218 protein-coding genes, 1 tRNA gene, 1 rRNA gene, 3 pseudogenes and 1 riboswitch (1 of these 224 cut by a window edge) are annotated in these 230,686 nt (G+C 41.4%); of the genes and pseudogenes, 89 read left to right on the plus strand and 134 right to left on the minus strand.

Features of this window, described 5'->3' with window-relative positions; genetic code table 11:
* The first annotated feature begins 6 nt into the window (after positions 1 to 6).
* Positions 7 to 116, plus strand: a 5S ribosomal RNA gene (gene rrf, locus ACXYMT_RS11020).
* A 473-nt stretch (positions 117 to 589) separates the two neighbouring features.
* Here the strand turns inward: rrf and ACXYMT_RS11025 are convergent.
* The 3 genes from ACXYMT_RS11025 to ACXYMT_RS11035 form a co-directional block, all read right to left on the minus strand.
* Positions 590 to 1,387, minus strand: a complete 798-nt coding sequence (locus ACXYMT_RS11025; protein WP_459059173.1) for a DUF4249 family protein — start codon at positions 1,385 to 1,387, stop codon at positions 590 to 592.
* A 2-nt stretch (positions 1,388 to 1,389) separates the two neighbouring features.
* A complete protein-coding gene (locus ACXYMT_RS11030; protein WP_459059582.1) occupies positions 1,390 to 3,723 on the minus strand; it encodes a TonB-dependent receptor in 2,334 nt (777 codons plus the stop codon).
* A 62-nt stretch (positions 3,724 to 3,785) separates the two neighbouring features.
* Positions 3,786 to 4,007 (minus strand): DUF6095 family protein, encoded by a 222-nt coding sequence (locus ACXYMT_RS11035; protein WP_459059174.1) that lies wholly within the window; start codon positions 4,005 to 4,007, stop codon positions 3,786 to 3,788.
* A gap of 195 nt (positions 4,008 to 4,202) precedes the next feature.
* Here ACXYMT_RS11035 and ACXYMT_RS11040 point away from each other — a divergent pair, with 195 nt between their 5' ends.
* From ACXYMT_RS11040 to ACXYMT_RS11075, 8 genes are read left to right on the plus strand one after another with little or no spacing between them, the layout of a single operon-like run.
* A complete protein-coding gene (locus ACXYMT_RS11040; RefSeq protein ID WP_459059175.1) occupies positions 4,203 to 5,099 on the plus strand; it encodes a MerR family transcriptional regulator in 897 nt (298 codons plus the stop codon).
* A 1-nt stretch (position 5,100) separates the two neighbouring features.
* Positions 5,101 to 6,597, plus strand: coding sequence for a phytoene desaturase family protein (locus ACXYMT_RS11045; RefSeq protein WP_459059176.1), 1,497 nt, complete (start codon positions 5,101 to 5,103; stop codon positions 6,595 to 6,597).
* A complete protein-coding gene (locus ACXYMT_RS11050) occupies positions 6,581 to 7,417 on the plus strand; it encodes a phytoene/squalene synthase family protein (RefSeq protein ID WP_459059177.1) in 837 nt (278 codons plus the stop codon). The genes ACXYMT_RS11045 and ACXYMT_RS11050 overlap by 17 nt, the downstream gene beginning before the upstream one ends.
* Positions 7,418 to 7,455: 38 nt before the next feature.
* Positions 7,456 to 7,908, plus strand: a complete 453-nt coding sequence (locus ACXYMT_RS11055) for a hypothetical protein (protein WP_459059178.1) — start codon at positions 7,456 to 7,458, stop codon at positions 7,906 to 7,908.
* Positions 7,909 to 7,951: 43 nt separating this feature from the next.
* On the plus strand, positions 7,952 to 8,419 hold the full coding sequence (locus ACXYMT_RS11060; protein ID WP_459059179.1) for a sterol desaturase family protein: 468 nt from the start codon (positions 7,952 to 7,954) through the stop codon (positions 8,417 to 8,419).
* Complete coding sequence (locus tag ACXYMT_RS11065) at positions 8,419 to 9,141, plus strand: lycopene cyclase domain-containing protein (protein WP_459059180.1); 723 nt, start codon at positions 8,419 to 8,421, stop codon at positions 9,139 to 9,141. Before ACXYMT_RS11060 ends, ACXYMT_RS11065 begins: the two co-directional genes overlap by 1 nt.
* Positions 9,138 to 9,902 carry a tryptophan-rich sensory protein gene (locus tag ACXYMT_RS11070; protein WP_459059181.1) on the plus strand — a complete coding sequence of 255 codons (765 nt, stop codon included), beginning with the start codon at positions 9,138 to 9,140 and terminating at the stop codon, positions 9,900 to 9,902. The genes ACXYMT_RS11065 and ACXYMT_RS11070 overlap by 4 nt, the downstream gene beginning before the upstream one ends.
* The gene (locus ACXYMT_RS11075; RefSeq protein WP_459059182.1) at positions 9,887 to 11,200 is read left to right on the plus strand and encodes a cryptochrome/photolyase family protein; all 1,314 of its coding nucleotides are present in this window, start codon (positions 9,887 to 9,889) and stop codon (positions 11,198 to 11,200) included. The genes ACXYMT_RS11070 and ACXYMT_RS11075 overlap by 16 nt, the downstream gene beginning before the upstream one ends.
* A 3-nt stretch (positions 11,201 to 11,203) precedes the next feature.
* Here ACXYMT_RS11075 and ACXYMT_RS11080 read toward each other — a convergent pair whose 3' ends face one another.
* Genes ACXYMT_RS11080 through ACXYMT_RS11105 form a run of 6 tightly spaced genes read right to left on the minus strand, consistent with a single transcriptional unit; the run spans position 11,204 to position 17,286 of the window.
* Positions 11,204 to 12,532 carry a DUF58 domain-containing protein gene (locus ACXYMT_RS11080; RefSeq protein ID WP_459059583.1) on the minus strand — a complete coding sequence of 443 codons (1,329 nt, stop codon included), beginning with the start codon at positions 12,530 to 12,532 and terminating at the stop codon, positions 11,204 to 11,206.
* Between the two features lie 4 nt (positions 12,533 to 12,536).
* A complete protein-coding gene (locus tag ACXYMT_RS11085; RefSeq protein WP_459059183.1) occupies positions 12,537 to 13,535 on the minus strand; it encodes an AAA family ATPase in 999 nt (332 codons plus the stop codon).
* Complete coding sequence (locus ACXYMT_RS11090) at positions 13,536 to 14,735, minus strand: DUF4350 domain-containing protein (RefSeq protein WP_459059184.1); 1,200 nt, start codon at positions 14,733 to 14,735, stop codon at positions 13,536 to 13,538.
* Positions 14,719 to 15,465, minus strand: coding sequence for a DUF4129 domain-containing protein (locus ACXYMT_RS11095; protein ID WP_459059185.1), 747 nt, complete (start codon positions 15,463 to 15,465; stop codon positions 14,719 to 14,721). Before ACXYMT_RS11095 ends, ACXYMT_RS11090 begins: the two co-directional genes overlap by 17 nt.
* Before the next feature lie 2 nt (positions 15,466 to 15,467).
* Complete coding sequence (locus tag ACXYMT_RS11100; protein WP_459059186.1) at positions 15,468 to 16,331, minus strand: hypothetical protein; 864 nt, start codon at positions 16,329 to 16,331, stop codon at positions 15,468 to 15,470.
* Positions 16,315 to 17,286, minus strand: a complete 972-nt coding sequence (locus ACXYMT_RS11105; protein ID WP_459059187.1) for a stage II sporulation protein M — start codon at positions 17,284 to 17,286, stop codon at positions 16,315 to 16,317. The genes ACXYMT_RS11100 and ACXYMT_RS11105 overlap by 17 nt, the downstream gene beginning before the upstream one ends.
* A gap of 33 nt (positions 17,287 to 17,319) precedes the next feature.
* Between ACXYMT_RS11105 and ACXYMT_RS11110 the strand changes: the two genes are divergently transcribed.
* On the plus strand, positions 17,320 to 18,033 hold the full coding sequence (locus ACXYMT_RS11110) for an RDD family protein (RefSeq protein WP_459059188.1): 714 nt from the start codon (positions 17,320 to 17,322) through the stop codon (positions 18,031 to 18,033).
* Here the strand turns inward: ACXYMT_RS11110 and ACXYMT_RS11115 are convergent, their stop codons facing one another.
* Entirely contained in the window at positions 18,034 to 18,777 is a 744-nt protein-coding gene (locus tag ACXYMT_RS11115; RefSeq protein WP_459059189.1) for a peptidylprolyl isomerase, read from the minus strand.
* 85 nt (positions 18,778 to 18,862) lie between these two features.
* On the opposite strand from ACXYMT_RS11115, the gene ACXYMT_RS11120 reads away from it, so the two are divergent.
* Both ACXYMT_RS11120 and ACXYMT_RS11125 read left to right on the plus strand, forming a co-directional pair.
* The gene (locus ACXYMT_RS11120) at positions 18,863 to 19,417 is read left to right on the plus strand and encodes an NUDIX hydrolase (RefSeq protein ID WP_459059190.1); all 555 of its coding nucleotides are present in this window, start codon (positions 18,863 to 18,865) and stop codon (positions 19,415 to 19,417) included.
* A gap of 47 nt (positions 19,418 to 19,464) precedes the next feature.
* Positions 19,465 to 20,268: a lysophospholipid acyltransferase family protein gene (locus ACXYMT_RS11125; RefSeq protein WP_459059191.1), complete on the plus strand. Its 804-nt coding sequence runs from the start codon at positions 19,465 to 19,467 to the stop codon at positions 20,266 to 20,268.
* A gap of 138 nt (positions 20,269 to 20,406) precedes the next feature.
* On the opposite strand, the gene ACXYMT_RS11130 is transcribed toward ACXYMT_RS11125, so the two are convergent.
* Genes ACXYMT_RS11130 through ACXYMT_RS11140 form a run of 3 tightly spaced genes read right to left on the minus strand, consistent with a single transcriptional unit; the run spans position 20,407 to position 21,998 of the window.
* On the minus strand, positions 20,407 to 20,853 hold the full coding sequence (locus ACXYMT_RS11130; protein ID WP_459059192.1) for a hypothetical protein: 447 nt from the start codon (positions 20,851 to 20,853) through the stop codon (positions 20,407 to 20,409).
* Positions 20,854 to 20,855: 2 nt separating this feature from the next.
* Positions 20,856 to 21,494, minus strand: a complete 639-nt coding sequence (locus tag ACXYMT_RS11135) for a hypothetical protein (protein WP_459059193.1) — start codon at positions 21,492 to 21,494, stop codon at positions 20,856 to 20,858.
* Between the two features lie 9 nt (positions 21,495 to 21,503).
* Positions 21,504 to 21,998 carry an RNA polymerase sigma factor gene (locus tag ACXYMT_RS11140; protein ID WP_459059194.1) on the minus strand — a complete coding sequence of 165 codons (495 nt, stop codon included), beginning with the start codon at positions 21,996 to 21,998 and terminating at the stop codon, positions 21,504 to 21,506.
* 120 nt (positions 21,999 to 22,118) lie between these two features.
* On the opposite strand from ACXYMT_RS11140, the gene ACXYMT_RS11145 reads away from it, so the two are divergent.
* On the plus strand, positions 22,119 to 23,429 hold the full coding sequence (locus ACXYMT_RS11145) for an NAD(P)/FAD-dependent oxidoreductase (protein WP_459059195.1): 1,311 nt from the start codon (positions 22,119 to 22,121) through the stop codon (positions 23,427 to 23,429).
* Between the two features lie 76 nt (positions 23,430 to 23,505).
* Here ACXYMT_RS11145 and ACXYMT_RS11150 read toward each other — a convergent pair whose 3' ends face one another.
* The 5 genes from ACXYMT_RS11150 to ACXYMT_RS11170 form a co-directional block, all read right to left on the minus strand.
* On the minus strand, positions 23,506 to 24,108 hold the full coding sequence (locus ACXYMT_RS11150; RefSeq protein ID WP_459059196.1) for a superoxide dismutase family protein: 603 nt from the start codon (positions 24,106 to 24,108) through the stop codon (positions 23,506 to 23,508).
* 245 nt (positions 24,109 to 24,353) lie between these two features.
* Complete coding sequence (locus ACXYMT_RS11155; RefSeq protein WP_459059197.1) at positions 24,354 to 25,574, minus strand: bifunctional alpha/beta hydrolase/OsmC family protein; 1,221 nt, start codon at positions 25,572 to 25,574, stop codon at positions 24,354 to 24,356.
* Positions 25,575 to 25,716: 142 nt separating this feature from the next.
* Positions 25,717 to 26,481 (minus strand): PRC-barrel domain-containing protein, encoded by a 765-nt coding sequence (locus ACXYMT_RS11160; protein ID WP_459059198.1) that lies wholly within the window; start codon positions 26,479 to 26,481, stop codon positions 25,717 to 25,719.
* A 19-nt stretch (positions 26,482 to 26,500) separates the two neighbouring features.
* On the minus strand, positions 26,501 to 27,151 hold the full coding sequence (locus ACXYMT_RS11165) for a hypothetical protein (protein WP_459059199.1): 651 nt from the start codon (positions 27,149 to 27,151) through the stop codon (positions 26,501 to 26,503).
* Between the two features lie 153 nt (positions 27,152 to 27,304).
* On the minus strand, positions 27,305 to 28,180 hold the full coding sequence (locus ACXYMT_RS11170; RefSeq protein ID WP_459059200.1) for a diacylglycerol/lipid kinase family protein: 876 nt from the start codon (positions 28,178 to 28,180) through the stop codon (positions 27,305 to 27,307).
* Positions 28,181 to 28,244: 64 nt separating this feature from the next.
* Here ACXYMT_RS11170 and ACXYMT_RS11175 point away from each other — a divergent pair, with 64 nt between their 5' ends.
* Positions 28,245 to 29,207 (plus strand): App1 family protein, encoded by a 963-nt coding sequence (locus ACXYMT_RS11175; protein WP_459059201.1) that lies wholly within the window; start codon positions 28,245 to 28,247, stop codon positions 29,205 to 29,207.
* 39 nt (positions 29,208 to 29,246) lie between these two features.
* Here ACXYMT_RS11175 and ACXYMT_RS11180 read toward each other — a convergent pair whose 3' ends face one another.
* From ACXYMT_RS11180 to ACXYMT_RS11190, 3 genes are all read right to left on the minus strand, one after another.
* Entirely contained in the window at positions 29,247 to 30,602 is a 1,356-nt protein-coding gene (locus ACXYMT_RS11180) for a M28 family peptidase (RefSeq protein ID WP_459059202.1), read from the minus strand.
* 95 nt (positions 30,603 to 30,697) lie between these two features.
* Positions 30,698 to 30,964 (minus strand): YtxH domain-containing protein, encoded by a 267-nt coding sequence (locus tag ACXYMT_RS11185; protein ID WP_459059203.1) that lies wholly within the window; start codon positions 30,962 to 30,964, stop codon positions 30,698 to 30,700.
* Positions 30,965 to 31,113: 149 nt separating this feature from the next.
* The gene (locus ACXYMT_RS11190) at positions 31,114 to 33,330 is read right to left on the minus strand and encodes a bifunctional alpha,alpha-trehalose-phosphate synthase (UDP-forming)/trehalose-phosphatase (RefSeq protein ID WP_459059204.1); all 2,217 of its coding nucleotides are present in this window, start codon (positions 33,328 to 33,330) and stop codon (positions 31,114 to 31,116) included.
* Positions 33,331 to 33,425: 95 nt separating this feature from the next.
* Between ACXYMT_RS11190 and ACXYMT_RS11195 the strand changes: the two genes are divergently transcribed.
* The gene (locus ACXYMT_RS11195; RefSeq protein WP_459059205.1) at positions 33,426 to 35,243 is read left to right on the plus strand and encodes a glycoside hydrolase family 15 protein; all 1,818 of its coding nucleotides are present in this window, start codon (positions 33,426 to 33,428) and stop codon (positions 35,241 to 35,243) included.
* Here the strand turns inward: ACXYMT_RS11195 and ACXYMT_RS11200 are convergent.
* From ACXYMT_RS11200 to ACXYMT_RS11235, 8 genes are all read right to left on the minus strand, one after another.
* The gene (locus ACXYMT_RS11200; protein ID WP_459059206.1) at positions 35,191 to 36,258 is read right to left on the minus strand and encodes a mechanosensitive ion channel family protein; all 1,068 of its coding nucleotides are present in this window, start codon (positions 36,256 to 36,258) and stop codon (positions 35,191 to 35,193) included. The genes ACXYMT_RS11195 and ACXYMT_RS11200 overlap by 53 nt on opposite strands.
* 121 nt (positions 36,259 to 36,379) lie before the next feature.
* Positions 36,380 to 38,200 (minus strand): acyl-CoA dehydrogenase family protein, encoded by a 1,821-nt coding sequence (locus ACXYMT_RS11205; protein ID WP_459059207.1) that lies wholly within the window; start codon positions 38,198 to 38,200, stop codon positions 36,380 to 36,382.
* Positions 38,201 to 38,256: 56 nt separating this feature from the next.
* Complete coding sequence (locus ACXYMT_RS11210; protein ID WP_459059208.1) at positions 38,257 to 38,598, minus strand: four helix bundle protein; 342 nt, start codon at positions 38,596 to 38,598, stop codon at positions 38,257 to 38,259.
* Between the two features lie 63 nt (positions 38,599 to 38,661).
* A complete protein-coding gene (locus ACXYMT_RS11215; protein ID WP_459059209.1) occupies positions 38,662 to 39,855 on the minus strand; it encodes an acetyl-CoA C-acyltransferase in 1,194 nt (397 codons plus the stop codon).
* Positions 39,856 to 39,898: 43 nt separating this feature from the next.
* A complete protein-coding gene (locus ACXYMT_RS11220) occupies positions 39,899 to 40,246 on the minus strand; it encodes a four helix bundle protein (protein WP_459059210.1) in 348 nt (115 codons plus the stop codon).
* Positions 40,247 to 40,293: 47 nt separating this feature from the next.
* Positions 40,294 to 42,699 carry a 3-hydroxyacyl-CoA dehydrogenase/enoyl-CoA hydratase family protein gene (locus ACXYMT_RS11225; protein WP_459059211.1) on the minus strand — a complete coding sequence of 802 codons (2,406 nt, stop codon included), beginning with the start codon at positions 42,697 to 42,699 and terminating at the stop codon, positions 40,294 to 40,296.
* 42 nt (positions 42,700 to 42,741) lie between these two features.
* The gene (locus ACXYMT_RS11230) at positions 42,742 to 43,182 is read right to left on the minus strand and encodes a MarR family winged helix-turn-helix transcriptional regulator (RefSeq protein ID WP_459059212.1); all 441 of its coding nucleotides are present in this window, start codon (positions 43,180 to 43,182) and stop codon (positions 42,742 to 42,744) included.
* A 204-nt stretch (positions 43,183 to 43,386) separates the two neighbouring features.
* The gene (locus tag ACXYMT_RS11235; protein ID WP_459059213.1) at positions 43,387 to 44,139 is read right to left on the minus strand and encodes a hypothetical protein; all 753 of its coding nucleotides are present in this window, start codon (positions 44,137 to 44,139) and stop codon (positions 43,387 to 43,389) included.
* Between the two features lie 162 nt (positions 44,140 to 44,301).
* On the opposite strand from ACXYMT_RS11235, the gene ACXYMT_RS11240 reads away from it, so the two are divergent.
* Complete coding sequence (locus ACXYMT_RS11240) at positions 44,302 to 45,273, plus strand: type I phosphomannose isomerase catalytic subunit (protein ID WP_459059214.1); 972 nt, start codon at positions 44,302 to 44,304, stop codon at positions 45,271 to 45,273.
* A 4-nt stretch (positions 45,274 to 45,277) separates the two neighbouring features.
* Here ACXYMT_RS11240 and ACXYMT_RS11245 read toward each other — a convergent pair whose 3' ends face one another.
* The 5 genes from ACXYMT_RS11245 to ACXYMT_RS11265 all read right to left on the minus strand — a co-directional run bounded on the left by ACXYMT_RS11245 (position 45,278) and on the right by ACXYMT_RS11265 (position 51,557).
* On the minus strand, positions 45,278 to 46,171 hold the full coding sequence (locus ACXYMT_RS11245) for an SMP-30/gluconolactonase/LRE family protein (RefSeq protein WP_459059215.1): 894 nt from the start codon (positions 46,169 to 46,171) through the stop codon (positions 45,278 to 45,280).
* 137 nt (positions 46,172 to 46,308) lie between these two features.
* Positions 46,309 to 47,307 carry an L-glyceraldehyde 3-phosphate reductase gene (gene mgrA, locus ACXYMT_RS11250; RefSeq protein WP_459059216.1) on the minus strand — a complete coding sequence of 333 codons (999 nt, stop codon included), beginning with the start codon at positions 47,305 to 47,307 and terminating at the stop codon, positions 46,309 to 46,311.
* A gap of 5 nt (positions 47,308 to 47,312) precedes the next feature.
* Positions 47,313 to 48,392, minus strand: coding sequence for an SGNH/GDSL hydrolase family protein (locus ACXYMT_RS11255; RefSeq protein WP_459059217.1), 1,080 nt, complete (start codon positions 48,390 to 48,392; stop codon positions 47,313 to 47,315).
* Positions 48,393 to 48,524: 132 nt separating this feature from the next.
* Positions 48,525 to 50,300, minus strand: a complete 1,776-nt coding sequence (locus tag ACXYMT_RS11260) for an AMP-dependent synthetase/ligase (protein ID WP_459059218.1) — start codon at positions 50,298 to 50,300, stop codon at positions 48,525 to 48,527.
* A 78-nt stretch (positions 50,301 to 50,378) separates the two neighbouring features.
* Positions 50,379 to 51,557, minus strand: coding sequence for a class-III pyridoxal-phosphate-dependent aminotransferase (locus ACXYMT_RS11265; RefSeq protein WP_459059219.1), 1,179 nt, complete (start codon positions 51,555 to 51,557; stop codon positions 50,379 to 50,381).
* 196 nt (positions 51,558 to 51,753) lie between these two features.
* Between ACXYMT_RS11265 and ACXYMT_RS11270 the strand changes: the two genes are divergently transcribed.
* Positions 51,754 to 52,344, plus strand: coding sequence for a DUF4136 domain-containing protein (locus tag ACXYMT_RS11270; RefSeq protein ID WP_459059220.1), 591 nt, complete (start codon positions 51,754 to 51,756; stop codon positions 52,342 to 52,344).
* A gap of 55 nt (positions 52,345 to 52,399) precedes the next feature.
* On the opposite strand, the gene purL is transcribed toward ACXYMT_RS11270, so the two are convergent.
* The gene (purL, locus tag ACXYMT_RS11275) at positions 52,400 to 56,074 is read right to left on the minus strand and encodes a phosphoribosylformylglycinamidine synthase (RefSeq protein WP_459059221.1); all 3,675 of its coding nucleotides are present in this window, start codon (positions 56,072 to 56,074) and stop codon (positions 52,400 to 52,402) included.
* Between the two features lie 445 nt (positions 56,075 to 56,519).
* The gene (locus ACXYMT_RS11280; protein ID WP_459059222.1) at positions 56,520 to 57,737 is read right to left on the minus strand and encodes an RsmB/NOP family class I SAM-dependent RNA methyltransferase; all 1,218 of its coding nucleotides are present in this window, start codon (positions 57,735 to 57,737) and stop codon (positions 56,520 to 56,522) included.
* A gap of 76 nt (positions 57,738 to 57,813) precedes the next feature.
* On the opposite strand from ACXYMT_RS11280, the gene ACXYMT_RS11285 reads away from it, so the two are divergent.
* On the plus strand, positions 57,814 to 58,854 hold the full coding sequence (locus tag ACXYMT_RS11285; RefSeq protein ID WP_459059223.1) for a WD40/YVTN/BNR-like repeat-containing protein: 1,041 nt from the start codon (positions 57,814 to 57,816) through the stop codon (positions 58,852 to 58,854).
* A gap of 62 nt (positions 58,855 to 58,916) precedes the next feature.
* On the opposite strand, the gene ACXYMT_RS11290 is transcribed toward ACXYMT_RS11285, so the two are convergent.
* The 7 genes from ACXYMT_RS11290 to ACXYMT_RS11320 all read right to left on the minus strand — a co-directional run bounded on the left by ACXYMT_RS11290 (position 58,917) and on the right by ACXYMT_RS11320 (position 66,135).
* On the minus strand, positions 58,917 to 59,348 hold the full coding sequence (locus tag ACXYMT_RS11290; RefSeq protein WP_459059224.1) for a hypothetical protein: 432 nt from the start codon (positions 59,346 to 59,348) through the stop codon (positions 58,917 to 58,919).
* 1 nt (position 59,349) lies between these two features.
* The gene (locus ACXYMT_RS11295) at positions 59,350 to 59,859 is read right to left on the minus strand and encodes a hypothetical protein (RefSeq protein WP_459059225.1); all 510 of its coding nucleotides are present in this window, start codon (positions 59,857 to 59,859) and stop codon (positions 59,350 to 59,352) included.
* A 32-nt stretch (positions 59,860 to 59,891) separates the two neighbouring features.
* Positions 59,892 to 60,437 carry an RNA polymerase sigma factor gene (locus tag ACXYMT_RS11300; protein WP_459059226.1) on the minus strand — a complete coding sequence of 182 codons (546 nt, stop codon included), beginning with the start codon at positions 60,435 to 60,437 and terminating at the stop codon, positions 59,892 to 59,894.
* 581 nt (positions 60,438 to 61,018) lie between these two features.
* On the minus strand, positions 61,019 to 62,842 hold the full coding sequence (locus ACXYMT_RS11305) for an ABC transporter ATP-binding protein (protein WP_459059227.1): 1,824 nt from the start codon (positions 62,840 to 62,842) through the stop codon (positions 61,019 to 61,021).
* A 10-nt stretch (positions 62,843 to 62,852) separates the two neighbouring features.
* Positions 62,853 to 64,583: a phospho-sugar mutase gene (locus tag ACXYMT_RS11310; protein WP_459059228.1), complete on the minus strand. Its 1,731-nt coding sequence runs from the start codon at positions 64,581 to 64,583 to the stop codon at positions 62,853 to 62,855.
* Between the two features lie 51 nt (positions 64,584 to 64,634).
* Positions 64,635 to 65,594: a glycosyltransferase family 2 protein gene (locus tag ACXYMT_RS11315; protein ID WP_459059229.1), complete on the minus strand. Its 960-nt coding sequence runs from the start codon at positions 65,592 to 65,594 to the stop codon at positions 64,635 to 64,637.
* Positions 65,595 to 65,604: 10 nt separating this feature from the next.
* Complete coding sequence (locus tag ACXYMT_RS11320; protein WP_459059230.1) at positions 65,605 to 66,135, minus strand: DUF4199 domain-containing protein; 531 nt, start codon at positions 66,133 to 66,135, stop codon at positions 65,605 to 65,607.
* Between the two features lie 173 nt (positions 66,136 to 66,308).
* Here ACXYMT_RS11320 and ACXYMT_RS11325 point away from each other — a divergent pair, with 173 nt between their 5' ends.
* The 3 genes from ACXYMT_RS11325 (at position 66,309) to mtaB (ending at position 69,420) form a co-directional block, all read left to right on the plus strand.
* On the plus strand, positions 66,309 to 66,560 hold the full coding sequence (locus ACXYMT_RS11325) for a type B 50S ribosomal protein L31 (RefSeq protein WP_093113969.1): 252 nt from the start codon (positions 66,309 to 66,311) through the stop codon (positions 66,558 to 66,560).
* Between the two features lie 123 nt (positions 66,561 to 66,683).
* Positions 66,684 to 67,856 (plus strand): GlmU family protein, encoded by a 1,173-nt coding sequence (locus ACXYMT_RS11330; protein WP_459059231.1) that lies wholly within the window; start codon positions 66,684 to 66,686, stop codon positions 67,854 to 67,856.
* A gap of 229 nt (positions 67,857 to 68,085) precedes the next feature.
* Positions 68,086 to 69,420 carry a tRNA (N(6)-L-threonylcarbamoyladenosine(37)-C(2))-methylthiotransferase MtaB gene (gene mtaB, locus ACXYMT_RS11335; RefSeq protein WP_459059232.1) on the plus strand — a complete coding sequence of 445 codons (1,335 nt, stop codon included), beginning with the start codon at positions 68,086 to 68,088 and terminating at the stop codon, positions 69,418 to 69,420.
* Here mtaB and ACXYMT_RS11340 read toward each other — a convergent pair.
* Positions 69,417 to 69,716, minus strand: coding sequence for a GNAT family N-acetyltransferase (locus ACXYMT_RS11340; protein WP_459059233.1), 300 nt, complete (start codon positions 69,714 to 69,716; stop codon positions 69,417 to 69,419). The genes mtaB and ACXYMT_RS11340 overlap by 4 nt on opposite strands.
* 195 nt (positions 69,717 to 69,911) lie before the next feature.
* Here ACXYMT_RS11340 and ACXYMT_RS11345 point away from each other — a divergent pair, with 195 nt between their 5' ends.
* Positions 69,912 to 70,616 (plus strand): alpha/beta fold hydrolase, encoded by a 705-nt coding sequence (locus ACXYMT_RS11345; RefSeq protein ID WP_459059234.1) that lies wholly within the window; start codon positions 69,912 to 69,914, stop codon positions 70,614 to 70,616.
* Between the two features lies 1 nt (position 70,617).
* Positions 70,618 to 71,544, plus strand: a complete 927-nt coding sequence (locus ACXYMT_RS11350) for a lytic transglycosylase domain-containing protein (RefSeq protein WP_459059235.1) — start codon at positions 70,618 to 70,620, stop codon at positions 71,542 to 71,544.
* A gap of 49 nt (positions 71,545 to 71,593) precedes the next feature.
* Here ACXYMT_RS11350 and ACXYMT_RS11355 read toward each other — a convergent pair whose 3' ends face one another.
* Both ACXYMT_RS11355 and ACXYMT_RS11360 read right to left on the minus strand, forming a co-directional pair.
* Positions 71,594 to 72,295 carry a TlpA family protein disulfide reductase gene (locus tag ACXYMT_RS11355; protein WP_459059236.1) on the minus strand — a complete coding sequence of 234 codons (702 nt, stop codon included), beginning with the start codon at positions 72,293 to 72,295 and terminating at the stop codon, positions 71,594 to 71,596.
* A gap of 149 nt (positions 72,296 to 72,444) precedes the next feature.
* Positions 72,445 to 72,960, minus strand: a complete 516-nt coding sequence (locus ACXYMT_RS11360) for a tetratricopeptide repeat protein (RefSeq protein WP_459059237.1) — start codon at positions 72,958 to 72,960, stop codon at positions 72,445 to 72,447.
* A 164-nt stretch (positions 72,961 to 73,124) separates the two neighbouring features.
* Here ACXYMT_RS11360 and rpmH point away from each other — a divergent pair, with 164 nt between their 5' ends.
* From rpmH to ACXYMT_RS11375, 3 genes are all read left to right on the plus strand, one after another.
* Entirely contained in the window at positions 73,125 to 73,283 is a 159-nt protein-coding gene (gene rpmH, locus ACXYMT_RS11365) for a 50S ribosomal protein L34 (RefSeq protein ID WP_083961569.1), read from the plus strand.
* A gap of 107 nt (positions 73,284 to 73,390) precedes the next feature.
* Complete coding sequence (carB, locus tag ACXYMT_RS11370; protein WP_459059238.1) at positions 73,391 to 76,243, plus strand: carbamoyl-phosphate synthase large subunit; 2,853 nt, start codon at positions 73,391 to 73,393, stop codon at positions 76,241 to 76,243.
* 69 nt (positions 76,244 to 76,312) lie between these two features.
* The gene (locus ACXYMT_RS11375) at positions 76,313 to 76,693 is read left to right on the plus strand and encodes a DUF423 domain-containing protein (RefSeq protein ID WP_459059239.1); all 381 of its coding nucleotides are present in this window, start codon (positions 76,313 to 76,315) and stop codon (positions 76,691 to 76,693) included.
* A 144-nt stretch (positions 76,694 to 76,837) separates the two neighbouring features.
* Here the strand turns inward: ACXYMT_RS11375 and ACXYMT_RS11380 are convergent, their stop codons facing one another.
* Genes ACXYMT_RS11380 through ACXYMT_RS11410 form a run of 7 tightly spaced genes read right to left on the minus strand, consistent with a single transcriptional unit; the run spans position 76,838 to position 83,891 of the window.
* On the minus strand, positions 76,838 to 77,785 hold the full coding sequence (locus ACXYMT_RS11380; RefSeq protein ID WP_459059240.1) for a bile acid:sodium symporter family protein: 948 nt from the start codon (positions 77,783 to 77,785) through the stop codon (positions 76,838 to 76,840).
* Entirely contained in the window at positions 77,786 to 78,331 is a 546-nt protein-coding gene (locus tag ACXYMT_RS11385; protein ID WP_459059241.1) for an acyl-CoA thioesterase, read from the minus strand.
* A 1-nt stretch (position 78,332) separates the two neighbouring features.
* Positions 78,333 to 79,472: a serine hydrolase domain-containing protein gene (locus tag ACXYMT_RS11390; RefSeq protein ID WP_459059242.1), complete on the minus strand. Its 1,140-nt coding sequence runs from the start codon at positions 79,470 to 79,472 to the stop codon at positions 78,333 to 78,335.
* A 4-nt stretch (positions 79,473 to 79,476) separates the two neighbouring features.
* Positions 79,477 to 80,877, minus strand: a complete 1,401-nt coding sequence (locus tag ACXYMT_RS11395; RefSeq protein WP_459059243.1) for a DNA recombination protein RmuC — start codon at positions 80,875 to 80,877, stop codon at positions 79,477 to 79,479.
* A 30-nt stretch (positions 80,878 to 80,907) separates the two neighbouring features.
* On the minus strand, positions 80,908 to 81,750 hold the full coding sequence (locus ACXYMT_RS11400) for an ABC transporter ATP-binding protein (RefSeq protein ID WP_459059244.1): 843 nt from the start codon (positions 81,748 to 81,750) through the stop codon (positions 80,908 to 80,910).
* A complete protein-coding gene (locus tag ACXYMT_RS11405; protein WP_459059245.1) occupies positions 81,714 to 82,745 on the minus strand; it encodes an iron chelate uptake ABC transporter family permease subunit in 1,032 nt (343 codons plus the stop codon). The genes ACXYMT_RS11400 and ACXYMT_RS11405 overlap by 37 nt, the downstream gene beginning before the upstream one ends.
* A complete protein-coding gene (locus ACXYMT_RS11410) occupies positions 82,746 to 83,891 on the minus strand; it encodes an ABC transporter substrate-binding protein (RefSeq protein ID WP_459059246.1) in 1,146 nt (381 codons plus the stop codon).
* A gap of 59 nt (positions 83,892 to 83,950) precedes the next feature.
* A riboswitch (cobalamin riboswitch) is annotated at positions 83,951 to 84,278 on the plus strand.
* A 30-nt stretch (positions 84,279 to 84,308) separates the two neighbouring features.
* Here ACXYMT_RS11410 and ACXYMT_RS11415 point away from each other — a divergent pair.
* On the plus strand, positions 84,309 to 86,141 hold the full coding sequence (locus tag ACXYMT_RS11415; protein WP_459059247.1) for a TonB-dependent receptor plug domain-containing protein: 1,833 nt from the start codon (positions 84,309 to 84,311) through the stop codon (positions 86,139 to 86,141).
* Between the two features lie 3 nt (positions 86,142 to 86,144).
* Positions 86,145 to 87,212: a YncE family protein gene (locus ACXYMT_RS11420; RefSeq protein ID WP_459059248.1), complete on the plus strand. Its 1,068-nt coding sequence runs from the start codon at positions 86,145 to 86,147 to the stop codon at positions 87,210 to 87,212.
* A 68-nt stretch (positions 87,213 to 87,280) separates the two neighbouring features.
* Here the strand turns inward: ACXYMT_RS11420 and ACXYMT_RS11425 are convergent, their stop codons facing one another.
* Positions 87,281 to 88,792, minus strand: coding sequence for a S41 family peptidase (locus tag ACXYMT_RS11425; RefSeq protein WP_459059249.1), 1,512 nt, complete (start codon positions 88,790 to 88,792; stop codon positions 87,281 to 87,283).
* A gap of 74 nt (positions 88,793 to 88,866) precedes the next feature.
* Entirely contained in the window at positions 88,867 to 90,315 is a 1,449-nt protein-coding gene (locus ACXYMT_RS11430) for a S41 family peptidase (RefSeq protein WP_459059250.1), read from the minus strand.
* Positions 90,316 to 90,445: 130 nt separating this feature from the next.
* Here ACXYMT_RS11430 and ACXYMT_RS11435 point away from each other — a divergent pair, with 130 nt between their 5' ends.
* Genes ACXYMT_RS11435 through ACXYMT_RS11450 form a run of 4 tightly spaced genes read left to right on the plus strand, consistent with a single transcriptional unit; the run spans position 90,446 to position 92,473 of the window.
* A complete protein-coding gene (locus tag ACXYMT_RS11435) occupies positions 90,446 to 90,961 on the plus strand; it encodes an RNA polymerase sigma factor (RefSeq protein WP_459059251.1) in 516 nt (171 codons plus the stop codon).
* A complete protein-coding gene (locus ACXYMT_RS11440; protein ID WP_459059252.1) occupies positions 90,942 to 91,394 on the plus strand; it encodes a hypothetical protein in 453 nt (150 codons plus the stop codon). The genes ACXYMT_RS11435 and ACXYMT_RS11440 overlap by 20 nt, the downstream gene beginning before the upstream one ends.
* Positions 91,395 to 91,413: 19 nt before the next feature.
* Positions 91,414 to 91,938: a DUF4252 domain-containing protein gene (locus ACXYMT_RS11445; protein WP_459059253.1), complete on the plus strand. Its 525-nt coding sequence runs from the start codon at positions 91,414 to 91,416 to the stop codon at positions 91,936 to 91,938.
* Position 91,939: 1 nt separating this feature from the next.
* Entirely contained in the window at positions 91,940 to 92,473 is a 534-nt protein-coding gene (locus ACXYMT_RS11450) for a DUF4252 domain-containing protein (protein WP_459059254.1), read from the plus strand.
* A 133-nt stretch (positions 92,474 to 92,606) separates the two neighbouring features.
* Here ACXYMT_RS11450 and purB read toward each other — a convergent pair whose 3' ends face one another.
* Positions 92,607 to 93,944 carry an adenylosuccinate lyase gene (purB, locus tag ACXYMT_RS11455; protein WP_459059255.1) on the minus strand — a complete coding sequence of 446 codons (1,338 nt, stop codon included), beginning with the start codon at positions 93,942 to 93,944 and terminating at the stop codon, positions 92,607 to 92,609.
* A 67-nt stretch (positions 93,945 to 94,011) separates the two neighbouring features.
* Positions 94,012 to 94,704: an SIR2 family NAD-dependent protein deacylase gene (locus tag ACXYMT_RS11460; protein WP_459059256.1), complete on the minus strand. Its 693-nt coding sequence runs from the start codon at positions 94,702 to 94,704 to the stop codon at positions 94,012 to 94,014.
* Between the two features lie 121 nt (positions 94,705 to 94,825).
* On the opposite strand from ACXYMT_RS11460, the gene ACXYMT_RS11465 reads away from it, so the two are divergent.
* Both ACXYMT_RS11465 and ACXYMT_RS11470 read left to right on the plus strand, forming a co-directional pair.
* Positions 94,826 to 95,482: a TrmH family RNA methyltransferase gene (locus ACXYMT_RS11465; RefSeq protein ID WP_459059257.1), complete on the plus strand. Its 657-nt coding sequence runs from the start codon at positions 94,826 to 94,828 to the stop codon at positions 95,480 to 95,482.
* 35 nt (positions 95,483 to 95,517) lie between these two features.
* Positions 95,518 to 96,048, plus strand: coding sequence for an SRPBCC family protein (locus ACXYMT_RS11470; RefSeq protein ID WP_459059258.1), 531 nt, complete (start codon positions 95,518 to 95,520; stop codon positions 96,046 to 96,048).
* A 255-nt stretch (positions 96,049 to 96,303) separates the two neighbouring features.
* Here ACXYMT_RS11470 and ACXYMT_RS11475 read toward each other — a convergent pair whose 3' ends face one another.
* Genes ACXYMT_RS11475 through rlmH form a run of 4 tightly spaced genes read right to left on the minus strand, consistent with a single transcriptional unit; the run spans position 96,304 to position 100,062 of the window.
* A complete protein-coding gene (locus ACXYMT_RS11475) occupies positions 96,304 to 97,059 on the minus strand; it encodes a carboxypeptidase-like regulatory domain-containing protein (protein ID WP_459059259.1) in 756 nt (251 codons plus the stop codon).
* Between the two features lie 58 nt (positions 97,060 to 97,117).
* Positions 97,118 to 98,944, minus strand: coding sequence for a DEAD/DEAH box helicase (locus ACXYMT_RS11480; RefSeq protein ID WP_459059260.1), 1,827 nt, complete (start codon positions 98,942 to 98,944; stop codon positions 97,118 to 97,120).
* A gap of 56 nt (positions 98,945 to 99,000) precedes the next feature.
* Positions 99,001 to 99,582, minus strand: coding sequence for a non-canonical purine NTP diphosphatase (locus ACXYMT_RS11485; protein WP_459059261.1), 582 nt, complete (start codon positions 99,580 to 99,582; stop codon positions 99,001 to 99,003).
* A 6-nt stretch (positions 99,583 to 99,588) separates the two neighbouring features.
* The gene (rlmH, locus tag ACXYMT_RS11490) at positions 99,589 to 100,062 is read right to left on the minus strand and encodes a 23S rRNA (pseudouridine(1915)-N(3))-methyltransferase RlmH (RefSeq protein WP_459059262.1); all 474 of its coding nucleotides are present in this window, start codon (positions 100,060 to 100,062) and stop codon (positions 99,589 to 99,591) included.
* Between the two features lie 50 nt (positions 100,063 to 100,112).
* On the opposite strand from rlmH, the gene nadC reads away from it, so the two are divergent.
* The 4 genes from nadC to priA all read left to right on the plus strand — a co-directional run bounded on the left by nadC (position 100,113) and on the right by priA (position 105,043).
* Positions 100,113 to 100,970 carry a carboxylating nicotinate-nucleotide diphosphorylase gene (gene nadC, locus ACXYMT_RS11495; RefSeq protein ID WP_459059263.1) on the plus strand — a complete coding sequence of 286 codons (858 nt, stop codon included), beginning with the start codon at positions 100,113 to 100,115 and terminating at the stop codon, positions 100,968 to 100,970.
* A gap of 4 nt (positions 100,971 to 100,974) precedes the next feature.
* Positions 100,975 to 101,895: a YihY/virulence factor BrkB family protein gene (locus ACXYMT_RS11500; protein ID WP_459059264.1), complete on the plus strand. Its 921-nt coding sequence runs from the start codon at positions 100,975 to 100,977 to the stop codon at positions 101,893 to 101,895.
* Between the two features lie 33 nt (positions 101,896 to 101,928).
* Positions 101,929 to 102,492, plus strand: a complete 564-nt coding sequence (locus tag ACXYMT_RS11505) for a chalcone isomerase family protein (RefSeq protein WP_459059265.1) — start codon at positions 101,929 to 101,931, stop codon at positions 102,490 to 102,492.
* A gap of 97 nt (positions 102,493 to 102,589) precedes the next feature.
* Complete coding sequence (gene priA, locus ACXYMT_RS11510) at positions 102,590 to 105,043, plus strand: replication restart helicase PriA (protein ID WP_459059266.1); 2,454 nt, start codon at positions 102,590 to 102,592, stop codon at positions 105,041 to 105,043.
* On the opposite strand, the gene ACXYMT_RS11515 is transcribed toward priA, so the two are convergent.
* Complete coding sequence (locus ACXYMT_RS11515; protein ID WP_324721236.1) at positions 105,037 to 105,747, minus strand: LytR/AlgR family response regulator transcription factor; 711 nt, start codon at positions 105,745 to 105,747, stop codon at positions 105,037 to 105,039. The two genes, priA and ACXYMT_RS11515, sit on opposite strands and share 7 nt — an antisense overlap.
* Positions 105,748 to 105,911: 164 nt before the next feature.
* Between ACXYMT_RS11515 and rpsF the strand changes: the two genes are divergently transcribed.
* From rpsF to ACXYMT_RS11535, 4 genes are all read left to right on the plus strand, one after another.
* Positions 105,912 to 106,250, plus strand: a complete 339-nt coding sequence (gene rpsF / locus ACXYMT_RS11520) for a 30S ribosomal protein S6 (protein ID WP_029036470.1) — start codon at positions 105,912 to 105,914, stop codon at positions 106,248 to 106,250.
* 3 nt (positions 106,251 to 106,253) lie between these two features.
* Positions 106,254 to 106,550, plus strand: coding sequence for a 30S ribosomal protein S18 (rpsR, locus tag ACXYMT_RS11525; RefSeq protein ID WP_037324607.1), 297 nt, complete (start codon positions 106,254 to 106,256; stop codon positions 106,548 to 106,550).
* Between the two features lie 12 nt (positions 106,551 to 106,562).
* Positions 106,563 to 107,012 carry a 50S ribosomal protein L9 gene (gene rplI, locus ACXYMT_RS11530; protein ID WP_459059267.1) on the plus strand — a complete coding sequence of 150 codons (450 nt, stop codon included), beginning with the start codon at positions 106,563 to 106,565 and terminating at the stop codon, positions 107,010 to 107,012.
* Positions 107,013 to 107,138: 126 nt separating this feature from the next.
* A complete protein-coding gene (locus tag ACXYMT_RS11535; RefSeq protein WP_459059268.1) occupies positions 107,139 to 107,615 on the plus strand; it encodes a DUF6495 family protein in 477 nt (158 codons plus the stop codon).
* A gap of 208 nt (positions 107,616 to 107,823) precedes the next feature.
* Here ACXYMT_RS11535 and ACXYMT_RS11540 read toward each other — a convergent pair whose 3' ends face one another.
* Positions 107,824 to 109,062 carry an ABC transporter permease gene (locus ACXYMT_RS11540; protein ID WP_459059269.1) on the minus strand — a complete coding sequence of 413 codons (1,239 nt, stop codon included), beginning with the start codon at positions 109,060 to 109,062 and terminating at the stop codon, positions 107,824 to 107,826.
* A gap of 128 nt (positions 109,063 to 109,190) precedes the next feature.
* Between ACXYMT_RS11540 and hisS the strand changes: the two genes are divergently transcribed.
* A complete protein-coding gene (hisS, locus tag ACXYMT_RS11545; RefSeq protein WP_459059270.1) occupies positions 109,191 to 110,561 on the plus strand; it encodes a histidine--tRNA ligase in 1,371 nt (456 codons plus the stop codon).
* Positions 110,562 to 110,628: 67 nt separating this feature from the next.
* Positions 110,629 to 111,264, plus strand: a complete 636-nt coding sequence (locus ACXYMT_RS11550; protein WP_459059271.1) for a hypothetical protein — start codon at positions 110,629 to 110,631, stop codon at positions 111,262 to 111,264.
* 13 nt (positions 111,265 to 111,277) lie between these two features.
* Here the strand turns inward: ACXYMT_RS11550 and ACXYMT_RS11555 are convergent.
* Positions 111,278 to 112,212, minus strand: a pseudogene (locus ACXYMT_RS11555) (aldo/keto reductase).
* A gap of 192 nt (positions 112,213 to 112,404) precedes the next feature.
* Between ACXYMT_RS11555 and ACXYMT_RS11560 the strand changes: the two are divergent.
* The gene (locus ACXYMT_RS11560) at positions 112,405 to 112,743 is read left to right on the plus strand and encodes a hypothetical protein (RefSeq protein ID WP_459059272.1); all 339 of its coding nucleotides are present in this window, start codon (positions 112,405 to 112,407) and stop codon (positions 112,741 to 112,743) included.
* A 28-nt stretch (positions 112,744 to 112,771) separates the two neighbouring features.
* Here ACXYMT_RS11560 and ACXYMT_RS11565 read toward each other — a convergent pair whose 3' ends face one another.
* The gene (locus ACXYMT_RS11565; RefSeq protein ID WP_459059273.1) at positions 112,772 to 113,158 is read right to left on the minus strand and encodes a hypothetical protein; all 387 of its coding nucleotides are present in this window, start codon (positions 113,156 to 113,158) and stop codon (positions 112,772 to 112,774) included.
* A 490-nt stretch (positions 113,159 to 113,648) separates the two neighbouring features.
* Here ACXYMT_RS11565 and ACXYMT_RS11570 point away from each other — a divergent pair, with 490 nt between their 5' ends.
* From ACXYMT_RS11570 to ACXYMT_RS11625, 12 genes are all read left to right on the plus strand, one after another.
* A complete protein-coding gene (locus ACXYMT_RS11570; RefSeq protein WP_459059274.1) occupies positions 113,649 to 114,707 on the plus strand; it encodes an AI-2E family transporter in 1,059 nt (352 codons plus the stop codon).
* Positions 114,708 to 114,967: 260 nt separating this feature from the next.
* Entirely contained in the window at positions 114,968 to 116,176 is a 1,209-nt protein-coding gene (locus tag ACXYMT_RS11575; protein WP_459059275.1) for a tyrosine-type recombinase/integrase, read from the plus strand.
* A 421-nt stretch (positions 116,177 to 116,597) separates the two neighbouring features.
* Complete coding sequence (locus ACXYMT_RS11580; protein WP_459059276.1) at positions 116,598 to 118,781, plus strand: peptidase domain-containing ABC transporter; 2,184 nt, start codon at positions 116,598 to 116,600, stop codon at positions 118,779 to 118,781.
* Positions 118,782 to 119,049: 268 nt separating this feature from the next.
* Positions 119,050 to 120,072 (plus strand): HlyD family efflux transporter periplasmic adaptor subunit, encoded by a 1,023-nt coding sequence (locus ACXYMT_RS11585; RefSeq protein WP_459059277.1) that lies wholly within the window; start codon positions 119,050 to 119,052, stop codon positions 120,070 to 120,072.
* An 11-nt stretch (positions 120,073 to 120,083) separates the two neighbouring features.
* The gene (locus ACXYMT_RS11590) at positions 120,084 to 121,781 is read left to right on the plus strand and encodes a helix-turn-helix domain-containing protein (RefSeq protein ID WP_459059278.1); all 1,698 of its coding nucleotides are present in this window, start codon (positions 120,084 to 120,086) and stop codon (positions 121,779 to 121,781) included.
* A gap of 88 nt (positions 121,782 to 121,869) precedes the next feature.
* Positions 121,870 to 121,992 (plus strand): hypothetical protein, encoded by a 123-nt coding sequence (locus ACXYMT_RS11595; protein WP_459059279.1) that lies wholly within the window; start codon positions 121,870 to 121,872, stop codon positions 121,990 to 121,992.
* A 62-nt stretch (positions 121,993 to 122,054) separates the two neighbouring features.
* Positions 122,055 to 124,241, plus strand: coding sequence for a prolyl oligopeptidase family serine peptidase (locus ACXYMT_RS11600; protein ID WP_459059280.1), 2,187 nt, complete (start codon positions 122,055 to 122,057; stop codon positions 124,239 to 124,241).
* Positions 124,242 to 124,440: 199 nt separating this feature from the next.
* On the plus strand, positions 124,441 to 125,265 hold the full coding sequence (locus ACXYMT_RS11605) for an RteC domain-containing protein (RefSeq protein WP_459059281.1): 825 nt from the start codon (positions 124,441 to 124,443) through the stop codon (positions 125,263 to 125,265).
* Positions 125,266 to 125,490: 225 nt separating this feature from the next.
* Complete coding sequence (locus ACXYMT_RS11610; RefSeq protein WP_459059282.1) at positions 125,491 to 125,769, plus strand: helix-turn-helix domain-containing protein; 279 nt, start codon at positions 125,491 to 125,493, stop codon at positions 125,767 to 125,769.
* 215 nt (positions 125,770 to 125,984) lie between these two features.
* Entirely contained in the window at positions 125,985 to 126,458 is a 474-nt protein-coding gene (locus tag ACXYMT_RS11615) for a hypothetical protein (protein ID WP_459059283.1), read from the plus strand.
* Positions 126,442 to 127,098, plus strand: a complete 657-nt coding sequence (locus tag ACXYMT_RS11620) for an ATPase (protein WP_459059284.1) — start codon at positions 126,442 to 126,444, stop codon at positions 127,096 to 127,098. Before ACXYMT_RS11615 ends, ACXYMT_RS11620 begins: the two co-directional genes overlap by 17 nt.
* Before the next feature lie 11 nt (positions 127,099 to 127,109).
* Positions 127,110 to 128,237 carry a hypothetical protein gene (locus tag ACXYMT_RS11625; protein WP_459059285.1) on the plus strand — a complete coding sequence of 376 codons (1,128 nt, stop codon included), beginning with the start codon at positions 127,110 to 127,112 and terminating at the stop codon, positions 128,235 to 128,237.
* Between the two features lie 126 nt (positions 128,238 to 128,363).
* Here ACXYMT_RS11625 and ACXYMT_RS11630 read toward each other — a convergent pair whose 3' ends face one another.
* The 12 genes from ACXYMT_RS11630 to ACXYMT_RS11685 form a co-directional block, all read right to left on the minus strand.
* Positions 128,364 to 129,380 carry a sodium:calcium antiporter gene (locus ACXYMT_RS11630; RefSeq protein ID WP_459059286.1) on the minus strand — a complete coding sequence of 339 codons (1,017 nt, stop codon included), beginning with the start codon at positions 129,378 to 129,380 and terminating at the stop codon, positions 128,364 to 128,366.
* Positions 129,381 to 129,393: 13 nt separating this feature from the next.
* A complete protein-coding gene (locus ACXYMT_RS11635; protein ID WP_131398062.1) occupies positions 129,394 to 130,131 on the minus strand; it encodes a ZIP family metal transporter in 738 nt (245 codons plus the stop codon).
* A 106-nt stretch (positions 130,132 to 130,237) separates the two neighbouring features.
* The gene (locus tag ACXYMT_RS11640) at positions 130,238 to 131,029 is read right to left on the minus strand and encodes a cation transporter (RefSeq protein WP_131398064.1); all 792 of its coding nucleotides are present in this window, start codon (positions 131,027 to 131,029) and stop codon (positions 130,238 to 130,240) included.
* Positions 131,030 to 131,057: 28 nt separating this feature from the next.
* Positions 131,058 to 131,945 carry a cation diffusion facilitator family transporter gene (locus ACXYMT_RS11645; RefSeq protein ID WP_131398066.1) on the minus strand — a complete coding sequence of 296 codons (888 nt, stop codon included), beginning with the start codon at positions 131,943 to 131,945 and terminating at the stop codon, positions 131,058 to 131,060.
* Between the two features lie 29 nt (positions 131,946 to 131,974).
* A complete protein-coding gene (locus tag ACXYMT_RS11650; RefSeq protein WP_459059287.1) occupies positions 131,975 to 133,150 on the minus strand; it encodes an efflux RND transporter periplasmic adaptor subunit in 1,176 nt (391 codons plus the stop codon).
* 3 nt (positions 133,151 to 133,153) lie between these two features.
* A complete protein-coding gene (locus tag ACXYMT_RS11655) occupies positions 133,154 to 137,500 on the minus strand; it encodes a CusA/CzcA family heavy metal efflux RND transporter (RefSeq protein WP_459059288.1) in 4,347 nt (1,448 codons plus the stop codon).
* Positions 137,501 to 137,580: 80 nt separating this feature from the next.
* On the minus strand, positions 137,581 to 137,901 hold the full coding sequence (locus tag ACXYMT_RS11660; RefSeq protein ID WP_459059289.1) for a DUF6660 family protein: 321 nt from the start codon (positions 137,899 to 137,901) through the stop codon (positions 137,581 to 137,583).
* 63 nt (positions 137,902 to 137,964) lie between these two features.
* On the minus strand, positions 137,965 to 138,231 hold the full coding sequence (locus ACXYMT_RS11665; protein ID WP_459059290.1) for a GDCCVxC domain-containing (seleno)protein: 267 nt from the start codon (positions 138,229 to 138,231) through the stop codon (positions 137,965 to 137,967).
* On the minus strand, positions 138,188 to 139,534 hold the full coding sequence (locus ACXYMT_RS11670; RefSeq protein ID WP_459059584.1) for a dihydrolipoyl dehydrogenase family protein: 1,347 nt from the start codon (positions 139,532 to 139,534) through the stop codon (positions 138,188 to 138,190). The genes ACXYMT_RS11665 and ACXYMT_RS11670 overlap by 44 nt, the downstream gene beginning before the upstream one ends.
* Entirely contained in the window at positions 139,534 to 140,127 is a 594-nt protein-coding gene (merTP, locus tag ACXYMT_RS11675; RefSeq protein WP_459059291.1) for a mercuric transport protein MerTP, read from the minus strand. The genes ACXYMT_RS11670 and merTP overlap by 1 nt, the downstream gene beginning before the upstream one ends.
* Positions 140,124 to 140,483 carry an ArsR/SmtB family transcription factor gene (locus ACXYMT_RS11680; protein WP_459059292.1) on the minus strand — a complete coding sequence of 120 codons (360 nt, stop codon included), beginning with the start codon at positions 140,481 to 140,483 and terminating at the stop codon, positions 140,124 to 140,126. Before ACXYMT_RS11680 ends, merTP begins: the two co-directional genes overlap by 4 nt.
* A gap of 176 nt (positions 140,484 to 140,659) precedes the next feature.
* Complete coding sequence (locus tag ACXYMT_RS11685) at positions 140,660 to 140,848, minus strand: hypothetical protein (RefSeq protein WP_459059293.1); 189 nt, start codon at positions 140,846 to 140,848, stop codon at positions 140,660 to 140,662.
* A gap of 553 nt (positions 140,849 to 141,401) precedes the next feature.
* Here ACXYMT_RS11685 and ACXYMT_RS11690 point away from each other — a divergent pair.
* The 15 genes from ACXYMT_RS11690 to ACXYMT_RS11760 all read left to right on the plus strand — a co-directional run bounded on the left by ACXYMT_RS11690 (position 141,402) and on the right by ACXYMT_RS11760 (position 156,323).
* Positions 141,402 to 142,634 (plus strand): IPT/TIG domain-containing protein, encoded by a 1,233-nt coding sequence (locus ACXYMT_RS11690; RefSeq protein ID WP_459059294.1) that lies wholly within the window; start codon positions 141,402 to 141,404, stop codon positions 142,632 to 142,634.
* 444 nt (positions 142,635 to 143,078) lie between these two features.
* A complete protein-coding gene (locus tag ACXYMT_RS11695; protein WP_459059295.1) occupies positions 143,079 to 143,972 on the plus strand; it encodes an alpha/beta hydrolase family protein in 894 nt (297 codons plus the stop codon).
* Positions 143,973 to 144,071: 99 nt separating this feature from the next.
* Complete coding sequence (locus ACXYMT_RS11700) at positions 144,072 to 145,457, plus strand: ApeA N-terminal domain 1-containing protein (RefSeq protein ID WP_459059296.1); 1,386 nt, start codon at positions 144,072 to 144,074, stop codon at positions 145,455 to 145,457.
* A gap of 222 nt (positions 145,458 to 145,679) precedes the next feature.
* The gene (locus tag ACXYMT_RS11705; RefSeq protein WP_459059297.1) at positions 145,680 to 145,967 is read left to right on the plus strand and encodes a hypothetical protein; all 288 of its coding nucleotides are present in this window, start codon (positions 145,680 to 145,682) and stop codon (positions 145,965 to 145,967) included.
* Entirely contained in the window at positions 145,967 to 146,248 is a 282-nt protein-coding gene (locus ACXYMT_RS11710) for a hypothetical protein (protein ID WP_459059298.1), read from the plus strand. Before ACXYMT_RS11705 ends, ACXYMT_RS11710 begins: the two co-directional genes overlap by 1 nt.
* The gene (locus ACXYMT_RS11715; protein WP_459059585.1) at positions 146,235 to 148,646 is read left to right on the plus strand and encodes a TraG family conjugative transposon ATPase; all 2,412 of its coding nucleotides are present in this window, start codon (positions 146,235 to 146,237) and stop codon (positions 148,644 to 148,646) included. Before ACXYMT_RS11710 ends, ACXYMT_RS11715 begins: the two co-directional genes overlap by 14 nt.
* A complete protein-coding gene (locus ACXYMT_RS11720; protein WP_459059299.1) occupies positions 148,643 to 149,212 on the plus strand; it encodes a conjugal transfer protein in 570 nt (189 codons plus the stop codon). Before ACXYMT_RS11715 ends, ACXYMT_RS11720 begins: the two co-directional genes overlap by 4 nt.
* A gap of 12 nt (positions 149,213 to 149,224) precedes the next feature.
* A complete protein-coding gene (locus ACXYMT_RS11725; protein WP_459059300.1) occupies positions 149,225 to 150,052 on the plus strand; it encodes a hypothetical protein in 828 nt (275 codons plus the stop codon).
* 17 nt (positions 150,053 to 150,069) lie between these two features.
* Positions 150,070 to 150,678: a conjugal transfer protein TraK gene (locus tag ACXYMT_RS11730; protein WP_459059301.1), complete on the plus strand. Its 609-nt coding sequence runs from the start codon at positions 150,070 to 150,072 to the stop codon at positions 150,676 to 150,678.
* Complete coding sequence (traM, locus tag ACXYMT_RS11735; protein ID WP_459059302.1) at positions 150,675 to 151,592, plus strand: conjugative transposon protein TraM; 918 nt, start codon at positions 150,675 to 150,677, stop codon at positions 151,590 to 151,592. Before ACXYMT_RS11730 ends, traM begins: the two co-directional genes overlap by 4 nt.
* A 2-nt stretch (positions 151,593 to 151,594) precedes the next feature.
* Complete coding sequence (locus ACXYMT_RS11740; RefSeq protein ID WP_459059303.1) at positions 151,595 to 152,434, plus strand: DUF4138 domain-containing protein; 840 nt, start codon at positions 151,595 to 151,597, stop codon at positions 152,432 to 152,434.
* Positions 152,435 to 152,739: 305 nt separating this feature from the next.
* On the plus strand, positions 152,740 to 154,185 hold the full coding sequence (locus ACXYMT_RS11745) for a PQQ-dependent sugar dehydrogenase (protein ID WP_459059304.1): 1,446 nt from the start codon (positions 152,740 to 152,742) through the stop codon (positions 154,183 to 154,185).
* Between the two features lie 49 nt (positions 154,186 to 154,234).
* Positions 154,235 to 154,531 carry a c-type cytochrome gene (locus tag ACXYMT_RS11750; RefSeq protein ID WP_459059305.1) on the plus strand — a complete coding sequence of 99 codons (297 nt, stop codon included), beginning with the start codon at positions 154,235 to 154,237 and terminating at the stop codon, positions 154,529 to 154,531.
* A 100-nt stretch (positions 154,532 to 154,631) separates the two neighbouring features.
* A complete protein-coding gene (locus tag ACXYMT_RS11755) occupies positions 154,632 to 155,558 on the plus strand; it encodes a manganese catalase family protein (protein WP_459059306.1) in 927 nt (308 codons plus the stop codon).
* A gap of 12 nt (positions 155,559 to 155,570) precedes the next feature.
* A complete protein-coding gene (locus ACXYMT_RS11760; protein WP_459059307.1) occupies positions 155,571 to 156,323 on the plus strand; it encodes a DsbA family protein in 753 nt (250 codons plus the stop codon).
* Positions 156,324 to 156,494: 171 nt separating this feature from the next.
* On the opposite strand, the gene ACXYMT_RS11765 is transcribed toward ACXYMT_RS11760, so the two are convergent.
* The 3 genes from ACXYMT_RS11765 to ACXYMT_RS11775 form a co-directional block, all read right to left on the minus strand.
* Positions 156,495 to 157,466, minus strand: a complete 972-nt coding sequence (locus tag ACXYMT_RS11765; protein WP_459059308.1) for an ion channel — start codon at positions 157,464 to 157,466, stop codon at positions 156,495 to 156,497.
* Between the two features lie 117 nt (positions 157,467 to 157,583).
* Positions 157,584 to 158,189 (minus strand): hypothetical protein, encoded by a 606-nt coding sequence (locus ACXYMT_RS11770; protein ID WP_459059309.1) that lies wholly within the window; start codon positions 158,187 to 158,189, stop codon positions 157,584 to 157,586.
* Between the two features lie 102 nt (positions 158,190 to 158,291).
* Positions 158,292 to 160,646 carry a multicopper oxidase domain-containing protein gene (locus tag ACXYMT_RS11775; RefSeq protein WP_459059310.1) on the minus strand — a complete coding sequence of 785 codons (2,355 nt, stop codon included), beginning with the start codon at positions 160,644 to 160,646 and terminating at the stop codon, positions 158,292 to 158,294.
* Between the two features lie 232 nt (positions 160,647 to 160,878).
* Between ACXYMT_RS11775 and ACXYMT_RS11780 the strand changes: the two genes are divergently transcribed.
* Entirely contained in the window at positions 160,879 to 162,189 is a 1,311-nt protein-coding gene (locus tag ACXYMT_RS11780; protein ID WP_459059311.1) for a PQQ-dependent sugar dehydrogenase, read from the plus strand.
* 27 nt (positions 162,190 to 162,216) lie between these two features.
* On the opposite strand, the gene ACXYMT_RS11785 is transcribed toward ACXYMT_RS11780, so the two are convergent.
* The 11 genes from ACXYMT_RS11785 to ACXYMT_RS11835 form a co-directional block, all read right to left on the minus strand.
* Entirely contained in the window at positions 162,217 to 163,587 is a 1,371-nt protein-coding gene (locus ACXYMT_RS11785) for an alkaline phosphatase family protein (RefSeq protein ID WP_459059312.1), read from the minus strand.
* Positions 163,588 to 163,590: 3 nt separating this feature from the next.
* Complete coding sequence (eboE, locus tag ACXYMT_RS11790; protein WP_459059313.1) at positions 163,591 to 164,796, minus strand: metabolite traffic protein EboE; 1,206 nt, start codon at positions 164,794 to 164,796, stop codon at positions 163,591 to 163,593.
* Complete coding sequence (locus ACXYMT_RS11795) at positions 164,793 to 165,980, minus strand: 3-dehydroquinate synthase (protein WP_459059314.1); 1,188 nt, start codon at positions 165,978 to 165,980, stop codon at positions 164,793 to 164,795. The genes eboE and ACXYMT_RS11795 overlap by 4 nt, the downstream gene beginning before the upstream one ends.
* Positions 165,981 to 165,989: 9 nt before the next feature.
* The gene (gene eboC / locus ACXYMT_RS11800) at positions 165,990 to 166,844 is read right to left on the minus strand and encodes a UbiA-like protein EboC (protein ID WP_459059315.1); all 855 of its coding nucleotides are present in this window, start codon (positions 166,842 to 166,844) and stop codon (positions 165,990 to 165,992) included.
* 26 nt (positions 166,845 to 166,870) lie between these two features.
* Positions 166,871 to 167,782, minus strand: coding sequence for a TatD family hydrolase (locus tag ACXYMT_RS11805; RefSeq protein WP_459059316.1), 912 nt, complete (start codon positions 167,780 to 167,782; stop codon positions 166,871 to 166,873).
* Between the two features lie 11 nt (positions 167,783 to 167,793).
* Positions 167,794 to 168,633 (minus strand): EboA domain-containing protein, encoded by an 840-nt coding sequence (locus ACXYMT_RS11810; protein WP_459059317.1) that lies wholly within the window; start codon positions 168,631 to 168,633, stop codon positions 167,794 to 167,796.
* A 90-nt stretch (positions 168,634 to 168,723) separates the two neighbouring features.
* On the minus strand, positions 168,724 to 169,116 hold the full coding sequence (locus tag ACXYMT_RS11815) for a transmembrane 220 family protein (protein WP_459059318.1): 393 nt from the start codon (positions 169,114 to 169,116) through the stop codon (positions 168,724 to 168,726).
* Positions 169,117 to 169,226: 110 nt separating this feature from the next.
* The gene (locus ACXYMT_RS11820; protein ID WP_459059319.1) at positions 169,227 to 169,646 is read right to left on the minus strand and encodes a DUF305 domain-containing protein; all 420 of its coding nucleotides are present in this window, start codon (positions 169,644 to 169,646) and stop codon (positions 169,227 to 169,229) included.
* A gap of 367 nt (positions 169,647 to 170,013) precedes the next feature.
* Positions 170,014 to 170,391: a c-type cytochrome gene (locus tag ACXYMT_RS11825; protein ID WP_459059320.1), complete on the minus strand. Its 378-nt coding sequence runs from the start codon at positions 170,389 to 170,391 to the stop codon at positions 170,014 to 170,016.
* A complete protein-coding gene (locus ACXYMT_RS11830; protein ID WP_459059321.1) occupies positions 170,367 to 171,683 on the minus strand; it encodes a PQQ-dependent sugar dehydrogenase in 1,317 nt (438 codons plus the stop codon). Before ACXYMT_RS11830 ends, ACXYMT_RS11825 begins: the two co-directional genes overlap by 25 nt.
* Positions 171,684 to 172,495: 812 nt before the next feature.
* A complete protein-coding gene (locus ACXYMT_RS11835; protein WP_459059322.1) occupies positions 172,496 to 173,941 on the minus strand; it encodes a hypothetical protein in 1,446 nt (481 codons plus the stop codon).
* 398 nt (positions 173,942 to 174,339) lie between these two features.
* Between ACXYMT_RS11835 and ACXYMT_RS11840 the strand changes: the two genes are divergently transcribed.
* On the plus strand, positions 174,340 to 175,659 hold the full coding sequence (locus ACXYMT_RS11840; protein WP_459059323.1) for an APC family permease: 1,320 nt from the start codon (positions 174,340 to 174,342) through the stop codon (positions 175,657 to 175,659).
* Positions 175,660 to 175,748: 89 nt separating this feature from the next.
* On the opposite strand, the pseudogene ACXYMT_RS11845 reads toward ACXYMT_RS11840, so the two are convergent.
* The 25 genes and pseudogenes from ACXYMT_RS11845 to ACXYMT_RS11965 all read right to left on the minus strand — a co-directional run.
* Positions 175,749 to 175,880 (minus strand): annotated as a pseudogene (locus ACXYMT_RS11845) (hypothetical protein); the annotation flags it as partial.
* A gap of 21 nt (positions 175,881 to 175,901) precedes the next feature.
* On the minus strand, positions 175,902 to 176,144 hold the full coding sequence (locus ACXYMT_RS11850) for a hypothetical protein (RefSeq protein WP_459059324.1): 243 nt from the start codon (positions 176,142 to 176,144) through the stop codon (positions 175,902 to 175,904).
* Positions 176,145 to 176,319: 175 nt separating this feature from the next.
* On the minus strand, positions 176,320 to 176,883 hold the full coding sequence (locus ACXYMT_RS11855) for a PRC-barrel domain-containing protein (protein ID WP_459059325.1): 564 nt from the start codon (positions 176,881 to 176,883) through the stop codon (positions 176,320 to 176,322).
* Positions 176,884 to 176,992: 109 nt separating this feature from the next.
* Positions 176,993 to 178,225, minus strand: a complete 1,233-nt coding sequence (locus ACXYMT_RS11860; protein WP_459059326.1) for an MFS transporter — start codon at positions 178,223 to 178,225, stop codon at positions 176,993 to 176,995.
* Positions 178,226 to 180,373, minus strand: coding sequence for a copper-translocating P-type ATPase (locus ACXYMT_RS11865; RefSeq protein ID WP_459059327.1), 2,148 nt, complete (start codon positions 180,371 to 180,373; stop codon positions 178,226 to 178,228).
* Between the two features lie 11 nt (positions 180,374 to 180,384).
* Positions 180,385 to 180,690: a phosphoribosylpyrophosphate synthetase gene (locus ACXYMT_RS11870; RefSeq protein WP_189602882.1), complete on the minus strand. Its 306-nt coding sequence runs from the start codon at positions 180,688 to 180,690 to the stop codon at positions 180,385 to 180,387.
* 6 nt (positions 180,691 to 180,696) lie between these two features.
* The gene (locus tag ACXYMT_RS11875) at positions 180,697 to 181,341 is read right to left on the minus strand and encodes a hypothetical protein (protein WP_189602881.1); all 645 of its coding nucleotides are present in this window, start codon (positions 181,339 to 181,341) and stop codon (positions 180,697 to 180,699) included.
* Positions 181,338 to 182,231: a ribose-phosphate pyrophosphokinase gene (locus tag ACXYMT_RS11880; RefSeq protein WP_189602880.1), complete on the minus strand. Its 894-nt coding sequence runs from the start codon at positions 182,229 to 182,231 to the stop codon at positions 181,338 to 181,340. Before ACXYMT_RS11880 ends, ACXYMT_RS11875 begins: the two co-directional genes overlap by 4 nt.
* A gap of 7 nt (positions 182,232 to 182,238) precedes the next feature.
* Complete coding sequence (locus tag ACXYMT_RS11885) at positions 182,239 to 183,741, minus strand: thymidine phosphorylase family protein (protein ID WP_189602879.1); 1,503 nt, start codon at positions 183,739 to 183,741, stop codon at positions 182,239 to 182,241.
* Positions 183,742 to 183,762: 21 nt separating this feature from the next.
* On the minus strand, positions 183,763 to 185,139 hold the full coding sequence (locus ACXYMT_RS11890) for an MBL fold metallo-hydrolase RNA specificity domain-containing protein (RefSeq protein WP_189602878.1): 1,377 nt from the start codon (positions 185,137 to 185,139) through the stop codon (positions 183,763 to 183,765).
* A gap of 14 nt (positions 185,140 to 185,153) precedes the next feature.
* Positions 185,154 to 185,993: an ATP cone domain-containing protein gene (locus ACXYMT_RS11895; protein WP_189602877.1), complete on the minus strand. Its 840-nt coding sequence runs from the start codon at positions 185,991 to 185,993 to the stop codon at positions 185,154 to 185,156.
* 2 nt (positions 185,994 to 185,995) lie between these two features.
* A complete protein-coding gene (locus tag ACXYMT_RS11900; RefSeq protein ID WP_189602876.1) occupies positions 185,996 to 186,826 on the minus strand; it encodes a universal stress protein in 831 nt (276 codons plus the stop codon).
* 16 nt (positions 186,827 to 186,842) lie between these two features.
* Entirely contained in the window at positions 186,843 to 187,178 is a 336-nt protein-coding gene (locus tag ACXYMT_RS11905) for a P-II family nitrogen regulator (RefSeq protein ID WP_189602875.1), read from the minus strand.
* A gap of 27 nt (positions 187,179 to 187,205) precedes the next feature.
* On the minus strand, positions 187,206 to 188,216 hold the full coding sequence (locus ACXYMT_RS11910) for a type II glyceraldehyde-3-phosphate dehydrogenase (protein WP_459059328.1): 1,011 nt from the start codon (positions 188,214 to 188,216) through the stop codon (positions 187,206 to 187,208).
* Positions 188,217 to 188,381: 165 nt separating this feature from the next.
* Positions 188,382 to 188,654 (minus strand): DUF5676 family membrane protein, encoded by a 273-nt coding sequence (locus ACXYMT_RS11915; RefSeq protein WP_459059329.1) that lies wholly within the window; start codon positions 188,652 to 188,654, stop codon positions 188,382 to 188,384.
* 17 nt (positions 188,655 to 188,671) lie between these two features.
* Positions 188,672 to 188,884: an SHOCT domain-containing protein gene (locus ACXYMT_RS11920; protein ID WP_189602872.1), complete on the minus strand. Its 213-nt coding sequence runs from the start codon at positions 188,882 to 188,884 to the stop codon at positions 188,672 to 188,674.
* A gap of 4 nt (positions 188,885 to 188,888) precedes the next feature.
* On the minus strand, positions 188,889 to 189,125 hold the full coding sequence (locus tag ACXYMT_RS11925) for a hypothetical protein (protein WP_459059330.1): 237 nt from the start codon (positions 189,123 to 189,125) through the stop codon (positions 188,889 to 188,891).
* A gap of 160 nt (positions 189,126 to 189,285) precedes the next feature.
* Positions 189,286 to 191,706 carry a glycoside hydrolase family 65 protein gene (locus ACXYMT_RS11930; protein ID WP_459059331.1) on the minus strand — a complete coding sequence of 807 codons (2,421 nt, stop codon included), beginning with the start codon at positions 191,704 to 191,706 and terminating at the stop codon, positions 189,286 to 189,288.
* 136 nt (positions 191,707 to 191,842) lie between these two features.
* Positions 191,843 to 192,214, minus strand: coding sequence for a YHS domain-containing protein (locus ACXYMT_RS11935; protein ID WP_459059332.1), 372 nt, complete (start codon positions 192,212 to 192,214; stop codon positions 191,843 to 191,845).
* Positions 192,215 to 192,577: 363 nt separating this feature from the next.
* Positions 192,578 to 193,024 (minus strand): hypothetical protein, encoded by a 447-nt coding sequence (locus ACXYMT_RS11940; RefSeq protein ID WP_459059333.1) that lies wholly within the window; start codon positions 193,022 to 193,024, stop codon positions 192,578 to 192,580.
* A gap of 83 nt (positions 193,025 to 193,107) precedes the next feature.
* Positions 193,108 to 193,647 carry a DUF3347 domain-containing protein gene (locus ACXYMT_RS11945; RefSeq protein ID WP_265164196.1) on the minus strand — a complete coding sequence of 180 codons (540 nt, stop codon included), beginning with the start codon at positions 193,645 to 193,647 and terminating at the stop codon, positions 193,108 to 193,110.
* Between the two features lie 50 nt (positions 193,648 to 193,697).
* The gene (locus ACXYMT_RS11950) at positions 193,698 to 195,500 is read right to left on the minus strand and encodes an efflux RND transporter periplasmic adaptor subunit (protein WP_459059334.1); all 1,803 of its coding nucleotides are present in this window, start codon (positions 195,498 to 195,500) and stop codon (positions 193,698 to 193,700) included.
* Between the two features lie 13 nt (positions 195,501 to 195,513).
* Complete coding sequence (locus ACXYMT_RS11955; protein WP_265164198.1) at positions 195,514 to 196,806, minus strand: TolC family protein; 1,293 nt, start codon at positions 196,804 to 196,806, stop codon at positions 195,514 to 195,516.
* Entirely contained in the window at positions 196,806 to 200,642 is a 3,837-nt protein-coding gene (locus ACXYMT_RS11960) for an efflux RND transporter permease subunit (protein WP_459059335.1), read from the minus strand. Before ACXYMT_RS11960 ends, ACXYMT_RS11955 begins: the two co-directional genes overlap by 1 nt.
* A gap of 105 nt (positions 200,643 to 200,747) precedes the next feature.
* Positions 200,748 to 201,143 carry an HYC_CC_PP family protein gene (locus ACXYMT_RS11965; RefSeq protein WP_459059586.1) on the minus strand — a complete coding sequence of 132 codons (396 nt, stop codon included), beginning with the start codon at positions 201,141 to 201,143 and terminating at the stop codon, positions 200,748 to 200,750.
* 526 nt (positions 201,144 to 201,669) lie between these two features.
* On the opposite strand from ACXYMT_RS11965, the gene ACXYMT_RS11970 reads away from it, so the two are divergent.
* Together ACXYMT_RS11970 and ACXYMT_RS11975 are read left to right on the plus strand one after the other, a co-directional pair.
* Positions 201,670 to 202,248, plus strand: coding sequence for a DUF3347 domain-containing protein (locus tag ACXYMT_RS11970; protein ID WP_459059336.1), 579 nt, complete (start codon positions 201,670 to 201,672; stop codon positions 202,246 to 202,248).
* A 1-nt stretch (position 202,249) separates the two neighbouring features.
* Positions 202,250 to 202,702, plus strand: coding sequence for a heme-binding domain-containing protein (locus ACXYMT_RS11975; protein WP_459059337.1), 453 nt, complete (start codon positions 202,250 to 202,252; stop codon positions 202,700 to 202,702).
* 392 nt (positions 202,703 to 203,094) lie between these two features.
* Here the strand turns inward: ACXYMT_RS11975 and ACXYMT_RS11980 are convergent, their stop codons facing one another.
* The 4 genes from ACXYMT_RS11980 to ACXYMT_RS11995 form a co-directional block, all read right to left on the minus strand.
* Positions 203,095 to 204,690: a type IV secretory system conjugative DNA transfer family protein gene (locus ACXYMT_RS11980; RefSeq protein WP_459059338.1), complete on the minus strand. Its 1,596-nt coding sequence runs from the start codon at positions 204,688 to 204,690 to the stop codon at positions 203,095 to 203,097.
* Positions 204,691 to 205,719: a MobB family relaxase gene (mobB, locus tag ACXYMT_RS11985; RefSeq protein WP_459059339.1), complete on the minus strand. Its 1,029-nt coding sequence runs from the start codon at positions 205,717 to 205,719 to the stop codon at positions 204,691 to 204,693.
* Positions 205,719 to 206,279 (minus strand): BfmA/BtgA family mobilization protein, encoded by a 561-nt coding sequence (locus ACXYMT_RS11990; protein ID WP_459059340.1) that lies wholly within the window; start codon positions 206,277 to 206,279, stop codon positions 205,719 to 205,721. The genes mobB and ACXYMT_RS11990 overlap by 1 nt, the downstream gene beginning before the upstream one ends.
* A gap of 1,638 nt (positions 206,280 to 207,917) precedes the next feature.
* Positions 207,918 to 207,991: transfer RNA gene (locus tag ACXYMT_RS11995), tRNA-Met, on the minus strand.
* 166 nt (positions 207,992 to 208,157) lie between these two features.
* Between ACXYMT_RS11995 and ACXYMT_RS12000 the strand changes: the two genes are divergently transcribed.
* A complete protein-coding gene (locus ACXYMT_RS12000) occupies positions 208,158 to 208,544 on the plus strand; it encodes an START-like domain-containing protein (RefSeq protein ID WP_324721247.1) in 387 nt (128 codons plus the stop codon).
* A gap of 49 nt (positions 208,545 to 208,593) precedes the next feature.
* Positions 208,594 to 209,439, plus strand: a complete 846-nt coding sequence (locus ACXYMT_RS12005) for an aminotransferase class IV (RefSeq protein ID WP_459059341.1) — start codon at positions 208,594 to 208,596, stop codon at positions 209,437 to 209,439.
* Here the strand turns inward: ACXYMT_RS12005 and ACXYMT_RS12010 are convergent.
* The 5 genes and pseudogenes from ACXYMT_RS12010 to ACXYMT_RS12030 form a co-directional block, all read right to left on the minus strand.
* On the minus strand, positions 209,436 to 209,996 hold the full coding sequence (locus tag ACXYMT_RS12010; RefSeq protein WP_459059342.1) for a YqgE/AlgH family protein: 561 nt from the start codon (positions 209,994 to 209,996) through the stop codon (positions 209,436 to 209,438). The two genes, ACXYMT_RS12005 and ACXYMT_RS12010, sit on opposite strands and share 4 nt — an antisense overlap.
* A 133-nt stretch (positions 209,997 to 210,129) precedes the next feature.
* Positions 210,130 to 210,411, minus strand: a pseudogene (locus tag ACXYMT_RS12015) (HU family DNA-binding protein); the annotation flags it as partial.
* A gap of 174 nt (positions 210,412 to 210,585) precedes the next feature.
* Positions 210,586 to 211,533, minus strand: a complete 948-nt coding sequence (fmt, locus tag ACXYMT_RS12020; RefSeq protein WP_459059343.1) for a methionyl-tRNA formyltransferase — start codon at positions 211,531 to 211,533, stop codon at positions 210,586 to 210,588.
* Positions 211,530 to 213,413, minus strand: coding sequence for a RecQ family ATP-dependent DNA helicase (locus tag ACXYMT_RS12025; protein ID WP_459059344.1), 1,884 nt, complete (start codon positions 213,411 to 213,413; stop codon positions 211,530 to 211,532). Before ACXYMT_RS12025 ends, fmt begins: the two co-directional genes overlap by 4 nt.
* A 13-nt stretch (positions 213,414 to 213,426) precedes the next feature.
* The gene (locus ACXYMT_RS12030; RefSeq protein ID WP_459059345.1) at positions 213,427 to 213,963 is read right to left on the minus strand and encodes an AAA family ATPase; all 537 of its coding nucleotides are present in this window, start codon (positions 213,961 to 213,963) and stop codon (positions 213,427 to 213,429) included.
* Between the two features lie 82 nt (positions 213,964 to 214,045).
* Here ACXYMT_RS12030 and ACXYMT_RS12035 point away from each other — a divergent pair, with 82 nt between their 5' ends.
* From ACXYMT_RS12035 to murA, 3 genes are all read left to right on the plus strand, one after another.
* Positions 214,046 to 214,339, plus strand: coding sequence for a DUF493 family protein (locus ACXYMT_RS12035; protein WP_459059346.1), 294 nt, complete (start codon positions 214,046 to 214,048; stop codon positions 214,337 to 214,339).
* Positions 214,340 to 214,443: 104 nt separating this feature from the next.
* A complete protein-coding gene (locus ACXYMT_RS12040) occupies positions 214,444 to 215,079 on the plus strand; it encodes a DUF4290 domain-containing protein (protein WP_459059347.1) in 636 nt (211 codons plus the stop codon).
* 14 nt (positions 215,080 to 215,093) lie between these two features.
* Positions 215,094 to 216,407, plus strand: coding sequence for a UDP-N-acetylglucosamine 1-carboxyvinyltransferase (gene murA / locus ACXYMT_RS12045; RefSeq protein ID WP_459059348.1), 1,314 nt, complete (start codon positions 215,094 to 215,096; stop codon positions 216,405 to 216,407).
* 118 nt (positions 216,408 to 216,525) lie between these two features.
* Here murA and ACXYMT_RS12050 read toward each other — a convergent pair whose 3' ends face one another.
* The 4 genes from ACXYMT_RS12050 to xerD all read right to left on the minus strand — a co-directional run bounded on the left by ACXYMT_RS12050 (position 216,526) and on the right by xerD (position 219,463).
* The gene (locus tag ACXYMT_RS12050; RefSeq protein ID WP_459059349.1) at positions 216,526 to 216,825 is read right to left on the minus strand and encodes an HPF/RaiA family ribosome-associated protein; all 300 of its coding nucleotides are present in this window, start codon (positions 216,823 to 216,825) and stop codon (positions 216,526 to 216,528) included.
* 111 nt (positions 216,826 to 216,936) lie between these two features.
* Positions 216,937 to 217,371 (minus strand): hypothetical protein, encoded by a 435-nt coding sequence (locus tag ACXYMT_RS12055; protein WP_459059350.1) that lies wholly within the window; start codon positions 217,369 to 217,371, stop codon positions 216,937 to 216,939.
* A 25-nt stretch (positions 217,372 to 217,396) separates the two neighbouring features.
* Entirely contained in the window at positions 217,397 to 218,344 is a 948-nt protein-coding gene (locus ACXYMT_RS12060; RefSeq protein WP_459059351.1) for an aldo/keto reductase, read from the minus strand.
* 222 nt (positions 218,345 to 218,566) lie between these two features.
* Entirely contained in the window at positions 218,567 to 219,463 is an 897-nt protein-coding gene (gene xerD, locus ACXYMT_RS12065) for a site-specific tyrosine recombinase XerD (protein ID WP_459059352.1), read from the minus strand.
* Between the two features lie 111 nt (positions 219,464 to 219,574).
* Here xerD and ACXYMT_RS12070 point away from each other — a divergent pair, with 111 nt between their 5' ends.
* The 7 genes from ACXYMT_RS12070 (at position 219,575) to ACXYMT_RS12100 (ending at position 225,555) form a co-directional block, all read left to right on the plus strand.
* Positions 219,575 to 220,171, plus strand: coding sequence for a porin family protein (locus tag ACXYMT_RS12070; protein WP_459059353.1), 597 nt, complete (start codon positions 219,575 to 219,577; stop codon positions 220,169 to 220,171).
* 182 nt (positions 220,172 to 220,353) lie between these two features.
* On the plus strand, positions 220,354 to 220,821 hold the full coding sequence (locus ACXYMT_RS12075) for a hypothetical protein (protein ID WP_459059354.1): 468 nt from the start codon (positions 220,354 to 220,356) through the stop codon (positions 220,819 to 220,821).
* A gap of 81 nt (positions 220,822 to 220,902) precedes the next feature.
* On the plus strand, positions 220,903 to 221,322 hold the full coding sequence (aroQ, locus tag ACXYMT_RS12080) for a type II 3-dehydroquinate dehydratase (protein WP_459059355.1): 420 nt from the start codon (positions 220,903 to 220,905) through the stop codon (positions 221,320 to 221,322).
* A gap of 117 nt (positions 221,323 to 221,439) precedes the next feature.
* A complete protein-coding gene (locus ACXYMT_RS12085) occupies positions 221,440 to 221,979 on the plus strand; it encodes a porin family protein (protein WP_459059356.1) in 540 nt (179 codons plus the stop codon).
* 71 nt (positions 221,980 to 222,050) lie between these two features.
* Positions 222,051 to 222,776, plus strand: coding sequence for a Dph6-related ATP pyrophosphatase (locus tag ACXYMT_RS12090; protein WP_459059357.1), 726 nt, complete (start codon positions 222,051 to 222,053; stop codon positions 222,774 to 222,776).
* A 130-nt stretch (positions 222,777 to 222,906) separates the two neighbouring features.
* Positions 222,907 to 224,025 (plus strand): vWA domain-containing protein, encoded by a 1,119-nt coding sequence (locus tag ACXYMT_RS12095; RefSeq protein WP_459059358.1) that lies wholly within the window; start codon positions 222,907 to 222,909, stop codon positions 224,023 to 224,025.
* Between the two features lie 54 nt (positions 224,026 to 224,079).
* Complete coding sequence (locus ACXYMT_RS12100; protein WP_459059359.1) at positions 224,080 to 225,555, plus strand: AAA family ATPase; 1,476 nt, start codon at positions 224,080 to 224,082, stop codon at positions 225,553 to 225,555.
* 368 nt (positions 225,556 to 225,923) lie between these two features.
* On the opposite strand, the gene lpdA is transcribed toward ACXYMT_RS12100, so the two are convergent.
* The 5 genes from lpdA to ACXYMT_RS12125 all read right to left on the minus strand — a co-directional run bounded on the left by lpdA (position 225,924) and on the right by ACXYMT_RS12125 (position 229,851).
* Entirely contained in the window at positions 225,924 to 227,315 is a 1,392-nt protein-coding gene (gene lpdA / locus ACXYMT_RS12105) for a dihydrolipoyl dehydrogenase (protein ID WP_459059360.1), read from the minus strand.
* A gap of 175 nt (positions 227,316 to 227,490) precedes the next feature.
* The gene (locus ACXYMT_RS12110) at positions 227,491 to 227,988 is read right to left on the minus strand and encodes a collagen-like protein (protein ID WP_459059361.1); all 498 of its coding nucleotides are present in this window, start codon (positions 227,986 to 227,988) and stop codon (positions 227,491 to 227,493) included.
* A 2-nt stretch (positions 227,989 to 227,990) separates the two neighbouring features.
* Complete coding sequence (gene msrB, locus ACXYMT_RS12115; protein ID WP_459059362.1) at positions 227,991 to 228,395, minus strand: peptide-methionine (R)-S-oxide reductase MsrB; 405 nt, start codon at positions 228,393 to 228,395, stop codon at positions 227,991 to 227,993.
* A gap of 82 nt (positions 228,396 to 228,477) precedes the next feature.
* On the minus strand, positions 228,478 to 228,954 hold the full coding sequence (gene msrB / locus ACXYMT_RS12120; protein ID WP_459059363.1) for a peptide-methionine (R)-S-oxide reductase MsrB: 477 nt from the start codon (positions 228,952 to 228,954) through the stop codon (positions 228,478 to 228,480).
* 27 nt (positions 228,955 to 228,981) lie between these two features.
* Entirely contained in the window at positions 228,982 to 229,851 is an 870-nt protein-coding gene (locus ACXYMT_RS12125) for an alpha/beta hydrolase (RefSeq protein ID WP_459059364.1), read from the minus strand.
* A gap of 150 nt (positions 229,852 to 230,001) precedes the next feature.
* Here ACXYMT_RS12125 and ACXYMT_RS12130 point away from each other — a divergent pair, with 150 nt between their 5' ends.
* Positions 230,002 to 230,686, plus strand: partial view of a M48 family metallopeptidase gene (locus ACXYMT_RS12130; protein WP_459059365.1) — the 5' portion only. Its footprint extends 140 nt past the window's final position; the window shows 685 of its 825 coding nt (coding positions 1–685); it begins with the start codon at positions 230,002 to 230,004; its stop codon lies off the right edge, out of view.

Genomic DNA, 230,686 nt, shown 5'->3' on the forward strand with positions numbered 1-230,686 from the left:
ACGATTTAAGGTGGTTATAGCAACGGGGCTCACCTCTTCCCATTCCGAACAGAGAAGTTAAGCCCGTTAGCGCAGATGGTACTGCTATCTTGTGGGAGAGTATGTCGCCGCCTTTCTTTTAAACCCTTCATCATGAATTTGATGAAGGGTTTTTTTATGCAATAAATCCAGATATGGAAACGGATCTCAGCTCCCCGCCCTTCCAGGGAGGGGCAGGCTCCGCAAAGCGGAGACGGGGAGGGTCTACTTTCCTTCAAAGCGACATCTGGAAACAGATCTCAGCTCCCCTGCCTACCGGCAGGCAAGGGAGGGGAAGTCTGCCAACCTGGCGGACGGGGAGGGTTTTCTTTCCTAAATCTGAATTGTTGAGCAGAATCGAAGGATGCTTCTTAGTAGTTTATTACTGGAAGACCACCTCCCGGTTCCATGCACCACCTCGTCACCACTTCCCTGCGGTTCCACCCCTTTTTATTAGGAGGTGACGACTAAACCTGGAGACATTCCGGAAAAAATAGCGGGGCAGTTAAATATTTTACGCTATTCAGGTAAGTTGGCGCGGATCTGCAATCCGTGCCGTAACAATCTCAATTTACTCTACCTCATAATTGAGTACATCCACTTCAGAAAGCCTAAAGTAACCAAATGGAAAATTATCAGGATTGGTCTGGTTGACAATGTTACCACGGACAATGCTTGGCTGGGTCTGAAAAGGGCCGCCGTTATTATCGCCGGATTGGGATCTTAAAATGAATAAATATTCATAAAATCCTTCAGATATTCCCTGGACCTCGAATTGTACAAGGTCCCCCGGCATGGCATCTTCATCATTAAAAAAAGCAAAGCTCAAGTTTCCGTTTGTAAATTCGTCAGTGTAGATCTGAAGAAAGATCTGTTCATTCAGGTATCGAAAAAGGTAAAAATTTTCACTCTCTTCAGGATCCTCGTAAAAGACTTTGAACTCATATTCACCTCCTGAAAAACCTCCAAGGTCCTGCTCAACATATTGGAGTCCAGGGGTAGTAATGAATCGCTCTGTTGCCGTATAAAGTTCGCCCTGATAGATTATCTCTAGTTTATAATCTAAATTGGGGAGGGCCACTATATCGGTATTCTGGTAAATTCCTTCATTAGCTTCTTCAAAAATGTATTCTTCCCCTGTGCCCGTTGTAACTTTAACCATTGCTCCGGTCACCGGCGGAACATCCTCCTCGAAAAAAGGCGCTGTGGTTGATAATTTGATTATCTGAAGGTCTGATTCTGTTTCAGCATTGAACAATAAAGAAGCTTCTATTACCAGTCTTGGTGCAGATGTTTCCAATTCCACCTCAACAACTTCCTCACAGGACAGGAGGATGAAAATTATAAGCATGCTCAGCAATTTCTTCATGATCAAAATTTAAAGTTGTAGGTAACTGATGGGACTATTCCAAAGAGAGAAAGACGAACAGCTTCATTTCGGGAGGTGTCCTCGTTTTGTCTAAAGCTAAGGGATACAGCATTCTTACGTGCATATACATTATAGATCCCAAAATTCCATGAGGATCTGTAACTGCCTTTTCTCTTCTTGGCAGACGTATAAGTGGCCGAAAGGTCTAATCGGTGATAGTCTGGTAACCTGTTGCTGTTTCGGGCGCTGTAAACCGGAATGATCATATTTTCAAATCTATATTGACCACTTGGATATGTCGTTGGCAATCCTGTTTGATATACAAAATTAGCATTGAGATCCCATTTTCTGCTCAGTTCGTAGGATGCAGTGAAAGAGAGGTCGTGTGGCTTATCATAAGCGGTGGCATACCATTTTGAATTATTGATCCCGGGTTCTGTGAAGTTTCTTCCAGGAGTACGCTGTTCAGATCTTGAAAGGGTATAGGCGAACCAGCCGGTAAACCTGCCTTTATTCTTCTTCAGTAGTAATTCAGCACCATAGGCTCTGGCTTCTCCGGGCAGGATTACCTGTTCAATGGCATCATTGGCTATAAGATTAGCACCATCGATATAGTCGAGTCTATTGTCCAGTGTTTTAAAATACCCTTCAATTTCAAGTGAATATTCCTGGTCAAGAAAAGTACGGTAATAACCAATTGCTAGCTGGTCTAACTTCTGTGGTTCAATATATTTACCACTGGGCGCCCACACATCAAGTGGAGTAGGAGAGCTGGTGTTGGTAATAAGGTGCAGATACTGTGTCATTCGGTTATAGCTCAGCTTTACACTTTGATCATCATTAAAAGCATAGGCCAGGGCAAGTCTTGGTTCGAGGTTTCCGAATGATCTTTCGATCCGGTCATTATCAAGAGACTTAACAGCTACAGGATCTGCCTTTTCATAGATCCCAAATTCCTCATTATAAACTACAGGTTCCCCGGAATAGAGATTAAGTTCTTCCTGTCCCATTCTAAGAAAATTGCTATACCTAATTCCGTATTCTGCGGAAAGTCTTTCCGAAATGGTATGTTCCAGGGAGATATATAAAGCCGACTCTAAAGCATATTTCTTTATAAGCTCCCCCGGAATAATTCCTGAAGAGTCTGAACTTGGTTCTATCTCTCCCGGATTAAATTCGTGCCACGTGGTATGAAGACCGTAATCCAGGTTTATTCTTCTATTAAGGTAATGGTCAAAATCGTACTTGAAATTGACATTTTTGATACCGCTGTTCCAGTTAAAGCCCACGAAATCCAAAGTAAGTCCATAGTAGTAATCACTGTAGATGATAGACATATTACTGAAGATATTCTCCTTTAGAACATTATTCCACCTCAGGTTGAAAACCGAATTTCCATAAACATTATTAAAGCTTTCGGTGATCCTGAATACGTCCCGACCAAAATATCCGGAAAAAAGAAGGGTGTTCTTTGGATCGAGCCGGAAAGTAAGTTTAGTATTAAGGTCGTAGAAATAAGCTGAGTTTTCGTTGTCGGTTAGTTTTAAAAAGAGATGAGCATAAGAACTTCGGCCTCCAATTAAAAACGAACTTTTCCCTTTTTCAATTGGTCCCTGAGCTAGGAGTCGGCTGGAAATGAGTCCAATGCCGCCATTGGCTTCAAATTCGCGGCTATTTCCATCTTTTTGATATATATCAAGTACAGACGATACCCTTCCGCCGTAATTGGCCGGGATACCTCCTTTATAAAGCTTCAGGTTCTTAATTGCATCGGGATTAAAGACTGAGAATAATCCGAAGAGATGACTTGCGTTGTAAATTGTAGCTTCGTCCAAAAGGATCAAATTCTGGTCGGCTGCACCTCCACGAACATTAAATCCAGAGGAAGCTTCCCCGGCATTGGAAACTCCTGGAAGCAGAAGCAGGGATTTAATAACATCCACTTCGCCAAAAACAACAGGTAACTTCTGAATTGTAGAAATCTCGAGTTTGTTGACACTCATCTCGGGCTGGCGAATGTTTAACCTTTCGCTGTCGTCCTCAATTACGACCTCTTTCAAAGCCTGGGCTGCAGGATTCAGCTGAAAATCGAGGTTTATGTTCTTTTGTACCTCGACGATCTGAGAAATGGATTCATAGCCCAGGTAAGAAATTTCCATTCTGTGACTCCCGGCTGGCACCTTGACCGAATAGAACCCATATTCATTGGTAACAGTTCCAATTTGCAATTGGGGAAAAACAATGTTGACCCCAAATAATGTTTCGTTGTTCTGTGCATCCTTAATGGTTCCGTTTACCACAAAATTTTCTTGTGCCCCAAGCTTTACGAAGGACATTAGGAACCAGAAGAGAATTAATTTTTTCAAAAGTAAAGGTTTAAAGATGCCATTTATGACACCTAATCAAAGAAGGCCTTCATCACTGTGTTTATTCCTTTAAACATAAGGTATATGGCTGCGGCCATAGCCAGCAACGCAAAAAGAAGGATAGGAATGAACCAGTCGTGCTCCTGATTTTTGAAGGAACTAAAAAGCACCACCGGCCCAATAAAGGAAAGAGGTAATGCACCGGATAAATATTTAAGTCCCTTTAGCAGAAGACTTTTATTCGTGTGTTTCATATCTTTCAAAGATACTTATTCCGCTACAAAATTTTCTCTTGTTCCCATTCCTCTTTTAAAATCCTTATTTTCATATATTTAAAACAGTGAAATCCCGCTAAAAAATAGGTGCGTGAAAATTTCGAGGTAATATTAATCTGAAATTAACACTTATCAAAGATATTTATGTTTAATTTTGGGTTAAAATATTTAAACATGAACCAATTCTCCATTAGTCAGCTTTCGCAATTTTCAGGGATTAAGCCTCATACTATACGTATTTGGGAGCAGCGATACAATGCTTTGAACCCCCACCGCTCTGAAGGGAATACCCGTTACTATGACGGGGCCCAACTGCGGCGCCTTCTTAATATTGTGAGTTTGTCGGGAACGGGAAACAAAATCTCCCGCCTTTGCACCATGAGTGATGAGGAACTATTTACAATGAGGGCGGAATATGAGAAGGATGCAGGTTTAAAAAATGACTATGATTATTTTATTAATCAGCTTATTGCGGGAGGAATGAGCTATGATGAGGGTAATTTTGAGAAGACGTTTTCACATTGCCTATTGCGGTTTGGCTTACAAAGAACTTATGTGGAAATTATCTATCCCTTATTGGAAAGAATAGGTCTCATGTGGTCGATCAATAATATTCCGCCTTCCCAGGAACATTATATCTCGAATCTTTTAAAGCAGAAAATGTTCACGGCTATTGACTCTCTTCCCCCAATTTCAAAGGCCGAAGATAATTGGTTGCTCTTTTTGCCCGAAGATGAGTTCCATGAACTCGGTCTATTGTTCTCAAATTACTTTCTGAGAAGCCAGGGTAAAAATGTGATCTATCTTGGGCCTAATGTGCCCTTGTCTTCTGTGATACATACACTTGAAGATGTTTCAATCAGCAATCTTCTACTTTTTATGGTACATCGTGACCTGCCCGAAAAAGCGGAAGAATATCTCAATGAAATACAGGAGCTGGCAGGAGAACGTAAGGTCCTTATCGCCGGCGGGGGAGTAGATCCGGAACTATTGAAGGGAAAGAAAAATATTGTCCAGCTAAGATCGGTAGAAGATCTCGAGAAGGAAGTGAATCCAATAAATGTCGCCTAAAATGTCAAAAATTGCGGTAATAGGAGCAGGTTTTTCAGGCTTGAGTGCAGCAGCCTATCTTGGTGATGCCGGCCATGAAGTGCATGTTTTTGAAAAAAACAGCAGTGCTGGTGGGAGGGCGAGACAGTTTTCTACCTCCAATGGCTATACTTATGATATGGGGCCGAGCTGGTATTGGATGCCTGAGGTTTTTGAAAAATTCTTCGGAGACTTTGGATTTCGGGTGGAGGATCTCTATCAGCTTGATCTTCTTGATCCGTCTTTTGATGTTGTTTTTCCCAAAAATGAAAAGCTCAGTGTCCCGGAGAACTATGAACAACTGCGGAAAGTTTTTGAAGATATTGAACCGGGAAGTGCCGCTAAGCTGGATAAGTTTATGGAAGAGGCACAGTACAAATACGAGGAGGGAATGGAAAGACTGGTTTACATGCCGGGCATTTCCCTTACGGAATTTGTAGATATTAATCTCATAAAAGGTGCATTGCGCCTGCAGGTCTTTTCATCATTCAGCAAGCACGTCCGCAAGTATTTTAGCGATCCCAGACTCATCTCCCTTATGGAATTTCCCGTATTATTTCTAGGCGCTATGCCGCAGGATACTCCTGCACTTTACAGTCTCATGAACTATGCGGGACTAAAACTGGGCACCTGGTATCCCCAGGGTGGTTTTGGAAGCGTAATAAAAGCCATGGTGAAGGTTGCCAAAGCACAGGGAGTTCAGATACACTTAGATGCTCCGGTGGAACAGATAATGACGGGTGATAATGAAGTGAAAGCACTTAGAGTCCATGGGGAGAAATTTGAATTTGATGCAGTAATTGCCGCAGCCGACTATCAACACGTAGAAGAACAACTGCTTCCAAAGGAATTTCAAAATTACGGGCAGAAGTACTGGGAGAACAAAACTTTTGCACCATCCTGTTTGATCTATTACCTCGGTATTTCAGAAAGGATCCCCGAACTGGAACATCATACTTTGTTCTTTGATGAAGATCTTTTTGAACATTCGGTAGAGATTTATAAAGATCCCAAATGGCCCAAAAAACCTTTATTCTATGTGTGCTGTCCTTCCAGGACCGATGATTCTGTAGCTCCCGAAGGTCATGAAAACCTGTTCCTGCTTATGCCACTAGCACCGGGATTAGAAGATGGTGAAGCTGTGAGAGAGAAATTTTTCCAGATCATGATGGGCCGTATCGAAAAACAGATTGGGCGCAGTATTTCAGGAAAGATAGATTTTAAGAAGAGCTACTGTGTTTCAGATTTCATAACAGATTACAATTCATATAAAGGAAATGCATATGGTTTGGCGAACACGCTGCAGCAAACGGCGGTGCTAAAACCCAAAATCAGAAATAAGAAATTAAAGAATCTGTTCTATGCTGGTCAGCTCACAGTTCCGGGGCCGGGAGTACCTCCGTCACTTATCTCCGGAAAGATCTCGGCAGAACAAGTAATTAAAGAATTAAAAAAGAAGAAGTATGAAGTCACTGTTTGATGATCTGTCGGTACAGGTAAGCCGGCTCACCACACGCTCCTATAGCACCAGTTTTTCCCTGGGCATCTACTTTTTGCACGACAGGCTGCGGAACCCAATCTATTCGATTTATGGTTTTGTGCGGGTCGCCGATGAGATCGTTGACAGTTTTGAAGGCTTTGACCAGGAATATTTGCTAAAGAAATTCTGGGAAGATACTCATGAGGCACTTGAGCAGAAAATATCTGCAAATCCAATACTTAATTCCTTCCAGGAAGTGGTACACGAGTATGAGATTGACAGGAATTTGATTGAAACATTTTTGAAGAGTATGGAAATGGACCTTCAAAAAGTGGATTATACAGATGAAAAATATCAGCAATACATTTTAGGATCGGCCGAGGTAGTTGGGTTAATGTGTCTGCATGTTTTCACGGAAGGTGACAAAAAATTGTTTGAGGAGTTAAAACCCTATGCAATGAAGCTGGGAGCAGCCTTTCAAAAGGTGAACTTTTTGAGGGATCTTAAGGATGATTACCATGTATTGGGCAGGACCTACTTTCCCGGCGTCGATATGGAGAATTTTTCGGCTGAAGCAAAGAAACAGATCGAGAAAGAAATTGAAGAAGATTTTAAGGTAGCCCTGCAGGGAATCAAAATGTTGCCTGCTTCTTCAAAGGGAGGAGTTTACCTGGCATATGTGTATTATCAGTCTTTATTTAAAAAGATAAAGAGATTACCGGCAAAGCGAATACTTTCGGGAAGGATAAGGATCAATAATGGCCGCAAGGTCGGTTTGATGATCAATAGCCTTGTAGAATGTAAAATGAGAATGGTTTGATCAGGTTTTTGATTTACTTTTTTTTAGGAACTGCTTTTATGACCTCACAGAATTCACTGCTTGAAAAGGCCCGAGATCTATATGGAGAGGCGGCCGAGAAGGAAGAGGCAGCCCGCGAACTTCTTGCCCTGACCGAAAAGAAGAGTGCCAACGAGCCGGTGATACTGGGCTACAAAGCTGCAGGACATATGATGATGGCCAAGCATGTGGGGAATCCATTCAAGAAGATGTCCCATTTCAACAAAGGCAAAAGTTACCTTACCACTGCAATAGAGGCCGATAAGCAAAATCTTGAACTTAGATTTCTGCGATTTGCCGTGCAGGCTGAAGCTCCTGGCTTTTTAGGTTTCCGTCAAAACCTTCAGGAAGATAAGACCCTACTTTTAGGAGGAGTACGTAGTATTAAGGACCCTCATCTTCAAAGTATGATCCTCAATTACTTAAGGACCTCAAAAGGTCTTACTTCCGCCGAAAAAGAAAGATTGGAATAAAAAATTGAAATTCAGTAACTTAGACTGATTTGAAAAATGCATTATGGAAACAATAGCAATAAATTTTCTCATAGTTTTGACAGCTTTTCTTGCCATGGAAGGAGTTGCCTGGTTTACCCATAAGTATATCATGCATGGGCTGTTATGGTCCCTGCACAAGGATCACCACAAGAAAGAGTCAAAAGGATTCTTTGAAAATAATGATTTCTTCTTCCTCATCTTTGCCATTCCGGGAATTGTGTGCCTTTACTTAGGAATGGAAGCAGGTTACAATTTTCTTTTTTGGATAGGCCTTGGAATTACTCTTTATGGAACTGCTTACTTTTTTGTGCATGACCTCTTCATACATCAGCGATTTAAGGTGCTCCGCAAAGCAGATAACTCCTACTTTAAAGCCATAAGAAGAGCTCACAAAATGCATCATAAACATATTGGAAAGGAAGATGGAGAATGCTTTGGGATGCTTTGGGTGCCGATGAAGTATTTTAGGGACCAACGAAAAACTGCCTGATGCAATACACTTACCTGCTGGTCAATTTTTTTACCATCCTTATTCCTTTCGTATTTTCTTTTCACCCAAAGCTTGAATTTTATAAGACCTGGCGCGCTTTTTTTCCGGCAGTATTTTTAACAGGACTTATATTTGTCCTTTGGGATATGCTTTTCACGCATTTAGGAGTTTGGGGATTTAATGACCGTTACCTCACAGGAATAGAAATAGGAAACCTGCCCGTAGAAGAAGTTCTTTTCTTCTTCTGTATTCCCTACGCCTGTGTCTTCACCTTTCACTGTCTCGACCTTTTCCTGGGAAGAATAGGTGGCCCTAAAATGCAAAAAAGCATCACTCTTTTTCTTGTGATCTTCTTACTTGTATTTGGGATCATACATTTTTCAAAATACTATACAGCCACTACCTTTTTAAGTTTTGCCCTCCTTCTTTTATTTGCTGAATTTGTGCTGAAGGTAAACTGGCTTACCCGCTTCTATGTCATTTACGCCGTGCTGCTCATCCCTTTCTTTATTGTAAATGGAATTCTTACCGGAAGCTGGATAGAAGAACAGGTAGTGTGGTACAATCCTGAAGAATTTATGAACTTTAGGATAGGGACCATTCCTGTAGAGGATGCTTTTTACGGAGCCGAATTGATCCTTATGAACCTATTGATTTATAAGTACCTCCTTAGCAGGAAGAGATCTTTTGCCGCGTCAAAACTAAAAACCACAGCATTATGAAGACCTTGCAGATTGCTAATATCATTGCCTTTATAGCAATGGTTGCCCTCAGTTATATTTCTAATACCGGTTTTATCAATGGAGAGACTATGGCATCAGTTTCTGCGGAGTATAAGAATCTTTTTACTCCGGCGGGTTATGCTTTTTCGATCTGGGGCTTGATCTACCTGGGGTTAGGAGTCTTTGTTATTTTTCAGGCAATAAGTGTAAGGGGGAAAAAATTAGTTCCGAAAATAGGCTGGTGGTTTGTCATAAGCTGTTTGTTGAATATGAGCTGGATCTTCGCATGGTTATACCACTATATAGATACTTCTGTCATTATTATGGTTCTCCTTCTTCTTTCACTTTTGATAATTGTGTTCAGAACAAGAATGGAACTCGATGATGAGCCTCTTCCGGTCATCGCTTTTTTCTGGTGGCCTTTCTCCTTTTATTCAGGATGGATAAGCGTTGCGCTCATTGCAAATGTGGCGGCTTATCTCACCTCAATTGGCTGGGACGGGTTTGGGATTTCTGAAGTTACCTGGACCGTACTTATGATAATTGTTGCAGGCATTATTCATGTCTCTATCACCTGGACCCGCAACATGAGAGAATTTGCTTTAGTAGGAGCCTGGGGCATAATAGCAGTGGGCATAGCAAATAAAGGAGATGTAAACCTTATCTATTACACTGCCATTGCTGCAGCCGCGGTTATTCTCATTAGCAGCGGGATGCATGGTTACAGAAACCGACAGTATTCACCATGGAGAAAGCTATAGAAGAAGACATAGCTGTTTGCTGGTTAAGAAGGGACCTCCGCCTTTTTGATAACGCTGCTCTCTACCATGCTCTCAACAGTGGACTCCCGGTGCAGGTTATCTTTATCTTTGATCCGGATATTCTCAATTCTCTTCCTGATAAAAAGGACCGTCGTCTTGCTTTCATTCATGCCCAATTGGAAAAGATCAATACCCAACTTTCTGAATTTGGTGCTTCACTCCTTGTCTTACATGACCTTCCAAAAAAAGCATTTGGAAAGCTCATTTTTCAGTACCCTGTTAAACAGGTGTATACCAATCATGATTATGAACCCTATGCCCGAAGGAGGGATAAAGAAATACAGGAGCTTTTAGAAGCCAATGAGGTGAATTTTCACACCTATAAAGACCAGGTATTGTTTGAAAAGACGGAGGTGATGAAGCCTGACGGAACCCCCTATACGGTCTTCACGCCGTACTCCAAAAAATGGAAGGAAAGACTGCAAAAAGAATCTGTTCCTGAGTTTTCTTCGGAAGATCATCTTTCTAACCTTCTAAAAAAGCAAAATAAACCTCTTCCTTCCCTGAAGGAAATTGGCTTTGAAGAAATAGATCCACAGGTTCCTGAAGCCGATCTTTCTGAAGCGCTAATTAAAAAATATCATAAGAACAGGGATTTTCCCTATACCGAAGGCACCAGCAGAGCCGGAATTCACCTAAGGTTTGGAACTGTAAGCGTACGACAACTGGTGAAGCAGGCTTTGAAGCAAAATGAGGCCTGGCTGAATGAATTGATCTGGCGGGAATTTTTTATGATGATCCTGTACCATTTCCCGCATGTGGAGCATGAGAATTTCCGCAGAAAATATGACCGGATACAATGGCGAAATAATGAAAAGGAATTTGACCTGTGGTGCAGGGGAGAAACAGGCTATCCCTTAGTTGATGCCGGAATGCGACAACTCAACGAGACGGGCTGGATGCATAACAGGGTGCGAATGGTCGTTGCGGGATTTTTATGTAAACATTTATTGATCGACTGGCGATGGGGTGAAGCTTACTTCGCCCAAAAACTTCTGGATTATGAATTGGCCTCCAACAATGGCAACTGGCAGTGGGCTGCCGGTACAGGATGTGATTCGGCGCCATATTTCAGGATCTTCAATCCCGAATCTCAGCTTAAAAAATTTGATCCAAAGCTTGAATATGTGAAGACCTGGATCAAAGATTTTAGAGCAGGTTATGTAGAACCTGTTGTTGACCATAAATTCGGTAGGGCAAGAGCGCTGGAAACTTATAAAGAAGCGCTTAATTCCTAGCTACTACAGAATTCCTCTTTTTTTGATCTCCAGATATTTGTTGATGGTGTTGACCGTAAGATCTTCGGGGCGGGTAAGGATGGTCTGAATGCCGTATTTCTGAAGTTCTTTTGCCATTAATCTCTTGTCGTAGCTGAATTGCTCAGCGATAGTTTGATCAAAGATCTCCGAAGCTTTTTCAGCTTTTGCCGAGATAAGATCTTCCAGTTCTGTATTTTCAAAAAAGATGACTACAAGCAAATGCTTTTTAGCAATGGCCAGGAGGTAAGGCATTTGCCGGTGAAGAGCACTTAAATGTTCAAAATTGGTGTAAAGTAATAAAAGGCTACGTTGCGGCAATCGGCGATTCACGTGGGTATACAAAAGGCCAAAATCTGAATCTCTAAACCTGGTGTTGATATTGTATAGAGACTCTAGAATCAGGTTCAAATGTGCCTTTTTTGAACTCGCAGGTAGCATCTTCTCCATCTTATTTGAAAAGGTGACCAGGCCTGCTTTGTCTTTCTTTTTGAGGGCAATATTTGTAAATGCGAGAGAGCTGTTGATCGCGTAGTCCAACAATTTTAAACCATTGAACGGCATCTTCATAGTCCTTCCTGTATCAATGACCGAATATACCGGCTGCGACCGTTCGTCCTGGTATTGATTTACCATGAGATCGCCCTGTTTGGCAGTGGCCTTCCAGTTTATACTTCGCACATCATCACCCAATACATAATCCTTGATCTGCTCGAATTCCATGGTGTGACCAATCTTCCTGATCTTCTTGAGCCCCGGCTGAGAGATCTTTCGATCTATAGCCATGAAATCGTACTTCTTCATCTGGATAAAGGAAGGATATACCTTTACCATCTGCTCCTTTCCGAATTCCTTTCGGCGTCTTACTAACTGCAGTGGAGTGGAAGCAAAGACATTTAGATCTCCGAAGAGATATTCTCCCCGCTCTACCGGTCGAAGAGAATAACTGAAAGCGGAAGATGATCTTGCCGGAACTTTTAACAGCCGCGAAAAATCTCTTTTTTGGAACTGTATCGGGATCTCATCTATAACTTCAATCCGGGCTTTAAAACTGTAGTTATTCCGAAGTAAAACTTCTACCGGATTTTCATCACTATTGGAAAATTTTTCGGGCAGGATCCTTTCCGCAGTAATTTCGGAGGATTTAAAAAGTGCAAATATATCAGCCAATGTGATCAGGAAAAATACCACTGTAATAATCCATAGAAACGGGTAGAGCCATTGAAACCAGTAGGAAAACAGGAAACCTGCCGCCAGGGTGAAAACGATAACAAAGAAGCGTTGGTGCAGGTACAATGCCTTAAGGAAGCTGATCAATTTATCTCGGGATTTCGACAGAATGGGTGATCATTTCTATAACACTGGACGTGGTACTTCCTTCCATCTCGCGTTCGGGAGAAAGGATAATGCGGTGGCCCAGCACAGGATCCAGTACTTTTTTGATGTCTTCGGGAATTACAAAATCCCGACCTTCTACAGCGGCAACTGCTTTTGACGCATTCATGATCGCAATAGAAGCCCGCGGAGAAGCCCCAAGATATAAATGTGGATGATTCCTGGTCTTGGTAACGATTTCTGCAATATAGGTGAGCAATTTCTTTTCTATCCTGATTCCCTGGATCTGTGATCTCAGGACTTGAAGCTTTTCTGGATCAAGAACAGCTTCGATATTATTATGAGGTGCTACTCCCTGCCTGTCATGATGAGTCTGAAGGATCTTCACCTCTTCATCCATACCGGGATAGTCCACCTTTATTTTGAACAGGAATCTGTCAAGCTGAGCTTCGGGAAGGGCATATGTTCCTTCCTGCTCAATAGGATTCTGGGTCGCAATGACCATAAAAGGTGGTGGCATATTGTGACGCTTACCGTCGATGGTGATTTGCCGTTCTTCCATGACCTCAAACAGTGCAGCCTGAGTTTTTGCGGGAGCCCGGTTGATCTCATCGATCAAAACAATATTCGAGAAAATTGGACCCGGTTTGAATTCAAAGTCGGAAGTCTTTGCATTGAGCACCGAAGTTCCCAGCACGTCACTCGGCATAAGATCTGGCGTGAACTGGATTCGGCTAAAGCCGGTCTTTAAGGTCTTTGCGAAAAGCTTGGCGGTGATCGTTTTGGCAACTCCCGGAACCCCTTCAATAAGCACATGTCCATCGGCTAACAAGCCTACGATCAAAAGATCTATGAACCTTTGCTGTCCAATGATTATTTCAGAAAGCTGAGACTTCAAACTTTCTACAGCCGACTTCAGTTCCTCAAGAGGAATGCGGTTCTCGAAAGTGATCTCTTCGTTCTTTATTTCTTCGTTTTCCATTTACTTCTTTTTAAAAGCCAAAATGGCCCTATTTAATTCTAACAGTTCCTCCTTTGTGACCGAATGCTGTTTTTTAATTTGATCCATAAGCTGCCATAAACTCTTGACTTCCTCTGTATCGTTGCCGCTCATCCCGGCAAGACGATCAAAGAAATATGGATCGGGCTCATGTGTTGAGATCCTGTAATGAGATCGCACATGATCCAAAAATAAGGCAATCTTTTTTGTTGCAATGCCTTTATAATCTTTCCTGTCAAGATATAATCCCGCAATTGTACGCGTAAAATCGAGGGTTTGATTTCGCAGTGGCTCTACCACAGGAATGCTTCTTTGTTTACGTTTACCTTCAAATATAATAAACAGTATACTGCCAATGATCACAAAGTAATAAGCCCATTTTAAGGCTTTGTTATTCAGGATCACGAACAGGGGAGAGGTGTGGAAGGTCTTTCCTGTCTTGTAGTAATGGTCCCAAAAAAGGGTTTTTTGAGCAGGGACGTACGCAAGTACTTTTTCGGCGTATTGGGCATTATTTTCCTGCAACAGAAAATAATTACTGAAAGCTTTTGGAGTGGAATGCAGGTATACCATACCCTTTCCTACAGTATCACTCAAGAAGTTGATCTTTGGAGCATTTATCGCAGCTGAATCCTGCTGAAGCTGGGTTACTCCCAGCACTTTTTTAGGAAGAGAATCGGGAAATACAAAAACGTTTTGGTAGGTTTCTTTATCAAACAGGAACGGACGGGAATTGGCTAACCTTGGATCTGCGAGATTCAATAAAGGCTTTGAAGAAATACCATTTTTGGGTACCAAAGTCTCCATCTTTAGATCCAGAGTGTCGAGCAGATTTTCGCTGAAGTTTTCGGCAATGAAGAAAGCGGTATTCCCTTTTGCTACCCATGCAAATATCCTTTTCAGCTCGTTTTGATCTATTGCCAGTTGGTTGTTGAGAAAGAAATAAGTTCCGGTAACAGTAGTATCCTGTAAAAATTCAAATGGCGGCGTATTTACTTCCTGTAGGTCAAGTTCCTGTTCTTCCAGATTCTCGAACAGGACCCGGGTGCCTAATGGAATTTTATCTAAAGCAGAATAGCTGGGGCTCCAGTTGATCTCCTGAGGTTCATTCGCTTCCACCCAGGTTAGAAATACCAGCAGCAGTACCAGCAGGGCGAGTGTGATCTTATAGGCTTTGCTCATGCTGGGGCTGAATTAAATTTTCGGACTTAGCAAACTCATGTTTGATCTTCTGATAATCTGTGACGTTTGGAGTAAAATCTCCATACCAGACATAGTCGTAGATGCGGCTTAGCTTTCTAAAGATGCCTTGAAGTTCTTTATCTTTGATTTCCAGTACATACTCCTCATCGGTCTTGGCAGGATCATAGACAACGATCTCTTCCCGCGATAGCTGCTGAAGGAGATAAAGAAAATGATATCTCACGGCGAGCCGGTAATTTTCAGATGCAACGGCTCTTTCTATCAGGCTCCTAATATTTCTGGTCTTGATGATCTTTTCTTCTTCCGTGAAATGAACCTCTCCGCCATCAGGGGTTCCAAAAATGTGATTTCCGGGGTTAATTTTTCCGAAGAGATAGAGAATAAAAGCCAGCAACAATCCGAGCAGCAGGTATGGCAAAATATCAAGGAGAATTGCCAGCAGGAGAGGAGCTTCGTAGTCACCAAACATCCAATCCAAAAAACGCTGCCACTGCAACCTGATGTAACGTTTGAATCTTGTCCACCAGTGATCTTCGGCTATAGCTTCGGAGTAGTCATAATCGGGATCTTCTTTGAACCGCTCAATGGTCTCTTCAGAAAAATCGAGCGGTACCAATTCTTCTTCCGCAGTTTGTACAGGAATAGTCAGCCCCCCGGCAGAGACCGTGAGACTGATACCTAGTACAAAAAAGAGGAAGATTTTTGCCATTTTTAAGACCCCAGGTTTGAGATGCGTTCATAGGTGCCTGTGGCATTCTTCTTTTCGTCCAGGTGATAATAGATAAAAGCCGAAGCTACCACTCCAATAACCGAGAGCAGATACTGGAAAACAGAAGAAAGGGTATTGAAAAAAACGTAAACCCAGTCGACAAGATCGGCAGGATTTGCCACACTGCCTTCGTGGGATACTGTTATTGCCTTAATAAAGAAATAGATCATCAAAGGAAACTGGAAGATCATGCCGATGATATATACCAGCAGTGTGATTACGAAAAGAGTGAAAAATGTCATCCACCAGTTGTCTTTTATGAGGTTGAAAACATAGCTGATGGAATCTGCTACAGAGGTGCGGGCAAATATCATCATAGCCGGTGCCAGAGATAAAGGCACCCATACATAAACTCCCGGCAGGACACAAAGCATAAATCCAAAGACAGTTATTATTCCAACAAGCAGCATAAGCCCTAACATTTTGCCAAAGTCGTTCTTTACGCCGCGAAAAACTTCTGTATGGTCTACCACTCCCGAATTCTCAATGTAACTCTTTATGTAATGCAGCACCGTATTGTAAAGTAACACATAGAATGCGACGAGCGAAGAGAAAAGGATGAAAACGGCAATGAAAAACATTTCAATATTCACTTCAGAAGTGTCATCCAGGAATGGATTGGACATGAAATCCATTCCAAGGTAGGAATAAAAGCCAATGGCAAAGATAAGGATCACGAAAACGGGACCTGTGATCTTGAAAATGTCTTTAAAAATTGGTTTAAAGTTTTGTCTTAGGAATTTAAAGGTATCTGTAATGATATCTCCCAGCTCGCGCTGTCTTCGGAATTCAATTGGTTGGGACATTTAATTGTTGTCTATGTAGAATAATTGGATAAAAAACGTAGTAAAATAATATAAGAGCAAGAGAGGCGCTGATAATAACGATCGCCAGCCAGTCGGGCATTTCTGTGTGTCGGGTTACAAAACCTTCAAGGAATCCCGCGATTATAAAAAATGGAACCGTGCTGATGACGATCTTTAATCCGGCTTTAACTCCACGGACAAAAGAGGTGAGACGTGAAAAGGTGCCGGGGAAAAGAATTCCTTTGCCCACCACAAGGCCTGCACATGCAGCAACTATGATCACCGAGATCTCAATGGTTCCGTGGATCCAGATAGTTCTTACAGACTCCCACAACAACCCTTTCTCATAGAAAAAATACTGAAAGGAGCCGAGCATGATGGCGTTCTGCATTACAATAAATAGTGTCCCAAGTCCCGCAAATATCCCAAAAACAAAGGCCATAAGCGCCACTCTCACGTTATTGATGGTGATCCCCAGGAACATCTCCATCTCTCCCATTTTCTTGTAGACAGCCATTGGATCATTGTTGGCAATGTTGTCCAGAGTCATATTGACATAGGCGTCACCCAGAATAGAGCGTACAAATGCTCCGTCACTTGCCGCGGAAAAAGTACCGGCGGCAACAAATAAGACGAAAACCAGGAAAGCCAATAATAGCTGTTTTTGGTACTGGTAAAATTCCCTTGGAAACTCTTCTATAAAAAACGTAAGAAACCTGTTTTTTGGCTCCTTTTTGTTCCTGTAGATTTTTTGATGGGCCCGGGACGCCAGGCTGTTAAGGTACTGTAGGGTGTTGCTGTTTGGGTAAAAGGTCTGGGCGTAGCTTAGATGATCTGTCACCTCAAGGTATAAGGCCGATAGCTCCCCCGGAGAAACTAAAGCATTATTTTGCAGGGCGCTTTCAAATCTTTGCCATTTATCCTTATTTTGCTTCACAAAAGCAGCCTCGCGCATTCTTTGCTAGTTTGTCTCAAAGAAACATATTAAATGGATAATTTTCAAATTGAAACTGCCCAAAATATCAGTATTACTCAAAATGCTGCCGGGGTAGGAGAGCGCATCCTGGCGTTTCTTATCGACGGACTCATAATGCTTGCCTATATTATCCTGGCGGCTTTACTAATGGGTGGACTAAATGCAGATTCGGGACAGGAATGGCTCTTTATGTCTGTAATCTTACTGCCTTTGCTGCTGTATTACCTTATATGGGAAAGTTTGTGGAATGGTCAAACCCCCGGGAAAGCTGCTTTATACCTTCGCGTGGTGAAGCTGGACGGTTCTAAACCGGCATTTTCAAATTTCCTGGTCCGCTGGCTGCTTAGGCTGGTTGATATCACGCTAACCAGTGGAAGTGTAGCTGTAGTAACCATTTTAATGAATGGCAAAGGCCAGCGACTTGGAGATCTGGCAGCGGGTACAACTGTAATTTCTGAAAGGGTAAGAACTGGATTAGACAATACTTTACTGGTAAATATTCCCGATGATTATCGCCCGGTCTATCCGCAGGTCACCATACTTTCAGACAATGACGTGCAGGAAATCAAGGAGATCTACCGCACTTCCCTTAGGAGTTCAAATTACCGGGTCATTGGGAAACTGGCCAATAAGGTTTCCGCTTTACTTCAGGTAACTCCTGAAGAAACACCTGTTCAGTTTTTAGAGACTGTTCTAAAAGATTACAATTATTACACGAGACAGTGATCAATCCAGCACTTCCATCTCTATGTGGATATTGGTCAGGGGCCACTCACTTTGATCGGTTGGAACTTTATTGATCTCATCTACCACATCCATGCCCGAAATCACCCGTCCAAAAACTGTATGGTCGTTATTTAAATGCGGCGCACCGTCGGGATCCTGAACTATGTAGAATTCATATGGAGAAGAAGCTTTACTCACATTCTGCTCGGCGTATTTTGCAGCTGCCAGTGCTCCACGCACATGTGGGTGACCGGCGTCAAATTCACTTGGGATAAGGAAATCCCCAATATAATGTCTTTTTTGGTTGGTGTCAGGATTATCTGAATTCCCTCCCTGGATGACAAATCCGTCGGCTACGCGGTGGAAGAAGGTGCCGTCGTAGTAATCCTGGTTTACCATGTACAGGAAATTTGCCCGGTGTAGGGGAGTGTCTCTGAACAACTCCACATCAATGTTGCCAAAGCGCGTTTTGATACGAACTCTGTTCTCATCATGTTTTTTGCCGTATTCCATAAGGAAAGGGATCAATTCTTCCTGCACCAGGAGCGGACCTTCGCGTTCTTCCTGCTCCTCTTCTGCCTCGACTACTTCATCCACAGTGGTATTGTCAACACTTGCTGAATCGGGTTGTACAGGTTCTTCTAACATGCTTTCCACCTCGTTTTGTGTGGAAGATTGCTTATCTTCACAACTTGCAAAAACGGCTGCGGCCACTATTAAAATCAGGAAAAATTTAGATCTCATGGATTTTCAGGATTTTCTCAATTTAAGTCCGAATTTAAGGAAAATTACGCTTCCTGGGGAGGAGGCGCACTTTAAATTGGCTCCCATGCTGAGAATGAAGGAAATGGAAAATCTGAATATTGATAGACAAAATCCTAAAAAGGCTGCTGTACTTTCTGTATTCTATCCGGGTGAGCAAGGAGAGACTAAGTTCGTACTGATCCTTAGAAAAACCTATAAAGGGGTACATTCAAACCAGGTGGGTTTTCCGGGTGGCAGGGTAGAAGTGGAAGACAGGGATCTTGCGCATACGGCGCTGCGGGAGACTGAAGAAGAGGTAGGAATACCGCAACATGAAGTTGAGATAGTGAGGGAAATGTCCAGGCTGTACATTCCTCCCAGTAATTTTTGGGTCCATCCGTTCATGGGAATTACTAAAAAAACTCCGGTTCTGGTTCCTCAGGAAGAAGAAGTGGAGGCAGTACTGGAAATAAGACTGGAAGATTTTATGAGTGACTCCTGTTTGATCCAGGAAACCTTAAGTACTTCTTATGCAAAAGAGATCCAAGTGCCGGCTTTTTTATTGAACGGTCATGTGGTTTGGGGAGCTACGGCTATGATGTTAAGCGAAATGAAAGAGATCCTAAGGCAGCTGCTGTAAGTTTTAAATAAGTATCTTTGTTCTTTCTGTAAAATGTAAGGGAACAAATGGGGATATTGAAAAAGAATCCTTTTGGGCATTATCTTTTTTTCAAAAAATGGCTGATCCGGATCTTCGGAGTGCTATCACACAGACGATACAGGGGCTTCAATGAACTGAAAATTGAAGGATCTGAAATTATTAAAAATCTCCCCGACCGTAATGTTCTTTTCGTTTCTAATCATCAAACCTATTTTGCCGATGTCACTGCTATGTTTCATGTGTTTAATGCGGCACTAAGCGGCAGGGTAGACTCCATAAAAAATGTAGGTTACCTGTGGCAGCCAAAGCTTAATATCTATTATGTGGCGGCAAAGGAAACCATGAACGCCGGGTTCCTTACCCGAATGATGGCTTATGCCGGCGCGGTTTCCGTAGAAAGGACGTGGAGGGAAAAAGGAAAGGAAGTGCAGCGGGAAGTAAACCCAGATGATCATAAGAATATTGGCATTGCATTAGAAGATGGGTGGGTGATCACTTTTCCTCAAGGTACGACCAAACCCTTCAAACCTATTAGAAAAGGAACAGCACACATTATCAAGCAGTATAAACCTATTGTTATACCCATTGTCATTGACGGCTTTAGAAGGTCTTTTGACAAAAAAGGACTTAGGATCAGGAAGAAAGGAATTCTTCAGAGCTTTCAAATCAAAGAACCTTTAGTTATTGATTATGAAAATGAAACTGTGGAGGAGATCGTCGAGAAGCTGGAATACGCTATTGAGCAACATCCTTCATTTTTAAAAGTAATCCCAAGGGAAGAGCTGGAGGCAATGGAAGCTCTGAACAAGACACGGCAGTGGGAGTACTAAATTTTATATTGAATATTTTATATTGAATATTATTTACTAAAAGCAATCTACGAGGTACTCGTAATCCAGGATTTTGTAGGGCCTCAAAAATGTCATTTTTGAGAGGTATTTCTCCGGACTTTTGAAGTAGAGCTTCTACTACTTTTCAGTGAAATTTAAAACCCGTCCCTCTTTTTCAGCTTTTTTATCCAGGGTGGCGCCGTAAAAACTGCCCAACGCCATCCCGATAGGTAAACCTATGCCGATAAAGGCCACATTTCCAGTCAAGATATAGACCACAACTCCAAGTGGTAGGCCAAAAGCCGTCATACCAAGCGGTAGCCATAATGTGGCGTAGTAGTTCCTTGGCACCAGATTCTCCTGTTTTTCTAGCTGCTTAAAAATGGCATTTTTGACAGGCTTTATTTTTTTGGAGGTAACTGCTTCAGGAGCAAGGAAGTTGAGACGGTCAATTTCCCGATTGATTAAAGATATAGTAGCTTCAGATAATTCCCGGGTCTTGAGTTCCTTCAGCAGAGATTGTAGTTCCGACGCAGATCCTTCTTCTCTTTTTAATAATTCTGAATTGACATCTTTTAGATCCATAATTATATTTCAAGTCTTTTCAATTCCTTATAATTCCTCTTCAGCCTCCGTAAGAGAATTCCATAGATCAATCTATAGAACAGCCAGATTGCAAGAAGAAAAATTGCGAGAATAATTATCCCGGCGATGGTGAATTTCACCCATTGTATGGTGTCAAAAGTATATTTTGAGGCATCTTCTACCTGCTCTACTACCTGGTGATTTTGTATAGTAAAATATGCAATAACAATAGAATACAAGCCTGTGGAAATCAAGATGTAAGCGATGTAAGTTTTCACAGTTCTTCTGGTCCTTATTATGTTGCGCATTAAAGTAGCAGCATTGTCTGTACTGGAGATCCTTCTGTAATTGCGGTAGAAACAATAGATGAAATAGAATGTTATAAGGTAGCTTACAATGTAGATGTAAATAGTTGCCTTTTTAAGATGTAATTGTTCCATTTGCTCCCAGTAGCTGGAATCGGCCATAAAAATATTGAGCAAAGTGGAAAGGAGCAGCTCCACGATGCTTATAACAAAGATCCATTTGACTATAGAAGATGACTTCTTCCATATCATTTTATAGATCTCGTCATAGGATAGCCTCGGAAGACTTTCTTCCTGCCTTTTCCAGTTTTGTTTTAAAAATTCAAGTTCATCCATGTGGTAGGTCTACGGATTTATTATGTTTTTAAGGGCTTTCTTAATCCTGTTCATCTTTACTCTCGCATTCACTTCAGATATCCCGAGAGTGTCTGAAATTTCCTTGTAAGATTGGTCCTCCAGGTATAAAAACACCAATGCTTTATCTATGTCATTTAATTCTTTTACCGCCTTGTACATTAATTTTAGTTGTTGCTCAATTTCGTCATTATAAACTTCTGCTTTGATCTTAAAGCTTACCTCATCATAATCCTGCGTGTGCAGATCCTTTTTTGATTTTCTATAGAGGGTAATGGCTGTATTAAGGGCAACACGGTACATCCAGGTACTAAATTTCGAGTCACCTCTAAACTTGGGATAGGCATTCCAAAGCTGTATAGTGATCTCCTGGAACAAATCATTGTGAGATTCCTGGTCATTTGTATACATGCGGCATATCTTGTGCACAATGTTCTGGTGCTTTTCAAGATTGCTTACAAATTCGTGTTCCAGTTCTTTCTTCAAAATAATATTTAGACTTCTATAGGTAGCGAATTTATACTACTTGTTACAATTCCCTTAAAGTTTCTTTATCTTCTTTTTTCTTTTGGGAAAGTCCTAACTTTGGAATAAACCAAGCTTAGGATGAACATTCCAATATCCGAGTATCCCCGTGTTGTCATTGTTGGCGGCGGCTTTGCCGGGCTTTCAATAGCAAAACATCTCTTAAAGGAGAAAATTCAGGTGGTCCTGCTCGATCGCCACAACTACCATACTTTTCAGCCATTACTTTATCAGGTTTCCACGTCGGGTCTCGAGCCCGATTCTATTGCCTATCCCTTGCGCAAGATCACCCGTCGTAGTAAAGACGGCTATTTTAGGCTTGCCGAGGTACAACATATCAATGCTGAAGAGAATATTATCCAGACCTCAATTGGCGAACTGGCTTATGACTATCTGGTTTTAGCTACAGGTTCCCGGACTAATTTCTTCGGAAATAAAAGTATTCAGAAGAATGCAATGTGGATGAAGACCATTCCACAGGCTTTGAATATTCGCAGTCTTATCCTGGAAAATCTGGAACAGGCTGTAATTACCGAAGATCCCGAAAAACGAAAAGCCCTGCTTAATTTCGTAGTAGCAGGGGCAGGTCCCACCGGGGTGGAACTCTGTGGTGCTATTGCCGAAGTTCGGAACCACATCGTACCGCGTGACTTCAGGGATCTTGATCCTTCAGAAATGAAGATCCATTTAGTTGAAGGTCTTGACAGGGTGCTCCCTCCCATGAGTTCAAAAGCATCCGAGAAAGCTGAAAAATTTTTGAGGGAACTGGGTGTTGAAATTCACCTGAATGTGATGGTACAGGAGTATGATGGAGATAAGGTTACTACCAACAAAGAAGATCTTACTTTTCATACCTCTACCTTCATTTGGGCAGCTGGAGTTTCGGGGGCACCGGTCAAGGGTCTTAATGCATCTTCAATTGTAGAAAGGGCAGATAGGTATGAAGTGAATGTTTTCAACCAGGTCAAGGGTTATGAAAATATCTTTGCTATAGGTGATATAGCTTTGATGAGGAATGAAAATTATCCTAAAGGACATCCCATGGTGGCGCAGCCGGCAATTCAGCAGGGGAAACACTTAGCTAAGAATTTAAAGCGTATCCTAAAAGGGGAAAAGATGGAACCCTTTGAGTACTTTGACAAAGGTACTATGGCAACCGTGGGAAGGAATAAGGCTGTTGTGGATATTGGTAAACTCAAATTTGGTGGATTCTTCGCCTGGTTTATCTGGATGTTCATTCACCTGTATTTCCTGGTGGGCTTCAGGAACAGATTAATCACGTTTTTTAATTGGGTTTATAATTATGTGAATTTTGATAAAGCCGCCAGGCTGATCATCAGACCGTTTAAAAGCAATAAAGAAAACCTGGAGGTAGATCAAAAAAAGGTTTAGCCAGTGAATTTCTTCACAATAACAAGTAAAAAAGCGGCCAATAGCCGCTTTTTTATCTTTCTATATTTCTATTTATCTACATCTTGATTTCGGCACATCCTACCCTGGTTCCTGCATTTCCGCTGGGTTGAGATGTGAAATCATCTGCGCCTGCGTGAATGATCACTGCCTTGTTCAGGATGTCCTTCTTGTCGTCCTCACATCCTATACACCATTGGTCAGTCGTAAAGGTAATGCTACCTTCTCCATTAGAATTTACAGCAAAATTTCCTATATCTCCACGGTGGTATCCCCCTGCGTCACCCCATTCTCCATGATCTTCAAAAGTGGGATTCCAGTGACCCCCCGCAGATGTTCCATCTTTAGCAGAACAGTCGGCGTTTTCATGAAGGTGAATTGCGTGCATTCCTTCTTCAAGTCCCGAAACATCAGCTGTCATCGTAACCTCATCACCTTCCTGCATGAAAGTTACCGTTCCTGAAACATTACTACCACTCCGGGATTCTATCTGGAAGGTTAGCTCGTCTTGCACATAAGTGTCATCTGCACCTGCCTCTTCTTCCTGCTGGGTGAGATTCGTATGTTCATCTACCCGTTCATCTGCCGTTTGGTTCTCATTTTTGCAACCGGTTAGCAATAGCGCGGTAAAAACAAAAACAGATAATCCTATACTTTTCATATTATGGTTAGTTTTAATTATTAACAATTAACGAAATTATAGCATCCTCCCGCCGTAGCCAAAAAATTAAGGAGAGCTTAACAATGAGAGGGTAATTTCTATAGGGACTTCTGCAAGGGGAAAATCATAAAAATAAATAGGGAATCACTCTATTATTTTCAACTTTATTAGTGAATATGATTTAATTCTAAACAGAACCTAATGAAAAAATTAAAAGAAATTTTGGGAATAGGAGTTAAGATGACTTATTCTTTTGTTCTTTCCAGCTTAGTGGTAATTTTAACCTTGTTGGAGAGACTACGATGAACAGGGCATTTGTCTGCTATTTCAAGAAGTTTCTCTTGTTGTTGTTCATCAAGATTGCCTTTTAGCACTATTACCCTTTCAAAAACGTCAATTTTGGCAGTATTTCTTTCGCAGTTCTCGCAATCTTCTGCATGAGTTTTTTTGTGATCGACATGGGTCTCTACATTTTTAAGGGGCCACTTTTTGCGCCGGGCATACATTTGAATGGTCATGGAAGTGCAGGCGGCAAGGCCTGCAGAGAGAAATTCATATGGTGATGGTCCAAAGTCATCACCCCCAAAAGATTTTGGTTCATCTGCAGTGAAATAATGTTTACCGGCCCTCATTTGGGTAGTAAAACCTTCTTCCCCGAGATTAGCTACGACCTGGTGGTCGGTTTCCAGTTCCTCTTCTTGAGGGACCTCAAGATAACGGGAAGCCCAGGAGGCGATCACTCTTCCCGCGTATTCTGAATCTTTGTTGTTCGTTAATAAATGGTCGGCACCATCAAGGGAAATAAAACTTTTGGAATGTTTGACACTTCTGTATAATTCTTCAGCATTGCTAATTTCCACAACGGAGTCCTGAGGAGAATGCATGATCAAAAATGCCTTTTTTAGATCCTTTGCAAATTCACTAAGGTCATGAGTATTAATATCCTGCAGGAAGTTCTTCTTGATCGTGAAATTCCTGCCGCCAACATTAACTTCGGCAACGCCGTTTTGTTCGATCTCTTCCAGGTTTGATCGCAGTAAATGCTTCACATGAACTGGAGAGGATGGAGCACCTATTGTGACGACACTCTTTACCGTTGGAAGCTGTTTTGCTGCAAATATGACTGCAGCTCCTCCCAGAGAGTGGCCAATTAGCATCTCTGGTGCTTTATATTCCGCTTCGAGAAATTGAGCAGCAGAAAGAAGATCCTCAACATTTCCCGAAAAGGTAGTATTGGAAAATTCTCCATCGCTTTCTCCAAGCCCTGAGAAATCAAAACGCAGTACCCCATAGCCGCTGGCAGAAAGGGCGCGTGCAATATTTTTGACAGCAAAGTAATTCTTGTTACAGGTAAAACAGTGGGCGAATAGGACGTAGCTGTGAGGGTGAGCATTAAGTGGAAGCTCCAGGTAACCCGACAATTCAAGTCCTTCAGAATTAGTGAATTTTACTTTTTTATAGTTCATGATCCAGAATTTGCAATTAAAAAAGAGCTTTTAAAAAGCAACTCTTTATTCCATATTCACTTAAAGATCTCATTGAGGTTCTTCAAACAACAGAATAATTTTCACTTTTTAAAAGCTCTTAGTCTTCTACAGATAATTCAGGTTATCTGCGATACTTGGAGTAATCAAATTCTCCTCTGTCATAGAATGAATCATCTTCGGGAATGTTTCCGCTTCTGCGGCTGTCAGAATAGGTTCCGCTTTCGTTTCCGGTGAGCGCATCTCGATCACGATCAACTGTCCTTCGGTCATTATCTGCCAAAGTTCCACTGCGTCCGGCAATATTTCCTTCTCTGTCGTCATCTCTGCGTCTGTCAGCTTCCTGCATTCTTCTTCTTTCTTCGTCCAGGTCGGTAGTTCGACCTTCGGTTCCAAGATCCCTGTCTCTGTCCCTGCGGTCAACATCTGAATCTCTGCGGTCATCCCGGTTATAAGATTCCAGCACTACAACCTCGTAATCCCGGTCAATGTCATAACCTTTTTCATACCTTTTGGTTTCAGCAAAGGTGCGATGATCGATCCTGTCTGTATAAACATATTTGTCATCGACATTTAATCTCGCTAAACCTATGGGAAGAATTAGGTGGTTTTCACCATCTTTATTTATGAACTCATGTACGTCGCTGGAAGCGGGCTTTCCATAAGGATCGTGATCTGCATCTATAATGGATTTATCTACCTCGACGTCGAGATAAACAACCCTCTTTTTCTCTTTACTTACCAATAGATTATCCACTTTTCCAACCACTTTGTTGTCGGCATCCTTCACAGGCCATCCTCTTACATCGGGATCATCACTGTCGACTTTAAAGTCTGAAAGTTCGTTTAGGTAATACAAATGTTTTCTATTTTCTTTTCTGTCTGTCATAATCTCTTCTTTTTGTGGTTTAGCTCATTTTTCTTAATAAATCCCCGGCCTCATCAAAATATTTCTTGATCTGGTCCTTTTGCTCCAAGGTTGGCGTAGTACTGTTGATGTTCTGGGCTGCAGTTTTTACTTCATTGACATCACTGGATAGATTAGGATATCCTTTCTTTTGCATCTTCTCCATAATGTTAGCCAGTTTGGTACCTGCAGCTTTGATCTTATCTGCGTGGGTTAATGCCATAGGATCCTTTTCAATTTGCCTGGCGTCCTGCCTTACACTTTGCATATCTGCACTAATGTCATAGTTCATTTCATTAGCCTTTGCCTGTACGGCGTTCATAAGGTGAATAATTGCGTTGTTAGTGTATTCATGATCTATTCCCATTTTGTTGTTATCTGCGATATATGCCAGATAACCTGATACTCCCTGACCCGTAGCTGAAAGTGTATCACCATCGGTTTCCCAGCCGGTAGTGTCAGTTTGTTCATCCCAGGTTGTAGTCTCATCATCTTCCTCCCAGGCGGTTTCTTCAACCTGTTCGGTTTCTACGTCATCAATGTCACCGTCATCATCGGCAAATACTAAAAAGTATAGTATTGCGAGGATAACCAAAACAAGGATGATCCAAGGCCAAATAGGTTTTTTCTTTTCGATCTTGATCTCTGCCATAATTCTTCTTTTTTTATTAGTTAGATTGATATCTAAATTACTGATTTTGAACCCCATTTTGATTAAGGGCAGCCTAAAGTATTGTTAATTAAGCATTAAAAATGCCAATTGATTGCAATAATGCCAGCGTGGAAGAAAATGTAGAGAATTTTTTTAGGGAACTGCAATTTTTATCTTGACAGGAGAAATTCGTGCAGTGACATCTCTAATGTCACCCCGATATTCTCCATCAATCTGAAAAGGAATGGTTCTTTCACTGTAGATTCGGGCTTCAACTCCCGAAATGATCTCCAGGAAGTCATCATCAAGTTCCACGTTTTCCCTGAAGGTTTTTAAGATCTGAGGTATATTGAATTCCTTAAAGATGAGGATCTCAAATTTTCCATCATCATATTTCCCCTGTGGGTTGATATTAGCTCCTGTTCCATATTTGCGGGCATTGGCTACCGCTATAAGAACTGCTTTTCTGGATAGAAATTTTCCATCCACTTCTATGTCGAACTGAAAAGGGAAGTCGCTTTTGATAAGGGTGGGAATAGACTGGATGAGATAACCCAGCTTTCCCCGAATATTCCCTTCCTGGTAATTCTTTATCAAAGCTGCATTTAGACCTATATCACTTATATGAAGACACAGCTCGTCATTGATAAGTATGGAATCAAGGCGTTTAAATTTATCTCCAAGAGCTATACTGGTAAGCTCGTCATTATCACCATTAAGGTTGAGGTTTTCTGCCAGTCCATTTGCCGAGCCGGCGGGGAAGATCCCAATTGGAACCGAATCATCCTTAAGTAACTCAGCAATTAATTTTATAGTGCCATCACCTCCCACAGAGAGGATTCTATGAGGTGCAAAATCTTCAATCATGGAAAATAAAGCATCTTTATCTCCTTTTCCGGAGGTATAATAGATCTTTAGTTCCCAACTTTTATTCTTTACCTGTTTTTTGACCTCCTCAATAATGTCCGTTTTATCCAATCCTCCCGAGATAGGATTAACAACCATTAAAACCCTCTTAAAGTCATCCATTCTATTGAGCTTGTGCCTAAAAATAACTAATTTGGGGAGGATAGGCAGTTAAAAATATACAAATATGAGGCTTGACATAAAGCTGTATCGAGGATATATAAATGACCAGGAACTTGTTGTTTTTGGACATGTATTCAAATCATGGGCACCAGATAAATATGAAATAGATCGCAAAGGGTACCGCCATGCAAAATCTGTATATAAGATGTTCACTATAAGTCCTATCAAAAATGCCACAATAAAGCTGAATTTTAAGGACCTGGAAGTGGTTACCAAAACTACAGATGATGGTTATTTTCGATTCAATCTGCCTTACAACAAATTTCTGGAAAGTGGTTGGCATCAATACAGTGTTGCCTGTGAAATAGGAGAATTTGGGGTGGTAGAAACAGGAGAGTTGCTTAAGCCTTTTAAAAGTAAGCTTGGAATAATTTCGGATATTGATGACACTTTTTTGATCTCCCACACCCACAATTTCTTTAAGAAGTTATACGTCATCCTTACTCAAAACATCAATAACAGGGAAGTCTTTGATGATGTGGTTCCCCACTACCAGGCCCTTAGCAGGGCAGGACAGGAGGAGGGGCAGTTTAACTCCTTTTTTTATGTCTCCAGCAGCGAATGGAACCTTTACGAGTTCATTCTACAATTTTCCCGAAAACACAGGTTACCCAAAGCGGTAATTAAACTTAAAAGTATAAAGACAGGTCTTGGGGATTTCCTATTTACGGGCAGGGGAGGGCACGACCATAAGTTTATAAAGATCAAAGATATTATTTCGTTCTATCCACAACTTCAGTATGTCCTAATGGGGGATGATTCTCAACAAGATGCTTATTTGTATGAAAGGATCACCAAGATGTTTCCATTGAACATAAAAGCAATTTATATAAGGCAAACTTCCAAAAAACAAAAGGATAAGGTGAAGAAAGTGCTGGACAACATTGAAGATCTTGGAGTTGCTACCTGTTATTTTGAAGATAGTGGAAAGGCAATTGCTCATTCAAAAAAAATAGGGATCGTTTGATCCCTATTCCGTTTTATATCTATTTGATTTGCGGCAGATTTAAAAAGTTGATGACGGAAAAACGATAACACTTTCGTTTCCATTCTTACCTACAGCAGAAACGCCGAAATAAAAATTGTCTATTACGATCCCTTCAAGAGTAAAATTGTCAACATCTCCTACATATCTCGAATATTGCCATTGGGGCGCAGTAGTTTCTCTCCAGTAAACTTTATAACCTGCAACGTCCTCACCGGGAAGTTTTTCCCATTTTAATTTAGCTGAAGGTTCCACAATCCCCCCAATTGAGACATTTTCGGGAGCAGGAGGTGCCCAGGCGAGACTTGCCATGGTGATGGCATTCACAGCGGTTAGTTTGACAGCGTAATCAAAGTTCACATGATCGATAACATCGCCATATGCAATTCCATCTTCAGTGCGAATATCCTGGTGCTGCTGGGTGTAATTCTCATGAGCTTCCATGATCCTTATTCCGGCAAAGCCCAGATCATTGAAAGGTCTATGGTGACCACCACGTCCAAACCTATCCAGTCTGTAGACCATCATGGGATTCATTTCGGGCATATAGGTCCCGGTGACGCGATGTACATATCTTGCTAATTGTCGGGAAATTCCATCCACTTCCCCTCCGTAATATCTACGCATTCTCCTTTGATCTTCAGTTTCAGTAGGAGGAACAGGTTCAGAAAAGATCCTGAAGGTGCGGTTGTCTATTACTCCGTCAACGCCTTCGATGTTTCCGATCATGTCATTATTTAAAACTCCGATTATTTCCCAACCTTCATCTTTAGCCATCTGGGCAAACCCCTGGCCTCCAAACAAGCCTTGTTCTTCACCTGAAAGTCCGAGATAAACGATGCTGTTCTCAAAGTCATACTTGGAAAGTACTCTTGCGGCTTCCATCACACCGGCCATACCACTGGCGTTATCATTTGCTCCGGGTGCATCTGTAGTGAAATCCATGGTATTGCTGGCGCGGGAGTCTATATCCCCGCTCATAATGATGTACCGGTTAGGATATTTAGTTCCTTTTTGTACAGCCACAACGTTTACCACCCACGCGTCTTTAGGTACTCTGCGGTTGCCCTCCTTAGTGACGAAATCTTTCTGATAAAAAACGTCAAGACATCCGTCGCATTCTTTAGCTATTTCATCAAAATCGGCTTTAATGAATCTCCTTGCAGCTCCAATTCCACGGGTATTGGAGACAGTGTCGCTAAAGGTGTTGCGGGTGCCGAAGCCGGCAAGTCGGCGAATATCTTCTTCAATTTTTTCAGCAGATACAGATTCAATGATATCGTAAATTCTAAGATCAACCTGTGGTGGTGCTACCTCCTGTGAAAAACTGGTTAAGCCACAAAAAAGTAAAGTGGCAAAAATTGCATTTTTGAACATAATTATTTTTTAATTTCTTCATCGGCAAAATACTAAAAATAGAGCATAAAAAAAGCTGCATGATATATGCAGCTTTTATTGGAAGTATGGATTGCCTAGTATATGATCTTGTCATCACCATCCATCTCTGTCTCCAGTTGTTTTGACTTTCCTCTAATCTTTGATTTTACGGTGTCATAACGATGAGAAAGATTGTCGGCCATGTCGTTGTATTTACTTTTGGCTCCATACATATATTCGTTGCTCTTATCAGCAATATTTTTACGGGTTTCAGAACCCTTTTTAGGTGCTAAGAGCAAACCTGCTATGGCACCAAGTGCGGCTCCTGAAAGTATTCCTGCTAAAATTTTTCCTGTTTTCATGTTCTGTTATTTTCTAATTGATAATGGTTAAATATCCAGGTACTAATATAATTCTATTTGTGGGGCTTGTAAGGGAATGCTTAGTTAAGGTTGAATTAAAAGTGACAAAAATTTTAGCTGATATTTAACAGCTAAAATTCCGTCCAGGGTTAACGGGTAAGGCTAACAAATTGATCCAGGAGCTCCCTTACCTCATCTACATTATCGATATAATATTTAGCTTCGGTCTTATTCATTCCTACTTTCACCGTTACTGTTTGATCTGGTAGTTCTGTAAATAGATATTCATCTGTCCAGTCATCACCAATGGCAAACATGAAATCATATTTTTCAACTAATAGTTTATTGGCAGCTTTTCCTTTGTTCACCCCGCTGTTTTTTATTTCGAGCACTTTATTTCCCTGAAGTACAGATAAGCCGTGATTGGAGATCATATCCTTAAGAACTGCCGACAGTTCGTTGGCTCTCACCTCGCCCAGTTCAGGGTTGGCTTTTCTGTAATGCCATGCGAGGGAGAAATTTTTCTCCTCGATAAAAGTTCCCGGCGTACGGTCTACATAGGTCTCAAGAACAGGTCTAACAGAAGCCATCCAATTGTTGTTCAAATTTTCTGTCATCTGCCATTTTTCACCTACAGGCCTGTTCCAAACTCCGTGTTCAGCAATAAGTTCGATTGGCACATTTTTCCACCAGGTTCCTAAAGTTTCTTTGTCCCTTCCGCTAATGAGGACTACGCGGGTATTTTTTTGGTCTCCAAGCCTGCTGATCAATTCAATCAATTCGGGGTCGGGCATGGCTTCCTCGGGTTTGTCTACAAATTTCCGAAGAGTGCCATCATAATCCAGGAAGAGGATGCGGTGCTGTGCTGCACTATACTTGTCAAAAAGGTCCTTTTTGACGTTATCTGTCAATTCAATAGCTTTAAATGCTTTTCTTGAATTTCGGGTTTCTCGTAAGCTTTTCATGAAATCATTGGCCCATTTTTCGACGTTATAACGCTTTAGTCTTTTTTGGAGCAGCTTATTGCGTCTCACCTGCTCTTCCTCGGGCATTTCCAAAGCCATTTTTATTGAATCTACTATCTGTTCAAAATTGTTGGGATTGATGATAAGGGCTTCATTGAGTTCGTGAGCCGCACCGGCCATTTCGCTTAAGATCAGAACCCCGGTATGATCTGTCCTTGTTGCCACATATTCCTTGGCTACCAAATTCATTCCGTCTCTTGTGGGGGTAATGAGAGCGACATCACTTGAGGTATACAAATCAATGAGATTTTCAAAAGGCATGGAGCGATAAAAATACCAGATTGGGGTCCAGTTAATAGTGGCAAACCGCCCATTGATACGTCCCACCAGCTCATCAACCTCCTTTTTAAGTAATTGATACTGTGGCACATTGGTTCTGGAAGGAACAGCAAGCATTATTAGCCTTACCTTTTCCTGATACTCGGGATATTTCTCTAAAAAATATCCAAAAGCTCTAATCCTGTTGGCAATGCCTTTGGTGTAATCCAGCCGGTCGATTGAGAGAATTAATTTGGTGTTGCGGGTTACATACTTGTGATAATCCAGCTTTTTTTGAATGTCTGAATTCTCACTCCTTGGCTGACTATAATGCTCTTTGGCTGCATTCCAAAATTTTTTGTAATCAATTCCCATTGGAAAGGAATCTGACCTCACAATACGGCTTCCAATATTGACGCTGTTAAAGTTGATGTCATACCTCAAAATTCTATTTACAGAACGCAGGAAGTGCCGTTCATAATCATAGGTGTGAAAGCCAATAAGATCTGCTCCCAGCATTCCTTTTAGCACCTCTTCCCTCCAGGGTAGAGTTCTGAAAACTTCGGAAGAAGGAAAAGGAATATGATTAAAGAAGCCTATAGTTACTTTCGAATTCTTTTTTCGAATATACTCCGGCAGTAGCAGGAGTTGATAGTCATGTACCCATACAACATCGTCATCATTAAGTCGCTCTAAAACTGCATCGGCATATTTTGCATTCACCTGTTTATAGGCTTCCCAGTAATCTGGCTGAAACTCTGTATACTCCATGAAGTAATGGAATAGGGGCCAAATGGTTCGGTTACTAAATCCATAGTAGAATTTCTCAATTTCTTCGGAGGTAAGGGAAACGGCCACACAGTCCTGTTTTTGACATTCGGCATCTACTTTTTGCTGCAGGTCTTCGGGAATATCTTCAGCAGCCATGCCTGTCCATCCTATCCAAATGCTGTCTCCTTCTTCATGAAAGCTTTTTAGTCCTGTAGCCAGGCCGCCGACGCTGGGTGTAACTTCTATTTCTTGATCTTCGGTAATGTTTATTTGTAAGGGTAGGCGATTAGAGATTATTATTGTTTTGCCCATAGGAAAATTTAAGCGGGTTCTATCTGATTCATTTTCCTTAAATTTCCGAAATTTAAAATAAGCACCCTACCATTTTAAAAGAACTTTAAGACTAGATGAAAACATTAGATTATGGGTTGATCGGCAACTGTAAAAGTGCCGCATTGATCTCAAAGTTGGGCTCGTTAGACTGGTGTTGTTTGCCTAATTTCAACTCCGCTTCTGTCTTCGCCAAACTACTCGACAAAAATAAAGGAGGACACTTTTCATTCGAGGTTTCCAATGATTATAAGATCACTCAGAAATACCTGTGGAGAACCAATATCCTGTCCACGACATTCACTTCAAAAGAGGCGGCTTTTCAAGTGATAGATTTCATGCCGAGATACAGAAAAGATAATGGCGTCTTTTATACCCCTCCAGATATAATTCGCTATGTAAGGATCCTTAAAGGAAACCCGAAAATTAAAGTTAATTACTCGCCGCAACTCAATTATGCTCTGGAAGAAACTGTAACTGAAAATCATCGCTATTTTCTTAAGAGTTTCACCAAAAAAGGCACTTACGATTCGCTTTATCTTTATACCAGCCTTGGTCTCGATGACGTGCTGAAGGGAGAGGAAATCACTTTGAAGGATGATGCTTATTTCCTCATGGGGTACCATGAGAAACTAAGAGAACAAAATCTTGACAGGGCATATTTAAAATTCCAGCGTACCAAGACCTACTGGATGAACTGGAGTGAGTCTACAACGAAATTCCCTCACTATGAGGAGCAAATAATGCGAAGTGCTCTTGTTCTTAAGGCAATGAGCTATGAAAAAACAGGAGCGGTGCTTGCCGCGGTGACCACTTCTCTACCCGAAACTATTGGTGAGGTACGAAACTGGGATTATAGATTTTGCTGGATTCGTGATGCTTCAATGGTTATAAAAGTAATGAGCACTTTAGGCCACCGCCAGTCTGCTGAAAACTTTCTGCAGTTCATCATTGATCTCATTCCGCATAAAGATGAGAAGCTGCAAATCATGTATGGGATTAATGGCGAAAAGGAGCTCACAGAACACATTTTAGACCACCTTGAGGGATATGAAGGTTCAAAACCTGTGCGAATAGGAAATGCAGCCTACATTCAAAAGCAGAACGACATCTATGGGATCCTTATGGAGGTCATTTACCAACAGTTCTTAAGGTTCGAAACCACCCTGGAAAATAGTGAGGAACTATGGACTATTGTGCGGGGTATTGTAAGAATCGTAGAAGAACACTGGAAGCAGCCCGATAAAGGGATATGGGAATTTAGAAGTGAAGAACGTCACTTCACTTTTTCAAAGCTCTTGTGCTGGGTAGCTGTAGATCGTGCTGTAAAAATTGGGGAGATTCTTAGGAACGGGATCAATGATAAGAAATGGAAAACCCTTAGGCAGGAAATCTATGATGACATCTACCACAGAGGCTGGAATGAAGAGGTGCAGGCATATACCCAGTCTTATGGCTCTAAAGACCTGGATGCTTCAACCTTATTGATGGAGACATATGGCTTTATAAAGGCTAAAGATCCTCGGTTTGTGAGTACTGTACATGCAACGGAGCGAGAACTTTGTCACAACGGGCTGCTCTTTAGATATAAGAACAAAGATGACTTTGGGACTCCTTCTTCTTCGTTCACTATTTGTACCTTTTGGTTCATCAATAGCCTTTATAAAATAGGTGAAAAAGAAAAGGCGCTTAAAATGTTCGACCAGTTACTTTCTTATAGTAATCATTTAGGGCTGTTTAGTGAAGATCTTGATTTTGAAACAAAGCGTCTGTTAGGGAACTTCCCTCAGGCTTATTCACATTTGGCCCTGATAGAGACAGCAATGAATTTTTCACAGAATATTACTTCTGAAGCTCACCTGAAGGACCTTTTGGCTGAGGAGCCCCCTCTTTAATTTCCAAACGGGTTCGCGGCAGACTGTCGGGGAAATTCTTCTGAATGTATTTGAGAAGATTTTCCCTGGCATATACCCGCAGATCCCAGGCTGTAGGCGCATCTTTGGCGCTCATTAGAGCTCTTAGCTCCATTGTCTTTTCTGAGAGATCTGTAACCTGGATCACATTGACTTTCCGGTCCCAAAGTTCTGTAGCATTAAGAAGCCTTGTCAATTCCTCCCGCAATTTGTCAATAGGAAGATCAAAGTCGGTATAGATGTAAACTGTTCCCAAAATGTCTGATGAATTCCGGGTCCAATTCTGGAAGGGTTTTTCAATAAAATATGTGGTTGGCAAAACCAGTCGGCGTTTATCCCAAATTTGAACCACGACATAGGTCAGTTTGATTTCCTCGATGCGACCCCATTCTCCTTCGACTATGACCACGTCATCCAGCCGAATGGGTTGTGCAATAGCGATCTGAATCCCGGCGAAAATTGTTCCGAAGACCTTTTGGGCTGAAAGACCTAAAATTATACCTGCAATCCCTGCAGAGGTGAGGAGGCTGACTCCAATTTCTTCAACCCCGTCAAAGGTGAGCAAGGCTATTCCCAAACCAAAAAGCACAACCACAAATATTGCGATCCTCTCAATAATGTTGAATTGGGTGTAAAATTTCCGGGCTCTAAGGTTATCTGCTTCGGTAACGTCAAAGCGTTTTAAAAATTGATTTTTGGTGATCCTTATAGCAACGATAATAAACCAGGTAAAGCTGAAGATTAGGAGAATAGAACGCACATGTTGAAAAAAATTGACCTGTCCTTCGTCAGTAATGATCTCGCGGTTGATAAGCCCCGCCTGAATGGCCACTGCCAAAAATAACGTTATCATTGGGACCTTTAATCGGCTGGCAATATTGTGTGGGAGAATGTTGTGCGGATCTTTCCCTAACTTCTTCAGTAAGAAATGTACCAGGAAATACAGAACAAATAAACCGGCCAGAAAAAAGAGAATGTTTCTCGTAGAATCTTCCATAGACTTACTTTTTCCTTTTTCATAAGCTAAAAAATGACGGGCACTTAAGCTGTTAAAGAAATAACAAAAGAAAAAGGCCGCCAGTGGCGACCTTCAACAGATTCAACAATGCAAATTAACTTTAGAAGGGATATTTATTTTCAGCAATTGCCTTAGCCGCAATGGTTTTACGTAGCTCAACAACATTAGGCTGGTTTTCGTACTTGGTAAAGCGTTTTAGCCCCATCAACATCATTCTTTGTTCATCACCTTCAGCAAAGGAAACTATACCTTCCTTAGCCTTTTGATTAATGGTGTCAACAGCATGATATAGATATAATTTCGACATTGCGATCTGTTCCTGCTGGCTTTCTGCACCGTAACGCTTTGCGTTCTTTTCGGTCCTTAAAATGGCAGATTCTGCCATGTAGATCTCGATAAGAATATCGGCTGAAGCCAGTAACAACTGCTGGTGATCTTCAAGTTGAGGTCCGTATTTTTGAACGGCACTACCTGCTACCATAAGGAAGACTTTTTTCAGTTTTTTCACCATTTCCTTTTCTTCAGCAAGGAGTTCAGAAAAATCGGGTTTTTCGAAGGAAGGGATTCCGGTGAGTTCTTCTCCAACTTTTGTAGCAGGGCCTAAAAGATCCACGTGACCTTTCATGGCTTTCTTTACAAGCATTCCCACGCAAAGCATGCGGTTGATCTCGTTAGTACCTTCGTAGATACGGGTGATCCTTGCATCTCTCCAGGCAGATTCCATTGGTGCATCGGCCGAGAAGCCCATTCCTCCAAAGATCTGTATCCCTTCATCTGTACAATTCTGAAGGTCTTCTGAAACTGCGACTTTTAAAATAGAACATTCTATGGCATATTCCTCCACACCTTTAAGTTCAGCTTCCTGATGGGAGTTGCCTTCTTCCTGACGTATCGTTATCCTGTCTTCAATGTCTTTTGCAGCACGATAAGAAGCAGATTCTCCTACATAAGCCGAAGTTGCCATTTCAGCAATTTTTGACTGTATAGCTCCAAATTGGGCTATAGGAGTTTTGAACTGTACCCGGTCATTTGCGTATTGTACTGCAGCATCAATGGTCCTTCTTTGTGCATCTAGACAGGCTCCTGCAAGTTTTATACGCCCAACGTTTAGAGCATTCATGGCAATTTTAAATCCAGTGCCTCTTTCTGAAAGTATATTTTCTACAGGCACTTTGGTGTCATTGAAGAACACCTGACGGGTAGAAGAGGAGTGGATTCCCAGTTTCTTTTCTTCTTCTCCCAAAGAGATCCCGTTAGGATTTTCGGGATCATATTCTACAATGAATCCGGTGATGTTCTTGTCGTCTTCGATACGGGCAAAAACGATCATCATATTGCAGAATCCGGCGTTGGAGATCCACATCTTTTGCCCGGTGATGCTGTAGTATTTTCCGTCTTCAGAAAGAACAGCTTTTGTCTTACCTGAATTTGCATCACTACCTGCTCCCGGTTCGGTCAAAGCATATGCTCCAAACCATTCTCCTGTTGCAAGCTTCGGAAGATATTTTTTCTTTTGTTCCTGATTTCCGTATAGAGTAATAGGCAATGTTCCAATTCCTGAATGTGCCCCAAAAGCCGTAGAAAAAGATCCCGTAGCTCCCGAAATGTAGTCTACCACAAGCATTGTAGTTACAAAGCCCATTCCCAGGCCGTCATATTCTTCCGGAACTGAAACTCCCAAAAAGCCCATTTCTCCGGCCTTTCTCATAAGTTCCTCGGTAAGCTCGTAATTTTTCTTTTCAAACTCCTCCCTCTTGGGCATAAGTTCACGATTCACGAATTCATGTACCGAATCCCGCATCATTTTCTGCTCATCAGAAAAATCTTCGGGTGTGAAAACATTTTCTGCTTTGGTTTCCTTCACAAGGAACTGCCCCCCGCGAAGAAGGTCGTGTTTCTTATTGTCTGCTTCTGTTGCCATTGTATTTAGTAGTTTTATTTTTGTTTATTTCAGAATCAAGAGCCAAGAATCAAGAGTTAAGACTTTTTATCCAAGCCGTCAATGAAGCCTGAAATCATTCTTTGTAAATCTTGAATCTTCTTTTCTAATTCTAAAAATTGCTGTTCATCAATATATTTCTCTTGGTGAGCTACAATTATTTGTGTCTCCCATTCAAAGGCTGAACCCAAACTTGTGTCAAGAAATTGACCGAAATGTTTGTCAGTTCTTTTACTTGTTCCCTCGGCAATATTCGAAGGTATAGACACCGCACATCTTATTAATTGTGTGGTGAGGTTGTACTTTTCTATATCGGGAAAAGTCTTTACAATTCTATAGGTGATTTGAACCAGGCTCATTCCTTCCTGCCAGATCTTCATCTTTTTAAAATTGTGCCTCCCCATTTTTTGTCTTGGTTCTTGTCTCTTGGTTCTTGTTTCTGTTTAGGAGAGAAATTCAAACACTCCCGCGGCTCCCTGTCCTGTTCCTACGCACATGGTGACCATGCCGTATTTGTTCTTCAGGTCCCGTTTGCGCATTTCATCAAATAATTGAACCGAAAGTTTAGCTCCCGTACAACCCAATGGGTGACCCATGGAAATGGCACCTCCGTTAGGGTTCATGCGCTCCATATCCAGTCCAAGCTCTCGAATCACTGCCAGAGATTGTGACGCAAAAGCTTCATTTAATTCAATTAGCTCAAGATCATTTAATTGAATTCCAGCCTGCTTTACTGCTTTTGGAATGGCATACACAGGTCCGATTCCCATGATCCTTGGTTCCACACCAACAGCTGAGTAGCTGACTAATCTTGCTACCGGCTCCAGGTTCAATTCTTTAACCATTTCTTCGCTCATCACCATCACAAAGGCCGCTCCATCACTCATTTGAGAAGAGTTTCCCGCGGTCACGCTTCCTCCTTCGGTAAACACCGGTCTAAGTTTTCCCAGCACTTCCTGGGAAGTATCAGCTCTTGGTCCTTCGTCCTTATTTACTGTATAGGAACGGGTTTGTTTTTTTCCATTCTCATCCACGTATGTTTGATCAACTGTGATTGGCACGATCTGGTCCTGGAAACGATCTTCTTTTTGCGCCTTTAGAGACTTCTGGTGAGAGTTGTATGCAAACTCATCCTGATCTTCTCTTGAAACCTTGTATTTATTGGCAACGGCTTCGGCAGTTAGACCCATTCCCCAGTAATAATCTTCCCGGCCTTCTTTGGCGAGTTTATAATCGGGTACAGGTTTGTATCCTCCCATTGGGATATAGCTCATGCTTTCGGCTCCGCCGGCTATGATGCAGTTAGCCATCCCGCTTTGGATCTTGGCTGTTGCTATTGCAATAGTCTCAAGTCCCGATGCGCAGTAGCGGTTCACTGTCATCCCGGGTACGTCTTCTGTATTTAATCCCATAAGAGATATGAAACGTCCCACGTTAAGTCCTTGTTCGGCTTCGGGCATAGCGTTACCAACGATGACGTCATCAATACGTTTTTTATCAAATTCCGGCAGCTTATCCATCATAAACTGGATAGTTTCTGCCGCCAGTTCATCTGGCCTTTTAAATCTGAATACCCCCCGCGGTGCCTTTCCCACTGCAGTTCGGTATCCTTTTACGATGTAAGCTGTTCTGTTCATTGTATATTGTATTTTGTATAATGTATATTGTCTTCTTTGGTGGTTATAATGTAGATTGAAGTTTAATGATCATGTTCTGAATATGATGAACTTCCTTTTCAAGGAATTCAAAATCATTTTCTGGAGTAAATTGAAGATTTCTGCAAATGATTAACTGAGTTTCAAACTCAAAGGCAGAACCTAGAGCGACTCCAAGAAATTTTGCAAAGTCTTTATTCGTCTTACGTCCACAGCCTTCGGCTATGTTAGAAGGAATTGATACTGCCGATCTTCTTATCTGTGAAGTGAGCCCGTATAATTCCTCCTTAGGAAAAGCAGCACTTTTAAGATAAGTTTCCGTTACCAGATCAATTGCTTTTTGCCAAACCTTTAATTCTTTAAAGTAGTTCATAATCTTCTCAATTTTACAGTATACAATCTACATTATACACTATACGATTAGTTTCTTAAAGGCTTCCCCTTCTGCAACATGTGCTGCAATCTCTCCAAAGTCTTTCTTTCTCCCGTAAGCGATAAGAATGCTTCTCTTTCAAGGTCAAGCAGGTATTGTTCGCTTACGTATGAGTTTTCAGAAAGATCTCCACCGGCCATAACGTAGGCAAGTTTGTTGGCGATCTTCTTGTCGTGTTCGCTGATGTATTTTCCGGCGAACATTTGATCTGTTCCCACGTAGAAAGCTCCGAGTGCCTGACGACCGAGAACTTTTATGTCCTGTCTCATAATTGGTTTGGTATATCCATTTTCAGCCATTAGCAAGGCGTGTTTTTTGGCTATTGCCAACTGACGGTCAGGATTAACTACCACTATATCTTTTCCTTTTTGAAGGATATTGAGATCAAAAGCTTCATAAGCTGAGGTCGAAACTTTGGCCATTCCAATTGTTAGGAAATGCTCACGAAGTCGGTTTAGCTCCACATCATCCTTTTGGAAAGTATCAGCTGCACGAAGGGTCATCTCTTTAGATCCACCTCCGCCCGGGATCACCCCGACTCCAAATTCCACGAGTCCAATGTAAGTTTCTGCTGCAGCTACTACTTTATCGGCATGAAGTGAAAGTTCACATCCACCACCTAAAGTCATGGCGTGAGGCGCCGCAACTGTTGGAATAGAGGAGTAGCGCATTCTCATCATGGTATCCTGGAAATACTTGATCGCCATGTTCAGCTCGTCATATTCCTGTTCTACAGCCATCATAAAGATCATTCCGATATTGGCACCCACAGAAAAGTTCTTTCCGCTGTTGCCAACTACCAGTCCCTGATACTCTTTTTCGGCCATGTCAATGGCTTTGTTCAAACCATCTAGTACATCGCCACCAATAGAATTCATCTTGCTTCGGAATTCCACATTTAAAATTCCATCCCCTAGATCTTCGACAACAACTCCGCTGTTGCTGAATACTTTTTTGGATTCCCTGATGTTGTCAAGAATAATAAATGCGTCCTGTCCCGGGATCTTCTTATATTCTTTTGCTGTTATATCATAATACCAGGTATTACCATCCTTAACAGTATAAAAGCTCTTGTTGCCTTTTTCAAGCATTTCATTCACCCAGTCGGCCGGTTTACGACCTTCCTCCTTCATGATCTCAATGCCTTTTTCGACACCAACAGCATCCCAGATCTCAAAAGGTCCATGTTCCCAGCCGTACCCGGCTTTCATAGCATCATCTATCTTATAAAGTTCATCGGTGATCTCGGGTATTCTATTTGAAGAATAAGAGAAAATGGCGGCGAAGTTCTTGCGATAGAATTCTCCTGCCTTGTCTTTTCCGCCAACCAAAACCTTGAATCGTTCTTCTACTTTGTCAATGCTCTTGGTCTGTTCAAGAGTGGCAAAAGATGCCTTCTTCTGAGGCCTGTATTCGAGAGTCTTAAGATCCAGTGAATGAATTTCACTCGAACCATCATCTTTCTTCAGTTTTTTGTAGAATCCTTGTCCGCTTTTGCTACCAAACCATTCATTCTCAACCATGGTGTTGATGTAGTCGGGCATGGCGAAAAGATCATGCTCTTCATCGGTAGGCACTCCTTTGTGTAAACCTTCGGCAACATGCTTTAGAGTATCAAGACCAACGAGATCTACGGTGCGAAAAGTGGCAGATTTTTGCCTTCCTATTACCGGTCCTGTCAGTTTATCAACTTCTTCTACGGTAAGATCCAGTTCCCTCACCATATGGAACAGGCTCATAATACTATAGGTCCCGATCCTGTTTCCAATAAAAGCCGGAGTATCCTTAGCTACTACCGATTTCTTTCCAAGGAATTTCTCACCGTACTCATTCAGGAATTCCAGGACTTCCTCAGAAGTATCTGGTCCCGGAATGATCTCAAACAACCTCAAATATCTCGGCGGATTGAAAAAATGGGTTCCGCAGAAGTGTTTTTTAAAATCCTCACTTCGTCCTTTGTTCATCTGTTGAATTGGAATTCCCGAGGTATTGGTTGTAATCAGCGTTCCCGGTTTGCGGTGTTTCTCAAGGTTTTCAAATACCTGTTTTTTAATATCGAGACGTTCAACTACCACTTCCATGATCCAGTCTACTTCAGATACTTTTGAAATATCATCTTCCAGGTTTCCGGTCTTGATACGCTTTGAAAAATCTTTATGATAAATAGGAGAAGGCTTGGATTTGAGCGTTTCCTGTAGCGAATTGTTCACAATGCGGTTGCGCACCTGCTTGTCTTCCAGGCTAAGACCCTGCTTCTTCTCCTTGTCGGTCAGCTCTCGTGGTACGATGTCCAGCAATAGCACCTCTACTCCAATATTGGCGAAGTGACAGGCAATACCGCTACCCATAATTCCGGAGCCAATTATTGCAACTTTGTTGATTCGTCTTTTCATGTTGTTAATTAATTTTTATGGATCACTTTCTGCAAGTGATATTTATGGTTCGTTATAGATCTTCCTGGAATGAATGAGGTCCATGATCTTTTGTGCAACCTCAATGAATTTATCCAGGTCCTTTTCAGGAATTTCCTTTCGTACTGCTTCATCAAATGTTAGCACCACCTTTTTGGAATAATCGCGCATTTCCTTCCCAAAGTCTGTAAGGTGGATCAATACGCTGCGGCCATCTTCAGGATTCTTCTTCCTAAGGATAAGTCCTTTTTCTTCCATGGTTTTCAAGGTGCGCGACAGGCTTGTGGCTTCCATCCCCATTTTAGGGCCAAGGGAGGTGGAGGGAGTTCCCTTTTCAGGATCGATACTCAATAGAGCAAAGCCTGTGGCCATAGTACTTCCTTCCTTACCGGCCTCCTCATTATACATTTTTGCAATAGAGATCCAGGTGGCTCGAAGGACGTAATCAATGGTCTTTTCTTTCATAGGATTCCAAAGTTATGAAAATTTTATTATGCACGCATAGCAAATGTATAAAATTTTCGACTTCGAAACAGCTCTCTTAAAATAATAGGTATTGTAGAAAAAAGCATCTTAATTTTGAAGAGTTTAACAAGAAATTAGCTGTGAAACTGCAATGGTAGATGTGTGTGCAATCCAGCCCATTGCTGCACCCCGGGATCTTAGGGATCAATTTGTTGAGGAGGTTTTTTCCTCCTTCAGTCTAAACCACATCCCGTGCAGGTAAAGTTGCATTCTGGCCTCTATATTGGAATCTATGATATGGGTAAGTTCTTCGTCCTCAATTACAAAGCCAATGAGCATCTGCGCTTCCTGCTCTGTTAGTTCCATTTCCTCCTTTAAATATTTCAAGTAATGGATCTCCAAAAATGCAATATTTCTTTGCTTTTTTTCAATCTCAACATTTCGCTTGAGCTTTTTTGTCCGGCCATTAATGGCGTTTAGAATGGCATCAAAAGATACTCCGCCACCAATGATGCCTAGAAGGTGCTTCGGTTTAAAATCTCCCGCAGTTTTTAACCTGCGTTCATTGACCGAAAGTTTTTTAATTTTCTTCGGAATGATCCCCAGAGAAACGGCATTGATTTCTGAAGTTTCATCTACCACGACTTCCCGTAGTTCGCTGGAACTTTCGGTCATCCTAAAGACTAGCACCTGCTGCCGTAGATCTTCCTCTTTAGTGAACTGAATTAGATCATTCATCCCAATATGGGATAGAACTAAAGTATCTCCCTGCTGAAGGCTGAGTAAAAATTCTCCTGAAGAATTGGAAACAGAAAATTTTCCTGAAGAAACATTCTTTACATGAACATTTCCCAGCGGAATGCTATCCTGCTTCACAAGGCCATTTATTTGTACCCTTTCCTGGGCATTCATGATATAGGCCTGGAGAAATAATAATATCAGAAAATATTTTCTCATTGAAAACTTGCGGGAGGGGAAGATAGGCCTAAAAAATAAATTCCATAGGAAAATCCCATTTTTGAGCAGAAGGAATTTTCTGCTTTTCCGCAAATCAGGATTGTATATCATTACCTGTGGGACTTCCTCATTTACTATCTTTGGGCCGGTAAAAAATTTATAATGCTTAACTATCCTATAAAGTTTGAACCTATCCTAAAAGAAAAGATATGGGGTGGCGACAAACTCAGAGAGATCCTTCAGAAGAAATCAAATAAAAATAATCTCGGTGAGAGCTGGGAAATTTCCGGAGTAAAAGGAGATATCTCTGTGGTTGCAAATGGTTCCCTAAAAGGCAAAAATTTAAATGACCTTTTAGAGGAGTATCAGGAAAAGCTTTTAGGAGAAAAGAACTTTCAGACCTTCGGAGCTGAATTTCCGTTATTGATAAAATTCATCGATGCCAAAACCGATCTTTCAGTTCAGTTACATCCTCACGACAAGATCGCAAAAGAGAGACATGATTCTTTTGGAAAAACAGAGATGTGGTATATCATGCAAGCCGATGAAGGTGCAGAGATCAATGTAGGTTTCAAAAAGAGCATTTCTAAGGAAGAATACTTGGAGCATCTCAATTCCGGAAAGATCACCCAACTCCTCAATTTCGAAAAAGTAAAAAAAGGAGATTCCTTTTTCATCAACACCGGAAAAGTTCATGCTATTGGCGCCGGAGTTTTACTGGCGGAGATTCAGCAGACTTCAGATATAACTTATCGTATTTATGACTGGGATAGGGTTGACGATAAAGGACAACCCCGGGAGCTTCATACAGATCTTGCTCTAGACGCTATAGATTTTGAGAAAAAAGAGGATTTTAAGAGGGAATACACAAGTGTAGAAAACCATTCCACTAACATTGCCAGCTGCGAATATTTTACCACCAATTTTCTCCCGATAAACGGAAGCATCTCAAAAAATTATTCTCACCTGGATTCTTTTGTGATCTATATGTGTGTAGAAGGAGAAGCTGAAGTTTCAATTGGGGAAAATTCCGAAAGGATTTCTATGGGAGAAACCTTGCTTATTCCGGCAGAAAATAACGAAGTGAAGATCTCGGCTGAAGCTGCTGAACTGCTTGAAGTATTCGTTGTTTAATCAATTATTTAGCTCCTTTTACGTTCATCTTCAGGCCAAATACCGAATCCATAGCGGTGATGAATAAAGTCTGATTGTCTGACCCTCCAAAAGTGACATTTGCGGTCCACTCTTTGTCTATGGGAATGTGAAGGATTTTCTCTCCTTCTTTATTGAGGACAGTTACCCCGTCACCTGTCAAATATAGATTTCCCTGCTCGTCCATTGTCATTCCATCAGATCCAAGCTCTGTGAAGAGGGTTTTGCTCTCCAGTTTTCCATCTGCGCCTATGCTGTAGCTCCAGGTCTTGTTATCCTCAATATCGGCGACGTATAGTGTTTTTCCATCGGGAGTTCCAATGATCCCGTTCGGTTTCATAAGGCCTTCGGCAGCAATGAATAAGCCTTTGCGATTTGGAGTGAGGTAATAGACCCGCTGATCCTTTATAGGTTGTTCATTGTGACTCCAGTAAGGTCTTTTGTAGAAAGGGTCGGTGAAGAAGATTCCGCCGTTGGGGGCGATCCACAGGTCGTTTGGTCCGTTGAACCTTTTACCTCTAAAACCTTCCAGCAAGACAGAGACTTCCTTTTTAGGGGATATCTTCCAGAGTTCTGAATGTTTATCGGCAGCAGCAAAGAGATTTCCTTCAGCATCAAAGTACAATCCGTTAGAACGACCTGCTTCTTCCATAAAAACAGTCACTTCATTTTCTTTAGCCGACCATTTGTGAATGCGGTTGTTAGGCTGATCTGTAAAATATACATTGCCTTCAGCATCGGTCGCAGGACCTTCGGTAAACTCAAAACCATCTGCAATAAGTTCAGGTTGAGCACCTTCAGCAATTAAATCATTTTCCTGGGAGACTCCCGAAAAACTGAAAAGTACAGTAACTAAAAGTAATGGGGACGTGATTTTCATAAGTCTTCAATTGAAATCAAAAGATAAGGATTTCCCGAATTCTACTTCAGGAAATCCTTAATTATATACCTTCCAAAAAAGCCATTTTTGAGACCTGTTTTTCAGAAGAGATTAGCTTCTAAGAGTTATCCTATTATTTATACGTCCCTAAGGATATTCTCAATTGCTTCAAGTTCTTCGGAACTGAATTTTAGATTCTTTAATCCTGCCAGATTATCCTCCAACTGAGACACCCGGCTTACGCCTATAAGGACTGAGGTCACTCTTGGGTCTTTCAAAAGCCAAGAAATTGCCATTTGCGCCAGACTTTGGTCACGGTTTTCGGCAATTTTATTGAGTTGTTTTACTTTCTCCAATACTTCGGGGGTGATCTTCTCTTTATCCAGATATCCGCCTTTTACTGCAGCCCGAGAATCTTCGGGAATACCTTTGAGATACTTGGAAGTAAGGACGCCCTGTTCTAAAGGAGAAAAAACTATACTTCCCAATCCTTCTTTTTCAAGGGTGTCCATAAGGCCATCTTCTACCCAGCGATCGAACATATTATAGCGGGGCTGGTGTATAATGAACGGAGTTTCGAGATTCCGCAGGATTTCTGCTGCCTTGGCTGTTTGCCCTGCTGAATATTGTGAAACACCAACATAAAGAGCTTTTCCCTGGCGAACGATCTGGTCCAGAGCTCCCATGGTCTCCTCCAGCGGGGTTGCAGGATCTGGACGGTGATGGTAAAATATATCCACATAATCAAGTCCCATTCGCTTTAAGGACTGGTCGAGACTTGCGATAAGGTATTTTCGGGAACCAAAATTTCCATAAGGTCCAGGCCACATATCCCAACCGGCTTTGGTGGAAATGAGCAGCTCATCTCGATATTGCCTGAAATCCTCTTTAAAGATCTTTCCAAAATTCGTTTCTGCCGAACCGTAAGGCGGGCCATAATTGTTGGCGAGGTCAAAATGGGTGATCCCATTATCGAAGGCTTTTCGCAGTAAAGCCCGGGAATTTTCGAAGCTGGTGGTATCTCCAAAGTTGTGCCACAGGCCAAGGGAAAGCAAGGGTAAATTTATTCCGCTTCTTCCGCAGCGACGGTATTGCATTTTCTCGTAGCGGTCTTCAGCCGCGATGTAATTATTCATAATTATTATATGTTGAGCAATTTCCTGTAGAAAGGGATTAATTTTTTTGCCATTAATTCATGATCCTTGACACCAGGATGATTTGAACAGCCGGTGAGATCCATAGTTCCGAATTCAAAAATCTCAATTGGATGGTCTGCTAATTCCTCTTTAATTTCTTTAAGAATTTTTACTAATTCCTGTCCTTCTCCGGTGCCTAGCATAGGACTGGAGAGTAAAGCGACCTTGGTTTCGGGGTAGGTGTCGAATATCTTTTTTACAAAATCAACGTAATTCTGTTTAAAATTCTTGGAATTGAATGGCAGCCTCTCTTTCTCACCGTCACCCAAAGAGAAGTCATTAGTGCCAAGTGCTATGCTCACCACTTGTGGCGCATTTTCTTTATTGATCTCCGCTCTTTTTCCCTGTTCCCCATTAAGGTGGAGATATGGATAAACCTCAGGCATCACAGGTTCGTTCTCATCGTTCCAATTTCGATACATTCCCATTCCCGAAACACAATTCACCTCGTAATTTACATCCAGAGCCCGTGCTACGCGTGGTCCATATGCCAGGTAAGCGCTATGCTGGTCGAACCACTCTCCTTGCTCACACCCGGTTTTATTAGTGTCGGCACCCATTCCACAAGTTATGGAGTCCCCGATGAATTCTATCTTCGCACGCTTCTTTTTGGGTGTTTCAGTAATTTGTTTAGCCCGCATACCATTGAAGATCAAAGATCCATTGGCGGCTTCAGTTTCTTTGTAAATGCTAATGGTGTTTGCTGAATCTGCCTTTGGAAGCGCAAACTTCAACGTGTCTTTATAAACTCTATAGCGCCCTTTGTATTCTCCATTCAATTCTACGGCAACATAGTGATGGATAGAATCATTGGTTTTGAGGAAAACGGTAACTGTGTCTCCATAGACATCGGCTTTTACTGAAGATGCCGAGGTGATCAATTTTGTGCCTTCGCTACTTTTTAAAATGCGCCCTGAATAAGTAAAAACTTTATCCTGAGATTCAAAATATTGATCCTGCGGAAGTTGTTCAGACTTGCAGCTGAAGAGCAGGAATGTAAGGAAGGAAAAAAAGATGAGCCGCATTTATTGCTTTTTTGGAACCCTAATTTACGGCATTCCTGTAGATCCTCTTTTACCAATTTCTGCAAATCTTGACATTGTACAAAAAAAATATCCGGCACAGAGGCCGGACATTTCCAAATAAAAATTTCAAGATTATCTTTCGTAGATCCCGTCGTAGAGATTCTGGTAAAGTTTAATAATATTTCGGCGTTTAAGCTTCATAGTAGGAGTGAGGTGTTCTCCTTCAATACTCCAAACATCCGGTGTAAGCTCAAATTTCTTGATCTTTTCCCAGCTTCCGAATTTTTGGTTGTAGAAATCTACCTCTTCCTGGATCCGTGCCTTTACCTGTTCATTAGCGATAAGATCGGCATTGCTTGGGCCAATTTCGATATGTTTTCTCTTTGCCCATTCCCGAACAAATTCAAAGTCGGGCTGAATTAAAGCGGCAGGCATTTTCTCTCCTTCCCCAACCACCATCAGTTCTGCTATGAACCTTGATTGCTTCATCTGGTTCTCGATCACTTGCGGAGCAACATATTTACCTCCCGATGTCTTGAACATTTCTTTCTTACGGTCGGTTATCTTTAGGAAGTTGTCGCTATCAAGTTCACCAATGTCTCCCGTGTGGAAGTAACCGTCTTCATTGATGGCCTCTTTGGTTTTCTCGGGTTCCTTATAATAGCCTTGCATTACATTGGGACCTTTGCAGAGAATCTCACCGTCTTCGGCGATCTTCACATCTACGTCTTTAAGGACCCGTCCTACTGTTCCAATTTTGAATCCGCCGTTTCGCTGGTCATTTACGGAGATAACCGGAGAAGTTTCTGTTAGTCCGTAACCCTCCATTACAGGAATACCGGCCGCTGCAAATACTCTCGCAAGACGAGGTTGTAAAGCTGCACTTCCCGAAACGATCAATTCTATCCTACCGCCAAGACCCTCCTTCCATTTTGAAAATACAAGTTTCCGGGCGATGTTCAGCTTAGTCTCATACCACCAGCCGTTAGCCCCATAGGGTTCATATTCCAGCCCCAGCTCCACAGACCAGAAAAACAGTTTCTGCTTTATTCCGCCTACTGTAGATCCTTTTGCTATGATCTTATCGTAAACTTTTTCAAGTAGTCTCGGTACAGCTGAAATCACATGAGGTTTAACCTCCTTCAGGTTGTCACTGATCTTTTCAATAGATTCAGCAAAATGAATAGATACACTATAATATTGATATAGATACAGGATCATCCTTTCGAAGATGTGACAAACAGGTAGAAAACTAAGTGCTGTATAAGTTCCAAATTCAAATGGAACTCTGTCTGAACTCAACAGAACATCACTGACAATATTTTTATGGCTCAGCATCACCCCCTTCGGTCTTCCTGTAGTTCCCGAGGTGTAGATAAGAGTTGCGAGATCATCTTCCTTAACAGCATCTTTCCTTGCCTCAACCTCGTTCTGATTGGATTTGTCTTCCCCCATCTTGAGCACTTCATTCCAGTTATCGGCTCCCGAAATTTCATCAAAGGTGTAAACTCCCTTGAGCTGTGTATTGCTTCGGATGGAATTGAGCTTGTCAAGGATCTCTTTGTCTGAAACAAAACAATAGATGGCTTCACTGTGATTGATCACATATTCATAATCCTCTTCAGAAATGGTAGGATAAATAGGTACATTTTGGGCACCAACCTGAAGGATCCCGATGTCCAGAACGTTCCATTCTGTGCGATTACTGGTAGAGATGACAGCGATCTTATCATTTGGTTGTATTCCCAGGCGAAGTAATCCGCGGCTCACAGCATTTGCCTTGTCGACATACTCCTGTGAAGAAAGAGCTTCCCATTTCCCGTTATACTTGGTGACCAGGGACTTATCCCGGGGCGCATTTTCCAACTGAAAATATGGAAAATCAAAAAGTCTTTTTATTTCGATCATTTATTGATTTGTTACAATACTTCATGCAAAATAGCAAAAGAAGCATGTAATTCAAATAAAATTTCAAAAATCACTTTTTTACACACAAGTTTTTAATAATTCTATTCCCTCAACTGCAGTTTCAGCACTCATTTGAAAATTGGGAAGGAATAGGAGAGAAGAACCTTCGGTATTTATTAGAAGGCCATGTTCTAGGGCTTTTTCCTTTACTTCGGAAGCATAATCCTCGTCCTTCAGGTCTACTCCAATTGCAGCTCCCATGATGCGTACTTCCGGACTTTCAGCAAATTCCACTCCCGAAATGCCTTTTTTGAATGTCTCTTCAAGTTGCTGAATGTTCTCAAAAAGTCGCTCTCTGTTCTCCTGAAGATAATGCAAAGCAGCTAAGGAAGCATCAACGGCAACGGGATGCCATCCATATGAAGAATACAACCCTATTTTGCCTCCTACTTTTTTATCAATTTCTTCTGTAGTGATCACAGCTCCCATCCCTGCGTGTCCTGCTGTTATTGCTTTTGCCATACACAGGATATCCGGCTGAATGTCAAAATGTTCTGAGGCGAACATTTTGCCGGTTCGGCCGAAACCTGTAATGGCTTCGTCCATGATCAAGAGAGTGCCTGTTTTTTTGCAGATCCGGTTAAGTCCACTCATGAAATCTACTTCAGGAATGATAACCCCAAGATTTATGATGACAGGCTCCATAATAACAGCAGCTACTTCTTTTGAAGAAAGTAATCTTTCTACCTCCTCCAGTCTATCCTTGTTTAATGGCAGCTGCAGCTTTTGGCACCCATCCAGAAGGTTGGGGAAAGGTTTCTGCTTTTTTGACGCTCCTATACTTAAAGCTCCCATGGTATTTCCGTGATAGCTGCCTTCAATTGAAACTATCTTTTTTCGGCCGGTGAACATGGTAGCCATTTCCAAGGCTGCTTCTACCGCTTCAGATCCTCCGGTCATCCTGTAACTTTTCTGTAGATTGCCGGGAGTGATCTTTGCAAGTAATTCAGCCAGTTCAGACCAGGGTTTATATTTGAAGTTGGGATAGACATATGACGGTCTTTCTTTGTTCCTTATGGCATCTTCAATTTCTTTTACTCCCCAACCAAGATTCCCAACTCCGGCGCCTCCCAGAAAGTCCACATATTTTTTCCCATCGGCGCCATATATGTAACTGCCTTCTGCTTTAACTACTTCCAGTTCCATCGCAGGATTGCCCCGGCCGAAGAATTTTTCATCTTTTTCTCTATTTGTCATCTTTATTTTTCTTTTTAAGGTAAAACTTCAATTGATCAAATTCTGTTATAAAAAGGTGAAATCATTTCCTGCGTTCTTGCATTTTTTTTATAAGAATGGGCAATTTTCTGGTTAAACTTCTTATAAATGAGTTAAACATCTGTACCTCAGTATTTTAATTCTATATATTATTATTGAAACTATAAAACAGAAAGCTATGAAGAAATTGAACCTAATTTTATTATTGATGATAGGAAGCTTATTGTTGAGCTGTGGACCCAGAGTAAGTACATCAAAAACAGCTAGTGTAGATCTTGACAAATATGACACTTTTGCCTATCTGCCTAATTCAAATGTGAATGCCGAAGGACTTAGAATGGATTCGGGTGAGGTGAGCCGTGCGGTTATTGAAGCTGTAAATACAAATCTTCGCCAGGAAGGTTATAATCTGGACCGCCAAAACCCCGATTTACTTGTGCTGATAAGTACTGACACTGATACTGAGGTAACCACTACTACAGATCCCGTTTACGCTACCTATCCCTACACGCCGGGAATGACTACAGTAAGCCCATTCTATAATGATTACTATTATCCCGGTTATGCCGGTTATAATAATATTGTGGGTTATGATATAGATACTTATGCCTATGAAGAGGGAACTGTTGTAATAAATCTTGTTGACAGGGAAACCCGGAATACAGTCTGGAAAGGAGTAGCTAGTGAGACTCTTGGGGAACAAACATCAACCCAGGGAATAAGAGATCTTGTAAATGATATTTTTGAGGAGTATCCTCTGAGTGAATAATTTTAAATGGTAGCTAAAAGTAAAAAGTCCGGATCTGCTTCCGGACTTTTTGTTTTTACTGTCTTTCTTCAAGCCATTTCCTGGCATTTACAAAGGCTTCTATCCATGGCGTTACTTCATCCTTTCTCTCTTTTGGATAATGCGCCCAGTTCCATGGAAAAGTTGAACGTTCCAGGTGTGGCATCATCGCCAGGTGACGGCCGTTGTCGCTAACGATCATTGCCGTGTTATAGTGCGATCCATTGGGGTTTGAAGGGTAAGTCTCGTATCCATATTTACCAATGATCTGGTATTTTTCACTTTCATAAGGAAAGCTGAATTTCCCTTCCCCGTGTGCTGCCCAAATTCCCAGCCTGCTGCCGGAAAGTGAGTGCATCATCACAGAATCATTCTCTGAAATTTCCATAGAGGTGAAATTACATTCGAATTTATGCGACTCGTTATGCAACATTTTCGGCTTCTCTTCATGACCTGGATGTAATAATCCAAGTTCAATAAATAACTGGCAGCCATTACAAACTCCGAGAGATAAAGTGTCTTCACGTGCAAAGAAATTATCTAAAGCAGCTTTGGCTTTTTCGTTGTACAAGAATGCTCCTGCCCAGCCTTTTGCACTTCCCAAAACATCTGAATTCGAGAAACCGCCCACTGCAGCGATAAATTGAATATCCTCCAAAGTTTCACGTCCGGTAATTAGATCGGTCATGTGGACATCTTTTACATCAAATCCGGCCATGTCCATGGCGTATGCCATCTCTCTTTCTGAATTTGAACCTTTCTCACGAATTATGGCAGCCTTAATTCGCTCCCCTCCTTTGGAGGGGCTGGGGGAGGCTGGTAGTTTCCCGGTGAATCCTTCAGGAAACCTGAAATGCAAAGGTTGTTTTGCATAATTCCTGTAGCGCTCGGCAGCGTTGTCCTTTCCGCTTTGCTTTTCATCCAGCAGGAAAGAAGTTCGCGACCAGGTGTCGCGTAGCTTTGGAATATCAAATTTTAGATTTTGATCCCCGTTTTTAATTTTTAATGTCTTTCCTTCAGTTGCTTTCCCGATCTTAAAGAATTCAATTCCTTTCTCCTTTAAAATGTCTTCTACGGATGTGTCTTTTGCCTGAAAAACAATTCCGGAGTTCTCTGAAAACAGCAGTTTTACACTGTCTTTTTCCCCAAGCTTCGTAAGATTGATTTCTGCGGAAAGATCAACATCGGCAAAGCACATTTCCAGAAGAGTAGTGATAAGTCCACCGGAAGCGACATCGTGTCCGGCAAGGATGAGATCCTGTCTTATCAATTCCTGAACAGCATTAAAGGCAGCTGCAAATTTCTCATCGTCTTTAACGGTTGGCGCTTCACTACCGATTTTATTCAGTATCTGCCCAAAGGAAGATCCTCCCAGCTTGAATGTATCCTGTGAAAAATTGATGTAATAAATACCACCTCCATCTTTCTGAAGTACAGGCTCGACCACTTTCGTGATCTCATCACAATGACCGGCAGCCGAAATAATAACCGTTCCCGGTGCAAGCACGTTTCCGTCTTCGTATCGTTGTTTCATGGAAAGAGAATCCTTTCCGGTGGGAACATTTATTCCCAATGCTATTGCAAAGTCTGATACTCCCTGCACCGCTTCGTAAAGTCTTGCATCTTCACCTTCATTGTTACACGGCCACATCCAGTTTGCAGAAAGGGAAACCGATTTTAGACCTTTTTCGAGAGGCGCCCAAACTATATTAGTAAGAGCTTCGGCAATTGAATTCTTAGAACCTGCAACAGGATCGATCAGGGCCGAAACAGGGGAGTGCCCAATTGAAGTCGCAACTCCTTCTTTACCCTTATAATCCAGGGCCATTACTCCGCAGTTGTTAAGTGGTAACTGCAAAGGTCCTGCAGTTTGTTGTTTGGCGACCCTTCCGGTAACGCAACGGTCTACTTTGTTGGTAAGCCAGTCTTTTGAGCCTACAGCCTCCAGGAGCAGTACCCGCTCAAGATATTTATGAAGATCCTCCTGTTTGTATTCAACTTCAGAATATTTCCTGTCGATGGTCTTGTCCTTCATGATCATTTTCGGCGAGCTGCCAAACATATCTCCCAGTGCAAGATCCATTGGTTTTGCACCAGTTTTTTTGCTTTCAAAGGTAAACTGCCGGTCTTCGGTCACATGACCAACTGCGTATAACGGAGTTCTTTCTCTGTCGGCGATCCTTTTCATTTGCTGAAGATCTTCTTCAGAAATTACCAGCCCCATTCGCTCCTGCGATTCATTTCCAATAATTTCTTTGGCCGAAAGGGTTGGATCTCCCACCGGTAACTTATCAAGATCGATGTTTCCGCCGGTGTCTTCCACCAGTTCACTAAGACAGTTGAGGTGTCCGCCGGCACCATGATCATGTATGGAAACTATTGTATTCTCATCTGCTTCCACCATCGCGCGGATGGTGTTTGCAGCACGTTTTTGCATTTCAGGATTTGATCTCTGGATCGCATTTAGTTCAATACCGCTGCTGAATTCCCCTGTATCTGCTGAAGAAACTGCGGCACCGCCCATTCCAATCCGGTAATTCTCTCCTCCTAAAACAACGATCTGATCTCCCTTTTTTGGAGCTCCTTTGATCGCCTGGTCGGCTTTACCATAACCAATTCCGCCGGCAAGCATGATCACCTTATCGTAACCCAGCGCTCTGCGATCTTCGGAATGTTCAAACGTCAGTACCGAACCTGCGATAAGCGGCTGTCCGAATTTATTTCCAAAATCTGAAGCTCCGTTCGAGGCCTTTATCAAAATGTCCATCGGAGTTTGATAAAGCCACGGTCTTGCAGGGAATGCATTTTCCCACGATCTGTTCTCTTCAAGCCTGGAGTAAGAGGTCATATAAACCGCTGTTCCGGCAAGCGGAAGTGAACCTTTTCCGCCTGCAAGCCTGTCGCGGATCTCCCCGCCACTTCCGGTTGCAGCCCCATTAAATGGCTCTACGGTGGTCGGAAAATTATGTGTTTCTGCCTTTAAGGAAATAACCGAATCAAAATCTTTCTTTTTATAGAAGTCAGGTTTGTCTGCCGATTGTGGTGCGAACTGCTCCACTCTTGGTCCTTTGACAAAAGCCACATTGTCTTTATATGCCGAAACTATGTCGTTCGGGTTTTCTTCGGAAGTTTTTCTGATCAATTTAAATAGGGACACAGGTTTGGCTTTTCCGTCGATCTCGAAAGTACCGTTGAAGATCTTATGTCGGCAGTGTTCGGAGTTCACCTGAGAAAATCCGAAGACCTCAGAATCTGTAAGCTTCCTGCCGATCCTTTTGGAAAGATCTTCAAGATATTGAACCTCCTCATCATTAAGTGCCAGTCCTTCTTTGTTGTTGTAGGCAGCAATGTTCTCTACTTCCTTGATAGGTTCAGGTTCGATATTAATGGTAAAAATATCCTGATCAAGACCCTTGTAGAGCTGGGAGAGCATAGGGTCAAAATCATGATAATTGTCGTCAACTTCAATGAATTCCTCTATTCTAAGAATGCCCTCAATCCCCATGTTCTGGGTGATCTCAACGGCGTTTGTACTCCAGGGAGTGATCATGGCGGCACGGGGACCAACAAAAAAATCTGCCAGGGCAGATTTGTCTAAATATTGTGCGTTACCAAAAAGCCAGTTCAATTTGACTATGTTTTCAGCCGAAAGTGCTTTGTGGGTTTGAACCGCATACACCTTGTTAGGCTTGTTTCCGAAGAATAGGATCATTCCTTGTGGTTTTGTGTGTTGTTGTAAGTACGCAAATTTACATTTTTTGCCAGAACTCCTTCGGCCTCAAACCAAAAAGGATTGAAAAATATTGCCTCTCAAAAATGGCATTTTTGAGGCCTCTGGTTTTGGTTGTTTCAAGTTGGGCTAAAGCCCTTTTTATACCAATTTTATAACCCTCCGCCTAAAGGCGGAGGCAATTGAAGGAATTTGCTGTTTGCATTTAATAATGAAAAAGAGAGTTATTGCCATTTTTGGGACTTCTTGTTTTGGTTGCTGAAGGTTGGGCTAAAGCCCTTAAAATCTATTTTCATTATCCTCCGCCTAAAGGCGAAGGCATTTCGATTTTTTTTTTTCAAGTAGAAACCCTGTCTTCTATAAAAAGAATTGCCTCCGGAATTATCCGGAGGCAACATTAAATCTAAAAAAGGCTGTAGCTTAATTCCTAATTTTTCTTTTCCAGAAGCGCCATATAAAATCCGTCAAACCCGGTTTCGCTGGAGAGGATCTTCTGCTCTTTTGCAAGGCTAAAATCTTTTCCTTCTTCACTGGACAGGAACTTCTTCACCTGTACTTCATTTTCTGAAGGCAGAATTGAACAGGTCGCATAGACCATTTTTCCTCCGTTTTTGACCATTTTGGAATACTGCTTCAGGATCTCCTCCTGTGTCATTTTAATGGTATCAATGAACTCAGGCTGCAGTTTCCATTTTGCATCAGGATTCCGGCTCAAAACTCCGAGTCCGCTACAAGGAGCGTCAATGAGTACTCTATCTGCACTTCCGTAGAGCTTTTTTACCACTTTTGAGGAGTCAATGGTTCGGGATTCAATATTGTGAGCTCCGGCACGGCGTGCGCGACGCTTAAGTTCTTTCAGTTTGTTGGCATAAATATCTGTGGCGATCAACTGACCTTTATTTTCCATAAGTGCTGCCAGGTGCAATGATTTTCCACCGGCCCCGGCGCAGGTATCAACAACCCGCATTCCCGGTTCTACCTCAAGAAAATTGGCTACCAATTGTGAAGAAGCATCCTGAACTTCAAAAAGACCATTCTTAAAAGCTTCTGTTTTGAAAACATTTGCTCTTTCCTTTAACTGTAGCGCATCAGGATACCCCTTCAAAAATTCAGTTTCAATTCCCTCTTTTTGAAGCTCCTGTTGCAGCTTTTCTTTGGTGGTTTTTAGAGTGTTAACTCTTAATATAACCGGCGCCTGCTCATTCAAGGCATGGATCTCCTTTTCCCAAACTTCTTCTCCCAGTTCTTTAACTCCCATTTCATCCAGCCAGTCGGGCACAGATTCCCTGTATTTCCTGATCTTACTCAACTCATCAAATTTTCCTTTGATACGGCGGGTAGGCACAGGTTCGATCTGCTTCCAGTCGGCCGGAATTTCAATACCTCTCAAAGTAGCCCAGACAGCAAAAAGCCTAAATAGATTTTCTCTTGAATATGGTGCTTTGACTTCAGCAATTTCAGAATAAAGGCGCTTCCAGCGAACGATGTCATAAGTAGTTTCGGCAATGAAACTTCGGTCACGGGAGCCCCAGCGTTTATCGCGTTTCAGGGTTTTTGCAATTACCTTATCGGCGTATTCTCCTTCATTAAAAATTTCTCCCAGGGCATCAACGGTTGCGAAGACCAGGTTTCTGTATAAGCGCATAAAAATAATTTAAAGCTGCAAAGGTAAGCTTTTTAAACCTTCGGAAAAATCTATCTTTACGGGCAAATTCCTATAAATGAAGCGACTACTTTTAATAGTTATTTTAACTTTTTCAGCATGTAAATCTGAACCAGAACAGCAGCAAAGAATGCCTTTTTCGGAAGTGGAAATTGATGTTCTTCTTGAAGATTCCCTGAGTATTAGAGCTATAGAGATTATGGGTGAGGATCTTGCCTTTGCGGGCTCTAATGGGGCATATGGAATTTATAATTCCGCGCAAGATCAGGTAAGGGTGAGTCGGCAGCAGTACGATTCTATTTATCCTGAATTCAGAGCTGTTGCGGGAACTTCCGAAGATTTCTTCATGCTGAGCGTTGCGAATCCGGCACTACTATACAAGACAGGCGACGGCGGAAAAATGGAGCTGGTGTATAAAGAAGAAGGCGAAAAAGTGTTCTACGATGCTATGACGTTCTGGAATGACAAAGAAGGAATAGCTATGGGTGATGCTGTGGAAAATTGCCTTTCAATTATCATCACCCGTGACGGCGGAAAAACATGGAACAAACTTTCCTGTGATCAGTTACCCGAGGCAGCCGAAGGTGAAGCCGCATTTGCAGCCAGTAATTCCAATATTGCTGTAGAAGGAGAGAAGGCGTGGATCCTTTCCGGAGGCGTGCGATCCAGAGTATTTTTCACTCCTAATAAAGGAAAAACCTGGGAAGTGTTCGAGACTCCACTAGTGCAGGGGGAAAGTACGCAGGGCGGATATTCCATGGATTTCTACAATGAGCAGCAGGGAATCATTATTGGCGGGGATTATACTGCGCCTGGAGAAAATAGAGCTAACAAAGCTGTGACCAATGATGGGGGTAAGTCCTGGCGTCTCATTGCAGAAGGCAGGGAGCCCGGCTATAAAAGCAGCGTGCGCTATGTGCCCGGTGGGGGAGGTAAGGAAATAGTGGCAGTAGGATTTACCGGCATCTCTTATTCTTTTGATGCTGGAGAAAATTGGGAGCAATTATCTTCTGAAGGCTTTTACACCATCCGATTCCTAAATGATTCAATTGCCTATGCTGCAGGAAAGAACCGGCTGGCGAAATTGAAATTCAGGTAAAAACAAATGATCCGGCGCCTAAGCAACCGGATCATTTCAACTAACCAACCAAAATCTAAGTATTAATTTTTCGAGGCTTGACGGGCGCGATACTCCCGCATCAGCTTGCGATTAAAATCGTCTTCGACCTTGTTAAGCTCCATAATTCTACGAGCCGTAAAGATCTTTTTAAGGTCCTTATAATATTCCTTTTTCAAGAGGTAATCTTTGCGCTCAAGTTCAACATACTCCTCTAATTTGGAGTCTGCTTTTTCTTCACTTAAACATTCCACATTCACTTCAGCTCTTTCCTGCCGATAAAGTTCGCGGCGCTTTTTCTCGTATTCGTTGTAGATAGGCCAAAACTTTTGAGCTTCCTGTGCCGTAAGGTTCAAGCCCTCGGTAATATAGGCAGTCTTAAGAGCCTTGATCTTTTCGCGGTGCTCATCCCTGTCTTGTGCAGACGCCTGAAAGCCGACTGCGAGAAGGAGGAACATAAACAAAAACTTTTTCATTTTATTCTTCGTTAAGTAGGAGTGCCGGTTCTTCAATATTCTCATTTAAATATTCAAAAAGGGCTTCTTTATCAATATTTGGGTTTGCCGAAGCAGTTAATTCATAGTCAACATAAGGAGCAGCATTTGGGTTGTCCATATCGAGGGACTCCAAAAGGTAATTTTCAACAGCGGTGATATCCAGGTCTTCAAAACCAATCTCACCATTTTCGTTAAAGATCACAGAACTAAATAATACAGCTGCCACAGCTGCGACTCCTGCTATATAAGACCAGGTCTTTCTGCGGAAAAGCGGAATAACTTTCCCCTTTTTGGGTTGATCTTCCAGCTTTTCAAATACCTTGTCACCAAGCTGCTCAAAATAGTTTTCGGGCACCTTGAAGGGGCTCTGACCAAAATCTTTTTCAACTGCGGTTACGCGCTCCATTAAATGGGACTCGAGATCCTGGAAGTAACCTTCCGGAACTTTAAATCCTGATTTGTTGCTGTATGGTAACCTGTTCTCTTTCATTTAATTATTTGACTGAAATTTCTCCCTAAGGTTTAAGTCTGTTTTAAAAAATCTTCTATTTTCTTGGTCGCATGATGGTATGAAGCCTTAAGTGCACCTTCTGAAGTACCTAAAATATCAGAAATTTCTTTATACTTCAATTCCTGAAAGTATTTCATGTTAAAAACTTGTTGTTGTTTCTCCGGAAGGGTAGCAATAGCCTTTTGTAACTTTAATTGAATTTCTTCCCCCTCAAAGTATACATCATTCTCCAAATTGTCAATGATCTGTTGCTGAAGTTCTTCTGAACTAATATGCTGTTTTTTGGCCCTGTTGTTAAGAAAGGTAATAGACTCATTTGTCGCTATCCTGTACATCCATGAAAAAAGTTGGCTATCGCCCTTAAACTTCTCGATATTCCTGAAGATCTTTACAAAGGTGTTTTGGAGAACATCATCGGCATCTTCGTGGTTCTTTACAATATTTCGGCACTGCCAGTAGAGCCTTTCCTGGTACAATTCCAGCAACTCCCGAAATGCATCATTCCTGGACTTTGGGTCCTGAAGGCGTTGAACTAAATTTTCTTCGGAAGAATTCAAAGGTGCCGGAGTTTAAAAGCGGTTAAAGATAGGAGGATTTATTTAAAAACTATAACTGCCGGGAATACATATTCAACAGCCAGAATGTCGATGAAATGCATAAATTGTAGATAAAATACACAAAAAATTTTTTTGTTTGGTTTTTTGTAGTATCTTCACATTGTGAAAAAGTAAATCTTTTTTGCTCCAAATGATGGAGATCTTTTCACCACCTGCCCCAAAGCGGTGATTAGATTTAGGGAAAATGGATGGACCTACTTCATCCATTTTTTCTTCTACCATGACCTACTTGAAAAGAAAAGGTTCCAAAAATGTCATTTTTGGAACCTTTCTTTTTTAAAGGGATAAGGTTTAGGGAAGGTTTAGTCTCTAATTTATGAAATGCAGCCACTAACATGTGGGAGGCTTCCTTCGTTGGAAGGAGAGGGTGAAAGAGATTCCTTTTGTGTAGGATTGACAGGAGAAAAGAAGAGATTTCTCCTACGTCGGAATGGCAACTGATCTTTTAGCTGACTTCTAAACCTGTACTGCTAACTTCACTCGTACTTCTAAAATCAGCCAGCTAACTTCCCATTTTGCACCTACTCAAACGACTGCATCTCCACCAGCTTTTGGTAAACCGATTTTTTTGCGAGCAATTCATCATGTTTTCCCTGCTCTACAATCTGCCCTTTTTGCATTACTACAATTTGATCTGCATTTTGAATAGTCGACAATCGGTGAGCAATAACTATAGAGGTTCTGTTCTTCATCATGTTCTCCAATGCTTTTTGCACCAGCCTTTCACTTTCGGTGTCAAGGGCAGAGGTGGCTTCATCAAGGATCATGATCGGCGGATTCTTAAGCACAGCCCTTGCAATAGAAAGCCGCTGTTTTTGTCCCCCACTTAATTTGTTACCGCTGTCGCCGATGTTGGTATCCAGACCCTGAGGTTGATCCTTCACAAATTCCCAGGCATTGGCTATTTTAAGAGCATCGATGATCTCTTCGTCTGTAGCCCCTTCTTTGCCGAGGCTTACATTATTTCTTATGGTGTCATTAAACAGGATGGAATCCTGTGTCACCAGTCCCATTAAATTCCGAAGTGATTTCTTGGTCATATCCCTTATATCAACTCCGTCGATACTAATTGCGCCTTCATTCACATCGTAAAATCTGGTCACAAGATTTGCAATGGTAGACTTTCCGCTTCCCGATTGACCAACAAGTGCAACGGTAGAACCTTTAGGTACAGTGATGCTGAAGTTCTTCAGTACATTCTCATCTTCATACCTAAAGGATATATTCTCGATCTCAATTTTTTCCTGAAAATCCGTTTTTTCAATAGCATTGTCAGCATCTGTAATATTACTTTCGGTGTCGAGTACCTGAAAGATCCTTTCGGCAGCTGCATCTCCTTTTTTGACACTATAGGTCGCTTTGCTAATTTGCTTTGCCGGAGTAAGAATATTATATGCAAGACCCATAAAAGCGATGAAGGTCGCTCCGTCGAGAGTACCTTCTACCAGCACCATATTCCCTCCAAACCAGAGAATAATAACTATCACAAAAATTCCAAGGAATTCACTGGTAGGAGAGGCGAGGTTCTGTCTGTTGAGGAGACTGTCCAGAATTCGCTTAAGCCTGTTGGTTGAGGTGTGGAATTTATCCCTGAATTTGTCTTCGGCATTAAATCCTTTTACAATCTTCAAACTGGAAAGGGTTTCCTCAACAAGAGACAGGAAATATCCATTTTCTTCCTGCGCCTGATTGGATTTACTTTTCAGTTTTTTACCAATTGCAGAAATTATAAATCCTGAAATCGGCAGAAAAATAAAGACAAAGACCGTAAGTGTGGGGCTCATGATGAGCATGGCCGTAATGGTAAAAATAATGGTAAGAGGTTCGCGAACAATTAATTCCAGAATTGACAGGAAAGATGTCTGCACTTCGTTTACATCGGCAGTTATTCGGGAAATCGTATCGCCTTTTCGTTTTTCGGAAAAGTAGGAAACAGGCAGTACCAGGATCTTGTCGTAAATGGCATTTCGTACATCACGTAGGACCCCATTCCGAAGAAAAGTGATAAAGAACGCAGCCAGATAGCCAAAGAGGTTCTTAAGGAAAAAGAGAATGACAACAATTCCGCAAACAAATAGCAGGGCAGTAACTTCATCTTCATTTACACGGCGGGTAACTTCATAGTTAAAGGAATCTACTACATAATCTTTAATACTTGCCAGCCCGGCCCATTCCGGTTCTACGGCTACCCGTTTGGTCTTGTCAAATAAGATCTGGATAACGGGGATAAGCGCCAAAAATGACAGGGTGCTGAAAAGCGCGTAGAAAATGTTACAAATGATATTGAGGATCGCGAACCTTTTGTAAGGGATCGCGAACCTCATAATTTTCTTGAAGTAATTCATTAGGGATGGCCTAGGCCAGTTTTAGCTCAGATTTGATAGCTTCTATTTTGTCTGAAAGCTCCTGATTGACCTTTCCGTAATTTTCAACGGTATCAAGAGAAGCATTTACACTTATATAGAACTTGATCTTAGGTTCGGTACCACTTGGTCTAGCAGCTACTTTAGTGCCGTTCTCGGTATAGTAGATAAGAACATTGGATTTTGGCACCTCGAGGGTACTGATCTCAGTTTCGATGGAACTATAATTAAAAGATTTAGAACTCTGGTAGTCTTCTACGAGAACTACTTTTTCCCCTGCGATCTCTGAAAGCGGATGCTCTCTAAGATCGATCATCATGTTTTTGATCTGTTCTGCCCCGTCAATTCCCTTTTTTACAAGAGAAACCAGGTCTTCCTTATAAAAGCCATATTTCACATACAGGTCAACGATCTTAGTGTAAAGGGATTTACCTTCAGTTTTCATTTGCGCAGCGATCTCACATGCCAACAGGGTGGAGGTCACAGCATCTTTATCTCTTACGAAATCACCTACCATAAACCCGAAGCTTTCTTCCCCGCCGCCTATGAAATCAAGATTTGGAAAATCTTTTATCATTTTAGCTATCCACTTGAAGCCGGTTAGTCCTTCTTTGTATTCTACTCCATAATCTTCCACCATAATGCGCAGCATAGGAGTGGACACGATTGTAGATCCAACGAATTCTTTTCCTTTTAGCCTACCTTCTTTCTGCCATTGTTCCAGCAAGAACCAGGTCATGATCAACATGGTCTGGTTTCCATTCAAAAGAACCATTTTCCCTTCTGAATCTCTTACAGCCACACCAAGCCTGTCACAATCGGGGTCGGTACCTATTACAATGTCGGCGTTTTCTTTCTCGGCTTTTTCCAGCGCCATTTTAAGAGCTGCAGGTTCTTCGGGGTTTGGAGATTTGACAGTTGGGAAGTTTCCGTTTGGTTCACGTTGTTCCTCAACAATGCTTACCTGTGAAAATCCTGCTCTTTCTAATACATCGGGTACCATGGTAATCGAGGTGCCATGCAGGGAAGTAAATACTACTTTAAGATCTTTTCGCGCTTTAGAAGAGGTCTCAAAAGTGCCATTTTTGACAGATGCTTCAGCAAAAGCTTCATCGACATTTTTGTCAATGAGCTCGATCAAATCTTCGTTAGCTTCAAATTTGATCTCACTGTATTCCAACCCGTTGATCTCTTCAACGATCTCCTTATCCTGTGGCGGTACTAATTGCCCTCCATCCTGCCAGTAAACCTTATAACCGTTATATTCCGGCGGATTATGACTGGCTGTAAGTACGATTCCGCAGTGGCAGTCAAGATATTTTACAGAAAAAGAGAGTTCGGGCGTTGGTCTTAGTTCAGAAAAAAGAAAAACTTTGATTCCATTAGCCGAAAATACATCGGCCACTATGCGGGCCAGTTCTTCACTGTTATTACGACAATCGTAAGCAATAGCCACTCTTAATTCTTCCCCGGGGAACTGTCTTTTAAGATAATTTGAAAGACCCTGGGTGTTCTTTCCAAGGGTGTATTTGTTGATCTTGTTGGTGCCCACGCCCATAATGCCACGCATCCCGCCGGTTCCAAATTCAAGATCTGTATAAAAACTTTCTTTAAGTTCCTGTGAATCATTTTGCAACAAGTCCTGTACTTCCTTCTGTGTCTCTTTGTCAAAAGGAGCACTCAACCAGGATTCTGCCCTGGATTTTATATCGTAGTAGCTCATTTCCGAAATTTTAATTCAGCAACAAAAATAATGATTTATGTGGTAAAGCTGTTAAAACTCTCCTGTAGTTTCGCTAATGCGGTAGCGTTCTTTATCCCTGCTGCTGCGCAGAATTAGCTCGCCTAAGAAACCGGCAATAAAGAGAAGTGTTCCCAGCACCATGGTGGTGAGCGAGATATAGAACCATGGATTATCGGTCACCAGAATATTAGGAAGACCGTGATATAGTTTGTAGAGCTTTGAAGCCCCTATCCAAACCGCAAATAGAAAACCGAAGAAGAACATTAGAACTCCGAGTGCCCCAAAAAGGTGCATTGGCCTACGGGCAAATGTGGAAAGGAACCAGATGGTAATTAGGTCCAGAAAACCATTTATGAAACGCTCTGCTCCAAATTTTGTCTTTCCGTATTTTCTTGCCTGGTGCTGTACTACTTTTTCATCAATGCGGGAATAGCCGGCATTCTTCGCCAATACCGGAATGTAACGGTGCATTTCTCCGTAAACGTCGATGTTCTTGATCACTGCTTTGCGGTATGCTTTGAGTCCGCAATTGAAATCATGTAATTTTAGACCTGAAGTCTTTCGGGCAGCCGCGTTAAAAAGTTTCGAAGGAATATTTTTGGAAAGAACAGAGTCATAGCGCTTTTTCTTCCAGCCAGAAATAAGGTCGTAACCTTCTTTGGTGATAAGGTGATATAATTCCGGAATTTCCTCCGGGTTATCCTGAAGATCGGCATCCATAGTGATCACCACATCGCCTTCGGCTTTATCAAAACCTACGTGCAACGCCTGGGATTTTCCGTAGTTACGATTAAATTTAATTCCTTTGACAGAAGGATCTTCCGCAGAGATCTTTTTGATGGTTTTCCAGGAACCGTCTGTGCTACCGTCATCTATAAAAATTATTTCATAGGAAAAAGAATTGGACCGCATCACCGATGCGATCCAATTATATAATTCATTCAATGATTCTTCTTCATTAAGAAGAGGGATGACAATAGATAGCTGCATTTAATAATATTTATACATCGTATGGTCTTTTTTTCCTCATAATGAGTCCGCCAATGAGACCTATTATTAGTCCAAAGAACATGTACATAACCAATCCAAGTGCAAAGGTAACCCAGGGAGATCGAAAAGCAGCGCCCATTCCCATAGCGTTATCAATTTGTGCATCGGTCATTTCGGGAAAGCGTTCGATCATTTGCTCTCTTTGAATGTCCTCCATTTGTACCATATAATCGGGTTCAATGACTGTTGCGAGTAAAATTGTCCATAGACCACCAATGATAGCGGCAATGAGACCAATTCCTACTGCTACCTTTATAGCTTCGCCAAGGCTAAGGAAGCCGCCGTTCTCGGCTTTAAAAGCTTTAATCCCATAGATGACTACTGCGATAAAAATAGCAAAAGTAAGGAGCATGAACGACCAGTGCGGCTCCAAATGATTATTGGTGACGTACATGATCACCCCAACAACAACAAGTATGATCCCTAATAAAAGACCATAATTAAGAACAAATTTACCTGTTTTAGCTTTTTGAATTTCCATTTTGGTTAGGTTCGTTAGTTTAATTACAGGTTAGTAAGCAAATATAACAAAACGTTACACAGGTGGAGTTGCTTTATTTACTACTTAAAAATTAGGGCAGAATAGTTGTTGATTTAGAAAAATTAATTAAATTTGCACCTCGAAAAAATTACAAGATTTTAAAGAATAAAGAGATGAAGCAGGGAATCCATCCGGAAAATTATAGATTGGTAGCTTTTAAAGACATGTCTAATGACGAGGTTTTTATCACCAAATCTACCGCAAACACAAAAGAAACTATTGAAGTTGATGGTGAGGAATATCCTTTAGTGAAGTTGGAGATCTCCAGAACTTCTCACCCTTTCTACACCGGGAAAGCCAAGTTGTTGGATACTGCCGGTCGTATTGACAAGTTCAAGAACAAATACGCGAAGTTCAAGAAGTAATTTTTGCGTCATGATAAAATAGAAGCCTCCTGTTAAGGGGGCTTTTTTTGTTCCAAAGGGGAGAAGGCTGTTTTACTTCTTCCAGATCAAATTTCTTGTACCTTTACCTAAAAGAATTTTCAAATGAACTACATACTATTTGACGGAGCTGTTCGTGCCCAGCTTTTGCCATTTACTTTTACAAGGCCTGTGGCCGATATTCGGGTGGGAATCCTGACTATTCGTGAGAAGTGGGAGAAACTTCTCAACACAACCACCTCGACCATTACCGAAGATTACCTGGCTGAAAAGTGGCCCATGGTGGAAATGGAGGAAAACATTATGATCAATGCAGCATTTCTGCCAACTACCGAGCTGGTGGAGCAGATAAAGAACCTGCAGCCTGGCGAGGGCATCTTTTACGAAGAAGATGTTGTTGCATTTCATGCATATGAAGAGCAGGAAGTAAATTTTGCAGATTGTGTGAATATAGAAATGGAAGGAAAAGCCATGATGGTGGAGCAAACCTGGGACATCTTTAGGCTTAACGGCGAAGCTATTGCAGCCGATTTTGAACTTCTTACTCAGGACAGGAAAAGTCAGAAATTATCTTCTACCAATCAGGTAATAGGTGCCGAAAATGTCTTTTTAGAGGAGGGAGCAAAAGTAGAATGTGCCATTCTCAATGCTTCGGAAGGACCCATTTACATTGGAGCAGGTGCAGAGGTCATGGAAGGGAATATCGTGAGAGGACCATTTGCTTTATGCGATCATGCGACCCTGAAATTAGGAGCTAAAATTTATGGTCCAACCACTGTTGGTCCTCATTCCAAAGTAGGAGGAGAGGTTAATAATTCTGTCATTTTTGGGTACTCTAATAAAGGACATGATGGTTTCCTTGGAAATTCTGTGTTAGGCGAATGGTGCAATCTGGGCGCCGACACGAATACCTCAAACCTGAAGAATAACTATGCCGAGGTGCGTCTTTGGGATTACGCTTCAGAAAAATTCGCGCCAACCGGACTGCAATTTTGCGGACTCATGATGGGGGATCACAGTAAATGCGGAATTAATACCATGTTCAACACCGGTACAGTGGTAGGAGTCAGTGCCAATATCTTCGGAGCCGGTTTCCCCCGGAATTTCATCCCTAGCTTCAGCTGGGGCGGTAGCGGCGGAACCACTACATACAAAACGGAAAAAGCCTTTGAAGTCGCTGAAGTGGTTATGGCTCGTCGTGACATTGAATTCTCAGAAGAAGATAAAGCCATCCTGGAGCAGGTGTTTGAAGACACGAAGAAGTACAGGAGGAGTTAGTGATCACTGTTCAGTGGTCGGTGATCAGTGGTCAGGAGGAAATTTGAAATTTGGTGCTTGGTATTTGCTTCTGCTGGTAATTGTTCATTGTTAGCTGGTTATTGATCATTGCTAATTGTTCATTGTTTAAAAGTTGGTATCTTTGCAGCCTCTAAAATGCCATTTTTAGAGGCTGTTTTATTTAACTGGATTCCTGAAGGTTAGCTATCAGGATTGTGATTGAGAAGAAATGGAAGACGCAAAAAAAGTAGCATTTTACACCCTTGGTTGTAAGCTTAATTTTTCTGAAACCTCTACAATAGCCCGTTCTTTTAAGGACGAGGGATTTTTAAGGGTGGATTTTAGTGAAGCAGCCGATATTTATGTGATCAACACCTGTTCGGTGACCGATAATGCTGATAAACGTTTCAAGACCATAGTTAAGCAGGCACAAAAGGCGAATGAAAATGCATTTGTGATCGCGGTTGGGTGCTACGCGCAGCTAAAACCTGAAGAGCTGGCCGCCGTAGATGGAGTTGATCTGGTCCTTGGAGCTACTGAAAAATTTAAGATAACCAACTACCTGAATGACCTCACCAAAAATGAAATGGGAGAGGTGCATTCCTGTGAAATAGGGGAGGCAGATTTTTACGTAGGATCTTATTCTTATGGAGATCGCACCAGGGCTTTTTTAAAGGTCCAGGATGGTTGTGATTACAAATGTACTTACTGTACCATTCCACTTGCCCGTGGTATTTCCAGAAGTGACACTCTGGAAAATGTTCTTGAAAATGCCAGGAAGATTAGTGATAAAGGAATAAAAGAAATTGTATTGACCGGAGTCAACATTGGAGATTACGGGAAAGGAGAATTCGGGAATAAGAAACACGAGCACACTTTCCTCGATCTGGTAAAAGCTTTGGACAAGGTTGAAGGAATTGAAAGACTGCGCATTTCCTCTATAGAGCCTAACCTCCTTAAGAATGAAACTATTGATTTTGTTTCTGGGAGCAACACGTTCGTTCCCCATTTTCATATTCCATTGCAAAGCGGAAGTAATGATGTACTCAAGGCAATGCGTCGGCGTTATTTAAAGGAACTATATGTGGACCGGGTGCAGAGGATCAAGGAGGTAATGCCCGATGCCTGTATAGGTGTGGATGTCATAGTTGGATTTCCGGGAGAGACAGATGAGCACTTCCTGGAAACTTACAACTTCCTAAATGAACTGGATATTTCTTATCTCCATGTTTTTACTTATTCAGAAAGGGATAATACACTGGCTGCCGAAATGGATGATGTAGTGGCATTGAAGGTCCGTAAAAAAAGAAGTAAGATGTTGCGGGGGCTGTCTGTCAAGAAAAGGCGAGCCTTCTATGAATCACAGTTGGGTAAAACAAAAACTGTCCTCTTTGAAGGGGAGAATAAAGAAGGGTATATTCACGGCTTTACAGAAAATTATGTAAAGGTGAAAACACCCTGGGATCCTGCGCTGGTAAATACCTTGCACCAGGTTGAATTGAAAGAAATAGGAGAAGACGGGTTAGTCCGCTTTTCTTATGTGGAGGATAAAGTTCTGCTTTAGATATTTATACCAACCGGGAGCATATCTTTGTATCTGCGTCGATGCTTTCGCATGAACTTAGCAATGGTAGGACTTGTTGGCATCACCCGAATCTCACGCTCTTTGATGATATCCAGCACTTTTTCAATGAAAGGTTCGAGATAGCCTTTTCCCTTAAGATCTTCGCTCATTTCCAGTTTGGTAAGGAAGATCTTGCGATCCTGACTGGCATATTCGATCTTGGCTAAATCTCCATCAACCTGAAGCTCAAATTGACGCAGGAATTCATTGTCATTAACAGTTAGTTGAGGGTTCATAATTTTTGTTTTTCTAACTAGTATCAAAAAATCAGCCACTTTTAGAAGTTCTGTGTAAAGAATGAAAGTTAGCTGTCCCGGAATACGGGAGGAAATTTTATATTAAATATTTAATTGAAGCGGCCAATTTCCCTTAAATTTGGAAGTAAAGTTAACGATTTTTGGGCACATTTGGGCTGTTGAAGCTCCTGAAATATGACAAAACATTCTCTAGTTCACGTGTATTGTATGCCCGGTTTAGCCGCAAATCCCAGTATCTTTGAAATGATCAGGTTGCCGGAAGATAAGTACAGGATCCACTGGCTTGACTGGTTGTTGCCAAAACCGGGCGAAAAACTCGTGGATTATTCGGCAAGACTATGCAAGAAAATAGAACATGATAATCCGGTGTTAATTGGAGTTTCTTTTGGCGGGGTTATTGTTCAGGAAATGGCCCAGATCATTAAAGTGCGCAGGGTTATAATCATCTCCAGTGTCAAGAGTGAAAAGGAATTACCACGCAGGATGCGTTTTGCTCGCTGTACAAAGGTGTTTAAGATTTTGCCTACTTCCCTGGCCCGGCACGTGGATGCTCTTGAAAAAATAGCAATAGGAGATTTTGCTACAAAGAGAGCAAAGCTCTACAAGAAATATTTGTCAATTACCGATACCCGCTATTTGGATTGGGCGATTGAGAAAATGGTGTGCTGGGAGAGGCCGGAACCCTATGAAGAAGTGGTGCACATTCATGGAGATAAGGATGAGATCTTTCCTTATAAATATATTGACGGATGTATTACAGTTAAAGGAGGGACTCATGTGATGATCATTAATAGATTTAGGTGGTTCAATGATCACTTAGAAGAAATTATCCTTACCGGAAAGCTTGAAAAGAAGAAAGAGAAAGAAATAATCAATTGATATGAAACTGAAGAATATTTTTATTGGAGGAAGTTTGCTGGTGATTTGTGGACTGGGTATAAATGCAGTGCAGGATGCTCCAACAGATGAAAACCAGGAGAAGCAAATTTCGAATGGTTATAATGTTTATGCCCTTCCTATGCCCGATGATCTTGAATTTGCAGGGGAGTCTGTTCCCTTGGAAGATCCTGATGTCTTTGAAAGAATGGATAGAGAGTTGTTGGTGAATACCTATTGGCAGTCCAATACACTCTTGCTGTTGAAACGTGCAAATAAATATTTTCCTGTTATAGAACCCATTTTAGAGAAGTATGGAGTTCCTGATGATCTTAAGTACATCGCCGTGATAGAAAGCGGACTTACCAATGCTGTTTCTCCGGCAGGCGCCCGGGGATTCTGGCAGATCATGGAGAGTACAGGAAAAGAATACGGGCTGGAGATCAATGATAATGTGGATGAGCGTTACAATCTTGAAAAATCAACCCGGGTGGCAGCTGAATACCTGAAGAAATCAAAAGAACGGTTTGGAAACTGGACCCTTGCAGCTGCAGCATATAATGCAGGGAATTACGGGGTAGACAGACAAAGGGAAAGACAGGATGTGGTAGACTATTATGATTTGCTTTTGGGCGAAGAGACCGGGCGCTACGTTTTCAGGATTTTGGCACTAAAAGAGATTATGGAGAATGCTAAAAGCTATGGGTTCAACTTCAGGCAAAAAGATCTTTATCAGCATATACCTTCATATAAAGTAAAAGTAGACACCGCAGTGACCGATTTTGCAAAATTCGCTCAGGATTTCGGTATCAACTATAAAATACTTAAGATCCACAATCCATGGTTACGGGAGGCTCATCTTAATAATGCGTCAGGAAAGGAATATCTTATCGAGCTTCCCGAAGATGGTTATTATTCTTCAGCGCCTTAAACCATAATTTCAGAGTTAGAACGGGACCGCAATAGAGTTGTGGTCTTTTTTATGGAGTAAAAGTTTCCTCGGCTGTAGAGTACTGGCTGCTATCCTTTATGAGGAGTAGGGAAAGAGCATTTGAGAAAGCGTCGTAATTGAGGTTGAAAGATTTTTCCAGCTCAATTCCGAAGGGATGTGAGACCTTTCTTCTAATATCCAGTATCTTTTTATCCTTGTCCAGTAAAAAAGAGGTCGGGAAGCCCAGAGAATGCTTCATCATCTTAATAACGTGCGGACTGTTATTCTGCATCTCATCCACATAGAGGATGGTAATGTGATTGCTGTACTTCTTTGCAAGTTCCTTTGCAGTTTCACGGTCGTCCCAAAAGAGCATTACAAAGTCTACCTGCTCATAGTATTTTTCGGCAAGTTTGTTTAACGCCGGAATTTCTCCTGCGGTAGGAGCAATCCAGGAAGCGTAAGTAGTAAGATATACCGGCTTTTCAAATTCATCCAAAAGAACGGACTTCTTTCTTAGATCTTTTACCTTGAAATTATCCAGCCGGCTTCCCTTTAAACAATTATTTACAAGGGAGTCGAACAGAAAAGTAGCCCTTTCTACATCTCGAGTGCGATAAGCTTGATCTGCGTGTTTTTTATATTTGGGAAGGTGAAGGCTAAGTGCTTGAGAAAAACTGATTTGTTCCTGCTGACCATAACCGGTCAAAAGACAGGAGCATGTAAGAAACAATAGAAAAAATTTGCGCATTTAGCTAGGGGTCCAAATTTTGCACAAATGTACAGCATAAGAAGCTTAGCAAAGAAATAACTCGATTAACTACGGGAATATTAGTTGAAATACAACTATAAAAATCCTACAAAAGAAATCTTAAAGAAGAGGTGTCAAAAAAGACATTTTTAGATCTTCTTCATTTGCTGCTTCATCATCTTGATCTGCTCGTCAAGCATATTGTGCTTATCCAGTTTTTTAGCTTCCTGCAACAACATTTGAGCTTCTCTTTTTCGGCGCTTGGTCATGGCTATCCCGGCGAGATTAAGTTTTGCCATGGCTAGATCCTGTTTCATGGAAAGACCGAGTTTGATGGCTCTCTTAAAGAATTTTTCAGCCTGAGTGATATTCGTTTGAGAAACCATCAACCCATGTAGGTACCAGTAATAACCCTGCTGTTTTTGGGTAAGAGCTTTTTCGGGATCTTTTATTTTGTCAAGCCATTTTTTGGCGCCTGCAAAATCCTGCTTCCTAAGTCTTAAAAAGGCCATTAAGATCATCTCATTCTTATAATAGAGGAAGACAAAAATCCCCGAAAGAAGTAAAAGAAATATTCCGTTTCCTATATTCCCTTCAAAAAATTGCCAGATGGCGAGGATCACCAGGATGCCGGTGATGATCAATTTGTAGACTTTATTGAACATTTGCAGTAAAATTTAAAGGCTGCAAAGGTAAGAAAAACAATTGGAAATTATTTCAAATTAGGGTTTGTGCAAGTAAAAACTCTTTGTATATTTGCCCGCAGTTTTAAGAGCAGGTCTTAAAGCTTTTTTCAAAGCGATTTCAAAGAAGATTAAAGATAATTATCATGAAAAGAACGTTTCAACCATCAAAGAGGAAAAGAAAAAACAAGCACGGTTTTAGAGAGCGTATGGCGAGTGTTAACGGAAGAAAAGTGCTTGCTCGCAGAAGAGCAAAAGGAAGAAAGAAATTATCTGTTTCCTCTGAGCAAAGGCATAAACACTAGATGATAATCGACCCGAAATAATAAAGGTGTTACTTTTTTAAGTAACGCCTTTTTTTATACCCTTTAGGTTCCTATTTTTACAAACACCCACTCAAAATAATTTCCTAATGCCTAAGAATAAAGACCTTAAAAGTATTTTAATAATTGGTTCCGGTCCTATTATTATAGGACAGGCTTGTGAGTTTGATTATTCCGGTACACAAGCGCTACGATCCTTAAGAGAGGACGGGATAGAGACTATCCTCATAAATTCCAATCCTGCCACCATCATGACCGATCCTTCTATGGCCGATCATGTTTATTTAAAACCTCTCACCACAAAATCAATAATTGAAGTTCTAAAAGAGCATCCGCAGATCGATGCCGTTCTTCCTACCATGGGAGGGCAAACTGCACTAAACCTTTGTATAGAGGCAGATGAAAAAGGCATCTGGAAAGATTTTGATGTCAAATTGATCGGGGTAGACATCGATGCAATTAATATTACAGAAGACAGGGAAAAATTCAAGCAGCTAATGGGGCGGATTGGCATTCCGGTTGCCCCGGCACAAATTGCAACTTCATATCTTGAAGGAAAAGAAATAGCACAGGAATTCGGTTTTCCTCTTGTAATTAGAGCTTCTTTCACTCTCGGAGGAACCGGAGCTTCTTTTGTACATACCGAAGATCAATTTGATGAGTTACTTGAGGCCGGTCTTGAAGCTTCTCCGATTCACGAAGTATTGATCGATAAAGCCCTTTTAGGCTGGAAAGAATATGAACTTGAATTATTACGGGATAAAAATGACAACGTTGTGATCATTTGTTCCATTGAGAACATGGATCCAATGGGAATCCACACCGGAGATTCCATTACTGTTGCGCCGGCCATGACTCTTAGTGATGTCACCTACCAAAGAATGCGTGACATGGCTATTAAAATGATGAGAAGTATTGGTGACTTTGCCGGAGGTTGTAATGTACAGTTCGCGGTAAGTCCCGATGAAAATGAAGATATAATTGCAGTTGAGATCAACCCACGGGTTTCCCGCTCTTCCGCTTTGGCCTCCAAAGCTACAGGATATCCAATTGCGAAGATCGCGGCAAAACTGGCTATAGGGTATACCCTTGATGAGCTGGATAACCAGATCACCAAATCTACTTCAGCTTTATTTGAGCCTACTCTGGATTATGTGATCGTAAAGATCCCACGTTGGAACTTCGACAAATTCGAAGGTAGTAACAGAACTCTTGGACTTCAAATGAAATCTGTAGGAGAGGTAATGGGAATAGGTAGATCTTTCCAGGAAGCACTTCACAAAGCCACCCAATCTCTCGAGATCAAGAGAAATGGACTGGGAGCAGATGGGAAGGGATACACCAACTACGATGTAATCCTCGAAAAACTGCAAAATGCCAGTTGGGATAGGGTATTCGTGATTTATGATGCTATTCAGCTGGGAATTCCTCTTGCAAGAATACATGAGATCACAAAAATAGACATGTGGTTCCTTAAGCAATATGAAGAACTTCATGCCCTGGAGGTGGAGATTTCCAGGTATAGTATTGATTCTCTACCTAAAGACCTGCTTTTAGAAGCTAAGCAAAAAGGCTTTGCGGACAGGCAAATCGCGTATATGGTTGACTGTCTTGAAAGTCAGGTTTACAAGAAACGTGAAGAAGTGGGCATTAACAGGGTCTACAAACTGGTAGATACCTGTGCAGCCGAATTTAAAGCTGAAACTCCTTATTACTATTCAACTTTTGAAGCTGAAATTGAAACAAAAGACGGCTTTAAATATGTTGAGAACGACAGTAAAGTATCAGACCGACTTAAGATAGTGGTTCTTGGCTCCGGGCCTAACAGAATTGGACAGGGTATTGAGTTCGATTACTGTTGTGTTCATGGCGTACTGGCAGCAAAAGAGTGTGGTTATGAGACCATCATGATCAACTGTAACCCTGAGACAGTCTCGACCGACTTTGATGTTGCAGATAAACTATATTTCGAGCCAGTGTTCTGGGAGCATATTTATGACATCATCCGCCACGAAAATCCGGAAGGAGTTATCGTGCAGCTGGGAGGTCAAACCGCTCTTAAATTAGCTGAAAAACTTGACCGCTACGGAATAAAGATCATTGGAACCAGTTATCAATCTCTTGATTTAGCAGAGGACAGAGGATCGTTCTCGAAACTACTTCAGGAGAACGATATTCCATATCCGGATTTTGGTGTTGCCGAAACTGCCGATGAAGCACTGGAGCTGGCAGATGAACTGGATTTCCCGATTCTGGTGCGACCTTCATATGTACTTGGAGGCCAGGGAATGAAGATCGTGATCAACAAAAAGGATCTGGAGGCTACCGTTGTGGACCTGCTCCGCAAGATCCCGAACAACAAATTATTACTGGATCACTATCTCGACGGTGCGATAGAGGCTGAAGCCGATGCGATATGTGATGGCGAGACCGTCCAGATCATTGGGATCATGGAGCACATTGAGCCTTGCGGAATACATTCCGGAGATTCAAACGCATTACTTCCTCCTTTCAATCTGGGTGATCTCGTGCTACAGCAAATTAAAGATCATACCAAGAAGATCGCTCTTGCTTTGAACACGGTGGGGCTTATCAATATCCAGTTTGCTATTAAAGATGACAAGGTTTTCATCATTGAAGCCAACCCGAGAGCTTCGAGGACTGTACCTTTTATTGCCAAAGCTTACGGGCAGCCTTATGTGAATTATGCTACCAAAGTCATGCTTGGAGAAAATAAAGTGACCGATTTTGAATACAGCACTAAACTGGATGGGTACGCAATTAAGCAGCCTGTTTTCTCCTTCAACAAGTTCCCGCATGTGAACAAACAGCTGGGACCAGAAATGAAGAGTACAGGAGAAAGTATCCTGTTCATTGACAGTTTAAGAGATGACACTTTCTACGAACTATATTCGAGGAGAAAGATGTACTTAAGTAAATAATAAGTCTCAAAAATGCTATTTTTGAATGCCATCTTCTTTAGGTGGCATTTTTTATTTCACTTAGAAATTATGCAAGAATTAGTTTTTATTACAGGAGGTCTTTATGGTGCTGTGGCCGTGATTTTTGGTGCTTTTGGTGCACATGGATTGAAAAAGTACCTAAATGAGGATCAGTTAAAAAGTTTCGAAACCGGAGTGAAATACCAAATGTACCACGCACTCTTGCTTATTCTCTGCGGAATAATATTTCCTTTTACCGGTTATTCTCAAAACCTTATGGGATGGTTTCTTATTCTCGGGGTCTTTTTCTTTTCCTTCAGTATTTACGGGTTGGTGATCTCATCAGCTAAGGGGCGAAAAATGTCATTTTTAGGGCCTGTTACTCCGTTAGGTGGATTACTACTGGCGATGGGGTGGATATTATTTGTTGTAAATATCTACGGAATCTAAGAATGGATTGAGGGGATTCTGCCAGAGATTAATTATTCTCAAAACCGTAGAGCTTCAAAAATTCTTCATATTCCTGCTGAAAAGTTTTCATTTGATGATGGTCCTTTTGATTAAGTAGGAGAAAAAAAGATACCTATTCATTTCCTAATTTACACGCTTCCTGTATCCTTCAGCAAAAACAGCGATCACCAGCAACTGCAGGATATGGTAAAGCATAATGGGCAGAAGGTACAAAGCATTTGCCGCGCTGTTTCCAAAGATGACTTTCACCATTACAGAGCCATGCACCAGTGATTTTTTAGTTCCGCAGAATTTCGCTGTGATCTCATCTTCAGTAGAAAGTTGCATCCCTCGGGAGACGAGTCCGAGGCCAAAGTAAACGGCAAAGAAAAGTATTGTTACCAGGCCTGAGAGTTTCAGAAGATCTGTCAGCCCAACTGTGATGAATAGTTCCGAAGAAAAGGCACTGCTAAAACTGGAATAGACTATCAGGACAATAACTGACTTGTCAAAAAAGCTGATTTTCTTCGAATTTTTTCTGGCGAAACTTCCGAGGAATTTCTGAAGAAAAAGCCCGATAACCAGCGGTAAAATGATCTGGATCAAAAGCTTTTGAATGACAGCTACAAATTCAAATTCCGATGAGGAAGCCATAAAGAAGCTCATCCAGACAGGTGTGGCTATAATTCCTATAAGACCTGAAAGACTGGCGTTGAAGATCGCCGTAGGAATATCGCCTTTTGCAAGGGAAACCATGACAATTGAAGAACTGACGGTAGAAGGCAAGGCTCCCAGGAAAAATAGAGCCAGCCAGAGTTGAGAAGAGGTGCCTCCTTCAAAGAATGGCGTAAAGGCCAACACCAGCAGTGGAAAAACGACAAACGTGGTGAGCTGAATAAGAATGTGGACCCGATAATTACTGAATCCGGCCTTGAACTCTGCCGGAGAAAGTTTAAGTCCGTAGAAAAAGAAGATAAATCCTATTCCTATATCGGTAATCGTTTTAAGAGGTAAAACTTCCGGTCCGGTAGGTAGAAACCATGCGATAAGGATGGAAAAGAGCAGCGCAGCTATGAACCCGTTGAATTTCACTTAATGCTCGATCTTTACATTATAGGTCTCTACGATGTGCAGGTGTTCTTCCGAAACAAAATCTGTTTCAGTAAATTCCTTAAGTCGTACCCTCTTATTGTCATATCGTTTTATACTCTTTGCGAACCTTCGAATATCATCCCGGGACTTGAGAATTAAGCCCGGAACTTTAACCGAATTTCCTTCGCTGTCTTTTGCTACCATCGTAAAATAGGAGGAGTTGCAGTGTTTTACTTCTCCTGTTTGGATATTTTCAGCTTCGACTCTTATCCCGATCTGCATAGAACTGTTACCCACGAAATTTACAGAGGCTTTCATGGTTACCAGTTCCCCAATTTCAATAGGATTTAAGAAGTCCACAGTATCGACACTCGCGGTAACGCAATACACGCCTGAGTGTTTTGAGGCGCAGGCAAAAGCGATCTGGTCAAGCAGGGAAAGCACATAACCTCCATGGATCTTCCCGTTGAAATTGGAATGGGAGGGAAGCATAAGTTCCGATATGGTCACATGAGATTCGGCAACTGTCTTATATTCTTTTGACATTCTATAGATTTTGGTAAAGCAGGTTCATGAATTCTCCCATTTTAGAAGGTTCTAACCAGCGGGTGACAACAACTATATCATTTTCTGTGTCAACGACTATGAAATTCCCTCCGAATCCGGCAGCGTAAAAAACATGTTCAGGTACATTCTTCCAGTTGCCTTTTCCGCGGTTGAGCCACCACATATATCCGTATTTTTCGTTGACATTGGAAGCTCGCATTGCCTTCGAAATACTTTCAGGAGTGAGAAGTTGTTTGCCATTCCAGCTGCCATCGTTCATGTAAAGTAATCCGAATCGAGCCATATCTTTTGTGCTGATGAACATTCCGCCGCCAGAATGACCGCCCCCGCTTACCGATTGCATTTTTAGTCCGTCAATAGTTACCCACGAATTTTCATAGCCATACCAGCGCCAGGTAGTCGATGCTCCAATTGGATCCATGATTTCATCTTTCAGAACCCGGGGTAGGGGATTTCTAAAGACATTGAGCAGGGAGTAGGCGAGTACATTTACCCTTACATCATTGTATTTGTAAGAAGTTCCCGGCTCCTTGAGTTCTCTCCCGCGCCATTGGTCGATATTCTGCGAAGAAGGAGGTCTGTCGGCCCAGTCAAAGCCGCCCCAAAGTTGCCCACTCCAGTCAGAAGTTTGGTGCAGCAAATGTTCCCAGGTGATCTTGCTGTTATGTGGTCCTTCAAAAGTGTCATCCCAAACATACTTTTCCACCCGGTCATTGAAGCTGTTGATCAGGCCTTTTTGATGCGCGAGCAGGGCAGTGGTTGCCAGGAAGCTTTTGGTTACACTAAAGGTCATGTCTACCCTGTCAACATCTCCCCATTTTCCTATGATGTAGCCGTTCTTAAGGATCATTCCTGCAGGACCTCCACGTCTTTTCGTGGGGCCGAGTATTTCATGGTACGGCTCCTGCTGAAAACCTTTTAAGATCGCCTGCCGCAGGTCTCTTGATTCTGAATATTCATTGTTTTTGGCGAACTCTATTGCCGCTGAAGGGTCAATATTAAAATCTGAAGGCTGTTTTTCTTCCCATTTATCTTCTGAAGGAAAATAAATTTCCTGGGCCGGAAGAGTAAGTGTAATACTGCAGACTGCTAATAAATAGAAGAACTTTAGTTTTTTCATGCTATTAATTCAGTTGATTTTGTGTGTCCTCCCCATTTGCGCGGGAAAGCCACTTTTGAGACAATTTTTGTTTTGGAGAGATCCCCAGGGCTTCCAATTGATCTATATCCTTGATAAGATTCTGTTGCCCGGTCAATTTCTTCATAGCATCATCGTATGCCGTTGTTGTGGATCTTAATCTTTTTCCAACCGTTTCAAGTTCGTCGAGAAGCAATTTGAATTTGTGATATAGGGAAGCAGCATGGTTAGCGATCTCTAACGCATTTTGCTGTTGTTTCTCATTGCTCCACAAAGTGTCAATGGTCCGAAGAACTGATAATAAAGTGGTCGGACTAACTAGAAGTATGTTCTTTTGAAAAGCTGTATAAAAGAAAGAATTATCGAGATTCTGCGCCAGGTACAGCGCCGGTTCCACAGGAATGAACATTAGCACAAAGTCGGGAGACTCCATCTTGTAGAGGTCCTCATATTTTTTCGAACTCAGGTCCTGAATATGATTGTTTAGCGAACGCAAATGATCTTTTAAAAACCTGCCTCTCTTTTCCTCGTCTTCCTCATTCACATACCGTTCATAAGCCACAAGGGAAACTTTCGAGTCAATGACCATTCGCTTATCTCCGGGCAAATGCAGTACAACATCGGGCAGCAGCTTTTTTCCCTCTTCAGTTTCGTGAGATCTCTGGAGAAAATATTCCCTGTCCTTTACCAGTCCCGATTTTTCCAGAACCCGCTCCAGTATCAACTCTCCCCAATTGCCCTGTGTTTTATTTTCGCCTTTTAAAGCCTTTGTGAGATTGTTAGCCTCCTCGCTTATTTTGATGTTCTGCTCATGTAAATACTGAAGCTGTTTTCCCAGCTGTGCATGCCGCTCAATAAAGTCATTAGAATTCTTCTCCACCTTATCCTCAAAAGTCTTGATCTTCTCTTGAAGCGGTTGAAGGATCTGCTCAATATTCTCTTTGTTGATGTTGGTGAATTTCTCCGATTTCTGGTCCAGGATCTTATTCGCCAGGTTCTCAAATTCCTTGCTGAATTTCTCCTGAAGTTTTCCCAGCTCAGCTTTTTGTTCTTCAAGCTTTTCCTGAAGATTTTTGTATTCCGAATTCCGCTCCGTCAATTGGGTGCTTAAAATGTCTTTTTTGCCTCTTATTTCTTCCCGTTCTCTACAGGCATCCAAAAATTGCTTATTTATTGCCTCTTTTTCTTCCTTAGCCTGTTCTTTCAGCTGAAGTACCTGTTCCTGTAGCTGGACTTTATAATTCTGAAATTGACTATTGAGCTGTTCATTCCTCTCCTTGAGTACATTCTGTACACTTTTGCTTCTGAAGTTTGCGATCAAATAACCCACAAAGGTTCCAAAAATGAGGATTCCGAAGGAGATTGCGAGGAGGATAGGATCGGTCATGAGGAGCAGGTTTGCTCAAAGATAGTATTTTCAGGTTTTTATTCTGAAGGATTCTGTGTTCCTGTCAAAAACAATAAGGTCTGCCGGAAAGATGCTCTCAAAGTGCCCTTTTTGGATAAGCTGTTGGGGGCTGTCCTGAACTACCTCGCCCGGCTTCATTAAAATGATCTTATCACAAAGCTGAAGCGCGAGGTTGATCTCGTGAGTGGCAAAGATCACCGCTTTATTTGTGCACAGGCTCAGATCTTTCAGCAATTTCAGAACCTGAGCTTTATGATACATGTCTAAGTGAGAAGTGGGTTCATCGAGGATCATGAGCGGGGTATCCTGCGCCAGGGCCCGTGCAATAAGGACTTTTTGCAATTGGCCGTCACTGAGTTCATAGCACTTCTTGAATTGCAGGTCTTCGATCCTGACAAGAGACAATGCATTTTTTACCATTTTACGATCCTCTTCCGTAAGGCTGCCTATCCAGTTGGTGTAAGGTTGCCGACCCAAAGCTACCAGTTCGGCTACTCCAAGATTTTTTGACAGTGGCTGCTCTGTTAACACCAGGCTTATCATTGTCGCCAGCTTTTCCGGCGGAATATTATCCCTGTCTTGACCACTTATACTGATCATTCCTGAAAGCGCGGGTTGCACTCCGCTTATGGTCCTCAAAAAAGTGGATTTTCCCACGCCGTTAACTCCAACAACAGCTACCAGTTCACCTTCTTCAACGGCCATATTAATATTTGAAGCAACTACATTCTCCTGTTGCTTCTTACTGTAACCAATGTTGAGGTCTTCAGTCTTTAAAATGATATTTTTCGGTCCTGTTTCTATGCTGCTGAATTTTAAAAGAGGAATTTTCTTTTCCTTACCAGGAGCCATATGATCACTGGTGCTCCCACCAGGGAAGTTATAGCATTTATGGGTAAGGTGTGCTCACTTCCCGGAAGTTGTGCTACCATATCACATAACAACATCAAAATTGCTCCGCCGAGAATCACCGCCGGCAGCAGGATCCTGTGATCATTCACGGGAATTACCTGCCGTATAAGGTGTGGAACTGCCAATCCTACAAAAGCGATTGGACCCGCAAAGGCAGTAATGCTTCCTGCCAGTAAACTGGTTGAAATAATTAAGAACAACCTGTTTCTCCCGATATTCATTCCCAGGCTTCGGGCGTACTGTTCTCCTAGTAGTAGCGAATTGAGGTTCTTTATGCTGAAGAGTGCTATTAAAGTTCCAATAAGCCAAAAAAGGCCGAGTACACCCAGTTCGCTCCAGCTTAGATCACCCACACTTCCAAAGGACCAGAAAACGTACTGCTGTAACTGCGCCGCCGGACTAAAATATGACAACACGCTGACAACGGCCGAGGTGAGGCTGGCAAACATGAGTCCGATAATAAGGATGGCCATGGTATCTTTTAGCCTTACTGAAGCCAATAGAACGGCCAAAAGCACGAGCAGACTCCCTAAACTGGAAGCGATTACCAGGCCCCATTCTGAAAACAAGATGCTGCCGGCAACACCACCGAACAATGTTGCTCCCATGAGCACGATTGCAACTCCCAAACTGGCGCCGCTGCTTAGTCCCAGAACATAAGGCCCAGCCAAAGGATTCCGGAACATGGTCTGCATCAACATTCCGCTTACGGCAAGCCCCGAGCCTGCCAAAACTGCTGTAAGTGCTTTCGGGATTCGATATTCTGTAATGATATAGTGCCAGCTTTCGTTAGCTGTTTCCGAAGAGAACAAAACAGCAATTACTTCCTTAAAAGGGATGTTAACAGATCCAAGGCTAATGTTGAGAAACCAGGTCGCCACTGTCACTCCCAGGAGGAGGAAAAGCACAGCGGTATAAGAGCGGGTGGTTTCCAACTAGTCCAATGGTTTATAAAAGGTGGTGGTGTAATTAGGAAGCAACTGCGGATGAAAAATGGAGATAAGATCTTTCAAAACAAGATCGGGACGCATAGGGGCGAGTTCGTAAAAAACAACTCCGCCGGTTTCCCCTTTTTCGCTCGAAAAGGTGTAGATGTTCTGCTCCTCAAAGGCTTTAAACCTGGTGTAATGCGGAGAGGCACTTTTTAGTTCTTCATAGGCTGTGAATTGCGCCGGACCAACCCAAAAATCGGCCTGAGCAGCTTCTGCCAGAACAGTTTCAAAAGAGAGGGAAAGGCTTCCGGTTCCTTCTGTGTTTCCAAAAAGGTAATTGGCGTTGGCATCTTTAATGAACTGTGCCTGCCATGAATTTCCTGCGGGAAGGTACCACTGATCTTTGTACATAGAGCCTGCCACCACTGTAGGGGTTTCTTCAGCTTTTCTTGCGAGTTCCTTTGCAGATAAGTAGTTCTGTTCTACCTCCTCAAAAAAAGCATTTGCCTGCTCCATTTTTCCGAAAAATGCTCCGAAGAATTTTATCCATTCCACTTTTCCCAATGGAGAACTTTCAGTCCAATCGGCATTAAAGACCACGGGAATTCCGCTTTTTTGGAGCGTGTTGAAGCTTTTGTTGCTTCCGTCAATGGAGAAGCCAATTACCACATCGGGTTGCAGATCGAGTAGATTTTCGGTGTTTAGAGCTTCATTTTTTCCCAGCTCCCTTACTTTTCCTTCAGCAATAAGTTTCCTTGTCTTTTCTGATGAAATATAATCAAGACCGGGAAATCCAACGAGAGAACCTTCAGTTTCTAAGATTTCAAGGGAGGGGATATGAGTAGTGGAGGTGACCACCATTTTTTCTACCGGAACCTGAACCCTTTCATCAAATTTTACATCCTGGGGTACATCTGCTCCTTCCCGGGCCAATAAGTATCGGTAAGTCCTGTCGGCATTTGGCCAGGGGTTTTCGACCGTGATGATCATATGATCTCCAAAATCAACAATATCCAATCCCGAAGCGTATTTCACCTCAACCTCTTCGCCTTCACGGGTCAAAAGTGGTGTTTTCTGCTTGTCTTCAGATCTGCACCCCAGGAAGAGGATGGAAAGCAACAGGACGATCTTGTAAGAAATGGTTCTCATTGGCAGTTCAAAAGTAAGATTATTTAAAATTAATGGAGGCGGAAGATTTGAATTGTTTATTTTCGCAATGAAATTTTGGTTCGATTGTTTTCTGAAGTTTTTCAGAAAGAAAAGACATCGATTAAAAGGGAATCAGGTGAAGTTAGAAATAAGAAGTACGAAGTACCAATTATTTTAACTTCTGAAGAGATTAAGAGGATACTTCTTACTTCGTACTTCTAAAATCTACCTTCAAATAAGCCTGAGCTGTTCCCGCAACTGTAAGCTTAGTTCCGATGTGTCGGAATGCCTTTTGTACGCTTCATACCACTGTCCGCATAGTTATTAGGATGGGAAGGTCAACAAAGGGACGCGAGCCAGGAGACCTGCCAATTTTCAGCAATTAAAACCTTTGGCTTTCGGGAAAAAAGCCTGCGGATGATGAAAAAAAGCGTCTTCTACATTTTATTTCTATTGCTACTCTGTTCCTTCACAGGATACAGTCAGCTCGATTCTGTCAACTATCTGGAGGAAGTGGTGCTGAGCGATGTGCATCTGTTTCGTAATTCTGAGACCAACACTGTTCAGGTTTTAAATGACTCTGTACTGCAGCAAAATCCGCCGACACTTACTTCTGTCTTGAAATTTAATAGTCCGATCTACTTCAGGGAGAATGGGCCGGGAATGGTAGCTTCTGCTTCTTTCAGGGGAACTACGGCTTCCCAGACTGCTGTGGTTTGGAACGGGATCAATATTAATTCTCAATTTACAGGGCAAACAGATTTTAATACCATCCTCACATCGGGATATGAGCATGTTGCAATTAGAGCGGGTGGGGGAAGTGTACTGTATGGCAGCGGAGCAATTGGGGGTAGTGTGCATTTAAACAACCGCTTCAGGTTTAACAATGATTTTAATAATGAGGTCCGGCTGCGATATGGAAGTTTTGACACCTGGTTCGCAAATATTGATTCCGAATTTTCTACAGAAAAGCTAAGCCTTCAGCTCAATATTGCCCGGCATGACAGTCAGAATAATTTTCCTTATCCCAATTCAGAAAAAAACAATGAGAATGGAGATTATTCCAATACCGGAATAAATGCGGCTGTAGCTTATTTGCTAAATTCCAGTAACAGCTTTAGATTCTATTCCAGCTACTACGATGGGGAAAGAGGTTTTTCGGGCACACTTACTGCTCCTTCCAGGAGTAAATATGAAGATCTTAACAGTAGAAACTTACTGGAATGGAAAAGTTATTCCGGCGATTTTACTTCCACTTTGCGCCTGGCTTATCTGGATGAGTATTACAAATATTTTGAAAACAGGAATAGTGATAACTTTAGCTATGGAAGAGCAAAGACGGGGGTTGTAAAATATGACCTTGAGTACGACCTTAATTACGACAAGAAAATATTCGCTTTACTGGAATATCAAAGCACTGCCGGGGAAGGAACTAATCTTCAGGGGTCTCAGAAAAGGAATACAGGTTCTGCCGGGTTGCTTTTTACACATAACCTGTACCCCTTGAAATATGAAATAAGTGCAAGAGCTGAGTTTTCAGATCGCTATGATTCTCCTTTGCTTTTTTCAGCCGGGGCTTCCTATGCTGTAAGTGGAGATTATCTTGTAAAGGTGAATATCTCCCGCAATTATCGGATTCCAACCTTTAATGATCTTTTTTGGCAGAGTGGAGGCAATCTGGATCTGAAACCGGAGAAATCCCTACAGGCTGAGGTGGGGCAGGAGTTGCAGATCTCGAACCTACAACTTAAACTTTCGGCATATATTATTGATACCGAAGATCTTCTGCGCTGGGTGCCATCTACAGACGGGATCTGGAGACCTGAAAATACAGAGAAGGCCAGAAATTATGGGGTGGAGGCAATGGCCGACTGGAGTAGGAACCTGAATGGTCACCTCCTGAATTTTAGCAGTACCTACGCGTATACTCAGGCGCTTGACCAAAAAACCGCTAAGCAACTTATTTATGTGCTCGAACACAAGGTGACGGCCTCTGCTGGATACGGTTTCGGAAGATTTTCCAGCTATTTTCAAATGCTTTATAACGGGAAGGTATTTACCTCTTCAGATAATAAATATTCCCTTGATTCTTATATGGTAGCTAATACCGGTATCGGCTATGCTCTTGTTAGGAAAAAGCTGGAATTGGATCTTGAGGTACAAAATATATTTAATGTCTCTTATCAAAGTATGCCATCACGGCCAATGCCAGGTCGATCATTTTTCTCAACACTAACTTTTAAATTTTAACTAATGCAAATCAAAAATTATTATTGTCTGTTCCTTATCCTGTCACTTCTCACTTCTTGTGAGGTAGATGACGACAACACACCTGCTCCGGCTAATTCGGGAGCCTATTCGGAGGGATATTTTGTTTTAAATGAAGGCCTTTTTGGACAGGGGAATTCAACTGTCTCTTACGTCGATCCTGCTGCCGAAGAGGTGAGCCATAATATATTTTCAGAAGTAAATGGAGTAGATCTTGGAGATACAGCTTCAGATATCGGGTTTTACGAGGATCTTGCTTTCATAGTGGTCAACGTCTCAAATACAATTGAGGTTGTGGAATGGGATACATTTTCAAGTGTTGCCACCATTGACGCCGAACTGGAAAACCCGCGAAAAATCACATTTTTAATGGGATTAGCCTATGTGACGAATTGGGGAGATGCGTCAGATCCTTCAGATGATTACGTAGCTGTTTTTGATGCGAGAACTTTTGATTTTCTTGATAAAATAGGTGTGGAAGAAGGTCCCGAAGCCATTCTGGCAGAAGGGGAGAGGATCTTTGTAGCCCACCAGGGCGGATGGAGTTTCAATAATAAGATCAGTGTGATATCTGGGAATGAAGTAGAAAAAGTGATAGAAGTAGGGGATGTTCCAAATAGTCTTTCGGTGGAGAATGGTTCCCTGTGGGTTTCCAGTGCCGGTTTCCCGGATTGGGCAGGAGAAACGGCAGGTACAATAAGCAGAATAGATCTTTCTACTTTAGAAGTGGCAAAAACATTCAGTAATGCTTCTTCATCCTGGCATCCATCCAACCTAGTTGTAGAGAATGGTGAGGTCTTTTATACTATAGGAAAAGAGGTTTACAGCTTTGGCACCGGAGAAGAAAGCCTACCATCAGAACCCATTTTTGAAATGCAGGAGATCGCCAATTTCTATGGATTTAAACTTCATGAAGGAAAAATCTATGCAACTTCTGCAAGTGCCGATTTCACTGGCGATGGAAAACTTCTTGTTTATGATGCCGCAACCGGAAACCTGCAGCAAACATTTGATACAGGTATCAATCCAAATGGTACATTTTTCACTGAATAGTTTTTCAATAATGAAAACAAAAAATCCCGCAGTAAGGCGGGATTTTTTTATATGTAAAAATTAAAATATTACTCTTTAAAAATCAAAGGCAAAGGAGTAATAGAATGATCTGAATTAATGAATAAGCCTTTCTCGTCTTCTGTGGGGATTATATGAAAATCGATAGAATTCTCATCAGCTTTCTTTTGGTATGCGGTAGAAACGCTACTGACACCTGTAATTTCCTCAATTGTTCTGGCAAGCAAAGGTTCGTTCAAATCTCCCAACTGGCCCAGGTTATTTATGTCTTCATCAATTTCAATATCTGGAACTAATCCATCTACAAAATCGGTGTAACCATTGGCGTTAGCAAATTTATAAATTAGGGGTTGAATTGCGTATTTATGATTTGGATTTATATTCTTTTTGTTTGTAAGTCCTTCCGAGTCATAAAGGGTGACCGAACCTTGAAATTTACCCCCGGTTTGACTACCAACATGAACTACATCAATATAAGGCTCTAATCCAATCAGGAAACTTTCGCTGGCAGAATAACTCCTACCGGTTTCAATTATATATACTCTGTTAAGATTTAAACTATTTATTGTTTCTCCATTACCTATTTCATTATTAAAGCGGCTATATAAATATTCCGGGTTGTTTTGTTGCCAATAACTTTGATAATCGTTATTCCATACCTCTTGAGTGAATATTTCTCCATTGAATTGTCCTGTCACCATACTGGCTAAATCTGCTGAAAACTCAGAGTATCCACCGCCGTTGTATCGAAGATCGACAATTAGCTCATCAATATTTTCTGATTTAAATCTTCCGAAGGCTTCATTAAGCTTTGCATCATCAATTCCAAACTCACCAAGAAATGACGAAAGATACAGATACCCTATTTTTATGCCTTCAACAGTGATGATCTTCTCAACTGCAATGAAATTTTCTTTGAAAACACTCTTAGTAAGAGTTACAGGTTCTTCAACATCGACAAGAAAACCGTCTTCAATGGTTGAGAGGCCTAATTCTAAATTATCTGAATTAAAAATACCCTGGTAGTTATTAATGGTCATTTCTACTCCATTCACTTTAGAGATATAATCTGCTCGTTTAAGTCCTGCCTTTTCTGCAGGGCCATTAGGAGAAACATATATCACGTACGCCAAAACTTTAGTGGAGCTGTTTGGGGCATAAACAAAACCATATCTAAACCCGGCGGATTTACTGGAGCCCTGAAAATAACTTTCAAGTACTTCATAATCCTCAACAATCCAGCTAAACTTGTCTTCATCAGCGACCAGACCACTGTAAAAAAGGTCCTCGGGAGAATCCCATTCTGTAAGATATTTATCCAAATCGGCCTGAGTAGCGAAATAATTGTCGGCTAGTTCAGGAATTTGAGCTTTGTACAGGTAAATATTGTTCATAGATTTCCAAACAAAATCTCTAATATCGAGATCTCTCTGTTCTTCTGGAGTCAACTCTACTACTTCAACTTCTTCATTCTTTTCTTCAACCTCTTCTACGACATCATCTTTGGAGCAGGAGGTAAAAAATATTCCCAGGAGGAAAAGGGGCATAAAAAACTTCTTCATGTATAACATATTTTAAATGGTCGCTAAAACTAATCTAATCAAGGATATTATAAAAGAAAAAACCTAAGGAATTGTTAATTTAACACAGGTGATTCGGCTTTAGGTAAAATATCTTCAGAATACATCTTTTGGTATAGTGGGTCGTACATCTGGCTTTCACCTAACACTTCCATTTGGAGTTTGCTGTTGTTTACGGGTGGAGTTTCTCCGGAAATTACAGCTAAAGCTGCCGCCAGTAAGGGCTCCTGAGGATCTCCTAAAACTCCCAAATTCCGAATATTTTCACTTATTTCAATATCAGGCTCCAGTCCATTTACGTAGTCACTCACATTATTTGCATTTAAGGTTTTATAAATAAGTGGTTGTACAGCATAGGTGTGGCTAAGATTTGCACCACTTCTTCTGAAGTCCGGGGAGTCATATAAAGTGGTGGAGGCCTGGAATTTCCCTGTCGTATTTTCTCCAATCTGCACCACCTCAATATATGGTTTGAGGCCATTGATCAAAAGCTCACTGGCTGATGCTGTTCTTAGGGTAGTGATAAAATATACCCTCGACAGCCCGAGACTATTTATGGCAGCTCCCGTTCTTATATTAGTATTAAAACGGTTAATGAGGCTTTCGGGGGCAGTGGTTTCAAGGAGGGTTTGATACTCATCATTCCACTGTTCCTTACTAAAGATCTCTCCTGTAAATTGGCCGGTGATCATACTCGCAAGGTCATTTGCTGTTTCTACAGATCCGCCGCTGTTATACCTTAGATCAACTATAAGATCTGTAATTCCTTCTGCTTGAAACATGGCAAAGGTGTCATTTAGAACAGCATCAAAAGTGCTGGTAAAACCGTTATACATAAGATATCCTACCTTTCCCTCCTTGGTTGCAAGTGTTTTCGCGATATAAACGGGATTAGTTGAGTATTCTTCCTTCTGAAGTATTACGGTTTCTCCGGTGGATACGATCTGCTGTTCCTGTATTTCCGCCAAACCAATGGTATAATTTGCCGGCTGGAGTAACCGGAAATAATTTTCTCTTGTCAGCTGTTCACCGTCTACCGTATTGAAGAGATCTCCCCTTTTGATACCCTGTTCTTCAGCTGAAGTGTTAGGCAAGACATATCGCACATAGCCCACTACTTCCTCGGAAGTCGAGGTGTACGCGATTATCCCGTATTGCATGCCGTTGGAAATATTAATGCCATCAAAAGATCTTTCCAATGCCCTGTAATCAGATACTAAAAAGCTGAATTCATCTTGATCGGCTACCAAACCCCGGTAAAACAAATCTTCGGGAGAAGAATAGGTTTGGAGAAATTCATCCAGTTCCTCCTGGGTGGCGAAACGATTGTCGGCCAGGTCGGGGACATCTCCTTTGTAGAGGTATATGTCGTTCATAGCCCGCCATATAAAGTTCTTGATTTCCAGCTCGCTTGCAGGCCTTATAACATCATCAAGATCATCGTAGCAGGAATTGAAGAGCAGCAACAGGAAACACAATAAGAGTAGGTTTGTGGTAGATTTCATAGCTTTAGCAACTTTTGTTTCCTATAAATTTACTTGAAAAAATAAAATTTTGAGTTTTCCGGTAACAAAATTCATTTGTATCCGTCGTAAAGGAAAGGGGCAGTAAAAAAGCCCTGCCAACCAAACCAAAATGAAGCAGCATACTTTTATAAGTCTCATGAAACCGGTACAGGACAAGATGTACAGACTTGCCTTGCGACTACTGGTCTCAAAGGAGGCTGCCGAAGATGCAACGCAGGAGGTAATGATGAAATTGTGGAGCCGCAAGGAGAAGTTAAGTTCTTATAACAACCTGGAGGCGTTTGCCATGACGGTTACTAAGAACCATTGTTTGGACCAGCTTAAGCTGAAACAGAACAACAACCTTAGGATCGTTCACAGTAATTATGAGTGTGGCGAAACATCTTTGCAGCGTAAAGTTGAAGTACAGGATGATCTTAACTGGGTTCAAAAGATCATTGCTGAGTTGCCCGAACAACAGAAGATACTAATTCAGCTTAGGGAAGTGGAGCAATATGAGTATGAGGAGATCGCTGAAATGACCCAGATGAAAGAAACAGCTATACGGGTAGCATTAAGCAGAGCCCGAAAGAAAATAAAAGAGGAAATGATTAAAAGACACCGCTATGGAATCGCAAATAATTGAAAAACTGCTCGATCGCTATTTTGAGGCCGAAACCACAGGGCCCGAGGAAGCAAGGCTAAAGGCCTACTTTAATTCGGGAGAGGTGGCTCCCCACCTGCAGCAATACATCCCAATGTTCTGTTATTTTAAGCAGGCCAGGACCGAGCATTTCAGCAAAGAAGTCTCTTATACTCCTAAAGCCGGGCGCTTTTCCGAAGGAAGGAAAAAAGTTTATTCCTGGGTGGCTATTGCAGCCTCTATAGTAATTCTTTTGGGAGTTGTGATTCAGCAGGAAAGCCAGGTGGGGGATTTTGGAACTTATGAAGATCCCGAACTGGCCATGCAAAAGACAAAGGAAGCCCTTGAAATGATGGCTATGTATATGAACTCCGGCACAGAAGATCTTGGCTATATAGAAGAATTTAATAGTACCAAAAATAAAATTGTAAAATAAAGAACCTAAAATCAAAATCATGAAAAAATTGACCTTAGCCTTACTGGCACTTATAGTACCCTTTCTTGGTAGTGCTCAAAACTTTGATAAGTATGAAAGCATGAAAGAAGTAGATGCGGTAGTGGTAACAAGCAAAATGTTTAAGCTGCTCACTAAAATAGATCTAAATGCTGATGATCCTGAAACTCAGGCGTATATTGATCTTATCGAGAACCTCAAGGAAATGAAGGTTCTATCGACCACAAAAGATGAAATTCGTAAGCAGATGGCTGCAGATGTTGCCTCCTATATAAAGAAGGGAAACATGGAAGAGCTAATGCGGGTGTCTGAAGATGGAAAGACCGTAAGGTTCTACTACAAACCCGGCAAAAATGACGATTACGTGAGCCAGTTGTTTATGTTCATGGAAGGAGAGGAAAAGAACAAGCCCATGTCTGTGATCCTTAATATTACTGGAGAGATCAATCTTGCGCAAGTTTCCAAACTTGCCAACGATTTTAAAATTCCCGGAGGTAAAGAATTGGAGAAAGTAGAAACAAATTAAAATGAAAAAAGCAGTTTTAATACTGGTGCTACTAAGCCTTGGGGTTGTTTCATGTAATAATGAAACCACCCTACAGGAGTTTTATGTGGAGCACCAAAACGACAACCAGTACCTGGCCTTTGATATTCCTGCAAGTTTATTGACGGGAAATAATTCTGCTCTAAATGCTGAACAAAAAGCGACTTTGGAGACTATTAAAAAGGTCAATATTCTTGGCTTTCCTTTAAAAGAGGAGAACAAGGAAGTATATGAAACCGAGAAGGAAAGATTATCCGCCATTTTAAAAGCCGACAAGTACAAGCAGCTAATGCGCTACGGCGGAGGTACTAAGAAAGCAGAACTTTATTACCTGGGGGAAGAGGATGCTATAGATGAGTTGATTGTCTTTGGGAGTGATGATGAAAAAGGCTTTGGAATTGCCCGTCTCACAGGAAATAAAATGAATCCTGAAGCTTTGATCCGTCTCCTGAAATCTTTTGATGATGGAGAGCTTGATGTTGCAGGCTTGCCACAACTTGGCGGCTTCTTAGATTAGAACAGAAATAACATAAAAAAAAGGCCTCAAAAATGTCATTTTTGGGGCCTTATTTTTTAATTCTGGATGAACATTCTAAAATTGGTAACTTCAGAAAATTTATTGCCACTGAACACTGATCACTGAAAACTTTTTAAATTCCCGTGTAATTCTGTGGCGTGATCTGCCGCAGCTCCTGTTTAATTTCTTCGGAAACATCCAGTTGTCCGATAAATTCTCCTATGCTATTTCGATTAATCTTTTCGTTTGTTCTTGTGAGCCCTTTTAAAGCTTCATAAGGATTGGGATAACCTTCCCTTCTTAGGATGGTTTGAATAGCTTCGGCCACTACAGCCCAATTATTTTCAAGGTCTTCGTCGAGTTTGGCTTCGTTCAGCAGCAATTTATTAAGACCTTTAAGGGTTGAGGAGAAGCCTATTAGTGTGTGACCAAAGGGCACTCCTATGGTACGCAACACTGTACTGTCTGTAAGGTCACGTTGAAGCCTGCTCACAGGAAGCTTTGCTGATAGGTGCTCAAAAAGGGCATTTGCAATACCTAAATTTCCTTCACTGTTTTCAAAATCAATTGGATTGACCTTGTGCGGCATAGCCGATGATCCTACCTCTCCCTTTTTGATCTTCTGTTTAAAATAATCCATGGAAACATAGGACCAGATATCCTTATCAAGATCAAGAATTATCGTATTTATTCTTTTTAGGGCATCAAAAAGGGATGCCATATGGTCGTAATGTTCTATTTGAGTGGTGGGAAAAGAATGGTGGAGGCCCAGTGAGCCTTCTACAAAATCTTTTCCGAAGCTTCTCCAGTTAATGTCTGGATAAGCCACTTTATGAGCATTGAAGTTCCCGGTAGCACCACCAAATTTAGCTGCGTGCGGTATATCCTGAAGGAATTTGATCTGCTCTTTCAACCTCACTACAAATACTTTTATCTCTTTCCCTAAGCGGGTGGGAGAGGCCGGCTGGCCGTGAGTTCTTGCCAGCATAGGAATGTCTTTCCAATCTGCAGCCAGTTGCTCCAGTTTTTCTACAAGAGCATCGAGTTGTGGGTGGTAAACGTTTTCCAGGGCTTCCTTTATACTCAAAGGAACGGCAGTGTTGTTAATGTCCTGAGAGGTAAGGCCAAAATGTATGAATTCTTTGTATTCTGAAAGCTGAAGGTTGTCGAACTTATTTTTGATAAAGTATTCTACAGCCTTTACGTCATGATTTGTAGTCTTCTCGATTTCCTTTATTTCCAGAGCCTCTTCGGTAGAAAAATTATTATAGATCGCGCGGAGGTCTGTAAATGTGGAATCCGATATAGATTTGAGTTGAGGTAGACCGTGTTCGGCCAAAGAAATAAAATATTCTATTTCTACCCGTACCCGATATTTTATTAGGGCCTGTTCACTAAAGTAATCCACCAGTTGTTGGGTCTTTGAAAAGTACCTGCCATCGATGGGAGATATAGCCTTAAGAGAGCTCATGAAAGTCTGTTAAAAATTAAAGGCTAAAGATACAGTTTACGTCCAAACCCTGAAAAGTAATTATTCCTTAGTTTTTATGGGCCTCTTCCAGTAGCTCCTGTACAATTCGGGGAACTCCTGTAGATGCTTTTTCAGCAAAGACTTTTAGCTTCCTGGTTTCCTGGGTAGATGGTTTTGGATCGATAAAGTAAACGGGAATATCTTCGGGTGCATAGTAGAGCAATCCTGCTGCGGGATACACCTGCATAGAAGTTCCAACGATCATAAGAATATCGGCCTGCCCGGTAATCTCCATGGCCGGCTCCATCATGGGAACTCCTTCTCCAAACCACACTACATGTGGTCTTAACTGGTGATTGTGCTCACAAAAATCCCCTTCATTAAGATCATCCTCCCAGTCTAGTATGAGGTTTTCATCGAAAGTACTGCGCACTTTTCTTAATTCCCCGTGTAAATGAAGCACGTTCTTGCTGCCTGCCCGCTCATGCAGGTCGTCAACATTTTGAGTAATAATATGAACTTCATACTCTCTTTCCAGATCCTTAAGCGCTTTATGAGCACTATTTGGCTCAACTTCCTTTAACTGCCGCCTTCTTTGGTTGTAGAAATCCAGCACCAGCTCGCGATTCTGCTCCCAGCCAATAGGAGAGGCTACCTGCATTACATCGTGACCTTCCCAAAGACCATCGGCATCTCTAAAGGTGCTTAATCCGCTTTCGGCACTTATACCGGCTCCGGTGAGTACTACTACTTTTTTCATATTTTACAAAAATTTCTTCTGAAAATTTAAAGAGATTTCTTCAGAATTCATAATTGCAAGAGAGGATTTCCTGAGGTCCCACAAAGGCTAAAATCAAAGAGGATTTCCTAATTTCGCTGCCATGGAAGAGAAGCTTCAATTGCTGGATTACCTGGAATCCTTTTTAACCGACAGGAGAAAGGAACTTTTTAAAAAGGTGATCGCCCAGCGCACAAATTTTTTTACTGTTGCCACCCAGGATGTTTATCAGCTTCATAATACCAGTGCGGTAATTCGCAGCTGTGATGTATTCGGGATCCAGAATGTTCACGTGGTGGAGGAGGTGAACGTTAAGAAGATAGACCGGGAGATCGCCATGGGGGCACAAAAATGGGTGGATATCAATCGCTACACATCAACGGCTGATTCTATTGCTGCACTGCGGAAGCAAGGTTACAGGATAGTGGCAACCTCACCTCATAAGGGAAAAATGCTTCAGGATTTTAATATTTCGCAAAAAGCAGCATTTTTCTTTGGAACTGAAACCGACGGATTATCTGAGGAGGTGATGCAGCAGGCAGATGAGTTTTTACAGATCCCCATGGTGGGATTTACCGAGAGCCTGAATATTTCAGTTTCGGCAGCGATTATCCTTCAGGATGTTACCTCAAGACTTAGAAATAGTGATCTGCCATGGAGACTTTCAGAAGAAGACCAAATTCTTAAGCGAATTGCCTGGGCTAAAAAAACTTTGAAAAATTCCGTGGAAATAATTGACCGCTTTAAGGCATCACAATAAATTTATTTACATTTAGGTCCCCCTAACAGAATAACATGACTCTTTTCTTTTATGTTGTTATTGGCATTATTACCTTCATCGCATTCCTGCACGCATGGGCAAAGAAGGAGTACAATCTTAGCCGTACAGTTGTCATTAACCGTCCAAAAGCTGAAGTTTATGCCTTTATAAGACAGCTTAAAAAACAACCCTTTTGGATGCCCTGGTACATCAATGACCCAAAAGTAGTGATACGTTACAAAGGTGAAGATGGAAAGGTGGGAGCAGCGTCTTATTGGAAAGGAAGCAATAATATTGAAGGCATTCAAAAGATCATAAAAGTGAAAGAAGGCAAGGTATTGGAGACCCAGCTTTTGTTCATTAAGCCTTACAAATCCCTTTCCTTAAACTATATGGCTGTCAAGGAAGTCGAGCCCGATCGCACAAAAATGGTGTGGGGAGTCAAAGGCTCCCATAAATTCCCAGCATCTGTAGTAATGCTGTTTTACGGAATGGAACGTGCCCTGGGGAAAGATTTTGAGACCGGACTATATAATCTAAAAACTCATCTCGAGAGAAATAAGTAGCATTTAGTTCCAAGTGCCAAATTCCAAGCACCAAATTCCAAGTGCGAATTTGCAAGCACCAAACTCCAGGAAACAATTTCTGAGTAACAAATTCCAGGTGCGAAATTTCAAGGACTAGCCCTGGGTTTCCCTTTTTGAAAATAACATCTGTCTTCCTTTTTTTTTAAAAAAAGGCTTAACTGGTGCGAAAATTTGAAATAAAAAAAGGTGCCTAAAAGTGTAATTTTAAGCACCTTAAACTTTTTAATTTTATTTCTAGCGGTTAAGGACCTTGTATTCTTCATAACAACCGCTCATGGCATCCAGGATCTGAAGATCGTTGGCAGAATTTATGAAGTCTGTAGAGTAGTTGCACCGTCTCAGCACTTCATCTATATCCATCCTGTTGATTCCCAGAACAGCCATAAGAGTTTGCCGGTCAAATTTGCTTTGTAAAAGATTCCTTATTTCATCATCCTGTTTCATTTCCCTTAGCTTCTTCATCTGCTTTGGTTGTTGACCAAAGATATTGTAAAGAGCATCTGCCGGATTAAAAACAGCACCTAGAACCCTTGAAACAGCATTTGGGCTATACTCACCACCTTCATATCCCTGGTTAAGTCCGGAGATACTGTAACGGTAATTTTCATAAATAGGAATGTTCTTGGCATCGATCTCCAGGTAACCGGTTAGCTGGATCGGACTCACTACAACTTCTTCCAAAGCTATACCAAGTTCGGTCATTTTGACCTTTACCTCCCCGTATTTAAGCCAGTCATTTGTAACTCTTACCCTTATGGATTTAAAACCGAGGTAGGAAAAATACAATGTATCATTCACCTCGGCCTTAATTTCAAATTTTCCTTCTTCCCCGGAAACGGCACCTATAACCTGATTGAGATTCACAATATGTGCATTTTCAATAGGTACATCGTTGGCCGCGTTAAGAACTTTCCCTGTGACCACTGTAGATTCCTGGCCAAAAGCCATTAAACCCAAAAATAAGAACAGGGGGATTAAAACTTTTTTCATTTTACAATTTAAGCTTCTCTTTTCCTTCGGGAAAACTGTACCAAAAACATCAAAAACTCTATTTTTTTGACCTTCTTCTTTTAATGGAACTTTCAATGCTGCTGCTGCGGCCACCGCTCTTCTTTCCCTTGCGTCCGCCGGTTCCTGCATCAGATGATCTTCTTCTTCCTCCGGAAGGCGCATCAGCAGACCTTCTGCGGCCTTTATCTGCTCCTTTGGGTTTATCAAAACTGCGACCTCCTTTATCTTTTCCTTTAAAACCACCTTTTCTTCCGCCGCTGCGTTCTTTGCCGGCGCTTTTCTTGGTGATCTCCACATTGATATGGCGTCCCTGGTGCTTGAAATCCTGAAATACTTTTAGAACTTCTTCGGCTTTTGAGCTGTCAACGTTAAAGAAGGAGAAGCTGTCTTTAACCTCTACACGGTTTACGTCGTCTCTTCCAAGGTCTAGAGTAGCCTTTAGGAAATCCTTTAGACTCATCCAATCGAAATCATCTTTTGCACCTACATTAATAAAGAACCTGGTGCTGTCTCCATCATCTTCGAAAACTTCATTCGATCCTTTTGCATTTAGATCCTGAGCATTTTTATAGTAGTTGAAGAATCTTGTAAATTCAACCGAGAAGAATTTTTTCAGTAGTTCTTCCTTAGAAAGTCCTTCAAAAAGTTCAGAAATGCTTGGGAGGTATTTGTCGATCTCGTGGTTGATCTCCGTTTTGCTTATTTCGCTGGCAAGGTGGAACAACTGAACTTCGCAGATCTCTCTACCATCAGGGATTTCTTTTTTCTCGAATGATTGACCAATGATGCGCTCAATATTCTTGATCTTTCGCACCTCACTTTTAGAAACGATCACCATAGAAACACCGCTTTTACCGGCTCTTCCTGTACGACCACTACGGTGCGTGTAGGTTTCAATTTCATCGGGCAACTGGTAGTTGATAACATGCGTTATGTCATCAACATCAATTCCACGGGCAGCAACATCTGTAGCTACCAGCATCTGTATTTGTCTAGCCCTAAAGCTTTTCATCACCAGGTCACGCTGGTTTTGACTCAAATCCCCGTGAAGGGCTGCAGCGTTGTAACCGTCTTCAATTAACTGTTCTGCTACTTTTTGAGTGTCACGCTTTGTACGACAGAAGATCACCGAAAATATATCGGGATTTGCATCTGCCAGTCTTTTTAAAGCCGAATAACGGTCTCGGGCATTAACTACAAAATATTCGTGCGAAACATTTGAGGTTCCCATATTCTTTGTACCCACGGTGATCTCCACAGGAGTACGCATAAATTTCTTGGCAATGGTTGCAACTTCTTTAGGCATAGTAGCCGAAAACAACCAGGTGCTTTTTTCAGAAGGAGTATGGGAAAGGATCTCTGTAATATCCTCATAGAATCCCATGTTCAACATTTCATCTGCCTCATCGAGAACACAATATTCAATGGCCGAAATGTCAACAAGTCTTCTGTTGACCATGTCTTGCATACGCCCGGGGGTCGCAACAATGATCTGTGCTCCTTTTTTGATCTGCGAAGCTTGATCTGTTATACTGGCTCCCCCGTAGATCGCTACAGTATTTAGGCCCTTAAAATATTTGGAGTAATTCTTTAATTCGTTGGTAATTTGCAAACACAACTCACGGGTTGGAGAAAGAATAAGGCCCTGAGTCTTTCTACTGTTTACATCAATCTTTTGGATTAGCGGAAAACCAAATGCTGCGGTCTTTCCGGTTCCGGTTTGTGCAAGGGCCACCATATCTGTGTCCTCCTGCAATAAAATTGGGATCGATTTTTCCTGTACTTCACTTGGAGTTTCAAACCCCATGTCATTAATTGCCTGTAACAGGGCGTCATTCAATCCTAATTGTTCAAATTTATTCATACATATCTAATAAGCGGCAAAGGTAAGGATTACTTGGCAGCTTATTACATTTATATTTAATGGCTTAAAGAGGACAAAAAGTCAATGAGCTGGCGGGTTGCGCGTGCACGGTGACTTATTTGGGATTTTTCTTCCAGGCTCATTTCGGCGAATGTCACCTCTTTTCCTTCTGGTTGAAACACAGGATCATAGCCAAAGCCTTGTAGCCCTTTCCTCTCAAAAATGATGTTTCCGGAGCAAATTCCGTTAAAGGTATGGAGCTTACTATCAAGATGAAGTGCAATGACCGTTTTAAAACGGGCGCTGCGATCTTTTTTTCCCTGAAGTTCATGGAGTAGTTTTTCCATGTTGGCGTTGCTGTCTTTTGCCTCCCCAGCATACCGGGCCGAGTAAACTCCCGGAGCACCCTCTAAAGCTTCTACTTCAAGTCCCGTGTCATCGGCAAAGCAATCATAGCCATACTTTTCTTTTACATATTTTGCCTTCTGAATTGCGTTCCCTTCTATAGTTGGTGAGGTCTCAGGAATGTCTTTATTGCAGCCGATTTCTTCCAGCGAAAGCAGTTGGATCCTTTCAGGCATTAGCGCCTGAACTTCTTTGATCTTGTTCTTGTTATTGGTGGCAAATACTAGCTTCATTGAATTCTATTTGTGGTGATAAGGTTCATTCCGAAGAATGGTGAAGGCCCGGTATAATTGTTCTACAAAGAACAGCCGAACCATCTGGTGTGAAAATGTCATTTTTGAGAGGGATAACTTCCCGTTGGCCCGGGAATAAACTTCTTCTGAAAAACCATAGGGGCCGCCAATGATGAAGATGAGCTGCTTCATTCCGCTGTTAAGCCGCTTCTGAATATATTCGGAAAAGCCTTCAGAAGAAAATTGTTTTCCGTTTTCATCCAGCAGCACCACAAAATCTGAAGTATTGAGCTTGTCAATTATTAATTTTCCTTCCGCAGATTTTTGCTGGTCCACAGAAAGATTTTTTGTCCTTTTTAGATCTGGAAGGATCTCCAGCTCAAATTTATTGTAGTGTCCAAGTCTGTTGACGTAGGTGTCAATGAGTTTTTGCAGGGCAGAATCATCGGTTTTTCCTATCGTCAGCAATTTTATGGTCATGATGAAATTTAAGTGTTTACTTTGTAACTTTAGCAAAAATAGGCACTGCAATGATTTCAAAAGAACAATTTGAAAAGGAAATTGAAATAATTATTGAAAATGCGTTAAGAGAGGACGTAGGCGAGGGAGATCACAGTTCGCTGGCCTGTATTCCTTTAGAAGCAAGGGGGAGAGCTAAACTTCTGGTGAAAGATAACGGAATTGTTGCAGGTGTAGAATTTGCCAAGCAGGTTTTTAAAAAAGTAGATCCCGATATGAAAGTGGAAGTTTTGGTTCAGGACGGCAGCCGGATTAAACCCAGAGATATAATTTTCTACGTTGAAGGGGCTTCCCAGTCTATTCTTAAAGCCGAACGCCTCGTACTTAATGCCATGCAGAGAATGAGTGCCATTGCAACCAAAACACGCACTTTTGCAGATAGGCTGGAAGGTACAAGCACCAAAATTCTCGACACCCGAAAAACTACACCGGGGATTAGGGCACTGGAAAAATGGGCCGTGAAGATAGGTGGCGGAGAAAACCATAGGTTCGCTCTTTACGACATGATCATGCTTAAGGATAACCATATTGATTTTGCGGGTGGAATAGAGACAGCAATAGCGAAAACGCGCAAATACCTGGAAGATAAAAATCTGGACCTAAAGATCATTGTTGAAGCCAGGAACATCAACGAGATCCGGCAAATTTTGAAAGCGGGAGGAGTGGATAGGATCTTGCTCGATAACTTTAATTATGATGATACGCGGGAGGCAGTGACCCTTATCAATGGGCGATGTGAAACCGAATCGAGTGGAGGTATAACTCTGGAAACTGCAAGAAAATATGCAGAGTGTGGAGTAGATTTCATCTCGAGTGGTGCGTTGACTCACTCAGTCCACAACCTCGACCTCAGCTTAAAGGCTGTTTGATTTAATGAGCAACGGCGAAACAACAAGTACAAAGAAAAAGGAAGGTTTCACCTATTGGTGGACCAGCCGGGCAAAGAAGATCATTCTTCCGGGGCTGGAGGGACTTTCTCTTTTTGATCTGTACATTATTTTCTACGCCGGACTGGTGAAAGGGACATTTTCAGCAAGGGCCAGTGCCATTTCATTCAGCTTTTTTATGGCGCTTTTTCCCTTTTTGCTATTCATTCTCAACCTTATTCCGTTCATTAATTTTATAGATGATTTTCAGTTAGAGTTTCTTGCCTTTATTGACTCCCTGTTGCCACCGGAGACCAGCGAATTTTTTAATGATATCTTCTACGATATTGCAGCAAGAAAAAGAGGAGGACTTCTTTCCCTTGTGTTCCTCTTGTCTATTTTCTTGATGGCGAATGGAGTCAATGCTGTATTTACCGGCTTTGAATTCTCCTATCACACCAAGAAAAACCGTTCCATAATAAGGCAATATGTTATAGCTGTAGGGGTTTCTTTAATTCTGGCGCTGTTATTGCTTATAACTGTGGTAGTGTGGGTTTATCTCACCTATCTTACCGAAGATCTCAAAATGCTGCAGGTAGTAAATGATGCAGTAGTTTGGGCAAATATTGGGAGGTATGTGATATTCGCCGCTATGATCTATTTGGCTGTTGCCACTTTGTATTATTTTGGAACCAAGGAAAGCAGGCTTAGCCGCTTCTTTTCAATAGGATCTGTCTTTTGTACGATCTTTATTTTATTGAATACTTATTTATTTGGATTGTATATTGAGAATTTTTCATCTTACAACGAACTATATGGTTCAATTGGGGCATTGTTGATCTTAATGTTCTACATATGGATAAATTCTAATATATTGCTGCTCGGTTTTGAACTCAATGCTTCCCTAATGAAGCTTAGAAGAAAATAAAATTTTAATTAAACTTAAACTTAAATAGAAATTATGAAGAACCTGCTAATGTTATTTATGGCTGTTGTGGTAACCTCGACTGCGGTAGCTCAAAAAAAGGTTGGGGGTGTAACCCTTCCTGCTACTCAAAAATTCCAGGAGCACACCCTGCAGCTTAATGGAGCCGGAGTAAGGGAGAAACTATGGATCGACCTTTATGCTGCCGGACTTTACCTGGATCAAAAAAATAAAAATGCTCAGGAGATCCTCAATTCGGATAAGCCAATGGCTATAAAACTGCACATTGTATCCAAACTTATTAGTAGTGATAAAATGGTAGAAGCGGTCACCGAAGGATTCGAGAAATCCACAAATGGAAATACAGCTCCCATTCAAAATGAGATCAACACTATCCTTGGTTTCTTTAAAGAAGACATAACTAAAAATGACATTTTTGACCTGGTATATATTCCGGGAAAAGGAGTCGTAGCTTATAAGAATGGTAAGGAAAAAGGAGTGGTGAAAGGAAAGGAGTTTAAAAAAGCCCTTTTTGGGATCTGGCTTTCTAACAGGCCGGCAGATGATGGTCTAAAAGATGACCTTTTAGCCGCAAACTAAAAGACATATTATATGATTCAATAAACCATTCTTTTTAGGATGGTTTATTTTTTTGCAGTAATTCCTCTTATTTTTGTCTCAAACACCAGCCTCTAAAATGCCATTTTTCATCAATGTTATTCTTCCGCTTCCGCTAGAGAAGCATTTTACGTACAGCGTAAGCAGTGATGAAGCAGAATTCCTTAGACCCGGTATGCGTGTTGCAGTTCCCTTCGGAAAGTCAAAGATCTATACGGGAATTGTTTCTGAAGTGCATCAGAAGGACCCTGAGATCTATGAGGCCAAGCCTATCGAGCAGATCCTGGACAAGAACCCGGTGGTGACTGAAGCTCAGCTGAAGTTGTGGAGTTGGATCGCTTCCTATTATATGTGTACGGAAGGAGAGGTGCTGCGGGCAGCCATACCAAGTGCTTTCCTGCTGGAAAGTGAAACAATTGTGCAGCTTTTGAAAGGAGCCGAAGTACGGGATGAAGATCTGACAGATGATGAATTTCTCCTTTTTGAGGCCTTACAGAGGCAGTCATCCATGAAGATCAATGAGATCATTCAGCTTCTGGATAAGAAAACTGTACTTCCGGTGATCAATGCACTGGTGGAGAAGAAGGTGGTGGTCGTAAACCAGGAGATCTACGAGCAGTATAAGCCGAAGGTAGAAAGATATGTTAGACTGCATGAAAGGTTTTCAGAAGAAACCGCAATGCATGAGTTGCTGGATGAACTTAGCCGGGCCCCCAAACAAAGGGAGGTGATTTTTACCCTTTTTGGAATGTCGGCCAAAGGGAATACTTTAGTAAAACATTCTGATCTCATAAAAAAGAGTGGAGCTTCTGCAGGAGTTGTAAAAGCTTTAATTGATAAGAATGTCCTGGAAGAATTGAAAGTTGAGACCTCGAGATTTAACCCGGATCTGGAGGAGGTATCAGGAAGAGTTGAACTGAATGAGCATCAAAGCACTGCTTTGGAGGAGATAAATAAAGCTTTCAAGACTCAGGATGTTAGTCTACTTCATGGGATCACCTCTTCGGGCAAGACAGAAATTTATGTAGAACTCATTGAAGAGGCTATTTCCAAGGGGAAACAGGTGTTGTATCTGCTGCCGGAGATCGCACTCACCGCTCAGCTAATATCGAGGCTTCAGAACTACTTTGGGGAAAAGGTGCTTATTTACCACAGCAAATATTCGGTAAATGAAAGGGTTGAGGTCTATCAAAATGTACTTCGCAATTCAGAGAACGCCAGAATAGTCATTGGAGTTCGCTCCAGTATTTTTCTTCCATTTCAGGATCTGGGACTTATCATAGTAGATGAGGAGCATGAATCCACTTTTAAACAGTATGATCCTGCGCCGAGATATCATGCCCGTGATGTGGCAGTTGTGTTGGGTAAGATGCAGAAGGCAAAAGTGCTGTTGGGCTCGGCGACTCCTTCCCTGGAATCTTATTTTAATGCCGATCATTCCAAGTATGCTTTGGTGAATCTGGATCGCCGGTACGGAAATGTGCTTTTACCCGAGATCCAAATTGTGGATATTAAAGAAAAGCATCGAAAGAAACGGATGACAGGTCACTTCTCTGACCGGCTGCTGGAAGAGATAAGGGAGACTTTGAGCAATAATGAGCAGGTAATTCTCTTTCAGAACCGGCGTGGTTTTAGTCCGATTCTCGAATGCAATACCTGCGGACATTCGCCGCAATGTCCTAACTGTGATGTTAGTCTCACTTACCACAGTCATAACAATCAGCTTCGCTGCCATTATTGCGGCTATCATATGGCGATGCAACAAAAATGTATGGCTTGTGGTAGTGATGAACTTTCCACTAAAGGTTTTGGTACCGAACAGGTGGAAACCGAATTAAAAGCTCTTTTCCCAAATCACAAGATAGGGAGAATGGACCAGGATACTACCCGCGGAAAATATGGATATGAAAAGATCATAGAGGCTTTCGAGGCTGGTGATATAGATATATTGGTAGGAACGCAAATGGTCACAAAAGGTCTCGACTTCCGGAATGTGAGGCTGGTAGGGATCATGAATGCTGACACACTATTAAACTTTCCAGATTTTAGAGCGCATGAGCGCAGCTTTCAATTGATGTTGCAGGTAGCGGGTAGAGCAGGGCGAACCCAGAAAAGAGGACTGGTATTGATCCAGACATATAACCCACACCACCAGATAGTACAGCAGGTTTCCACTAATAGTTACCTGGAAATGTATAAAGAGCAGCTGGAGGATCGCCGGAACTACAAATATCCGCCATTCTACAGACTTATCAGGATCAGCTTAAAGGGGAGGGATTATTCAAGAGTGAATGAAGGTGCCGACTGGCTGGCGACCTCATTAAAGAACACCTTCAGGGAAAAAGTGCTGGGTCCGGAATTTCCGCCGGTAGCCAGGATCAGGAATGAGTATTACAAGAATATTCTTATAAAGATTCCGCAGGGGCAGTCTTTATCCAAAACAAAAGATGTCATAGGTAGAATTCTCCAGAGCTTTAAAGCGATAGGAGCTTACAGAGGGGTGAAAACGGTAATAAACGTGGATCCTTATTGATTGGCGGCCAGCGCCTCAATAAGATTAGATTTCTTATGCCTGCTCAAAGGGATCTGTTGCTTATCGATCTCAATATTCCGGCTGTTATAGCGTTCAATTTTGTCGAGATTTACAATGTAAGACTTATGGATCCTAAGAAATTTGTTGGAAGGTAACTGGCTTTCAAATGACTTCATAGTTGCAAGAACTACAAAATTATCCTTCTCGGTCACAAATTTAACATAGTCTCCCAGAGCTTCGATATACTTAAGCTTATTCAGAAAAACCTTACGATTTTTCAGGTTGCTCTTGACGAAGATATAGTTGTCATCTTCTGGCGGTGCTCCTTCATGTTTAAGGCGGTATAGGTTGATCGCCTTAGACACGGCATTCAAAAAACGCTCTTTGGAAATTGGCTTATGAAGGTAATCTACTGCATCGTAGTCGAAAGCTTTGAAAGCATACTTGGTTTTTCCGGTAACAAAAATGATCTGTGGTTTGTTTGGAAGGTCATCCAGCAGGTCAAAGCCGGAAAGAATAGGCATTTCAATATCGAGGAAGATAAGGTCTACTTCGGTGTCCAATAGGCCATTTTTGGTCTCTATGGCATTGTTGTATTCCGCCACCAGCTTAAGGTTAGGATGGTCCTTGATGAGCTTTACAATAGAAAGCCTTTGCAAGCTGGAATCATCAACGACAGCACATTTAAGTATTACTTCTTCCACAATAACAAGGTTAGCACTAGCAATAATAGCTAAAAAAAATTATAAAAAAAAGTAAAATATGGATTTCATCGATTAAAGAAGCAGTTTACCTAGTAAATTTCAGCTTTGTAATATTAAAGAATAATGTTACTTTTGCAGCCAATTTAATTTAAAGTAAATTTTTTATGAATCATTATGAAACTGTTTTCATCTTGAATCCCGTTTTATCTGATGACCAGATAAAGGAAACAGTTAAGAAATACGAAGATTTTCTTGTTTCTAACGGTGCCGAGATGATATCAAAAGAGAACTGGGGGCTAAAAAAACTAGCTTATCCAATTCAGCACAAGAAGAGTGGTTTTTACCACTTATTTGAATTCACTGCTCCCGGTGAAGCAATCAACCCTCTTGAAGTAGAATTCAGAAGAGATGAGCGCATGATGCGTTACCTAACTGTGAAGTTGGATAAACACGCTGTGGCCTGGGCTGAAAAGAGAAGAAACAGAAACAAAGAAAAAGCGTAAGGTATGTCATCAATTGAACAACAAGCTAAAGGAAAGAAAGACGGAGAGATAAGATATCTTACTCCTCTTAATATCGAGACTAGCAAGACAAAGAAATATTGTCGTTTCAAAAGATCTGGGATCAAGTATATTGATTACAAAGACCCTGATTTCTTAATGAGCTTCGTGAATGAGCAAGGGAAACTTTTGCCACGTCGTTTGACCGGTACTTCTTTGAAATATCAAAGGAAAGTGGCTGTAGCCGTTAAGCGTGCACGTCACTTAGCATTAATGCCTTATGTTGGCGATTTACTAAAATAAAAAGGGGCTATTATGGAATTGATATTAAAGAAAGACGTAGAGAATTTAGGATTTAAAGATGATGTTGTAACTGTAAAACCAGGATACGGCAGAAACTTTCTTATTCCTCAAGGTGCTGCTGTGTTGGCAACCCCTTCTGCTAGAAAAGTTTTGGATGAAACTTTAAAGCAACGTTCTTATAAAGAGAAAAAGCAAATCGAAGAAGCAAAAGCTCAGGCTGCAAAACTTCAAGGTTTGGAAATTAAACTTACTGCAAAAGCAGGTGCCGGTGATAAGATCTATGGATCTGTAACCAATGCCGATCTTTCTGAAGCACTTTCAAAAGAAGGTGTTGAGATCGAGAAGAAGTACATCTCTATTGCAGGTGGTAACATTAAGCGTTTAGGGCAGTATGAAGCTACTTTGCGGTTTCACCGTGAAGTTGTTTCCAACTTCAACTTTGAAGTTGTAGCAGAAGCTTAATTGCTGACCAGATATAATAAAAGCCTGCTTCTAACGGAGTGGGCTTTTTATTTGGTTAATGGTTAAAAGTTCATAGTCAATCGAAAAGATCTTTAGAAAGTAGACCTTAAACATCAAACCCTCAGAATGAAGTACGCCCGATTAACAAAAGAACAATTTGAAGAACTGCATCAGGAGTTCATTAATTTTCTTGCAGCTCAATCTATTACAGGAGATGAGTGGGAGGAGATAAAAACAAATAAACCTGAGGTTGCAGAGCAGGAGCTCGATGTCTTTAGTGACCTGGTGTGGGAAGGGGTCCTGAACAAGGCAGAATACCTTGAACATTTTTCTCCAAACCAGATCTATCTTTTCAAGATTACCGAACTAACCATTAATCTTATCGCAGTAGAAGTGAAAAACGAGGCAATAGACATTACTACACGTCAGGGTTATGCATGGCTTCAACAAAATTTAATGGATGATCGAGTTTCGTTATATACTTCTGCAAAGAATATAAGTGACGACAGGAATAAGGACATTTTTGCACTAATTCAGCAGGGAGCAGTGATCACAAAAGGTGAACTATATGGGTTCTTTGAAAAGCACCTGAATCTGAGTTAGGAGTCGAGAGTTCAAAGTTGGGAGACTGTCACAAAGATATCCCCGCCAGAATTAATCACCGATCACTGAACCGTGAACACTAATCTAAGTCAGCAGTGCGCAGTCTTGAGTTGGTAGTAAAGTGATTTAGAGTTCCGGAAAACCAGGTCCTGTCAGTTGTAACCTGCAGCAGAAAAAACTGCCCCCTAATTCCTGCCTGTTGCCTACTTTATTCGTAACGCAGCGACTCAATAGGATCCTGTTTTGCGGCCTTGGCTGCAGGGTAACTGCCGGCAAGAACCGCCACAATAAGAGTTATAGCGGTGGCCCAAAGAATGGCTACCCACGGAGTTGTAAAGTCAAAGCCTACAGAGGTTGAGACTATAAGACCTATAGTTATTCCCAGGACAATTCCTATTATTCCTCCCATTTGACCAATAATAAGAGTTTCCATGAAGAATTGCATTGCAATGGTGTTCTTCTTGGCTCCCAAAGCTTTTCGTACCCCAATTTCCCGGGTTCTTTCACTCACAGAAACGAGCATAATATTCATAAGAGCAATTGAAGATCCAAAAATGGTAATTATGGAGATGGCCCAGGCAGCAATGTTGAGGTACTGGGTTATAGAAAAGATCCTGTTGAGCAGGTCATCACTTTTCGCAATTCCAAAATTGTTCTCCTCTACGGGGCTTAATCCTCTTACGTTGCGAAAGGTGATGATGGCCTCATCTTGTGCTCCCTCCAACATTTCCTGGTTCTCGATCCTAACGCTTATGTTGTAATTGATATTTGGATTGGTAAACATAGAACGCGCCACCTGTATTGGGATAAGCACCCTGAGATCCTGGTTGTTCCCAAAGGTGGACCCCTTGGATTCCAGTACTCCAATAATTCTGAATTTCACACCTCGAATAGAAATGATCTTGTCCAGCGGATCCAGCCCCTCCAGGAGTCCGTTCTTAACATCGGCACCTATAATGGCTACATTGTTATTATTGTCGATATCAAAAATGTTGAAATCTCTTCCTTCTTCAACAGTAAGACCCGAGTTGTTCACGTAGTTCTCATTGACCCCAAGAACACTGGCCTCAGGATCTGTCTTGTCGTTCTCGAATTTTATTTCGGCACTGGAGGTTCCGGTAAAGGAAATTGCAACATCTGTTTGTGGATAGATGAACTTCTCCTTAAAGTCTTTTACTTCTCTATAAGTAATAATTGGATTGACCTTATCCCTGTCCCCGCCATTGACCCTAATTTGGGAATCATATCGTTGCAGGTTAAAAGTGTTACTTCCCATAGAGGCAAAATCGCTCGTAATTGTATTTTCAAGCGCTGCTACGGCACTTAAGATACCCACAAGCGCAGTTATTCCAATTGCTATGATCAATACCGTTAGAACGGTTCTTAGAACCTGACTTTTAATTGAAAAGAACGCAATACGCACATTTTCTTTAAGGAGTGGAAACATTAGAAACTCTCAGTTTAGGAGTTAGACGCAATTAAACTGCTCTTGTTACAGAAACTCTCTTCAAATCTGTATACCGGCATTCTTTATATTTTTCAGATATTTGCTCTTCTTAAAGAACTAGATCAAAAATGGCGCAAAAACCTTCTATTCCCAAAGGTACACGGGATTTTTCTCCTTCTGAAGTAGCAAAAAGGAACTTTATAATACAAAGCATTAGAGAGCAGTTTGAAAAGTTTGGATTTCAGCCTATCGAAACCCCAAGCTTCGAGAACAGTGACACCCTTATGGGAAAATATGGGGAAGAAGGCGATAGATTGATCTTTAAGATCCTTAATTCCGGAGATTTTCTGAAGAAGGCGAATGAAGAAGCTTATAGTGAAAAGGATAGTCTGAAAATCACTCCATCCATAAGTGAAAAGGCTTTAAGATATGATCTTACCGTTCCTTTTGCCAGGTATGTAGTGCAGCATAGGAATGAAATAGAATTTCCTTTTAAACGCTACCAGATCCAGCCGGTATGGCGGGCAGACCGGCCTCAAAAAGGACGTTTTAGAGAGTTCTTTCAATGTGATGCCGATGTAGTGGGCAGTGATAGCCTTTGGCAGGAGGTTGAATTCGTCCAGCTGTATGATGCTGTTTTTACCAGCCTTGGTCTAAAGGGTGTTACCATTAAGATCAACAACAGGAAGGTCCTTTCCGGGTTTGCTGAAGTTATTGGAGAGTCCGATAAGCTCATTGATTTTACTGTAGCTCTTGATAAGCTTGATAAGATAGGCGAAGAAGGAGTGAAAAAGGAGATGAAGGAGAAAGGAATTTCTTCAGAAGCTATTCAAAAGATTCAGCGGGTATTTGATCTTAAGGGAACTTTTTCAGAAAAAATTCAGGTATTAAAAGATATTTTAGAGACTTCCGAAATTGGCAAAAAAGGGATTGAGGAGCTGGAATTCATTAACAATGCGATAAACGCATTGGAGCTCGGGATGGCTAGATTAGATCTCGATGTTACCCTTGCTCGCGGGCTCAATTATTACACGGGTGCAATATTTGAAGTATCGGCTCCCGAAGGTGTTGCGATGGGTTCAATTGGAGGCGGCGGAAGATATGATGACCTTACCGGTATTTTTGGAATGAGCGGGGTAAGTGGCGTAGGTATTTCATTTGGATTGGACAGGATCTACCTGGTACTTGAGGAACTCGACCTGTTTCCCGAAACAGTGGCAAGAAATGTGAAAGCCTTGTTCATTAACTTTGGTAACAAAGAAAGTCTCTACTGCTTAAAGGCTATTAAGCAATTACGTAACGCCGGAATTGCTGCTGAACTCTATCCTGAAGAGGCAAAAATGAAGAAGCAAATGAACCACGCCAACAAGAGAGAAATTCCTTTCGTGGTACTTGCGGGAGGTGAAGAGATGGAGAATAGTAAATTCACTTTGAAGAATATGAAGAGCGGGGAACAATCTTCTGTGACTTTAGAAGAACTTCTAAACCACCTTATTTAAAGATTTTTCATACTGTTGCAAACTTTTAAAATAATGTTAAATTAGTAGTTCCAACTAACCAACTACTATGAAAACTATTTTTTCCTTTGCAGCCTTCTTCCTTAGCTTTTGTTCTGGTCTTATGGCCCAAACCCACGCAGTTACCGATACAGGGCAGGAAGTCTTGTTGTATAGTGATGGAACTTATGCTTATGCAAACGCTGAAGATGCTGAAGCAGTGACTATTCCTATCAATCCTAAGAAATTTACCAAAAGTGAAAGTGCTTCTTTTCTACTTAAGAGTAAACGCATGGATGTGGGATTCTGGCTTGATCCCAGGCTATGGTCCTTCGGTGAGTCTAAGGACAATCAAGATGCCGAATATGAGGTAGTGCTTAAGGGCGAAGATCTTTACGGGGTGATCATTACTGAGAAAATTGAGGTGCCATTAGAAACTTTAAAAAATGTCGCGATAGAAAATGCCCGACAGATCGCGCCCGATATTCGTATTGTAGAGCAGGAGTACCGAATGGTGAATGACCAAAAAGTGCTTTACCTGCAGCTGGACGGCACCATGGATGGTATGAAGATATCTTATTCGGGATATTTTTATTCCAATGCATCAGGGACCGTTCAATTTATCACCTTTACATCTCAAAATCTGGTTGAAGAATATAAGGAGGCCAGCCAGCAGCTTATCAACGGACTTGTAAAAATTAGCTGAAGATAGCTCGGGGTTAGCTATTCAAAATTTCCATATCCTCCTTGGAGAGCTTCATGTTGACAGCCTCTTCGAAAGCTTTGAGGTGCTCTTCCTTTGTAGCACTGGCAATGGGGGCAGAGACTTCCGGGCGTTGCATAAGCCATCTTAGAGCGACGGCGGCATTGGAGACTGAGTGCTTTTCTGAGATCTCGTCCAGGGTTTTTAGAACTTTTAGCCCTTCCTCAGTGAAGTACTTTTTGATCATTTCTTTCCGTGCTCCCTCAATATCATTCGGGTGACGATATTTTCCGGTCAGGAAACCACTGGCTAAGGAGAAGTAGGTAAGTACACCCATTTCGTTTTCTTTTGCTATGGGCCGGTATTCAGATTCAAACCTCTTTTTCTCTACCAAACTGTATTCAGGTTGCAATACCTTATATTTAGGCAAGGCACTTTTTTCTGCAGCTGTTAATGAAGATTTTATTCTTTCGGGAGAGAGATTGGAGGCACCAATATGGAGTACCTTCCCCTGCTCAATTAGTTGTCTGTAAGCCTCCAGAGTTTCTTCAACAGGAGTGGCCTCATCGTCCCAGTGAGTGAAATAGAGGTCAATGTGATCTGTTTGTAAACGCCGCAGAGATTCTTCAGCAGCCTTTATGATGTAATTTTTTGTTACGTCCCTACCTTCTTTTCCGGGATTTGATCCTACTTTAGTAGCTATAATTATTTCGTTGCGATTTCTTCTTTTCTTCAACAGTTTCCAATTATCATTTCACTTTCCCCTCCGCTATTTCCCGGAGCCCAGTGGGAGTAGGAATCGGCAGTGTCAATAGTCGTAATTCCCTTTTTAAAGATCTCATCCAGCATTTTAAAGGATTCTTTCTCGTCTAGTGTCCAGCCAAAAACGTTTCCGCCAAAAACTATAGGTGATATTTTTAAGCCTGTTGTTCCTAATATTTTCTTTTGCATATCCTGGTAATTTTGATTTAAGATACAATGATAAATGGAGAAAGGAAAAAGGGATGGTCCTGGTTGTTATATCACCAGCTAAGACGGTTGTAAGATTTTTATGCGATCTATAATTCTTTATATCGATGAAAAGCAAATTTTGTAGATAAAATAGTTTTTATAAATTTAGGAAGTCCTTAATCCTTAGCAGCTATGACCTTAAATCAGGATGTTTATTCTTTCAGTTTACTTAAAGACGGAACCACTGTAGATGAAATTACCCGAAATTCATCCAGAAGTTACCTCGAAAACCTCCAGGGGAATGACCTGATAAGAATAGAAGATGGGAGAGTTTTTCTTACAGAAAGAGGGGAGACAGCAAAAAAGATCGGGGTTGAAAAATATTTGAAGCTTGAAAACTATGAAACAAGGGTCGGTGCCTGGAATACTGAGACACGACAAAGAGATATCAGGTTCATAAAGCTCCTGTTTTTATTAGTGTTTATCCTTTCAATACTACTGTTCTATGTGAATTTCATGCTCGCTCCATAAAATTGTAAAACAGCACCGTTGAAATTTTTCACTGTCCGGCATTGGGTTCTTCCCCTTCTTTTTCTAACAGGAGCAAGTACCTGTCGTATTGAGGTTGAGTAAGGATGTCCCGGATGTCTTTTGTTTCAAGAATTTTTAGATCTTTTAATCTTTCCACCTTTTCTTCCGGGGATATATCGGCATCCATTACTTTTAATCTCTTAAGATCGAATTCTATGAATTTCTTTTCCAGGAGGACCATTTGTTTAGCTCTTAATGCTAACTCATCATTCCACTTTTCTGCTCGTTCCTTCGCAGCCATTTCGACCTGCCTGCTCGCATCATCCTGAATTATGTTCTGGGCAGAACTGTCTATGGAGAAAAACAGGGTAAATATTATACCTAAGAGGAATGGAACAATCTTTTTCGTCTTCATGATTTTTTAATGTTTGGGTTATATGTAAAGAAAACACAGTTACTGCTACTTTCTTTTTTTTTTTGACATCCTCCTCTTGACATACCTTTTTTCAGGAAGTAAGGAGAAGAAGTTCATGGGTGATACCGGCTCTTCTGCCAAAAATGAGATCTATTGAAAATTTTTCTCATCTTAAATTATATCACTTTCCCTAAAGTTACCGGCAAGCTCGGCCGATAGCAAGGAGTTTAAGAAAGTATTAAGCTGAAAATAATATTCAATTAACAGGATGGAGCTCTAATTTAAGCTATTATTTAGCAGCTCATCATGACGAGTGTAATTGAAGAGAATTAAAATAAAACAGAGGCGGTTGGGCTTCATTGGTTGATGAATATGTCCGGAAGGAATTCGAAGGGGAAGGTCAGTTATGAAATTGAGTCTTTTATATTAAATGAGCTATATTAAAGCCTGTAAACGGTGCAAAATATTCCGAATTATAAAACCAACCTATATGACCAGCGGATTTAAATTATCTGTAAAAGTTTTTCTCTTGATTGTTGGCGCCTATTTCCTCTTTAGTGGACTGTCAACTTCAAAATCTTTTTTAGCACCCTTGGCTTTTGCTGTAGTACTAGCTCTTCTGGTTCTACCTGCGGCAAGGAAAATTGAACAATATATAAGCAGTAGAGGTTTTTCCTCCTTTTTGAGCACTTTGCTTCTCTTTATATTTTCCCTCCTTTTTCTCAGTCTCTGCTCTATGCAAATTCAGAATTTCTTCAACGACTGGCCTGCAATTAAAGAAGCAATGGCTCCTGAAATTGAAGATTTTAAAGCCTTTTTGTTTGAACACACTCCTCTTAATAAAGAATCCTTACAGGAATATTATCCTGCCGGATCAATTCCGTTCTTTGGCGAAGAAGTGAATGAAGCAGCAAAAGCATTGACTTTTGTGAGGTCTTCTATGAATCTTATGGGAGCTTATCTTCTCACCTTCATCTATACCTTTTTCCTGCTTTTCTATCGTAGCCACTTCAGGAAGTTCATGCTTTCTTTTTTTGAATCTCAAAAAAAGAAGGAAGTTGGAGAAGTTCTGGAGGAATCGGCAGGGAGAGTCCAGGATTATTTGGTAGGGCGATTGATCCTAATGGCTATCCTGGCGGTGCTCTACTCTGTTGGTTTAGGTTTTTCGGGAGTAGAAAATTTTATTCTCGTAGCCGTCATTGCATCCCTTCTCACCATAATTCCATGGATAGGCAATATCATTGGTTTTGCTATGGCAATGGTGTTTGGATATCTCACTTCAGGTGATATAAATGTGTTGTGGGGAATAGTTATCACTTTTACGGTTTCTCAGTTTCTTGAAAGCTATGTTCTTCAGCCTTACATTGTGGGAGATAAGGTAGGGCTGCATCCATTTTTTGTGATCCTGTTCGTGATCATGGGAGGAGCGGTTTGGGGGCTTGCGGGAATGGTGCTGGCAATTCCGGTCATGGCTATGGCTACCGTGATCTTTCAAAACGTAGAATCTCTAAAGCCATACGGTTTCCTTTTTAGTAAGAATACAGATTGAATTGTAGCAGCAGGGATTGAGATAAGGAGATAAAAAAAGCCGGAAATAGATTCCGGCTTTTTCTGTAGCGAGAACGAGATTTGAACTCGTGACCTCCGGGTTATGAAATGATTGTCTAAAACATTAAATTAAAGATAAGTAGATCATTATCAATGATTAGGCGGGTGAACAATTTGATTTGACATCAAAAAACACCAATAAAAAACACTAAATGTTGTACCTATGTTGTACCTGGAATAGTTATCTTTATAAAAAAAGGCATGGCTACTATTAAGGCAGTTTTGAGAAAAAAAAGCAACAAAAATGATTTATATCCTATAGCCATCAGGATCACTAAAAATAGGAAATCCAGTTTTATTTTTGTCGGTCAATATATTGAAAAACAATATTGGGATGAAAAGAAACAAAGGGTGAAAAGTTCTCACCCTAATTCCACGAAATTGAATCATCTGATATTGACGAAATTGACCTCCTGTAATGAAAAATTACTGGAGTCTGAATTCTCCCGAAAGCCTCAATCTCTTAGAAAGATAAAAGAAGCGGTTGTCGGCGCAAAAGATGTCAATTTCAAGTACGTGGCTGATATTTACTTAAAGAATATTTTAGCACGTAAAAAGTCTAATCAATACTCCACTGAAAAGAACAGAATAGAACAGTTTGTAAATTTTTGTGCCAATAAAAATATCGAATTTCAAGAGATTGATAGTTTTCTGCTTCGAAGATTTGAAACTTTTCTGCTTTATAAGAAAGGTAGAACTAAAAGAACGGTTGCGAATTTTATGATTTGTATAAGAACTATATACAATCTTGCAATATCCAACAATCATGCTGATCGAAACAATTATCCTTTTGGTAAAGGTAGGTACCAAATAAAAATTCCCGAATCACAGAAGGTCGGATTAACAGTAGAGGAAGTAAAGAAACTTGAGACTGTGGAGAACTTAACTCCTGCCCAACAACATGCACTTAATGTTTGGCTCTTGAGTTTTTATTTTGCAGGCATTAGAATTACTGACGTTATTCAGCTGAAATGGTCAGATTTTAGGGATGATCGGCTATATTACAGAATGAGTAAAAACGGCAAATTGGTTTCTATGAAGGCACCCCTAAAAGCCTTAATATTATTGACACATTATAAAGGTTTTAAAAGAGAAAATGAGGAGCTTATTTTTTCAGAACTTTGGGGAACGGATCTCAGTGATGAAATCACGGTTAGAACAAGGATAAAAACCGTAACCAGAAACTTCAACAGGCACCTGAAAAATATCGCTTTAAAAATAGGGATAGAAAAAGCTCTAAGTATGCACATGTCGAGGCATAGTTTTGGGAATATTTCAGGAGATAAAATTCCGATACAAATGTTACAAAAATTATATAGGCATTCTTCTATCACTACCACCATGATGTATCAAGCAAACTTTTTAAGTAAGGAGGCAGATGATGCTTTGGACAAAGTAGTAGATTTTTGAATCCAGGAAGATGTAATCGCGTCGAACTAATAATCCACTGTACTGCAAAAAATCTTCTCCTGTTGCTGTTAAATAATTCCCAACGACGAGATTATCTGAATTTTAAATTTTATATATTTCACCCTCAGTTAATTAGGTGAAAATAGCTTTGAAGAAGAGAAGAATTAATTATAGACTAGACATTCTTTAATTCTGCTGAAAACTGAAAATATGATCGTTCTAGAACGTTATGAAAGATCTCCCCAATAAATAACCTCCGAAAAACAATCAGAGTTAATATGATGCCACATTTCAGGTCATGACTATCTGAAATTTTTATGAGCATCAATTCAGGAGAATGATAATTCCTGAATAACGGAAGTTAATATATGTGAATCGGAAGCTGAAGCAATTCAGGTTGAGGAAATGTACTGGAGGGGAGATGTTTAGAACTGCAAATTTTCCGGCTTATCGCCAGCTTGATCAAATGGACTGTGGACCGACCTGTCTTAAGATCATTACCGACTTTTTGGGTGGAGACTTTCACCTGGATTATCTTAGGCAAATATCCTGTCTCCAAAAGGGAGGTGTTTCGGTATCGGGGTTGACTGGTGCACTTGAAAAAATTGGTATTCCTTCCTTAGGAATCACTGCGACTATTGATGAACTTATCGAGGAAATGCCACTTCCGGCAATAGCGCATTGGCAGGGAAATCACTTTCTTGTAATTTATAAAGTCAGTCGAAGATATGTGTATGTGTCTGATCCCGCATTAGGCCGGATGAAATATACTCATCGGGAGTTTTTACGCCAATGGGCCGGAGAGAATTCCAATGAAGGCGTGTTAATTCTTATAGAACCTAGAGCACAATATTCCGGATATAATCCCTCCGAGTTTCCCACAGGTAGCTTTAATTTTTTACTCAACTATTTACAACCCTACAAAAAATATTTTCATCAAATATTTCTAGGGCTTTTTCTGGCTTCCCTTATCCAGTTGATTCTGCCTTTCCTAACTCAAAGTCTCGTGGATTATGGGATCAACTATGAAAATATCGGCTTCATATATCTTATAGTTATTGCCCAGCTTTTACTCTTTATTAGTTTGGCGGCGACTGAAGTTATTAGAGACTGGATACTACTTCATTTAAGTACCCGAATAAATATTGTCATGATCTCTGATTTTCTTGACAGGTTACTGAAATTACCCATATCCTATTTTGACTCCAAGACCACAGGAGATTTTATGCAGCGTATATACGACCACCATAGAATCGATGAATTTCTTGGAGGACGATTTCTTACCATCCTTTTTGACCTTTTCACTATCCTCGCCTTTGGCGTCGTGCTGGCGTTTTTCAATACCACAATCTTTTTAATCTTCCTCATTGGGACAGTATTCTTCATTACCTGGTCTGTTTCATTCATGAAAAAGAAAGAGATCCTGGATCACCAGCTCTTTGATCTTAACAGGAAGGAACAATCCCTTTTTCTTCAAATATTCAGAGCAGTACTGGAAATTAAGCTGAACAATTCCGAACATAGGCGGAAAAGTGAATGGAAGCAAAATCAGACAACATTATTTCATCTACAGTCCCGCTCTCTGAGGGTGGACCAGGCTCAGGTTAACGGTGGTAGGTTTATTAATGAATTTATGAAGATCCTCATTATTTTCTGGTCGGCTAAAGCAGTTATTTCAGGAGATATCTCATTGGGAACCATGCTGGCTATTCAATTTATTGTAGGAGGACTGACTATGCCGGTAGCGAACCTAACCGAATTTATGGTGAGTTGTCAGCGGGCGATGTTGTCTCTTAATCGTCTGTCTGAAATTCACGGTCAAAAAGTAGAAGATCAGGTGTTGAATCGCTCTACGAAAATTGAGCCGGGAGAGATAAGGATCAAAGATATGTTTTTTGGATATGGTGAGGGCGGTGGTATTCCTATACTTAAATCAATTTCAGTTTCTATTCCATTAGGAAAAACTACTGCAATTGTAGGACCCAGCGGTTCGGGAAAAACCACCGTTCTAAAGCTCTTACTGAAAATCTACTCCCCGAAAAGTGGAAAAATTTACATTGGCCGTGAACGATTTGAAGATATCAATTCCGAGAGCTGGCGAAAGCTTTGTGGAAGTGTTTTGCAGGATGGTGTATTATTTAATGACACCATTGAACGGAATATCACCGAGTCTAATTCAAACGTACCAACAGACCACGAACAGTTGAAACGGGCCATTCGCATGGTTAATCTTACCGAATTGATTGAATCTTTACCATTAGGGTTTGAGACGAGAATCGGAGAACAGGGTCAGCTTTTGAGCGGTGGCGAAAAACAGCGTCTTCTCATTGCCAGGGCGGTTTATAAGGATCCCGAATATTTATTTTTTGATGAAGCTACCAGTTCTCTGGACGCCGAAAATGAAAAGGTCATTTCAGAAAATCTTGCGGATTTCTATAAAAATAAAACGGTAATAATTATTGCCCATAGATTGTCTACCGTGAAAAAGGCAGATCAAATTCTGGTAATGAACCAGGGATCTATTGTTGAACAGGGCAATCACTTGGATTTGATTGCCAGGGGAGGGAGGTACCATAAGCTTATCAAAAATCAGCTTTCAAATTGAAATCATGAAGGGTAAGTATGACATAGAGAATTTTATCATAGCTGAACCCGGAACAATTATGCGCTGGGGCACGCCAGTCATATTTATCTTCTTTTTGATCCTTCTTATAGCAGCATCTTCTTTTGGCTATAACGAAATAATTACAGGAGAAGTCATTGTAACGTCAGAAAATCCACCCGTAATAATTCGAGCCAGGAAAGAAGGAAGGATCTCAGGGATCAATTATAAATCGGGTGAGAAAGTTTATGAAGGAGCTGTCCTGGCAACAATGATGCATGACGCAGATGAAAAGGACATAGCTTTCTTAGTATCAAATCTTCAATCCAATAAACCAGAACCAGGAACATTAGAAGAACTCAACCACAATTTCCCTGCAGCACTAAGCCTTGGCACACTGATTCAACCTTACTATAGTACGTTTCTGAACCTATACCAGCAAATTATTTTGGATGAATCTTTAAATAATGAATTTATTCTGGAGAAGGGGTTAAATGATCAAATACGAAATCAGGAACGGGCGATCTTAAACAAAGAAGCAGAATTGGTAATGGCAAACCAGGCCGTATTCTTAGTTAACGGCAATCTTCAAAGACATCAAAATTTATACTCAAAGGGAATTTTATCCAAAGTGGACCTCGAAAAAGTAGAAATGGAATCGTTGGCAGAGGAAAGACAAATTCAATTTCTCGAGCAACAATTAAATGAACTGGTGTCAGTTCTTAAGGGGTTGGAGTATAGGCAGCAATTATCAAAAAATATGGAGTTCAGAAATGCTAGTCTTCAAAAGTCGGAATTGTCTTTGGCCAGACAAGATCTTTTAAATGCGATTGCTCAGTGGGAAGAATTGTATCTTTTTAAAAGTCCGATACAGGGAACACTCACATTTTTTGATGTTTGGGGAAAATTTCAAAATCTGAAACCAGGGGAAGATATTTTTACAATTACTCCTTTTGGTTCTCAAATATTGATTGCAAAGTGCAGCCTTCCTGTAGCCAACTCCGGAAAGCTGCAGAAAGGTCAGAAGGGAGTAATAAAATTAAAAAATTATCCTTTCAGAGAATGGGGTGTGCTGAAAGCACGAGTAGAGACAATTTCAGGTATTTCTAGAAAAGGTGAAGAGCCGGGGTACGTGGTTTACCTGAAGATGGACGATTTAGTTACCTCCTACGGAAAAAAACTTGATTTCGAACAGGAACTGTTGGGAACAGCGGAAATAATTCTTGAGGAGACTACCGTCCTGGGACGGATTTTTAACGACTTTCGACACCTTTGGTCAGGCCGCCAAATCTAATATTCATGACTATGGCAAATCTGGATAAGAAATATGTAGGAATAACGATCCTACTCGTTTTTTCAGTACAACTGGGATTATCTCAGAAGAAGGGTGTACTCTTATTGCCAATTACTACAGAATCCACCTATAAGGAAATAGAGGGAGAAGAAGATAAAGCCCTTGAAGATAATAATCTCATAGTTTTAAGAGAACTGACGCAAATTCATATTCAAAAGGCTCATGAAAATGGTAATGATATTGAAATGGCGAGAGCCTATTACTATCGGGTTATTACTGAGGAGCCTGGTCTGGCCCTGACCTATTCAGACTCTATAATTTTGGTGACAGAAAAAAGTGACCACTTGAGTTATCCTACTCTGGGTTATTTCCTCAAAGCTCATATCTATTACAGCATGGGGAAGTTTGAAGAAGCTTTGACCAGTTATTTGAAAGCCTACACTTTCGCCTTAGAAAAGAACAATACTAGTCAACAAAGGGAAATAGCCCTGAGTATTGCTGCCATTCGGAATATACAGGGGCAGCATTATGTTGCGGCCGATCTTTACAAAGAAACATTAGAACTTCTGGCCCGGGAGCCGAATTATGAAGAAGATCATTACCATGACCACGTAAACTTACTATATAATTTAGCTCTAACCCATTTGAGACTTTTTCAGCTGGATTCTGCCGGCGACTATACACGCAGAGGACATATTGAAGCCTTAAAGTATTCAGATGATTTAACGTTTATGGATTTTTCCCTCGTTGATGCTCAAATTAACTTTTTCAGAAGTAATTATGGAAAATCTAGAGACACGATCCTTAAGTATCTCCACAATTTAAATGGCACCAGTAAAGCGATAAAATTATATTATTTAGGAAAGATTGAACAAAAGGAAGAAAATCATTTACTGGCGATCAAGTACTACGAGAAAATAGATTCAATAGTGAATACAACCGGAGATCCCTTTCCCGAGATTAAAGATGTCTACCAACAGCTGGTAATGCATTCCACCCTTGAAAATGAAAAGCGAAAACAGGTGGAATATATCGAAAAACTTATTCACTACGATAGCTTACTTTCATCAAATCAGGGAGGAATATTAAATCAAATCATGATAAGCTATGATCTACCATATTTAAAGCGTCAAAAGAAGCAGGCAGAAGAACAGCTAAAAGCTAAAAACACCGCTGTTACTGCAGTAGGTTTCCTTGCAGGACTTGCACTTACCTCGGGCGGGTTCTTTTACTACAGGTCCAGAAAGATGAAGATCCGTCTTAAATTACTTTTGGACGGAATAGAAAACAAAAAAGTTATTCCAAGAAAGCTGGGGGAGCATCCCGCAGCAGTTCCGGAGGAAATCAGAGAATTCATTTTAAAACAATTAGAACTATTCGAAAGTTCCGATCTTTTCCTGTCAAAGGGGCTCGACATGTCAACTTTAGCACAAGAGCTTGGAACCAATACGACTTATTTGTCTCTAATTATTAATCACTATAAAAAAATGACCTTTCCTAATTACCTGAAAGATCTGAAAATTTCATGTGCCATCCATAGATTAGGTAATGATTCTGAATTGTTGAGATATAACTATCAGGGATTGGCCGAAATGTTCGGATTTAAAACGGCAGAATCTTTTTCAAAAGCTTTTTACAACAAGACGGGAGTATATCCTTCCAAGTTTTTAAATGAACTTAAATCAAGGGAAACCACACGTCATTTATAAATGGCGATATAGAGATATTGTAGTTTAGATCAATTTACACGTAATTTAGCTCAAGTAATTTATTATTAACCATTTATATATTTTAATCATGAAAAAATCAATGCAAGATTTCAAGGAAAAAGCTTTAAAGAATCCGTCCAAAATAAGAGGTGGAGGGGAAGAAGGACCCATTGATAGGGACAAAGTGAGAGTACCGAAGAAAGGACGCTAACAATCCTTCAGATTAATCAAAATCCCGGAGCAGTCGTTCCGGGATTTCTAACAAATCCAAAAATGAACAAGAAATACATATATTATATTCTTTATTGTTTTTGTAGTGTCTTTGCAATTAAAGCCTCCGCTCAGACAAGAGACAGTAAGGCGCTGGTTTATCCAAGCGTTGTGGGAGAAAAAAGAATTGATATCCGCTTCGGACAAGTGATTTCCGACGCCTTTTGCAATCTCGAAAGATTGGAAGAAAAAGAGATCCAGAACTGGTTTCATTCCCAGGATTCACTGGCAGAAGCTTATTTCGCTCATAATGATAATTATCAAAAAAATCTGGTGAGATTTAGTGAATTACAAAATTTTCCCGATGGAAATGTTGAAATGATCCGTATTAATGAATTAGGGAATTATTTTTATTTAAAACACGATGAACATAGTGGAGTGGCAAGATTATTTTTTCGACAGGACCTTTTAGGGAATGAAAGAGAAATATTCAATCCTGCCGGACATGGGACAGGGGACCTGCACATAAATTACATTAGTCCATCATATGACGGAAAAAAAGTTGCAATAGGATTTCCGGCTGATGACGGGTTCTCATCCAGAATAATACTATACGATCTGGATGCGAGGGAACTGCTAAAGGAGGAGATCACCAATATTAATCCAGATTTTGGCGGAATCGAATGGCTCCCCGATAGTTCCGGTTTTATTTATCTCTACTTTCCGGTTGTCGAAAAATCTGAAGCCGGTTATAAGAAGGAATCCTTTTCAGTAATTTATAAGTTGGGAGATGACCCTGGAAAACGGCATTTCATTTTTGGTAAGACTGATCTTCTGAATATCCCGTCGAATTTTTATCCCAAGGTAAAGATAGGCTCCAGTAGGGACAAATACATCATCGGTTATTCTGCCAGTTCGGGTGATTATTATAATGCTTATATAGCTTCAGTTGCTGACATTCTGGAAGGGACACCAAACTGGAAACCTTTTTTTAAAGAGGAAGAGAGGATATATTACAATCAGGGGGAAATTCGTGGAAACGAATTCATTTTTCGGCAGGAGACCGATGGAGGGAATAGATTGGCTAAAGTGGATATTGCAGATCAGAATTTTTCCAATCCAAAGATCATTGCCACAGGGAGTATGGAAAATCCTATTAAACATTTTGAAGTTACCAAAAATAAAATTTACTATACGAAGTCTTTATATGGGGCGGAAGTATCGATATTTGTAATTGAGGATTCAAACGAAATGTTTCAAATATATCCTCCTTTTTCTCCGGGATATAGTTCTTTTTTCGGAGGATCGGTTGTTCACAATAATATAGGAATCGTCCTTGATGGATGGACTTCAGATTACACACGGTATATCATTAAGAAAGATAGATCAATAGTAAAAGAACTGCTTCAAAATCATGAACATTCCCCGGAATTTGACGGATTGCGTTCTGAACAGATCATGGTTAAATCCCATGACGGTGTCGAGGTGCCATTTTCCATCGTCTATAAGGAAGGAACAGTTTACAATTCAAGTAATGAGGTTTTCATGTATGTTTATGGTGCTTATGGTGAAAATATGAGTCCTTTTTATTCCCCTATCTTTTTGGATTGGGTACTCCAGGGAGGGATCCTTGCCTTTCCACATGTTCGGGGAGGAGGCGAAAAAGGTAAAGACTGGCACATCCAGGGAATGAAAAATCTGAAATATAACTCCTGGAAAGATCTCAACGCCTGTGCAGAAGCTTTAATCAAAAGAGGCTTGACTCGCAGGGGATTAATCGCCCTTTATACCAGTAGCGCGGGTGGAATTACAGCTGGAATGGCAGTCAATGAACGTCCTGATCTTTATTCCTCATTTATTGCTGAAGTTCCACGTATGCATCCGCTGGGCCTGGAATCTTCAAGTACAGCCAGCAGTACCAGTTATCTCGAATATGGAACGGTAAAAGACAGCCTGGAATTTCATGGATTGATAAAGATGGATCCCTATTTGAATATTAAAGTTGAAACACACTATCCGGCTACCCTGATAATGCCAAGTTTCAAAGATGATCGTATCCCTCTTTGGGACAGTGGAAAATATGTTGCCCGATTGCAAAGCAGCAATATTGCCGATACCCCTGTACTGATGGATACTGATTATGAATCCGGTCATGAATCCGGCGGAACCTATGACGAGACAGTCCAAAATTATAGTAAGATCTTTAGCTTTGCCAAAAGCAATATGAAAAGAGAGCCAAGATCACAATAGAATTAATACTAATTTTCTCAATTTCAACCACCTTCATTGAGGTGGTTTTCTTTTTTATCTCGCAGGAGTCATGACGGCAATAATTCTTTCCCTTGCTTTATAAATTCCCTCACGTTCTTTATTAATAGAGGCCTATCCCGTTTTTTTTCTTGGCTGTTTTATGGGAGATTTACTTTGAGAATACAAATAATACGGGAGGATGGAAGAAGTACTTATCAAAGAAGATTTTGAAAAGAAGATACGGGAAATTGAACAAAGCGGGCAGAAAAAAATGATGATCTATATAGAGATCATCACCTTTTGTCAGCATGTTCTGGAACTCTACAGGAAAGGGATTCGTGAAAAAGGTTTTAGCGATACTTCTGCAGAGATCCGGTTCTTTAAAGAACAGAAGCAACTTCCTGCTGCAATTATGGTCTATTATTTTCATCTTCAAGCTTTTGAAATGGAGTATTCCAGAGTAGGGGAGGCTCTACAACGGAAATTCCTGGTCAAAAAAATAGATGATATCAATTCATTCTATCTGGCCAACCTTGATTTTATTCAGTATGTCGAATTGGATCACAACTATCTGGATGAATTCTATTTTACCCGAAAATTCCAGGATAAAAATTTGCCTTCTAAAAATACCTTTTATTACCGGGATCCCGATTTCAGCACTTCTCATGATCTTATCTTTAGTGAAATAAAAGCTTATCAGCTTTTGTTGGTTTTTCTTCAATCCAGGCTTCGAGACTTGGATGTTTTACCTGCAAAGAACCTGCAGAAGGAGTCCGGACTTCAATGGACGGCCTCGAAAGTAGCTTTGACAGAACTGATTTATGCCCTGCATCAAAGTGGTGCGATCAATGGCGGAAGTTGTAGTTTGAAAGATCTGATAAAAGCTTTTGAAGATTTCTTTTCTACAGATACAGGGGATTACCACCATACCTTTTTAAGGTTAAGGGAACGGAATAATCCGGTGAAATTTATCGACAGGTTAAAATCCCAGCTTTTAGATAAAATGCAGGATCTGGACAATTAATTTGACCCATATTGAGCCAGGTAGGCATTTTGCCTTTTCTCTTGAAATTTGTTCTTAAAATTGATCATTTGGTTATTCTTTCCCTTCTTTTTTCACCTTTTTTCGACAATTAAAAAGTTTTGCAGGTAGGCTTCTCCTTGGCGGTTTTATCCTGCAATCTCCTGCAATTTTGCTCTTATAACTACAAACCCCTGCATCTGCACAGGTTTGATAAAATCCAATCTTATGCCAACATCCATTATTACCACAGATGATCTAAGGGAGTTCAAAATGGAACTTCTGGAAGAGTTAAAAGAATTGCTAAACATTAAATCAGGATCAGCTCCAAAGAAATGGCTGAAATCCACAGATGTTATGAAGATGCTCAAGATCAGTCCGGGCACCCTGCAGAATCTAAGGGTTAACGGTACCCTTCCTTATACCAAGATAGGGGGGCTGATCTATTATGATGCTTCAGAAATTGAGCGGGTGATGCAGGAAAACAAGGTGTGCGATTTTCAATAAGCAAAATGATGAATTACATAGATCATCTTAACAAGGTCTTTCGACGCATTGTCCAAGACTCTAACCTCAGGCCAACCCACATTAGCCTTTATCTAACCCTTTTTCAGATCTGGAATATGAATCGGTTCTCTCCAGTTTTTATCATCAACAGACAGGAGGTCATGCAAATGTGTAAAATAGGATCTCTCAAAACCTACCATAGATGTTTAAAAGATTTGGATAAAGGAAAGTATTTGGTCTATTACCCTTCCCGGGACATGTTCAAAGGCAGTCAGGTCAAACTTATCGGCTTTGGAGGTAAAAGTGACACAACCGGTGACACAACCGGTGGCACAACCACAACCACAACCGGTGATACCACCGGTGCAACTACCGGGGAACGAGCAGTACCACATAATATAAACACTAATAGACAAGAGAAAACAATTAGTAAACCTATAGCTAAAGAGGAAGTTTTGAATTTTTTTTCTGAAAAAGGCTGGAAGGACGTGGAGGGAAATAAATTTTTTAACTACTACCAGTCTACAGGATGGAAAACCGGAAAGGGCGCTGAAATAGAAGACTGGCAGGCAGCGGCTGAAAACTGGATGCTTCGCGCTTCTGAAATAAAAAAAACATGCGCCTCCAAACCAGGCCGGATCGAGAACCTAAAAACAACTAAAGACAAAGATTATGGAGAACCATTATGAGATCAGGGAAGGGGGAGTGACCTACAGCCTAGGGAGAAAAAAAGGAGAGCAGATCATCTATGACTTTCCCAAGATCCTGGATTATTTGCAGGTGAAAGGAAAAAAGCTTTTCGGGGAGCATTTCAGGATCTATGAGGAGGACCGAGATCTGTTGTATAGGCTCAGCAATTATTTTATCCGGGACCTGAGAAATTGTGAAAAGCTGAAGCTCGATCCTAATAAAGGTATTCTGCTTTCCGGGCCTGTTGGCTGCGGGAAGACGAGCTTTATGCGGCTGTTCAAATTCATCACCCCGGCTCAGCGTCCATATGAGGTGGTTTCTTCCAGGAACATCACCTTCGGATTCAATCATTTGGGGTTTAAGACGGTCCAGGATTATGGCGACAGCGGATACTTCTGCTTTGATGACCTGGGGCTAGAACCTCCCGGAAAGTTCTTTGGACAGGAGTGTGAGGTAATGGGCGAAATTCTACTCTCGCGGCACGATCTCTTTCAGAAGCACAAGCTGAGAACCCATGCGACAACCAACCTTAGCGCCAGTGAAATTGAAGAACGTTATGGGGAGCGGGTAAGAAGCCGAATGCGGCAGATGTTCAATCAGGTATCCTTCCAAAAAAATGCAAAAGATAAACGAAAATAAAAGCAAGCCTTATGAAAATAGCATTCTATAACATCGAAAACCTTTTTCATCGTGATTCTGGTCTGGTGAAAAGAACACTCAGTGAATCCGTCAAAGCCTGGATGGACGAATTACAAAATTTAATGTGCAAAGACTCACGAGCGGAAAATGATTTCACCAGAATGAGGGAGCTGACGTTTTTGCTGGGGTTCCACAGCTCAGCGCTGGAACCTTATGTCGTGATGCGTCGAAAAGCCGGCAATTTGTATATGCGAAAAAGAGATGCTGCTAAAGAGTATAAAGCCACAGAACTTTCAAACTGGAATGGATGGGTAAAGCTGAATTCCAGTCCCATAAATGAAGCCGCAGTGCGCAACAAGGCCAGGCTTATCTATGAAGTAGGCCCGGATATACTGATCTTACAGGAGGTGGAGGACAGGCAGTCCCTGGTGGAATTCAACGAACACTATCTTCCCGAGGAGGTTCGTTTTTCTGAAATCTTCGTAATTCCCGGAAATGATCCTGAAAACCGGGATCTGGCCATTCTCACCCGGAAAGGTTTTAAGGTGGATTCTATCCAGAGCTACGCCAATACTTCGGGGATCGAGGGAGGTAAATTATTTGATAAAGACCTTCATAAATACAGGATCAAAAACCCAAAAGGAGATGACATATGGATACTTTCGGCACATTTGACTGATACGGAAGTTGAGAAAGCGATAAGCGATGACAGAAGAAAGGAGCAGGCGACAAAAATCGCTGAAGTCTATAATGAGCTTCGTGAGAAGGGGCACAGGAAGGTTATAGTAGCGGGTACACTAAATGCTGTTTCTTATTGCGATTCCCTATCCCCTTTACTGCGCGAAACCGATCTACAGGATATTAAGAAGCATACATCCTTCAATGTAGATGTGGACACAGGAAAAGATGCCGATTATTACAGCCTGGGAGCTTACAGGATGGGAGTAAATATCAAGCAGAAGGATTACTTCCTGCTTTCTCCCCAACTTTTAAAAGAGATGAACAGAGGCGGATTGAACCGCAAGGCGGTATGGCCGTTGAATAAAGAGCAGTGGCGTGTTTTTAAGACGTTGCAGTGCGAAGTTCAGCAGGCAAGTTCCCATCCGGTGTTGTGGGCCAGGATAGACAATGAAAACTAAAAAAGTAGTCGTTATAAGGATATATTCCATGCCTGTGAATTATAGACGCCTCTGGAACTCCCATTGTACTGATCAGGTGATTATATCAAAGTTCCTCAAAACAAGCAGTCATCATTAAATACCGGGTCAATTAGTCATGATATTTAGTACCCCAAAAAGAACAACTGCTATGTAAACGAGCAACACACCTCCCAGGGTAACCACCTGCCACAGTTTAAAACCATGTCCACTTTTCTTGCTGCCCATATGAATGAAAGCAGCATAAAGAATACCCACCAGGCCTACAAAGCTCAAAACTGTCACAAATAAAGGAAAGTTACTTACCGGCAGGCCAACTAAAGCAAGAGGGAAAAATGCTACTGTAAGTGTAACGGCATGATCTCCTATGACGCTGGTGACACCGGAAGTTATCTGACCACTTTTAGCTACACTCCAGGTAGCAAAAACTTCGGGCAATGCAGCCATTGGAGCTGTAATAAATAAACCACCCACTATTTGTGATAATCCAAAGGAGGAAACCAGGTTTTCTGTAGCACGAACTGTGAAAAAGGCGCCTAAACCTAAAGCAACCAGACCTGCTACCGCCAACCAGATCTCCTTTTTCTTCCATTCCACTTTTTCGCTTTCTTTTTTTCCTCTAAGGAGGGCCTGAGCAAGAAAAGCGATATACATTCCCAACATTATCCAGCCATCCACGGGCTGTAACCCTCTCCAGGCAGAAGGAACAGTTAGTATAGCTACTACTGCTACAATTACCAAGTACGGTAAAGCCTGGACCGTTACGGCCGTGGGATCTACTTTTAGCAGGTGCTCCTTCTTGTGCTCCTGGTGTCCTTCATCTTTGTTCTTATTTTTTAGATGCCTGGTCGCAATGTAAGCTGTTATGACCATTAAAGGAATAGCAATAACATTAGATCCAAACATGGTCCCCAGACCAATATCTCCCACGCCGGTTACTGCACTGGTGATATTAATTCCTATTTCAGGACTCGCTGCTGCCAAACCAATTAAGGCACCACCGGCAGCTACCGAAAAACCCCATTGTTTTCTTAACTTTTTCAAAGGTTTTGACAAGTGCTCCGCACCCCAGTGAGCTGCCCAGACAGCTGCAATCAGAACCAAAGCCCATAACCAGGTATTCATAATTTATTCTTTTTTAGCCTTCTAAATAAACGGTTAGCAATGCGAACAGGGAAAAACCGGCGGTTAAAAGAACGGAAGCATAGGCAGGATCGGGTTTGCCATGAGCTTCTGTTAAAATTTCTTCGATGGCGACGCTGAGCAGGATACCGGCGGTAAATGCGAGCAGACTGAATTTGATCAAATCACCACTGTTGCGCATTGTCCAAAAACCAATTGTAGCGCCGAGGAGAATAGGAATTGTAAAACCGGCTGCAAGTAAGTAGCGCATTTTTTCAGGCACTCCCTTGCTCTTGAAGGTGGCAATTGTGGCAAAACCTTCCGGGATATCTGCAGGAACTTGTCCCAGGGCGAGAAGGAGCCCTAAAGACACTGATACAGTAGAGCCTGTGCCTATCATAATGCCATCGCTAAAAAGATCAATGGCGACTCCCAAATAAATTCCCCAGGCAGATCCCGTTGCCTTGCCTTCACCTCCGAACCGATCTTTAATGAAATGAACCGCTTTTTCCAAAAGAAGAAAAGTGAAGCCTCCTCCCATAAAAGCTGCAATGGGGATCCAAGGTTGCTCTACTTCAAGAGCAGTAGGCATTAATTCCAAACCTACAACAGCGAGTATTATACCTGCAGCGAAGTGAAGCGCCAAATTCAAGGTTTTATCGGAAACATTGATCCACTCTGCCAACAAACCGCCTGAAAAGTTCCCCAAAGCAGGCATAGCAGCAAGTAATAAAACCATTAAGAATTCGCTCATTTTCAGTACAAAAAGAGGGTTTCGTACTCTCTAAATTAATCATTTACATCCTGCTCCCTCTTAAACTTCTGTTATAATGCTCCTCTGATTCCTGAACCAAATCACTCTACTTTGACAGGTTCAAAATCCTAAGAGCGCCTCGCATTACAAACGAAAAAACAATACCTCCAATAATCAGGTCGGGCCATTTGCTGTCGAGGAAATATACAAGAACTCCGGCCAGTATTACTCCGCCGTTAACAATGATGTCATTGGAAGTGAAAATGGCACTGGCTTGCATGTGAGCTTCATCGCTTTTGGCTTTGTTAATGAGCCAAAGGGAGATCAGATTTCCGGCGAGGGCAAAAATGGAAACAAATATCATCCACTCGAACAGAGGCATATCGGTACTTGAAAAAAATCTTCTCAATACCTCTGCAAATCCCACCAAAGCCAGTCCCATTTGTAGATAACCACTTATTCCTGCTATTCTCTTTTTTCTTACTATAGATGTTCCCACAGCGAACAAACTTAGCGCATAAACAAAGGCGTCTGCAAGCATGTCCAGAGAATCGGCAATAAGACCCATCGAGTTTGAAATTAATCCGGTGGTCATTTCCAGAAGAAAGAACCCGAAGTTGATTCCGAGTACCCACCACAAAATTTTCTTTTGATGCGAATCATCTGAGGGCAAAGGCAAGACAGCTTCAGTTGTTTCCTCAAGTCTGTCATTTAAACCCAATTGGCTAATGGCGCGGTGGATTTCATCCCCATTCCCTGTATGATATACTTCGAGTTTTCTCCGATTAATATCGAATTCCAGATGCTTTACCTGATCAACCGGGTCAAGTTTCATTCTTATCATCTGTTCCTCGGAAGGACAGTCCATCTTCTGGATAGTGAAAATACTTTTGTACATACTTACGTCAAGCTTTAGTAAATTAATTTTAGTGACTCTTCAGCAGCGGGCATTTTTCCTTATCGAGTTCTAACTGAAACGTATGATGGCTGAAATCCCACTCTTCCACAGATTCTATAGCCCTCTGCCGCACGTCATCTATTTGATCGAAGTGGCTGATCTTTTCCAGGACCAGGTGAGCCGTTAGCACATGGTGTTCCCCGTCCAGGGACCAGACGTGCATATGATGAATAGAACTAACGTGATTAACCTGCTGTAGCTGCCGTTTAACTTCCTGCATATCTAATCCTGCCGGAACTCCCTGGAGGAGCAAATGAAGAGTGTCTTTGAGTCTTCCGCCGACTCCCCATAGGATGTAAAGCGTAATGCCCAGAGAAAGGATTGGGTCCAGAATGTACCAGTCTTTAAACTGCAGAATGATCGCCACAATAAGAACAGCGACCCATCCCAATACATCTTCCAGAAGATGCCAGCTCACAACCTTATCATTTAAAGATTTTCCTCCACTTACGCGCCAGGCGGCATAACCATTTGCCAAAACTCCAAGAATTGCGAAACCGATCATGTACTTTGAATCAACAGACTCCGGATTCTGGAGTCGGGAGATTGCTTCGTAAATAATATAAACAGAACCTGCTACAAGAACTACAGAATTAATTAAAGCACCCAAAAGTCTGAAGCGGGCATACCCGAAGCTAAATTCGTTTGTAGCCCCCTTTTTATTAGCCTTACCTTCTATATACCACGCAAGCCCGAGGGACAAACTATCGCCCAGGTCATGCAAGGCATCAGAAATGATCGCGACGCTATTGGTAAGAAATCCTCCAATGATCTCGATAATGGTAAAGCCGAAATTGATGAAAAATGCCAGCTTAAGATTCTTTTCAGAGTTTCCGTGAGAATGATCGTGACCCATGTCTATTGTTTATTCCAAGTTACTTATAATTAATGGCTGTGTCCGCCTTCGCCCTTCTGCATCTCCGCCATTAGATAGTAGGCATTATTATAGGCAAATCTTGTCTCTTCCGGCAGGTCTTTTAATAGCTTTACTTCAACCCATTCACCTCCATTGGTACCGGTAATCACCTCTACAGGTCTAAAGCTCCATGCATCTCCTTCCTCTTCTGCCGTAAAAGCATAAAATTTACCCCCATCTCTAACTATGGCAGATTCGGGAAGAGCTGTTGTTTGTTGGTTGTCAACCGCAATTCGCCCTCTCACGTACATTCCCGGCACCAGGTTTTCGGGCCTGTCGATGATTTCCGCATGAACATGAACTGCTTTGGGATCCTGTTCAAAGTTCTTGCTTACAGAAATTATTTCCGCAGTCAATTCAGTTCCGGGTAATGATTCGATCGTGAAATATACTTTCTGTCCTTTCTCTACTTTGGCAACATCTTTTTCAAAGACCATGAGGTCTACATGCACATCTTTCGTATTGATGATATGAAACATCTCGGACTGCGCCTGTACAAATTGGCCTGTTTTGATGTTGACCGATTGGACAGCTCCATCTATAGGGCTCCTAACCGGAATCCTCTGTTGGATGTTGCCATTTTGAATAGTTTCAGGATTAATATTTAGTTGTTGCAGTTGAGCCTTAAGCCCGGCAACCTGTCCTTGGAGGCTTTCCAATTCTGCCTCGGCACGTTGAAAAATTTGCCCAGAACCGAATCCAGCTTCGTACAATTTTTCTTGTCTTTGGAACTCTTTTTCCTGATAATTCAGACTGTTTAAGGCATTCATATATTGCGTTTGTACCTCAATGATCTCCGGGTGTTCAATGTAGGCCAATACATCTCCACGCTGAACTTCATCTCCTTCGATCACTACTATTGACGATACATTGCCTCCAATCACAGGAGTAACTGTGGCTTCACTTTGAGGAGGGACTTCCAGCTCTCCATTTGCCTGTACATAGCCGCTCATTAACCTGGTTGTAAGGCTGTCAATTTTCATATCAAGGACATCGAACTGCTGCTGTGAAAGCATAGCTTCCTTGACGGCTTCTGTTTTAGCAGGTTCACCGGCTTCTTCTTTCTGATTCTCCTCTTTTTCTGCATTTTCCCCGCAAGACAATAGGAGGAGAAACGGGAGTATATAAATTGTTTGAAATTTCATTTTTTAGTTTTTTCCAGTTAGGTAAAATTGTAATTCTGCAAGGGCTATCTGGTAATTTTCAAAAGCCTCGAGCGCTTTGATTTCTGACTCCATTGCATTGTCTAAGTTCTGAATAAAGGCCACATATTCAATGGCACCTTCATTAAAGGCAAGTAATGAGCCCTCCCGTTGTTCCTTCAGTAAGGGCAGGACTTCATCCTTGTAAAACAGCCAGGAAGATTTCCATCGTTTATAATTGCTCAAGGCAATTTCAAAATCTGTTCTTATCTGGTCTTTCTGAAAGTCGGCAGCTCTTTGTGCAATTTCCTTTTCTATTTTTGCCGCTTTAGCCTGGCCGTATGCAGCTCCGGAAAGAATTGGAATAGAAATACCCGCCTGATAATTGTAAAAACCGGTTGCTCCATTCACTTTTTGAAGTCCATACTGAACACTGAAGTCAGGAAGAAAATTAGCCTTTTCTACAGCATAAGCTGCTTCTGCTACCAAGACCTTCTGTTCAGAAACCTCCAAAAGAGGATGATCCTCAGGCAGATCTCCGGTTAGGAAAATTTCATCCTCCGTCAAATCGCCGAAATCATCCGGGACATCATAGACTTCCTCATCTCCCAGCCACAGATTCAGCTTTTGTAGGGCTGTTAGGTAGTCCATCTCGGCCTGTTGCAAATCAATCGCAATCTGGCTGACCTTATTTTTGGCTGTCAACATTTCTAATCTGGAAATGGCCTGTACATCGTACCGTAGACTAACTGCCTGATCTAATTTTTGGTAAAGGGAATCCAGCTCCTGAAATAAGAGATACTGTTGCTTTGCGGAAAAGGCACGACTCCATGCTATTTTCACCTCCTGTGCCACCTGAAGTTGAGACAGATCATAAGCTTCTTCGGCAAGAGCGATCCTTTTATTATAAAGTTTGTTTTTAGAAGGAATTCCTAACAAGTCAATCCCTTTCTGTTGAACGCCAACAGTCGTGTATATTCCACCTGCTTCTCCAAGCTCTTCTCCACCCGTAAATACTTCGGTTTCTCCGAGATCCCAGGCAGATCTTTTCATTGCCTGCTCCTGTCTAATTCTGGACTTCTCATTCTTAAGAAGTGGGTAACTGTCTAGAGCCAAGGCAACGGCTTCCTCCTGACTTACCTGCGGAGACAATTCAGCTGTTTGAGCATTCAAACCGGCAGGTAAAAGGAACAGGACAAGAATCACCGCAAAAGATCCACCTGTTGCAGGTTTAAATTTCATTCTTCCCGACCTCGATTCGACCCATTTATAAAGAATAGGCAGAATGAATAACGTGAGTAATGTAGAAGTGATTAAACCTCCTATAACGACAGTTGCCAGAGGCCTTTGCACTTCTGCTCCTGCCGAGCTTGAAATCGCCATAGGCAAAAATCCTAGCACGTCGGTTAGAGCTGTCAACAAAATAGGACGGATTCTGCTTCTTGTCCCAAGGCTGATCCTTTCGTTTAAATTTTTCACACCTTCTTCTTTTAGTTCATTGAAACTGCTTATAAGTACAAGCCCATTTAAGACTGCCACTCCAAATAAAACTATAAAGCCTACCCCGGCAGAAATGCTAAAAGGCATATCCCGCAGCCATAAAGAAAATATTCCTCCAATAGCTGCAAGTGGAATGGCTATGTAGATCATGGTGGTTTGCTTAAAGGATTTGAGGGCAAAATAGATCAGGATAAAAATGAGGAGCAGGGCAATAGGAACAACAATTTGCAGTCTCTTGCTTGCCCGTTCAAAATTTTCAAAGGCTCCGCCGTAGCGAATGTAGTAGCCGGGTGGAAGTTCAAACTCAGCATCCAGTTTGGTCTGTATATCCTCCACCACAGACTTTACATCACGATTCCGGATGTTTACTCCCACATAGGTACGGCGGTTCGTGTTATCTCTACTGATCTGCATCGGGCCGGGCTGATAACTTATTTCAGCTACCTCTTTCAGCGGGATCTGGCTACCTGAGGGCAAGGTGACATACAAATTTCTGATATTCTCAATACTCGTTCTTTCCTCTTCCTGTAATCGCACTACCAAGTCAAATCGTCTTTCTCCTTCAAAAATAACTCCTGCATCTCCGCCCGCAAAAGCCGATTGGATTAGGGAATTCAACTCCTTGATCTGTAAACCGTATTGCGCAGTTTTATTCCTGTTGTAGTTGACCGTGATTTGCGGTAATCCGGCTGTGGCCTCGACTTTCATATCGGCAACCCCTTCTACAGTAGAAATAATGTTGCCCATCTCCTGCGCCTTACTTGCCAAAACCTCCAGATCTTCACCATAAAGTTTGACTGCAACATCTTCCCTCACCCCGGTAAGAAGTTCGTTGAACCGCATTTCCACTGGCTGGGTAAATTCATAGCTAACGCCGGGAATAATACCGATGGTTTCTTTGATCTTAGCAATAAGTTCATCCTTAGAATCGGCAGAAGTCCATTCATCTTTATCCTTTAAAATAATAAAGCTGTCTCCAATGTCCATAGGCATAGGATCTGTTGGGACATCAGAAACTCCAAAACGAGTGACGATCTGTTCTATTTCCGGATACTCGTCCAGAAGAAGCTGTTCTATTCTTGTGGAGGTTGCAATTCCCTCGTCAAGCGAACTTCCCGGTTTCAGGATAATATGAAAAGCTATGTCCCCTTCGTCGAGCTGCGGAATAAATTCCCCTCCCATTTTGGTGAACATGAAGGCAGCTAAAGCAAATAATGCTATAGCGGTGCCCAGCACAATTTTTCCTCTTTTTAGGGATCTGTCTAACAGAGGCTCATATTTGTCCTGAACCCAACCAACAAATTTGTCACCATAGGATTTCTTTCGCTTTTTACTTTCCTTCAGAAAGAGAGCAGAGATCATTGGGACGTATGTCAAACACAAGATCATTGCACCCAGCATGGCGAAGATGAAGGTAAGTGCCATTGGTTTGAACATCTTTCCTTCAACCCCTTCCAGGGCTAGGATTGGCAGAAATACGATAAGGATTATAAGCTGCCCAAAAAAGGCAGAATTCATCATCTTTTTTGCAGAAGAGGAGGCGATCGAATTTCTTTCAGATTTATTTAATTCGCCTCTTTTCTTCATGCGCTGATGGATGGTAAAAACGGTACTTTCCACAATGATCACGGCTCCGTCTACTATAATTCCGAAGTCTATTGCCCCGAGGCTCATGAGGTTTGCCCAGACGTCAAAAAGGTTCATCAGAATGAAAGCAAACAGGAGGGAGAGCGGAATCGTGGAGGCAACTATTAAACCTCCCCGCCAGTTCCCCAAGAGCAGCACCAGGACAAAGATCACGATCAGACCTCCTTCGAGCAGGTTTTTTGTAACTGTGGAAGTGGTGTCACTAATGAGTTCACTTCTATCCAAAAATGGCTTTATGGAAACACCTTCAGGAAGGGATTTCTGAATCTGCTCGATCCTGTCTTTTACGTTGTCTATGACCTCATTGGAATTGGCTCCTTTCAGCATCATGACCATTCCGCCAACGGCTTCACCCTGTCCGTTTTTTGTCAGTGCTCCATAGCGTACGGCACTTCCTATTCGAACATCAGCAACATCTGAAACTGTTATAGGTACTCCGCCGGAAGTAGTGACGACAATCTTTTCCAGATCCTCCACACTTCGTGCAAGTCCTTCGCCCCGTATGAAGTTTGCCTGGTGGTTCTTTTCAATATAAGCCCCGCCGGTATTCTGATTGTTATTTTCAAGGGCGGTAAAAACATCAGAAATGGAAAGTCCAATGGCTTTTAATTCATCGGGTTCTACAGCAACTTCATATTGCTTGATCATTCCGCCAACACCGTTCACTTCTACAACTCCCGGCACCATTGCCATTTGTCGGCGTACAATCCAATCCTGAATTGTTCTCAGCTCAGTAGGGGAGTAGTCATCCTTAAATTCCTCTTCTACTTCGAGCGTATATTGATAAATTTCCCCAAGTCCCGTAGAAATAGGTCCCATGGACGGTTGTCCAAAACCTTCGGGAATTTCATCTTTTACCGCATTCAGTTTTTCACCTACTAACTGTCTGGGGAGATAAGTACCCATGTCGTCTTCAAAGACAATAGTTACCACGGAAAGTCCGAACCTGGAAACCGAGCGAATCTCTGTAACACCGGGCAAATTGCTCATGGCAATTTCCACGGGGTAGGTGACGAACTGCTCGATGTCCTCAGTTCCTAAATTGGGTGCCTGGGTGATCACCTGCACCTGGTTATTTGTGATGTCTGGTTGGGCATCTACGGGAACCTGGAAAACACTCCAGATCCCTGCACCAATGAGCACCACTGTTAAGAGACCAATAATGAATTTATTATTGATCGAAAAATCAATGATCTTATTAATCATAAATGATAATTTAATTCAGTTTTTGATAAAATTCTTGGCCGGGGCCAGTGACAACAGGATATAGCTATCCTAAAACTGAATTAAATACGGGGAGGCTGGAAGTGAGAAAAGGCAATTTCCTTGCCTGCGCTCTCCCCAAATAAGGGTGTCAAAAAGGGTATTTTTGGCTCAAATACTTCGAAGCTACTTGTTTCGAATCTCACAACATGCACGTGGCAGCAGTGACACTGGCAAAAAGGAGGACAGTCATCAGAAGTTCCATGCTCATTCCCTGACTGATCCTGGTCTACTTCCAAACTGACTGAGACAGTATCTTGATTTTCAGATATCGCAATGTCTTCACAGGGTATAAAGTTGAGCCCCAGGAAATAAAAAGATAATATGACTGCGATGAATTTCACAGGATAAAGGTAAAAAAAGAACTTAGAAGCAAAGCTTATAGAATTCCTAATTGGTTAGAATTTTCATTTGCCACAACATGACTGCGCCTGTTGGATTGGTGGACACGGTACGGAACCGTAACTGCAAAACACACAGCAGTCGCCTTCCAAAGGTTTTATAACAGCTCCACAGCCGGAACATTCGTGAAAGAATTGACATGCATCTGTAGGCATTGTTTCTTCCCTGGAAACATTGCAGTTCGGGCAGGTAAGAATAGAATTTAATTTAATTTCCATATTGGATTTTTTATAACATTGATGTGATATCCGAACCCATTGTGGGATAAGCATATATCATTTTCTTTAAATCTTGAACTGGTATCGATTTGTAAATAGCAAGAGAGAAAAAATTAATTGTTTCCTCAACTCCCGGACCGATTAAATGTGCACCTACTAAAGTTCCACTATCGGTGTTAGTGATGGTCTTGAATGCATATTCTTCGGTGTTTAGTCGCTTCGCATTAAACCATTCCGGGGCCGCTTTACTATTTACTTTTACATTTATTCCGGCCTTCCTGGCTTCCTCTTCTGTCAAACCTACTGAAGCCATAGGCGGTAAGGTGAAGACCACTGAGGGCATGGGTGGATACTCTGCCTTTCTGCTATTTCCTTTTATAATATTGGAAGCAATAATATGACCTTCATAAACGGCTACTGGTGTTAACGGAAGTCCATTGCTGTCGGCAGCGTCTCCTGCAGCATACACGTTGGGATTTGCAGTGCTCTGCAAAAACTCATTGACCTCAATACCCCTTTTGTTTGAAGCAACAGATCCAGCCTTAAGATCCAGATCATTGATATGAGGCACTCTTCCTGCACTGTTAAAAACTGCTTCAGCCATAAATTCTACTTCAGAACCATTTTTTTCACCAACAACAGTAAAACCTTTTGTTTCTTTTTTGATTCCGGTAACGTTTGTTTCAAGCACTAATTTTATGCCCATCTTCTGTGTTGCTTCAGACAAATGCTGAACTATATCCTTGTCAAAATTTTCTAAAGGTCTGGTTCCTCTATGTATAATGGTAACTTCAGCCCCACATCGCCGGGCGATATGTGCAAATTCAAAGGCAATATAACCGCCGCCTATAAAGATCATGGACCTTGGCAGCTCCTTCAGGTTGAGAAAATCTGTACTGGTCAAGGCGTATTTACCTCCTTCAAAAGTTAATTTGCGTGGCCTGGCTCCTGTGGCGATAACAATTTTATCTCCTTTTAAAACTTGCGACTTGATTTCAACTGAATCATTGCTAATAAAGCGGGCAGCACCGTGATAGGTGTCGATATCATTGTGTTTGTATCCCTTTTCGATTTTCCCGGGCATGGCATCTACAAATTCCTGCTTAAAAGCGATGATGTCTTTCCAGTTAACTTCAGGAACAGTATCAATACCTTTTCCCGCCAATCGTTGAGCGAAGTCTCTCACTTCGGTAGCACCAATGATTATTTTTTTTGGGTCACATCCTCGAAGCGCACAAGTTCCTCCATAAGGTAGTTCATCGGTTACAGCAACTTTTAAACCTTTGGATGCACATTTATTGGCAACTGTCATACCAGACATGCCCGAACCTATTACTATTACATCATATTGCTTCATCATCTTTCTATTTTTGTGACTTTATATCCTGTTCGTTCAATAGCCGTTTTTACTTCTTCAACGTTTGTGCGTGTACTATCGAATTCAACAACCGTATTACCTTCTTCGTAAGAAACTTTGCAGGTGACAATCCCGTTTAGCTTGTTAACTTCAGATTTTACATGACCCTCACAGCCTGTGCAGGTCATACCACTCACAGAGAATTCTACCGTTTGAATATTTTTTTCCTGAACAAAAACCACTTCTTTTTCATCAGAAGGATAAAAAGCTTGCGCATAATAAGGAAAGGCCAGGCTCAGAATAACAAAAACAGTCACACCACTCAAGAATTTACGGGACTGGAAAAAAGAAGATCGAAAATTACTCTCACAGCCGCAGTCATCATCTGTAGACTTCAGGTTCAAATACCAGGCGAATCCCAAAGCAACTATAGAAACTGCTACAAGTGGCCACCTAAAAGGCTCCAGCCATGCAAAAGCACCTGCCATGCTTCCTGTTCCTGCTGCTATAGCAAGTATGGGAGCAATACAACAAAGGGAACTGGCAATACCAGTTAGAATACCTACTCCAAGAAAGCTGTTTTTTGTCTTCATATAGCTTCAGGTTGATGTTTTATTAAATTGAAAAAGGGAGCAAGGAGGTCCCAATGGTCATTCCGAAGAGAATAAAATATGGTCTGACCTTCTTTTTCCGCTTTCACAAAATCTCTATCCTTCAATTTTCGCAAGTGTTGCGAAACTGCCGGAATGGTCATGTTCAGGATGTCACTTAGATCACACACGCATAATCTTTCTTCGGTCTCCAGGACGTAAAGAATCTTTAGTCTTACACTGTTACTAACCAGGGAGAGCTTATCGGTTAAAGCATCTACTAACTCTTCAGCTTCGGAAATTTGCTCTTGACATCGTTTAATTTGCTCTAAATCGGCTTCTTTACGTATGCAGTTCATATCCTTCATTCGACAAAAGTAATAAATTATTTAAGCAATTGCTTAAATAAGCTTCGGAATAGAAAATCTTAAATTAGTCGGGAATTAGCTCAGGTGGAAAAAGTGATCCCATCAGAGCCATGAGAATCCGTGGCAGAATTTCTCTTAAAACTATTTCTCTTATTTACGAATATTACCTACTGCTCAACAGTCATTTCTTCTTTCAATATCCCCACCTTATCAATCTCCTTCATTAGCCTATGGGTCTCTGTTAGCGCCACGATCATCTTCTGGTAATGTAAGATGTCCTCGAAGCTCAATTCGCGGCCTTTGCGGTCTTTTAGCCATTTTTGTCCGGGCTGGTGGCCATCTACAAATAATGTCATTTCTTTCTCTAAATGGTTAAACCGCTACTCCTGAAAAGGATATATTCCTTTTTCTTGCATCCAAGTGTGAGCCTTAGGTCTAGGGATTATCATGTACACAGCAATTTAGAAAACAAAAATATTTATTCAGAGTATGAACTACTTTATATCAGTTTCCTGTTTGACTTTGTAGTTGGTTATCTACTCCTAGAATCATTGAATGTTTCAGATGATTTATTGGAAAAATTCATAATCCATGGTAACAATGTTTTTATTGATATGAAAAGGACCAATCAAATTTTAGGAGCTAATCCTATGATTAAAAACCAAGACACCTATTTTTAGTTATATGAGATATCATTAAACACTCACTACATATCATCTCTCGACCTCATGTCCACTGCGATCGTTGAAAGGAAGCAATGGATAAAGTCCAAAGAAGGAAATTGAAGTAACTCAAAATTTTAATCTGGTTTAAAATCAAAGAATTAGAAAAACAATTAGCAGCAGGAAAAGTCTCCTTATTTGAAACTTCAGAAGAAAAAAACAACAAAAAATATCTAAAAAAACAATAATGAAGAACATTATTACAGTCTCCCTTTTATGTGTCCTATTAATAAGTTGTTCAAAAGATGACTCCGAGAAAATAGAAGAACAAAATCCCACTATAGAATATATTTCAACAAACAATGTTGCCGGCGGTGATATCCTTACCTTAAACGGTAGCGATCTCGATCCTTCTCATAACTATATAATCAGATTCAATGACATTGAAGGGGAAATAATAGAAATTACTTCAAGATTTATCAGGGTTCAAATTCCTGAAAATGCAACATCAGGGGATATTACTTTTACCTATAATGGTGAAACAAGTGTAGTAGGAGAATTCACTATTAAAACTTCTTCAGAGAATTCATCTTTTTTGTACGCCGTGAAGGATTTTCCCGGCTACTCCAATTCGACTGTTACCCAGTTTGTGAAGATTGATCCTGCCAATGGAAATGAAACTGTTCTTTTCGATTTTCAGAACAATCAATTGATAGAGAGTCTTGTCTTTGATACAGCAAACAATACTATCATCGGGATAAGTTATACCGAGGATGAAAATGGAAATATCTCCAATGCATTACATGTTATAGATATTTCAGCTAATACTGTCAACACTATTGAACTGAGCGAGAATGTCTATTATGAACTTTCTATTTCAAATGAAGGTAAACTGTTTGCTGTTAAAGATGCACCCGGTTATTCAAATTCCACATCTTCTAAGTTAGTTGAGATTAATCCTACCACCGGTAGCGAGACGGTTCTTTTAGATCTGGGAACTAATCATCTTGTAGAAAGTCTGGTTTATGATAACGACAATAGCGCAATCTATGGGGTTAGTTCAGTAGAAGATGAAAATGGTAATGTGACAAATAATCTCTTTAGTATTGACATCGTGTCTAATACTTTTAGTACTATGAGTTTGAGTGACAATTTTTATTATGAATTTGCGCTTTCAGATGAAGGTAAATTGTTTGCTATTAAAGACTCTCCAGGTTATACTAACACAACTTCCACTAAACTTATTGAGATCAATACTACTAGTGGAAATGAAACCGAACTTTTGGATTTGGAAACCAGTCAGTTCGTTGAAAGTTTAATATTTGATAATCAAAACAATAAGGTCATTGGAATAAGTTCCTTGACCGACGATAATGATAATATTTCAAATGGCTTGTTTATCATAGATCCAACGGCCCAAACTTTTACTCAAGTGGATTTAATGAGTGATGTTTATTACGAGCTTTGTTATTCAAATTAAAACTTCGAGCTCCTCAACATTTGTTGCCGCTAGTCTCAGACCTTGGTATTGGAAAGTATTACAGACGATGTGGAAAACCATAATGTGATGTTAAAATTTAGCCGTACCTTCACAAAACAATCTTAAAAATTAAACAGATGGCAGTTAAACACACACCAACAGGAGAAGTTCATAGCGGCAACAAAGGCGGTAAAACCGGATGTGGCTTTAACACTAATGAACAATCCAGTCACTGGACTAACACGGGCGAAAGAATTACGTGTTCAAAGAATGGCTGTAGGTAGTAATTTGGAGGCCCTACAGTTTTTTCTTTGGGCCTTTTGTTTCTTTTGAGCTCCTAATTTCCTTACACCCAATCACAAGAAGAAATCTATTTTGACAAAAAGGTTAACATTCTTATCCTGTTTTTTCCTTCTTTTTAGCACGTTGATATTTGGACAAACTATGAAAAAAGTAGTGGTGTCCAAAGAGGACCCACACGGGCTATACAACTTTGAACCAACTAACACAGAAAGTCTTTTCTACATCAAAATTGTTCCCAATGCTAAACCTGTTGGTTGCCTGGTGATCTTGCCATCAACAGGTGAACTGGTGGAAAGTGTAATGAATCAAATTACCTTACATGAACTTGCCGTTCAACAAGATCTCCTGGTGATCTTCCCATCTGTAAATTGGAGTTCAGCAAAATTCACAGATGCACACGAATTTTTAGATACTGTTTTTAAAATGGTAGTTGAAGAATACGAAATACCGAAGGACAAATTTGTTCTTGGAGGGCTTTCCCTTGGCGGGATGATCTCCCTTACCTACGCCGAAAAAGCGAACAGAGAAAAGGGCAGTACCTTCATTGATCCCAAAGCAGTTTTTGCACTTGACCCGCCGCTGGACTTTGCCCATTTATACCATCAGGCCGAAAGAGATGTGGAACGAAATTTTTCCGAAGCAGCTGTTAGCGAGGGGAAGTGGCTAATGGAAATGTATGAAACAGAATTTGGAGGCACCCCTGAAGAAGTTCCTGCCGAATATATTAAATATTCAATTTATTCCCACAGCGAAGAGGATGGAGGAAACGCCAAATATTTAATAGGTACTCCTGTAAAAATTTACACAGAACCGGCGATCGAATGGCAAATTAAAAACAGGCAGAGAGATCTTTACGATCTAAATGCCACTGATATTTCTGCAATGATCAATTTGTTGCAAAGAAAAGGAAATAACCATGCAGAGATAATTGTCACGCACGGCAAAGGAATTCGCCCCGACGGAACAAAACATCCCCATTCCTGGAGTATAATGGATTCACGGGAATGCTTAAGCTGGGCAATGGAACATCTGTAATGATAAGAAACTTCAGAAAAATGTTACAGGCAATTCTGAAAGAATTTCGGAATTAAAAAAATTAATCTTTTCATTGTGCTAATTGCTTAAAAATCAACTATGGACATTGGTAATATTTATATGGGATATTGGTGGCTTCCTGAAGGGCAGGACAACAAGGTTTCCGGTAATTTTATTTATGATTCACAATCCCAAACCTATCGACTTCATACCATAGGTAAATTAAAGAGTAATCCCAACGACCTTCTGACATTTAATGATCAAAAAATGATAATTGGTTTAGCTAAAGATGAGCATTCCAACAAAAACTTTTCATTCAAATTATTAGATGGCTTTGCGACTAAAATGGGTCCAGACAATTATTCTGAATACGTGATTAATAGTTTTTTGATCTGTCCAGGCGAGGAATTTGATAGCAAATTACTATTTAATCGAGTTCATGTAAAAGTCACTTATCTTGATGAATGGTTTGCTAACTCCGGTTTTAAGATCAACAAATACTCAGAGAAAAAAATGGGTTATCAAGTGCAGTATCATCAGCCTGACGACATTATTTTGTTCGAATCTGAAGAACTGGTTATTAAGGGAACATTTCGGGCTAATATACATTTTCCTTTATATACAGATTTTAAGGCTGGACAAAGTGCATTTATTCTTTTACAATTTAAAGTTTCAAAGGAATTAGAAGAAATAAAGAAGATGGCCTTCTTAATTAAAAACTTTTTCTGTTTGGCAATTGGATTACCCCTCAGATTCGAGAATTTTCAAGTTGAGAATAAAATAAATGGGTTTCCTTCTCCCAGATATACATACTATAAGGAGGAGCGGAATAAGAACCTGATAAAAAGGAACATCCGTTCATTCGGAATGCCTATTAATTTTAAAAATAATAAAGGGAAACTTCCGAATATTTTGGAAATCTGGTTTCAACTTCATGACAAATTTGTTCTCTCAGTTTTAAACTATTTTGGTTTCCTCAACGAGAATCGAGGATTTGAAGAAGATAAGTTTTTGAACTTGATTATTGCAATAGAAACATACCAACGCAAAAAGCATCCTAATTTCGAGAATAAGAGAGGTGGAAAATTTTTAAGAAATAGGGAGAGGGTACTGTCTAAAATCAAAAATAAAAATGACTATCAATGGCTATCGAAGCAGCTTAAGGATTATGTTCCTAAGACTTTAAAGGACCGGTTATTATTTATTTTAGATTTACACAAAGGGAGCTTAAAAGATTTAGTTAAGAATGAAAAGAAATTTGTTGATCATGTTGTTGAAACCCGGCATCATTTGGTCCATGAGGATGTTGAATCTGTGCACTTAGTCCTAAAAGATGGAGATAATCTTTCTATTATGAACTCTAAATTAAAAGTGATCTTAGAAGCTATTTTTTTAAGTGGATTAGGATTTGAGTCAGAATGTATAAATAAAAAACTAAAAGGCAACCAATACAATTTTCAAGCGTTTGATGACTCCAGATTTTAGGCTACAGCGAAATGATTCGATTTTGCTCCGGTCATTGAGTTTTGTCAGCAGTAATAAAGTCGTTGGGTAGTTCTTAAATTAAAGAAAATTCATTCTTCTCTTTCTTCCCTTACATAATACACAATTCCCACCCCCTAAAACAGTTAAACTTTTTCTTTTCTCGGCTTCAGAAGACCTTCTGTAATAGTTTCAACATCGGTAAGAATTAAAAAACAAAGACCGATGAAAAGATCACTTTACGCTTCTGCTTTTTTGATGCTTTTTTCGATCCCGACATTCGCGCAGATAGGAGGGATCGAAAATTCTGTCGCTGATATTGCCGACACGATCAGAGCTATTTTCCCCATAATCCTGGGCGTCATTTTCCTGGTGGGATTCCTCTTTAATGCCGGACACTTCTTTGGTGAAAACGCCGACCTCAAGAAAGGGATCACCCGGGTACTCATTTTTGTGTTGATCGCGGGGGCCGTGGTAGGCATTTTTACGTACCTCATTGGCATCGTCGTCTAATGAAGCGCTACGAGATCTACAGGAACATAAGGCAGAGGGCACTCATCTACGGCCTCCCTATAGCATTCTTCGCTTTGATGATGCTCTCTGTCATTGGTTCCCTTTTAGGGATCATTTTCTCCTTCAGTGTTGCAGTGATCACTGGTGCGGTGGTCATCAACATTGGGCTTTATATTGCCCTGATAAAGATCACACAGCATCCCCAATTGCTCAACTTTCGAAAAGTCTTTCCCGAAATGCTCTCCAGTAAAAAATCCTCCGGGTTGTATTATGAAAATTAATCTCGCCGCAGTCCATCCTGTCATTGAAATTCGGGAAAACCTGGTTTTCGCCAACAACGGGAATTTGGTGCTGTGTTATGAAGTGGACCTCCCGGAGGTCTATTCCCTTTCAGAAAAGGATTTTGAGGATCTGCACGGGATCTGGTTTCAAGCCCTGCGTTCGCTTTCGAGCGGGTGCGTGATACATAAGCAGGATATCTATCGCAAGAGGAATTACACTTCAGAAAAGCTTCCGAATAACAGCTTTTTGGAGAAGGCCACCTTTAACTATTTCAAAGGCAGGGAGCATTTGACGCACAGGTGCTTCCTATTTTTTCTCTGGCCAAAGAACAAGGCGCTGAACAATGCAAAATATGTGAACCCTTTCAAGAAGCTGTCGCAGAAGATTCCCGTACAGCTGGAAGACGAGCTCCTGGATTTTAAAAGAGCGGTGAATGACACGGTTTCTTTCCTTAACAATAGTAAGAAACTAAGCCTCATTCCGCTGGGCGAAGAGCAAATCCTCGAATTAACCGCTTCCTGGTTCAATGGGTTTAATGAAGGTTTTGACACCGATTTGCTGCTGAAAAATTCTCATCCACAGATTGGGGAGAATTTTTTTGAGGTGCTGGCGGTAAACAGCGAATTGTGCTTTGGCGAAACTGTACAGTCCAGCAAGACCAACGAACGATTCACATCTGATGATTTTGTGTTTCACCAGGGTTTCCCTGATGGGTTGGGGCTGAACCTGAATGAGAATCATATCATCAACCAGATCATCTATATGGATGATAAACTGAAGTGGCGGAAACTGCTGGACAAGCGAATTGAAGAACTAAAGAAGAGCACGAATTTTGGCAGCCAAAACAAATATATCCTGGAGAAGATCCAGCATATTGTGGATCGTATCAATGAAGATGACACTTCAAGAGTGATTCGCGGCCATTTCAACGTCATTTATTGGGATAAGAAGGAGAGCAACCTGGGCAGGATAGGCTCTAAGATCAAGACCGAATTTAAGGAGCAGGATATTGTCCCCCACTATCCGCTGGGAGAAGAACGGAAGAACTATTTACTGAATAGTTTCTTCTGTTTCTCTTCCAATTTTTCTGATGAAGACCTTTATGTCGCCGATTTGAAGCACGCCCTTTGCCTGTACATTAACAACACCAATTACAAATCTGATGATACCGGGATCATCTTTAATGACCGGCAGCATAACATCCCGGTATTGAAAGACGTATGGGATGAAAGGAAGAAACGTATCAAAGCCCGCAACTTTGCCATTTTCGCCCCTACTGGAGAAGGCAAATCTTTTTTGGCGAACAACATTCTAAGGCAATATTTTGAAAGCGGAGTAAGGCTGGTGGTGATCGATTTGGGAGGCTCCTATAATAAATTTGCGAAGCTGTATCCCGAAGATCATCTTATCCTTCGGTATGAGCAAGGGAAGAGTTTAGGGATCAATCCGTTCTACATCAGTAGTAGCCAGGATCTGAATCCGCAGCACCTGGAGGATCTTTCCACTTTTCTGCTGGAGCTGTTCGCTTCCGAAGTAAAAGCCACGAAGGCGCAGGAGGTGGCAGTAAAAAAGATCCTGCGGCATTACTATGATCGAATCCCGGGAGACCATTCTATGGAATCTTTCTATGATTTTATCAAGGCAGAAAAGAAGACCCTGCTGACCGAGCTGCAGATCCATTCCGATTACTTTAACGTGGATAATTTTCTGCACATCATGTCTGAATATGTGAAGGATGGGCTATATAGTTTTCTGTTTGAAGTGCAGGAGGATCAGAGCTTTAAACTCGAAGAAAAGCGGCTGATCGTTTTTGAGCTGGACGAAATAAAGGATAACAAAGAGATCCTTTCGGTAATGTTGAAGCTGATCAAATCGGCTATCCAGAGAACAATCTGGCAGAACCGTTCAGAAAAAGGAATCATCCTGTTCGATGAGTTTGCCAAACAACTCAAGTTCGAGAACGTCCTGGAGAGCGTGGAATTTTATTACCAGGCGATACGGAAACAGAATGGGGCGATTGGGATAATTTTACAGTCCATTAATCAGCTTCCGCAGAACGCTACCTCCGCCAGTATCCTGGAGAACACTCAGGTAATCTACAGCCTCCATAATGAGAAAGGATACGAACAACTTCAGAAGCGGTTAAACCTCTCCAGCCACGATGTGAATCAGCTGAAATCCATAAGGAATAAACTTACGGGAGTACAGAAGTACACAGAGATGTTCATCAAGATAGGGCGGGAGAGTAACATCTTTAGGCTGGAGGTGCCAAAAGAAGTGTATGCCGCATACCTCACAGACGGCAAAGAGAATGAAGAACTAATGGAATTGTACGAGCGATCGGGTTCGATGGAACAAGCAATAACAGATTTTATAACCAAACACTCAACAAAATGAAAACAAAAATGATTCTCGTGCTGATGGTGCTATTAATGGCCCAAACGGCGCGTTCACAAGGAATGCCGGTCTATGATAACACCAGTTTCCTGGCCCTGGGGAAATCCCTGATCGAATCGGCCAAACAGACCTCTCAACTGCTAAAGACTGTGAACTTCCTGAAAGAGCAGAAGGAGCGTATTGAACAGGTGAGCAATGCGCTGAAACAGCTAAAGGCGGTCCAGGAGATCATCGACAACAATCAGAGGCTGTTCACAACTGTACAGAATGACCTGAGGGAGATCCTGAATTCCCCTTTTATTAAGGCAGAGGAGATTGACCGGATTTCGGAATCTTTCAACTCAATTATTGAGAGTTCCTTGGAGGATCTGAATTTCATGCAGCAACTGCTTACCAACAATTACCTGACCATGACCGATGCAGAACGGCTGGTGATCTTGGAAGCCCAGAAAGAGCGATCCCGGGAAATGGTAGCCGAGATCCAGCTCAAGAATAAGCGCTACAGGACGATCATTTCCTTTAGGGAAATGCAAAGCAGGATCAATAACCGGGAAACCGACTATTAATCAGAGAACAGAATGCCTGCTTCAATAGGACTCGAATATGTGGATGCAGTGTTCACAACGATCAAGGCAAGTAGCTTTTCAACCTACACCATAATGGGGATGAAGGCCTTGGCCATCTTGTTCTTTCTGGTGAACATCATCAAGAAGTACAGCGAAGGCGCTGCCAGTAGTGACGGCTATACCTGGGGACTGAGTCCGGCAGAGCTGATCAAGAATTTTATGATCGTTTTGCTGGTAATCTTCTCCACCCAAATATTGGGCTACCTCGACGGGATCCTGGTGAGCATTGAAACAGAATACCGCAATACGGCACCGGCACTACTTCCTTTGCAGCTTCAGGAAATGGAGATCGAAGAGGATATCAACTTTTTAGAGGCAGGGGCAAAGGCGATGAGCATGCTTTATGAATACCTGGTCACCCCTTTTTACCCCATGAAGGTCATTGCCTTTATCCTGGGTTTGTTCCTGTGGATCATGGACCTTTTTATTTATCCCTTATTCCTGGCCGAGCGTTTTTTCCTGCTGGGGCTGATGCAGGCCTTTTTTCCGCTGGTGATCAGCATGGCTGTATTTGAGAAGTTCCGGGAAATGGGCTACCGATTTTTCCGGTTGTATGCCGCCGTTTATATGATCGTGCCCGCTTTTTTCCTGGTGAATGTTTTTATCAACCTATTGTATGTGGAGATCAATACCAATTTTTGGGAGAATCTGTTGGGACCCGGTGCCGATAGTGGTGTGTTTGCGCCTATCATTCAGTTAGGGTCTGTGGGATTTATCGTTTTTCTGAAATTCAAATTATATACCAGGGCTATCTCCTTCACATTCCGGCTTTTTTCCTAAGACTCTAAACTTAAATTATGAAAACACCCTATACAAATATTTACTCTGTACTAAAGATCAACCGCTTCATAGTATTGGCCGTGGTGATCGTGGCTTTCCTGAGCAGTGCCTTTTCCCTGTGGTTGGTGTTCAATATGAACCATAAGATGCTCAACAGCATGTTCGCGGTGAATACAGATGGTTCTGTCATTCCGCTGAAGCTGACCGAGCAGAAAGAGAATCAGGAAGTCGAAGCACTGGCACACCTGGACCAGTTTCACCGCTATTTCTATGGAATAGATGCCAGTAATTACGAGAGCAACCTGGACAAGGCACTGTGGTTAGGTAACAGTTCTGTGGACAATGTTTACCGGCAGAAGAAAGCCGATGGTTTATACAACCGGCTGGTCCAGTACTCCCTGGTGCAAAAGGTAAAGAGCATAGATACTGAATTGGACCTGTCCAGGGAGCCTTATGCCTTTAAGACCATGATTCGGTTTGAGATCAACAGGGGCAGCGTAGTGGACGATTATGAACTATTGACCAGCGGAAACCTGATAAAGGTAGACCGTCACTTCCCCAGGAACACCCATGGGTTATTGATCACCGAATTTTTTGAGAACAGTTTAAGAAAGATACAGAAATGAAAGTAGAAAAGAACAAGATCGTTTTTGCCAGTGTCATTGTAATAGTCATCATTTTCCTTGTTGCCTATTCGTCATTGGTCTTGATGGGAGAGGAAGAGCCTGCAGACAATTTGAAGCAGCCTGTTGTACCGGCCCTGAAAGAGGAGAAGGCCAACTATAACTCCAAAATGGATGCTCTGAATGACCTCAAGGAAGTAAGGAAATCCAATGCCCCCAGTATTTATTCAGAAAAGTTACTGGATTCCATGGGGATTTACGACCCTTTCCTGGAAGAAAAAAAGAAGGAACAAACGGTGGATAGCATCTATAACTGGGGGAGGATCGACTACGAGGAAGGACGTTACCGCGACGAGTATTACGAGCCTGAGACTGTTGAAGAAGCTTCGGAAGAAATCAAAACTCGTAAGCCAATGAATTCCGCTGTTGAATTTGCAGAGGCACACCGGGATTTCTTTAACGCGGCACCCATTTCACCTCCTGTTCCCGAAGAAATTCCTGCGGCCAATCCGGAAATTTCTGCTGCGGTAAACGGAGGTCAACAGGTACGGATTAATGACCGGCTGGAACTGATCCTGACCTCTGATGCCACAATCAATGACCTTCATTTTCCGAAGAACACCCTTCTTTACGGGTTTATAAGCTTTCAGCCGAACCGTGTGATGATAAAGATCACCCATATCAATAATACTCCGGTCAAACTGAAGGCTTTTGACCTGCAGGACGGGAATGAAGGGATCTATGTGGAAAACAGCTTTCGTTCGGAGGCGACCCGGGAGGTGCTGGATGATGTGATCCAGGATATAAACATTGCAGGCCTGCCGCAGATAGGCGGAATCAAAAACATCTTCAGGCGCAATAACCGGAACGTAAAGGTGACGGTTATTGACCAATATCAACTTATTTTAAAACCATGATCATGAAAACATTCACGATATTACTGTTTATCCTTTTTACAGGAGTCTGCATTGCGCAGGAAAGTAAATCTTTAGATACCATTTATGCGAATGATTTCACCAATACCGCGCTCTTTTTTCCGTCACAGGTAAGGCAGGGAACGGTTGGGGCAGAGAACTTCACCTTTAGCTTTAACGAAGCTCGGGCCCAGTATTTAGGATTGCTGAAAGGGCTGCCGGGCAGGGAAAGCAATCTTTTGGTACTTACCGAAGACGGTAGCGTTTATTCTTATATCCTTAGCTATAAAGACAAACTTCCAAAACTGAATTATTTTATAAAGCAAGAAGATCGCATCGGCCAGGAAGCACCCACACCGGATTCTCTGCCTGTCATTGCTGAAGATTCGAAGAAAGACGTGAAAATTCATAAAAAAGAATCAGACAGCCTTGCCAGACGTCAAAATTATCTGGAAAACCTTTCGGCTTATTACCTGAAAACGACTGATGGAAACCTCAAAACAAAGCGGAAGAAGGGGATGAAGATCAGGGTGGAGGACATGATCTATTACAAAGATGAAGTCTTCATGGTGATGGAGATCCAGAACAGATCTGCGATCAATTTCGAATTGGATTATCTGAACATTTACCTGACCAGGGGCAACCGAAAAAGAAATGCTTCTTTCCAAAAGTTATTAATCAATCCGGTCTACCGGCATGAATTTCCCGATTTGGTTTTTCATCAGCAAAAACGACGATTTGTCGTGGTACTGCCGAAATTCACGGTAGGGGAGAATGAGAAGATAGAGGTAGAGCTGAGAGAGCGAAAGGGGAGCCGGTATTTGAGGATGGGGTTTAGGGAATGAGTAAGGGAGGAGAGGCTGAAAAGGGCGGTTGTTGCTTCTAAATTGAAGTCAGCGTACATAAACCCCTATGAATTCTCGGCTCCTTCCGAAATACAAGTACCTATGGACATGGGTAGCCGTGATCCATGGGTCAATTGGTTTGTTTGGACTGGGATGGATCCTCTATCATGTCATAAGTTCCTGATTAATCCACCTTGATTAGAATTTATGATTTTTTTTGATATAAAAGACTGTAGTACGGTATTTTATGTTTTAAATTAGTGATCCTTAAATTCCCCCGAACTTGCTAATTTAAAACCATTGCTATGAGAGGCTACAGTCGCATGTATATTTTGAGCTTCCTGATTTTTTTACAGGGATGTGCCAATCTTGACCCCAAGGGAGGGGGACAGATCAACTATAAACCGGGGGAACGGCAAGTGAACCCCGCAGATGTTTTAGTTCCTGATGGGTATAAAGTAGAAGTGATTGCCCGCGGCCTCACCTTTCCCACTGCGGTTGTGGAAAATGAAGACGGACAGCTTTTTGTCACCGAATCAGGGTACGCCTATGGAGAAATATTTCTTCCGCCAAAACTTTTGCGCGTGAATAGAGATGGAAGTACGGAGCTGCTTGTGGAAGGAGCCAGGAATGGCCCCTGGACCGGAATGACTTATCACAATGGTAATTTTTATGTTGCAGAAGGCGGACAAATGGAAGGCGGAAAGATCCTGCGGATTAGTGGCAATGGTAAAGTGGATACTTTGGTTCAAAACCTTCCCAGTGTAGGCGACCATCATACGAACGGTCCTGCCATAAAAGATAACTATATATATTTCGGGCAGGGCACTGCGACCAATTCGGCCGTGGTCGGTCCCGATAATGCTTCTTTTGGATGGTTGTATCGCAAACCGAAATTTCACGATATTCCCTGTAAGGACGTTGTTCTCAAAGGAATTAACTACACCAGTAAAAACCCATTGACAGATGCCCCTGACGATGAGGTTACGACCGGTGCTTATGTACCTTTTGGAGAAGCTACCAAAAAAGGGCAGGTGATCAAGGGAGAGATTCCCTGCAACGGGGCGATCCTGAGAATTCCCATAGAAGGAGGAGAGCCGGAACTGATGGCCTGGGGATTAAGAAATCCTTACGGGATGGCGTTCTCCTCTTCGGGAGAACTCTTTATTACAGAGAACAGTTATGATGTGAGAGGCAGCAGGCCGGTCTGGGGAACAGGAGATGTGCTTTGGAAGATCAGGGAAGGAACCTGGTACGGATGGCCCGATCATAATGCCGGCCATGAAATCTCGCATATGGAAGTTCCCGATAAGGGAGCGCCCAAATTACTTCTTGATGAATACCCTGATTCCCCACCGCATCCCGTAGCCATATTAGGGGTGCACTCATCTTCCAATGGAATGGACATATCCCGTAATGCCAATTTTGGTTATGAGGGAGAAATCTTTATCGCCCAGTTTGGAGACATGGCACCTAATGTAGGGAAGGTGATGAGACCTGTGGGATTTAAGGTAGTGCGGGTAAATCCCGAGAACGGGGTGGTGGAGAATTTTGCCATCAATAAAGGAAAAGGAAATGGACCGGCAACTTTCCTGAAGACAGGGGGACTGGAAAGACCTGTCTCAGTTCATTTCAATGAAGGAGGGGATGCTTTGTATGTGGTTGATTTCGGAATACTCACTGTATCTGAAGAGGAAGGAGCAAAACCACGTCAGGGAACAGGGGTGATATGGAAAATATCAAAAAAATAAGATGATGGGAGGGAGAATAATTTTTTTAGCGATTGTAATATTGATGGGCATGGGATGTTCATCTTCGAAAAAGGAGGCCAATACTGTAAAGCCATTGGCTAATATGACGAAGGAAGTGCAGGAAGGCAAGGCGCTTTTTAATAAATACTGTAATTCCTGCCATCCGGGAGGTGATGCCGGGCTCGGTGCCCCAATTGTCAGCACATCTGTTCCCGGTTTTGCCATACAATTCCAGATCAGGAATGGTTTAGGAGACATGCCGGCTTTTAGCGAAGAGGAGATATCAGATGAGGAGGTTGACAAGATAGTAGACTATATCCAGGCGCTTAGAGATCGACCTAACTAAAAGAATAACAGAATTTTACGATATAGTTAACCGTGGTTGCAGAAGAAAGGTGATAAATTAATTACTCCGAAATATTTATTAACCATTAATCCAATTAATTATGTTTTACCACGTAAAGGAACTACAGTTCAACGCGAGGGTTTCTCAACCCGATCCTGCTTTTGCGACACTGCTATTGGAGCAATTTGGAGGTGCTAACGGAGAACTCAAAGCTGCGCTTCAGTATTTTACCCAGGCCTTTGCAGCCAAACAGGTACATCCGGACAAGTACGATCTGCTAATGGATATTGCTACTGAGGAATTCAGTCACCTCGAGATCGTGGGCGCCACTATCCAAATGCTCTTAAAAGGGATCCACGGAGATCTGAAAAATGCCGCTGAGGAATCTGAGATCATGGCTCTGCTGAAAGGAAAAGCATCCAAGGAAGACTTTATCCACAATGCCATGGTAAACCCACAGTTCTTCAACCTTTCCGGGGGTGGACCTACACTTTCAGACAGTAATGGAAATCCATGGACCTCGGCTTATGTTACTGCTAATGGAGATCTTTCGGTCGACCTGAGATCCAATATCGCTGCGGAATCCAGAGCGAAAATAGTATATGAATACCTTTTGCAGCATACAGATGATCCTCATGTAAAAGACACTCTAAGATTCCTCATGACACGTGAAGTGGCGCATTTTCAAATGTTCCAGGCTGCCCTGGAGACCATTGAACCCAATTTCCCGCCGGGAGTGTTACAAAGCGATCCAAAATTCAGTAACAAATATTTCAATCTTTCCAACGGAGAAGATGTAAGAGGCCCCTGGAATGAAGGTAAAAGTCCTGAAATGGGTGAGACCTGGGAATATATTTCAGATCCAATAGAGCACATTAGGAAAACCAAAGGATTGACCAAAGGGAACGGCAAAACTGAAAGAGATCCAAAAGAAGTGGATAAAAAGAATAAGGAACTGAGTAAAAAGAAATCTGACGAGATAAAAAAAGCCATGCCTAAAGGTGAGGCGCAATGGAGTAAATATTAGAATTGCTGTTGTATGGAAAATTTCAGGGTAGATTATTTTACCGATCCCCTTTGTTGCTGGAGCTGGGCCCTGGAGCCCCAGCTGCGAAAATTAAGATTTCTCTTAAAAGACCGCCTGCACCTGAATTATGTGATGGGCGGTCTTTTGAGTGAGTGGAAGAATTTTAACGACCAGATGAACGATGTCGCCCGACCTGCACAGCTGGGTCCTCTCTGGATGCAGGCCAGGAATATATCCGGTCAACCTATTGAGGAAAATATCTGGATCTCCAATCCTGTTGATACTTCCTATTTGGCTTGTATGGTGGTCAAGGCAGCAGCTTTACAATCCAAAGTTGCAGAAGAAGCAATGCTGCGGAAGTTAAGGGAAGCAGTAATGATGTACCAAAGAAACATCGGAGAATTAGAGGTTATTTTCGAAGTTGCCGAAGACCTTGATCAAAGGCAAATCCTGAAAAAGGATAAGTTCAGAGATGATCTTTTCTCAGATAAAGTAAGCAAAAACTTTAAAGAAGATCTGCACAAAACAAAAGCCGGGGGAATAACACGCTTTCCCACTTTATTAATCACTTATAAAGAAAAGACCTATCAGATTACCGGCTACAGGCCTTTTTCAGAATTGAAAAAGACATTTTTACTTATGGAGTCAGATCTTGAATTAGACGGAAAAATTGATAAGGAGGATTATCTCAACAGTTGGGAAAATCTTACTGATCGCGAACTGGAGGAAGTGATCACTCCTGCCCACGAACATTGTTCTCAATGATAAAGTGTGAAATTGTTGTCCGATCAAAAAGAAGGAGTTTCTGAAAATTCCTGCTTATCTAATTTTGTTGGGCAGTATGGTGAATTTGGGCTAAAGCCATGACAGCTGTTTTCTATATCCTCCGGCTAAAGCCGGAGGCAATTCAGGCCAAAAAATTAGATGTGATTTCGGTCATTTTATCGATTGCCAGCTGAATCCTTCATTCCGCAGTAAAGAGGACAATAATTCCCTTCGGTGCTCCGGATTAGAAAGTTGTTCTTGGGTGAGGTTTTGTGGACTTATGCTTCCTTCTTTTACCCGGTTCTCCGGCTCAGGAAGAGAAGCTGAAAAATTCTCGTGAAGATGAACTAACAGATTAGTCATGGTATCTCTAAGTAGTTGTAGCTCCTCGCTTCCAACTTCTTTTTCTTTATTATTTTCGGGATCTAATATGATAGTGAGCGCTTCATCCAGTCTTGTGAAGTTGGTGCTGAAACAGTTGTCGGGATTTGAGTGGCTGAAGAAATGCACCACAGGATATGCCTGATGACCTACCAGGTGGTTGTCGATCTTTTCCTGTAGTGAAAGCAGTTGCTGGTCTTTGTAAGAGCTATTGACCTGTCTGAGCTTTTCAGCAACTTCTTCGGGATCTTTTCCAAGATTGGAAATACTTCGGGAAAGGGTCCTTTTTCGTATGACTGCAGAGGAAACAGAGATCAGGTACGTCATAGAACTGGTAAAGAAGATGAATCCAAAAAAGGAAAAAATACTGGTCATTATTTCGAAAAAGGACGTGGTGGGTTTAAAATTCCCCAAGCCCAGGGTAGACAGCACGTAGCCTGTGTAGTAGAGCCTTTCCACCCAATTGGCAGGTCGGGAATCACTGTTGGTAATTCCCGAAGGATCGTAGGAGTAGACCAGGAACAAGCCAAGCCACACCAGTAAGATCCAGACAAAAAGCACCCCAAGGTTTACGATCATGCCACTGTAGTCAAATATTTTTCTTCCAAAAATCTTTGAACTTAGTCGGGTGGCGACGTAGGAGAAGCTCGCTACAGATTTTGAAATGAACCCAGCGCCACTTCCGGAGAGGGTGGTAAAAAAGAAATCATAAATGGTAATAAGAAGCAGGATGATTCCTGCAACTAAAAAAACTTGCTCCATAATATTTTTGCGCTTTTTCTAATTTTTTAAAGGTGCAGGTCGGGTTCCTGCACAAGGATCAACAGCATTGAAGGAGATAATTAAGATGCTTAAGTGTCTACTCCATTTTTGTGGGTCCTACTTCGATTTCTCCATATGTTCTTTCATCATCTTCATCATTTGTGGATTATCATGCATTCTCTCCATCATCATTTTCATCATTTCGGGGTTCTGTTCCAGCATTTTTTCCATTCTTTGAATCATCATTTCCCGCATTTTGGGATTTTCCTGCATCATATTTTGCATTGCCTCCATCATTTTGTTCTGCATTTCCGGATTTTGCTGCATTCTTTTTTGCATCTGTTCCATCATCTTTTGGTGCATCTGCGGATTTTCCATCATACGTGACATCATCATTTCCTGCATTTCAGGATTTTCCTGCATCATTTTCATGCGGTGCTCCATCATTTTCTCCTTCATTTCGGGATTTTCCATCATCATGTTCTTCATGTTCTTGCCTTCCATCATAGCCATGTGTCTTTCCATCATAATCATCTGCAACTCCGGGTTATTCTCGGCCATCTCAAGCAGATCAGAAAACATATGTGGATTTGCAACAATATCCTGAAAAATTTCTCTTCGGTTTTGGTCAATTTCGAGGACCTCCGTAGAGTCAAATGTTGCCTTACAACCCACAATAAATAATAAAAGACCGCTGATTATTAAGTTTCTGAAAATATTCATAATAGTTAATATTTATAGTTAGTGATTTGTTTTTGGGTTTAAAAACCCTTCTTTTTTCTATAGATTAATTGTCTTTTCAATTTTTTCAACCTTTATACTTATTTAAAACCATAGGGAGATTCCGCCGCCCGCACCGAAACGATTGTCATAGCTTCCCATTAACCTGACCCCTTTGCTGACCACATACTCCAGACCTACCTGGTATACGGTTTCACTTTCGTAATCTTTGCTCTCTTCCAGGTCCCCGTTCCAGCCAAAGTCTATCTGATACTCATATTCCCCGTACAATTCGAGACGTGGAAAGAGTAGAAGCCCGGCACTAAATGCCACCTGTGGCCGAAGTTTATGATCAATGCTGAGTTCTGAATCTATTAACAGCGGCAGCAGGTACCTTATACCACCAATGGCGGTAGGTTCCAGTTCATCCAGGTTATCTTCTTCCTCGTTCTCAATATTCCCACCGACAAAAACCCTGAAGTAGTCATTGAGATACCTTTCATAGGTAAGGGTGCCTTCAAGGTTTTCATTCCAGCCATACTCGGCCCGCAACCTGAATTGATTCCGAATATTGGTGGTGGTAGCATAAAGTTCTGTCATATGACTGGCACCTGTTACTTCTCCCCAGGTGAAATATTCATTCGCTTCTGTTGTAAGATTGGCTAAAGGATAAGATTTCAGCCGCTCATCGCGCGGAGTGTCATAACTAAAAACCCGGGCCATACCGGCGTTGAGGTGGTAGAGCACATGGCAATGAAAGAACCAGTCCCCATATTCGTTAGCATCAAACTCGATCACAACTTTTTGCATGGGCGCCACATTTACCGTGTGCTTCAATGGGGAATATTCTCCATTCTTGTTGATCACCCTAAAAAAATGGCCGTGAAGGTGCATGGGGTGATGCATCATGGTAAGGTTATTCAGGGTAATCCTCACTCTTTGCCCCTGCTCAATTTTGATCTTGTCAGTTTCGGAAAGGGGAACTCCATTGATACTCCACACGTACCTGTTCATGTTGCCCGTAAGGTTGAATAACATTTCCCTAAGTGGTTGTTCTTCTGAAATTGTGGTTGGTTCAGGGGATTTTAAGTAATCATAATTGAACTGAGGCGATCCCGCTGTTTTCATAGGATCGCCTATTACCAGGGAATCTGGCAGCGGCTTTTTCATAGGGTCCATAAGGTTGGGATCTTTCATTTTGTCCTGAACCAGGGTATCCTTTTTCATGTCTTCATTCATATCCATATCATGCTGGGTATGATCCTCCTGCATTTCCATTCCTTTAGAATCCATATCCATTGCCATGTGGTCCATTTCCATGGCATATTTTTTCATCACCTTAATGGAATCATTTTTCCCTGGTCTGAATTTCGATGCCGGTGCGCCCATTTTCATGTCCATCGCCATCATCTTTTTCATCATTTCAATAAGATCAGGTTCGGGAACCACAGGCGCGGGTATTGTTTCTCCATCTCCTATGTAGGCTGAAGCATGACCCGAACCATCCTGAGAAGTGGCACGAATTTCAAGTTTACCACTTTCCGGAACGGTGACAATGAAGTCATAGGTCTCTGCAACAGCGATGAGGGTTTTATTCTTTTTTATGGGAACTACATCCAACCCGTCGGCAGCTACAAGTAATGGATCTTCACCTCCAAAGGTGATCCAGAAATAAGATGCTGCAGAGGCATTGACAAATCGCAACCGCAGCTTTTCCCCGGGTTCGAAATCAGGATACTGCTGTTCCGGTTTACCGTTTACCAGGAAAAGATCGTGGTAGTTATCAGAAATAGCCATGTCGGGCATCCGTTGCCAGCTCATTTTGAGTTTGGCTCCTAATGCATTTTTGGCCAATACTTTATTGAGGCTTTGAACCTGTCCCTTCTTGATCAGATACCATTCATTCCCTCTTTTGAGATTGCGCAGCTGTTCATGAGGTTTTTCATCCATCCAGTCTGAAAGCACCAGGACAAGATCCTTATCATAATCCATGGTTTGCTCCCGCGGATTTATCTGAATGGAGCCATACACTCCACGTTGCTCCTGGAGCCCGGTATGGGAATGATACCAATAAGTACCCGATTGTTTCAGGGCGAATTCATAAGTGAAGGTCTCTCCCGGTCTTATGGGCGGAGTGGTAAGATAAGGCACGCCGTCAAAGAAATTGGGAAGCAAAAGTCCGTGCCAGTGTACCGAGGTTTCCACATCCATCTTGTTGGTAACATGGATTTTCGCATATTCTCCTTCAGTGAACTCCAGAACAGGCCCCGGAATGCCGCCATTGATGGTCATGGCCTTGACCGGATCCCCGGTGAAATTGACCATCTCTTGATCTATAGTGAGTTCATATTCATGTACCGGCCAGTTATCGACATTTCCTTCAACAGATTGAGGACGTTGAGCAAACACTTGAAGAGAAAATGTGATAGTAAGGAAGAGAGGGAGGAGAAGATTTTTCATTGCGTTTTCTTCAGGATTACACGAATAGGGATTACTTACAAGTTAGTCAGCTTCTACCGTTTTCTATATGAAAGTATTGTTAAAACTCAGCCGGGTACGAATTTCCGGAGCATGGGAAAACACAATACTTTTACCCGTTCGTGACTCTTTGCTTAACAGGTATTTAACCAATTCATCTGTATAAATTGATTAACTTATAGATCCTTCGGAAAAATCCTTAAAATCTATAGTTATGAAAATAAAATTTCTCTTCGTATTGTTCAGTCTTGGATGGGTTCTAACAGGTTCCTCACAGGAATCGGTAGGACTGGAAGTTATTGCAGATAATTTGGTATCCCCGGTGGCCCTGGTAGAATCGCCGGACGAGTCGGGAAGGTATTTCATTGTTGACCAGGTAGGGGTGATCAGGATTCATAATCCTCAAAAGGGTCTTTTGAAAGAGCCTTTCCTGGACCTGAAAGATAAAATTATAAAACTCAAGGACGCCCATGAGGAGAGGGGGCTTCTCGGTCTGGCTTTTCATCCTGATTACAGTGAGAACGGTAGGTTTTTCGTGTATTACAGCGCACCACTGAGTGAGGACGGTCCCAAAGACTGGGATCATACCAGTCATATTTCAGAATTCAGGATCTCTCCTGATAATCCCAATATGGCCGAAAAGTCTTCAGAAAAGATCATTCTGAAGGTGGATCAGCCGCAGGATAACCACAATGCGGGAACTTTGGCATTTGGTCCCGATGATTACCTGTACATCGCCCTTGGTGACGGGGGAGGTGCGAACGATATCGACATGGGTCACGTGCCCGACTGGTATGATGAAAATGCCGGCGGAAACGGACAGGATGTAGAGCAGAATTTACTCGGCAGTATTTTACGGATCGATGTGGATGGAGGGTCTCCCTACGGAATTCCTGAAGACAATCCCTTTGTCGAAAAGGACGGAATGGATGAGATCTATGCCTATGGCCTTCGGAATCCATACAGGTTTTCATTTGACATGAAGGGAAACAATGATCTTATCGCCGGAGATGCGGGACAGGTTCTTTGGGAAGAAGTAAGTGTGATCACAAAAGGTGGCAATTACGGGTGGAATGTGAAAGAAGGAACTCATTGTTTTAATTCCTATAACAACGATAAGGAGAAAAAGGAATGTCCCGAAAAAGATAAGATGGGCAACCCTCTGATAGATCCCGTCATCGAATTTAAACAGGGTGGTACTGACGATGGAGGAAAAGGCCTGGTAGTTATAGGAGGTTATGTCTACAGAGGTGAAATGATTAAAAACCTGGCCGGAAAGTACCTTTTTGGAACCTGGACACAGCATCATGGAAAACCTGCGGGAGCCGTGTTTATGGCAACTCCGCAAGAGACCGGAATGTGGGATTTTCAAGAGCTGAAAATCGCTCAAACCAATTCTACTTCCATAGGTCATTATCTTCTGTCTTTTGGTCAGAACAAAGAGGGAGAAATGTTCGTGCTTACCACCGATGAAGAAGGACCCACAGGGAATACCGGGAAAGTTTTTAAAATGGTTGCTCCTTAAAAAAATAGGTTTATGTGAGGAGCTAGTTCATTCTGGAAGTACCGCGGATCTAATCTCGTCAAAGACAGCGACAGGTTTCAAGGTTGCTTCTTTTCCCTTAGAAGAAGAAATGAAGACCGGCCAATCCCCGGTTGATTCAGGACGGCGGCCGTGGGAACCTTTTACCAGTTCAGGCTTTAACGGAACTACATCCATGAGTGTCCGGAAGCCTAGTTTTTTCCGTAGTAATTTCAGACCTATTCTTAATTTTGGAAATTTAATGTCGGGATCGATAAAGAGCTCGGCAGGGTCATATCCCGGCTTCCGGTGAATGTCGACTGTTCGGGCGTAGTCAGGAGCTTTTTTGTCATCCAGCCAGTAATAGTAACAAAACCAGGAATCCTTGTCGGCAATAGCAACAATATCTCCGGCACGTTCGTGATCCAGGTGATACTCCTTTTTCTCTTCTCCTGTAACTAACTTTTCAATTCCGGGTAGCTGCCCGAGCAGTTTTACTACTTCAGAAATCCTGCTTTTGTCCCTGATGTAAATGTGGGCGACCTGGTGATCACATACAGCAAAAGCTTCACTGGCACCGGCATCAAAAACATCAAGACCCAATTCTTCCCTGACAGCGATGTAGTTCTTTTCCCTTAGCAGCTTGTTGATGAAGACAGGGCGTTCTACTTCAGTTATTCCATATTCCGAAAGTAAAATGACTTCAGCACCTTTCGATTCATAATAGGTGATAAGATCCTGGCATATTTCATCCACCTGTTTCAGGTCTTTGCCAATATCAGGATGATGTGGGCCCAGGCGCTGAAAATTATAATCCAGGTGTGGAATATAAATGAGAGTCAAAGTGGGATCATTTTGTGCATCGACCATCGTCGAGGCACGAGCAATCCATTTTGAAGCCTCAATTGAGGTGGCAGGTCCCCAGAATTTGAACAGAGGAAATTGTCCTAATTCCCTCTGCAGATCAACTCTTAAATGGGAGGGGAAGGTATAGATATCCGGAATTTTCCTGCCGTCTGCAGGATACATGGGGCGAGGGGTGATCGAATAGTCCACAGAGGAATACATATTGTACCACCAGAAAAAATTTGCACAAGTGAAATCCGGATTACTTTTCTTCAGCGTTTCCCAGATCTTTTCGCTTTGTACAAGCTGGTTGGGTTGCCTCCAGAATTTCACTTCACTTTCCTCTTTAAAAAACCAGCCATTGCCTACAATCCCTGTCTCTTCAGGATATTTCCCTGTAAGGTAAGTAGCCTGGGCGCTACACGTAACAGCGGGAAGTACCGGATCTATAGCTCTTACCTGTTTTTTTCCTGCCCACCCTTTTAAGAAAGGTGTTTTGTCTCCCACTAAATTCTTTGAAAGCCCAACTACATTAATAACGACTGTTTTTTTCATTTTTTACAGGTTGCTTAGCACCCACCGATATTCATGGGCAATAGATTCAGTTAAAGAGCTTTGATTCTTTTCGGGCAATACATCCCAGGTGTAGGTCTCTATCTCAAGATGAGAAGTGATCTCCTTCAGGTTTGGTAGGGAAAAAACCTTTTCTATTTGTTGCCGGGTAGAGCAGATCCCATCATATTCCGCAGCAAAAATGGGAACGTGGAAATGAATTCGCCATTCGGTGGAATGGGTCACGGGCAAACTTTCTAAGGCAGCCGGAAGATCTTTATAACGTTCAAAAGAACCGTCGGGTAGTAAACCCACTACCTGATGTAAATAAACAGAATCTGCAAAAGCTGTCAAACGGTCCTGAATTCTTTTCCGCTCAGGTTGCTCCAGGGGAATAGCGATCTTCAAGGCTGAACTTATTTGGATTTTTCCAATCTTTATTCCTGCTTTCTCAAAATTTGCCATGACTTCAGATGGTTCCTCATAAAGAAGGGCAGAATGGCAAACATCATAGCAGATCCTAAGATGATCCAAAATGATGGCATGTGCTTTTTCCGCCGGGACCCTGAGCTTTTTTTGTAGAAGCATCCCAACCTCCTGTACTAAATATTCAAAGAATGCTACCGCCTCGGCTGAACTTTCTACCATTCCATCCGGTTCGGGTTCTATATCCAGATTAATCTCTGTACCTGTACTTTCCTTCAGCTGAAAAAGCAGCTCCACAACAGCAGCGAAATTTTCAGTGATCTTCTGTTCAGTCTCCTTATCATTTTTAATATTTTTCTGAGTAAACCTATAAGATACGGGAGATGTTGAAATGCTGCCTGAACTAATTTCCGCCGGTATAAGCTTGCCCAAAATTTCAATAAGGTCCCCGGTGTATTTTAGTCTTTCCTTAGTGCTCCAGTCGGGGTCATGTACCTTTTCCTTAACATGCGTGGCGTGAAAAGCGCCGTAAGGGAAGCCATTCATGGTGAATACGTACAGGTCGTTTTGTTCAAGCCATTTTTGAAATTTGTCCAGCCCGTTATTTTCCAGGAGACCGGCTGCAGCTTTTGCCGACAATCTCAAGCCGATGCCAAAGGGTGTCTCAGGTGCCAATTTTTCCTTTAAAGGCAGGATATACTTCTTAAGCTGAGTGAAAGTGGTTGCCCAGTCTTCCCCGGGATGCACATTGGTACAGTAGGTAAGATGATAGTTTTTGTATTTCAAGATGCACCAATTTTTTGATCTTCCTTCTCAAGAAAAAGGATAGATTCCTTCATTTTATCCTTATCTATTTGATGTGCCTCTTTCCCCATGCCAATTTCTTCAAGTAGCATAATAGTGAGGTCCCCGCCTAAATGTTCCCGAAATTCCTGAAGGCCTTCGAGCACCTCAAATTCTTTTTCTTCCAATCGAAGTAATTCCGGCGTATATAATCTGAAACCCAGATTCCAAAGTAGTTGAAGCACCTCGTCACAAGTAGATTTTTTTATCAAGCCGGTCTTCCATGAATAGACGCAATCCAGAGAGATTCCTATAGCAACAGCTTCCCCGTGTCTTAAGGAGTAATTGGTGAACTGTTCCAGTTTATGAGCTGCCCAATGGCCAAAATCAAGAGGCCGGGAGGAGCCTGTTTCAAATGCATCTCCCGAAGAGATATGTTCTAAATGAAGCTCTGCACATCTATAAATGAGGTACTGCATACTTTCATTATCCCGGTTGACCAGTCTTTCGGTGTCATTCTTAATCCAGTCAAAAAAATTCCTGTCTTTAATAAGGGCCACTTTCACGGCTTCAGAAATGCCGCCTCGCCAGTCTCTTTCTTCTAAAGTTCGTAAAAACTGCTGATCATTGATGACAGCGAAGGGAGGGGTGAAGGTTCCCAGGAAATTCTTTTTGTTGTACCAGTTTATTCCATTTTTGACGCCCACGCCCGAATCATTCTGGGATAAAACAGTGGTGGGAACTCTTATCAGTCTTACTCCGCGATGCGCAATGCCTGCTGCAAATCCTGCGGCATCGAGCACGGCGCCTCCTCCAATAGCTACTACAAACGAATGCCTGGAAATGCCATATTTATTAATTTGATCCAGAACAGAAGTAACGTGATCTAAATTGTTCTTGCTCTCTTCGCCACCCGGTAGAATGATGGGATCGGGAAAATCCTCGAGTTGTAAAATATCTTCGCAGTAAGTCCTGATTTTTTCCTGAAGGCCCGGTGTTTTTTCAAGTAAACCACTGTCAACCACAAATAAGAGCTTTAATTTTTTTTCTGTCTTTCTACTGAATACCTGCTTAAAAGTGGGATTTGCAGGGGCAAAAAGATCTTCGGTAAAATACACGTCATACGCTACAGGTAGAGTGAAGCTTTGCCGGATGTTTGTTTTTTGAGCACTTATTTTGGAATTCATAACAAGGTTTTAAGTGACCGGGAACAATTTTCCGGTCAGGAAAGAAAAGGGTAAAAGAGTCAACACCACAAGCCCAAAAACAAGACCTGCTGAGGAAGCCGCAATGGCTGCGTTCATAACAATCAGGGAGATAATCCCCACTTTTACAGCCAGGCGTATTTTCTTAGCTGAAGGTTCTTTAATAGCCCGAACAAGGGGAAGCAGGATAAGAGCTGCAAACAGGATTACGAACAGAACAGTGTAAAAGAAGTCGCTGGCTTCTGATTCATATCCCAAATATGCAATAGCTGTAATGACCAAAAGATAAAAAAAAGCTGCCACATATAAGGGTTTCCGGGTAGAACCTGTTACCTCACCTTTGCTAATGGAGGTTATGGCTGCAATGTAAATTACCGGAATGAATAGCAGGTACCAGTTTTCCGCAGTGATAGCAGGAAGTATTGACATTCCCAGGAGGAGATTTAAACCCCTGCAAAGCCCCATATTTATGGGGCCTATCCAGTCAATATGTTTCCCTTTGGCGTCATAAGCGGTGGCTAAAACTGCAATAGCCACTGCCAAAAACCCTGAAACTACATTAACCACAAAAGAAGCTGCTATTCCTATCAGAAAAAGCACCACTCCCAGGGTCAAAGCCTCGTTTTTGGTTACCTGTCCACTTGGAATAGGCCGTTCCGGTCGTTCCTGTTGATCTATTTCGGCATCAAAATAATCGTTCAGGACTACCCCGCCACCATACAAGCCTGCTGTCGCCAACAATAACAGGTAGAGATCTGCACTATAAAATACGATTAAACCTCCGGCAACAATTGATGATCCCGCAAGTATATCTGCAAAAGCGGTTATGATATTTGCAGGCCTCATTAGCTTCAGGTATGGCAACATTTATTCTACTTTATTAGGATGTCCTCTTCGTTTGATTGAGAAGTCGGAATTTGTTCCCCACGTAGAACCGAATTTCCCGAGAATTTGGCATTGAGATCAATTTCTTTTTCCGTTTCCCAGTCCTCTTCTTTCATTTGTCCGCTGCGTCCAAATGCAGCCAGGGCATTGCTGTAGGTCACCTTTTCAATATCTTTTTTATCAATACCTTTTTTTTGCATTAAGGCAGCTGTTTTCGGGACTGCAAGAGGATCACTAATCCCCCAGTCGGCGGCACTGTTTACAAATATATTCTTTGAACCGTATTGCTTCACAACCTCCACCATTCGCTCATTGCCCATTTTTGTGTTGGGATATATGGTGAACCCCGCCCAAAATCCTCTGTCGAGAACTTCTTTGACTGTCTCTTCGTTGTTGTGGTCTATTATTACCCATTCCGGGTCAAGTCCATGCTCCAGACAGATATCCATACTTAAAGAGGTTCCTTTTTTCTTGTCCCTGTGGGGCGTATGGATCTGCACAGGCAGCTCCAGCTCTTTTGCCAGATCCAACTGTTTTCTGAAATATTTTTCTTCTGCTTTTGTTTGTTCGTCAAATCCTATTTCCCCTATTCCCACAACACCTTCCTTGAGAGCAAACCGGGGCAGCAGATCCATCACTTGTTCTGCCAGTTCTTCATTATTGGCTTCCTTTGAATTCAGGCCAATGGTGCAATAGTGCTTGATGCCGAACTGGCTCGCCCTGAACCTTTCCCAGCCTATCAGGCTACTGTAATAATCCTTAAATGTGCCTACACTTGTTCTCAACTGGCCCAGCCAAAAAGAAGGCTCAATTATAGCTACAATTCCTGCCTCGCGCATACGACTGTAGTCATCGGTAGTTCGGGATGTCATGTGAATGTGTGGATCTATAAACTTCATTGGTGTTGTTTTTATGTTTGTATTTGAGTTTCCCATTTTTTCTGTAAGTTTTCCCACTTTTGGGAATCCGGGATTGAAGAATTTTTATGCTGCTCATATGAAAGGGAAACGGCTTCTTCATTTACGGCACCCATTTGTTTTGCCCTTGTTCTAAATTCCCGGAAGAGATCTTCAGTCAAGGCAGGAGTAATTAATCGCCAGACGAGTGGATTAACCTCCCTGCCGGCAGACCATCTTTCTGAGACCAAATCGAGCAGTAACTCAGCAAGTACCGGATTGGCACGTTCGGGGATGCCGACAATCTTCCAAAAAGGTCTCTCCATAAATGCGGCTTTAAGAACCAGCCGATTATAAGCTTCTTCTGAAAAATGTTCATAAGGATAAGGATTTTCCAATGTAATGGTGTCAAAGACAGAGGTAGCATTAGAACGGGTACCGTTGTAAGCTATTTGGAGAAACCTTTCAGGATTAGGAAACAATGGTAGAGCTGAATAAATAGCGATTTGTTCATTTAGATCTGCAGTTTCCAACAATTTTTCAACTGTACCTGAAAATTCTTCCGGCTTCTCTGACGCAAAAGAAAGCAGAAGCAGAATTCTTGCCGCCTGTTCTGAATCCAGGTTCTCCGGATGCCAGTCCTTTTTCAAGGCCTGAGCTTTATGAAATTCTTCAGGTCCGATATTTAGATCTTTTCGAGTGATATTTCGCGGAACTTTTGAGAAAGCTAATACGAGGTCCCTTTTATTTCCCTGAGATCTAAATTTTTTTTCTTCCTCCTCAAGCCATTTTACTTCTTCCGGAGAACAAACCTCAGCTATCCATTCTAGTAGTAGTTTTTGCAGCTGTTTCATTGTAATTAATTTATGGTTGCAGTTCGATGTACCAATGCCTTTTTAATATAAGAAATCTAATCTCCATCCTCTGTTGTAGTAATCTTAATTTCAGCTATAAGAGGGGGTGGTGCTTTTCCTCTTTTTTCGAAAGATCAGGTTTAACAAAAGGGCAAAAATTAGGATGAGCAGTCCGAAAAATTCCCTGGTGGCTTCTATCCAGGGCTTATCATCAGACATGGAATCGGTGATGTTTTCCGCAGAATGCAAGCTGAACCATGTGTAGACGCCATTGGGAGCAAAGAATAAGTAAATAGCGTAAAAAACGAAAACGACCAGACCTGCATAATGCAAAACTCTACTATCCTTCCCGAAAATAGATAGGGTAGAGGATAATGCCCCGTAGCCATATATTGACATCCATAAAAATGGGTCCGGGTCGTTGTGTTGTACAAAGGCAGAAATCAAAAAAATAACTGCAAAAAATGCATTGGCTATTTTCACAAAAGTTGGTTTTGAACATTAGTCACCTCTTCGCCCCACATGGAGCCGGAGCTTTTCAACTAAGGTTATGCACGGATTTTAGAAGTATTGCGAATTTAACTCCAGTTTTGTTAATCCTCTAGATCTATGGTTTCTTTATCGACCCAACCTTCAAAATCCGGAACCGGGCGCTCCTTTTTTTCTTCCTCTGTTTCTACGATGCCGTTCTCTCTTATGTCATTTATAAGCCATTGCATTTCCATGATCTCCCTACGCTGCGCCTTAATGATTTTATCTGCAAGCTCTCTTACCCTAACATCTTCTATTTGAGAACGCTCGCTGGTTAGAATAGCAATGGAATGGTGAGGTATCATGCCTTCCATATAATCTGTATCCGAAACGGTTACCTGGCTTCGTACCAGCCATATCGAACCACCTATTAATATGACTCCGAAAGCAAGAGTGAGCATATTAGCTTTCCTGTTTTTGTACATGTTGAGCATATACAATAACATGATAATAATCATTGCCCCTCCCATTATCATTGTCATAAACAGTCGGGTTTCACTATACCAAAAATGATCTATAATTTGGTAAGAATGTGTATACATCAGAAAGAACATAGCAACCATTGAAGTTGCTATCATTAAAAAAAACTTTATGTAAGGCTTTTTGTTGTTTTGATTATTTTCCATTTTTTAGATTGTTTGGTTAGAAATTATTTTTGATTTGAGCTTAATTTAATTCGCCATTGAAGGCTTTTTTCAAATTAAATAGTTTATGGATTTAATGATATGAAAATTGTGTTAAATCTAATTTTTTGTCTTGGGAGTTTTTTCAGGATGACTTTCAAATAAAGACTCCATCTGAAATAAACAACAGGTAAACCACGTGTTGGTAATTTTCACTTCTTACAAATTAGTCTTTGTTCCTGTTTGTACGCAGGTAGTGCAGATATTCTGCGATATTTTCTACCTGTTCATCTGAAAGTTGTTCTTCATTAAATGCGGGCATAACCCCAATTCCGTTTCTTATCTGAAATTTAATAAGAGCCTTCGGCAGAGGTTTATTTATAATAGCCAGCCCCACACCGGACATTGCTTCAGGATGGCATGAGGCACAATAATTATCAAAAAGTATTCTCCCGTTTTGAAGCTGCTCTGTTGGCAGCGTGACAACCTCAGCATAGGGTTTTATCTTTGGGGCAGAGCAGCTAATAATTGCAATGCCTGCTGAAAGGGCTACAGCTCTAAACCAGCAATTTCTTCCTTTTAGTCTTGTCTTGTTACTTTCCATACCACTCCGGAGTTTTTAATAGGGTTAGCACCTTCCTTGCTGGTCGCAAGGATTCCAAAATCTGTAATATATAATGCAGTACCATCGGGACTAAACTGCACTGACACCGGTCTTTCCAAACCTCCTGTTTCCAACCGGGAGGCAGGTCCATTCTTTTTAGCTTTATTGGTGGCGAAATCTTCAGCTATTCCCGATCCTACATCTACACGTACAACCCGATATCCAACGGGCGACAACACCTTTCCTACTCCCGGTGCCATATCTCCAAACTGGGCTATAAAAGCCTGTCCTTCAAAGCCAAAGTTTGCGTTTGTGGAAAAACTTATTCCGTTGGAGGAGGAGTGAACCCCTAGGCTAGCCACCGGCTGTGGCGGCGTACCGGGATCATTCACCAGTATTTTTTGTGGGTCTTCTTTTCCAGGGACCTCCAAGTGCGTTATGGACATACTGCCATTATAGTCTGGCCATCCATACCAGGCATCCTGCTCTAGTTTAAACAGCAAATCTCCTGTTCCCCAAACGGGACGGCTACCACGAACATCATAAGAGTCATTGGTAACATAAATCTGTCCATCTGGGTCTAAAGCGAGACCGTAAGGATTTCTGAACCCCCAGGCTACCAGCTCAAGATCTCCACCATTGATTGGTACCCGCATTACAGCACCGGTACAGGGAATTGCTCCCTTTATCACTTCGTTTGGTTCGGCTTTTTGATTATAAGAAAGAAAGGGACCTGTAACTGCTTTATCATCTGGATCTTCACTCAGGACATTTTTTGTCTCACTGTTTATTGCGTTTACAGTAATATCCTTACATGGGATATCGTGAAAATCGGGAAAACGGTGGAGCCAGCCAAAAGAGGCATTGTCATTACCCACTATTCCGGAATTGGTTGCTGTGCCTTGTCCAAAATATAGATATCCATCTTTTATGACCGGTCCGTTTGTATGGTGGTCCCCAAGGCTTGGTAAGCCCTCTACCAATACCTGTGAAGTACCTTCTTTACTCACTTTGAGTATTTTTCCTCCCTCGAGCTGCCCTCCTTCAGCTATATAAAAGTGACCGTTGCTATAGGTAATCCCATTCCAAGGTCCATTTTTTTGACCCGTGTATAAAGTAGTTGTGGAACCATTCGGCTGTATTCTGAGTAATTTTGGAGCTATAAAAACTTCTCCATAGGAGTAACCTGCTTCTATAACATAAGTATTGCCTTCCTCATCAAAGGTAACGGCGGTGGGAAAAGTTAATCCTTCTGTGACGACTTCTATTTTATACCCATCAGGTAAAAGCACATCAGTGGACTCTATATTTCGCTTTTCGGGAACATCATCCAGCTATCCGCCGCCTTTAGAAGGCATTATGCGATAGCAACTTTGGTTGATCAGCAGAATAGCAAAGAGTACTATTAATACATACTTTATCTTCATCTTTTTATCCTTTTCTATAGTGGAGACAGCTTTTCATACAATTATTGTTGGACTAGTAAATCATTGAAGGGCTACAGGCAAGTTTATTTACTATGATTATCATAGTCAAAATATCCTAATTCCAGGCCTACAGCCCCTGAGTCATAAAATTGTATTGCAGCTTAGGCAGCTTCTGCCCACCACCACCAGATTAGTAGAAGGACTATAATTGTCCCTATGATCCAATACCATATATTCTTTCTTTTTTTTTCTCTTTCCGTTTCCATGTTTTCTGGTTTTTAGTTATTGATAATAAGGTTCTTCCTTTTGAAGGCTGCCTAGGTCTATAGAGTTAATCTTTACTTTTGTGTTTTAATTTTTTTTGCGTTTTTCCGCAGAGTAGAACATATACATAGAAGACTACCAAACAATTCTCCAATCCGACTTCCTACAACAAAGCCAAAAAAAGCTCCGGGATCTCGGTTTCCTGCCGACATTTGTCCCAAACCTACCACAGACCATACACCGTCCGCCAACATCCATGCAATGAATTTATGTAAAACACCACCATCAACGCGGCCTAATCAGGTCACTTGAGGCACCTGCATATTCATACTTAAACGAGTAAAAGCCATAAAGCCAAAACCGCTCCTAGAAAGAGTAAAACTGTAGCTGTAATTTCCATTCCCGGTATTTTTTTATTGTTTGCTTATTTTCCAGATTACACCTGTAAAAGGGTGGGCGTTCATTCCCGTATCATCAAATTCGACTACTCCAAAATCTACGATATACAAATTTCCCTGGGAGTCCCACTCTAATTGAATAGGGCGCTCCAAACCAGCCCCTTGGCCAGCCGAGGCTGGAAGTCCGGATTTGTTATAAATGAAATCTTTGGCTTCTCCGGTAGATAGATTAACCTGTTGAACCTTAAAGCCGGGCCAATTGTATTGTACACCTTCGGGAGCTTCAGATTCGGGGGGAACACCGGGAGGGCGATTGGGATGAAATTTTTCTCCTTTAAAAACGGGAACAATAGCGCCAAATTCAGCGACCAGGATTTCATTTTCGGGAACGTTCATAGTTCCCTGGCCGAAAACCATGCCCTGAGTTGCTGCATGAGACGACAATTTTGCAAGAGGTTGTATAGGTTTATCTTTACCTTTTAAGAGTTTGCGGTGAGTTTCAGGAGTGAGGACAAATTTTCGGTCTTCTTTTTTGACACCAAAACGTTCGTTTGTAATGGGGAGTCCACTGTAAAAGTCGGGCCAGCCATACCATTCTCCTTCTATCACTTCATAAATTGGTTCCCAGTCAAACATCAATCCGCGGGGAGGCATGGGATTTGCACTGTTCATTGTCGTGATCAATCTTCCGTCGGGACTAAAGCGATAACCCAAACTACTGCGCAGCCCCCATGCGATCCTTTCAATATTGGAGCCGTCCAAATCGCTTACATAAAAAGCGCCATTTGCAATCTTTTCACCAGGGATAACCTGCCCCGCAGTAGTGGTCTCTCCTAAAGCGGCATAGGCTCCGGTTTTTACAGAGTCTGCTTCTGTTATTGTAACTTTGGAAGTGGGAACCCAAAAGTTTTGGCCGGTAAGTGTAACATCTTCTCCTGGTATTTCCCGGGCCTGGGGTTTGTTGAACTGGTCTATCACCCGCACCCAATGTGCTTCAATCACTCCACTGTTTCCCTGGGTGGAGAGGAACCAGTACATTTTGTCATCTTTGAAAATTGGCTTTGCATTAAGAAATTCTCCCCAGGAAGGGAGGCCGCTTATGATAGATTCGAATTCCCGGTTTTCCAGGTTTAACACGGAATATCTGCTGCGGTGAGAGACATATAGATTGCCTTTGTAGAAGGTCACGCCTGTGACCGGCGGGATAAGCCCCTCTTCCATGTCTTCGGAAGATTCTTCTTCCTTTATTTCGGTCATGGGGACCACCTGATCGAAGAATACCTGCAGTTTTTTGCCGGGACTTCCCTTAAGGATCCGGGCTTCGGGAGCGCGTGGAGGTTTTGTTCCGTAAGTATGTCCTCCCGCTTCGGCTATGTAGTAATTCCCTTCCTTGTCAAATGTGATATCTACAGGATAGGTGAGCCCTTCTACAAGGGCTTCGATCTTGTAGCCTGCCGGCACGACAATATCTGTGGCATTTACTTTCCGTTGTGTGGGCTGGGATACTTGTTAGATTACTTCCTCTTCGTCTCCTCGTTCTTCTTCGGCTTTTTTACAGGAAAAGACCAGGAAAAGAACAATAAGAAAATATGGGGAAAATTTCTTCATTGTCTTACTTAATTGATTAGCTACTTAAAAGTAAGAACGAAGCAGCTGCTGAACAAATCATTAACAGGATTTCACAGAAGATTATGATACCTTTTAGATAGTGAACGCCAGCAATGAAAGGAGGTGCTTTTACAATAATCTTAAGAAAATAATTGTTCACTAATTGTAATTTCGAATCAGGGAGATTAATTCCATGGGATATCTTTTTCCTGTTGAGAATTTCTCCACTATTTATCCAAAATCTGTTTAGAATGAATGATTATAAGAAAAACAGCTTAAGTCTTGGTAATGCCGTAGCCATGGGAACAGGTGTAATGATAGGTGCCGGTATTTTTGCTTTACTGGGGCAGGTGGCTGAACTTTCCGGAGAATATTTTGCCCTTTCCTTTGTAGTGGGCGGTATAATTTCTGGTTTTAGCGCCTATTCCTATGTGAAGATGGCGAAGGCATATCCGTCTGCAGGGGGGATCGCTATGTTTCTTCAAAAAGCCTATGGAAAAGGAACTATCACAGCTTCCGCAGCACTTTTGATGGCTTTTTCAATGATCCTTAATGAAAGTCTTGTGGCGAGAACCTTTGGATCTTATGCAATGCAGCTATTTGATGGTGGCAAAGACAGTATTTGGGTGCCGGTATTAGCTGTGGCTCTTTTAGTGGTTGCATTTATCATTAACATACTAGGAAACAAAGTCATCGGAAAAACGGCAATAACTACTGCTGCAATAAAGATTGGCGGGATCCTTATTTTTGCAATTGGAGCACTTTGGGCAGCAGATTTTGCCGTAGGCTCGGCCTTACCATCTTCTGCACCCACTAATGCTTTAACCGATTATATTGCTTCTTTAGCGCTTTCGATTCTTGCCTACAAAGGCTTTACCACCATCACCAATAGTGGAGGTGAAATTGTGAATCCGAAGAAAAATATCGGAAAGGCGATTATTTACTCGCTGATAATATGTGGGGTAGTATATTTTCTTACCGCATTAGCCGTGGGTGCCAATCTGGAGATATCAGAAATCATAAAAGCGAAAGACTACTCCCTGGCCGAAGCAGCAAGGCCTTTGTTTGGGAATTGGGGACTTAATTTTACAGTAGGAATAGCACTGGTTGCAACAATAACAGGGGTAATATTTAGTGTTTTTGCTGTATCTCGTATGACCGCTATGCTGACTAACATGAAACTGGTACCACATTCTCATTTTGGAATGAAAGGTAATATCCAACAGCATATGCTGATTTATGTTATTGTAATTTCAATTGCACTGACCGTGCTCTTTGACCTCTCTGGAATTGCGGCAATGGGTGCCATTTTTTACCTGATCATGGATATGATTATCCACGTGGGGGTTTTAAATCGCATGCGAGAGGAAGTGCAGGCGAATCGATTTGTGGTAATAACTGCTATTGTACTAGATGCGGTGGTCCTCATCGGTTTTGTGTGGGTGAAAATTCAAACCAATCTCACCGTGATCCTTGTCTCTTTAGCACTCATCCTGATCACGTTTGTGGGAGAAAAATTGTTCTTAAAGGGAAAGGGGACAGATGAGGACGAAGATTCATCCGGTCATTGAAGCTAAGAAATATTTTTGTAATCTTTTGGAATGGGTTCTACAAGGAAAAATAAAAGCTGAAGATTTCAGATCTTCAGCTTTTATCAGTTTCAAAAGAGACAGTTCCAATTTTTTTTCAGCCCGGTCGTATAACTTATGATCTCGGCTTTTTCCTCTATAGAAAAATCGGCATCTGGATGAAGCGATGTATAGGAATCTATAGGCATTTCTCCCTCTGCTGTCTGGCTGACAACTCCCGAATTTTATTGTGTCTGTTCAATAGAAGTATCCTTAATACCTGCTAACCTACAAAAAAGGCTTTGTACTGGGTTTACCCTTAAAATTTCTTCAGATTGATTCTCTGTGGTGATTGACTGGCAGAGTATTTCTCCACCTATGTACCACGCCATTTCTACAATTACAATTGCTACAAAAATCAGAAGTAAAATTCGTCTTTCTTCTTTTTTTCTGATCACTGTTAATTGATCATCAACAACTTTTGTCATAAACCTGTATGAGTTCTGTAAAAGTTTTTATCCTTAGTAAAATGATGGGTGAATGAGGCCAGGCTTCAAGTTTTGAATGTCTTCTTCTGCCGTCTTTAGGCAGGATTCGATGTGATGGAATGAATTATTTTAAACTTTAAGAGCATAGATAGAGGAAAGAAATTGGGAACCGATCCTAACCCTTGTCATGTAAATCACCAAAGAAGTTTTCCTCCCTAAACTCTTCACGGTCATAAAAATTCTCTTTGGTGTACGGAATTTCTTTTGTAGAAGAACCGGCAAAGGCTCTTACTGTTGCTTTTTCATCTTCAATTGCCAGGCTTTTAACATTTGTGAATTCTGGTAAGTTCAACAGTTCTTCTGAAGTAATTTCTTTTTGTATTATTATCTTTTCTGGCTGTTGATTTATTTCTGCTTTTCCTACAGGAATCAAAATGTTTTTATTCTCTTTTGTATTTCTGCCTTTCTCCAGGGTCACAACTAAATATCTTATTCTTTTGTGATTTCTGTCGAACAGAAAATCCTTCAGTCTTCCCACTTTACCTCCTGTATTTAAAAGGACTTGCCAACCGTAAATCCCCGACAGTTGATCAGAAATCTTGTAGTCACTCTTCTTAAGCTCTTCTAAATGCTCAAGTGGTGCAGAAATTTCGTTAGGATCTCTTGAGGTACTTCTTTCTATATCCTGACCAACCTCATCGTATTTCCATTTTTCTATCATTATTCTGTGTCTCGTCATATCTTTCTTTTAATTAGGCTCAATTTTTTCATCGCGCAATCATTTAAAATTAAACATATTGTTTTTGAAAGTATAAATAAGACTCCTAATGTTATTTTAAAATTTTTAATCATTGAGGTAGAGACGTTTTATCCTTTATTTTCATTAGGGGTAGAACAAATCCCATTGAAACTAAAGCAACAGACCCGGCAATTATAAAAGGGTAATAAAAACCACCAGCAACCAACCACGATCCTATAACCGGTCCCAAAATTTGACCAATACTGTTAGTAGAACTTTGTATTGAAATATTTCGACCTGTATTTATTTTGGATAACAAAGATACCGCAGACAACAAATTGGGTGTAATCATAGCACCTCCGGCAGCAAATACAAAGATTAAGCTATATACCATAAATTCACTTTTAAAAAATGGAAAGGCAATTAAGGATACCCCAGATATTAGTAACCCTAAAGCAATTTGATTTTTTGAGGAAAAAATTTTCTCACCATAACTGGCAAAAATTGGTTGTAAAATTGCCATAACCGATCCGCAGAGCATAAAGCCAATTGCTACTTGGGTACTGTTAAATGCCAATTCATCTTTACCATATATTGAAAATACCGTTTCAAACAAGGTCACTACAAATTGGATTACAAAGGATATTACCAATAGTATTATGAAATAACTACTAAACAAGAAGGACAAACTCATTTTTTGTTTTGTGTACTTATGCACACGATCAGTGTTTTTTAACCATTTCATAACAATAAATAGAACAATCAATCCTAGTAGTGCTGCAAAAAGGAACGGTGTTGAAAATCGGTCTAAATGTAGCAGACGAGTTGAATATTTTAGATGAAGGTCTGTTTGAGAAAGAAAGCCACCGATTACGGGACCAAAAATGACCCCAGAGCTAATAGCGACACCAGACCAGGCCATTACCTTAGTTCTGAGTTTTTCTGAAGTGATATCACTTAAATATGCATTACTCACAGGAATAACTGATGATGTGAATATTCCGCCAAAAATTCGGGAGATATAAAGCATGGTAAGCGACGTGGCAAGACCAGTAAGTAATTGCATTATAACAAAGCCTATTAAACCAATTATAATAATAGGCTTGCGACCATACCTGTCCGAGAGTTTTCCCCATACCACCACGAATAGTAATTGGAAAAAAGGATAGATACTCGTGAGCAACCCAATATGGAAGTTGATAAGGTCGGTGTCAAGATTGTCTTTTAAAGCTAATCTTTCGGTATAGTAAGGAAGGGTTGGCAATAAAATACCATAGCCCAACATCACTACGAATAAACTCAACAGGATTAAAGATACCTGTTGAGTTTTGTTTCTATCCATTTATTTTTTACCGATTTTTCGCTTTAGTAATTGCGCATTTATAGCCACAATAATCGTACTTAAACTCATAAATACCGCACCAACCGCAGGTCCTAAAACAAATCCTGAAGAATACAGAACTCCAGCGGCTAATGGTATTGCAACAACGTTATAACCCGTTGCCCATATTAAGTTCTGAATCATTTTATTGTAGGTAGCCTTTCCAAATAAAATTAAGTTTGCAATATCCTGTGGGTTACTGTTAACAAGGATGATATCGGCAGTTTCTGCAGCCACATCTGTTCCCGAACCTACTGCAATACCAACGTTCGCCTGAGCCAAAGCCGGCGCATCATTAACCCCGTCACCGGTCATGGCCACAAATTCTCCCTTACTTTCCAATTCTTTAACTATTTCCACTTTTTGATGGGGTAAGACTTCTGCATAATATCCATCCAGACCGAGTTTGTCACTAACTGCTTTAGCGGTCCTCTCATTATCCCCTGTTGCCATAAAAACTTTAATATTGTTCTCTTTAAATATCCTGATGGCGTCTGCAGACTCGGGTCTAATCTCATCGGCAAGCGCGATATACCCGGCTAATTCACCGTTGATCAATACAAAAACCACAGTTTCGGCTGCATCGCTATAGGCATCTTCGGGGGTGTTGATATTTTCATCCCGCAAGTATCCAGGACTTACTACTTTCACCTCTTTTCCCTCTACAGTGGCCTCGACTCCTTTGCCGGTAATGGCATTAAAGTTTTCTGGTTTTGGAATAGGGACTTTATCATCTTTTACTTTTTTGATGATCCCAACAGCAATAGGGTGTTCAGAACTCTGTTCTAACGCGCTGGAAAGCCTTAGAATCTCTTCCTTGGAGAATTTATCATTCACAGATTCGATACGGGTGACGCCGAAGTCCCCTTTAGTAAGGGTTCCGGTTTTATCAAAAAGTAAGGCGGTAATTTTTCGGGATTCTTCAAAAGCCGTTCGGTTACGAATTAACAATCCATTTTGGGCAGATACTGCTGTAGAAATTGCGACTACAAGTGGAATTGCCAGTCCTAGCGCATGGGGGCAGGCAATGACCATAACCGTCACCATTCTCTCAAGTGCGTACACAAAAGGAAAGCCTAAGATCAACCAAACCGCAAGAGTGCCAAAACCAATACCCAATGCTATGTAGGTCAACCATTTTGCGGCCCTGTCGGAAAGGTTTTGCATTTTGGATTTGGATTTTTGCGCTTCCTCCACCATAGTGATCACCTTATTGAGATAGCTATCCTTCCCGGTATGTTCGACTTTAGCCTTTAAGGATCCATTGCCGTTAATAGATCCACCAATTATTTTTTGATCTGTACTTTTCTTTACCGGTTTTGATTCCCCGGTAAGCATCGACTCATTCAGGTAGCTTTCACCCTCCACGATTATAGCATCTGCAGGCACTTTTTCACCAGGTTTAACAAGAATTATATCTCCTTTTTTTAGCGTATCCAGCTTTACATCTTCAATCTGATCTCCGTTTACCCGATGCGCTTCCGCAGGCATCATACTCACCAAAAGCTGTAAAGCTTTGGAAGCACCCAAAACAGATTTCATTTCAATCCAATGCCCTACCAGCATAATAGCAATAAGCGTAGCGAGTTCCCAGAAAAAGTCAACACCCTCGAGACCAAAGACCGTGGCAGAACTGTAGAGATAAGCCACTGTAATTGCCATAGAAATGAGGGTCATCATCCCTGGGGCAGCTTTTTTCACTTCAGACCAAAAGCCTTTCAAAAATGGCCAGCCTCCATAGAAGTAAACAACAGTCGAGAGGGCAAAAAGGATGTACTTATTTCCTGGTAGAAGATATTTGTACCCAAAGAAATCCTGGATCATTGGCGACAGAAAGAGGATTGGGATAGTTAAAACAAGAGTTACCCAAAAACGCTTCTTAAAATCTTCAATCATCATTTTATGGTGATCATGACCTGCATGGCCATGAGCGGGTTCATCATCGTCATGTTTCCCCCTGTCATGATCCATCATGTCCCGGTCCATCGCCTTATTGTGCCCATGTTTTGTTTTTTCAGCAAGGTCATCCTTTAAGTTAGCTTCTTCTTTTCTTGCTTCCCGCTTCGCTGAATTCTTTGACTCCTCCTTGTGTTCGTCGTGATGTTCCATAATTCCTGAATTTACTGGTTAATTTGTCTTAGTTTGGTTCGCATTGTTTCCGAAATATTTTCTGAATAGATACCGTATGCATCTACCAAAATCCCCCTGACCCCATAACGGGAAGAGATAGCAAATAATATACTGTTGTCATCTGTACTGCTCATTCCTTCAAATCTATATACTTCATTGACCAAAAAATCCTGTGGGTGTATCTCCAGCTTTAAAGAGGGGCACTCAAGACAGTGAGGCTTTAAATTAAAATCATATTTGTAACCTCTGGCCTGGAGGCCATTCACAGCTTCTGAAAGGGTGTCGTAATTATTCATTTTCTTTTATTTATAAGTCATTGTAAAATAACTGTTGTCTTCTTCGATAAATTCTTGAAAGTTCAATAGACCTTGTCCATTTAATTTCTCGTTAACAGTATAATTTAGTTGCTTAATGCGAATCCCCCACGCATAGGTCTTAATATTGATCTTTGAATTAATAGTTTTTTTGTTGTCATTGAACTTTCGGTCATATATCTTTATAATACTTTTGGAACCAAAAAAATCGAGCAGTCCCGAATCAAAAGTCATTTCCAATTCTATATTTTCAAGGTTGTCCAAATCGTAAAGCCTTTTAAATTTTTCAGAGGTGGTATTAACCTTGGTCTGCCTTGATTTTGGGTTGGAAAACGGCAAAGCCATTATTATAATACTGGCTTCATCAGGCTTACAGAGATAGGTCGTGGTGTATTTATCGGTCAATTTTTTGTCTTTATCCAACAATTCTGTAACTACCTCAATTTCATAATATCCATTTTTCTTTATTGTTTCACCCGCTTCAAATATTTGTTTATTGAGAAAAGCACCTTTTTCATCAAAATTCTCACGAATGACCACTCTGCCTGAAATCTGCCCTATAAGCATTTCCGTTTGTCCAGTCATTGTGATGCTGAATAAGATAAATAGTACTATAAATCCTTGTTTTCTCATATATGGTGCATTAATTTCTTTACCTCTTTTGCAATAATATTGCTTAAATCTATGCCATTGGATGGATGCGGAATGGTATTGCAGGTAACTATCTTTTCTACTCCGGAATCCAATAAATCTTGATAGGCATTTCCTGAAAAAACGGCGTGAATGCCTACGCAGATAGGGGGTTTCATTCCTGCTTTTTTCAGATGTTGTACGGTTTCAATCATTGTTCGCGCGGTGGAAATAATATCATCTACCAAAATGGGTGTGGCATTCTTGTACTTATCCATATCAGGAACAGAGACTTCCACGTCACGGTCGCCGTGACGTACTTTCTGTAATACCGTAAAAGGTGCGCCAGCATTTTTAGCGACTTCGGAAACCCATTGTTCACTTTCCAAATCGGGCCCGATAAGTACCGGGTTTTTGATGTATTTCTTGATCCATTCTGAAATGGCATCAGCAGCGTGAATTACTTTATTTGGAATTTGATACACTTCTCCCAAAGAACTAATTCTATGCAAATGAGGGTCAACTGTGATAATGCTATCGGCAAAACCTGAAATCAATTTTCCAAAAAAACCGGAATTCACTCCTTCACCTTCATTAAATACTTTGTCCTGACGCATATACGCCAAATAGGGTGCTACCAAGCAGGTGCACATTGCTCCCAAGGATTTGGCTGTGTGGCTTAAAAAATATAGAGGCAGCAGTTTCTCGTCCGGTTCGTGCAAGGTGCATACCAGTACCACACATTTATCTTTAACATCAGATAATATACGCGTGTATGACTCCCCGTCAGGGAATTTACGCACGTTGGCTTTCCCTATTTCAGCATCCATTTTTTTTGCTAAAAGCTCTGTAAGTTTTTCATTTCCGGGAAGGCTAAATAATATTGTTTTCATAGCACGTTTAAATTATGGTTATGATGTCGTTATGGTTATTTTTATATTCCAATGCATAGTTAAGTTCGCCTTTGGATTCAGCATATAAAGTATATAGCAATTGATTCTTTTCTATTTGTTCTCCCAAATGGATATTTAATAGAATTCCTGCCGAAATAGATTGAGGTGCTCCTGAAAGCTTTGCGAGCTTCGCTATTTTTCTGTTATCAATTCTTTTTAAAATTCCGGATCTTTCGGCTGTAATTTCCATCTTATGAGGTGCTAAAACAGGTTTTGAAAAGCGTCCTTGTGCTTTGCAAATGGCCACAAATTTTTCATAAGCTTTTCCAGATTTGAGAATTTGACGTGCTGTTTCCAGTCCCTTTCCTTTTTCTTCTTTTCCAGAAAGCTCAAATAGTTCAGCGGCTAAAAGCAATGCTCTTTCTGTTAGGTCTTTAGGTGCATCAGCTTCATTTTTCAAAACTTTTAATATATCAATAGCTTCTAAAGTGGGACCGATACCCCTTCCAACAGGCTGCGTTCCATCAGTAACCACAGCTTTTGCCTTCAACCCAACAGCAGTGCCAACGGTTTCCATATGATTTTTTAATTTTAGAGCCATTTCAGTACTGCGAACCTTGGCGGTTTCACCAATTGGAATATCAATGACAACGTGAGTAGAACCTGCCGCCGCTTTTTTAGAAAGTACAGAAGCGATGAGCTGACCTTCACTATCGATATCCAAAGCTTTTTCAACTTTAATGAGCACATCGTCGGCAGGACTTAATTGCGCTGTACCTCCCCAGACAAAACATCCTCCTTCTTTTTCGACTACAGCTTTTATTTCTTCGGAAGAGAGCGTTACATTGGTCAATACTTCCATCGTATCTGCTGTACCAGCTGGTGAAGTGATGGCACGTGACGAAGTTTTAGGCATTGTAAGTCCATAAGCGGCAACAATAGCTACTACCAATGGGGTTGTTCTATTGCCTGGTAAACCACCAATACAATGTTTATCGACCACAATATCTTTACTCCAGTCCAACTGTCTTCCTGAAGCTATCATTGCTTTAGTAAGGTCGCATATCTCATCAATATCCATTCGGTCGCCCGCACAGGCTGTAATAAATGCCGATAGGTGAATGTTAGAATAATTGCCTTCTACGATATCGTTGATGATGTTGTTATAGGCTTTAAAATCCAGTTTTTGATTATAGATTTTAGCTCTTACGTGGCTTAACGATTCAATAGGCTCCAAATGGGAAACATACAGCATTTCATTTTGGGAAACATTCAGTTTTTTTGCTGCAGCATCCGAAAGGCCTATTTCATTTGGTAAAAGAAGGCCGGAACTCAAAACGTTCAAGCTTGCGACGATTGAGGTGGTTGCATTTGATATCCTGATCCTTGTTAGTGCTACAAACCCTTCAGAACTACAGACGTGGCAATCCTCACGCATATACACTACATATTCGTTTTGGGTGTAAATCCCGAGATGTTTATATTTTAGTATGTTTGAGTGTGGGTCCATTATTTTATTGATTGCTGGGATTTATTCTATTTCTTCGATGGTGTATAATTGCGGAATTTCTGTATTCCATCCATAGGTTTCCTTGATACCTTTTTGTAATGCTTCTGCACTTTCTTTTTCACCGTGGACAATGAATATACGTTCGGGCTTATTTTTAATGTCGCCCATCCATTCTATAAGTTCTGCGTGGTCTGCGTGTGCCGAGAGACCTTCAATTTCAGCGACCTGCATATTGAAAGGCACCCATATTCCATAGACTTTTAGTTCTTTCTCACCTTCCAACAGCTTTCTACCACGTGTGCCTTCAGCTTGATAGCCTACAAAAAGCAAGGTGTTATTTGGATTTTGTGCCTGTGTTTCAAGATAGTTGAGCATTCTTCCGCCTGTGAGCATTCCACTCCCTGCAATTACAATTTTTGGTCTGTTATCAGTTCTTAATTCCATTGTTTCGCGATAACTGCTAACAAGTGTAAAATGTGAACACATTTCGTCACATTCGTTGTCTTCCAATCTGTGCCAATCCCGAGTTCTATGAAACAGTTCCAATACGTTGGCACCCATTGGGCTATCCATAATCATTTGAACTTTAGGGATTTTGTTCTCCTTGAGTAATTTCCAAAAGATAAGCATCATTAGTTGGGCACGCTCTACCGAAAAACTGGGAATAAATAAGCTGCCACCTCTATTGATGGTATCGTTGATTAATTTTTCGATTTTTGGAAGCGCTTCTACTTCATCAGGATGAAACCTTCCTCCGTAAGTGGATTCAACGAAAAGTATATCCGCTTTTTTTGGTTTAAGGGGTGGATAGAGCAATAAATCATTGGTTCTACCAATGTCTCCAGAGAAGACAAAGCGTTTTCCATAAATATCCAACTCAATATAAGTTGCACCCAGAATATGCCCGCTGTACTGGAACCGAGCCCTGATACCATCAAATAACGGAATCCATTGTGCTTGTGGAATGCCCTTAAAATGCGGAATGGTTTTTTCTACATCCTTTAAATCGTAAAGCGGTTCTGCGAGACTGTGTTTGGAATAGCCTTCTTTATTGGCACGTTCTGCTTCCTGTTCCTGAATTTTTGCACTATCGTTCAATATGATTTTTGCAATGTCCAAAGTAGGATTCGTACCATAGATGGAACCATTGAAGCCTTGTTTCACCAACCTCGGCAGATAACCTGTATGGTCCATATGGCCGTGGGTGAGCAAAACAGCATCAATATTTGCAACATTAACAGGTGGGTACTCCCAGTTTTTAAGGCGTAATTCCTTTAGCCCTTGAAAAAGTCCGCAGTCTATGAGTATCTTTTTATCTCCTGTATCCACTAAATATTTTGAGCCGGTTACTGTACCTGCTGCCCCCAAAAAGTGAATGTTTATTTGATTAGTTTTCATCGGTTGTTCTAGGATTAGATTTTGCATAGTTCAAGTGAATCTTCCAGAATTCTTTTGTGTCGGGAGTTGGGAATCCCTACTTTATCCAACAAGTTCGGACTTTCGTGGAGTTCTTTACAGAGAACAATGCCTTCATCCAATAATTTTGTTTTCTCAGCTTTCGTTAAACTTGTTAAGGCTGTTAAGGGGTGCAATCCCGCCTGGTCAATTCTATCTTTGAGTCCACTCTCCTTTGGATAATCCCAACTGGTCATTAGCAGGCCAACACAATTGCCATAGTTTATGGCATCAGATGTAAAACGTGTATTGGTATATAAACCTCCTTTGTGGATTTTGTTCTGGTGACCCTTTTTACGTCTCCACTGTTTTTCCACATCTAAAAAACGGGAATGGATGTACAAAGGAATTTTTACATTGCAAAACCTGCCTTGATCACTATGGTATTTACATTCAATCATATAATGTTTTTCACCTTTTTGCGCTATCACATCCACTTCATGCTGAACGCAATTGCCTTGTACAATCACACCAACCTTTGTTTCAAATCCTTCGTGTGCCAATAATTTGCCTACCAACTTTTCAAATGGGAAGCCAGAAGGGCCTAATTCCATCAATGCCTTTTTAAGCTTGTATTTAAAGGCACTTACTCTCGATTTTGCCTTAAGCATTTTAAACGCTGCCTCATAGATCCTTTTAGTGGTCATCCCTTCTTCAAGCTGTTCATACACCTTATGAGCTATATCCTTAACAATAACCTCATTTGCTCCCGCCCGCCTAAGGGAATTGATGAGTTTTTCAATTTGGAAATCCTCATACTCACCCGAAGACTTTTTAACCAGGACTGATCTTTTCATAGTCACATTTTAATTGTCATAACGGGCAATTCAGAATGGTTGGTTACCTTTTCAACGGTGCTACTGGAGAAGAGACTTAAAAATCCCGTGCGCCCGTGCGTACACATGGCAATAAGATCCACATTTTTGTAGATCAAAAAATCATTTATTCCTTCCTCTACACCCGATTCGTTATAGACATTCATTGAGTAAGTTGTGAGCCCTGGGAAATTTTCAAGGAAATCTTTTATAGGTTGCAGACTCTTTTCAATACTATTATAATCTGTTGTAGTATTCACCTTTAATAAATGGATACGTGCATCACATTTTTCAGCAAGTGATTTTACGTGTTGAAATTCTTCTGTCACATCTTCTTTAAAATCTGAGACAAACAAAATGTCTTTAAAAGGAAAAGAAACATCCTTATCTTTAACTACGATGACAGGCACCTCGGCTTTTCTCACTATTTCTTCTACATTGCTTCCCAGTAATTCACGAATTCCTCCTTTTGTGCCACTACTACCGGTAACTATAAAATCATGTTCAAAATGACCGCAGTGGCTTAGGATGTTGCTTATTTCACCATTATATTCCAAAAAGGTTCTGCATTTAAGTCCAAGGCCCTCTGCTTTTTTTTCTAATTCTCTCAAATCTGCCTTCGCGCTGCCAATCTTTAATTTTGTTTCGGGGTATAGATCTTCCTTCTGTTTGTCCAGTCGAACCCAGTCAACCGGGGTTTTTACGTAATGGAAGAAATGGATTTCCGAATTGTAAAATTTAGCCATTTTGAGCCCTAGCTCCTCTGCTTTTTGACAATTTTCAGAAAAATTGGTAGGTACAAGTATATTGTTCATAATTTAAAATTATTAGTTATTTCACATTATCGTTTTTGGTATTTTTTATCTTAAATATATCCTGGACATCAGAAACATATATGAGACCATCACCACTTTTTCCTGTTTTGCCATTTTGACGAACGATGTCACAAATAGCCGCCACTTTACTGTCCTCACAGACGATTTCCAGTTTATAGATCTTGCTGTGGAGGAATGGTAGTTTGAGGGAAGGCCAATCTTCTCCAGGATCTGTGTAATCGCCGGTTCCTTCTCCCTCAAAGACTGTTAAACAGCAATGGCCCTCTCTCCTCAAGGAAGAAATCACCTCCTTAATTTTATTTGGCCGTATGAATGCTTTTATTTCTTTCATAACCTCTTATTTATTGTTATTGATAAATCATATTCCTAACGTGCGGTTGGTTTTAAGTATGGATACGTGCCCATCTTCTATGATACCTGTGAGTGCTCTTATCGCATCAATAGTTTCGGGGATTACAATAGCCTGGTTGTCTACCACATAGGCATAGAAGAGTTCGTCTCCCTGTACTTTCAACATATCCTCCCAAAGTGCAACTTCGTACATGTCCCCCCAGGGTCTTCCCATATCCAGGAACATTTCTTTTATAGTATTGTTTGAAACCAAACCCTGCTCGTACCGAATCATCTTAATTCTTGTCGACGTTTTAAAAGCATTTAAAACTTCACCTTTTGAGGCCTTTTTTGTCAGTCGCACATTCCAGTAGTGCATATGGCTCAGGGTTTCAGGTACTTTTACTGCAGCAGTAATAACATCCAGTTCGGGATCTACACTTTGAGCATCGGGACCCTGATGACTGGGAATATCTTTTTCAGGAACCATTGTATTCATGATTCCCCCCATATGGCTTTCCCAGGGATCTGTTGCTCTTCGTAAAAGAGTACCGCGGGCACTTTGTAACAGATTTGCCCTTTTTAGAGCCGTAAGAGTTCTTAAAATGGAGGTGGTGTTGCACGAAACCACCCGCGTAGCATCTATGTTTAGAGCGGTTTGGTAATTGTTTTCGGCACTGAAGGAATGGCCCGCAGTTTCATGCTTTTCACCTCCTTGTACAATAAACTTTTTACCTTGACTTTTGTATCGTTCTACGTTTTTTGCGGCAACTTTTTTAGGGGTGCAATCCACAACCAGGTCCACCTGATCTAAAAGCTCTGTCATTCCGCCTTTAACGGAGAATCCGGCATTTTTCATTTCCTTTTCTGCTTCTTGTGTCGCGCTGTAAATATTGTAGTTTTTTCTTACCGCATTTTCTATGCGCCAGTCACTTATGATATCACAAATGCCGGTTAACTCCATATCATGTTGTTTGTCAATGGCATCGGCAACTCTTTTGCCGATGACTCCATAACCTACTACTGCTATTTTTTTCATGACTTCCAATTTTTTAATTTAATCTTGTTCCTTTGTTTCACATTACTTTCGTTTTTAAAGTAACCTGATTATGCTTTGGATGCACCAGGCGAGTGGCTTATCTCGATTAAAAGTGTATCTCAAGGAGATCCTTAATTACAAAAGCATTAAATGCAGCAGTATCCTTTAGCCTTTTACTTGAGCATTATAAAATGCCGCTACACAAGCACCGATTAGCCAGCTTAAGATGAAAACCTGGATGATTCCAAAGAACACCTCCAGTACAGGCACATCCATTCTTATTATACTACTTGTGTCCAGGCCGTGTAAAAGACTGTTAAAGAACTTTACTGTTCCTTCCCGCCCCACTGTGGCCATCACCAGTACACACCCCACATAAAGGAGAGCTCCGGTAAGACCGAGTGACAAACCAAATTTTTTTATGTTTAATCGATACATATTTTCAGATTTTAAAATTATTTATCCGATTCTAATAGCTTCTTTTGTTCTTCGAACTGTTCCTTCGAAATTTCGCCACGTGCAAATCGCTTTCTTAGGATGTCCAGTGGTTCTTCTCTTCTTGTTTTTTTTCCCCATTGTGTTGGTATCATGAAAACCCAGATAAGAAAAACTATCCAGATGAACCACCAGATGAGGTGCATTCCAAAAAATCCATCATAATTGTGCATGTCTTTATTTTTTTTGATGTTGGTTTGTTACTTGATCTTTGCTTTTTTTCTTTAAATTCTCATCGGTTAACCCGTGAGTATGATCTCCATGCCGCATAGGCATCATTAGATGTATGGCAAACATTACGATGATAAATGTGAAAAGCCAGACATCACCACCCAATCCAATTGATGGGGCCAAAAAGATGAGCAAAAGAGGTAAAACACATCCGATGATCATCCATAACCAGTGATTTTTCATTTTAGTTTATTTTTAAGGATTAAACAATTTATTTATCTAGTATATTAACAAGTTAACTAAAGGGTTATTTTTTAAATATGATAATACTCACTAATGTTGCAAATCCAATATTTTTTTCTACCTGTGAAGTTTATGTGTTTTCATCTGTTTACCTTTAGTTTTACTGATACTCAATTACTTTAGTTGATTTATCGGGAATTGTAAAAGATTGTTTCTTAAATTGAATCTTGATGTCGGATTTAACTTCATCCAGAGGCTCTATTCGGCAACTGTTGGCCGAAAAGTTTAGCTGTAACCATACGCCTCTGTAATTGATCTTCATACGGAGGGAATTGATCTCTTTGGGTAATTTGGGATTTAGCCAAAGCGCGTTATTTCTGATCTCCAAACCTGTAAAACACCTTTGTACAATATCTATGGTACCAGCCATAGCGCCAAGATGTATACCCTCGGGTGTGGTGCCACCCTGCACATCTTCAAAATCACTAACAAGTGCCTCTCTGAAACAATGCCATGCACATTCACGATCAGATCTGGCCACAACCCAGGATCGGACTATACGGCTAAGAGTAGAACCATCTGATGTGCGGGTAGCGTAGTAGTTAATGTTACCAGGAATGTTGGATGGAGTGAAATCATACCCTAAACCTTTGAATAGCTGTACTAATTGTTCAGAAGAAAAAAGGTAAAAGAGCATGAGCACATCTGCCTGCTTGGAAGCCTTGTAGCGATTAACAGAGTCACTCTCGGCATCCAATATTCTGTCAAGCCGGTGAATATCGTTGTACTTCTTTCGATAGGCTTCCCATTCGAAATCCTCCAACTGTTCATAACCCTCAAACTGGGCGATAATTCCTTCTTCAATAAACGGAATATATAATTTGCTTCCTATTTCCTTCCATTTTTCCAACTCCCTGTCATCCAACTGCAGCTCTTGTTTTAAAACATCCCGACGGGTAATTCCAATTAAATCAAATGCTTTTAAAGAATGGGAGAAAAGCCAGGAAGCCATGACATTGGTGTATGCATTGTTATTTATTCCGGGTCTATTACTTCCAGGATAGGCGGTATGGAATTCGTCGGGGCCTACTACTTTTCTTATTTCGTAACGCTGTTTTGAATCGCTCCAGCTGGCCAGTCCGGTAAAGAGACGAGCGATTTCAATTAGCATCTCAGCACCGTAAAATTTCATGAAGTTTGTATCTGCCGTCACTTCATAATATTGCCAAATATTATAAGCTATAGCGAGATTCACATGACGCTGGAGGTATGTATTGTCTGGAACCCATCGTCCGGATTCCGGATTTAAATGAACCACCTGGCTTTCTTCCCGTCCATTGCTTCCGCTTTGCCAGGGGAACATAGCTCCATTATAGCCTTCCTTTTTAGCGAGGTTTTTAGCTTCTTCTAAGCGTTTATATCGATAGAGGAGCAGGGAACGGGTAAGGTCAGGAAGACGATAATTCAGAATTGGGAATATGAACAATTCATCCCAGAAAATATGGCCACGATAAGCCTCTCCATGCCAACCTCGCGCCGGTAATCCAACATCCCGACCAATGGTATGTTTAGAAGCCGTCTGGAGTAAATGAAAAATGTGTAATCTAAGGAGGAGCTGAGAGTTTCCCGATGCATTAATGGAAATATCAAACTTGTTCCACAATCTTTTCCAGGCTTCAGAATGTCTTCTTTTTAAAACAGAAAAATCTCCCTGAGCATTTATTTGCTCTAAAGCATCGTTGAGCGGTTCACTTATTGCATCATCTTTGGAGGTAAAAAGGGCCACGGTCTTTTCTATAGAAACTTGTTCTCCCAGAGTCACATCAAAAGTGAATATTTCAGCAATTTTTTCCTTTTCCTGAAAAAACTTCCTTATTACATCCAGCTTTTGAGTTTTAGAAAAAACAGTGCATCTAGCTGCCTGAGCCATATAGAGGAGGGATTGATTCGTTTGAACCAGAATGGATATGGTATTTTCTGTTTCTCCTTTTTTAATGATTTTTAGATGTTGCCCTTTTAAAGATTTATATCGCTCTACGCCTTCATTTTTTGTTGATCCGTCAAGCGTAGAGCGTACTTCTACCATTCCTGACCAGTTTACGGGTACAAAATCCCATTCGATGGCGGCAAGGTGAGGATTATCCATACTTACCAGTCTTGTACTAATAATCTTAGTTTCCCGCTGTTGTTCATCGATGAAATGCATCTCCCTCCTCAGGATTCCTGCAGAGATATCAAGTACCTGAACATAATTCAAGACCTGTTTTTTTTCTAACTGGAACCAGTCCTTATCTCCTTCCAGCCTGAAACTTAAGTGCAGCCAGTTAGGCCAATTAACCAGATCTTCATTTTCAATGGTCTTTCCTGCTATTTGTGATTTAAGCCTGTTGTAACCACCTGCCAGATAGGTGCCCGGATAATGAGTGCCATCAGCTTCTGATTCTTCTGCTGCTCCCCTGGTGGCGAAATAGCCATTGCCAAGGGTGCAAAGGGCTTCCCGGAGTCCCTCTTGTTCTTTTCTTAAACCGTGATATTCCAGTTTCGAGTTTTGCATGGCTACTATTTTTTTGATGATCTTCATGAAAACTTAGCTGTCAACTTCTATTTTACAAATTGATCATCTGGTTATTACTACCATTTTAGGTCATGTTTATATTCTTTCTAAAGTTGAAATTCCAATTGTGTCTTTAAAATATTTACTGTGTAATCTCTTTATCTTAATGACTTATTCCAATAATCATAGCTGCAGTCATTCCCAGCACCATTACGATCCCGCTTATTGGTGCCCAGCCCATGTGCATACCGTTTGTAGACCTTCTTTTCTGAGTGTTCTGGAACTTTTCCGGATTTTTTCTGAATACTGTCAGGCATTGTTCGGAATCAAAATAATACGTGTTTTCCATATATTTGTAGTTTATAGCACTTTGCTCGCTAACGGCTATCCCACATACAGGATCCATGTGTTGACCTTGAGCTAAATCTACACGGCTACTGCTGCAAGAGGTTAAGGTGAGCAGGGGGGTAATTAAAATCAAGAGTATGATTAGAAAATTTATTTTTCTGGGGGTACTCACAAAAATCCATTTCATTTTTTTAATTTTTTTATTCAACCACTACAAGTACCAGTCTCTCAAAAATGCAAGGAAGAGAGCCAAAAAGAAAAGCACTGCAAAAGCACATAAAGCAAAAATCTTTTCATCCTTCTTGGTGCTTTTATTTGCACAAGATTTTTTTTTCTTTGCTTTTTTTCTTCCTTCCCTGTAAGACCTCATGACAGATTTTTACGGTACTTATGATTCTAGACAGTTCCTAGTTTTAAATATTCCACCGGAATTGAACTATAATAACACTCCGGTAATTCATGCATCGTGCCTGCCAATGGGCCGGTAAATACTGTGGGGGAGGGGTACGGATAATTTACCGGCCCATATATGCAGGGCTTAATCTCTTATCTAACTTTTAACTTTTCCTGCTTCCAAAGCTCTTTTGTACGTACCTTCCGATTTGTAATAGGCTACTGTGCCATTTTTGTTTAGCAAGACAATAAAAGCTTCAGATTTGTCCACTGCCTCGCCGGTTACAGGATCAACAGCCATACGGGCAGCTTCTTTTTCGTTAAGGGTTTCAACGCACATATTACAACAGCCATAGTAGATCTTACCATTTACACCTATTGGAATTTGAGCTTTGGCCATGTAAGCATCGTTGACCATACATACCAGGTCATTGGGTACCTGATCTCCAATTCTATAATTATGCTCTGCTTTCACAGCACTTTCTGCTACTGAATTAACCTCTGTTTGCGTTGTTTGCACTTTTTCTTTCTCTCCCGTATTACAACCGGAAAGAAACCCTATACCTATTACCGCAATTGCGAAAAATTTTATTTTAGCTTTCATATTTGTTGTGCCTGCTTTATGGACCGGATAAGTCATGAGGGGGGAGTAGGGCACAACCACCAGTCCACTTACGCAGGTCTTTTTTATTTTATTGTTTCTTGTATACTACCACACTTCAGCATTTTTCCTCCAAAAAATGGATTTTGAATTGCCTCTTCGTGGCTTAGCCAAAAACCTCCTGAGTTATTATTAGCCATTGGACAGCGCGCAAAATACAATTGGTTTTCCGCAACTTTGCCCTTTAGAAAATCAGCAAATTCACTGGAAAAATCCGAAAATGCAGCCTTTTGCGATTCCAGATTACGATTAGCAGCCAACTTTGTTGCGACTTTCTGTAATCCATCGGTCCCTTCTAACTTTGCAATAGAGTTGAGAAGTTGCTCTGCTTCCTTCTTTGCCAGTTCTTGATCAGACTTAAGTATTGCGGCTTTAAGGGTTAAATAGTCTTCATAAGCTGTAGTTATTTTTTCGTTATTAAATTTTGGGATTTTACTGTCCATCATTTTCATCTCACCCGACTCCATATTTTCGTGATCGTGGTGCATCATTTTCTTCTCCTGGCTATAACCCAGACTAACGGCTAATAGCAGTACTACTGCAGTTTTTACTTTTAAAGTTTTCATAGTTTTTAATTTTAGATATTCATATTTGATTTTCATATATTACTTAATTCTTAGTTTATTACGGATTTCACTTCACCGCAGGTAAGCATAGCTTCTCCAAAAAACGGGTTCCTAATTTCTTCGCTGTTACTTAGCCAGTAGGCACCTTTGTTGTTATTGGCCATAGGGCAAAAGTTCACATACAACTTCTGGTTAGCTCCAAAAGCCTCGACAATCTTTATTAGTGGCTGTGAAAGGAAAATAAAGTTTTCACGTTTCCCTTCTATTGTAGTAGCCTCCTTACACAACCTCGTGTGTTTGAATAAGAAAGCCTTTTTTTCTTCCCAGAAATTCTTGGCATGACCAGAAAGGGAATTGCCATCAAGTTTATCAAGAGCAGCCAATAGCTCAGTACTCGATTCCTGTGTCTCATCTATATTAGCCCTTACCAGCCCTTCTTTAAGTTCCAGATAGGCTTCGATTACTTCATTAAGTTGGTTTTTGAAAGCTTTGGGGACATCTTTGCTCATGTCCATCACATCTTCCTGAACAAATTTTGAAGTTTTTGTTTGCTCCGGCATGTCGTTACCCTCTTCCATTTCCATTCCACCATGATTGTGTCCTGTCATGGCAGGACCACCTTCCGGGCTCATCATGCTCCGTTTCCCTTGCAGTTGCGCGGCAGCATCTACCTTAAATACGCCATTGGCCACAACTTCATCACCTGCTTCCAAGCCTTTAGTGACCACATACAAGTCCCCTGCCTCGGGTCCTAGAACTACTTCCCTAAACTCGAAGGTGGGCTCTTCAAACTCGGGCCTCCTTAAGTAGACAATGGCTCTTTTACCGGTCCACAGGATGGAAGATTTTGGTATAACGAGAGCGTTTTCTAAATTATCCAACTCACTGTTAATTACTCCCTGAGCAAACATATCCGGTTTGAGTTTTCCTTTAGGATTATCTACTTCAGTTCGCACCAAAGCTACCCTCGTTTGGGGGTTAATAACAGGATCAATAAAAGTAACAGTACTGGAAAAGGATTGTCCAGGCATCGAGGGTACAGAAAAAGTAACTTTATCTCCTTCTTTGATCCATGCAAGATCGCTTTCATAGGCATCATAAAGGACCCATACTTTATTTAAATTAGCGATATCAAAAAGCGGCTGACCTTCACCGACGTAATCCCCTTCACTTATATTTCTGCTGGTAACGGTTCCAGACTGTGTAGAATAAATGTCAAAATTATATTGCACCTTTCCATTCTCCTGAATATTCTGGATTTGGGTATCTGTTAAATCCCACTGTTTTAATTTCCTTACCGCAGCTTCTAAAAAAGAAGGATTAGTCTCTTTAAACCGTACAGCCTCTAGGAGTTCCTTTTGCGCCTGTACTAACTCCGGGGAATAGATAGAGGCTAACCTTTCTCCTCTTCTTACTTCTTGTCCTGTGAAGTTCACAAATAACTTCTCAATACGTCCCGGAAAACGTGCAGTCACAGCCGAAACATTGCGCTCATCTGCGGTCACCCTCCCCGTGAGATATATCTCTTTAGTAGGTGAGCCTGCCTGTACAGTCACGGTTTGAATATCGGCAATTCTGGCTGCGGCATCACTCATTTGTATCTCAGAGTCATTGACAGCTGCAGACGCTTTCACGGGTATTAATTCCATACCGCATATAGGACAATTTCCCGGTTCCTCCTGTCTAATCTGTGGATGCATTGAACAAGTCCAGATTTCTGATTCTCCTTCCTCATGAGCATGTGCTTCCTCCAGCTGATTTTCGGTGGTGGCTGAACTTTCTGATGTTCCACCAAAAAAAAGCCACCCCAAGAGTAGGCCTGCTGCTAAAAAGCCCAGCCCAACGTATATCATTTTTTTATTTATTTTATTCATAACCTTCTCCTATTAAGTAGTTTATTCTATACACATTGTTATTTCGTTCTGTTTTGGCCCTTGCCAGTTCCAAACCGTAGTTTAAAAGTTGGCGTTCCATTCGAATTATTTCCAAAACATTGTTTCTACCTGTAGATAGTTCTGTCTGGTAAAGCTCCAGTGATTGTTTGGCAATTGTTGTCAACCGATTGTAGAGTTCAACGTTTCGTACTGCGTCCACGTAATCGCGATACAACTGCTCAAGCTTTGTCTCCAATTCATTCTCCAGGTTTTCCTTTTTCAACTGCACTGCCTCTTGCTGCAGAATAGCTTCCTGGCGCATGGCTTTATACTTATTTCTGTAAAGCGGCACCCGTATTCCTACTTGTGGAAAAATAAATGCGTCCTGACCATTGTCTGGCAGTGCCATAGCCGGGTCTAAATCTGTTCTTGAAGCAATATTGGTATAGGTCCCCCCAAGAGTAAAAGATGGTAAACCCATTTTTTTGGCTACAGTGAGCTGCTCTTCGAAACTCCTCGCCTGATGTTCGAGTTGTTCCAGGCGAGGGTTCTCAGCTAAGATCATTTCCAGAAGTATACTCTTTTCATTTAGAAGCTGTTCCTCCCAAAGACTGTCAGGGAACCCAAGAGGCTCTTGTAGTTCTTCATTTAGTAACTCCTCGAACTCTGTAAGCAGGGGAATCCTGCTGTCCTTTAAATATGCTAGTCTGCTTTCCAACTCTTCCTCTTCCAGTTCAACTTGTAGAACAGAAGAAAAACCCGTTTTCCCGCTTTCGAACTGCACCTCAGCGATGCTCTTAAAGGAACTAAGCAGCGCCAGGTTCTCTTCTGTTACTTGTATCGCCATTTCAAGGTAATACAACTCTGTATAGGTAATTTTCACATCCCTAAAAAGTTCCAGTTTCGCATCTTCAAAAAGCTGTAGCCGTGCCTGCGCTCTTTCAGCCGCGACCCGCTCCTGGGCATCAAGGGTCCCAAACCAGGGGAACATTTGGCTAAAGGAAGCTGTAGCCTGTTGAGCTCCAACACGGGTTTCTACTGGTTGGATGAAATAGCCAAAACTTATCTGTGGATCTGGTAATGTTCCTTCCTGGACTACTTTTTCAAGCGCAGCGAGATATTCCTTGTAAAGGGATCTTATCTGCGGATTGTTTTCAGCAGCCAGTACCAGGTATTTATCTAAATACCCGATTCTTATTTCTTCTTTCTGGGCGTGGGAGTTAGTCGTCCACAAAGCGAGAAAAAACATGATTAAAGCGCCTATATTTATGATATTTTTTTTCATTACTTGTCTAATTCATTTATTTGTTGCTCCTGTAATTTAGGATTTGACCATTTCTTCTCTTGCCACATACTATATAGGACGGGAACTACGAACATAGTTATTGTCTGGAACAACATTCCTCCAAATGTCGGGATGGCCATAGGGATCATAATATCAGACCCCTTCCCTGTGGATGTTAAAATTGGCATTAAAGCGATGAGAGTAGTTGCAGTGGTCATTACAGCGGGTCTTACCCTTTTGCTCCCTGCCATTACAACAGCTCTTCGAATGGAATTTTTGTCCGTCGTCTTTTCTTCAGCAAAAACCTGCTTTAGATAGGTTCCCATAAGTACACCGTCGTCTGTTGCCACCCCAAAAAGGGCAATAAAACCTACCCAGACAGCAACACTTAAGTTTATAGGCCCTATTTGAAAAACCTCCCGCATATTTTCTCCAAGAAGATTGAAATCCAGGAACCACGTCTGGTTATACAACCAGAGCAGGATAAACCCTCCCGATAATGCCACGAAGACACCTGAAAAGGCCATTAATGTGGTCTGAAAATTGCCAAACTGGAAGTAAAGCAGCAGAAAAATAGCTAACAAGCTGATAGGAATAACAATAGACAAAGTTTTCGCAGCCCTTAATTGATTTTCGTAGTTCCCTGCAAACTTGTAGCTAACTCCGGGAGGTACTACAAATTCTCCTGATTCAATTTTCTCATTGATCAGAGCTTGTGCATTTTCTACCACATCTACCTCTGCAACATCAGCCTCTTTATCAAAAATCACATAAGAGAGCAGGAAGGTATCCTCACTCTTTATGACCTGAGGGCCCTGTACATATTGTACTTCTACTAAATCTCCTAAGGGGATTTGTACTCCCGTGGGAGTAGGCACGAGTATTTCTCTAACGTCTTCTGGGTTATCCCTGAATTCCCTTGCATACCGAAGTCTAACGCCATACCTTTCACGACCTTCCACTGTGGTAGTCATTGACATCCCACCAACAGCAGCACTTATGATTCGTTGAACATCACCTATTGAAAGTCCGTATCGCGCAATGGCACGCCTGTCGATTTCCAGCTCCATGTATGGCTTTCCCACAACTCTGTCGGCAAAAACGGATGGCGCTTTAACTCCACGTACCTCCCGAAGAATATTCTCCATTTGTAACCCAACTTCTTCAATAGTCTCGAGATCTGGTCCAAAAATTTTCATCCCCATGGGGGCCCTCATTCCGGTAGATAGCATGATTAACCGAGTTGCAATTGGTTGCAGTTTAGGTGCAGAAGTCACTCCCGGCAAGCTGGTGGTTCCTACTATCTCATCCCAAATATCGTCAGGTGATTTAATATGGTCACGCCATTGTCGGAAGTATTCACCCCCGGGATCACCTATCAATTGAGAAACATCCAAATCCTCTCTTTCCATGGTTTCAGGATCAAAAACTTCCCCGTTCTTTAAAACGTATTGATCCTCATCGTTCACTTCAAATCGTTTACGACGTCCATTCTGATCCAGTACATATTCAGATTTATAATTTATAACATTCTCGAACATTGAAATTGGCGCAGGATCCAATGCTGTCGAAGCCCGACCCCATTTTCCCACCGTCATATCGACCTCGGGAATTGCAGTTACTCTCCTGTCAAGAATCCGAATGGTTTCAACATTTTCCTCTACACCGGAGTGAGGCATAGTTGTGGGCATTAATAAGAAAGATCCTTCTTCTAATGGGGGCATAAATTCTTCCCCCGCACCCGGGAAGGTCTCACTTATTCCCAGCCAAACCTCAGTTTGCCTTACGTTATATCCAAGTTTATCGAAACCTGTAGCAACAGGACTGAAGATCTTATCAAAACCCTGCCAGGAAAAAAGCCCAAAGAGAATTATCATAATTGGCAGCGATAGAAATTTCCATTTATTTTCCAAAGCCCATCTTAGGATGGGTTGGTAATATTTTACCATCGCCATTAATAATCCCAGCACTATCAATATAATCCCTCCTACAAAAATTAAATTTGTAAATTCAGATTGATCTGCACCAAGTGGCAACCACTCTCTGTTTAAGAAATACAGGACCCCAACTAGTACAATTCCAATGTTGATATAGGTTGGGTATTTTCGCTTTTTCTCGGGCCATCGCGGCTCGAGAAGATTGTTCAGTCCCAGAGCTATAAACATGATTCCTACCCAGGCTACCTTAAACAACAGTAAAACTCCTAAAGCAATAAGGGCAAAATTCCAAATTCTCCGGGTTCTCTTTTTCCCAAAGTTCATGGAAAAGAGTCCATGCGCCAAGGCGGGGATCACAACGAGTCCCACAAACATCGCAGCAATAAGGGCAAAGGTTTTTGTGAAGGCAAGTGGTCCAAATAACTTTCCTTCCTGTCCTGTCATAGCAAAAACGGGAATAAAACTAATGACCGTTGTTGCCAGTGCAGTTAACACGGCTGAGGCAATTTCAACCGTTCCTTCGTAGATGACGGGCAATATAGGACGACCTTTATTATCAGGTAATTCAAGATGTCGCAGTATGTTCTCTGTGAAGATCACTCCAACGTCAAGCATGACTCCAATAGCAATGGCAATCCCGGAAAGGGCCACGATATTGGCATCTACTCCTGCATACTGCATGACTATAAATGTCATGAGTACCCCAATAGGAAGTAGACCTGAAATCATAATAGCTGCCCTTAAATTTAGAACGAGTACTATGACCACTATAATGCTAATCAAGATCTCCAGGATAAGTGCTTCCTCCAGAGTTCCTAAAGTCTCATAAATTAATCCGGAGCGATCGTAAAAAGGCACGATTGTAACTTTGGAGACAGTTCCGTCTGCCAGCGTCTTACTTGGCAATCCGGGAGCAATATTCTCTATTTCCTTTTTTACATTATCAATAACTGCGAGAGGGTTCGAGCCATATCTTGCGACAACCACCGCTCCTGTTGCCTCCGCGCCCCCTTTGTCCAGCCCGCCGCGCCTGGTAGCTGGCCCCATCTGTATCCTGGCCACATCTTTGAGGCGAATAGGAGTATTCTCATTGACAGCAACAACAGCTTCTTCGAGATCCTCCAGGCTTTCTATATAGCCCAATCCACGAACCAGATATTCTGCCCGGTTAAACTCAATGGTGCGTGCTCCTACATCCAGGTTACTTTCACGCACAGCCTCCATTATTTGTTTGACATTTACGCCGTAGCTTTTCATCGCGGTAGGATCAATTTCCACCTGATACTCCTTGACAAATCCTCCTATTGAAGCTACTTCAGATACACCTTCGGCAGCAGATAAAGAGTACTTGACATAAAAATCCTGAATAGTACGAAGCTCCTGAGGATCCCACCCCCCGGTTGGCTCACCGGTTTTTGGGTCTCTTCCCTCCAGAGTGTACCAAAACACCTGTCCCAATGCTGTAGCATCAGGACCCAGGGCGGGCTGGACGTCTGCTGGGAGTGTTCCGGCGGGCAGAGAATTTAACTTCTCAAGAATTCTCGAGCGGCTCCAGTAAAATTCCACATCCTCTTCAAAAATTATATAGATGCTTGAAAGACCAAAAAGGGAACTACTTCGAATAGTTTTTACGCCTGGCACTCCCAAGAGTGAAGTAGTAAGGGGATAGGTTATTTGGTCCTCGATGTCCTGAGGAGATTTCCCCATCCATTCGGTATAGACGATTTGTTGGTTTTCACCAATGTCTGGTATGGCATCCACTGGCACGGGATCCCTTGGCATCCAGTCTAAGTCCCAGTTAAACGGTGCTGTAGCTACTCCCCAGGCCATCAAGGCAACCGTAAGTAAAGCGGTCACCAATTTGTTCTCTAAAAAGAACTTTATAGTTTTATTAAGCATTTGGTTTTAATTCTGAATTAATACTCTTTTGAAGCTGCACGTTTGCAACATCAAAAAAACTCTGCTCCGGCGGTAAAGCACCAGAGCCTAAATATTAATTCAGAATCAAATTAAGAAGGTCTCGTTCAATATGTGGATTTCCTGAACGATTAAGGGAGGTATATACTTGACAAAAGGAATATCTTTCGCAGGCAGTTCTTCAAAAAGCCCGCTAAACGAATAAGCAAAACTTACAAGAAATACTTGCTGATCGAAATTGAGGTCGTAAAAGGGTATCTTCAAATCTTTCTGACCATCAATAGCTATAGAATCATCAGAACAACCTTTCTCATCAGCTATTCCGGGCCCATGTTCCATTCCGCAGGTATCAGCTTCAAAGAAAACTGACTGGTCCACAAGAAAATCCCCGCAAAAGTGTTTGTTCACCGTAAAGGACATTGTGGACAGGAACATTATAAATGCCAGAACCAAAGATGATATTTTGTAAAGCGAAGATTTCACTATGTTCCTTCTTTTATTTCCTATTAATAGATCCAGAACTGAATTATCAGTTTGAAAATTAATTTTGAAAAGCGGTTTCGTCAAAACTATTAGATTTTATTCTTTTAAAACATGACCAAGATCATGTTACGTGAATAGAGTGTAGAATTTTTTTCTTGATCAGAATGAAGATATAGATAATAATCTTTGACGCCTTTCACATATTTCATTAAAAAAATCATTAAAAGGAGAATATTCTCCATAGAACTAGACGCTTAAGAAAACATTATATTCTTTTAGAAAGCCTTAATTGGAGTTTCATTTTCCTCAGACTTTTGATAAAGGAAGCCAGTGCACCAAGAAAGAAATTTAACTTTGCTGGAATTCAGTAGTGGAGGGAAGGTTACTTGTTGATGGTCTTTGTGTCAGAATCATTTACTTGGCGAAATTTTTCCATTTCAGTAAATAAAATTTCAGAAGCTTTATAAATGTTCTAATTTTGCCGAAAATTTGAGTTACCGTTAATTAATGAATAACAGATTAAAAAATGAAAAACATGAAAACGTTTAATTTCTTATTAATATCGATATTGATTTTTACCACAATTTCCTGCAAAGAGGAAAAAAAGGAGGATGTTACACCGGTTGCAAAGGAAACACAGGTGAAGGAAGAGCCTGATGATAAAGGAACAACATCTTCAAATGCTTCAGATGAAATTGTAGAAAATTATCTAAGAGTGAAAGAGGCTCTTGCAGCAGATAATCAGGAAGAGGCTGCGAATGCAGGGAAATTACTTGCTGGCAATTTGCAAAGTTTTGATAGGAGCCAATATTCTTCGGAAGAGCAACAGGAATTAACCGATATTATTGAAGATGCGCAGGAACATGCTGAACATATTGCAGAAAGTCCTATTGGTCATCAAAGGGAGCATTTTGATATTTTGAGCAAAGATGTTATTGATATGATCGCGATCACAGGTACCGGAAAAAAGTTATATCAAACCTATTGTCCCATGTATAATGATAATAAAGGAGCTCAATGGTTGAGTAGTACGAAAGAGATCAAAAATCCCTATTTTGGAAGTAAAATGATAAACTGCGGAGAAATCCAGAAAGAGATTAATTGATTTGAGAATTCTCAAAATTATAGGTTGGGTTCTTTTGTTTGCTTTCATTGTGGTTCAATTTATACCTGTTGAACGCAACCAAAGCGATATCATTCCCAAAACCGATTTTATGCTCGTCAATAATGTGCCGGAAAATCTAAAAAACAAGTTGCACGTCTCCTGTTATGATTGTCATAGCAATAATACCCGCTACCCCTGGTATGATAAGATACAGCCGGTTGCATGGTTTCTGGAAGATCATATTAAGGAAGGAAAGGCTGAATTGAATTTTAGCCAATGGGGTGAGTACTCGGATCGAAGGAAGAATAGCAAATTAAGATCCATAATCAGCCAGATAGAAGAGGGAAAAATGCCTCTGGACTCTTATGTTTTGCTTCACCCGGATGCCGATCTCTCTGAAGAGGATAAATTAGAGTTTATAAATTATATGCAGCAGTTGAAAGAAGATTTATAAAAGTTCCTACATGCAGAAAGCAAACCTGAAGATCTTCTGATTTTCAGGTTTTCCTTTTTAAAAGCAGTTAGGGAGTTGAGAAAGTCGGTTCACTATATAACTAAAGGTACTGAAGGGTTTATTTTTTGTTCTGACTTCCGGTCAAGAACAATTTGTTCCAACATAACTATAACAGGGAGCACCATAAATCGATATGCCTGGAGCTCCTCTAAAATATGTTCGAAGATCAAAAAGGATATCTTATCCAGGACCAGATAAAAAATTGTTCCCACAGTTGCAATTCATATTAATATGGTAGAATTGGAGGTATGGGAAAAAAGCATGATTACCCACAATCCGAAAATAGTAACTACAAAATTCCACCGCTGTTCCAACCCAGTTGAGCTAAAAATTTATTGAAGAGCAAATATCGACCTCACCTCAAAATGGATCCTCTCAAAGTTCTCCTGGATGTCATTTTGAGAATAGCCCAAAAATCGCGTAGGCTTTCGCTTTTCCATTTTTTCGAGACTGAATTTAACTGCCTGATCTTTCCCATCAGCAAAGGTGATGAATTCGCCGGGCTGTAACCTAAAGAAAACATCAGCCCGAATCTTTGAAACTTCCCGTTCGCTTTTTGTGATCCTGGTGTCAAAATCGAGATTTTCGCTCTGACTGGTGCTGATGCTCTGGCGTTTTACGATCTCAAAGAACCGCTCGTAATATTTGGCCGTATCGGGATCATTCACTTTTCCGAAGAACTGATAAGACAGATTACTGAGAATGGCTCTGCTGGCTTTTTCTCCATAAAGGAGTTCGTTCTGGATCTTGTCCTGCATTACATAAACCGAGGCGATATCATAGCTCCTCAGAGTAGCAGGGATGCGATGCATGTTGAGCAGACGAATAGTGGGGGCTTCTTCCAAAAGGATGAAGGAAGATTCCCTTTTGCGCACACTCATTTGCTTTACGATGGTATGAATGATCGTGGCTATGGCAGGGGAGTAGGCAGTTTCAAATTTCGGATTGTTCACAATGGATACCACCGCAGGATTTTGGGGGTTGTTTATGTCCAGGGGAACTTCATCTGCAGAGAGGGTCATAAAGATTCGCTGAGTGCTGATCTTTTTAAATGCATTGGCAAGGGTGCTTTTCACGGCAGCAGTTTGCCTTTCAGATTCTATGCCACTGATAAAGGCATCAGCCATGGCTTTAGAGGTTAAATTGGAATTTAAGAATGTTAACAGGCTGGCGGTATTTAGGAATTGGTAAAGCGCGATTAAGTGGGGAAGCGTGCAATATTCAGGATAACTTGTTTTGAGTTTCCAGATGAGCCCGGCAATGAGCCCTTCCACCGCATCATTAAAAAATTTCGTGGTACCGGATGATATAGAGTCTTTTTGTTCCAGTAGGTTTTCCAGCAGGACCCGGGAAACCTCGTTCACACTTTCCTCGTCGGGCAGGTATCGAGGTGCTATAGGATTCACTCGATGGTAGATCTGGTCAAAAGAAACAATGTAAAACGGAATATCTCCTTTTTTAAAGAGAGGGTAGGCAATTTCAGTTAGTTCAAAGCTCTTATAGTCATGTATGATTCCGCAGAAGGAATATTTGCTGAAGTGTTGGAGAAAATTATAGACAACACTTTCTGTTTTTCCACTTCCTGCGGCACCAATTATTGAAACTCCCCGTCGGACGTTTTCAATTGTAAGCTTGCCTCTCTCCAGGGGAAATTTGATTTTGTATTTCCTCGGAATATCTGTCGGGGAGGAGCGGGTTACAAATACAAAAAGAACAGAATTTAGAGACAACTGCGGAAGAACTATCCAAAGAACGAAAGAAATGATCGATCTGCTGTCCTGGATAGGATCTGAAAAGATCAGAGCTGAAAGAATGATCAGGCAAAGATTCAGAAAATATCCACAGCTGCTTATTTTCAGGAAAAACCAGAAGAGGAATCCGGAAAATATGAGTTGTATAAAAATTATAAAAAGTTCCTGTTGTATCATCTACCAATAACCTATTGAGCTGGACCTTGTGCCAATCTCAAGCGCTTTCCTGATGTGCTTTAAGGCAAAGCTTACCTGGTTTGGGGAAATGTTGAGATGGGGAACATGAATTCCGGCCTTGTTCAGGAGCATAAAAGCGATTCTTCTTTCATGCACCGAAAGATCCTTTAGGTGAGAATAATATCTCTGAGGGTTCTTATGAAGAGTTTTCCTGGCTATGTAAGACTCGACATAGTTTCGATTATACTCAAACATTTTATCAAAAGTCTTTTCTGCCCTCCCAAAGAACCGGTCTCTATCAAAACCTCTCTTGACTGTCTTGCCATGCATCATCACCTCAGATGCGCGGTATTTGCTTCCGGGGGAAAGGCTGTACTGATTTGACGCATCTTTTCTGCTTACAATGATATGGATATGCGTCTGTAGTCCTTCTTTCTGCATTCCCTGTTCAATTATCTTCCCATTAAATTTATGAGGGGTTTTCTGCTTAATATCAGTTAAGTTCTTTTTTAGAGCAGCAAGATTTCCCGGTTCATCTCCTCGTCCTACTTTCCGGATTTGATTCTCAAGGGCGGCAATCTTCTTTATGAAAGGTGCATTTTCCTTTATTTCACGATCTGTGCCTTTGAAGCTGCGGGTATATTCGATCTTCGCGAAATATTTTATGTCGTTTACGGTTACCAGTCTCCCGTTTATCTCCCGGTTAAATCCGCCGGCATATTCTTTCATGATTTCACGGGTATATTTCTTTAGAAGGCCGGGGTCATTCCCGATATGCTGTAGTTCCCGTGCACTGGGATTGATAGTCAAAGAAAAAAACCTAGGTTCTGTTCTTTTCAATTTAGCAGCATTTCCGTCTATTTCTTCAGTGACCGTATGAGGGTCAATAATATCGTTAGTCTGATTAAAAAAGAATTCTTGCTGGTCCGGGGATTTTCCCTCGTTCTCTTTCTCGAGATATTCGACCAAATCTCCTGCACTTTGGGAGAAGCTTTCAGTCAGTCTTTGAGGGGTGATGGTGATGTACATTAGGTAGAAATTTTAGATTGGAATTTCAGCTTTTCGAATTCGGACCTGGATAAATTAAGCCGGAGGTAAGCTTGTCCGAAGTTATTTCGCGTGACCACGACATTCTCGATAAGGTAATCCAGATCCCTGCTTTTTCTCTTCAACTCATCCTGGGCGTTGATCGCCTGTTTACGGTATTTTAAGAGCTCCATTTGATGTGTTGTGTCACTGCTTAATTCAGGGGCTTTTTTTTCAATCAGCAGTTCTTTCTTATTCTGCGGATTTTCCTGAAACAGTAATTGGAGCATGGCATGACTGGGCTTGGTCTGGGTTTTTTCCACATCCCGGATAATGGCAGTCAAACCATTGATCCTTTTCTTGATCAGGCTCTCTAATGTTTGAATGTGCGGCCCTAAAGATTCTTCTGGGGAAATACCGGAACTTTCAAAAAACCGAACCATCAATAACAGCGTCATCGACTGTGATTTTGATATTGCTTTAGCATATTGTCTAAACTTTTTGACTACAGAAGCTTTTATACTGAGAGTCTCAAATGGTTCTTTTTCATATCCTCTATCCATTTTTCAGGGATTTATTGCTGGTTTTACTGGGCTGCCGAAGCTTTTAAGTGAAAAACGTAATATTGTTAATGTTTCTTGATGAAACTATATGTGGTTAAACACCTGATTAATAGTTTTTTACATTACAACAAGGAATGCTTAACATCGCGGTGCGTGTTACCCTCTTGCTATTCCTTTTTGTCCGCCATAGCGGACAAACTATTTTTATTATTTTGAATGTAGTAAGGATTCTTCGGAGGAGGAACCGTGGAGGAAGTTTAAGAAACAGAGCGAATCGTTTTTATCTTATTTGCAAATGGGTAGAGAGAAAAATGAGAATAATGAAATCTCCTTCTGCTTGGAATAGCCGGATCTGATTCTAATTTCCGTTTCAACTTTTATCTCATAAAAGCACTTATTCATTGGAGAACGGATATGCTTCTGGCGCAGGGTTAAAAAGTGATTTACTTTTTATATCTGGAGCGTTTTCCTTTTTCTTTTTTTGGAAATCTCTAATGTAGCATCTGGTGAGTTCAGATCATCAGGTGTGTTTACTTCCCATAGAGCCATCGCTGTTACCTTTTTTGATGTGGACAAACTTTGGGATTTAGAATTAGGAGAGGACTTATAAAAGGGCGGGCGAGGAGGAGCCCGATTATGCAGTCCGGCTAACTTCTAAATCCCGGTACTTTTTCATCAAAAAAGTTAAACTGGTAGAGGCTCGGAAGGAAAATGTTTTGCACTGAAACAGAAAGTGGATCATTTAGTTAGGACAATGAAAGGTGCAGAATTCAGCGGACTCTGCCATAAAAGGAATTCAGGATGAGGAGTGATTTCGCTTTCGATAAAAATTGTTTTTTGCGAAATCATCGGAACAGGAGGAATTCTTTTATGGCTGTGTCCAAGACTTTTTCGACCGAACCGCTTTTCCTGTAACGCAGTGGAGGGGAATGTGGTGAGGTTCTCTTTTTGGAGGAGTAAGTTCATAGCTCCTCTTCAGATAGTTTAAGCGGCTCTAGCAGGAAACACCTTTGCATTCCAGGTAGAGGAGGAGGGTTTTGCAGTCCATTTATCTTCTAATCTACGGTACTTTCTCATTAAAGAAAATAAGATCGTAGAGGCTTGGAGGAAAATGTTTTGAACTGAAGCGGAAAGTGGATCATTTACTTAGGAAAATGAAAGGAGCAGAATTAAGCGGACTCTGCCATAAAAGGAATTCAGGATTAGTAGTGATTTCGCTTTCGATAATAGATTTGTTTCTGCGAAGTGATCGGAACAGAAGGAATTCTTTTATGGCTGTGTCCAAGACTTTCCCCACCGAACCGCTTTTCCTGTAACACAGTGGAAGGGAATGTGGTGAGGTTTTAGGGAACAAAATCATCCATGGAAAGTTGCAATCAGGAAAGCGAATTTAGAATGAATAGCTGGTAAAGTGGGTTAATACAAGTTTAATGCTCAAATTGAATAGTATAGCTTTCTAAATATAATATTTTCCTTTGGAAATCAAATTAAGCCTTTTCAGGCCTATGCATTAATATCATCTAACATCAAATAAAGGTACTGTCCACGGATACCAGCAGCCTGAAGAAATGTTGTACCTATGTTGTACCTGAATAAAAAAAGCCGAAATGAAATTTCGGCTTTCCTTTGTATTTACTGTAGCGAGAACGAGATTTGAACTCGTGACCTCCGGGTTATGAATCCGACGCTCTAACCAACTGAGCTACCTCGCCATTTGCTTAAAAGAGCGGGCTTGTAGGGCCTGTGCTTCCTTTTAGCGGGTGCAAATATAAAAACAATTTGACTTGTGGCAAACTATCTTTTGGGAATTATTTATTTTGATTTCTTTTTAGGTTTCTAATTAATATTTATATTGCCCGAAACTAACAAAACCGAAGAATGGACGACAAGATCAAGTATGAAATGGAATTTCCAATCCAGGCTTCCCCTTCCTTGCTTTACAATTATATTGCAACTCCCTCTGGTCTAAGTGAGTGGTATGCAGACAATGTCAACTCCCGAGGAGAGATGTTTACTTTCATCTGGAACGGCAGTGAAGAAAAGGCAAAACTATTGAGTAAAAAATCTGGTGAAAGAGTGAAATTTCGCTGGGTAGCCGATGAGGATACCCCATATTTCTTTGAACTTCGAATTCAGGTTGATGAGATCACCAAAGATGTTTCTATCATGGTGACCGATTTTGCTGAAGAAGACGAAATAGATGAAGGAAAGATGTTGTGGGAAAATATGATCTCAGACCTTAAACAAGTCTTGGGCTCAGTTTAAAAAACCCTTTATAAACCTTACCTTTGCCCGTTCTTAAACGGGTTTTTTTATGATCAATATTAACGGTGAATTATTTGAACAAGAAGAGGCAAAGATCAGTCTCACTAACCGCGGATTCGCTTATGGAGATGCTGTTTTTGAGACCCTAAGGGTGATCGATGGCAGGATCATTTTCTGGGAAGACCACTACTTTAGGTTGATGGCTTCTATGAGGATCATGAGAATGCAGATTCCTCAAAGTTTTTCTCCTGAATTTCTTGAAGCTGAAATTCTCAAAATTGTTCGGGAAAATGACCTTTTTGAGAGTCAGGCGAGGGTGAAATTTTCCGTCTCCAGAAAAGAAGGCGGTTTATATACCCCGAAAACCAATGAGATCGATTATTTCATTACTGCTGAAGCCCTACCCGAAGCTTTCTATTTAATGAACCAAGATTTTTATGAAGTAGAACTTTTTAAAGATCACTATGTCACAGCAGGATTGCTCTCAACCTTGAAGACAAATAATCGTGCAATTAACGTACTCGCGGGAATTTATGCCAGCGAAAACGATTATCATAATTGTTTGCTCATCAATGAACAAAAGAATGTGGTGGAAGCTCTAAATGGAAATATTTTCCTGGTTAAAGATAATATCATAAAAACTCCGCCGCTAACCGATGGCTGCCTTAAAGGTATTACTCGTGGAAAGTTGATCGACATTATTAAGAAACTGCCCGACTATAAAATAGAAGAAGCTTCTGTATCTCCTTTTGAGCTGCAAAAGGCAGATGAAATGTTCATTTGTAATGTTATTACGGGAATTCAGCCGGTGAGTAAATACCGGAAGAAGGAATATGGAGCAGAAGTTGCTAAAACTTTACTCGGAAGACTAAATACATTAGCCCGCCTGGCTTAGTTATAAGATGGGTTTTCGGGAGCGTTAGACCAGATGACGTAATTCCCGCCGAGTTGCATCATTTTATCTTTCCAGAAGGTCCTGGGTTTTTTATTAAGAATATCCTTGTGGTCGGGATTTTCGGCTACGATCCAGGAGTGTGCATTTAATTCTTCGTTGAGTTGATCATATTCCCATCCCGAATAACCCAAAAAGAACTTGATCTCGTTTTCTGTGATGAGATCTTCGTTGATAAGGCCTTTTACTACTTCAAAATTACCACCCCAGTAGATTCCACTTGCAATTTCGATGCTGTCGGGGATAAGATCGGGCACTTTATGGATAAAATAGAGATTGTCCTGCTCTACAGGACCCCCGTTGTGTACCTTGAAATTCCCCTTAATGTCGGGCAGGAGATCTTTTAAAGTAAAGTCCAGTTGTTTATTGAGAATAAAGCCTACAGATCCATTTTTAGTATGGTCTGCAATAAGAACAACAGACCTGTTGAAAGAAAGATCCCCGGTTATCGTGGGCTCTGCAATGAGAAGTAATCCTTTGGCGGGTTTTAATGTAGTCATGCTTCTATAGTTTCTACAATCTTTCTTTTAAATCTAAAAAAATAATGAACAGCTTCAAATGTGGGTTTAAAATATTTAACAAAAAAACTCTCCCAATTGGGAGAGTTTAGTATTTTGTTAGCTTTTGTGAGAATTAGTTCACAGCTTTCTGAAGATCGGCACCAGCTTTGAATTTTACAACATTCTTAGCTCCAATCTTGATAGTTTTTCCTGTTTGTGGGTTTCTTCCTTCTCTTGCAGCTCTTTTAGAAACTGACCAGGAACCAAATCCTACTAAAGAAACACGATCACCTTTTTTAAGAGATTTTTCTACATTCTCAAGGAAAGATTCTAAAGCTTTTTTAGCAGCCGCTTTTGAAATTCCGGCATTTTCTGCCATTGCATCGATTAAATCTGTTTTGTTCATAATTCGAGTTTTAAATAGTTGTTGGTTAAACTTTTATTAATTTGCTCTACAAATTTATATGGAAATCTTTCCCATGCAAGTAATATCAAGGGAAAAGCCGGATATTGTTAATAACTTCGACAAATTGTTGATAACCTTTGTTGATTTTTATCAAAATGCGCTCATATCAGCATTCATAAGGCTTCAGACGACTTTCGCATTTGGATAGAATTCGTAGCCGTTTAAAAGATCCTTTATCGACATTTTTCTCTTTCCGGGTAATTGAATTTCCTTCAGCTCCAAAAATCCATTTTTAACCGCGACTTTAACATTTTTACCCTCTTGCACAATTTCTCCGGTAGGATGGGAATGTTCTGCTTTGTGTGCCTCACTCTTGTAGATCTTCAACATCACTTCATCATTACCATTCATTAAAGTTGTCCAGGCGGTAGGATAGGGGCTTAGGCCACGAACGAGGTTGAAAATGCTGTCCAAAGATTGATTCCAGTCGATCCTGGTATTCTCACGAGTGAGTTTAAAGGCAGACTTTAAATCGGCAGCCTCCTTTTGTGAGGTAGTTCTTACCGGCCCTGCTTTTATAGCCTCTAAAGTTTTTAATACCAGGTTGGCGCCAATTTCCATAAGCTTATCGTGAAGCGCTCCTGCGCTTTCTGCTTCTTGGATTTGCACCTTTTCCTGCATGATCATTTCTCCCGTATCAATTTTGTCATCGATAAAGAAGGTGGAAACCCCTGTTTCTGTTTCTCCGTTTATTATAGCCCAATTTATAGGGGCCGCCCCGCGATACTGGGGCAAAAGTGAAGCGTGAAGATTGAAGGTCCCGTATTCCGGCATTTCCCACACTACCTTAGGCAGCATTCTAAAAGCAACAACTACCTGCAGGTTTGCTTCCAAGGACCGCAATTCCTCTAAAAAATCTTCAGCCTTAAGATTTACCGGCTGTAGTACTTTTAAACCTTGTTCTGTGGCATATTGCTTTACGGCAGATTCCTGCAATTTTCTGCCTCTGCCTGCAGGTCTATCCGGTGCTGTAATTACTCCTACAACATTGTATTCTGCTTCTACGATCGCTTTAAGCGTTTGTACCGCGAAATCTGGGGTACCCATAAAAACTATTCTCAGATCTCTCATAAGTGTTTCAATTTATATTTGTTAGCAGGAGTGGTAGCTAAAGCCCCCTTTTCTACAAGTAAGGCCAGTACCTTTATTATATGGGCTTCCGGAAATGGCAATTTTTCGGTCATTTCCCGGGAAGAAAATTCCCGTTCCTCCAATAAGCCTACTATTGCATAGTAGATCTTTTTCATTCCCTCCCGGTCCAATTTTGAAACTGAAGGTCGACAAACGGAACAAATTCCGCACGGCTCTGTTTTCTTTTCCCCGAAGTATCGCAGCAGTTGTTCACTTTTACATATCCGGTCGTTTTCCACATAAGCGAGGACCTGCTCAATTTTTTCTCTCTTGGTTTTCTCCTGTAGTTTAATATAAGGAACTAAAGGATTTATTGTGATCTCATCCTCCCTGGGTACTAAAAAGCTAACCCGGGTGTCATGTTGATCATGTTCAAATTCGGCAATACCTTCCTTGTGCAATTGCTGTAAAAGCCTGACTGCTTCACGGGTAGTAGTCCCGGCCTTTCCGGCAATGACTTCCAGGTTTAACTCGACCATTCCGTCAAATGCCCCGCCATAGGTTCGTAAAATGGCTTTTACCACCGGGTCGAATTGAGGATTCGCCTCCAGGTACCAATTGATCTGTTTTCCGGAAGACAAAAACTGAATACGGGTCTTCTTCTGAAACTGTTCAGATAAAGTCAGAACGCTTGCTCTATCAAGCAACAGCATCGTATTGTAAGTCAGTAGCGGATTCAGTTCGTACTTCTGACAGAATTGGTTGAAGTTGAAATGTTGTTCTTCTCCCTGGCCTTCCCCGTAAGCGATTCTAAAATAGGTATTCAGTTTCCTGTAAACTAGTCTTACGATGTCCACTCCCGGAAGGGTGGCCAAAAATTGGTTTTTTAGCAGGGGAATGTCACTTTTGTTGGTGAGCACTACAGCCTTTGCCGGCTTGCCATCCCTGCCTGCTCTTCCGGCCTCCTGGAAATAACTTTCCAGGCTCTCCGGCAGGTTCATATGAATTACAGTTCGAACATTTGCCTTGTCTATTCCCATTCCAAAAGCACTGGTCGCGACTATTACCCTCTTTTGTTCCTTCAGCCATTTGTCGAGTCTTAATGACTTTTCAGCTTTAGTAAGTCCGCCGTGGTAAGAGGTGGCAGAAATGCCTTTTTTGACAAGGAATTGTTCCAGTTCAATAGTGGCCTTTCGGGTTCGCACGTAAATAATGGCAGCTTCGTCGTGTTCCTTGAGCAATTGCTCCAAATAATAATTTTTGTCTTGAGCCTCCCGCACTATATAGGCAAGATTTTCTCTGCGGAAGGATTTCTGAAGCACTTCTGCTTCCTTGAGCTCCAGCTGCTGCACTATATCTTCTACCACCGGAAGTGTTGCAGTTGCGGTAAGTCCAACAATATTAGCTGCGGGTTTCAGCTCTCTTAAAAGGGAAATATTCCTGTAGGCGGGCCGGAAGTCGTGCCCCCATTGAGAAATACAATGAGCTTCATCTACAGCGATGAGGTTCACTGCCATTTGTTTTATGCGCTCCTGTACCAGTTCCTGCTGCAGCCTTTCGGGAGAAAGGTAGAGGAACTTATAATTCCCATAGATGCAGTTGTCCAGCATGGTATCCACCTCCCTAAAGGGTATTCCACCCGTAAGGGCCATAGCTTTGATGCCTTTTGCCTGCAAAGCTTTCACCTGGTCTTCCATTAAAGCTACAAGGGGAGAGATGACGATACATATCCCGGGCTGCATGAGGGCAGGAAACTGAAAGCATAAGGACTTCCCGCCACCTGTAGGCAACAGGGCTATCACGTCCTTTTTCTCCAGTAAACTCTTTATGATATCTTTTTGCAGCGGCCTAAAACTGTCAAAGCCCCAGTACTGCTTCAATATTTCTTCCGGGCTAGCCAAGATGCTCCAGGATAAAGGAAGTGCGTTCGGCTATTGTTCCCTGCGGGACTTCAATTGCGTTATATCCATGAGAAGCATAGCTGCGGGCAAGTTCGTCGTGGATCTCTACGGCTTGCTCGTAACTTTCATAGCGTTCATTGTCCTCGGTATATATCTGTTTCCAGGGTGGTAGTATAAAGACCTTTTCGTACAGATATTCCCGACATACCCTATTGAATACAGGAGGATAATCATTGCCAAAGTAGTTCATATAGGCAACGACGTCTGGCACCCCGCGGTCCAGAAAAACCAGCTCTGAAGTCATTTTCTCTGCGTCCTTATGCTGCCTTATCCTGCCTTCAAGCAGCAATTCGCTAAAGAGCAGCGGATCTTTTAAAAACAACTGGTCAATTCCTTTCTTTTGCGCTTCTCTAATGATCTCCCGCGAGACCTCATGGAAACAAAAATAGCCATGATGTTCTAAAGCCTCAATAACAGAGGTCTTTCCGGTGCCCGGCCCACCCGTAATTACGATCTTCCTGGTTTTCACCCGGCAAATTTCGGGATTTGCTTCCGATTTAAAAAATAGATTCTAAAATGTATCTTTGCAGGAATCATGAAGTAAGACTACTATGAGCGAAGCACAAGATCCCGAAGAATTCTACCGCAAATTAAAATCACAATTGCTGGATACTACCAAGTGGCCCGCGATTTACCTTTTTAAATTCATAGTCCCTACAGACCCTGAAAAGATCAAAGGCATAGCACTCATTTTTGACAACCTTGGTGCTGTGATAAATACTAAGCAGTCAAAAAAGGGAAATTACACCAGTGTTTCGGTGAACGTAAAGATGCAGGATCCGGATGAGGTGATCGAAAAATACAAAGAAGTTGGGCAAAAAATAGACGGTGTTATCTCCTTATAAAGGTTTGCGCCATAATTTAGTGGTTCTCCTTTTTTCCTGAATTAATTTTTTTAATTTGCAGTCGATAAACTTCTGCAGTATATTATCATCTAATATTATTCATTTTGACAAACGAATTAGAATATAACTCCGAAAGGAGTAAACTTATCATTCCGGAATATGGAAGGCATATTCAGAAAATGGTGGAACACGCCGTTGAGATTGAGGATGATAATGAACGCAACCGCGTGGCTAAGGCCATTATTTCGGTAATGGGAAACCTTAATCCGCACCTAAGGGATGTGCCCGATTTTCAGCATAAACTTTGGGATCAATTATTCATCATTAGCGATTTTAAACTTGATGTGGAAAGCCCTTTCCCAAAGCCTTCCCGTGAAATGCTGGAGGAGAGACCGGAGCGTATGACCTATCCGCAGAACTTTCCGAAGTACCGTTTTTACGGAAATAATATAAAGCGCATGATCGATGAGGCTAATAAGTACGAGGAAGGTCCCGAAAAGGAAGGCCTCGTCTTCACTATAGCCAATCACATGAAGAAGTCTTATCTAAGCTGGAACAAAGATTCTGTAGATGATAAGGTGATCTTTGAGCACCTAAGGGAATTAAGTGAAGGAAAGATCAACCTGAAGCATACAGAAGAAGATCTGAGCGAAGCTTCAGAACTGTTGAGGAGCAACAAGAAATTTGCTTCAAAAAAGCCTACGAAAAAGAACAGGCCTCGCAGCCGTAAACGTCATTAAACTCATTTTTCTTTATGGGAACTTTTCAAATTGAGGGAGGGCATGCTCTAAAAGGGGAAATCCAACCCCAGGGAGCAAAAAATGAAGCCCTGCAAATTCTTTGCGCCGTTCTATTAACTCCCGAAAAAGTTACTATTCATAATATTCCGGACATCCTGGATGTCAACAAACTTATTCACCTGCTTAAGCAATTAGGAGTGAAGGTGGAAAAGATCAAAAAAGGCACCTATACCTTTCAAGCCGACAACCTGGACCTGAATTATCTTAAAAGTGAAAAATTTAAGGAAGAGGGAAGTGGTCTTCGGGGATCTATTATGATCGTTGGCCCCATGTTAGCACGGTTTGGTCACGGCTACATTCCGCGGCCCGGTGGAGACAAGATAGGCCGAAGAAGACTGGATACCCACTTTGAAGGATTCATTAAACTAGGTGCAGATTTCCGCTACAACAAAGAAGAACGTTTCTATGGAGTGGAAGCACCAAATGGCCTGATAGGTACTTATATGCTTCTTGAAGAAGCTTCGGTTACCGGAACGGCAAATATAGTAATGGCGGCTGTCCTGGCTAAAGGTAAAACCACCATTTACAACGCGGCCTGTGAACCTTACCTGCAGCAGTTGTGCAATATGCTCAACAGCATGGGGGCAAAGATCTCAGGCGTAGGATCAAACCTACTTGAGATCGAGGGAGTGGATTCCCTGGGAGGTTGTACTCACAGCGTTCTTCCCGATATGATCGAAATTGGCTCCTGGATTGGCCTTGCTGCCATGACCAAAAGTGAGATCACCATAAAGAATGTGGGTTGGGAACACCTTGGGTTGATTCCTGCCACATTTAAGAAGTTGGGAATTCAGATGGAGAAGAGGGGAGATGATATTTATATTCCTGCCCATATCAACGGTTATGAAGTGCAAAGCTTTATTGACGGTTCCATAATGAGCATTAGCGATGCACCATGGCCCGGCTTTACACCAGACCTTTTAAGTATCATGCTGGTTGTGGCAACACAAGCAAAAGGAGATGTGCTTATTCACCAGAAGATGTTCGAAAGCCGATTATTCTTTGTGGATAAATTAATCGATATGGGAGCGAAGATCATTTTGTGTGATCCTCACCGTGCTACGGTCATTGGCCATAATTTCACTTCTCAGCTAAAGGCAACAACCATGGTTTCCCCTGATATTAGAGCGGGGATCTCTTTATTGATCGCAGCTCTTTCGGCAAAAGGAACTTCTGTGATCCACAATATCGAGCAAATTGACCGTGGATACGAGAATATTGATGAGAGATTACGTGCTATAGGAGCGAAGATCACGAGAGTAGCGTAAAAAAGAGTCAAGAGGCAAGAGCCAAGACTGCTTATTATTAAAAAAGGCTGCCGGAAACGAGATTTTCCGGCAGCCTTTTTTCTTTGTTAATCCTTATTTGCTTAAGCCTTAGCCCTTATTAGTGGCTTTGCATCTCGGCCTTACGTTTCTTCAATTGCTTCTCAATATCTTTCACAGTCTCGGCAGCGGCAGCTTCAAAGCTATCTGAATTAGAGGAAGCGTGGATCTTTGGCCCGGGAAGGCTCAATTCAATAGCGCAGGTCTTTCCATTCCCATTCGTAGATTTCTCCTCCCTGAACATTACATCTGCAGAAATGACCCAGTCATATTTATGTTCAAGTTTATCTAACTTCCTTTGAACTAGCTGCTCAGCCGACAGTTTTGAGTCTGTGTGTACAAATTGAACGTTTGTCTTCATAGTCATCTAAATTTTATCATTTATTCTAATGGAATATACCAAATTTGCTGCGGATTTCCTGCAGTTTATCAAAACTATAACGTTGTTTATAAATGCCTTTTTTGAGTGTTCCTATTCATCTTTTGGCAGCCTGGAAACAACTTCAGTAAAGATTATTTGACCATTTGGCTGAAGTTCATATTCATAGATGCTTTTCCCCTGAATGTGCCCGTCATCATACAAGGCCATTACCCAATCCTCACTTAAGATTTCTACCTGCCGAAATTCCATACTCCCTCCCAGTACAGCATCGATAGGTATTTTCTCTCTTTGCTGTTTAAGGGCATTAATAATATATGATCTGGGATCTTCAATAGTGTCAAACTCTTTTTTGAAGTAGACAGGAAGATCGCCTGAGGCAATGTTTTGAGAGATCTGTTCCAGGGAGTCATTCCGCCGTTGTTGAGCTTCCACGACTCCAGATAAAGAATCCAGTACATGCTCCATCTCCTGTAGTTCCCGTTGCTTGTTTTGGCATCCCAGAGTTGCGAAGATAAGAAGCCCCAAAAATGATATTTTTGGGAGGTGTTTTCTAGAGATCATAAATGTTACTGTAAGGATTACCCGGGGTCACAAAGAATTCTCCGGTTACATATCGATATTCCCGCTCGATATTGGCTATTTTTTTGAGGTCATCCTCATCTAAAGAAAGTTTTTGACTTTCCAGGTTAGAGATGATATGTTCCTTTGTTGTTGATTTAGGGATTACTGCCGTGCCACGTGATACCGCCCATTTTATAAGCACTTGTGCAGGGGATGCATTATGTTTTTTGGCAACATCTTTTATTGCAGGTTCTTCCATTAGGGAGGGTTCATCATCTGCTTTCATCTGCGCACTGCGATCTCCACTTCCTAGAGGAGAATAAGCTGTACAGTGAATATCATTCTCTTTACAGAACTGCAGAAGCTCCGGCTGTGGCAGGAAAGGATGCAGCTCCACCTGATTCATTTCGGGATTTTCGCTTGTTTGAGACATAAGATCGTTCAGCTTTTTACTGCTGAAGTTCGAAACTCCAATGTGTTTAACTAGCCCTTGTTCCTTAGCTTTGATTAGCTCATTCCAGGTTTCAATAAGAGGGACTTCCTCCAGGGAGAGATAATCCTCATCCTTTGAAGGAAAAGAAACTCCGTGTTTGAAGGCAACGGGCCAGTGGATGAGGTATAGGTCCAGGTAGTCGAGCTGTAGATCATTCAGCGTCTGTTTCAGGGCTGGAAGAACATGTTCTTTTTCGTGAGAATCGTTCCACAACTTGGAAGTGACCCAAACGTCCTCTCTTTTGATCTTTCCTTCTGAAAAGATCTCTGAAAACGCTTCTCCAATTTCGGCTTCATTTCCATAAGTTGATGCACAATCTATATGACGATATCCATTTTTGAGGGCGATCTTCACAGCTTCTCCAACTTCACCTTTGCCCGATTTCCAGGTTCCCAGGCCAATGGCCGGCATTTTATCTCCATTCCTAAATTTTAAAGTTTCCATAGTTTGAATTTATTATTTGAAATTAAGCAGGAAAAGGCGGTTGTCAAAGCAATTACAGGAGTTTAGGAGAAATTTAATATCGATAGAACCACAAAATTATGAGCGCCAAATTCGGGCAGCAATTTCGTAGAAAGTGAGATCCAATTTCCTATTTTCCTGTCCTTAGTTTTTGTCCCGGTTAACGGAATCCTAACCCTTAGTCATTAATCCTTAAACCTTTGCTTATCTTCTTGGATGAAAGTCTTCCATTACTTTTCTAAGGTGTGATCGATCCAGGTGAACGTAGATCTCTGTGGTGGTGATACTCTCATGTCCGAGCATTTGCTGAATCGCCCGTAGATCTGCGCCGTTTTCAAGCAGATGGGTGGCAAATGAATGCCTGAAGGTATGCGGACTTATCTTTTTCTTCAGTCCTATGGCAGTCGCCAGTTGCCTAATGATAGTAAAGATCATAGCGCGGGTAAGTTTCTTACCTCTTCTGTTCAGAAATAGTGTATCCTCATGCCCTTTTTGGATATCCTGATGGTTCCTTACATGTTCTCTATAGAGTTCAATGTATTTCTGGGTTGTATCGGCAATAGGCACGAACCTGGACTTACTTCCTTTTCCGGTTACTTTTATGAAACCTTCCTGGAAGAATAGATCACTTAGACGCAGGTCAACCAATTCAGACACGCGTAATCCACAACTGTAGAGGGTTTCTAGAATTGCACGGTTTCTTTCTCCTTCAGGTTTGCCGAGATCTATTGCGCCTATCAATTGATCGATTTCTGAAGTAGAAAGAGTATCCGGAAGTTTGCGTCCAATTTTTGGAGAATCGATGAGCTCCAATGGATTTGTCTTGCGGTAATCTTCAAAAACAAGATAGTTGAAGAATCCGCGTAATCCGGAGATGATCCGTGACTGGGAACGGGCATTGACTTTTTTAGCAAGATCATAAATAAATTGCTGCACTTCCTCTTCAGAAATGGAAAGAGGGGAAGCGTTGATTTGGTTCGTTTCTAACCAGTTTGTCAACTTTTCAACATCAAGAGAATAATTCTCAATGGTATTGGCAGCCAATCCTCTTTCGATCTTGAGGTAATCGCGGTAATCTTTAATGGAATTCTTCCAATTCACAGCCTAAAGATAGCAGGTTAACGGCAGTATTTACCACTAATTTAATACAATGTGAGAATTTTCTTAACATTTTGCCTCCTACATTTGTCGCAACATTTAAAAATTAAAATTATGAAAAAGTCGATTTTATTTATTGCAGCAATGATAATGAGTACAACATTTGTAGCTGCGCAGGAGTACGTATATTTTGGAGCTAAAGGAGGTTTGAACTTTTCCACATTTTCTGGAGACGGGTTCTCCGATTTTGATGAAGACTCCAAAGCCCGTACTGCATATCACCTGGGTTTGTTGGCTGAAATTCCATTGTCTGATCGATTTTCTCTTCAGCCAGAGGTGCTTTACTCTGCACAGGGTTATGATATCACTGAATTAGATAACGCAGAGGACATTGAATTTCAATTAGATTATGTGACTGTTCCCGTTTTAGCTAAGTTTTATGTGGTGAATGGCTTTAGTCTTGAAGCCGGACCTCAGTTCGGTTTTCTTGTGAAGAACGAAATTGACAGTGGAGACGGAAGCATCACCCTGGATGAGGATAATTACAATAATTTTGATCTTAGCTTAGGATTGGGAGCATCCTTTAAGTTTAATAAGTTTTTCATCTATGGGCGATATAATGCCGGGATGACCGACATTTATGAAGCTGACGGATTGGAGATCGATGCCAAGAACTCGGTGATACAGGCAGGGGTAGGACTATTATTTTAGGTCATACTAAACATTCAAAAAGGGCAGTAAAAACTGCCCTTTTTTTATGGCGTAGTTTTTTGAAATTGAAGATGCGCAAAGAGGTCGGTGTAATCTTCTTACTACAAAAAAGTTTTCTCTCCCCGTCAACAGTAAAATGTAAATGTCTAATTTAGTGATAGATAACTCTAAATAATTCAGTTATGAAAAAATTACTACTCTTAATTGTTTTCCTGATAGGCGGAGTAACTTCTGCGCATGCACAGGGAGATCTTAGATTGGGCATCAATGCGGGTGTTCCTGTGGGAGATGCTGCAAATTACTCCAGCTTCAATGCCGGTGCCGATGTCGCTTTTCTTATGGGTTTTGGAGATGTATTCCAGGTTGGTCCCATGGTAGGATATAGCCATTTCTTTGGTGAGGATGGTGTCGACGATTTTCAGTTCCTTCCCATTGCCGCTACTGCCCGCTTTGGCCTTGCTGCGCTGGAACTGGGATTAGATCTTGGATACGGACTCGGAATTTCTGATGATCTTGATGGCGGATTCTATTATCGTCCAAAAGTGGGATTTAGTCTCTTCGGCCTTGGTTTAATAGGCTCCTATACAGGATTTAGTAATGACGGTGATAATATTTCTTCTGTAAATCTTGGTCTGGAATTTAGACTTTAGGTGAATTTTATAAGGAAGTAAAATCTTTTTAGGTAAAACGGAAACTTCGGTTTCCGTTTTTTTATTTTTTACATTTACTTCATGAAAATACTGATCATTAACGGACCCAATCTTAATATGCTGGGAAAAAGAGAACCCGGTACTTACGGCAACCAAAACTTCGAAAGTTATTTTGAGCAATTGAAAGAAAAATTTACGGAGGTGGAACTGGAATATTACCAGTCAAATATTGAAGGGGAAATTATTGACCGGCTTCAGTCTGCCGATGAAACCTTTGACGGAATCGTTCTCAATGCTGCCGCCTACACCCATACCTCTGTAGGAATAGGAGATGCTGTTAAAGCAATAAGTACACCTGTTGTTGAGGTTCATATTTCAAATACCGCTGCCCGTGAGGAATTTCGCCATAAATCATTTATTGCGGCAAACGCGAAGGGTGTGATTCTTGGCTTCGGATTGTTGAGCTATGAACTGGCTGTTTCCAGTTTATTAGCGCAATAATTACTGATTTTTAGCTCTTTAGCGTTAAAAAGGACCTTTTCGTCCAAATATTAACACACTTTTATTCAACCTTAGGTTTTTTTAAGATATTAGTATTCTAAACCTAAACTTTTTATTATGAAAAAATTACTTTTTGTAGTTGTTTTGTTATTCTCAGGGGCAATGACTGCTCAAACTCTAAACTTTGGAGCTAAGGCAGGTGTTAACTTCGCAACTTTAAGTGGTGATGATGTTGACGACGCGGATTCCAGAACCGGATTTCACCTGGGGTTAATAGGTGAAATCATGTTAACAGATCGTTTTGCTGTACAACCTGAAGTCCTTTATTCTGCACAGGGTGCAGAGGGGGATGGTGCAACCTGGAAATTAGATTATGTGGCTGTTCCTGTAATGGCTAAATATTTTGTAACAAATGGTCTTTCATTAGAGGCAGGTCCTCAATTTTCTTTCAATACCACCTCAGAGGTTGAGGGTGAAGGAGAGACTGTAGATATTGATGCAGAGTCTATGGATATAGGACTGGGTCTTGGACTTGGATATCAGTTTATGCAAAGCATTTTTGTTCAGGCTCGTTACAATATGGGATTCTCTGATGTTGTAGAAGATTTAGATGCTAAAAACAGTGTTTTCCAACTTTCTTTAGGGTATAAATTCTAACTCATAATTTTATACTGGAAAGCGGAAGCCATAGTTTCCGCTTTTTTTTGTTTTTTATTTACCTTCGGAGGATGAAAAAAGCCTTTCTAAACTGGAGTTCAGGAAAAGATGCTGCCTATGCCTTATTTCTTTTACAGCAGGAAAATGAATATACAGTTGATTCCCTGGTAACTACTGTCAATTCCAGGATCGACCGGGTTTCCATGCACGGATTAAGAACCCGGCTACTTGAACAACAGGCAGAAAGTATTGGTATCCCGCTTCATAAGATCTCCCTGGATGGAAATGTTTCTATGACCCAATATAACAAGATCATGGAAAAGGAAACAGGAAAACTTAAAGCCGAAGGTTTCAGTCATAGTGTCTTCGGAGATATTTTCCTTGAAGATCTCAGAGAATACCGGGAGCAACAGCTTCAAAAAGCCGGTTTGGAAACTGTCTTTCCGCTTTGGAAGAAGGATACACTTAAATTAATGGAAAATTTTATTGCTGCCGGTTTTAAAGCAATTACTGTAAGTGTGAATGCAAAGTTGCTCGACAAATCCTTCTGCGGAAGAGAACTTGACGCCAGGTTTCTAGAGGATCTTCCGGAAGAGGTCGATCCGGCAGGGGAAAATGGGGAATTTCACAGCTTCGTATTTGATGGTCCTATTTTCTCGAGACCAATTACTTTCCAAAAAGGGGAAATTGTAGAACGCATTTTTGAACCCGCTCGAGATAAAGATGACAATTGTTTTAAAGAAGAACCTGCCAATTGGGATACCCGTTTTTACTACTGTGATTTACTTCCGCTTTAGATTTTTTAATATTTCGAATGGCAAATCTCACTTCTAAGATCTGAGAGGTGATATTTAAAATCTATTTCTTATTAACATAAATTTATTTCACTCCCTTGCGCAATATCATTCCTAACAAGTAAATTGGAACATGGAAAGGCATAATGTGAGAAAAGGGTTTGTATTTAAAAGATTTGAGGCTGAAAATATTCCGCCTTTTGACAAACTCTTCGAGATCTTTAAAGAGTTGATCACCCATACTTCAGGGGATTTTGATGAGGCTATAGACTGGCTCAGGCAACTTGACAAGGAATATAAACTTACCGACGAGAACTACACTATTGATGATTTTATAGAAGACCTAAAGAAAAAAGGATATATAAGAGAAGAGATCGAAGGTGGTGGAGGTATTGCTATTACAGCCAAGACCGAAAGGGCGATCCGCCAGCAGGCATTGAACCAGATCTTCGGAAAATTGCGCAAGAGCCGGTCGGGAAACCACAGTACCAAACAAGTTGGGTTGGGAGATGAACACACAGGGGAATTCCGAAGCTACAATTTTGGAGATTCTCTTGACAAGATCTCCATGACAGAATCCCTGCGCAATGCGCAGATACAGCATGGGGCAGATGATTTTCGAATGACAGAAGATGATCTGGTGGTTGAGGAGACGCATCACAAGAGTCAGATGAGCACGGTACTGATGATCGATATCAGTCACAGTATGATCTTGTATGGGGAAGACAGGATCACCCCGGCAAAAAAGGTGGCTATGGCCCTCGCAGAACTCATCACTACCCGCTATCCAAAAGATACATTGGACATCCTTGTCTTTGGGAATGATGCCTGGAGGATCTCTATTGGAGATCTTCCTTACCTGCAGGTTGGTCCTTACCACACCAACACGGTTGCAGGTCTTGAGCTGGCGATGGACTTGCTGCGACGCAAACGAAACACCAATAAACAGATCTTCATGATCACCGACGGGAAACCGAGTTGCCTTAGGGAACGTGATGGAAATTACTACCAGAACAGTGTAGGACTGGACCCTTACATTGTTGAGAAATGTTATAATGCTGCCAGCCAGGCCCGAAAGCTTCACATTCCTATCACAACATTTATGATCGCTCAGGATCCTTACCTGGAGCGGTTTGTGCGGGAATTTACTCAGGCAAATCAGGGTAAAGCCTTCTTCACCGGCTTGAAAGGTCTGGGAGAAATGATCTTTGAAGATTACGAGACCAACAGGAAGAAAAGAATAAAAGGATAAAATAATAAAGGTTCAAAAATGCCCTTTTTGGAACCTGATAATTTAAAGAGAGAAATGGAAATTCAGAAGCTTACTACCTTTGGAACACTAAAGGAATCTGGCTATAAGAGCAAAAGTATAAAGGACGAACTGCGTCAAAATCTATTGAAGAAGATAAAGAATGATGAATCTGCTTTTGAAGGCATACATGGCTATGAAAACACAGTAATTCCCGAATTGGAACGTGCTATTCTTTCAAAGCATAATATCAACTTCCTGGGGCTGCGTGGCCAGGCTAAGACCAGGCTGGCAAGAATGATGGTGAACCTGCTGGATATGTGGATCCCAATAGTCGAGGGTTCAGAAATTAATGATGATCCTTTTCATCCTATTTCCCGCTATTCAAAAGAACTTTTGAAGGAAAGAGGAGACAACACTCCCATTTCATGGGTGCACAGAAGTGATCGTTTCTTTGAAAAGCTGGCAACTCCCGATGTTACTGTGGCCGATATCATTGGTGACGTTGATCCCATAAAAGCTGCGAACCTGAAACTGAGTTATGCCGATGATCGCGTAATTCACTACGGGATGATCCCACGGGCTAACAGGAGTATCTTTGTGATCAACGAGCTTCCCGATCTACAGGCCCGCATTCAGGTGGCGCTGTTCAATATTCTTCAGGAGGGAGATATCCAGATCCGCGGATTTAAGTTGCGGCTTCCTTTGGATATGCAGTTCATCTTCACTGCAAATCCCCAAGATTACACCAACCGCGGAAGTATAGTAACTCCGCTGAAAGATCGAATAGGTTCACAGATCCTGACCCATTATCCAATGTCAGTGAAAACAGCCAGAACTATTACTCAGCAGGAAGCCAAACTTGATCCGGCGCAGAGTGAAATGGTTCACGTGCCCGAACTTGCAAAGGATCTTCTGGAACAAATAAGTTTCGAAGCCCGCGACCATGAGTACATTGATTCCCGAAGCGGGATCAGTGCCCGGTTAAGTATTACTGCTTATGAAAATCTATTAAGTACAGCTGAAAGGAGAGGTGTCAAAAATGGGGAAAATAAGACGCTCTTAAGACTGGGAGATTTTCTTGGAGTGATCCCTTCCATAACCGGAAAAATTGAACTCGTTTACGAAGGAGAGCAGGAGGGAAGCGCGGCAGTTGCTATGGAGTTAATAGGAGAGGCTGTAAAAACCCTTTTTCCAACCATGTTTCCAAAAATTGAAAAACTATCCAAGCCCGATGCTGAAGACCCTTATGCCGAAATTGTTGAGTGGTTCTTTTCTGAAAGCGGTTTCGAGCTTTTGGACGAGATTAGCGACAAAGAATACCGAAACGCTCTGGAATCTATACCTGCACTGGATAATCTCATTGACAAATACCAGCCAAAAGTGCCAAAAGAAGACCGCTATTTTCTAAAGGAATTTATTCTTTGGGGACTGGTGGAATACAAGAGGCTGAACAAATTCCGCTTTGCCGAAGGTATGCAGTTCAAGGATATGTATGGAAGCTATATAGAAGGATTAAGGAATAATGAATAAGGATCAATGATTGAATATTTTATATTGAATATTTGATATTGAAGCTCCAAATTCCAAGCTTCAGATTCCCAGCACAATTTAATTGTCGTCAGTTTGAGTTTTTTTATTTGCTGCGTTAGAGGCGAAGAAAAAAGTATCGGGAACAGAGGCTATAGAAATATTTCAAATTCAAAGCTTCAGATTCCAGGTGCAAATTTCTATTTGTGAGCTACTGCGGCAATTTAGTAATTCCCACCCCACCCTTCGGGCACCCCTCCGAGGGAGGGGGAAATATTATGAATAAAAAAACCTTCGGAGAATTTTCCGAAGGTTTTTACTTTTAGTCCAGGCTCTAGACTCTAATTTCTAGTTTCTAGTTTCTAAATGATCTACAGGTGTATCACTTCCCCATATGCATCGGCTACAGCTTCCATCACGGCTTCACTCATTGTTGGGTGAGGGTGGATGGCTTTTAGCACTTCATGTCCTGTAGTTTCCAGTTTACGACCAAGAACAGCTTCAGCGATCATATCGGTCACGCCGGCACCAATCATGTGGCAGCCAAGCCATTCTCCGTACTTCGCGTCGAAGATCACTTTTACAAATCCGTCGGGAGTACCGGCAGCTTTTGCTTTTCCGGAAGCTGAGAACGGGAATTTTCCTATCTTCAGTTCATATCCTGCTTCTTTAGCTTGCTTTTCGGTCATCCCGACAGAAGCAATTTCAGGAGAAGCGTAAGTACATCCCGGGATGTTTCCGTAGTCGATTGGCTCTACATGCATTCCCTTGATCTTCTCTACACAGGTGATCCCTTCCGCAGAAGCAACGTGAGCAAGAGCAGGGCCTGCAACCACATCTCCAATCGCGTAGATTCCCTTCACATTTGTTTCGTAGTATTGACTCACCACGATCTTATCTTTGTCGGTCTTGATTCCTAATTCTTCAAGACCAATATTTTCAAGATTTGACTTGATACCAACAGCTGAAAGTACAACTTCGGCTTCAAGAGTTTCCTCTCCTTTCTTGGTCTTAACCCTGGCTTTAACCACATTGCCTGAGGTATCCACACTTTCTACAGAAGAGCTGGTCATCACCTTAATTCCTGCTTTTTTGAAGCTGCGCTCAAATTGTTTAGATACTTCTTCGTCCTCAAGAGGCACCAGGTTTGGAAGGAACTCCACAATAGTCACATCTGTTCCCATTGTCTTGTAGAAATGAGCGAACTCAACCCCAATAGCTCCCGATCCTACTACAATCATAGATTTAGGCTGCTTCTCAAGGTTCATTGCCTGGCGGTAACCAATAACTTTCTTCCCATCCTGTGGCAGGTTAGGTAGCTCTCTAGAACGGGCTCCTGTAGCAATGATAATATGATCTGCAGAATATTCAGATTTCTTGTTGTCCTTATCTGTAACTTCAATTTTCTTTCCTTGCTTCAGTTTTCCGAATCCATAGATCACGTCGATCTTGTTCTTCTTCATAAGGAACTGAACACCTTTGCTCATGCCTTCCGCCACATTTCGGCTTCGTTTGATCACTGCGCCAAAATCTTTTTCAGCTTTATCCACTTTTAAACCATAATCAGCGGCATGGTTAAGGTATTCAAAAACCTGTGCACTTTTAAGAAGGGCCTTAGTAGGGATACAACCCCAGTTAAGACATACACCACCCAAACTTTCTTTTTCTATAACAGCGGTCTTAAAACCTAATTGTGATGCACGAATGGCAGTCACGTAGCCTCCTGGACCACTTCCTAAAACTATAACGTCGTATTTACTCATTATTCGGAATTTTATGTAACTGAATTTAAGACAGCGAATTTACGCAAATTAACCTTAAACAGAAAGGAATTGAAATTAGGAAATCCTTCAGAACTTCAACTTTTTAGGAGGTTTAAAAATAAAAATTCCTTTCCCCATAGCGGAAAAAGGAATTTTTTATCGAGCCTCAAAATATTTATTCTATGGCGTGCATTACGGCTTCATAATTTGAAACATCTACTCCGCTGTCAAGAGCAAAGTCTGAAGGGACTACAACAAACCTAAAGAACTGGTTCTGTGTAAAAGCACCGTCTAATGTGGAGAGATCATAATTCCCATCGATTAAAAGCTCAATATCAACTGCAGTATAATTAAAGACGTACTGAATTATTCCCTCTTCTAAAAAGTAGTTTTGTGGGATCATACTCCAGGTTTCAGTTCCATCAATAACTTCCCGGCGGTAGACCAGAATGGCATCTGATGCCAGTACTTCGATCTCGGCAGGAATATCTACAACTGTGGCATAGAAATTACCGTCGGCAAAATATTGAAAATCTACATCTTCAAATTCAAAGGTTTGCCCTACGATGTTCACTCCCGGTTCGCCCGGAGGTCCCTGAGGTCCCGGCTCATCACTGGAGCAGGAGGTAAGGCTAAAAGCTATAAAAGCGAATAATAAGGATATTTTTTTCATAATTATTTGGATTTAGATTCAAATTCTATACTTGCCGAATTTACGCAGTAGCGTTGTCCGGTTTCGGTAGGACCGTCATCAAAGACATGGCCCAGGTGACCACCACAATTTGAACAAAGAATCTCGGTGCGTATCATGCCAAAGTTCCTGTCCTGCACATATTCTACAGCACCTTCTACGGCATCATCAAAACTTGGCCATCCACAATTGCTTCTGAATTTTTGATCGCTTTCAAAGATCTTTGCCCCACAGGCAGCGCAGTGATACTCTCCTTCCTGGAAGTGCATATTATACTTGCCCGAATGTGGCGCTTCAGTGCCTTTTTCGCGGAGTATGCGGTATTGTTCATCAGATAATTGCTTTCGCCAATCAGATTCTGAACGTTCAACTGGATATTTCTTGACCATGTTTTATTCTTTCTTTTAAATATAAAAAATAGGCTTTGTTGGTTGTCTTAAACTATTGGTAAACTTTGACAGAACAGCTTGTCTACTCTGCATTTGCCGGTATAAAATTTAAAGCAACACCATTTATACAATGTCTTTTTCCGGTGGTATTTCGTGGTCCATCATTGAATCTGTGTCCCAGGTGTCCGCCGCAATTAGCACAAAGAACTTCCAGTGCAGCATAACCGTCGGGTTTGTAATCTACTCTTTCTTCTGAAATGGGACGGTCAAAACTGGGCCAGCCGGTTCCGCTTTCAAATTTATCTTTTGTTCTGTATAATTCATTCCCGCAGGCAGCACAAACAAAAGTTCCGGGTTGATTAACACGGTTGAGTTTACTGGAAAATGCCCTCTCTGTTCCCTTTTTGCGAAGCACCTGAAATTCCGCCGGATTCAGTTCAGCTTTCCACTCGGCTTCAGATTTAGAAACAGGGTATGTTTTTGCCTTTTTTGAATCCTGAGCAGAACTGTTACAGCTCAGTAGAAAGAAGGAGAATATTAGGAGGAAAAGTCTTTTCATGATTCTTTTTCATAAAGGAATCAAGAATTATACCGAAAGGAATTCAACTATTTTGCGAATAACTTCGGAATTTCCTAAAATACGCCGATGGCCGAGGTCTTTTGTGATATAAAGTTCTGAGTTTTCAAGCTTTTCATGAATTTCATAAGCCGAACTTATATGGACGTCCACATCATGCTCATCATGCACTACGAGAGTAGGGATCTTTACACCTTCAGCAGAGACTGCTCCTGAAAGATTGTCCATGTCTGTTCCAAACTTCTTGTCAAAGTAGGCTTTCATCTTTGCGGCAACTTTGTCGTTCATCTTCATATTCCTGGCAAAATCCCGGGTAATTCGGGTAATACTATTTGCGGTGCCAATGATCACCAGTTTCTTTACAGGAAGTCCATCAGATACTGCTTTTAGGGAAGACATGCCGCCAAGGGAATGGCCAATAACTGCTTCAAACGGGCCGTGCCTTTGCTCAAGTACTTCAATGGCTTCAATGAAGTGTGGCATCATGCTCATTTTTCCTGGAGCTATTCCGTGGGCAGGGGCATCAAAGCTTACAACACTATAGCCCGCCTTGAGAAGTTCTTCAGCCATTACTGCCAGCTGGGTGCCACGGCCGCTCCAGCCATGGGCCAATAAGATCTTTTTAGAAGAGTTGCCGTAATGATAGACCACAATTTCCCGCTGGTGGTGCGGAAGGATCACCTGCTCCTGTCTACTCTCTTTATGCATTTTCTCTTCCCGCTTCGGAAGTTTGTACGAAAATGGGGTGAGGAATAGTTTGGCAGCAAACCTGCTGGCCAAAAATGGAGAAACAGCTGTGAGAATTTTTCCGGTGGCCAGAATGTGAGATGGAACCAATAATCTTTGGACCGGAGTCTTGTCTTTTTTTTGTTTTGTCATAAATAAGAAAGCCCGCAAGTTACGAATATGGATCCTTTTAAGGCAAAGCTTTTCGGGGGTTTTAAAAAGTGGCAGGTAATTTGTTAAACCTAATTTAAAGCTTCAAGTGGAGCGGGGTTGATTTAGTAACTTTAACAAAAACCATTTATTATGAAACTTAGACAAATTACTATAGTGGTTAGTTTTTTACTGCTTATGGCAGGATGTAAAACCAACCCTTTTACCGGAGAAAGAAATCTGAATTTTGTTTCTAATTCCCAGATCTTTCCCGCTGCTTTTCAACAGTATGAAGAAATTTTGCAACAAAATGAAGTGGTAGAAAACACTCAGGAGGCAAACATGATCAAAAATGTAGGCCGGGAAATCGCTGTTGCTGCCGAAAGGTACCTGGATGCCAATGGCTACCAGGGATATTTGGATGACTACCGGTGGGAATTTTCGCTTATAAAAGATGACGACCAGGTAAACGCCTGGGCGATGCCGGGTGGGAAGATTGCATTTTATACAGGTATAATGCCTATAGCACAGAATAAAACAGGAGTTGCGGCCATTATGGCCCATGAAGTAGCCCATGCGGTTGCAGATCATGGAGCGCAACGTATGAGCGCTGCCCAGCTGCAACAAGTAGGAGGAGCAGTGGTAGGTGCTGCTGTGGGTGGAAGGAGCGAAAGTACTCAGCAAATTATCTCGCAGGCTTACGGTTTAGGGACAACTGTTGGCGGAATGCTGCCATTTAGCCGAAGCCATGAAAGCGAAGCCGATAGAATTGGGCTAACGCTTATGGCTATTGCAGGATATGATCCTGCAGAGGCAGCAAATTTATGGAGAAGAATGG

It is taken from the genome of Salinimicrobium sp. CAU 1759, assembly GCF_054482715.1.

Coding starts and splice junctions, on each gene's coding strand:
- ACXYMT_RS11130 (WP_459059192.1), bottom strand. CDS start 20,853: ATGGATCTAAAAGATGTCAATTCAGAATTATTAAAAAGAGAAGAAGGA.
- ACXYMT_RS11785 (WP_459059312.1), bottom strand. CDS start 163,587: ATGAAAAAAACAGTCGTTATTAATGTAGTTGGGCTTTCAAAGAATTTA.
- ACXYMT_RS11605 (WP_459059281.1), top strand. CDS start 124,441: ATGGAAGAAGTACTTATCAAAGAAGATTTTGAAAAGAAGATACGGGAA.
- ACXYMT_RS11645 (WP_131398066.1), bottom strand. CDS start 131,945: ATGGGTCACGATCATTCTCACGGAAACTCTGAAAAGAATCTTAAGCTG.
- ACXYMT_RS11330 (WP_459059231.1), top strand. CDS start 66,684: ATGAACTACATACTATTTGACGGAGCTGTTCGTGCCCAGCTTTTGCCA.
- ACXYMT_RS11940 (WP_459059333.1), bottom strand. CDS start 193,024: ATGAAAGCTAAAATAAAATTTTTCGCAATTGCGGTAATAGGTATAGGG.
- rplI (WP_459059267.1), top strand. CDS start 106,563: ATGGAATTGATATTAAAGAAAGACGTAGAGAATTTAGGATTTAAAGAT.
- ACXYMT_RS11065 (WP_459059180.1), top strand. CDS start 8,419: ATGCAATACACTTACCTGCTGGTCAATTTTTTTACCATCCTTATTCCT.
- ACXYMT_RS11230 (WP_459059212.1), bottom strand. CDS start 43,182: ATGAAAGAAAAGACCATTGATTACGTCCTTCGAGCCACCTGGATCTCT.
- ACXYMT_RS11690 (WP_459059294.1), top strand. CDS start 141,402: ATGAAGAACATTATTACAGTCTCCCTTTTATGTGTCCTATTAATAAGT.
- ACXYMT_RS11240 (WP_459059214.1), top strand. CDS start 44,302: ATGCTTAACTATCCTATAAAGTTTGAACCTATCCTAAAAGAAAAGATA.
- ACXYMT_RS11770 (WP_459059309.1), bottom strand. CDS start 158,189: ATGAATATTTTCAGAAACTTAATAATCAGCGGTCTTTTATTATTTATT.
- ACXYMT_RS11285 (WP_459059223.1), top strand. CDS start 57,814: ATGAAGCGACTACTTTTAATAGTTATTTTAACTTTTTCAGCATGTAAA.
- ACXYMT_RS11030 (WP_459059582.1), bottom strand. CDS start 3,723: ATGTCCTTCGTAAAGCTTGGGGCACAAGAAAATTTTGTGGTAAACGGA.
- ACXYMT_RS11640 (WP_131398064.1), bottom strand. CDS start 131,029: ATGTACAAAAGTATTTTCACTATCCAGAAGATGGACTGTCCTTCCGAG.
- ACXYMT_RS11025 (WP_459059173.1), bottom strand. CDS start 1,387: ATGAAGAAATTGCTGAGCATGCTTATAATTTTCATCCTCCTGTCCTGT.
- ACXYMT_RS11145 (WP_459059195.1), top strand. CDS start 22,119: ATGAACATTCCAATATCCGAGTATCCCCGTGTTGTCATTGTTGGCGGC.
- ACXYMT_RS11595 (WP_459059279.1), top strand. CDS start 121,870: ATGAAAAAATCAATGCAAGATTTCAAGGAAAAAGCTTTAAAGAATCCG.
- ACXYMT_RS11820 (WP_459059319.1), bottom strand. CDS start 169,646: ATGACAATGATAATGGGAGGGGCAATGATTATTATCATGTTATTGTAT.
- ACXYMT_RS11920 (WP_189602872.1), bottom strand. CDS start 188,884: ATGCACAATTATGATGGATTTTTTGGAATGCACCTCATCTGGTGGTTC.
- ACXYMT_RS11700 (WP_459059296.1), top strand. CDS start 144,072: ATGGACATTGGTAATATTTATATGGGATATTGGTGGCTTCCTGAAGGG.
- ACXYMT_RS11955 (WP_265164198.1), bottom strand. CDS start 196,806: ATGAAAAAAAATATCATAAATATAGGCGCTTTAATCATGTTTTTTCTC.
- ACXYMT_RS12050 (WP_459059349.1), bottom strand. CDS start 216,825: ATGAAGACAAACGTTCAATTTGTACACACAGACTCAAAACTGTCGGCT.
- mgrA (WP_459059216.1), bottom strand. CDS start 47,307: ATGAATAATTACATCGCGGCTGAAGACCGCTACGAGAAAATGCAATAC.
- aroQ (WP_459059355.1), top strand. CDS start 220,903: ATGAAAATACTGATCATTAACGGACCCAATCTTAATATGCTGGGAAAA.
- ACXYMT_RS11665 (WP_459059290.1), bottom strand. CDS start 138,231: ATGCTTATCCCACAATGGGTTCGGATATCACATCAATGTTATAAAAAA.
- ACXYMT_RS12075 (WP_459059354.1), top strand. CDS start 220,354: ATGAAAAAATTACTACTCTTAATTGTTTTCCTGATAGGCGGAGTAACT.
- rpsF (WP_029036470.1), top strand. CDS start 105,912: ATGAATCATTATGAAACTGTTTTCATCTTGAATCCCGTTTTATCTGAT.
- mtaB (WP_459059232.1), top strand. CDS start 68,086: ATGGAAGACGCAAAAAAAGTAGCATTTTACACCCTTGGTTGTAAGCTT.
- ACXYMT_RS11375 (WP_459059239.1), top strand. CDS start 76,313: ATGCAAGAATTAGTTTTTATTACAGGAGGTCTTTATGGTGCTGTGGCC.
- ACXYMT_RS11900 (WP_189602876.1), bottom strand. CDS start 186,826: ATGAACAATATACTTGTACCTACCAATTTTTCTGAAAATTGTCAAAAA.
- ACXYMT_RS12010 (WP_459059342.1), bottom strand. CDS start 209,996: ATGACTACATTAAAACCCGCCAAAGGATTACTTCTCATTGCAGAGCCC.
- rpsR (WP_037324607.1), top strand. CDS start 106,254: ATGTCATCAATTGAACAACAAGCTAAAGGAAAGAAAGACGGAGAGATA.
- ACXYMT_RS11565 (WP_459059273.1), bottom strand. CDS start 113,158: ATGAAGACGAAAAAGATTGTTCCATTCCTCTTAGGTATAATATTTACC.
- ACXYMT_RS11410 (WP_459059246.1), bottom strand. CDS start 83,891: ATGAGAACCATTTCTTACAAGATCGTCCTGTTGCTTTCCATCCTCTTC.
- ACXYMT_RS11420 (WP_459059248.1), top strand. CDS start 86,145: ATGCAAATCAAAAATTATTATTGTCTGTTCCTTATCCTGTCACTTCTC.
- ACXYMT_RS12110 (WP_459059361.1), bottom strand. CDS start 227,988: ATGAAAAAAATATCCTTATTATTCGCTTTTATAGCTTTTAGCCTTACC.
- ACXYMT_RS11125 (WP_459059191.1), top strand. CDS start 19,465: ATGGGGATATTGAAAAAGAATCCTTTTGGGCATTATCTTTTTTTCAAA.
- ACXYMT_RS11435 (WP_459059251.1), top strand. CDS start 90,446: ATGAAGCAGCATACTTTTATAAGTCTCATGAAACCGGTACAGGACAAG.
- traM (WP_459059302.1), top strand. CDS start 150,675: ATGAAAGTAGAAAAGAACAAGATCGTTTTTGCCAGTGTCATTGTAATA.
- ACXYMT_RS11040 (WP_459059175.1), top strand. CDS start 4,203: ATGAACCAATTCTCCATTAGTCAGCTTTCGCAATTTTCAGGGATTAAG.
- ACXYMT_RS11085 (WP_459059183.1), bottom strand. CDS start 13,535: ATGGAAAACGAAGAAATAAAGAACGAAGAGATCACTTTCGAGAACCGC.
- ACXYMT_RS11055 (WP_459059178.1), top strand. CDS start 7,456: ATGACCTCACAGAATTCACTGCTTGAAAAGGCCCGAGATCTATATGGA.
- ACXYMT_RS11325 (WP_093113969.1), top strand. CDS start 66,309: ATGAAGCAGGGAATCCATCCGGAAAATTATAGATTGGTAGCTTTTAAA.
- ACXYMT_RS11840 (WP_459059323.1), top strand. CDS start 174,340: ATGAATGATTATAAGAAAAACAGCTTAAGTCTTGGTAATGCCGTAGCC.
- ACXYMT_RS11260 (WP_459059218.1), bottom strand. CDS start 50,300: ATGATCGAAATAAAAAGACTTTTTGATTTTCCATATTTTCAGTTGGAA.
- ACXYMT_RS11650 (WP_459059287.1), bottom strand. CDS start 133,150: ATGAAATTTCAAACAATTTATATACTCCCGTTTCTCCTCCTATTGTCT.
- ACXYMT_RS11755 (WP_459059306.1), top strand. CDS start 154,632: ATGTTTTACCACGTAAAGGAACTACAGTTCAACGCGAGGGTTTCTCAA.
- ACXYMT_RS11575 (WP_459059275.1), top strand. CDS start 114,968: ATGGCTACTATTAAGGCAGTTTTGAGAAAAAAAAGCAACAAAAATGAT.
- ACXYMT_RS11315 (WP_459059229.1), bottom strand. CDS start 65,594: ATGCAGCTATCTATTGTCATCCCTCTTCTTAATGAAGAAGAATCATTG.
- ACXYMT_RS11295 (WP_459059225.1), bottom strand. CDS start 59,859: ATGAAAGAGAACAGGTTACCATACAGCAACAAATCAGGATTTAAAGTT.
- ACXYMT_RS11170 (WP_459059200.1), bottom strand. CDS start 28,180: ATGGATGACTTTAAGAGGGTTTTAATGGTTGTTAATCCTATCTCGGGA.
- ACXYMT_RS11160 (WP_459059198.1), bottom strand. CDS start 26,481: ATGACAGACAGAAAAGAAAATAGAAAACATTTGTATTACCTAAACGAA.
- ACXYMT_RS12035 (WP_459059346.1), top strand. CDS start 214,046: ATGAGCGAAGCACAAGATCCCGAAGAATTCTACCGCAAATTAAAATCA.
- ACXYMT_RS11110 (WP_459059188.1), top strand. CDS start 17,320: ATGGATAATTTTCAAATTGAAACTGCCCAAAATATCAGTATTACTCAA.
- ACXYMT_RS12070 (WP_459059353.1), top strand. CDS start 219,575: ATGAAAAAGTCGATTTTATTTATTGCAGCAATGATAATGAGTACAACA.
- ACXYMT_RS11720 (WP_459059299.1), top strand. CDS start 148,643: ATGAAAACAAAAATGATTCTCGTGCTGATGGTGCTATTAATGGCCCAA.
- ACXYMT_RS11430 (WP_459059250.1), bottom strand. CDS start 90,315: ATGAAATCTACCACAAACCTACTCTTATTGTGTTTCCTGTTGCTGCTC.
- ACXYMT_RS11350 (WP_459059235.1), top strand. CDS start 70,618: ATGAAACTGAAGAATATTTTTATTGGAGGAAGTTTGCTGGTGATTTGT.
- ACXYMT_RS11745 (WP_459059304.1), top strand. CDS start 152,740: ATGAGAGGCTACAGTCGCATGTATATTTTGAGCTTCCTGATTTTTTTA.
- ACXYMT_RS11560 (WP_459059272.1), top strand. CDS start 112,405: ATGACCTTAAATCAGGATGTTTATTCTTTCAGTTTACTTAAAGACGGA.
- ACXYMT_RS11415 (WP_459059247.1), top strand. CDS start 84,309: ATGATGAAAAAAAGCGTCTTCTACATTTTATTTCTATTGCTACTCTGT.
- fmt (WP_459059343.1), bottom strand. CDS start 211,533: ATGAGAGATCTGAGAATAGTTTTTATGGGTACCCCAGATTTCGCGGTA.
- ACXYMT_RS11215 (WP_459059209.1), bottom strand. CDS start 39,855: ATGAACAGAACAGCTTACATCGTAAAAGGATACCGAACTGCAGTGGGA.
- ACXYMT_RS11190 (WP_459059204.1), bottom strand. CDS start 33,330: ATGGGCAAAACAATAATAATCTCTAATCGCCTACCCTTACAAATAAAC.
- ACXYMT_RS11050 (WP_459059177.1), top strand. CDS start 6,581: ATGAAGTCACTGTTTGATGATCTGTCGGTACAGGTAAGCCGGCTCACC.
- ACXYMT_RS11105 (WP_459059187.1), bottom strand. CDS start 17,286: ATGCGCGAGGCTGCTTTTGTGAAGCAAAATAAGGATAAATGGCAAAGA.
- ACXYMT_RS11980 (WP_459059338.1), bottom strand. CDS start 204,690: ATGATACAACAGGAACTTTTTATAATTTTTATACAACTCATATTTTCC.
- ACXYMT_RS11360 (WP_459059237.1), bottom strand. CDS start 72,960: ATGTTCAATAAAGTCTACAAATTGATCATCACCGGCATCCTGGTGATC.
- ACXYMT_RS11695 (WP_459059295.1), top strand. CDS start 143,079: ATGAAAAAAGTAGTGGTGTCCAAAGAGGACCCACACGGGCTATACAAC.
- ACXYMT_RS11550 (WP_459059271.1), top strand. CDS start 110,629: ATGAAAACTATTTTTTCCTTTGCAGCCTTCTTCCTTAGCTTTTGTTCT.
- ACXYMT_RS11895 (WP_189602877.1), bottom strand. CDS start 185,993: ATGAAAAGATCAGTCCTGGTTAAAAAGTCTTCGGGTGAGTATGAGGAT.
- ACXYMT_RS11480 (WP_459059260.1), bottom strand. CDS start 98,944: ATGAATAAATTTGAACAATTAGGATTGAATGACGCCCTGTTACAGGCA.
- ACXYMT_RS11860 (WP_459059326.1), bottom strand. CDS start 178,225: ATGGATAGAAACAAAACTCAACAGGTATCTTTAATCCTGTTGAGTTTA.
- ACXYMT_RS11740 (WP_459059303.1), top strand. CDS start 151,595: ATGAAAACATTCACGATATTACTGTTTATCCTTTTTACAGGAGTCTGC.
- ACXYMT_RS11155 (WP_459059197.1), bottom strand. CDS start 25,574: ATGAACTATAAAAAAGTAAAATTCACTAATTCTGAAGGACTTGAATTG.
- ACXYMT_RS11245 (WP_459059215.1), bottom strand. CDS start 46,171: ATGAAAATCACGTCCCCATTACTTTTAGTTACTGTACTTTTCAGTTTT.
- mobB (WP_459059339.1), bottom strand. CDS start 205,719: ATGTACATCACCATCACCCCTCAAAGACTGACTGAAAGCTTCTCCCAA.
- ACXYMT_RS11890 (WP_189602878.1), bottom strand. CDS start 185,139: ATGAAAACTAATCAAATAAACATTCACTTTTTGGGGGCAGCAGGTACA.
- rlmH (WP_459059262.1), bottom strand. CDS start 100,062: ATGACCATAAAATTGCTGACGATAGGAAAAACCGATGATTCTGCCCTG.
- ACXYMT_RS12000 (WP_324721247.1), top strand. CDS start 208,158: ATGGACGACAAGATCAAGTATGAAATGGAATTTCCAATCCAGGCTTCC.
- ACXYMT_RS11235 (WP_459059213.1), bottom strand. CDS start 44,139: ATGAGAAAATATTTTCTGATATTATTATTTCTCCAGGCCTATATCATG.
- ACXYMT_RS11535 (WP_459059268.1), top strand. CDS start 107,139: ATGAAGTACGCCCGATTAACAAAAGAACAATTTGAAGAACTGCATCAG.
- ACXYMT_RS11115 (WP_459059189.1), bottom strand. CDS start 18,777: ATGAGATCTAAATTTTTCCTGATTTTAATAGTGGCCGCAGCCGTTTTT.
- ACXYMT_RS11290 (WP_459059224.1), bottom strand. CDS start 59,348: ATGAAAAAGTTTTTGTTTATGTTCCTCCTTCTCGCAGTCGGCTTTCAG.
- ACXYMT_RS11470 (WP_459059258.1), top strand. CDS start 95,518: ATGACTCTTTTCTTTTATGTTGTTATTGGCATTATTACCTTCATCGCA.
- nadC (WP_459059263.1), top strand. CDS start 100,113: ATGATTTCAAAAGAACAATTTGAAAAGGAAATTGAAATAATTATTGAA.
- ACXYMT_RS12095 (WP_459059358.1), top strand. CDS start 222,907: ATGGAAAGGCATAATGTGAGAAAAGGGTTTGTATTTAAAAGATTTGAG.
- ACXYMT_RS11880 (WP_189602880.1), bottom strand. CDS start 182,231: ATGAAAACAATATTATTTAGCCTTCCCGGAAATGAAAAACTTACAGAG.
- ACXYMT_RS11075 (WP_459059182.1), top strand. CDS start 9,887: ATGGAGAAAGCTATAGAAGAAGACATAGCTGTTTGCTGGTTAAGAAGG.
- lpdA (WP_459059360.1), bottom strand. CDS start 227,315: ATGAGTAAATACGACGTTATAGTTTTAGGAAGTGGTCCAGGAGGCTAC.
- ACXYMT_RS11395 (WP_459059243.1), bottom strand. CDS start 80,877: ATGACCGATCCTATCCTCCTCGCAATCTCCTTCGGAATCCTCATTTTT.
- ACXYMT_RS11310 (WP_459059228.1), bottom strand. CDS start 64,583: ATGAGCTACTACGATATAAAATCCAGGGCAGAATCCTGGTTGAGTGCT.
- ACXYMT_RS12090 (WP_459059357.1), top strand. CDS start 222,051: ATGAAAAAAGCCTTTCTAAACTGGAGTTCAGGAAAAGATGCTGCCTAT.
- ACXYMT_RS11635 (WP_131398062.1), bottom strand. CDS start 130,131: ATGAGCGAATTCTTAATGGTTTTATTACTTGCTGCTATGCCTGCTTTG.
- merTP (WP_459059291.1), bottom strand. CDS start 140,127: ATGAAGACAAAAAACAGCTTTCTTGGAGTAGGTATTCTAACTGGTATT.
- ACXYMT_RS11760 (WP_459059307.1), top strand. CDS start 155,571: ATGGAAAATTTCAGGGTAGATTATTTTACCGATCCCCTTTGTTGCTGG.
- ACXYMT_RS11095 (WP_459059185.1), bottom strand. CDS start 15,465: ATGGCAAAAATCTTCCTCTTTTTTGTACTAGGTATCAGTCTCACGGTC.
- ACXYMT_RS11910 (WP_459059328.1), bottom strand. CDS start 188,216: ATGAAAAAAATAGCAGTAGTAGGTTATGGAGTCATCGGCAAAAGAGTT.
- ACXYMT_RS12100 (WP_459059359.1), top strand. CDS start 224,080: ATGGAAATTCAGAAGCTTACTACCTTTGGAACACTAAAGGAATCTGGC.
- ACXYMT_RS11340 (WP_459059233.1), bottom strand. CDS start 69,716: ATGAACCCTCAACTAACTGTTAATGACAATGAATTCCTGCGTCAATTT.
- ACXYMT_RS11460 (WP_459059256.1), bottom strand. CDS start 94,704: ATGAAAAAAGTAGTAGTACTCACCGGAGCCGGTATAAGTGCCGAAAGC.
- ACXYMT_RS12005 (WP_459059341.1), top strand. CDS start 208,594: ATGATCAATATTAACGGTGAATTATTTGAACAAGAAGAGGCAAAGATC.
- ACXYMT_RS11655 (WP_459059288.1), bottom strand. CDS start 137,500: ATGATTAATAAGATCATTGATTTTTCGATCAATAATAAATTCATTATT.
- ACXYMT_RS11950 (WP_459059334.1), bottom strand. CDS start 195,500: ATGATATACGTTGGGCTGGGCTTTTTAGCAGCAGGCCTACTCTTGGGG.
- ACXYMT_RS11135 (WP_459059193.1), bottom strand. CDS start 21,494: ATGGATGAACTTGAATTTTTAAAACAAAACTGGAAAAGGCAGGAAGAA.
- ACXYMT_RS11270 (WP_459059220.1), top strand. CDS start 51,754: ATGAAGAAATTGAACCTAATTTTATTATTGATGATAGGAAGCTTATTG.
- msrB (WP_459059363.1), bottom strand. CDS start 228,954: ATGAAAAGACTTTTCCTCCTAATATTCTCCTTCTTTCTACTGAGCTGT.
- ACXYMT_RS11945 (WP_265164196.1), bottom strand. CDS start 193,647: ATGAAAACTTTAAAAGTAAAAACTGCAGTAGTACTGCTATTAGCCGTT.
- ACXYMT_RS11175 (WP_459059201.1), top strand. CDS start 28,245: ATGAGGCTTGACATAAAGCTGTATCGAGGATATATAAATGACCAGGAA.
- hisS (WP_459059270.1), top strand. CDS start 109,191: ATGGCGCAAAAACCTTCTATTCCCAAAGGTACACGGGATTTTTCTCCT.
- ACXYMT_RS12085 (WP_459059356.1), top strand. CDS start 221,440: ATGAAAAAATTACTTTTTGTAGTTGTTTTGTTATTCTCAGGGGCAATG.
- ACXYMT_RS11195 (WP_459059205.1), top strand. CDS start 33,426: ATGAAAACATTAGATTATGGGTTGATCGGCAACTGTAAAAGTGCCGCA.
- ACXYMT_RS11540 (WP_459059269.1), bottom strand. CDS start 109,062: ATGTTTCCACTCCTTAAAGAAAATGTGCGTATTGCGTTCTTTTCAATT.
- ACXYMT_RS11150 (WP_459059196.1), bottom strand. CDS start 24,108: ATGAAAAGTATAGGATTATCTGTTTTTGTTTTTACCGCGCTATTGCTA.
- ACXYMT_RS11305 (WP_459059227.1), bottom strand. CDS start 62,842: ATGAATTACTTCAAGAAAATTATGAGGTTCGCGATCCCTTACAAAAGG.
- ACXYMT_RS11425 (WP_459059249.1), bottom strand. CDS start 88,792: ATGAAGAAGTTTTTTATGCCCCTTTTCCTCCTGGGAATATTTTTTACC.
- ACXYMT_RS11680 (WP_459059292.1), bottom strand. CDS start 140,483: ATGAACTGCATACGTAAAGAAGCCGATTTAGAGCAAATTAAACGATGT.
- ACXYMT_RS11220 (WP_459059210.1), bottom strand. CDS start 40,246: ATGAACTACTTTAAAGAATTAAAGGTTTGGCAAAAAGCAATTGATCTG.
- ACXYMT_RS11045 (WP_459059176.1), top strand. CDS start 5,101: ATGTCAAAAATTGCGGTAATAGGAGCAGGTTTTTCAGGCTTGAGTGCA.
- ACXYMT_RS11185 (WP_459059203.1), bottom strand. CDS start 30,964: ATGAAAACAGGAAAAATTTTAGCAGGAATACTTTCAGGAGCCGCACTT.
- ACXYMT_RS11345 (WP_459059234.1), top strand. CDS start 69,912: ATGACAAAACATTCTCTAGTTCACGTGTATTGTATGCCCGGTTTAGCC.
- ACXYMT_RS11935 (WP_459059332.1), bottom strand. CDS start 192,214: ATGAAATGGATTTTTGTGAGTACCCCCAGAAAAATAAATTTTCTAATC.
- ACXYMT_RS11590 (WP_459059278.1), top strand. CDS start 120,084: ATGGCAAATCTGGATAAGAAATATGTAGGAATAACGATCCTACTCGTT.
- priA (WP_459059266.1), top strand. CDS start 102,590: ATGCCATTTTTCATCAATGTTATTCTTCCGCTTCCGCTAGAGAAGCAT.
- rpmH (WP_083961569.1), top strand. CDS start 73,125: ATGAAAAGAACGTTTCAACCATCAAAGAGGAAAAGAAAAAACAAGCAC.
- ACXYMT_RS11805 (WP_459059316.1), bottom strand. CDS start 167,782: ATGAAGTTTATAGATCCACACATTCACATGACATCCCGAACTACCGAT.
- ACXYMT_RS11570 (WP_459059274.1), top strand. CDS start 113,649: ATGACCAGCGGATTTAAATTATCTGTAAAAGTTTTTCTCTTGATTGTT.
- ACXYMT_RS12060 (WP_459059351.1), bottom strand. CDS start 218,344: ATGGAAACTTTAAAATTTAGGAATGGAGATAAAATGCCGGCCATTGGC.
- ACXYMT_RS11865 (WP_459059327.1), bottom strand. CDS start 180,373: ATGGAACATCACGACGAACACAAGGAGGAGTCAAAGAATTCAGCGAAG.
- msrB (WP_459059362.1), bottom strand. CDS start 228,395: ATGGTCAAGAAATATCCAGTTGAACGTTCAGAATCTGATTGGCGAAAG.
- ACXYMT_RS11810 (WP_459059317.1), bottom strand. CDS start 168,633: ATGAAACAGCTGCAAAAACTACTACTAGAATGGATAGCTGAGGTTTGT.
- ACXYMT_RS11035 (WP_459059174.1), bottom strand. CDS start 4,007: ATGAAACACACGAATAAAAGTCTTCTGCTAAAGGGACTTAAATATTTA.
- ACXYMT_RS11705 (WP_459059297.1), top strand. CDS start 145,680: ATGAAAAGATCACTTTACGCTTCTGCTTTTTTGATGCTTTTTTCGATC.
- ACXYMT_RS11670 (WP_459059584.1), bottom strand. CDS start 139,534: ATGAAGCAATATGATGTAATAGTAATAGGTTCGGGCATGTCTGGTATG.
- ACXYMT_RS11355 (WP_459059236.1), bottom strand. CDS start 72,295: ATGCGCAAATTTTTTCTATTGTTTCTTACATGCTCCTGTCTTTTGACC.
- ACXYMT_RS11580 (WP_459059276.1), top strand. CDS start 116,598: ATGTTTAGAACTGCAAATTTTCCGGCTTATCGCCAGCTTGATCAAATG.
- ACXYMT_RS11070 (WP_459059181.1), top strand. CDS start 9,138: ATGAAGACCTTGCAGATTGCTAATATCATTGCCTTTATAGCAATGGTT.
- ACXYMT_RS11875 (WP_189602881.1), bottom strand. CDS start 181,341: ATGAGAAAACAAGGATTTATAGTACTATTTATCTTATTCAGCATCACA.
- ACXYMT_RS11280 (WP_459059222.1), bottom strand. CDS start 57,737: ATGCGCTTATACAGAAACCTGGTCTTCGCAACCGTTGATGCCCTGGGA.
- ACXYMT_RS11180 (WP_459059202.1), bottom strand. CDS start 30,602: ATGTTCAAAAATGCAATTTTTGCCACTTTACTTTTTTGTGGCTTAACC.
- ACXYMT_RS11795 (WP_459059314.1), bottom strand. CDS start 165,980: ATGAATTCCAAAATAAGTGCTCAAAAAACAAACATCCGGCAAAGCTTC.
- ACXYMT_RS11205 (WP_459059207.1), bottom strand. CDS start 38,200: ATGGCAACAGAAGCAGACAATAAGAAACACGACCTTCTTCGCGGGGGG.
- ACXYMT_RS11765 (WP_459059308.1), bottom strand. CDS start 157,466: ATGGAGCAAGTTTTTTTAGTTGCAGGAATCATCCTGCTTCTTATTACC.
- ACXYMT_RS11400 (WP_459059244.1), bottom strand. CDS start 81,750: ATGGCTCCTGGTAAGGAAAAGAAAATTCCTCTTTTAAAATTCAGCAGC.
- ACXYMT_RS11730 (WP_459059301.1), top strand. CDS start 150,070: ATGAAAACACCCTATACAAATATTTACTCTGTACTAAAGATCAACCGC.
- ACXYMT_RS11445 (WP_459059253.1), top strand. CDS start 91,414: ATGAAAAAATTGACCTTAGCCTTACTGGCACTTATAGTACCCTTTCTT.
- ACXYMT_RS11060 (WP_459059179.1), top strand. CDS start 7,952: ATGGAAACAATAGCAATAAATTTTCTCATAGTTTTGACAGCTTTTCTT.
- ACXYMT_RS11925 (WP_459059330.1), bottom strand. CDS start 189,125: ATGAAAAATCACTGGTTATGGATGATCATCGGATGTGTTTTACCTCTT.
- ACXYMT_RS11210 (WP_459059208.1), bottom strand. CDS start 38,598: ATGAAGATCTGGCAGGAAGGAATGAGCCTGGTTCAAATCACCTATAGA.
- ACXYMT_RS11500 (WP_459059264.1), top strand. CDS start 100,975: ATGAGCAACGGCGAAACAACAAGTACAAAGAAAAAGGAAGGTTTCACC.
- ACXYMT_RS11750 (WP_459059305.1), top strand. CDS start 154,235: ATGGGATGTTCATCTTCGAAAAAGGAGGCCAATACTGTAAAGCCATTG.
- ACXYMT_RS11915 (WP_459059329.1), bottom strand. CDS start 188,654: ATGTATCGATTAAACATAAAAAAATTTGGTTTGTCACTCGGTCTTACC.
- ACXYMT_RS11165 (WP_459059199.1), bottom strand. CDS start 27,151: ATGGCAGAGATCAAGATCGAAAAGAAAAAACCTATTTGGCCTTGGATC.
- ACXYMT_RS11485 (WP_459059261.1), bottom strand. CDS start 99,582: ATGAAGCTAGTATTTGCCACCAATAACAAGAACAAGATCAAAGAAGTT.
- ACXYMT_RS11505 (WP_459059265.1), top strand. CDS start 101,929: ATGAAGAACCTGCTAATGTTATTTATGGCTGTTGTGGTAACCTCGACT.
- ACXYMT_RS11930 (WP_459059331.1), bottom strand. CDS start 191,706: ATGAAGATCATCAAAAAAATAGTAGCCATGCAAAACTCGAAACTGGAA.
- ACXYMT_RS11100 (WP_459059186.1), bottom strand. CDS start 16,331: ATGTCCCAACCAATTGAATTCCGAAGACAGCGCGAGCTGGGAGATATC.
- carB (WP_459059238.1), top strand. CDS start 73,391: ATGCCTAAGAATAAAGACCTTAAAAGTATTTTAATAATTGGTTCCGGT.
- ACXYMT_RS11475 (WP_459059259.1), bottom strand. CDS start 97,059: ATGAAAAAAGTTTTAATCCCCCTGTTCTTATTTTTGGGTTTAATGGCT.
- purL (WP_459059221.1), bottom strand. CDS start 56,074: ATGATCCTATTCTTCGGAAACAAGCCTAACAAGGTGTATGCGGTTCAA.
- ACXYMT_RS11850 (WP_459059324.1), bottom strand. CDS start 176,144: ATGACAAAAGTTGTTGATGATCAATTAACAGTGATCAGAAAAAAAGAA.
- ACXYMT_RS11990 (WP_459059340.1), bottom strand. CDS start 206,279: ATGGATAGAGGATATGAAAAAGAACCATTTGAGACTCTCAGTATAAAA.
- ACXYMT_RS11620 (WP_459059284.1), top strand. CDS start 126,442: ATGGAGAACCATTATGAGATCAGGGAAGGGGGAGTGACCTACAGCCTA.
- ACXYMT_RS11265 (WP_459059219.1), bottom strand. CDS start 51,557: ATGACAAATAGAGAAAAAGATGAAAAATTCTTCGGCCGGGGCAATCCT.
- ACXYMT_RS11200 (WP_459059206.1), bottom strand. CDS start 36,258: ATGGAAGATTCTACGAGAAACATTCTCTTTTTTCTGGCCGGTTTATTT.
- ACXYMT_RS11610 (WP_459059282.1), top strand. CDS start 125,491: ATGCCAACATCCATTATTACCACAGATGATCTAAGGGAGTTCAAAATG.
- purB (WP_459059255.1), bottom strand. CDS start 93,944: ATGAGCTCTCTTAAGGCTATATCTCCCATCGATGGCAGGTACTTTTCA.
- ACXYMT_RS11450 (WP_459059254.1), top strand. CDS start 91,940: ATGAAAAAAGCAGTTTTAATACTGGTGCTACTAAGCCTTGGGGTTGTT.
- ACXYMT_RS11090 (WP_459059184.1), bottom strand. CDS start 14,735: ATGAGCAAAGCCTATAAGATCACACTCGCCCTGCTGGTACTGCTGCTG.
- murA (WP_459059348.1), top strand. CDS start 215,094: ATGGGAACTTTTCAAATTGAGGGAGGGCATGCTCTAAAAGGGGAAATC.
- ACXYMT_RS11710 (WP_459059298.1), top strand. CDS start 145,967: ATGAAGCGCTACGAGATCTACAGGAACATAAGGCAGAGGGCACTCATC.
- ACXYMT_RS11960 (WP_459059335.1), bottom strand. CDS start 200,642: ATGCTTAATAAAACTATAAAGTTCTTTTTAGAGAACAAATTGGTGACC.
- ACXYMT_RS11970 (WP_459059336.1), top strand. CDS start 201,670: ATGAAAAACATGAAAACGTTTAATTTCTTATTAATATCGATATTGATT.
- ACXYMT_RS11685 (WP_459059293.1), bottom strand. CDS start 140,848: ATGACATTATTTGTAGATGGCCACCAGCCCGGACAAAAATGGCTAAAA.
- ACXYMT_RS11725 (WP_459059300.1), top strand. CDS start 149,225: ATGCCTGCTTCAATAGGACTCGAATATGTGGATGCAGTGTTCACAACG.
- ACXYMT_RS11855 (WP_459059325.1), bottom strand. CDS start 176,883: ATGACGAGACACAGAATAATGATAGAAAAATGGAAATACGATGAGGTT.
- ACXYMT_RS11885 (WP_189602879.1), bottom strand. CDS start 183,741: ATGGACCCACACTCAAACATACTAAAATATAAACATCTCGGGATTTAC.
- ACXYMT_RS11225 (WP_459059211.1), bottom strand. CDS start 42,699: ATGAAAAGACGAATCAACAAAGTTGCAATAATTGGCTCCGGAATTATG.
- ACXYMT_RS11600 (WP_459059280.1), top strand. CDS start 122,055: ATGAACAAGAAATACATATATTATATTCTTTATTGTTTTTGTAGTGTC.
- ACXYMT_RS11320 (WP_459059230.1), bottom strand. CDS start 66,135: ATGGAAATTCAAAAAGCTAAAACAGGTAAATTTGTTCTTAATTATGGT.
- eboC (WP_459059315.1), bottom strand. CDS start 166,844: ATGAGGCCTGCAAATATCATAACCGCTTTTGCAGATATACTTGCGGGA.
- ACXYMT_RS11905 (WP_189602875.1), bottom strand. CDS start 187,178: ATGAAAGAAATAAAAGCATTCATACGGCCAAATAAAATTAAGGAGGTG.
- ACXYMT_RS11625 (WP_459059285.1), top strand. CDS start 127,110: ATGAAAATAGCATTCTATAACATCGAAAACCTTTTTCATCGTGATTCT.
- ACXYMT_RS12125 (WP_459059364.1), bottom strand. CDS start 229,851: ATGACAAAACAAAAAAAAGACAAGACTCCGGTCCAAAGATTATTGGTT.
- ACXYMT_RS11870 (WP_189602882.1), bottom strand. CDS start 180,690: ATGAATAATTACGACACCCTTTCAGAAGCTGTGAATGGCCTCCAGGCC.
- ACXYMT_RS11775 (WP_459059310.1), bottom strand. CDS start 160,646: ATGAAAAATCTTCTCCTCCCTCTCTTCCTTACTATCACATTTTCTCTT.
- ACXYMT_RS11390 (WP_459059242.1), bottom strand. CDS start 79,472: ATGAAAAAACTAAAGTTCTTCTATTTATTAGCAGTCTGCAGTATTACA.
- ACXYMT_RS11385 (WP_459059241.1), bottom strand. CDS start 78,331: ATGTCAAAAGAATATAAGACAGTTGCCGAATCTCATGTGACCATATCG.
- ACXYMT_RS11255 (WP_459059217.1), bottom strand. CDS start 48,392: ATGCGGCTCATCTTTTTTTCCTTCCTTACATTCCTGCTCTTCAGCTGC.
- ACXYMT_RS11825 (WP_459059320.1), bottom strand. CDS start 170,391: ATGGAAAGTAACAAGACAAGACTAAAAGGAAGAAATTGCTGGTTTAGA.
- ACXYMT_RS11780 (WP_459059311.1), top strand. CDS start 160,879: ATGAAAATAAAATTTCTCTTCGTATTGTTCAGTCTTGGATGGGTTCTA.
- ACXYMT_RS11630 (WP_459059286.1), bottom strand. CDS start 129,380: ATGAATACCTGGTTATGGGCTTTGGTTCTGATTGCAGCTGTCTGGGCA.
- ACXYMT_RS11120 (WP_459059190.1), top strand. CDS start 18,863: ATGCTGAGAATGAAGGAAATGGAAAATCTGAATATTGATAGACAAAAT.
- ACXYMT_RS11440 (WP_459059252.1), top strand. CDS start 90,942: ATGGAATCGCAAATAATTGAAAAACTGCTCGATCGCTATTTTGAGGCC.
- ACXYMT_RS11465 (WP_459059257.1), top strand. CDS start 94,826: ATGGAAGAGAAGCTTCAATTGCTGGATTACCTGGAATCCTTTTTAACC.
- ACXYMT_RS11585 (WP_459059277.1), top strand. CDS start 119,050: ATGATGCATGACGCAGATGAAAAGGACATAGCTTTCTTAGTATCAAAT.